The organism is Odoribacter sp. Z80 (assembly GCF_009935865.1).
Taxonomy (GTDB): domain Bacteria; phylum Bacteroidota; class Bacteroidia; order Bacteroidales; family Marinifilaceae; genus Odoribacter.
Genome location: NZ_QWEL01000002.1, coordinates 115,344 through 346,029, shown reverse-complemented (window position 1 = coordinate 346,029; position 230,686 = coordinate 115,344). Strand labels below are relative to the sequence as shown.

Genomic DNA, 230,686 nt, shown 5'->3' with positions numbered 1-230,686 from the left:
TGAATAATCCTTTTAATGAAAGCCATATTCCTTATTTTCATAAATCAATCGGCGGGTATAGTGCAGCTAAATTGAGGCGGTATCAGGAGTTAATTGATTTGAAAATCATGCCTGAAATCCAGGCTGTCGGTCAGTCTTTCAAGAGTGGCAGGCTGGAGAGTATACAAGAGAGTTTTAAATCTGCTCCGGTGTTGGATATGCTGAATATGCGTTATCTCGTTTTTGACCCTTCCCAGGCTCCGGTTGTGAATCCTTATGCGTATGGGAATGCCTGGTTTGTGAAGGAAGTGAGAATGGTGGAAAATGCAGACGAGGAGATGTCGGTTGCCGGAACAGGTGGAAAGGATATTGCTTGGGTGGACCGGCGTTTTGCAGATGTTATCCGTGAAAAGTCATTGAAGACCGATTCGTTGGCAGAGGTGGTCCTGACTGCCTACAAGCCGAATAGTTTGGAATACGTATACCGGTCGGAGGAACCGGGGGTTTTGGTTTTTTCCGAGGTGTATTACCCGCATGGCTGGAAAGCTTTTGTAGACGGGAAACCAGTGCCTCATTTCCGGACAAACTGGATTTTGCGGGGAATGGAAGTGCCTGCCGGGGAACATCGGGTGGAGTTCCGTTTTGAACCGGATGCCTATTTTACGGCCCGTATTATTTCGACTGTGACGTCTGCCATTCTTTTGCTGGTGTTTGCCGGTTTGCTGGCCCGTGGTTTGGGCTGGGGGAAATGGTCGTAAACCGGAGAATAGCAAGGACATGGCTGAAAAATCTCTGAAAGGGAAAGCAGTTTCCGGGTTTATCTGGAGTCTGGCGGATAAAGCCGGACAGCAGGGTATGGCTTTTGTGGTGGGAATCGTGCTGGCCCGCTTGCTTTCTGTTGAGGATTACGGCCTGGTGGCGGTATTGGCTATTTTTACCGCAGTGGCAAATATTGTACAGGAAAGCGGGTTTTCTGCGGCTTTGATTCAGGCGAAGGAAGTTTCCCAGAAGGATTATGCTGCGGTTTTTTATTTCAATATCCTGGTCAGTACCACTATTTATGTTATTTATTTCTTTTGCTCTCCTTGGATTGCCTTTTTTTATGAAAAAGAAATTTTAACCGATTTGTCCCGTTTTATCTTTCTGTCCTTTCTTTTCAATGCCTGGGGGATTGTACAGCATGTACAGCTGATGAAAAGTATGAATTTTAAACAGATTACTAAAATCAACTTTTTTTCTGTTGTTTTTTCTTGTATTGTCGCTTTGGCCTTAGGTGTGGGAGGATATGGGGTGTGGGCATTGGCTGCCCAGCTGGTGGCGTTGAATTTTATGAAAGCCCTTTTGCTGTGGTGTTTCGGAAGCTGGCGGCCTTTGTTTTATTTCGACTGGGAGCCTATCCGGCGCTATCTGAAGTTCAGTATCAAACTGTCGTTGGCAACGCTTTCCGCAACGCTGGTGGGCAATCTTTTGCCTCTGGTGCTGGGTAAGTTTTACAGTATCGTGAAGGTTGGTTTTTACGGACAGGCTAATCGTTATTATAATTTTACTTATGAGGCGATGACTTCTCCGATTAATGCTGTTTCTTTTCCGATGCTGGCAGAAGCCCACAATGACGGCCGTGATTTGAAGCCTATTTTCCGGAAAACCATCCGTTTTGCCGCTTTTTTGAATTTTCCCGTCATGTTCGGGATTATAGCTGTTGCCCGTTCTTTTATTGTGGGTGTTTTGGGGGAGAAATGGGAACCTTCTGTAGAACTGTTGATCCTGTTTTGTGTTTACGGAATTTTTGCTCCTTTCCCTTCTTTGTTTATTAATTTACTTAAGACCCTGAAAATTTCCGGTAAAGTGTTGTATATGGAAATACTGAGGGAACTGCTGGTATTAGTCAGTATTATTGTCTGTTTCCGTTGGGACATTTATTATCTGTTGCTGGGCGTGACGGTGGCTAATTTTGTGTATTATGTCTGTTATGCCCGGGTTGCCGGAAAAAAGATACATTACACTTTGTGGGAACATTTTAAAGACATTGGTCCTTATTTTATTATCACTTTTGTTATGGCATTGATTGTGGCCGGTTTGTATTGGCTGCCGGTCAGTCTTACCGTTTTGCTTTTTATTCAGATTGCTACGGGAGGTGTATTCTATATTTCTGTAAACTGGTTGTTGCGTTCTTCTATTCAGCAAGAGATTTGGAAAATGGTTAAAAGATTTTTCGCATGATTAGCCGGAAGGTATGTAGCATCACGGCAGGACGGAAAGATACGAGGGGGGTGAACAATCCTTGAAGGTAGTATTTCCTGTATATGCAGTAAAAAACCCATCGATACCAGATGAAACTATGAAAGCGGGAAGAGGGGCCGGAGAGGCTGGTTTGGCAGGAAGCGAGTAGTTTTTTTAGCCATTGTCCGGCCTGACTCACAGATATTGAATCGGGTAAGGGGAGCAGATTTCCGATTGCGATGTGGGTCTGTAATTCGGTAGGGGTGAAGGAGAGCATCCGGGAGAGCTGCCGTGCAATGATCAGGTCTCTTTTTTGGGCGAGCAGATTTTCCTGGTTTTGGCTGGTATTTTGTTGGTGCCAACGGTAGTAGAGCAGAAATTCAGGAATATTATGCATTTGGGTCAAATGGGAAAGGCGTTCCCATAAGTCATAGTCTTCCGCTACGGGAAATTCTTGTCGGTAGAGCAGATGGGACAGCAGTTTTTTTCTGAGGACGACACTGGATTGGACGAAAGAGGACTGGAATAGTAAGTTGACCCGGATGTCGGCGTCTTCTTCCGGCATCTGGATGTGTCCTACGGTTTCAAGATTTTCATTTATTTTTCTGGCCCACGTTCCGCATATTCCGCATGCGGGGTGGTTTTCAAGGAATAACACCTGTTTTTCCAGCTTCTGTTTCTGAGCTATGTCGTCACAATCCATGATGGATAAGTAGGTCCCCTGAGCTTCCGTGAAGAGCTTGTTACGGGTGTAGACGATTCCGCTGTTTGTCTGGTTTTCCAGTACCTTAATCCGGGAATCCCTGTATTGCCGCACGATATCCATAGAGCGGTCGGTGGAGGCGTCGTTGCAAATCAACAATTCAAAATCGGTGAAGGTCTGGCAGAGAATGCTGTCAATAGCTTCTTTTATGTATTTTTCTCCGTTATAAACCGGCATAAGGACAGATACAAGCGGCATAGCATAATGATTAAAGTATGGCATTGCAAATATAAGATTTAGTAGGGTAACTATATACACCTTTATACCAACCTATGATTCTTTTTTCCGCTACGCTTGAGATGTTTTTCAGAATTTAAATGCTTTAATGATATTGCACGGAAAGGAATAGATTCTGGATAAGATATATTATATTTGTTTGATAATTTATAATGTTGTTCTCTTATTTTTGAGATATAGTATATATTTGCCATGGAAGAAAAGGCGCAATCCCATCGGATTTATAATCAGTCTGTCGATATAAATCTTGATACAGTAAAGCGTTTCTGGGAAAAACGGGTGGATAAGGATAATTTATTGGGGTCTGTGATGTTGCGTGACCATGATGATATTCCCCGGCAAAGGGATGTTCATGAAAAAAGATTGTTGGAACAGATATTGACCTGTCGGGAGGAGGATGTTGTTTTGGATATTGGTTGTGGTGTCGGCCGGTTGGCTGATTTTTTTGCTGAAAGAGCGGGCTTGTATCAGGGGATTGATTTTATCAGTCAATATATCGAGGGTGCCCGGCAGCGTTATGTCTCTTGTCCGAATGTGGTTTTTACGGAGATGTCGGCACTGGACATCCGGGAAGAGGGGCTGAGCAGGCAGGAATACGATATTGTTGTGGCAACCGGATTGATGATGTATCTGAATGATGCGGATTGTGAGAAATTGATGCGTAAGCTTTGCCGGTTGGTTCGTAAAGGCGGACGGGTGTATCTCAGGGAATCGGTTTCTGTCGTGGGTATGCGGCTGACTCTGAAAGATTTTTTCTCGGATGAGTTGTCTGTTCATTATAGTGCTGTATACCGGACGATAGGTGAGTATGTAAATTATTTTGAGAATTGTTTATTTGCGAATGGTTTCCGTTTGATAAAGACTGACTTGTTGCTGACTCCGGAATTGGGGGCCAGAGAGGAAACCAACCAGGCCTATTTTTATTTGGTAAGAGAATAATGAATAAAAAAGTTGCTTTTTGTCTGGATTTGGACGGTACAATTACGCGGGAAGAGATTTTGCCATTGTTGGCGCGTGATTTGGGACTGTTTGAGGAGATGCTGGCTTTGACTGAGGCTACGATAAAGGGAGTGATTCCTTTTGAACGTTCGTTTAAGCTTCGGACGATGATTTTGAATGCTATTCCGTTGTCGCGGGTGCAGGAGATTGTCAGTCAGGTGGCTTTGAGTCCTCTGATTGTAGATTTTATGCAGGCCCACCGGGAGAATACGTTTATTGTTACCGGCAATTTAGATGTCTGGCTGAAGTCTTTGGTCGAGAAGATCGGAGTCCGTACGTTTTGCTCGTTAGCTGATTATAAGGAGGATAAATTGATCGGAGTCCGCGAGATACTGAATAAGGGAAAGGCTGTCGAACAGTTGCGTGCAGAGGGCTTTGAAAAAATCATAGCGATAGGAGATGGCATGGGGGATGTTCCCATGTTTGAGAAGTCTGATTATACCATTGCTTACGGAGGGGTGCATACACCCATCAAGACTTTGATAGAGTTATCCAATGTTGTTGTATTTACAGAGGAGGCATTATGCAGAATGTTGAACACGTTATTATAAGTTGTGCCGGTCTGGGTTCCCGATTGGGGTTGAATAAGCCCAAATGTCTGGTGGAAATCGGCGGTAGGGCTCTTATTGATTATCAGCTGGATTTGTTAAAGGATATTCCGGATATCCGCATTGTGGTAGGGTTTATGGAGGAGGAGCTGATAGAGCATGTCCGGAGTATTCATCCGAATGTTACTTTTATCCGTAATCCGGATTACCGGACGACGACGAATGCTTATAGTTTGTATCTGGCATCTGCTATGCTGAAAGAGCCGTTTTTGATTGTAGACGGTGATTTGTTGATAGACCGGCAGAGTTTTCATGATTTTGTCCGGCATATTGACGGTTCGTGTTCTCTTATCGGAATTACTCCTTCCAAGACGGAAGAGGCTGTTTTTGTTTTGTTGGATGATGAGAACAGAGTTACTGGTTTCCGGCGTCAGCCCCGGACTGACTATGAGTGGTCGGGAATTGCTTATCTGAAAGATATAACCATTCACCGGGAAGGGAAGTATGTTTTTTCGGAGATAGAGCCGCATTTGCCGGTGAAGGCGGAAGTAATCAAATGTTTTGAAATAGATACTCCGGAAGATATGGATGTGGCTATCCGGGGATTTAAAACTTTAGGTTATTAGGTATGGAAGATTTATCCCGTTATAATCCGGAAGGTTCTGTTTTGAGGAAAGCCCAGCGGCGTATGTTGGAGATTGCGATGGAAGTGGCCCGGATTTGTGATAAGCACGGTATTCCCTATTGGATTAATGGCGGCACTTTGTTGGGGGCGGTCCGTCACGGGGGATTCATTCCGTGGGATGATGATTTTGACATTGAGGTATTGGAGAAGGATTATGCTCCTTTGCTGAACATTTTAGAGCGGGAATTGCCTTCGGATTTTGTTGTACATACCCGTGACAATGATAAGAATCTGCCCTGTGTTTTTGGAAAAGTGAGGGAGTTTAAGTTTAAGACGGAGGACCGCGAGTCTGAGAATTTGAGGTATACCGGGTTGTATATAGATGTTTTTCCTGTTGAGCCTACTTTCCCACGGTTACATTTGTGGCTTAACCGTTATTATGTGAAGGTTTATTATTCTCTTTTTCAAAGAAAATATAATCTGTTGTTGCTGAGGAGTCTGATGGTTGTTCTGAAAATAATGGCCGGGACAGTTCGTGTTGTGAGTCGGATTACCGGTTCCAGGTATCTGATGTACCGTTTCGGTCAGAATTCCCGTCAGGTTTATACTTATGATATGATTTTCCCTTTGAAGAAAATTGATTTTGAGGGAGTTCCGATTTCTTGTCCGCAGGATGTACATCGCTATCTGGTGGCCAATTTCGGGGAAAGTTATATGACGCCTCCTCCGGTAGAGAAGCGTGTGCCTCATTTTAAAACCATTATTCCTTTGGAACAGGACTGACCAGTCCACGGCTGACCCAGTAGCGGAAACGTACCAACATATTGGCTTTCTGTGGTTTTAAGGTCAGCATGTAACGGAACCAAAGGATGAGGGTTGCTCCCCATTTCAACATTTCCACGAATATTCTACGGGGATATTTTCCGTTTGCTTTTGCCCGGATGTGTTCGCTCCGGCCGGTGCCTGTGGCTTGCTCCCGGATGAATCGGGCGGTGGTCCGGCTTTCCGGGACGAGATGATAGACCACAGCTTCGGGGATGTATGCAATTTTATGGCCGGCGTCCAGAATCCGGAAGGCGATGTCTTTTTCCTCTCCTCCCATAAGAGAGCGTTTCACCCGGCCCAGGGCAGTGTTGAAATTTCCGCATGTATTGAATACGCTTGTCCGGAAAGTCATGTTTGAGCCCCGCGGATATTTTCTGTTTTTTTTATCCATCAGATAGGGGTGGGAAGCCGGATGGAAATATCCCAGGAGGGAGTTCATATACGGGTTTTCCCAGGCCGGAATCTTACCGAGATACCGCAGATAAATAGGGCCTCCGACTTCTGCAATGCCAGGATTGCGGTGGAGGTAGTCACATACTTTTTCAAGAAAATCCGGTGCCAGGACGGCATCATCATCGGCAAAAGTGATGTATTCTCCTTTTGCTTCTTCTATTCCCCGGTTGCGGGCAAAGGACAGGCCTTGGCGGTTTTCCACCGTGTACCGGATGTGGTAGTCAGGGTGGTCTTTGATAAAGGACTGACAAAGGGTTGCCGTATGGTCGGTGCTGTTGTTGTCAATCCATACGATCTCAAAAGAATTTTTATCATAGCTTTGCCGGAGGATTGAATCCATCAAACCGGGCAGGAACTGTTCCCGGTTGTAGGTGCAAATGACTACTGATATTTTAAAAGAAAATTCCATGAGAGGGGGATTAGTTTCCGGTTAAACGATTTATCTCGGGATGGGTTTGGGGAATGAAGATGAAATCTCCGTCAAAGTCTGCCGGTAGTTTTTCATAAGCGGTCAGTTTCCGGTTCTGCAGTTGATAGGCATTGTAACCGAGGGAACCGAAGAGTTGCAGTACCTCCTGGCGGTTCTGGTTCCAGACCTCAACCTGGACTATCGGCCGGTGTCTGGCAATGATTTCCTTCAGGTCGTTCAGGACGATTGCTTCAAAACCTTCAATGTCGCACTTGATGTAGTTCAGTTTTTCCAGGTTATTGAAGAGTTTGGAAGGAATCTTCATTTGGGCCGGAAAGGTTAGTTCCTGTTCATTGAGTTGTCCGTCTTTTTGCGGATTATAAACGTGGGGCAGGCCTGTGTGCATGTAGCCGTTGTGCAGGGGTGCTATCAGGGTGATCTCCTTTTCTTCCAGTCCGAGGGCATAGGGATAAAGGGTGATGTTTTTGCAATGACGGGTCGCTTCCCGGAAAATCTCGTTGTAAATCCGGATGGGCTCGACGGAGAATACTTTACCCCGGGGGCCTGCCCATCGGGAGAATAGTTTGGAGTAATACCCCAGATTGGCTCCGATGTCGAGTATGTAATCTCCCTGATGAATCAGCCGGCGGACAAAATAATGATATTTGTATTCTTCTGTATTTTTCAGGAGTCCGAAGCGGTAAGCAAAAAAATAACCCCGTTGGAGGAGGCGCAGGTAGTTTTTGGTGCTTAACGTGCGAAAAGCCAGCCTTTTTAAGTGAAGTTTCATGTTGAATTTGTTTTTACAAAAATACAATATATTTTGGTATTTATATACATGTTGATACAGCGTGCTGGTATTCTTTTGTCGTTTTATCCATTCCCCTTGCATTTGACATTGTTCCGGCAGGAAATTACAAAGTCGTCAGCGGGAACCAATGCTGAAAACCAGTTGGGGCGTAGCGGAAAAATAATCATGAGTTGAGTGGAAAGATGTATATAAATACCTAAAATATTTTGATAAATTTGATGATTGAAAAAATGTTTGTATGAAGATTGTCATCCTGGGCACTGCACATCCTTACCGGGGGGGATTGGCTGCCATGAATGAAAGACTGGCCCGGCAGTTGATGGAAGAAGGGCATGAAGTAGTGATTTATAATTTCACCCTTCAATATCCAGGCTTTTTGTTTCCCGGTAAGACGCAATACACGGATGAGAAAGCTCCGGAAGGAATACGCATTGTCCGTAAAATTAATTCCGTTAATCCCTGCAATTGGTGGAAGGTGGGAAGGGAGTTGAAGAAACTTTGTCCGGATTTGATTATCATTAAGTTCTGGATTCCCTTTATGGGGCCTGCTTTTGGGACTATTGCCCGTTTGGCAAGGAGAAACCGCCATACCCGGGTGGTATGTATTGCGGATAATATGATACCTCATGAAAAGCGGATAGGCGACCGTATGTTTACGGTCTGGTTCACCGGAGGGGTGGACGGTTATATTGCTATGTCGCATGAGGTGTATGATGACATCGGGAAGTTGGTCCGGTCGCCTGAACGCCGGTATACCCCCCATCCGGTGTATGACCACTATGGGGAGATTATCAGCCGTGAACAAGCTTTACGGGAGTTAAAATTGGATCCGGACTACCGTTATTTGCTGTTTTTTGGTTTTATCCGTGATTACAAAGGATTGGATTTGTTGTTACGGGCCCTTGCTGATTCCCGCCTGAAAGATTATCCTGTACGGCTCATTGTAGCGGGAGAATTTTATTCCGACGGGGAGTTTTATGTTGATTTGATTCGTCAGTTAAAATTGGAAGACCGGGTTATTTTGCATACGGATTATATTCCGAATGATAGAATCAATCAGTATTTCTGTGCTGCTGACCTGGTGGTTCAGCCTTATAAAACGGCTACGCAGAGCGGAGTGACTCAAATCGGGTATCATTTTAATAAGGCGATGTTGGTGACGAAAGTAGGGGGACTGGGTGAAATTATTGCTGACGGTCGTTCCGGTTATGTTGTGGATCCGGAGCCTCGTGCTATTACTGCAGCTATCCTTGACTTTTATGAGCACCGGCGGCAAGCTGCTTTCGAACAGGAAACCTCGCTCCGGAAACAAGAATTTTCCTGGAGCCGTATGGTGGAGGTCTTGATGGAGCTTTACCGTTCGTTGAGGCTTTGAGTCAGTTTTTTCACTAATTTGTATTTGTTGAAAAATTCCTTGAGGATGACTCGGATTACCGTATAAGAGGGGATGGCCAGAATCATTCCCGGTATTCCTGCCAGACTCCCTGCCATTAAAATCACCAGGAAAATCTCCAGAGGATGGGCGTATACGCTGTTGCCATAGATGTAAGGCTGAAACACGACATTGTCTATTAACTGGGTGATTGACATGATGACAGTTTGATAGATAAGCAACGGAAGCATTTGGTGATAAAATTCCATATCCAGGTTTAACACCACACCTACGGCCAGTCCGAAACAGATGCCGATGAGGGGCCCGATGTAGGGAATGACATTCAATATACCGGTCACTAAACCTATGACGAGCGCATGGTTGAAATCGAAACCGACAAATGTCATGCCGGCAGTGTTCAGAGTCATGACTCCCAATACTTCAAGCAACAATCCCACGAAATACCTTACCAGTAGTTTTTGTATGGAATCCAAGGCATTACGGGCTTGTTCCTCATAACGGGAAGGCACGATGGCCAAGACCATGCCGGAGAATAAACGGCTGTCTTTCAAAAAGAAAAAAAGAATAAAGGTAATGGAAAACAAAGCGACAAAAATATCGCTTACTGTTCCCACAACCGTGCGGAACCAGATTTTTAACCGGGCTATGTTAAACAAATCGCTGAGTTGCCGGGTGATGTAGGCATTTACATCTTCGTTTTCGTCCAACAGACCATAGTGTTTCAGAAAATGGCCTGTGTTGTCGATGGGACTTTGCAACTGACTGACGATATTCGATACGCTGACATTTCCCAGAGACTGAAATTCCCGTACTGCTAAAGGAATGATTGTAACGAAAAACAAAATGAACAGCAACCACAGGCAGATCACTGTTATGGCGGCTTTTGCTGTTCCCGGTAAATAATGTCCCCGGAATTTCACTCTGCTTAGCAGGTCAATGATGGGTTTGCCGATGAAAGAAATAACGGCAGCTACCAATATATAAATAATCACAGAAAAGAAATACCACGAGAAAAAAATGGCAGCAATCAGGGCTACGAATCCCAAAATATATTTTGTAATAGTATTCATGTTTTTTAAGTGGTTGCCCCTTTGTTGCATAACTTTATTTTTCAAAAATAATCAATTTATATGAATCCTTTCTCTGTTGTTTAAAATAATTTAAAGAAACAAGGCTTCAGTTCTGTTCTATAATGAAAACTTTTATAATTTTATTACGTTTATTTCCTAATGAAACAGAAATTGGCCATATGTTGAAATGTCTTTGGAATATTTACCGTGATGGCTTCAGCCATTTACCCCGTTGGGGGAAAATGCTCATGATAATTGTTGTGGCAAAACTTTTTGTTTTGTTTTTTGTTTTTAAATTCCTCTTAATGCCTGATTATCTGAACAACCGGTATACGACAGATGAGGAAAAAAGTAAACATGTCCTGAATGAATTAATCACTAAACCTTAACCCTATGCTGTTTGAATTGAATTCCGCTTCTTTGATTGAATGGTCGCGCTGGCAGTTTGCCATGACGGCGATATATCATTATATGTTTGTTCCGTTGACCCTGGGATTGTCTTTTTTACTGGCTGTCATGGAAACGATGTGGGTGAGGACGGGCAAGGAGGAATGGCTCCATGCCACCAAGTTCTGGATGAAGCTGTTCGGTATTAATTTTGCCATCGGGATTGCCACCGGTTTGATTCTTGAGTTTCAGTTTGGTTCTAACTGGTCCAATTATTCTTGGTTTGTCGGGGATATTTTCGGTGCCCCCTTGGCTATAGAAGGACTTTTTGCCTTTTTTCTTGAGGCTACTTTTTTTGCTGTGATGTTTTTCGGTTGGAATAAAGTAAGCCGGAGGTTTCATCTGACTGCTACGTGGCTGGTTTTTGTGGGGGCGAATATTTCGGCTTTGTGGATATTGGTTGCCAATGCCTGGATGCAAAACCCGGTGGGTATGGAATTTAATCCTCTTACTGCCCGTAATGAGATGGATGATTTCTGGGCTGTCTTGTTTTCTCCAACGGCGATGAATAAATTTTTCCATACCGTTACTTCGGCCTATACTCTGTCTGCCTGTTTCGTTATTGGAGTCAGTTCCTGGTTTATTCTCAAGAAGAGGCATCTTGAGTTTGCCCGTAAAAGTATACTCCTGGCTTCGGTATTCGGATTTTTGAGCATTCTCCTGACTATTTTTACCGGCGATACCAGTGCCCGGGATGTTACCCGTACCCAGCCCATGAAGCTGGCAGCTATGGAAGGCCTTAACCGGGGTCAGGAAGGAGCAGCCCTTACGATTATAGGATTTCCGGTGAAAGACGCTGCACTTCCTTCCGGGCGTATGCGTAGTGTGGAATACGGCATTGCTGTTCCGAAGGTGTTGTCATTCTTAGGATATCATGACTTTAACGCATTTATACCGGGAATAGAAGATATTGTAAATGGATATACCTCCCATGACGGAAAGGTTTATCCTTCCATTCCTCAAAGGATGGCTAACGGACGCCTGGCCATAGAGGCCTTGAAGACGTATAAGACGGCTTTGGAAAAAAATAACGGCTTGCTGGCACAGGAGGCCCTGGAAACGCTCCGGGAAAATTATCCGGATTTTGGTTATGGGTATTTGTCATCTCCCGATGAGGCTATTCCGCCGGTTGTCCCGGTGTTTTACAGTTTCCGGATTATGGTCGGGCTGGGACTTCTGTTTGTTTTGCTGTTTGTCGTTTCCTGGTGGTATGCCAAAAAACGGAAGTTCCATAAATTCCGTATCATCCCTTATCTGGCTATTGCATGTGTTCCTTTGGCTTATGTTGCTTCCCAATGCGGATGGATTGTTGCGGAAGTGGGGCGCCAACCCTGGGTAGTACAGGATTTGATGCCTACTAATGTTGCCATTACCCGCATTGCTTCGGGGTGGGTTATCACAACTTTCTGGATGTTTGCCCTGTTGTTCACCTTGCTGTTGATAGCCGAGCTCAGTATTATGTTTTCCCAAATCCGGAAGGGAGTAAAAGAATAGATTGTCACACTTTAATAAATTACCATAGTTATGGAACTGGATATATTGCAACATTATTGGTGGATTCTCATTTGTATTTTAGGAGGGGCACTGGTGTTTCTGCTTTTTGTGCAGGGAGGACAAAGCCTGCTGTATACGTTGGGAAAGAGTAAAGAAGAACGGGATCTGATTGTCAATGTCATCGGAAATAAATGGGAATATACTTTCACTACGCTGGTGGTTTTCGGAGGCGCTTTTTTTGCCAGTTTTCCCCTGTTTTATGCGACCAGTTTCGGGGGAGCCTATGTCGTGTGGATGCTGATTTTATTTTGTTTTGTTTTGCAGGCCGTTTCTTATGAATACCGAAATAAAAAGAATAATTTTCTCCGTACCCGTACTTATGAAATTTTCCTGATGATAAACGGATTTGCCGCTCCTTTTTTGCTGGGTGCTGCTGTTGCTACGTTTTTTACAGGCTCTCCTTTCCGGTTGGGAGAGATGCACGAGGTGGAATGGATGACTCCCTGGAGAGGGCTGGATGCTTTGTTTGTTTTCACCAACTACTTCTTGGCTTTTGCTGTCCTTTTTCTGTCGCGCACGCTGGCAGCCCTTTATTTTATCCTCATGGTGGACCATCGGGAGATCCAAATGCGGAGCCGCCGGCAGGTGTGGTATAATGCCATTCCTTTTGTGGTTTTCTTCCTGCTTTTTTTAGGCTTTATCCTTGCCGGCAAGGGCTATGCCATAAATCCGGATGGTTCTATTGAACTGGTGCCTTACAAGTATTTCTATAATTTATTGGAAATGCCTGTGAATACCATCCTTTTGGTTATTGGTGTGGTGGCGGTACTGTATGGTATCCTCCGCACTTTGATGTCCCCACAATGGCAGAAAGGCATTTGGTTTTCAGGTAGCGGAACTGTGCTTACTGTTATTAGTCTTCTTGTTATAGCCGGCTTTAACCATACTGCTTTTTATCCTTCTTCCACCGATTTGGATTCTTCGCTGACCATATACAATGCATCTTCTTCCCTGTATACGCTCAAAGCAATGGCCTGGGTGTCGCTCATTGTGCCTTTCGTCATAGCATACATCTGGTATGTATGGCGTTCTATGACGAAGAAGGCGGTGAATCCGGAAGCATTACAGCAGGAAGACCATACTTATTAAAGTAGCGCAATGTTCAATACCTCCTGTATGGAATCAACATAATGGAACTTTAATCCTTTCAGGTATTCTTTTTTGATATCTTCTATGTCCTTTTGGTTTTCACGGCATAAAATGATTTCTTTGATGCCTGCCCTTTTGGCTGCCAGGATTTTTTCCCGGATTCCTCCCACAGGGAGTACTTTTCCCCGGAGTGTGATTTCGCCGGTCATGGCGATGGCTTTTTTTACCTTCCTTCCGGTGAGGGAAGAGACCAAGGCGGTGACCATTGTGATGCCTGCTGAGGGACCGTCTTTCGGGACTGCGCCTGCCGGAACATGGACGTGAATGTCGTTTTCCTCAAACATTTTTTCGTCTATTCCGATTTTTCCGGCGTGGGATTTGATGTATTCCAGAGCGAGGGTGGCCGATTCCTTCATTACATCTCCCAGGTTGCCTGTCAGGCTAAGGTGGCCTTTGCCTTTGCTGTAGCTGGATTCAATGTAGAGAATTTCTCCGCCTACGGCTGTCCATGCCAAGCCGGTAACCACGCCGGGCAGCTCGTTCCCCTGGTATTCTTCGCGGGAAAAAATAGGGCTTCCTAAATATTCTTTTACTTTGGCTTCGTCGACCGTTACCGTAAATTTTTTATTCATGGCCACCTTGCGGGCTACATGGCGCATGATTTTTGCAATGGTCATGTCTAAGCTGCGGACTCCGGACTCCCGGGTATATTTTTCTATGATGATGTCTATGATTTCATCCGGGATGGAAATATTGCTTTCAGTGATACCATGATTTTCCATTTGTTTCGGAATCAGGTGGCGTTTGGTGATTTCTCTTTTCTCTTCCAGCAGGTAGCCGCTGACTTCAATAATCTCCATACGGTCTCTTAGTGGAGCCGCAATGGTACTCAGGTCGTTGGCTGTGGCAATAAACATCACTTTTGACAAATCGTAATCTATATCCAGGAAATTATCATGGAAACTCCCGTTTTGTTCGGGGTCTAAAACTTCCAACAGGGCTGATTGGGGGTCTCCTCTGAAATCACTTCCCACTTTGTCGATTTCGTCTAAGATAAACACAGGGTTTGAAGTACCTGCTTTTTTTATGTTTTGCAGGATGCGTCCCGGCATGGCTCCGATGTATGTTTTCCGGTGGCCCCGGATCTCAGATTCGTCATGCAGGCCTCCTAACGACATCCGCACAAATTCCCGGTTTATGGCTCTGGCGATGGATTTGCCCAATGAAGTTTTTCCTACTCCCGGAGGACCGTATAAACACAGGATGGGAGATTTCATATTGGCCTTGAGCTTTAGTACAGCTAAATACTCGAGTATGCGTTCTTTAACCTTTTCCAGGCCAAAATGGTCGGCATCCAGAACCTCTTTGGCGTGGGTGAGGTCTAAGTTATCTTCGGAACAATGGTTCCAGGGCAGGTCCAACATTTCCCGCAGGTAGTTGGATTGTACCGAATAGTCCGGAGCTGCTGGATTCAGGCGTTTGAGTTTATTCAGTTCTTTGGAAAAAACTTCACTCACCTTTTCGTCCCATTCTTTCTGTAGGGCCAATTCCTCTAATTCTTTGATTTCTTCGTCTATCGGATTCCCTCCCAATTCGTCCTGGATGGTTTTGATTTGCTGGTGCAGGAAATATTCCCTTTGTTGTTTGTCAATATCCATTTTCACTTTTTTCTGGATATCGTTTTTTAGTTCCAGCAAGCTCACCTGTTTGCTTAGAATTTCCAGCAATTTGATAGCTCTCTGTTTCAGATTGTCAATTTCCAGCAATTCCTGTTTGTTCCGGTAATCCACATCGGTGTTTGAAGAGATGAAATTGATGAGAAACAGCATGCTTTCGATGTTTTTCAAGGCAAATCCTGCTTCATTGGGGATATGGTTGGAATATTTTACAATTTTCCCGGCCATTTCCTTCAGGGATTCTGCAATGGCATTGTATTCTGCATCGTTTTCCGGCAACTCCTCTTCTTTTTTCAATAAAATCTTACCAACATGATAAGGGTCATCGTAGAGAATGTCTTCCAACTGGAATCTTTTCTTGCCCTGGATAATGGCAGTCGTTGTCCCGTCCGGCATTTCCAGTATTTTCAGGATGGAAGCTATCGTACCTATCTGGTAAAGGTCGTTTATACCGGGATTTTCTGTATTGGTGTCTTTTTGAGCAATGACTCCAATCAGTGAATTTTGTTTATAGGAATCCCGGATTAGTTTTAGAGATTTATCGCGGCCGATGTTAATCGGAATAATGACTCCTGGAAATAATACGGTATTCCTGAGTGGTAAAATTGGCAGGGTGTCGGGAATTTGTATATTGTCATTCAGCAGCTCTTTTTCGTCCCCCAGTATGGGCAGGAAATCTGCCGAATCTTCTCCCATGTTCTCTAATAATACTGCTTTCAGATTTATTTTATTCATTTATTTGTCCTCTCTTTTTATAGGTTATGAAATCTTTTACTTAAAAATGACTGACATTCTGTCATTATTTCGTATTGGAAAAAGGATTCCATACTGATAGCGCAAATCTTGTGCCACAGTGTAAAATAAGGATTTTTTCAAGTGGTTGGAAAATGGGATAAAGAAAAGGTCATAAAGAGAACCGGCCGGAAAGTAAGACTTCCGGCCGGTTCTCTTTATTTGAGATAAAGAAAAAATTATTTCTTTCTTTTTTCCATGTGGTCTTTGTAACGGTTCATGAATTTGTCTACACGTCCGGCAGTATCCACTAATTTCACTTTTCCTGTATAGAACGGATGAGAACTGTTAGAGATTTCCAATTTAACGAGCGGATATTCAACACCGTCAATTTCGATGGTTTCTTTCGTTGCTACGGTAGATTTGGTCAGGGTTGTCACACCATTAGACATATCTTTAAATGCTACCAATCTGTAATTTTCAGGATGTATGCCCTTTTTCATTGTATGTAAATTTTAAAATTATTCTTTCCATTATCGGACGGCAAAGATAATTCATTCATTATAAACTGCAAAGAAAAACGAGTACTTTTTTTGTTTCAGGAGGGTCTGTTTTGCTTGACGGGCGGGCTTTGGTTGTTGGGATGAAAGGTTTTGCCTGCTGCTGCGGTTCGTTTGTTTTTTTTGTTTTTATCTTTGTTCTGTCAAGTATTCAGTTAAGGAAAAAAATGGAGCGGATTGAAGATAAGGATTTCCCGTTTTATCGGTTTAAACAGTTATCCGGCCGGCCGGATATCCGGCATTTTGTTTCTTCCGGCCGGAAAGACATCGGTTTTGCTGAGGCCGTTGATCCGGCAGTTATTCGCCGGAACCGGATGGAGTTGGCGCAAGTTGTCGGTATTGAGGTGGAACGGTGGGTAATTGCGCATCAGATTCATTCGGCAAATGTTGTTGTGGTTGGCGGGGAAGATGCCGGGAGGGGAGCTTTGGACCGGGAAAGCCGGATTCCGGACGCCGATGCATTGGTTACGGACCGGGAAGGTATCTGTTTGATGGTTTTTTCTGCCGATTGTGTGCCTGTCCTTTTATTTGATTCTGTGAAAAAAGTGATCGCTGCGGTTCATGCGGGATGGAGGGGAACGGCAGCGCAGATCGTAGTGCGGACAGTTGAAAAGATGCGGGAGAGATATGGAAGTTGTCCTGCGGATATACGGGCCGGTATCGGGCCTTCTATCGGTAAATGCTGTTTTGAGGTGGAGGAAGGTGTGGCTGCTGTCTTCCGGCAGTTGTTTCCGGCGGCTGGCAGTATCGTATCTGCCGGTAAGGTTTCCGGAAAATATCAGGTGGATTTGTGGGAGGCGAATCGTCTGGAGTTGCTGACGGCAGGTTTGAAGGCGGAAAATATTGAGGTGGCAGGACTATGTACGGTGTGTCATCCGGAACAATTCTTTTCTTATCGCAGGGATGGCTCAAAAGCCGGACGTTTCGGGGCCGGGATTATGCTGTGCTTTCGGTGAGACGGAGCTATCCGATAAGCCATTCGATGACCGGCACCAGGATGGCAGTCATAATACCCATAACTCCTATGGCCAGTCCGCTGATGGCTCCTTCGATAGCACCTAATTCCATTGCCCGGGCTGTACCAAGCCCGTGTGCGGCTGAGCCGAGTGCCAATCCTCTGGCTACGCGGCTTTTTATACCGAGACGCTCCAGTATGAAAGGGCCTGAGATTCCTCCGAAGATTCCTACAACGACGACAACTACTGCTGCAATGGAGGGAATGCCTCCCGAACGTTCGGCAATGCTCATGGCAATTGGTGTGGTGACTGATTTTGGTTCGAGCGATGCGATTAATGCAGGATCAGCTCCGAAATAGCGGGCAATGGCAATGACACTTAAGATGCCGGTAACACAACCGACGAATACAGACGTGATGATAGACAGAGCGTTGGCTTTTAATTGGGCAATTTGTTCGTAAAGTAAATATCCCAAAACAACCACTGTGGGGCCCAGCAGGAAATTCAGAATCCGGCTTCCTTTTTCAAAAGATTCGTAGGAGATTCCTAAGATGTGGGTGATGCCGGCCAATGCCGGAATAGAAATCAACAGGGGATGCAACAGTTTGAATTTTGTTTTTTGGAACAGCCAGACAGTTCCCAGATACACTCCAATGATTAAAGTGAGTATGAATATTTCTGAGTTTAATAAATGGTCCATAATTTTCAGAACGATTAACGGTCTTCTGCGCCTTTCCGGTGTTTTTCAAACCACTCCTGGATGCTGGCTACCACGACAATAACGATAACTGTACTGACGGCACAGGCGAGTAGTATGGCTTGCCAATATCGGGATAGAATATCGAGTGCATTGACAATTCCGACTCCTGCGGGAACAAAGAAAAGCGCCATATTATCGCACAGGAATCGGGCTATAGGCTTAATCTGTTGAGGTTTTACAATTTTCAGGCATAAGGCGGCAAAAAGCAACATCATTCCAATCACACTGCCGGGGATGAACCCATTTAATAACCAACCGGTTAATTCTCCTAATACGAAGAAGAAAAGAACGATAAAAATACCAGGTAGCATAAAACAGTACTGTTGAGGGAGGAGGCGTTACAGGTTATTGATTATTTCCCGGAACAGGGCAGTCATGCGGGGTTGAGCTGTATTGCCGATATCCTGGACTTCCGTATGGTCGGTTTTAATTAATTCAGGAGAGGCGGTGCTGTTGGTGATGACCGACATACCGAAACATTCCATGTTCATATGACGTGCCACGATAATTTCGGGAACGGTAGACATACCTACCGCATCTCCTCCGATCACCCGGATCCAATTGTATTCGGCAGGTGTTTCAAAAGAGGGGCCTTGAAGGCCGGCATATACTCCGTATTGTAATTTTATGCCTAACCGGGCGGCACATTCATCGGCTATCTGACGGATGCGGGGACTATATGCATCAGTCATGCCGGGGAAACGCGGGCCTAATTCGTCCATATTCTTTCCGCGCAGCGGGTGTTCCGGAAACAGATTGATATGGTCAGTAATAACCATCAAATCACCTACTAAATAGGAAGTATTCACACCGCCTGCGGCATTGGAAACGAAGAGTTGTTTTATTCCAAGCTGATGCAAGACCCGTACGGGAAAAGTGACATCTTGCATGGAATATCCTTCGTAGAAATGAAAACGTCCTTGCATGGCGATTACATTTTTTCCTCCGAAACGTCCGAGCAACAGATTCCCTTTGTGTCCCTGGACTGTTGAAACCGGGAAATGGGGTATTGCTGCATAGGGAATAGCATGGACGATTTCAATGGATTTTCCCAAGTCTCCTAATCCTGTCCCTAAAATAATGCCAATGGTATATTTTTCCCCTTCCAGAAATCGGGATATGTAGGCTGCGCTATTTTTTATTTTTTCTAACATATTCGGATATTTCGTTTAAAAATAATTTTTTGTCCTGGATAAACTCCGGAATCACCGGAATATAATAGATTTGTTGTTTCAGTTCTTCTGTCAGTGTGCAAATGTTGAGGCGTACGGCGTCTTTTTCCGTTGTAAAAATATATTTTTCTGTTTTTTTTATCTGTTGGAACCGGGTTTCTATTTGCCGGATGTCTTTTGCACTGAAATGGTGATGGTCCGGAAATTTTAGGGAAATGACATCCGGAGTAAAGTGTTTCAGATAATCCAGGTAAGGGCCCGGTTGGGCAATGCCGGTGACGCATAAGATGGTACTGGCTGGAGAAGGTGTAGCCGGAGCTGCGTTTGCAGAAAGCGGTTGGATGGCTCCGTAGCCCAGTTTTGTGAAAAATAACTGCTGATAGGGTTTTATTTTCAATTGTTTGGATAAAATCCGTCTTTCAATGGGTTGCAGACTGGACGGGCATTTGGTGACGATGATATAGTCGGCTCTTTTTAAAGCATTGGCATTCTCCCTAAGCCTTCCGGCAGGTAGAAGACAATCTTCGTGAACGGGGCGGTTGTAATCTACCAGTACGATATTTTTGTCTGCTTGTACATAGCGATGCTGGAAGGCGTCGTCTAAAATGATTACTTCCGGAGGGCAGTCCTGGGCCAGTAATTTTTCGATGCCTCTGACCCGGTTTCCGTCACAGGCAACCTGTATGTCCGGAAATTTCTTTTTTATTTGCATCGGTTCATCTCCTATTTCCCGTGCTGTGGAGTCCGGTGCGGCCAGCACGAATCCGGATGTTTTACGTTTATATCCCCGGCTGAGGCAGGCAATCCTGAATTTCTTTTTTAATTCGGCAATAATCATTTCTGTGTGGGGAGTCTTGCCGGTTCCGCCTACTGTAATGTTGCCGACACAAATTACGGGAACACTGAAATTGCGGGATTTTAATATTCCGACATGAAATAAAACATTCCTAAACTCGATGATAATGCCGTAAACTAAACTTAGTGGCAATAAGAGGACTTTTGCATATGCCATATCGTTTGCTTTCTTGGTAGATACTCTTAATTTGGGACGAGGTCGTAGGGTATACGTGCCATCAGGCCCTGTTGTTGTATCCTATTTTTAATTTGGTTCCAGGTCGGGTAAAAATCTCCCAGTTCTTCTTTTAACAGACGGGTTTTCACCGAACCGGTGAGGCCATTAAAAAATTCTTCGATGGGATTTTTCAACACAGGGTATTCTGTCAGGCTGTAATTTTCCAGACCGGCTTTGACAGCGGCTATCTGCAAAGCGTCTTCCAGTCCTCCAAGAACGTCTACCAATCCGATTTTCAGCGCATCCGCACCAGTCCAAACCCGTCCTTGGGCAATGGCATGCAGTTCATCGCGGGTGAATCCCCGGCCTTCCATCACCCGGTTCAGGAAAGTTTCGTATCCCCGGTTGACGTAATTTTGTAAAACATTCCGTTCATAGGGAGTTAAAGGGCGTGAACTGATAGGAAGAGGAAGGGGATAACTTCCGCCGAAATCACTGTGGGTGTTGGTTTTGACTACCTCGGTCGTTATGCCTATTTTATCTTTAATCAATTTTTCTCCACTGAAGAAAAGTCCGAAAATTCCGATAGAACCGGTCAGGGTGGTCGGTTCGGCGACAATGGTATCTGCCGCACAGGAAATGTAGTAACCTCCGGAGGCTGCAACATTACCCATAGATACAATGAGAGGTTTTGTTTTCCTGAGCAGTTCGGTTTCCCGCCAGATGATATCGGATGTTAATGCACTTCCTCCCGGAGAATTAACACGTAGAACCACTGCTTTTATTTTATCGTTTTCCCGGACTTTCCGGATGGTTTTGGCTAAATCCGGACCGATGGAATTGGCCGATTGCTCCATGCCTATTTCTCCCTGGGCATAGATTACGGCGATTTTGCCTTTATTTAGCTTGTCGGTTTCCGGTAGGGGAATATTTTGGTAGTCGGACAGCAGGACCTGGTTCAGTTTGGAATGGTTCAGCCGGCTGCTGTCCCCGGCTGCTTCCGGATGGCATTTCTTTTTCAGGATGGTCAACATCTGGTCTTCATAAATGACATCGTCGAAATAACCATAGTCTTTGAGTTGCTCGCAGGTGTAAATATTGAAGCGGTTTGTCAGCGCATTGATGGAATCTGCCGGGATGTTCCGGCTTTCCGAGATTCCTTTCACCAGCGTACCCCAGGATGAATCTAAGTATTTTTTTACCTGTTCCCGGTTTGCTTCGCTCATCTCATTGGAGATGAAAGGTTCTACGGCCGATTTAAATTTGCCTACTTTGACTACTTCGGGCTGGATGCCTAATTTTGCCAATGTCTCTTTGTAAAAAGAGATGCTGCTGCTCATTCCTGAGAGTAAGAGAGGAGTTTCGGGATTAACGTAGATTTTATCTGCTACCGTTGCTAAGTAATAGCTTTTTTGAGAATAACCCAGGTTGGAATAGCTGTAAATAAATTTACCGCTTTCTTTAAATTTTTGCAGCGCATTCCTGATTTCTTCGGTAAAAGCCAGTGCTCCGAAATTTCCCTGAATATCAGTTAGGTCTAAGTAAATACCGATAATCCGGTTGTCTTTGGCTGCTCTCTTGATGCTACTCAGAATTTTGTTCATCCCCAGGCTCTTTTTAGGAGTCATGGTCAGGAAATCGATATTCTCCAAGGGATTGTCTGTAACTCTGTCCAAAATCTCATTCTCTAACCGAATCACCAGCAGGCTGTTGTCTTTCACTTCAATACTTTTGTCGGACATAGCGGCAATTGCTCCGATGAGTCCCACGAAAATCAAAAACATGAACATATTGACAAGCAGGATTCCGACGATTGTCGCTAACGTGTATTTTAAGAAGCTTTTCATAAGACAGTCATTCGATTTTGGTACAATTTCTACAAATGTAGGAATATAATTTCGTTAAGACAACATAAATGATATTTATCTTTCCGCTTGTTTAACAAAGGCTTGCCAGCATGTAAAGGACGTGTGCCACGATGGCGGCAACTAATCCGCCGATGGTGTGGGCCCAAATGGCTTTCGGCGTCAGTTCCCGGTAACCGAGAGAATCGAGCATGGCAGTGTGGGTACTCAGATAACCGCTCCAGCACATCCCAATGGCCGTGAATACGGCAATGGCATTGCCGTCAATCCAGCCTTGTGCAATGAAATTAGGAACAAGGCCCAAAGCCGCTCCCACAGCACCGAGGGCGGTAATCGGGAATGCGATTAAATGTGGGTCATGGAAACCGAACAAAAATTCAAATACGACATTGATTTTTTGAGCAAGGTAAGGAAGCAATTCCACTCCTTCGTAAGCTGCACCGGTATATTCCCCGTTTGCCGATGCGCCGAATGTCAGAATCATGACCAACGTTGAAATGATAAGTACGCCGGGGATAATGGCGATACCTACGTCTACTCCCGTACGTCCGCCGTCCAGCAGGGAATTGAGGATCCGGATAAAGAGTGATTTGGATTCTACGGTTTTTTCTTCTTCCTCTACAAAGCTCTCTCCTGTTGCTGGTTCGTCCCGGAAATTCGGATAAGCCTTAATGATGAAACGCTGCATTAGACGGGTCGATACGATACATCCGCAGAAAGCTCCCACGAATCCGATTACGGGAGCCAGGAAGTAACCTTGTCCGACCATGAATACAATCACCAGCAATCCCATTCCGAACGCTGTGCCGAAGTTAGTCAGTGAAATGTATTGGAATTTCTTGAAATAACTACTGAAGCGCTTATCCTGCGAAAGGGATATGATGGCCGGGTTATCACTTAGAAAGGTCATGACGGCGCCTAATGCAGCCACACCCGGAAGATTAAACAAAGGTTTCATCAAAGGGCGTAAAATCCGCTCCAGTAGCTTTACGACACCGAATTCCACGAATAACCGTCCGATGGCACCCGTGATAACGCAGATACCCATGAGATAAAATACTGTATTTAATAACAGGTCATGGGCAGTGTGCATGATGGTATTTAACATCTGGGGAACGCCCATAATAGAGCCGATGTAATAAAAAAGAGCAAATACAATGACCAGACAGGGAATACCTGTCGGAATGTAACGCATGATATTGAACCGAGAAGTTTTCATTATGGTATATGTTTTTTAATTACTTGGATGTTCGTGAATTATTTATGTTTGATGGCCAGCAGATTCATGTTCCATTTTATACCGATGTCAAATATCAGAGACTTGTCCTGCATGGTATTTCCCGGGTTTGCGTTCTTGCCCCAGGAGTAGAAAACATTTGCATGAATACGCAGTGCATGGTTCTTTTTAGCTAAGGGATAAAATTCAAATCCGCCTCCCGCCATGGTCAGTTCGGTCCCTGGCAATACGCAGAAATCAGTGGTGTTATTGGTATGGTTCACATCGTAAGTCATTTTGCCGTAAATGTTCCATTTGGAACAGGGGGCGTATGACAGTTCGCCCATGACGGAAGCATCCTTAAACAGGAAGGTTTGGTGGGCGGAAGCCCGGTTCATCAGGTCGAGTTCCAAGGCGAATTTCTTGTAGATGAACTTATTGCCTAAGGCAATGTAGTTGATATAATGTCCCGGTGTGGTTTCGATAAGGTTCACGGAATACAATGTGTGGAACCATTTGTGCGATCCTTGCCACATCAGGTTGTAGGCATACATGTTGCGGTTTTCTGAAGTGAAAAAAGGACTCTGGCAAACCTGTGCAGTCAACAGGTCTGAAGAAGAGAGCCGGTAACCGGCCGATGCGCCGATAGCATAACAGGGGATATTGTTCCAGAATACCGAACATTCATAAAGGTCAATGGGAGCACGGTCATATTCCCAACCTCCGATGTTTACCACCTGTTTACCGCCGGCAATGGCCCATTTCCCGATATTATAATGGATATATATCCAGTCCGTTGCGTCGAAAAACGAACCGTCTTCGTGTTGTTTGTTGAATCGTTGACGCCAGGAATATGATAACTTATCGGTAATCTTGCCGTCGGCTCGGATATTGATGAATTTGCCTTCGAATCCTGTGTTATCCTTTATGGTTTTGCCGTCCTGCCGGTTGCGCAGATAATCCAGCCGTGCTTCCAGCCGTAAAGTCAATAACTCTTCCTTGATTTCCTGCGCAGAAGCCAAAAATCCATACGATGCGAACAGTATCGCACAAATTAATTTTCTCATGTGAATAGAATATTGTCGATTAATTAATAATTTTTTGTTAGAATCCTTTTGGGAAATTCTTTAATATTCAGCACAATAACACCATTTTGTGTTTTTGATTTTCGGCTGCAAATATAGTAATTTATCTTGTGGTAGAATTGTTTATAAATATTTTAGTCATTTTAACTGTTGAGGGAATTTATTTTGTTCCATATAATTGGCAGGTGTCACGGAGGCAATTTTACTTTTTTTACTATCTTTGAGACAGAAAACAAGTGTCACGGGTAGTTGAGATAAACTCTACTTCGGAATGTTAAAATAATGGAAAGATTATGGCAAAATTCGCTATCACGGGAGGTAAACGATTGAAAGGGGAGCTTGTTCCCCAGGGAGCTAAAAACGAGGCGTTGCAGGTCATTTGCGCCTGTCTGCTCACCAAAGAAAAGGTGACCATTACCAATGTACCTGAGATCCTGGACGTACTTAAGTTGATAGAACTTCTTGAAGGAATGGGAGTGCGGGTAGAGCATCCGGCTCACGGCGAGTTTATTTTTCAGGCTTCCGATATTGATTTTGCTTATTTTGAAACGGAAGATTTTTATAAAAAGGCGGTTAGTTTGCGGGGGTCTATAATGATTTTGGGGCCTTTGCTGGCGGTTTATGGTTGCGGAATAATTCCTAAGCCGGGGGGAGATAAGATAGGCCGCCGGCGTTTGGATACCCATTTCCTGGGGTTTGAGAAATTGGGCGCGACTTTTGATTATAATAGTTCTGAGGGGTATTTCCGGGCTTCGGCAGAGAAGTTGAAAGGTTGTTATATGTTGTTGGATGAAGCTTCTGTGACGGGTACGGCCAATATCATTATGGCTGCTGTCCTGGCAGAAGGAATTACCACTATTTACAATGCGGCCTGTGAGCCTTATATTCAGCAATTGTGTCTGATGCTGAATGCTATGGGGGCACATATTTCCGGAATTGCTTCTAATTTACTGACAATTGAAGGGGTGAAAGAACTGAAAGGATGCCATCACCGTTGCCTGCCGGACATGATTGAAGTGGGGAGTTATATCGGATTGGCTGCGATGACCCGTTCCGAAATTACTGTTAAAGATGTGAATTTACGGCAACTGGGAATTATTCCCGATGCTTTCCGGCGTTTAGGAATCCGGGTGGAGGAGAAGGGAGATGATTTGTATATTCCACGTCAGGAGCATTATATGATTGAAGATTTTATCGACGGTTCCATATTGACGGTGGCAGATGCTCCGTGGCCGGGACTGACACCCGACTTGCTGAGTGTTTTTCTGGTGGTGGCTACACAAGCAAAAGGCAGTGTGCTGATTCATCAGAAAATGTTTGAAAGCCGTTTGTTTTTTGTCGATAAGCTGATTGATATGGGAGCGAAGATTATTCTTTGTGATCCTCACCGGGCAACGGTCATCGGGCAGAATCACGAATCGCAATTGAGGGCCACAAAAATGACTTCTCCGGATATTCGGGCCGGAATTGCTTTGTTAATAGCTGCTTTGTCGGCTCAGGGGACCAGTTCTATTCATAATATTGACCAGATAGACCGGGGATATGAGCATATCGATGAAAAGCTGAATGCCATCGGAGCCGATATACAGCGTATTATGTGATTTTTTTCACCGGTAGGGTATCGGAGCATTCTGCTGAGAGTTGGCGGATGGTTTTATGAAGTTGCGGATGAAGGAAGTCCGGTATGATTTCTGACAACGGGACCAGGACAAAGTTGCGTTCAGCCATCCGGGGGTGGGGTAAAATGAGTTCCGGAGTATCCAGAATCAATGAATCGTAAAATAAAAGATCTATGTCAATGGGGCGGGAAGCGTAACGCGGACCATTGGGAAGCCGTGTCCGACCCAGTTGTTTTTCTGTCTCCAGACAGGATTTCAAGAAAGCGAGAGGGGGCAAGTCTGTCTCGAAGATGACTACCCGGTTCAGGAAATTTTCTTTGGCTTCAAACCCCCACGGGGCAGTTTCATATAAGGAAGAACTTGCAATTATGTGTCCGGCAGAGGATAGTTGGCGGATGGCTTTTTTGAGCAATTCCCGTTTATTGCCCGAGTTACTTCCGAAGATAGTGATAGCCTGCATGCCTTTTTAATTCCCGTTGTTGTTGTTTTGTTTTTTATAATGTGGGCGATTGTTATTGCCTTTGTTGTTATTGTTGCTTTTAGAGAAGTTTTTATTATTGTTGTTAGCCGGTTTGTTGGAATTGGGCTTGTTTTTCTTTTGCAGTAAATCTTTGGGATTGGAAAGAGTGATACCCTCGGGCAGAATCAGAGTGCTTCCGTAAAGGGTGTTGATGTCGTTGTAGATTTGCTCGTCTTCCACACTGTCTTTGTTCCAAGTGAGAAAAGATTTTTTCATGTGGTTGGCGGTAAGCACAATCAATGCCCGTTTTTGTTCGGGGTCTTTCTGATTCCGGATTTCTTCAATCAGTTTTTCTACCAGCTTCCCATAATGTCTGTACTTGATGTGATGGGTGCCGTAGGATAAACGTTCTGGTTTTTCCTGCAATTTCTCCATAGACGGAAGAGGATAGGGAGTGTCTATGTCTAATTTGAAATCCGACATGATGGCCAGATGGTCCCACAATTTATGACGGAAATCCGGAACATCCCTTAAGTGGGGGTAAAGATTGCCCATCACATCAATTACCGTTTTGGCTGCTTTGGTTCTTTCCTCCCGATCCTTGATGGTTAAAAGGTAATTTACCATAATGTGAATGTTGCGTCCGTATTCGGGGAGTATCAGTTTTTTTCTTTGGGTGTTGTATTTTAATTCCTCTTCTTCCATGTCGGGTTTTTCTTGATGAATTTATAAATTCGCTTTTCGGGTAAGAAATAAATAATATGCCAATGGTTTGATTGTATTTTCTTCAGGACTGAGTATTTCTGAAGGAAAGTCATGTTGAATTTTGAGCTATAAAGCTGTTTATTGTGTCATCGGACGGCAAATATACGTTTTTTCCCTGGCATAGGATAGGGTTTATTCTTCTTGCATATATAATTTTGCAAATTTTAACAAAAGTGTGCGGGTTCCTCCTTCCGCGAAAATGACTTTGGCTTTTTTCTGTACTCCCAATCCTTCCAATGAAAGCACCTTTCCTGCTCCGAAGGTGGGATGAAAAATAAGCATACCGGGGACTACCGTACCTGAGTCGATAGCCTTTAATTTGCTGCGGTCTATCGGAGGTATATCTATGGGGGAAACAGCATTTAAGCGGATGCTTGGTTTCTGTATGCTACTGCTTAATGGAGTTCGTAGTTTAAAAGGAGAAGGTTCTTCCCGCATAGTGGTGAAACCTTCCAGGAACTCTTGATCTATTTCTTCGATGAACCGTGAATTACGGGAAGAAACGACCTGTCCGTTTTTGTATCTGGAGGTGGCGTATGACATGAAAACCCGTTTTTGGGCACGGGTCAGTGCTACATAAAACAGACGTCTTTCTTCTTCCAGGGCAGCAGGGTTTGAAACACACTGTTGGGCCGGGAAGAGTTCTTCTTCCATTCCGGTAATGAATACGTTGGCAAATTCCAGACCTTTCGAAGCATGTATGGTCATAAGAGTTACCTTATTGAAGTCACCTTCTTTTTCGCCATCCTGGTCGGTAAGGAGGGCTACTCCTTCCAGGAAAGCCGGTAGTTTATCGTTTTGTCCCTCTTTGTAGGCTGTTTCGGTGAAGTCTTTAATACCGTTCAATAATTCCTGGATGTTTTCTTTCCGGGAGACTCCTTCCGGAGTTTCATCGTTGGAGAGGTCGTCGATGATGCCGGAAGAACGGGCAATGATAACGGCTGCATCATAGGCATTTTCCTTGGCGGTCAGTTCTTTGAACTTTTCTATCATGCTTCCGAATTTTTGCAGTTTAGCAATGGTTCCGGCATTAAATGTATCTGCTACTTTGTTCAGGTTACAGAGGACTGTCCACAGGCTGACGCGGTATTTCCCGGCTATATCTTGTAGTTTTTCAATGGTAGAATCTCCTATTCCCCGACGGGGGTAGTTGATAATCCGCTTGAAAGCTTCTTCGTCGTTTTGGTTGACTGTGAGCCGGAAATAAGCTAACAGGTCTTTGATTTCTTTCCGTTGGTAGAAAGATTGGCCCCCGTATATCTTATAGGGGATGTTGCGTTTCCTTAATGCTTCTTCCAGGATACGGGACTGGGCGTTCGTACGATAAAGGATGGCAAAATCGCTGTACTCCTGCTGTTCGTAATTGGCCAGGCGGAAGATTTCATGGGTTACCTGGAATCCCTCTTCTTTATCGGATAAAGCCCGCAGGACTTTTATTTTTTCTCCTTCTTCGTTTTCTGAAAAAGTACGCTTCGGAATCTGTTCCTTATTTTTGCTGATGACACAATTGGCTGCATCGACGATCGTGGTGGTGGAACGGTAGTTTTGTTCCAGTTTATAGAGTTTGTAATCGGGGTAGTCGTTTTTAAAATTGAGAATGTTCTCAATCCGTGCACCCCGGAAAGAATAGATACTTTGCGCGTCGTCTCCGACGACACAGATATTGTGATGTTCCTGGGAGAGTTTTTTTACAATCAGATATTGTGCATAATTGGTGTCTTGGTATTCATCCACCAGGATATAGCTGAATTTTTGCTGGTATTTGGCGAGAATTTCCGGAAAGTCACGGAAAAGGATATTGGTTTGCAGGAGTAAATCGTCAAAATCCATTGTATCGCTTTGTTTGCAGCGTTGTTGATATTGTTTATAGATTTCTCCTGTAAGAGGTCTTTTACAAGCGTTGTCTTCTGAAAGAATCCGTGCGGACTGGAGATAGCTTTGTGCCACGACCAGGTTATTCTTAGCCATGGATATGCGTCCCAGCACTGCATTGGGTTTATAGACTTTATCGTCCAGTTTCATTTCTTTGATAATCGCTTTGAGCAGGTTTTTGGAATCCTGGGTATCGTAAATCGTAAAACTGGAAGTATATCCTAATTTGTCTGCTTCGAAACGAAGAATTTTGGAAAAAATGGAATGGAAAGTACCCATCCAAAGGTTAGCCGCTATTTCGTTACCGACTAATGCGGAAATTCGTTTCTGCATTTCCCGGGCTGCCTTGTTGGTAAAGGTCAATGCCAATATTTTATAGGCAGGAATCCCCTGACTTAACAGTTGTGCAATCCGGTAGGTCAGTACCCTGGTTTTTCCGGAGCCTGCGCCGGCAACAACCAAAGAGGGGCCTTCTGTATTTAAGACGGCAGCTTGTTGGCTGCTGTTCAGTTCTTTAATAAAATCCACGGTGAATTCCTGATTATTGATTTCAGGCACAAAATTAAAAATTAATCCCTTGCCTGACAAAATCCCTTGGATTTTTAGTAATATTGCAGCATAAGCCGAATGTTATGAAGTATTTCATTTTTTTGATGAGTATATGGGCCATTTTTGCAGGCCGGGTATTTTCCCAGAATTTTGGTATGATTCGATTTTTGGATTGTGGGGAAGAGGGGGTTATACAAAGTTTGATGCCTGTAGAAGGAAAAGATTTTTTTGCGATTAAAAATCCGTCAGGTTCGGCTTCTCCTTTCGGTGAGGTCCGGTTTACTCCGGATGGAAGCCCGCATTGGCATTTTCATTGGCAATATGAGGGAGTGAACCAGAGTGTGGTATATGAAGGGGACTCCACCTACATGACTGTGACCTTAAAAGGGAACGGGGTTTATGCTTTCCGGGCTGAAAAAGAGGGCACGGCTGCGATAGAAGCGACCTTTATCGTATTTTACGATTACCTGGATTTTGCCGTGAGTATTTCCAATGAGATGGATTGTGAGTATATACAACTGGATTTGGCTTACGGGAGTTTGCCCGCTTACGGTTCTTATCCGGGAGCTCAGCAAGTGTTGTATACAGTACTCTGGGACGGAAAAGAACGGGAGTTGATGCCCTTCCCGGATTATAATCTCTTCCATATTGCGCAATTGGTAGGCGGAGAAGACCCTGTTGACCATGATGTGACTTGCCGGGTGAAGATAAAAGACCGTTTCGGATTTGAGTGGGTAAGTGATGAGGTAACTTATCATTCTTACGTTCCCCGGGCTGGGTTCAGTGTCGACCCGCAACAGGGAGAAGCACCGCTGGAAGTGTCTTTTCATAATGAAAGTGTGAATGCTCAGCGGTTTGAATGGTATTTATACCGGGATACGACAGATATACGGCTGAATGAAGTAGTAACCTTGGAGGATAGTCTGTTGGGGAAACGAATATACACCGGAGAGTATTTGTCTCCTTATACCTATGAACATCCGGGGAATTACAATGTAAAACTGGTGGTTGTGAATACTATGGGGATCAATCAGTGTGCCGATACCGTTTCTTTGGAGTCTTATATTGTAGTGGATTCTTCTTTGGTAGATGTCCCGAATGTCTTTACTCCCAATGGAGATGGTATGAATGATATATTCAAAGTAAAAACCCGGTCTTTGGAGAATTTTCAGGGGGTTATCCTGAATCGTTGGGGACGTAAGGTATATGAATGGACGGACCCGCAGGGCGGATGGGATGGCCGGATCCATGGGAAATACGCAAATCCGGGTACTTATTTTTATATTATTACTGCCAGGGGACGTGAAAAGAATAATCCTCCCCGATATGTGAAGAAAGGGGCTGTGATGTTGATCAGGTGATTCCTTTGTCCATTGCTGGCCGCTTATAGTGCTGATGGTTTTAGTGCCGAAAAGTGTGGTGATGACGGAAGTCTGTAATTGTTTGCCTGCTTTCAGGAATGTTGTTAAAGTTAATTCTGACCCTCTGTGTGTTGTGGACATAACAGGGGGTTGTTTTTGGGGAAGGATGAGCGTTTGGCGGACCTGAAGAGGACAGTCTTGCAGATTTTTAATTGACGGATTAAAGTTCTGATGGATAAATATTAATTGAGGAGTTTTTGGATAGGGAAAGAAAATCGCGATAAAATATATTTTTATCGCGATTTTCTGTTTTATTGAAATTTAGCTCTGATGAAATAGTTGTCAGAGTTTTCTGTAAGTTTTACTCGTTGATGTATTGTATTCTGAGGACACAACGGGCGATGTAGCTGTAGCTCGGAATTCTCCATGCGTATTTTGAGGAATCGAGTTTTCTCATTGTTATTGAGGTAGCATAAGTATCGCCTGCTGAGAATGAAGGAGTAGAAGTCCAGAATTCCTGATACTTTTCCATGCTGCTTTCTAATTCTTGATTCCCTGAAGATTTTAAGGTATTGTTAATGACGTCTTTATTGTCGTTTAGGGCATTCCATACTTCATCTTCATATCCAGCCGCAATGTACCAGCCGTTTATTTTGGTTTTTTCTTCTATTTCTTCACAGTAGGTTGCAATGGTATACTTTTCTTTATAGTTTTCTTCGGCTTTTAATATTTCCAGGGCTTTTTTCCCGTCTTTGTTGTCTGTTCTGATATACACTTTATTGTCAGTGCCATTAGTAAATGGTATTTGACGCTCTTCTGTCGAAATGATATAAATGTTGTTGTTTGCTTCGTCTTTGTTGATGATGACACCGACGGCTGTACCGTCTTCTCCCAGATATAAATCGCCGACGTTGAAGGAGGCTCCTGTCTGATTTACAGTGACGGTGGTTTTAGCATCGTTCAGGGAGAGCAGGATGGTACCGTTTCTGTCGGATTCAGTCAAAGTGGCCCGGATTACCAGGTATTCGCCTTCTTTGGACGGACGGAGCCAGGGAGAGTTTTCGTCGGCTACGGCTTCCCAGTTTTCGTCGGTGGCAGTTATTTTGATTTGGATGGCTGTACCGAAACCGTTCAGGGTTACCTCTTTTGTTTCCGGGGATAATTCAGTGCTGACTCCTTTCTGGATGACTGTAATTTCTTTGTTTTCATTCCCCGAGGTTACTTTAATTTTTGCTGTACGGTCTGTTTTTTCAGAGAATTCGCCTACTTCTATTTTAAGGGTATCATTTGCTTTTGTTGCTGTACACCAGGTCTCGGCAGGATCTGCTGTAAATGTCCAACTGTTCAGTTTGGTCGAAACGATGATTTTGTCATTTCCGCCTAAAGCTGAAAATTGTAGTGTTTCAGGGGTAACAGTTAATTCTGCTTTGATTTCGATGGGGTCGTCGTCGTTATCGCTGCAAGAGTTGAAACTAAGTCCTAAGCTCATTAAGAGCACGAGCATTGTGATGAATTTTTTCTTCATAATGATAAAATTAAATGGTTAGTTTTTGTATTGGATTATTAATCCGGTATTTAAATCCGGAAGCCATAGCCAGCATTTTTCGTCTGTTGTTTTCAGTGCGACGGCTGTATATGTTCCTTCGGTTATATCTTCGATATCTTTGGTATGAATGATTGCTGTCAGGTTTTTGCCGGGGACGGCATTTTCGTTTAGCCGGCAGGAAAGGTATTGTTGCTGGTTGTCTGTTTGTATGCGCCAGCTTTTTCCGTTACTGGTGTAAGCAAGCTGATGCAGGTCGGACTGAAAGAGAACGATGGGGTTATCGCCATTGTATATACCTATTTCGTTTTTTTGCAGAAAAGCGTTGCGTTGTTCTGCTGTCCGGTGTTCCAGGTCATCGTCTTTGCATCCCCATATCAGAGTTATTGACAGTAGGTAGGGTAAATATTTTTGCATGTTATTTTTGTTTAGGTTTTACAGTGATTTGCCGGATAATAGTCTCGGTGGTTCCGTCGCCGGTTGTGATTTCTGCCTGGAGTTTGTGTTCGCCTGCCGGCAGAATCAGGTCGCTACTTACCGGAAAAGGTTTGTCATCGAGTTTCCAGGTAATGCGCCGGACTTCTCCGGGAATGTTATTTACTACCGGCCAGAAACGGTCTCCTTCCGTCCAATCGGCCCGAATGCCGTGGATGACCGGAAATTGTCCTTCGAGGGGACGTGTCCTGAGTGTTTGTTTTATGAGTGGTGCGGTTTCGTTATCGTTTATTATGGCTGTGATTTCCACTTCATATTCTGTATCCGGTTCCAGTTGGTTGATGATAAATAGCGTGGTATCGCTTTCCAGAGTCTGAAAGTTTTGATTTTTTTGTTTTTTCCATTTAATCACCCATATTTGAGGTGTTTCCGGTTCTGGCCATGCGATTCTGATTTCTCTTTGTCCTATGTCGAATTTTTGGTTTTCTTCGAGGTTGCCGGCATGCACAGTGACAACGCAGGATGCCTGTGCATTTCCGTCGGCTGACCGGGCGGTGATGGTTGCTGTACCCGCCTGGGTGCCGGTTACAAGTCCTTTGTCGTTAACCCGGGCAATGGAGTCGTTGGAACTGCTCCAGATTATTGCGGGGTTGCTGACATCTTCCGGAAGCAGGGTGGCTTCCAACTGAAGGCTATGGAGAATTTCGACTGTGGCTGACCGGGAAGAGAGTGTTACCTGTTCTGCCAGGGTGGTTGTTGCATAGTAGGAAAAATGAATAATGTCGTTTTCCAGTCTTATCCTTTCCAACCGGTTTTCCAGCACTTCGCCGGACCAGGGAACGAAATTCAGTTGGGTTACGTTTTTATTTCCAGGGAAAAACATATTGTTTCCGGGATCTCCTTGCTCGTAGTTTTTTTTGCCGGAAGCCGGGATGAGCCGGAAACAAGGATGCGCAAGTACGTTGTTTATTCCGCTGTATTCCCAGCGTTCTTTGGCTGTCCGGCCATTGACCATGTTTTCAGAACGGTCGACGTGGTAGATTAAAAGTCCTGTCCCTTGGTCGGAAGAATTGATATGCCGGTCCCAGGGGTTGTTTGCATTGCGGTTTTCCAGTACGAAAAATTCTCCTTCATTTTCGGTGGAGAACATATAGGCTTTGTTTTCGGAAATCGGCGGAAGCTCGTAGTTTTTAATGCCGGCATTCAGTTCTTCCAATTCCAGCCAGCCCAGCATGTTGCGTTCTACGGCATTCATTGACGGAGGTGTTCTGCCTTCGTTGTTGTAGTTTCCGTTTGACATGAGAGAAAATGAAAATAGCCCGGCTGTTGCCCCGTCTGTTGAGCTATTCAGGTCGTAAACATCCGGCAGTCCCAGTACGTGTGAGAATTCGTGGCAGAATGTTCCGATGCCGCAGAGCTGATTGGAAGTTGAACTGCCTTTCAATTCGGAAGTACAGGCGTAGTCTCCCAGTAATATTCCGTTATAAGTTATATTGAGGTTGTGCATGGAGGACCGGTGTGGCCATATTGTATTGGCTTCGCCGGACTCTGCCTGGTTGTGGCCGGCAAAATAGATAAAGAAGTTATCGAGGATGCCGTCGCCGTCGTTGTCGAATTCTGTGATGTTCAACCCCATTGCTATTGCTTTCGGGAATATTTCAGGAATGACTTTGAACATGATGTCTCCTTCGTAGAAATCCCGTGAGTGCTCTAAGGTAACCGGACCGAATACAATAAATTCGGGGTCGAATTGTCCGGAGGAATTGTAACGGAAGTAGTCGCGGATGCTTCCGGTGGCTCCATTCTCGGAGTAGCCTTGTTGGTTGGCCATTTGGTTGAAAGTTTGTTGGGGGTTGCTGACCGTGAATTTTACATCAGCGTATTCCATTAAGATAATCAGGGCTTTTGGGCTTCCGGTCAAGGGAATCGTGTTGTTGCCTCGCTTTGACTGAGCAGTTTGTCCCATTCCTGAACGTTTGACTGTGGTGTAAGTTGCTGCCGGCAGATTTGTAGCCCGGGAATTTAATCTCAGGCTGGCCTGTTCGGCAAGGCTCCGGTTGCCGGGGTTGTGAGCTCTGACGGTGCCTGTATTTTGGGTTCTGTTGCCCGATGACTGGATGTAGTAATAAAATCCGTCACGGCCTTGTTTTATAAGATAACCGTCGATGGTGGTGGTGTAATGAAAACGTTCATCGCCATAGATGCGGATGGTTAATGATGTGCCGTCCGGAAGCCTGACTTCCACTGGCCGCGTTGTGGCTTGTATTGCCTGTACTTTTTGTGGGTGTATGGTAAGTATACTGTATATAACCGAGACTATCAGGAGTATGTATTTCATGGTATGCTCATTTAATGTTTTATTCGGGGGAAACAGTGTCTTCGTATATGTAGCTGTAGATGTATCCGGAAGTTTGATTGCCCTTCGGGTCTGTTATTTTTCTGATGATTTTCGATAGTCTTCCCTGGCTGTCGGTTTGATAGTCGTAGTTGTCTGTCGTAATCTGGTTGTTTGTGTAACTTACATTTTTTAAATGGATATAACGGCTTAAGAAAATGTCTTGAAACGGTATATTTACCTGTAGAGGCACAAACATTGAATGGGGAAGGTCTTCAATGAAGCTGGGGATTTTAACTGTACAGAAGTCGCTGGCTTTGGTGCGGTTGTCGTCCCGGATTTCCGAAAGATTTGTATTCCAGATTTCGGCCAGAGGTTTGCCCAGAGCTCCCAGGTTTTCATAGGCTATGTTTTCGATTGTTGTGTTACCGGTGGTGTAGCCTGTGAGTTGTTGTGCGTCATAATAGCATTGGCTGACCTGGATTTCGGAGGTACCGTTGTGGTCTGTCGTTACGGTTTGCAGACGTTTTTGGGAGTCGTATTCATAGGTGTATGTCATGACATCCTGTTGTGTGTCGTAGCCTGTTTGGCTGATTTGTGTAATAAGATTGGCAGTTTCGTAACGGCCGTAAGTAAGAGTAAATTTGTAATGTCCAATAAGGTCGATTCCGGTGATTTTTCCGGTTTCTTGGTTGTATTCCAGTTGAAATTCGTATTTGTCTTTGTTTTTTTCACAAAGGATTTTTATCGGTTTGTCCATTCCCGGAATTTTTGTAAGGGTCAGATGACGGGTGTGTTGTCTGCCGTTGATGTCTTTTACCTGGAGTGTGATGGTATATTCTTTCAGGTAGTTTAATGAAATGGACCGGTTGAGGGTGTATGCTGTGATTTGTTCTTCCGGCAGGGGAAGATTTTCCGTTTTTCCGTCGATGGTGAAACGGATATTGGCAATGGGTATTGACCCGGTTGTGAAATGAGCCCGTATTTTATATAAAGGCAGGTCTGTAAATAGTTTGTTTCCGTCCGGAAGTGTGATTTGCGGTGTGGAAAACGGTTTGATATGGAAGATGAAAGTTTTGTGCCGGCAATGGGCCTTCATATCATATACTTTCAGGGTATAAATCAGGGTGGTGTCTTGCAGAAAATCGCTGATGTCTATAGGATAATCGAATTCCAGGAGGTGCATCCCCCGGTATTTTTCAATTATGTCCAAGGGAGTTTCCGGGTCGGTATGGTATATTTCGATACGGTCGATTTGGTCAGGTAAAGAGACAGACATTTGCAGGTGTGCAAAATTGGCGGTGTCTCTTTGCAGGGTGGTAATGTAAGTTGTAGTATCGAATTGTAGTCCCGGAATTTCGGGACCGGGAGTTTCCGGGTCGTTTTTTTGACACGAAATGAATACTAATCCGATGCAAAGCCATAGTACAGAGAGACACTTTATTGAATGGTGCATATTATTTTCTTTGATGTTTTTTTATTTATAGCACCGTTGTTTTATTTTTGTGTGACAGAAAAATGAAAAATTATTATTATTTATTAATGATTTTATAACCGGAATTTTTTGCATATCTTTTTGAATTTGATGAATATTGCAATGTCGATTTTTATTGTGTGTGATTCTGCCTGCGGTTAGTTTTTAAAATGGGGATGATGGACAGAGATGATATTTTGATTTTAATGAAAGAGGGGAAAGAGTGTGCTTTCCGTTATCTTTTTGAAATTTACTATGAAACTTTAGTTATGTTTGCCAATTATTGGCTGAATGATCCGGAGGCTGCGGAGGATACGGTGCAGGAGTGTTTTGTGGATTTTTGGGTGAATAAACGTTTTGAAAATCTTTCGTCGGGTCTGGATAAGTATATTTTTGCTTCTGTAAAGCATGCTGCTTTGAATTATTTACGTGGTAACCGCCGGCGTGAGGAAAGACATGCTGTGGTCGCAGGCAACTGGAAAGAGGACGGAGGGGAGGTTGCTGAATTGAATGAGGAAGAGATTGAGTATTTGTATATGACGATTAATCGTTTGCCGGAGGAACGGAGGAGAATTTTTATGATGGTTTGTCTGGAGGGAAGGAAGTATCAGGAGGTTGCCGATTTATTGGGAATCAGTGTCAATACAGTGAGAACTCAGATGGGGCGGGCCTTTCAGTTTTTGCGTGTTGCGCTGGATAAACGCAGGTTTTCTATGTTTTTGCTTATTGTATTGGAGCGGATACGAGGTCGGGAAGCCCGGAGGTTGTTTTCGAGGGACCGGGAGTAGGTTTGGGATTTTTGTATTTTTTGTTTGTGCTTTTCTTGAGACGGGGCATGTTCTTTGCCACAGGTATGTCATGACTTTTGGGATTTAATTTTAAATTTTAAGTAAAAATTTTTCTTTTTCTGTCATACAAAATCGTTTGGATGGTCCTTTTAGTTAAAAAGGGCAAATGATGGAAGAAAGATTATTGAGTATTATTGCTGCACAGTTTGCTGGTGAGATTTTGCCGGAAGCGGACCGGGTTTTGCTGGAAGAGTGGTTGGAGCGTTTGCCGGAGAACAGGAGGGAGTATGGCAGATTGGAGCAGTGGTATCAGAGTAATGCCGGCTTTAGGGTGCGGAAAGGTATCAATTGTGAAGTTGCCTGGGAAAGTATCTTGGAAAAGAAGCGAGTGGCAGACGGTTTGCGCAGACGGCGGTTGTTCCGGCGGATGGCCGGGGTGGCTGCTGTTTTGGCATTGTTGGTGGGAACAGGTGTTTGGATGCGGGAACAGGGAGGTGAAGAGCAGTTTTATTCGCTGAAAGTGCAAGAAGTACAACTTGAATTGGGCGACGGGGAAAAGATTGCTTTGCCTTCCGGAATGAAGGATTTGCCTCTCGCTGTTTCCGGAGTAAATGCAGTTTGTGATTCTAACAGATTGACTTATCGGGCCGGAATTTCTCCGGCTAAGGACGAAACAGTTGTTTATAATAGATTGATTGTGCCTGTGGGAGCTGAGTACCGGTTGGTGTTGAGTGACGGGACACGTGTTTTTATGAATGCTGCGTCAGAGCTTCGTTATCCGGCTGTTTTTCCACAAGGGAAGCGTGAAGTTTATTTGAAAGGAGAGGCGTATTTTGAGGTGAGCCGTGATACTTCGAGCCGTTTTACGGTGAAGACTGCTGATATGGATATTGAGGTTTTGGGAACTTCTTTTAATGTGAATGCTTATACGGAGGGGAGTTCGACAATGGCTACCTTGATTTCGGGAAAGGTGAGGGCGGTTTGCGGGGGCCGGGAGTATGATTTGCAACCCGGCTATCAGATTTCGAGTGACCGGGAAACGGGAGAAGTAAATGTGAAGGAGGTGAATACACTTTTGTACACAGCCTGGAAAGACGGATATTATTATTTTGAAGCTCAGCATTTGGAGGATATCATGCAAATGGTTTCGCGATGGTATGGGTTTAGGGTGGTTTTTCAGGAGCCGAAATTGAAAGAGCTGGAATTTTCCGGGCGGTTGCAGCGTTATGAGGAGGTTGGGCGTTTGTTCCGTAAGTTCGAGCAAGTAGAAAATATAAGATTTATCCGGACGGGAGATTCTGTGGTGGTTTGTGAGTAGTGAGGTTTTCCGGTTGAAAAAGAGAGTTGAATTATTAACAATAATAGGTATGAAAAAAAGGGGAATATTTCTGGTTATATGTTTGTTGTTGTATCCCGCGTGGGGGATATATGCGGAGGCTTTTTCCCAGTCGAAGGTTAGTCTGAAGATGCAGAATGTGACATTGGACAGGGTGTTTCAGACGTTGAGCAAGCAGTTGAATTATGAGTTTTTGTATAATCACACGGTTGTAAAGCAGAAGGGGAGTATTACGGTGAATGTGGTGAACGAGAATCTGAAGGATTTTTTGGATAGTTTACTTCAGACGGTGGGAATGGAGTGTTTTGTGGACGATAAAGTGATTATTATCAAGGAAAAGCAATCGTTGCCTCAGGTGAAATCTGTTGTTGTTAAGGGTAAGGTGAAGGATTCCGGGGGAGGGCCTTTGCCGGGAGTTTCTGTGAGTATCAAGGGAACTACCTGGGGAACAGTTACGAATTCCGAAGGTGAATTTTCAGTGGAGTTGGCGGATAGTGAAGATATTGTTTTGCTTTTTTCTTTTATAGGAATGAAAAATGTTGAGTTGAAATTTGCAGGTCAGAAGATGTTGGAGGTTACGATGTATGAGGAAATGCAAACGTTGGAGGATGTCGTGGTGACGGGCTATCAGGTGATTGATAAACGTAAACTGACGAGTGCAATTTCTACGGTTAGGGCAGAGGAGCTGGACCGGATGGGAGCTTTGACGGTGGACCAGATGTTGGAGGGGAAGGCTCCCGGGCTTATGATAGTGAATGTGAGCGCGCAGCCCGGTGCTGCTTCGAAAATGAGGGTGAGGGCCGGAGGTACTTTTACCGGTACGCGGGAACCGTTATGGGTGATTGACGGGGTGGTGTATGAGGACCCTGTTCCTTTGAGTGCTGCTGATATTAATAGTTTGGATCAGATTAATCTGATTGGGAATGCGATTAGTGGTTTGAATCCCCAGGATATTGCCCAGATTGATGTTTTGAAGGATGCGTCGGCTACTGCTATTTATGGTACCCGGGCTGCGAATGGGGTTATTGTGGTGACGACGAAGCGGGGGAAATCCGGTTCGCTTTATTTGAATTATTCGGGAACAGTGAGTATTGTCGACCGTCCCCGCTATTCGGATTTTCAGTTGATGAATTCGAAGGAGAGGATTGATGTTTCGCGTGAGATAGTGCAGAGGAATTTGCATTATCCGGATGAGGTTCGTTCGTTTGTAGGGTATGAGGGAGCTTTAAAAAAGTATTATGACCGGGAGCTGGATTTTGCCGGTTTTCAGGATGAGGTGTCGCGTTTGGAGAGAATGAATACGGATTGGTTCGGGGAGCTTTACCGTGTGAGTGTAAAACATTCGCATGGCGTGAGTGTTTCAGGCGGAACGGATAAGATGAGGGTGTATGCCGGTTTGAATTATGATAACCAGGAAGGTTCAGAGATTCATACCGGTTTGACGCGTTTCAGCGGCCGCATCAATACCGATTTTAATCTCCGGAAGAATATACTGATTTCTGTCGGTTTGAGTGGTAGTTCGCAGAAAGCCGATTATAACCATTCGGCGTATTCTATTTTTGATGAGGCTGCCGGAAAAAGCCGTGCTGTGCCTGTACGGGACGAAGAGGGGAAGTTGGTCTATCAGGATATGATTTATCATACGTATGGTTTGGCTGTGCCTTTGAAGTATAATATTCTGGAAGAGTTGGATAATTCCCGGCATATTGTCCGGAATAAGGACTTGAATATGAGAGCTTCCGTGGATTGGGAAATTGTCCGGGGCTTGAAGGTACGTTCTCAGTTTTCTTACCGGAATACGACTAATATTGATGAGGAGTGGATGACTGAAAAGACGAAGTTGGCCCGTATTGCCCGCACGTATGCTTTCCCGGAGGATAAGAAAGATGAGAATGTTTTGCAGTTTTCGATGTTGCCTTTCGGAGGATTGTATAAGAGCGGAACGACCAGTTCAGAGTCTTATACGCTTACTACGCAGGTTAATTATGGCAAGTCGGTGGGTGAAAAGCATCATTTTAATATAAATCTGGGGCATGAGGTGATTTCGACAAGTTATAAGGGAGCAAGCGGTTGGGAGGCTCCCGGTTATAATCATGAACAAGGCCGGACTTTTATTAAGTTGCCGAGTTTGTTTGTCTATGCTTATGACACGAGTCAACAGATTTATGCTTATCTGAATATGATAAATTGGCTGAGTGATAAATCCAATACGAATAATTTATTGGCAAGTCATGATATTTATCCGGATATAACGGATTCTCAATCCAATACGCTCTCGTTTTTCGGAATATTTAATTATCAGTATAGTGACCGTTATATTTTTAATTTTAATTTACGGAGTGACGGTTCCAACCGTTTCGGGCAATATGAGCGTTATAAGTTCCGGCCTGCCTGGTCGGCTTCTTTCCGTTGGAATGTACATGCAGAGGGATTTATGGAGGAGTGGACGAATACTTTTCTGGATGAGTTGGCGTTTCGGGTGTCGTATGGGTTTCGCGGAACGGTTCCGAATGCTTCGCCTTATCTGATTATCAAGGATTATGGTCAGACTCATGCCGGGGTGTCTCCTGAGTTTGTTTCCAGTTTGTCGGATTTCCCGAATGCCGATTTGAAGTGGGAGAGAACAAAGACGGTTAACGGCGGTTTGAATTTTTCTGTTCTGGGCGGACGGGTTAACGGGGCGGTGGATTATGCTTATTCCAGGAGTCTGGATTTGTTGCTGACACGTCCGGTGTCGTTGGTAAACGGAAAAGCCAGTCATTTATATAATGGCGGAACGAAAGAGGATCATACGATAGAGTTTAATGTTATTGCTCAGGCGGTGAAGTTGCCAAAGTTCAGATGGAATGTGAATTTTAATTTTTCGCGGGTAACTGAAAAGATTCTGGAGGGATTTGACGATAATATCGGTTTGAATAGTGTGCAGGATTTTCTGAACGGGACGATTTACCGGAAGGGTTTTCCTTTGGATGGTTTTTATTCTTATCGTTTTAATGGGTTGAATGAGCAGGGTGAACCTACTTTTGTGAATTTTGCGGAATCGGCTCAGTATAATCCGGGACAGGAGTATGATAATGAAGTTATTTTGCGGGAGCTGGAAAAAGCTTTGGTGTATGAGGGGAACCGGTTGCCTAAGTTTTACGGTGGATTCGGTACTGAGTTCAAGTATGCCAACCTGACTTTGTCTGCCGGTTTTTCGTATAAGGTGGGACAGAAGGTGCGTTTGTTGGAGTTGTATCCCGGAGGTAGTCAGAATATGCCGATGCCCGAAGGAAATATGTCGTCGGTGTTCGTAAATCGCTGGCGTCAACCGGGTGATGAAGCGCATACGGATATTCCGGCACTTTCTAATGCTGATTTGAGTAATAATAATACGAGTGCTTATTTGGCGAGTCCTTATATTCTGCCCTGGCAATCTACTTTGTGGTGGGCTTATGATCAGAGTGATGTGCGGACTGCTAAAGGAAGTTATATCCGTTGGCAGAACCTTAGTCTGTATTATGATGTGCCGGATAAGAAACTGAGGCGGCTGGGTGTTTCGAATGTGAGAATCGGTTTCCAGACGCAGAATTTGTGTGTGTTTACTTTCGATAAAAAGTTGAAGGGGATGGACCCGGAGCAGGTGAGAAATTTGGGGTTGCCTGTCTTGCCTTCTTATAATTTCAGTCTGAATTTTAGTTTTTAAAAGGTAAAAATGAGGGATATGAAATATTTGGTATTTTGTTTTTTAGTTGTCTTGGTGTCCGGGTGTAGTCATTTTCTGGATGAGGTATCGAATGATTTGATTCGCCCAACCAAGGTGGAGCATTATGCTTCTTTGATGTTGAATGAGTGTACGTTGGAAGCTCCTTATTTTAAGGGGGTGCATCATATGACTGATGATGTTACGGAGGATGCTTTGGCGAAGACTAAAAATAAGAGTGGTTTGCAGACTATTTACACCTGGCGTCGGGAGATTGAGATTAAGGAGAATGGAGAGCGGCAGTCTGTGAATGAGGCGTGGGGGAATTTTTATAGGGTGATTGCTATCCTGAATGATATTCTGATTGAGATCAGGGAGAATGCGGGAACTCCGGAGGAGGTAGCTTATGTGAAAGGGGAGGCTTATTTTTTGAGGGCGCATGCTTATTTTCATTTGGTGAATTTGTATGCTTTGCCTTATCAGCCGGCAACTGCACGGATGCAGAGGGGTGTGCCGTTGCGTCTGGACCATGCTGTTGAAGTGACGTATGACCGGGCTGACTTGGAGTCTTGTTATGAGCAGATTGAGAAAGATTTGTTGGCCGGTTGTGAGGAGTTTGCTAAAGCGAAGCTGGAGAAAACGGTGTGGCATCCTAATCTGGCTGCTTGTCAGTTGTTGTTGTCGCGGGTGAAACTTTTCCGGCATGAGTGGGAGGATGCAGTCCGTTATGCGGGGGAAGTGGTGAAGCAGGTTCCTTTGGCTAAGTTGTCTGAGAAGTCGGCTTTTGTGACGGCTTCCAATCCGGAAATTATTTATTCTTTTATGTATGACAGGAGCGGTTTGTCTATCCAAGGGATGGAGTCTTCGGGCTATGGAATGAGTGCGGATTTGCTGGCTTGTTACGATGCAATGAATGATATCCGCTATGCGGCTTGTTTCAAGTTGCAGGGAGGGGCTCAAAAGACTGTGATTTATAGTACGAAAATGGAGGATAACTATACGGAATTGGGGGCTTTTAATTTGCGGGGTGCCGAAGCTTATCTGAATCGTGCCGAGGCTTATGTACATCTGAATGATTTGGAAGCGGCGAAAGCTGATTTGAGGGAGTTGATTGCGAAGCGTTACCGGAATCCGGAATCGGTTGTTTTGCCCGATTCGCAGGAGGAGCTGTTGCGGTTTGTCTTGGATGAGAGGCGGCGTGAGTTTGCGTGGGAAGATCATTTCCGCTGGTATGATTTGCGCAGGATGGAAGACCGTCCGGAAATCCGGCATTTTTTTACTTATGTGAATGACGATGGTTTACGGGTGAGCCGGGTGAGTTTTCGTTTGCTGAAGAATGATGCAAATTATGTGTTGCCTATTCCTTTGACGGAACGGGATAATAATCCTTTGATTGTGAATAATGACAGATTGGAAAAAATTGCAGAACCGGTAAATTAATGAGTTATGAAGAATTGTATTGTATGGTTGTTTTTGGGCGTGTTGCTGGGGATTTTTGTGGCTTGTGACAGAGAGGAGGATTTAAAACCTTCGGGGCTGGATACGGAACGGCTGAGGGATTCTTTGGATTTGGAATACCCTTTGGTGCGGGAGTATTATGAAAAGTATGGTGTGGCTGTTTTACGGCGGTTTGATGAGATGTTGGATTTGAAATTTGATTTTCATGATAAGGATTCGCGCAAGTTCTGGGATGGTTTGATTTTGAGCAGGATTGTCCGGCAAACGGAGATGGATTCGGTGATGGATATTTTGGAGAATAGTATTTTGGCGTGTTTTAAAGACGAATTTGAATGGAATGGGAAGGTTTACCGTGGTGGTTTTGTAAAGAAGTATTTCCCGCCTAAGATTTTGCTGGTGAATAATTTGGTATCGGAATGGGGGGCAAGCAAGTCTTTTCCGACAGAGTCTGTGAATGCGGCGAGTGAGAGTTTGCAGGGAACTATTCATGGGGCCATTAATGATAATGGGATTGTGATGAGTTTGAATACCAGGGTGATGTATTCGTCGCCGGAAAGTTTTCAGAAATACAGGAATGATATTCTTTATTTTTTGCTTGCTTTTATTGTGGATAAATATGAGTTGTATGATCAGGTTCCTGAACGTTTTTATCAGTTTAGTGAGGCTTATTACGGAAAGGAAATTGCGGAGTTGCTGGAGGAGTCCGGGCAGATTGTGGATGAGGTGACGGGCGATACAGTCCGGTCTATTTCAAAGGCGGCGTATGTCCGGAATTATGGGGTAATCAGTAATAGTGTTTATCCTGTTATGGGGGCAAAGAGGGAAATTGCTACTTTTTGGGAGGTGGCGGACCGGAAGAGGGATTTCAGGCTTTATCTGGACCAGTTGATTACGCCGGAGATTTTAGACGGCGAAGTGCAGCCTGCCTGGAATATGACGGCTGTCACCCGGCAGAAGATGTGGTATGTGGGGCATACTTTGCTGAATCTGGGTATTGATGTGCGTATGTTGAATGATGATCCGGATTTTCTGAATTTGTTGAAATTGACAGAGGATGAACTTGTTAATATTGAATGATATGAAAAGAATTAAGATTATATGGATTTTTTTATTGCTGGCCGGTTTCTGGGGTGCTTGTGAGAATGAACCTGAGTTTCCTGATCCGAAATTCGATTCTTCGGCGACGAGTGAATATACGGTGAGACGGGATACTGCCGATGTTTTTTATTTAAGTTGCCGGATGGAAGTTCCGAATGGGATTGATTATGTCGAGGTGATGGATGTGTCGGATAATTATAAGGTTTTGGAACGGCTGGAACAATATCGTGGTATGACGCGGTTAGAGTTCCGTTATCCGGTGGATTTGACTTCTTTTGAACAGGATACTTTGCTGGGATTCGTTGTAAAGATATGTGATGTGAAACAACGTACTTATAATAAAGCTTTTCAAGTGGAAGTAAAAAAACGTTCTGTGCCTGAGATTCATTTTACGAATGGTGAGTATATATCTGCTATGTTGCCTTTTATTGCGTTGCAAGCGTCGTTTTCGACCGGAATGGTGCCAATCCGCAATATTGTGGTGAAGCTGGACGGGCAGGTGAAGAAGACGATTAAACCGGAACGGGATACGTGTGATTATGTGATTTCTAATTTGATTTTGCAGGGTTTGTCGGAGATGCGTCCGTATGTGCTGGAGCTTGTTCTGGAAGATGTTCAGGGACGGCAGGCTGTAGCTCAGCAGCATGTTTACCGGATAAGTAAGATTGAAAAGCCCGTGAAAATTCTGGTGGCAGGGAGTATGGAGGGGGAGATTGTGCTGGATTATGATGAAGAGGAACGTTTAGAGGGGATTGAGTTGCTGGGACAGTTCCGGATGAGGCTGATTTATAATGAATCCGGTGACCGGATTATTCGTATCGAGGAGGAGGAGTACGGGAATTACAGTGACCGGATTAATTATGATTTTGAATATGATGAGTCGGGTTTGCTGGTGTCGGCTAAGGAAACAGGATATTCTTCGGCTATGGCATCGGCTATTGAGTATGAAAATGATGCCCGGAATAAGCGGTTGAAGCAGTTTGTTTCCGGTGCGGCTTTGTTGGAAAATATAGCTTATGAGGAGGGTTTTAGTTCCGGTGAGTATATTTATTCCGAAGAATGGCCGGCGACAATCCAGAATGTGTATTCGGGTATCCGGTTGCGCATGACCGGGTATCATCCGGTGCTTATACCGACTTATCTGGAGGAGCTGCCTTATCCTTTGATGAGGGTGATGCGCTGGCCGCAATTGTTCCATGATTTGTTTCTGACTCAATATGTGCATATGAAAACGGTGAATTACCTGGATGAGAATCAGGTGAAATATTTTTATACTTATTCTATGGATGACAAAGGGCGTTTGTCCGAATGGCAAAGGTTGTATACGGATATTGAGCGGGTGGATTATTATAAGTTTATTTACCGTTGAGCGGCGTGCTGACGACAGAAATTTAGTTGAAAATATAAAGTAATTTTTATGGGAATAGAAACACCTATTGTAAAGATTGAGCATTTGTCACACCGTTATGCTGTCCAGTGGGCGGTCAGGGATATTAATTTCGAAATTCATCAGAAAGGAATCCTCGGTTTGCTGGGGTCGAACGGTGCCGGCAAATCGACTACGATGAATATTATCTGTGGTGTGCTGAATCAGACGGAGGGAGATGTATATATCAATGGAATCAATATGAGGGAGAATCCGGTGGAGGCCAAGAAATATATCGGTTTTTTGCCACAATTCCCTCCTTTATATCCGGAGTTGACGGTGGATGAATATTTAGTGTATTGTGCCCAGTTGCGCTTGATGAAGGGGAGCCGTATCCGGAAAGCGGTGGATGTGGCGGAAGAAAAATGCAGCATTACTCATTTTAAGGACCGTCTGATTGGAAATCTTTCGGGAGGATATAAACAGCGGGTGGGTATAGCGCAGGCTATCGTGCATAATCCCCGGTTGGTGGTGTTGGATGAGCCTACAAATGGGTTGGACCCGCTTCAGATTGTGGAAATCCGTAATCTGATTAAGGAGATTGCCCAGGACAGGGCTGTGTTGCTTTCTACACATATTTTGCCGGAGGTGCAGGCAGCCTGTGACTGGATTAAGATGATTGAAAACGGGCGTTTGGTGTTTTCCGGAACGATTGATGAATTTAATAATTATGTGGAGCCTTCTTCTTTTCTGGTGACTTTTTGTTCTCCGATAGCGGTCAGTGCTTTGCAAGCTCTGGAGGGAGTGACTGAAGTGGTCGCTTTGTCGGACCGGCAATTCCGGGTTTATTTTTCTGCCATGCCGGATATAACGACCCGGGTCATTGAAAAGAGTGTGGCGGAAGGCTGGCAAATGAAAGAAATTTTGCTGGAGCGTGAGTCGGTGGAGGATATTTTTGAACGTTTGTCCAAAGGTGCTTGAGTTTTGTAAACAGGTAAATATGAGATTAATTTTTAAAATAGCCCGGGCGGAACTTTGTAAGTTATTCAGTTCTCCTGTGGCGTGGTTGATATTGTTTGTTTTTGCGATACAATTCGGAGTTCAATTTTGCGGAATATTGATACGTCCGGTTAAGGACCAGGCCTTGGGTAATCCTTGGTATAGTCTGACGTCGGAGCTTTTCTGGAACAGGTTTTCCTATATACGGGGGTATCTTTATTTTTATATTCCGTTGTTGACAATGGGGTTGATGAGCAGGGAATATGGCAGTGGCTCGATTAAATTGTTGTTTTCTTCTCCGGTAACGAATTTTCAGATTATATGGGGAAAGTATTTGTCTATGATGCTGTTCGGTTTGTTTATGTTGGGGATGCTTGTGCCTTATGTGGTGTTTACCGCCTGTGTGGTTGAAAATATGGATTATGGTTATTTGTTTTCTAATTTCCTGGGTCTTTATTTGTTGATTTGTGCTTATGCGGCAGTGGGGTTGTTTATGTCGGCTCTGACGTCGAATCAGGTGGTGGCAGCTATCGGGACGCTGGCGGTGCTTTCTTTTTTGAGTCTTATCGGTAAAGTGGGGAGCGATGTATCTGTTGTGCAGGATATTACTTACTGGTTGTCTTTTTCCAAAAAGTCGAGGTATTTTACTGATGGTTTGGTTTGTTCGGAGAATGTTATTTATTTTCTGACAGTGATTGGATTCTTTCTGACCCTGACTTTTTGGCGTATCAAGAGGATGCGGATGAAGCAGAGGTTTTCCTGTGTTTTGCTGAAGTATGCAGGTTTGTTTATGGTGACGATACTGATTGGGTATGTGGCTTCGCGTCCTGCATGTATTTTTTATTGGGATATGACTTATAAAAAGAGCAATACGGTTTCTCCGGTTACTCAGGAATTGATTGCGGCATTGGATGGAGAGTTGAAATTGGTGACTTATGTGAATGTTTTGGGTGGATTCTGTGACCGGGGATTGCCTGCCAACCATACTTCCCATGCAGAGGATTTCCGGAAGTATATCCGTTTTAAACCGGACCTGAAAATGGAATATGTGTATTATTATGACGGAACGGGAGATGCTCGTCTGGATGATTTATATCCGGGCATGACCGACCGGGAGAGGGCGGAGAAGATATGCCGGGCGAAGAAACTGGATTTTAGCCGGGTGTTGCCGCCGGAGGAGTTGTACCGCCGGATTGATTTGTCGGAGGAAAAAGGACGGTTGGTGTATCAGTTTGTGTGGAAAGACAGTACGGCGGCTTTTCTGCGTTTATTCGATGATAACCGGATAATTCCTTCGGAAAGGGAAGTTGCCGTTGCTTTTAAAAGATTGCTTTCCGGTCCTGTACGTGCCGGGTTTCTGACCGGACATGGTGAACGTGGTTTGCGTCATACAGGGGATGCCGGATACAACCGTTTTTCAACAGCCAGGACTGTTCGGCAGGCATTGATAAATCAAGGGTATGATATTTTTGAATTGCAGTTGGAAACGGCGGAGGTGCCCGGGAATACGGATGTTGTGGTGGTTGCTGACCCGCAGAAATCTTTGTCCGACAGAGAATTAGACGCATTGAGCGATTATTTGCAGCAGGGGGGAAATATGTTGGTACTTGGTGAGCCGGACAGGCAGGCTGTTCTGAATCCGTTGCTGAATGAAGTCGGCATTCATTTGTCAGGTGGTCGTTTGACGCGACAATGTAATGGGGAGTCCTCCGATGTGATTGCGTCTGGCCTGACTGTGGAAGCAGCGCGGGCATTCCCTTGGTTCGGGGGATTGTACCAATCCGGCTTACAGGCGGTTATGGCCGGATGTGCAGGGCTTGTTGTGAATGATAAGGGTTTCGATTATTTGCCTTTGGTACGTACAAATATTTCGGATACCCGGAATGAGGAGGAAGCGGAGGTTTTGTCTTATCCGGTGTTGGTCGGTTTGCAGCGGATGGTGGGAGGCCGGCAGCAACGGATTGTGGTCGGTGGTGATGCCGATTGGCTGAGTAATGGAGAATTGTTCCGTACAAGGGATGGATTTTCGAACGGGAATTTTAGATTGCAACAGGGGATATTCAGGTGGTTGTGCCAGGAGAAATATCCGGTGGAATTGACCTATAAGCAGCCGATAGATAATCACATTTCTTTGAGGCAAAGGGATGTCGCCCGGGTGAAAATGGCTGCTCTCGGAGGCTATCCGTTGATTATCCTGCTCTTTTTTGTGATTTACCGGAGCAGAAGAAAACGAAAATAAACGATAAGTTATGAAAACAGTATTTCATATTGCGTATGCGGAATTGCGCATGTTATTTTATTCACCCATTGCTTGGTTGTTATTGTGTTTGTTTACTTTTCAATCGGGGATGGCATTTTGTGATGCGTTGGGCAGGTTGTTGGAAAACCGGGAAATGGGAGTGGAACACCAGCAGTTTCAGACTTATATTTTGATGATAGATGGTGTTTTTTCTGCAATAATGGGGAATTTGTTGTGGTATATTCCTTTGTTGACAATGGGATTGATGAGCAGGGAATATAATCTGGGGTCGGTCAAATTATTATATTCTTCGCCGATAGGCTGTCAGAAGATTATTTGGGGAAAATACCTGGCTATGATGGTTTTTGGTGTGGTGTTGCTGGCTGTATTGGTGTTGTTGGGTGTTTGCGGAGCCTGCTGGGTAAAAGATTTCGATATCCCGTGGGTGATTTCCGGAATTGCAGGCATTTATCTGCTTTATTGTACGTATGCGGCAATCGGGTTGTTTATGTCCAGTCTGACTCCTTATCAAATTGTTGCGGCAATCGGGACTTTATTAGTGCTTACCGTGTTGAATTATTTACAGGGGGTGGGTCAGGATATTGATTTTGTAAGGGAGATTACCTGGTGGCTGGCTTTGTCCGGTCGTAGCGGAAATTTTGTACAAGGGCTTATCGGACTGGAAGATGTTGTTTATTTTGTGGTGGTGATTGTTTTGTTTGTCGTGCTAACTATTTTGAAGTTGCGCTCGGAGAGACGAAATGATTCGAAAGTGGTGAAGGTATTGCCTTTTGTACTGGTGGTGGTAGTGGCTCTGTCAGTGGGTTATCTCTCTACCCGTCCCGTTTTGATGAAGTATTGGGATGTCACTTATATCCAAAAGAATACGATTCCGGTAAAGGCACAGGAGTTTATGGCTGAGTTGGATGATGAAGTGACTTTTACGTTGTATGTGAATCTGTTGGACCGTCGTTTTAAGGAAGGGATGCCGGCGTTCCGGATGAAGAATTACGCTATGTTTAAACCTTTTATCCGTTTTAAGCCGGATATAAAGTTGAATTATGTCTATTATTATGATGATTGTGATGATATGCGTCCGGATTTGGCAAGGACGGATTGGTCCGTACAGGATAAGATGCTGAAGATTTGCCGGGAGGAGGATTTGGATGCGGATGAATTTCTGACGCCGGAACAAATTCGGGAAAAGCTTGATTTGTCGAAAGAAGGGAATCGGTTGGTGTATGTGGTGGAACGGGAAAATGGCAGGAAAGCTTTTCTTCGTTTTTTTGATGATAATAATTATGTCCCGTCTGAAAGAGAGATTGCAACTGTTTTGAAACGGTTGGTTACCGATGTGCCGCATGTTTGCTTTTTAACCGGACACGGGGAGCGTAGTATTGCTCATACGGGTGACCGGAATTATTATTTGCTGGTGGTCCGTAATGACAGGGGTGCATTGAGTAACCAGGGATTTGATTTCGGGGTAAGGGCAATGACCGGGGTGGGTGAGAATCTGGAAGGAGTGGATATTCTGGTGATTGCTGACCCGCAGGAGGAGTATACTCCGGAAGAATTGCAAAAAGTAGAAGCTTATCTTGCAGCAGGAGGGAATGCGTTGGTGACGGGTGAAATGAACAGCCGGAGGATATTGAACCGGTTGTTGGCGGGTACTGGAGTACAGTTGGATTCTGTATTTGTGCATCAGCAGGAGTTGCCGGATTATGCCCCGGAACTGATTCCCGGTGAGATAACGGAGGTTTCCGTAAAACAATTGGGATTAGGGAAAGATTTGTATAAACACCGGGGGAAAGTGGTGTTGGACGGTTGTCTTGCTTTGGAGACCAGTGACAGTGATTTTGAGTGTATCCCTGTTGTTGAAGTTCCGGGTTCCGGAGAGCCTTTGGTGGTGGCGTTGCGGCGGACGGTTCAGGGTAAAGAGCAGCGGATTTTGATTGCCGGGGATGCCGATTTGTTCAGTGCCGGCGAAATCAGAAGGGAAAGAACAGGTATAAATGCCGGTAATTTCAGTTTTATGACCGGAGCGTTTTCCTGGTTAGCTAATAATGAATATCCATTGGATATGACCCGTCCGGAAGCGATTGATAATACGCTTTATTTGAGTACCAGGATGTTTGGTGTGGTGAAAATAATCCTGATGTGGGGAATACCGTTGTTGATTGCGGTGGTGGCTAGTGTGGTGCTTGTCCGGCGGAAGAGGAAGTAAATGAGATTCTCTGTCTTTGCATTGCTTTGTTGGATTGTATTTCAATTCTGATGATAGGTATTACATTACCAGGTGTTTGGATTGTAAAATAAACAGCTAACGGAATAGCAAAATTGAGAAAAGCGTAGCGAATGAACTGGAATAGCGTTCGTTACGCTTTTCTTTTTGGTTTGTATAAAGCCATTTCAAGCCGTGCGAAAGCCACTAAGTGCAAGAGTTCAGTTACTACCTCATTACCGTGCCGATAGGACAGATTTCTTGCCAAGTGCTTGTTTTTCTGCGTTCTGCGTAACTTTTCCTAGCTATCGGTAACACACTGTAATATAGTTTTGTAACCCAAAAAGGAGTGAGTTATGAGAAGTACATTCAAAGTATTGTTTTATGTGAAGAAAGGCAGCGAGAAGCCCAACGGCAACCTGCCATTGATGTGCCGCCTTACGGTGGACGGAGAGATTAAACAGTTCAGCTGCAAGATGGATGTTCCCTTGCGGCTGTGGGACGTGAAGAACAACCGTGCTTCGGGCAAGAGTGTCGAAGCGCAGCGAATCAACCGTGCCGTTGATAAAATCCGTGTGGAAGTGAACCGCCGCTATCAGGAACTGATGCAGACGGACGGTTATGTCACTGCCGCCAAACTGAAAGATGCCTATCTCGGTATCGGTGTCAAGCATGAAACCTTGTTAAAGCTGTTTGAGCAGCACAACACCGAGTTCGCCAAGAAAGTGGGACACAGCAGGGCAAAGGGTACATTCCAACGGTATATAACCGTATGCAAGCATCTCCACGAATTTATCCCGCACACTTACAAGCGTGATGACATTCCCCTGAAAGAGTTGAATCTCACGTTCATCAACGACTTCGAGTATTTTCTGCGGACGGAGAAGAAATGCTGCACCAATACCGTGTGGGGCTATATGATTGTGTTAAAGCATATCATTTCCATAGCGAGAAATGACGGTCGTCTGCCGTTCAATCCCTTTGCGGGATATATCAACTCTCCCGAAAGCGTGGACAGGGGCTATCTCACCAAATCGGAGATACAGACACTCATGGATGCCCCAATGAAGAACACCTATCATGAATTGGTAAGGGACTTGTTCATCTTTTCCGTTTTCACGGGGCTGGCGTATTCCGATGTGAAGAACCTCACAACGGACAACCTTCAAACATTCTTCGACGGTAATCTGTGGATTATCACCCGAAGAAAGAAAACCAACACGGAATCCAATATCCGCCTGTTGGACGTTCCCCAAAAGATAATAGAGAAATACAGGGGCTTAACGAGAGATAACAAATTGTTTCCCATGCCGAGCAATACCACTTGCAACAAGATACTGAAAGAAATCGGCAGACAATGCGGTTTCAAAACACGGCTCAGCACACATGTGGCAAGGCACACGAACGCCACGACCGTGCTGTTATCCAATGGAGTACCGATTGAAACGGTCAGCAGACTATTGGGACACACCAATATAAAGACTACCCAGCTATACGCAAAAATCACCGCCCAAAAGATAAGTCAGGACATGGAAACCCTGTCACACAAGTTGGCGGATATGGAGAAGGATATTTGCAGTAACATTTGATAACCTTAAAACAAACAGCAATGAACAAAGAAAGAAATCTTATCAAGATAGACGAGCATGGCAATATCACCATGCCTACCGATATAGACGCAATCGCCATGAGCGAGTGGGAAATCTGCGAACTGTTCGGGGTTACAGCTCCGACGGTTCGGGCAGGGATAAATGCTCTCTGCAAAAACGGAGTTTTGAGTATATATGACATAAAGCGCATTATCCGCATATCGGATAAATATAGTGCGGAGGTTTACAACCTCGAAACGATAGCCGCCCTCGCATTCCGTATCGAGTCGTTCGGAGCTACAAAAGTCCGCAAGGCATTGTTGGAAAGGATTATACACGGGCGAAAAGAGAAAACGACGGTATTCGTGTCGGTTGTTTCAGACGGCAATTCCAACAGCCGTTGGAAAGCGTGATGAATATCAACAAGCAAGCATATCATCATGCCAACAAGTTGATATGTCTGACGGAGTGACGTATTGAAATCAATAAACCAATACGACAGAACTTTCTGCCAAAAAGCGGAAAAAGCAAAGGATAATTTCCTTGCCGTAGGAAAAGCGGAGCAATCATTCCCGTTTACAAAGGCAAAGTAAGCACGGGGCTAATAGTCGGCTTCAAGGTCAGGCGGCTATGCCGTTTCCCGACAAATCTTCCTCTCGCTTCGCTGCGAGCGTATTTATCGGGAAAACCTTGTATCCGACCGCCCCATGCAAGAAAAGCCTTTGAAAACGGAAACGACCACCCCGCCACCCACCGACCGAAAAGGGGAAATAATATAAGGGGAGTTAGTGTTTGGCAAGTGCAGGAACGAAAACAGCAATTCGGAATGTCTGGCACACTTGGCAAAGTAAGTATAGCTGATTCTTTTAATCCAGTAGGTATAGTGAAAATATTGATTATAGACAGGAGGGTTACAACACCATTTCCGTATATGTTCACTCGAACATGGCAAGGTATGTTTTGAGTAACTCAAAACCTTTCGGGTTACTCCCGAAAGCGTGTCCGCAGGAACACAGCAAGATGTCTTTCCAGCCGCTCAAAAAGATTTGAGCAGTTCGAAAAGCCTTGCCGTCCGTGCGGACAATCTCACCTCCAAAGTCGGGAGATTGAATTTCCATGGAAAAGATAAACATGCTAAAATTAACGAATCATTAACACCCAAATATAGAACCCAGTATTTACATCGTGCTGCAAGATTCTTATAAACTTAATTCTCAAAAGTGTAATGGATATCAATAAAAAGTGCTAACTTTGCATTTGCTAAATAATGCGTTAATGACCTGAAATAAAATATTAACACCAAGATATAAAAACACCTTCACTATCTGATAGGCTTTGGTCAGCCTCGCAAAGATAGCGAAGGTGTTTTGCTTTAATATACGAAATAAGCAATGGGCGCATTTTGTGAAGATAGCAGAGTGAAATTTCCCACCCTTATGCATCTTATGGGGATGGGGTATAAATACATATCCCAACGGGGATTGTCCACCAAATATGTGACAATACCCAAAACGGAATCCGATACTCTCACGAACATCTTACTCCAACCGTTTTCGGAAGCCTATTTGCGCTTGAATCCTCAATCTACACAGGATGATGCAGACGCCATGCTTCACCGCATTCAGAAGTCGCTTAACAATGATGATCTTGGCAGGCAGTTTTATAAAGAAATATTACTTGACACAACGGACAAAATAATTGATTTATCTTCTCCCACGAACTTCATTCGTAACAACACGTTCCAAGTAGCCACCGAAATGACTTGCGGTGATTTGTCAAGCGACAACTTTCGCCCGGACATAACCATCTTTATCAATGGTTTGCCTTTGGCTTTTATCGAAGTAAAAAAGGAGAACAATCACGAAGGAGTTGATGCCGAACGTAAGCGTATGAAGACGAGGTTTGCCAATCCTCATTTCTGCCGTTTTTTGAATATCACGCAGATAATGGTATTCAGCAACGATATGGAATATGACGATCAATTGAAACAAGGGGCTTATTATGCAACCATCGGTAAAACGAATACTCTCTATAATTGCTTTCGCGAGGAAGGACAAAACAGTTTCCCTATTCAGAAAAGATACCATCCCGTTACTCCTGAAGACGAAGAAATATTGCTGCGTGACAATAATGTGCCTCAATACAAAAACAATAGCGACTATAAAACGAATTGCAAAGCCGAAACACCAACAAAGCGTCTCTGCGAAAGTTTGTTCAGTTTTGAACGTTTCTATTTTTTCTTGCGCTATGGTATCGCTTATGTAGACCACCCCAACGGATTGCAAAAGCATGTTATGCGCTATCCGCAAGTGTTCGCCACAAAAGCGATTGAACGCCACCTTGATAAAGGGGAGCACAAGGGTATTATTTGGCATACGCAAGGTAGCGGAAAGACTGCGTTGGCGTATTTCAATGTCAAATATCTGACCGATTATTATTCTCAGCAAGGCATTGTTCCACAGTTTTTCTTTATTGTAGACCGCATCGACCTTTTGGAACAGGCTCAAAAAGAGTTTACTCGCAGGGGACTGAAAGTCAACCCTGTTCAAAGTAAAGAAGACTTTGCCAAGCTGATAAAGGATGGTGTGACCACCCAAAACAAAGAGGGTAAATTAGAAATAACGGTTGTCAATATTCACAAATTCTCCAAGGACAGTCGGGCACTTGCCAAAAATGCGTATAATGTCAAGGTGAAGCGCATTTACTTTATTGATGAAGCACACCGAAACTATAATCCTGAGGGCAGTTTCTTGAAAAATTTGATTGCGAGCGATGAGAATGCTATAAAAATAGCATTGACGGGTACTCCGATAATCGGTGAAGGATACAATACCAAAGATATTTTCGGGGATTATATTCATACATACTATTATAACGCATCTATTTCAGACGGTTACACGCTTCGACTTATACGCGAAGACATCGGTTCGAACTTTAAGATAACGATGAAAGAAGCCCTTAACAGCATAAGGGTAAAAAAGCAAACTGTTAAAGAAATCGATGTTTATGCACACGAGAACTATGTACATCCTTTACTTGACTATATAATCAATGATTTGCAGGATTTCCGAAGCAAGTACTCTGACCTATCATTGGGGGCACTTGCCGTATGCAACAGCAAAGAACAGGCGATAATGATGTATCGGCTATTTTTGGAAAACTATGCAGATGCTTCTGAACTTGACAATTATACGGGTGAAGACGGACAAATAATTTACTGTAGTATTTCGGCAAATGAAATGGAGGTCAAGAAGACTTCACCGCAAAAAGGGCGTTATCGCGCTGCGCTTATCTTGCATGACAGTTTTGACAAATCCACCCGTTCCAAATGGATTGATTTATTCAAAGACGGGAAAATTGACCTGCTCATTGTTTTCCAAATGCTGCAAACCGGCTTTGATGCTCCACGATTGAAGAAATTGTACCTGCACCGTATGGTCAAGGAACACAACCTATTGCAAACGCTTACACGTGTCAATCGTCCGTATAAGGCTATGAAATTCGGGCATGTAGTAGACTTTGCCAATATCGAGGAAGAATACTGCAAGACGAACAAGGATTATCAAGAAGAACTTGAAAAAGAGGTTGGTCAAGAAAATACATCTTCAATGGATAGGCTGTTTGTTACCATTGAGGAAGCGATGACAAATGTTGCAGATGCAAAAGTTACTTTGGCAGACTATGACTTGACCAATCCTCAAATCTTTTCCCGCCAACTTAACTTGGTGGACGACCTTGCCACAGTCCGTACCATCAACAAAAGTTTAGAAACACTGCGCAGTGTGCAGAACATGCTAATCTCGCAGGAAAGCCCGGAAGCGAAAGATATTGTCGATATACCGGAAATATCAAATCTTATCAAAGCGGCACGCAATCGTCTTGACCTCCTCGCGTATGAGCAAAATTCAAATGATCGCGAAAACGTGAAACAACTGCTGAATGCAGCTTTGGAGAATATACACTTTTCGTTCTATAAGAAAGGGGAAGAAGAACTTGAACTTCAAGAGCAATACAAACAATCGGTGGCGTACACACGTAACCAATTGAATGCTTGTGTTGACCCTGACGACCCGGAATATCGTTCTATACTCGCTGACTTCCTTGCTCTTTTCAAGAAAAAAGAAATGGAATCGGAGGGAGAATTTAATATGCACGACCGCGTTCAGAACATTAACGGCATACTGAAACGTATTCGCCAAATGAACGAGCGTGATGCGTTGCGGGCGATTGCCTATAACGGTGACACTAAGTTCGTGCGTGTCGAAAAACGTTTGACTGAGCAAGCGGACAGAGAGGAACGGGAGCATACCGAACCTCGTACCTATGCTTGGACAAAAAAGAAAGAGCAGATAACGGCTGTCTTGCTCCTTATAAAAGAAGATGTGGACGATGCATTCTTCCACAACGAAGCGATTGTCGAAACTCCGGCTTACTTCACGAAAAATATATTAACTTACGTTACCCGCCGTTTTAAGGATGCGCAGATTTCCACTGAACGCCCGGCTCGTAAATATGTCAGCGACATTATTTTCAAAGAATATCAAACCATATACTGATTATGAGTATTGAAACTATAAAGCAACAGACAAAAGACCTTATCGACCGTCTGAAAAGTACGACAAACAATATCGGTCTTGGCAACAGCGGAAATGAATATACGGTTATCGTAGAAACATTCCTATATAAGTTCCTCAATGATAAGTTTATCTATGAGGCAAAACGGACACTGCCCGAACTTGCCAATGCAGAGGACGTTTATGAAGCATTGGAACGACTGTCCGATGAGGAGTACGAGGAAATGTGCGATATGATGCTCGACACTATCGTATTGAAGAAAGAGCATCTGATACCGTATCTTGCCAAACGTCAGAATGAGGATAATTTTGCAACCCTGTTCGATGCGACATTGGAGGCTATTGCCGATACCAACGAGGAAATTTTCTATATTCTCAACGAGGATGAAACCCGTATTTCCATTATGAAACCTCTCTCGGAGGTAGTGACCGGAGGATCTGCCAAGAAAAACGGCTTTTGCAAGTCGTTAATCGGAGATGTGGCAAGTTTTTCTTTTGAAGCGGCTTTTGCTGCCGGATATGATTTCTTCTCCACCATCTTTGAATACCTTATTAAGGACTACAATTCCAATGGCGGTGGCAACTATGCCGAATACTATACGCCCCATGCAATCGCATCCATTATGGCGCAACTGCTCGTCGATGAAAGCGAGGATGTTAAAAGTGTAACTTGCTATGACCCGTCAGCCGGAACGGGTACGCTTGTCATTGCCCTTGCCCACCAAATTGGAGAGCAGAACTGCACGGTGTTCACGCAGGATATCAGCGATAAGTCCTCGACCATGTTGATGCTGAATCTTATATTGAACAGTATGAGCCATTCCCTTACGCACGTTATACAAGGCAATACGCTGAAACACCCTTATCATAAAGAGGGACACGAATTGCGTAAATTTGACTATATCGTTAGTAATCCGCCTTTCAAGCTCGATTTCTCCGAGTATCATTCCGACCTCAAAGCCGACCATTACCGAGGGCGTTTCTTTGCAGGCATTCCCAATATACCCAACAAGGATAAGAAGGGCATGGAAATATACCTCTGCTTCTTTCAGCATTTGCTATACAGCCTGAAAGAAACGGGTGAGGGAGCTATCGTTGTACCTACCGGATTCATTACAGCCAAGAGTGGCATTGCGTTCAAAATCCGCAAACACCTTGTGGATAATAAGATTCTGAAAGGTGTGGTAAGTATGCCGAGTAATGTCTTCGCAAATACAGGCACAAATGTCAGTGTGGTTTTCATCGATAAGAACAAGACCGAAAAGCCTGTATTTATTGATGCAAGCAAACTTGGTGAAACCATCAAAATAGGAAAGAACCAAAAGACGAATCTCCGTCCCGATGAGATTACACAGATTGTAGATACTTTCCGAAACGAGAGAGCGATAGACCAATTCTCTGTTACTCCATCCTACGAAGAAGTGGCAGAAAAAGGGTATAGCTTTTCTGCCGGACAGTATTTCGACATTAAGATTGAATATGTTGATATTACAGAAGAGGAGTTCAACAGGCGTATGGCAGACTACGAAAAAACACTCACCGAACAGTTTACTGAAAGCCATCGGCTTGAAAATGAGATAATAGCCCAATTAAAAACATTGAAATTCAATCAATAAATCATGCTTGATAGTTTGACCCAATGGGCTACTCTATTAAGCCCAATAATTAGTGTAATAGCTATAATCGTTGCACTACATGTTGCTCGCAGTTCGTCGAAAGATGCGCAGGAACAAATTAAAGCTATTCGACATCTGCTTGATGTATTTGTGGCAGCAAATAATATGGATATCGTAGAAGCACAGCGAAAATACCAGCAGCAACTTATAGAATTAGAGCCACAAATAGAGGAAGCAAAATTTGCCGTAGAAACTGCTCATTCACCATTTATTGGCGGACCGTTAATAGAACAAATACATGAGCACGAAGAATATTTGAACCGAAAGGAGTACCTGAACCAACTTTTAGCAAAGCGCAAAGAGATAGGGGTCAATCTATCTTTGATTCAAGATTATATTCATAAAGCAACGCGGTAAATGGAATTGAAAAAATATAAATTGGGAGAAATACTTGATGTTACAAGAGGTGCGAGTCTCAGTGGCAAGTTCTATGCGGCTGAGGGTGAATATGTGCGCTTGACTTGCGGGAATTTTGACTATCAAAATAACTGCTTTAAAGAGAATAAGGCTAAAGACAATCTTTATTACATCGGCGACTTCAAACCGGAGTTTTTAATGAAGGAGGGAGATATTATAACCCCTTTGACTGAACAAGCCATTGGTTTACTCGGCTCTACCGCTATCATTCCCGAAAGTGGTAGATATATTCAAAGCCAAGATGTGGCAAAGATTGTTTGCAAAAAACATTTGTTAGACAAGGATTTCGCTTTTTATCTCGTATCCTCAAATCTTGTTAAACAGCAGCTAAGTGCTGCTGCTCAACAAACCAAAATTAGGCATACTTCACCTAATAAAATCAAAGATTGTACTGTATGGATTCCCGAATTGGAGGAACAAAAACGCATAGGCAAGTTACTCCGCACTATTGACCTCAAAATAGAACTTAATCGTGCGCTAAATCATAATTTAGAGGCGATGGCAAAGCAACTCTACGACTACTGGTTTGTGCAATTTGACTTTCCGAATGAAGAGGGTAAGCCATATAAATCAAGTGGCGGTAAGATGGTTTGGAATGAGAAGCTGAAAAGAGAAATTCCAAAAGAGTGGTGCGCCATGACTATTGGAGAAGTTGAAAATAATATCATAACTGGCAAAACTCCGTCATGTGCCGATGAAGATAATTTCGGTGGAGATATTCCTTTTATAACCATAGATGATATAAGAGGCAATTTATTCGTATTCAACTCGCAGCGTACCCTTTCCACCAAAGGCGCAGAAAGTCAAACAAAAAAATACCTACCGAGTGGATCGCTTTCAGTTTCTTGCATTGGTACAATAGGGGTTATGGGATTCATTGCAAAATTATCACAAACAAACCAACAGATTAATTCTATAGTTTTTGAGAATGAACACAATAGAGAATTTGTATACTTTGCTTTGAATTTATATTTTGAGAATGCAAAAGCCAAAACTGGTAATGTATTTGCCAATATGAGTAAAGATGAATTTGCTTCGATAAAAGTGGTTTATCCGCCAAAGCAAATCTTACAAGAATTTCATAATAAGGTTGTTGCCATATTTGATAATATAAAGAATAACATTGATGAAATCAATGCTCTTACTAAGCAGCGAGACGAACTCTTGCCTCTCTTAATGAATGGTCAGGCAATGGTAAATTATGATTTAGCTGACGATTAAGAATCATTTTTTGCTCGATTTTGAGTAGTGTTTCGGCAATGCGGTTTTGCTGTTCAAGTGTGTAGTCAGGTATTTCAATGGCTTTTAATGCGTTATCCAACTGCAAGTTTTTTAGTCCCGAGGTTTTACCCTCGAAATTAAAGAATATATTGTTGTTGTAGATGTGGTTCCAATATTGATATACAAAGTAAGGATTCCATCCGGTCTTTACTCTAAAAGCCACACAGAAATTGGTGCATACCACTGTCCCTTTTTCTGTTATTAATGCCTCTGAAACATAGGATATACGCCCTGTTGATTGTGTCGGACTACCGCCTGATTTTTCGATAATCATATCTCCAGCTCGCAACGTCTTTTCTTCAAAAGATTTGTCACTGACATACCGCAAGGGAATATCGCCAAACTCACCAATGGATATAGGAACAATGTCTGCGCCTCTGACACAATACACCGCATTAGGAGTCTCTTCACTCGGATTTTCATTGCCCCAATCTCCGGCAATGAATACATCGATAATATCAGCCAATCTCATTCTTTATCCTCCAACTGATTTTCAATATCTTCGATTTGCGGCAGTGCGGATGCCACATCTTCAAAGAGTTTTTCAGTCTCATATTGCGCAATGCCCAACGGTTGTGTGATACCTCGTAGAGCGAAACGTGCTTTGGTATCGCTCTTTGAGCGGCACAACAATAAACCGATAGTCGGTTTATCTTCGGGTGCTTTTACATATTCATCCACAGCCGAAATGTAGAAATTCAGCTTGCTGACAAATTCAGGAACAAATTCTACGGCTTTCAGCTCCACTACTACATAACAATGAAGTTGAAGGTGATACATCAGAATGTCGATGTAATAGTCATCGCCGTCCACAGTCAAATGGTACTGCCTTCCGATAAATGCAAAGCCTTTGCCCATTTCCAACAGGAAATCGGTAATCCGCTGTGCAAGATTCTTTTCTATATCGAGCTCACGTTGTAAAGCCACCGTACCTAAGAAACTGAAATTATACGGGTCTTTGAACGCATACTGAGCCAAATCCGATTGATAGGCAGGTAATGTCTGCTTGAAATTTGTAATTGCATTACCCTTGGCTTTGATATAACCGTTAGCCACTTGCGAAAGCATTACATCACGACTCCAACCGTTAGCGGCAGTTTCCATGATATAAAATGCACGTTCGGTATCTGTCGGAACTTTGGTAATGAGCGACATATGATGATACCACGATATTTGCGCAAGAGGCACTTGCGCAAATCCGTTCTCATCGCATGGCAATTCGGCAAGTGCGGCTTTCCGAATTGGTAACAATTCTAATTTGGCAAGCGGCACTTGCCAAATTGGGAAAGAGGGATATTCACTTGCGAACTTTTTCATATTACGCAAGTTACGCTCAGAGTAACCTCTATCATTAGGAAAACATTCCGAGAGATCTTTGGATAATTGCGCAATGACTTTCGCTCCCCAACCTTGCTCTTTTTGCTTAGTCAGAATGTCGCTACCGATTCTCCAATAAAGAGCAAGCATTTCGGCATTGACGCTAAGGATAGCTTTCACTTTGGATTGCTCTATCAATGAGATAATTTCTTTCCTCCAATTATTGTAATCTTCGGGAAGTATATCCTGTTTTTCAGTCTTTTGCGGTACTATTATGTTATTGTCCATTGTCCATGCGTTTAGACTGCAAAGGTACTGAAAGTTAGCCGATTTTCTATTCAGTTAAGTCAAGTATTTGCGATGTGCTATTTTTACATTGGTCTGATTGACCATGGCGTAACGCAATGTGGTATCAATCTTGACATGACCGAGCAACCGTTGTACCTGCTCTATCGGCATCCCTTTGTCAATAGCCATTGTAGCCAATGACCGTCTGAATTTATGCGGGTGAACTTTTGCAATGTTCGCTATCCGCCCTATTTTTCGCAAGCGTACCTCAACTCCACTAATCGTCAGCCGTCTATGAGGAGATTTGAGTGAGACAAAGAGCGCAGGATTATCATCATTCCTGCTGTTGAGGTATTTTTTGAGATGGATTTTGGTTCGAGCATTGAAGTACACCTCACGCTCTTTGTTTCCTTTGCCAAATACTACGCATTGCCGCTCTTGGAAGTCTATATCCTCTCTGTTTATCTTTACCAATTCACCTACACGCATACCGGTGGATGAAAGTAAGTCTATTATTGCCACATCACGCAACTCAATACAGCTATCTCGTAGTATCTCAATATTTTCATCTGTCAAAACCTCTTTTACAAGACTGTCTGTCCTCACTTTATGTATTCTTCGCACGGGACTTTTGGGAATATAATCTTCATCTTCTAACCATGCAAAGAAACTTGAAAATATGCGCCGTAAATTGTCGATTGTCACTTTGCTCAAATTTCTCAATCGTTGATTCTCTGCCAAATAATTACGAATATCATTCGTCGACATATCGGTAACATTTTTAACAACGCTCACAAAAAGTTTTTCTACCGAAGACTGATAATAATGCACCGTTTTTTCAGAACACCCTTCGATTTTCTTAGCAGCTAAAAACGCTTGAAGCAGCTCGCCATTTTCCCTTTTGCATTTTTCATCCGATGTCTCCTTGCGGATAAGTTCATACTCCTGCATACACTCTAAAAGCACACCGCCCAACTTCGCGATTTGCTCTTGTGATAAGAAACCGCCTACGGATTCTTCCACTGATTTGATAAATTGCTCTTTCATTTGCTAATGGATTTGTTTCCGTAATATAGCAATGTTCACAAATCCATAAATCATAATTTACCGACACTTGACCGTTCATCAGCAGAGGCAAAAGCTTATCACGCTGCTTAATCAAGTTATTATTCTCGATTATATTCTGGTCAATCATCAAGTGGTATTGCGCAACAATAGTATGAAATGTTTCAATTAATGGTTCTGGAACTTCAAACCAATAATTTGCCAAGAATACATCTGTTTGAAAATTCTTAATACCAGAGGTTTTACCTTCAAAATTAAACATGTTATCATTATCATAGAGATTTTGCCATAGATAATAGAAGTACTCTGAAAACTCTCGTTTCTTCATATTGAATGACTGACAGAAATTAGAACATACTAAAGCTCCTCCATTTCTTTCTATAACTCCGTTTGTTATCAAAGCGACTCTACCTGTCGCTTGAACTGGGCTTCCTCCAGAAATTTCAATCACAATGTCACCATCTTCTAAAAGTCGGTCAGAGTGTTTCGATGTAATATGTCTTGTGGGCACATCATTTAGCTTAATAATATCTGCGCCACGCACACAACCTACTTTGATTGTTCCATCTTTTGGCGTATCATATCCCCAATCTCCACCTTTATTTTTATCTATAAAGTCATTAAGTGTAACTTCTTTCCAGCCTTCGGGTATTTCTCTCTTAATCTTTTTGTTCCACACCATTTTGCCACCGCTTGATTTATACGGCCTGCCATCTTTGTTGGGAAAGTCAAACTGCACAAACCAGTAATCGTAGAGTTGCTTCGCCATCGCCTCTAAATTATGATTTAGCGCACGATAGACATTGTTTTGTTTACAACAAAAGTATGTTTCCCAAAAATAATGTTACCTTTGCACATAGAAAGAGTTATTTGACAGCATAGCACCGCAAATCGCTGAAAATCGCACGGTTTCCAACTCGTTACCGCTGTTTCTCAAATACTTCGTTAAATGTTTGTTTCTCAAATAGTTGTTTCAAACCACTGAAAATCTAAAATAAACTGTATCAGGTAGTAAAAATAGTAATTACCTTTAATACAGTTTATTTTACAATCTTTCTTAATCCTCGTCTTTTTTGGAATCTTGCTGGTTTCTGGGGATATTTATTTCTATTTTGTTTTTCCATTCCTCGGCGAGTATATTTTGACAATTTTCATACACGCTATGTATAATATTCATGCCTTTCTCCTTGGGAATCCTGATACTTTCCCCGACAATAAGCATGTCACTTATAGACGGATTCCCGTTGTTGTTTACAGAAGTAGCATGTTCACCATGATAACCGCTTTTACACAGTGTCAGGTCATAGGCCGGGGCGAGTAACCATTTGCCTGCTCTGCATATAAAGCTGAAATTTTTAGCATGGTCATCTTTATTATCTGTCAATACGTTGAAGACCATACGACGGAACATTTCTTCCACATCAGCAGGATTTTGGGTAAGATAGCCGGTAAGATGCAGCAGGATTTTATAATCTAATTTCGGTTGTCGGATGGATTCGTTCAGCAAGGCTCCTGCTGTGGCAATATGCAATCTTTCTTTTCCGGAGAGGTCGAATCGTTTACTGGCAAAATATTTACCTTCCAGCAGTTTGAAATCCGGTACTTGTATTTCGCATTTCCGGGCAGCAAGGTTATATTCGTATTCCATTTGTCCCATATCCTCAGGATCATACAAGTGACGGAATTTCACTAACCACGATCCTTGTTCATCCTTGAACAGGCATTTGGGACGGCAACCGCCGGAATTGCCGCTGTTAAAGTAAAGTATTTCTTCCCCTTCGTTTACTTGCTCTCCCAAAACTTCTAATGCCAGTTTCTGCAAGGAATCCAGTTCCGGTAAGGATTTATTTTCTCCGATATACGTTTCAGGAATGTAGCATAGTGCTCCCATCCCGGAATTACCGATAATACTGAGCCTTTGAACTGGAGTCATTGTACTGTCATCAATATTCCTTTTTTTGAGTAAGCGGTTGAGTAAATACCTGCCATATCCATCTGGCAGGCTGTCTTCGAAAATTCCGAAATTTCCATAAAAAGGTTCCGGCTTTGCAATAAACAGATCCGGTTTTAAGGGTAGTTCTAGAGGGGATATGGAAAACCCTGCGGTCAACCATTCTTTTTCATATTGGAAGGCACACCGAGTATTGTCAGGCGTCATTCTTAATTCGCCTACTTTTTGGTCGTGGTAAAATACGGCCAGTTTATCTGTCAATTTCATTACGCCCTCTCTTTCTGTTTTGGTTGCGGTGAATTCTGTCTAATTCCTGCATGGTGCTATATTTCGATTCTGCAAGCAGATTTTTAATTTCATCCGAATAGCCCAAGGCTTTGCAGAGAGCAACATAAGATTCCAGTGAGATTTTATGTACCTTTTCAAATTTTGCAATCGTAGATGCTGGTACTCCGCTTAATTGGGAAAGCAGGGCACGGGAGATATTCTTTTCTAACCTCCGTTTTTGCAGATTCCGGGAAAGCATCTGCATCAAATCTTCGACAGAATCTAGAGTAAAATCATATATAAAATTCATTATAATGTCTTTTATATTGAAATAATGGATGTAATCAATATTATTGTATTACTTGCAAAGATAATAAAATTCAGTAAAACAGAGTCTGAAAGTATACAACTTTTAATATGAGCATCAAATAAATCTAGTAAGCTCCAAAATTGAATTAAATAAGTATATTTTAGTTTAATATAACTGACTTTAGCTAATAATTACGATTCGCTTGATAATATAATAAAGTAATTTATATCTTTGTTAATGTGTGAGAATTTATCTTTTGTATGTGATAAGGTAGTATATAGTTGATGGAAAATAAAAAACAAAAAAATGATGATAAAGAAGGGATAAGAGGAGTGGCTTATCAGTGCCTTGTAGCTGTAAAATATGCTTTAGAATTAGAGCACTTTAACCTTTTGACCATTGAACATGAGGGGGATGTTACCTTTGATTCGAAACTTCAGATTGAAGTAAAACATCATGCCGATAAGCCTTCCATGGGGGATAAACACGAAGATTTTTGGAAGACGTTATATAATTGGTGTACTCAGGGGAAAGAATATGAACAGTTGATTCTGTATACGACTTCTCATCCTTCTTCGAGAGGTTCACTCTTAAGAGATTGGAATACATTAAGTATAGATAGGAGGCTTTATGCTTTGAAAAAGGTTGATTTTAATTATAATCTTGATTCTATTCATGAGTATTGCCTGTCAGCTATTAATTTGAGTATACTGGAAAATTTCAATCTTGATAAGCAAACGTTAGTACTCCTAAAATCATATAAGAATAAAGTATTTTCTAAAGATGCTCTGTTGAAGATTTTAAGAGAGAATCCTATATCAGAGGAAGAACAAGCTGTTGTTCTGAGAGAATGTAAGAATACAAATACTGAGGCATACAGGTGTTATAATTATTCAAGGTTTGTTTTATCTCTGGAGAAAGAAAAGTTACGTTCTGTTGTATCAAAGATACAAATAAAATGGAATCAGCCGATTGATGAGGAATTAGTGAATGAATTGGCTACTTCCAATAGATTGCGTATCATTCCGTGTCAGTCGGGAAATGAGTATCGAAAGCTGATAAAAGAAAAATTGGTCGGATTTATTGTGTCGAAAGTGATGGGTGAGGATCGATGGGAAGTGAAAGATAAACAGTTTTATGCGACTATCCAGGAGATAGGGAAAGATTATTTTCAAAAGAATTATGACCCTCTTTTTGATGAGTATTTAAATAAGAAGCCGGGCCCTGCTGATTATACGCTTTCTGAAGAAAAGAAATTTTTAGCGGAATTGAGACAGATTGAATGTGATGAGGATGAGGTAACAGATGCCTTGATTGACTATTGGAAGACCAATACATTGTTGGCTGAAGAAGATGAGAAGAATCCGGCGTTTTTCAATTTTGAGTATAAACCTTATAAAAACGAGGTAATGCATCCGAAGCTGATAAATAAAAAGAGGAGCATGTTGAATAAGCGAATGGATAAGAATGAAAATGCTTTGCATTTTTACAGAGATGCAAAGTGTATGAGTGTTCCTCCCTTTAAATCAATACCCGACTATCCTTATTTTATACATGGGACAATGCAGAATATAGTGGAAGATGATGAACTAAATTTTTCATGGTTGTATGAGTGAAAGGCTGATTCATAAAATGAATGTGAACCCTTTTTGGGGGAGTCTGATTCTCCGGGCTTTTTATCAGGGATATGGAAAATCGGAATGTCCGTTATTATATCATTATGTGATATTACCGATGGTACTGTATTCAGATTTGCGGGTAAAATTGATGCGTATTACTAAAAGGGCTACATTGTCTCACTTCCGGCATAATAATAAATTGGAATTTGTAGATTTTCAGCATAGAATTTGGCAACAAAAGCATTTGACGGATTTGTCATTGTTGGTTTTGACTAACCAGCAAATTATTGATTTAAAGCAGAATGTTCAGATAAAACAAACGTTTGATTTTGAAAATTATTCTGCTGATGTGAAAGAATATTTCCGGGCTGCTTGCCGTTTGGGTGTTATGTTGAAAGAGGAGCCTGTCAAAGATGTGTATAAAATTTTAAATGTCATTCCTTAATGAAAGCGTGTATTAAAGGAGTTGCTGTTTTCCGGGCTGCCGGAGGAGACGGCAAAAGATACCTGGAGTTAGGGCCAGGGCTGAATATTATATCCGGGCATTCTAAAACCGGTAAGAGTGCTATCATGGATATCATCGACTGGTGTTTGTGTGCAGAGAAATGCAATGTACCTAAAGGTGTTATCACTGATTTTACGAAAATATATTCGCTTTTGATAGAATTGAATGGACAGACTCTTTTGATCGGGCGCAGGGATGAAAAGTTAGGAAAAAACTATGTTTTTGTTAAACCGGTGAATTCGGAGTTAACAATCAGGGATGTTGTGTATGATGATTTTGAGGCTACTTATTTTATAAAGAGGGATGAGGCTTTGAAAGAAATCAACAGATACATAGATTTGTCTTTAAGTGAGAACGCGTTGGAGTTGGGTATTGAGGGGAAGGTCCCCAGAACGGATATCCGGGATTCTTTGTGTTATGTTTTGCAGCATCAGACAACCTTGCCTAATAGCAGGGAGCTTTTTTATCTGAAACCGAATCCCAAACATTTTCCTGTATTGGCTGGGTGGTTTGGACCGGAATATTACGTGGTTTTAGGGTACGTGGATAAATTGAAAAAGAATATAAAGGCTTTGGAGATAAAGCAGGAAACTGCCTTGAAAAATAATAAACCGTTAATACAGAATTTATTTAATGCTTTAAGGAGATATTATGCTTTGATTGGAAAAGAATTTTCTGAGAACTGGACTGTGGAGGAAGTGGAAGAACGTGTTCGTAATCTGGAAGAGTTTAAAAAGGAAGAGTTTAATGATAAAATCTTAGAACGCCAGGAAGTTTTAGGAGAACGGATGGAGCGTTTAGGGGCAGACAAGTTGACCCTGGAGCAGAAACTGCAAAGAGTTTGCCAGCATAAAGAACAAGGAGAACATTATAGCGATTTCATTAGAAAGTATGAGCAACGGACTCAATTGTTTGGTGTCCAGCGGGACTATGTGTGTCCTATATGCGGAAAAGAAAATGAAGAACTTTCGATTGAAGCTTTAAATATATTGCAGGCAGGGGATTGGTTAAAAAAAGAACTGTGTTCTTTCCCTGAATACAAAGAAAAATTTGATCAGGAAGAGAAAGAAATCCGGAAACAATTAACTGCATTGAAAGCAGAATTAGCAGTTTATACAAAGGAATATAAGGTGAATAAAGAACTGATCGAAAAAATAGTAACACAGAAAAATCTGAATGAAATACGTTTAAAGGCACAATGGAAAGTGATGTCGGAATATGAAATATATTGTGACCGGAAGGTTGACTTTGATGAAAAAGATTTGGACTTACAAAAGGGAGAATTAGAAAAAGCAAAGGAGAGATTGAAGACCTATAATGTTGGTGAAAAATATGTCTATGAAAAAAGCCGGTTGCAAGATTATATGAATATTGTGATTGATTCTCTTGATTTTGAACATACTCCTCCTGAATTACGGTTTGAGTTGAATCCTGAAAAAGACGATTGTTTCCAATTATATCATAATGAGTTGAATGATGAAAGAATATTTCTCCCGCAAATCGGAAGTGCTTCTAATTCTATTGCCTGTCATGTCGGATTATTTCTGAGTTTTTTGCATTATTTTTCAGTAGAGAAAAATTCTAAGGTTCCGGGTATTTTGTTTTTTGACCAACCGAGTCAGGCCTATTTCCCAAGTGGAACGGATAATAAAGATTTGGAGAAAGTAGCGCAGATTTATGAGACAATATTAAAAGTATTACAGGAAACGGAGCAGGATGCAGGTTTTCTGCCTCAGGTTATTGTAGCTGACCATATCCGGGATTTGGGAGAACAAAATGTACAGTTGTATGAGCACTATTTCAGGGCAGATTGGAGGGATGGACGGGCTTTTATTTAGAAATATCTGAAGGATGGAATGTTATCCTGTTTTTAATCGGTTTGTTTTTGAGAGCTTTTTCGGAGTTGAAACAGCCGGGAATTACGTGACCCTGTGTGTGGATGAGAAATGTTTGCAGGACTTTTGCCGGCAGGAGAATATGGCTTTAGAAGATTTCTACAGGGATATAGAGCATTCTGTTTTGTTTAAGGAGGACTGGGGATGGGTGGAAAAAGAGATAGAAGCGGAAATACCTCTTTTCTTAGGACTGATAGCCTTGCAGGTTTTTGCTGCTTATCAGATGCGGGAGGGGGAAGTGACGGAGAAAATTGTGACGGAAAGAGCTTATAATGAACGGCTGAAAGAATTGTTGAAAATACCAGATAACAATCAGCTTCAAAAATTATATTCCCGTTATCAGGAGAGAATATGGGAAAAATTGAAAGTCTGGAGTGAGAGCAGACAAATGTTAATGCGAATCCCCGAACCTAAAACCGGATACGGGCGTTTTGTACAGTATCCTTTATCTCAGGCATTACTCAACCGGAATGATTTGGAGCATTTACCTTTGGTGTTCCGGAAAAGGGGACTTCAGGCGGGGGAGGACCTGGACCTTTCTGATTTTAAGGCTTTGTGGGGTGAATCGGTTGAATCGAATCTCCTGCCCCGGCATTTTTATAGAGTAAAAAGCCAGTTAAAAGAAAATGGGGAGGAAGAAGCCCTATGGCGGCAAATGTTTGCCTGTTATACCCAATGGGATGGGGGAGTTCCGGAAGAAAATCAAAAGGGAAATAAGACAGGGTATAAAAAAGGAGGACAAACAGAGCATTCCAGAAAGTATTGGGTGGTTGATGAGAATTTCAGTTCTCTGACCTTGAGGAAAAATAATGATTCGGAAATAGTGGCGGATATTACGCTGGATGATTCGCAACTTTGGGAAAAGATAAGTCAATATGTTTCCTTATCAGTGAACGGACAGCTTCGGTTTACCAGGGATAAGATTTATAATGATTGGATAGAATGCAGGTATTTTACAGAAGGAGAAGAAGGATTGATTTTGAGCAAAAGAATGCTTTTTATGCAAGATATTGTTCAAGAGGAATATCAGATTAAGAAAATAGCAAATGACCGGTATTTCTTGTATCAGATTTTGATTTCTTCAAAAGAAGTTTGTGAGGGACGATTCAAAAATTATTTTTCTGTATCCGCAGCAAAAATCGAGTTTGTGGGTGGTTTGAGGATTGGCAGAAAAATCTGGATGGAAGGAGCCGGGCCGTTAGTCCGAGTGGCAAATAATAAAAGGGTATGGTTGAATGGGAAACGAGTGACTCCGGATGAGAATGGAACGTTGTTTTTTACCTTTTCACCCTTGGGAGATTATACACTTGTGGTGGAAGATCATACCCCGGTGTGTTTTTATATCAGGGAACCCGAGCTACAGACGGAGTATGTAAATAAGGGATGGAAAATATCAAGGGATAGTCCTCCTTTTTTGTATTCGGATAAGGATTGGTGTATGCTGGGAATGGGTATGCATGAACGTTTGATGGAGCAGGAATCTGTCTATCGTTCGTGGTTGGAGACAGTTATAAATAGAAGACCGGGAAGATATTCTTCCCCTTTGATGAAAACACAATTTAATCGGCGTAAGTATGGGAAAAAGTAAGGTTGTCGGCATTGTAGGCAAACATTTAAATGGTGGCTGCTGCCGGATTAAGGTAGTTGCTTTGGAACAGGAAAATAAGAAAATTCAACTTTTGAGTACCGAAGAAGCAACGGAACTTTTTCCGGGGATAGGACATGTTTTCGGGATTTCTTTTTTTACAAAGTATAATTTTGAAGAAGGTGATTTTATTCGTTTTGATTATACCGTGAATACAAAATTGGAAGAAGGTGATGAAGGTAAGGATAAATACGTATTGTGTGGTGAAGTGGAGACATATTCTGTTTTCAAATTATTCCGGTTAGAGAATCAGATGGATTTTAAGGCTGAATATGTGATTGATTTGCAAAAGCTGAGTATAGATTTCAATGGCTATGAGGGCGATTTCTATCTTTATACAGATAAATATTTAATTGGTAAACTGCGCATAAAATCCGGAATCATATCACCTGCCTATAAAAAAAGAATCCGGATGTGGGATTTGGATACTTGTCTTATTTATGATGGCAAAAAGGAATTGAGATTGCTGAAGGAACCGGAAAGTGAGTATATTGTACTGGATGCTATGACGAATACGCAGTTGTTTGAATGGTTCAGGGAAAGAATAAAGGAAAGGGAAGTAGTCAAACGTTTGGATGAAGAAACGGAATGGAGAAAATATTTTCCGGATTTGTTTGGGAATGTAAGTACGGAAGATGCGGAATTGGAAAAAGTGAGGTGTGAGCGGATATTGAAATTGTGGGAAGAGATAGATTTGAACCAAAAGGAGATTCAAAGCCTGATTAATTGTTCGGATGAGATAAAACAGCTATTTCAGCATAATATGCAGGTTTATAAGGAGGAGTATCAGCGGGAATTTGATAATGAATTGGAAGATTTGAAAGAGGAAATAGAAAATCAAAAGAAAATTGCAGAGCAACAGAAGAATAAATGGCAGAAAGAGATTGCTCAAAAAGAAAAAATGGTGTCAAAGTTGGAAGGGAAAATAAAAGAATTGAACAATGAAGTTTCTTATGTTGTGGATAATAAGCAACGGTTATTGCAGGATTTTAAATTTTTCCAGGAAAGTGCATTGGGAACTGTAGGAGGAAAGAAGTCTTATTTATTGGAAGAACTTATTCCGGAGGTAAAGGCAGTGGAATTGCTGAGTCGGGATGAGATAGAAAGACAGTTGGGAGGTTTCCTGAAAGAAAGAGGCCAGGCCGTACGGGATCAGGATTTATTGCTGGATACTTTTTTATACTATAAGGCCATGTTGGTGGGAGATATAGGTTATGGACTTGCTTTGTTGGATTTGGTGGGTAAGGCAAAATATATGATTCGTCAGGTGGAGCCGGATTGGATTCATTTTGAGCAATTATGGGATGGGGGTTTAGGTGAACTTTGGGAATCCTGTTATGCTTGTCCGGATATGATACATTTGTTTATATTGGAAGATATTAATCTGTCTGCTCCGGAATGTTATGCTCGTCCGCTATTGGATTGCATAAGCGGTGTACGCAGAACGATTCCTTACGGTGCGACTGCTTTCCCCGATAATCTGCGTATTGTTGCAACGGTTGCTCCCGTGCAAATGCCGGAAATCGGTTTACCTCTTTACGGGATGATTTATAAAAACTGGGGAGCCTGGGGTTTTAAACAGCGGGAGAAGCAGGAGGAAATATGGGAAGGTAAGCCGATAGATAATGCTTGGCTATCTTATGGGAATTTTAAGATATTGAGAGAAGAGGTCCGGCCCCGGCAATTGAAAACAGAGACGAATGACGAATTGAGCGTAATACTGGAAGATAAATGATAGAACCGGAACAATTACAAGGCCTGTTTCTGAAATGGATGGAACATTGGGGTATACGTTCCTGGGAGCAAATCAAGGGGGCATGTAGCGATTTGGCTCAGGCATACAATATACCCCTTCCAAATGTATTGGCTGCTGTATTTTATCCGCTTTTCCGGACCGGAATAATTGAATTTGCGGGAGAGGGTAAATATGCAAGGACATTACCTTGCTTAGTGTATAACAAACCGGAAAATAGAGGAATTGCTGTGAATATACCGGAAAATATGAAAGCAGAAATTGCAGCAAAATATAAAGTTTACGGAGAAAGTCCGGGATTATTTCGTTTGGTGGCGGGGAAAGAGGAGATTAGGAAATTGGGTCAGGAATGGAACGTGAGGACCAGTCCGGTGGAGGTATTGCCTATGTTAAGTCAATATCCGGTGTTGGAAAATGTGATAAAGAGCTTTGAAAAAAGGGAGGTTGTATTGAAATATAGGTATTGCTCCTATAGGTTTGCATGGGATTGGGTAATGGAAAGTGAAAACTTGAAGCCGGGAAGATATAAGACTTCGAATGAAGATGGAACACGGGAGTATTTTGCCGGTTTCGATAAGGAATGTTATGAAATCCCTGCCAGACAATGGAATTCGGAAGCAATGAATGTGGTGGAATGCTATTTGGCTTTGTATGAACAGAGGTTGACGGTGGAATATGAGCAGAAAAAACAGGAATTGGTTTTTCAAGGTACCCGTTATTTACCTGTTACATTGGAACGGTTGTTACGCCTTGCTTCTCTGCATTTGGAGAAAGGTGTCGTTGAAGCCAGGAAAAATATCCGCTTTAGTTGTATTACTCCAAAAATGTGTACTCAGTTAGAGCGGATTTTGGGCTATGCTGTTTCAATCCTGTGAATTATTTGAAGAGGATAAAATGATGTTTAAATCCGGTTTTTGTATAGATAACCGTTTAAAATTACTGATCCCTTTCAATGTTTTAATGGTCTTTAAACAAAGAGCATAAGAAAATATTAAAAAAGTCGGTGGACTTAACAATAAAATTATAATCGTATGAAAAATCCGTATAAAATTTGGGAAACCCTAAAGGATATGTACCTGAGATATATAGAGGTAGGACTGCCTTTGGCTGATGAGGGACTGGCGCGGGAACGCCGGAAGTTATATGAAGTACCGGGTGTGATTTGTCAGCCTCCGATTATTGAACTGGTTCCCAAATACCCTGAAGGTGATACGTTGGAACTTGTTTGTCAGCAATCAGGAATTGGTTCCGATTTTGCCGATTTTGCAAGGAAAGGATTGTTTGCGGATATAGACGGGAACCCCAGAAAGCTGTATAAGCACCAGGCTGAGGCTTTAGTGAATGCAATCGGTGCAAGAAAACACATCGTAGCTACGACGGGAACCGGTTCGGGTAAGACAGAATGTTTCCTTTTGCCTGTTATTTGTGATTTAGTGAACGAATCAAGACAATGGCAAGAGAAGCGGACCCGGGCAGTCAGAACATTGATTCTATATCCGTTGAATGCTTTGGCGGAAGACCAGATGATTCGTTTGCGTAAAGCCTTGAACAGTAAATCCGCGACGGCAGGAGGTGCCCGGGATTGGCTGGATGAGCACCGGAATGGACATCGGTTTTATTTCGGGAGATATACGGGATTAACTCCCCGGGGAGAGGGTACTGATTATGAAATTGCAAATCGGGAATACAGGGCTGCCTGTGAAACGGCCGGTGAAGCAAACAATGAAGAACTTTTGTATCATGTTCCTTGTACTGAAGCAGATTCGGCAGAGCTCTGGGAGCGGAAAACGATGAAGAAGACCCCGCCTGATATATTGATTACTAACTACTCTATGCTGAATATTATGCTGATGAGAAAAGAGGAGGCTCCGATTTTTGAAGCAACAAAGGCGTGGTTACAGGAAGATTCTTCGCATATATTCCATTTGGTTGTGGACGAAATGCACACTTACCGGGGAACGGCGGGGACAGAGGTGGCTTATTTGTTAAGGCTTTTGTTGGACCGTTTAGGCTTGACCCCGGATTCACCGCAGGTACAGTTTCTGGCTTCGAGTGCATCCATGCAGGATAATGAAAAAACAAGGGCTTATTTGAGCGGATTTTTTGGAGTGCAGGATAAGGAACGTTTTCAGATGTTTTATAATCCTCCTTATGTTCCTGTCGATGTTCCCTCCGTGGAGCTGCCAGTCCGGGAGTTGATTCAGCTTTCCGCTGAAAGCTGCGATATCGGTGAACAGGAGGCTATCATGCATTTTTTAGAGCAAGTGAAATGTGATACCTTGTGGGACTGCGTACGGAAATATGCTGTTCCTGAATATTTAAAAAAAGTACTGGAAAATGAAGAACGACAGTTAGTACCCAAAAAATATGATGAAATGGCAACCCTTTTGTTTTCGGGTATGGGGTTGAATGAAGCGAAAGCAGCCCTGGAAGGATTTTTAATTCTCTTGTGTACTGCTCAAAATGCAGCCGGGATGGCCGTACAACCTATCCGCATGCATAATTTTTTCAGAAACATAGAAGGATTGTGGGCCTGTTCCAATCCCCGTTGTTCTGCTGTTGCAGAAGAATTCAGGTCTTCGGAAAGGAAAATCGGGAAATTGTACCGTTCTCCTCAAACCTTTTGCGAATGTGGTAGCGTGGTATTGGAAGCGGTGATTTGCCGGAATTGCGGAGAAATGTTTTTAGGGGGATATGCGGCAGAAGAGCACGGACATACTTATTTGTCACCGGATCATATAGAAACAGATGAACCGGATAAATATTACACCCTTTGGCCTCGTAGTCAGGAATTACCGGAAAAAGAAAAGTGGGTAAAATGTAATTATGATTCGGAATTTGGAACTGTCAAAATGAGCAGGGATGGGAATTGTGGTGTTTTTATCTCCGACAAAGATTATCCCGTAAAATATCCGGAGATATGTCCTTGTTGCGAAACAAGCTATCCTGTAAAGGATAAGCACACCCTTACTCCGCTTGGCCAGTATAATACGGGTGTACAGAAAGTAAACCAGATATTGGCTGATGCATTGATTCGGGTATTGTCAGAAGAGGAAAGGAAACCGGCAAAGCTGGTTTTGTTTTCTGATAGCCGCCAATCTGCGGCGAAATTGTCTGCCGGGGTTGAGTTGGATCATTACCGGGATATTCTCCGGCACATTGTTTTAAATTCACTGGAAGCACAGGATGCTTCTTTGATTGTATTGAAAAAGGTGAGGGATAAGGGAGAGGAGGCTTTGTCGGAGGAGGAGAAAGTGGTTTTGGAGCGGATGGAAGAAATTCATCCAAGATTGGTGTTACAAGTTTTCCGTTATCACAAATTGTCTGCTGCGGAAAGGGAGAATGTGGATAAACAGCTAAAGGCTGGTATAACTCCTTTGTATATTATCGGGGACAAGGTCCGGCAACAGTTATTAAACCTTGGTGTAAATCCGGCAGGACCGCATCCGAAATACCAGGAAAGCGGGAATATGAAATGGAAGGATTTGTTTGTATGGGAAAAGGGAAAAGCCAGCGGACCTTTGGAAGGCCGGGAAACCGATTTTTGGAACCGTATTGTCCGGCGTTGTTCTATCGAACAATTGATTACCGTGTTTGCTCATAAAAACAGGTCGTTTGAGGCGTTGAAATTAGGATATATGACTTTGAATCTGACGGGTGAAGACGAAACTTTCCGGCAGTTTGCCGATGTGGTCGTACGATTATTGGGTGAAAAATGGAGAATTAGCGGTCATGAGTCCAGGTATCGTTCGGGTGCATTCCCACGCCAGGTGATTCGTTATTCAAAGGCTGTTTATCCTCAGGACGGTTATTATCGAAAAACAGACCGTCATCATCTGAATAAATTGCAGGATATATTGTTGAATAAGAATATAATTGAACAACAGGAAGTCCGTTTGACCGGAGAAGGGCTTTTTTTTAAAAAGGCGGAGGAAGGCGATCCGGTTTGGATATGTCCTAAGTGTAAAACGGTACATTTGAATCCCTCTTGTGGAGTATGTTGTAACTGCTTTGCAAAATTAGGGGCGGCGACGGTGCTTAGTGAGAAAGATATAAAAAATACGGATGATTATTATGTGTATCTGGCAACGACGGCAAAACCTTATCGTTTGCATTGTGAGGAACTGACCGGACAAACTTCCAGACTGGATTCCATGCAGCGGCAACGGCAATTCCAGGGAATATTCCTGAAAAATGAGAAACCCGAAGTGGACGAAATAGATTTGCTAAGTGTCACGACGACTATGGAAGCCGGAGTAGACATCGGTTCCCTTTCTGCTGTAATGATGGGGAATGTCCCGCCACAGCGTTTTAATTATCAGCAGCGGGTCGGACGTGCGGGTCGGCGTGGACATGCTTTGTCGGTGGCGTTGACGGTGGCAAAAGCCAATAGCCATGATATGACGCATTATATACAAACCGAGAGAATGGTAGCTGCCCAACCAAGGGACCCGTATCTGGAGTTGAGGAGTAGTGATATAGCCCGGAGAATGGTGGTGAAACAGATGTTGAATAAGGTTTTCACAGGTTTCGACAGACCGGGGCGTGAAAATGATAATGTACATGGTCAGTTTGGTCTTGCTGCAAAATGGAGGGAAAATAGAAGTCTGGTAATCAGTTGGATTGGAACCAATCAGAAAGAAATCAAAAGAATCATTGAGGTGGTATGTCGGCAAACTAATATTTCCCGGGCGGATAAGCAAAACATCGAGAAATTTATTGGTAATGATTTCGTTTCCGAAGTAGACCGTATCTGTGAAGACAGCAAACACTATCCGCAACAAGCTTTAAGTGAACGTTTGAGTAATGCCGGTTTGCTTCCCATGTTTGGTTTCCCTACACGGACACGTTATTTGTATGAATGTGCTCCGAAAGTATGGCCGCCGGAACATGTGATTGACCGGAATCTGGATTTGGCTATCAGTACTTTTGCTCCGGGGTGTGAGGTCGTGAAAGATAAAAAGGTTTTCAAGTCCGTAGGCTTTGTACACTACGAACCCTATCGCGGTGCAATTTCAGAAAAAAACGGATTGAATGAGTTGAATACGAAAGTTTATTTGTGTAAGAATTGTGGATTCACTACGGTGAAAGAAATGGATCGTATCGTCTGTCCTACTTGTCAGACGAGAATGGAGGAGGCGAAAGTTTGTTCTCCTTTGGGCTTTTGTGTAGATTACGATAATCCGTCACAGGATTTTAATGGAATATTTGAATGGACCTCCCATGCGAGCGGGATTTGCCTCGATGCTGATTCGAAAATGGAAACGGAACGGATTGTGGACCAACTGAAGATTTGTACCAATAAGATTCCGGAAACAGGTTTGGTACATCAGATTAATACCAATGACGGACAATTGTTTCCAATCGGCAAGTTAAAAAATAGTTCCGGACGTTTTTGTTCTTCGGAAATACTTCCGGGCCGGGTTGAGAATTGTGAAAACTATGCTTTGATTGCCAGTAAAACCACTGGGGTATTAGTGGCTACGATTGCTTCTGTAGATCAGTATATTGATTTGAATCCTTTGGCAGAAAATGTAAATCATAAAGCGGTAAGGGCTGCTTATTTATCCTGGGGATATTTATTACGTAAGTCGGTTTGCGATTGCCTGGATATAGAGTCGAATGAACTGGACCTGGGTTTCCGTATTGCTAATAAAGAAGGGCAGGTGTTTTTTGTGGAACGGCTGGAAAATGGAGCCGGTTATTGCAATTATCTGAACAGTGATGCGAAAATTGCACGGGAAGCTTTGATTGACCCACTCCGTGTGGATGGGCGGCTTTATAAAGAATTGGTACTTGAAAAACATGGTGAAGAATGTATGGGTTCTTGTTATGATTGTCTGAGGGATTATTATAATCAGGAGTTTCATTCTGTGCTGGATTGGCGGTTGGCTTTCGATATGGCCCGTTTGTCCCAGCAATCGGGAAGTGAAATTTCCTTTAATATAGTTTATTGGAAAAAGTTTATAGAGAAAATAGCAACAAAGGTTGCACAGAAATATAAGGGAACTGTGAACAAGATAGAATCAGGATTATACTTGATTGAAAGTAAAAATAAAAGATGTCTTTTAACTCATCCTTTTTGGAGTAAGGAATACGTGGAAACTTTAAAAAGGAAGATTGACGGAGACGTCAGTAGCCTTTCTGTATTCGATGCTATGAGGAGAGGACGGTAATTTTTGTTATAAAAGAGGGGAAGAATATTAATTTATTTTTAGAAATTGGTCGAACACCTCAAAAATCCGGGTATGTGAACATTGAGGATTTTCCTTTGTGTTTTTTAATAATTTATGGCCGTTTTGAATAGCCTTGTTGAGCTTATCCCGAAGCGTTAAATATACATTGTTTGAGGTATAATATTTTTCAGTTTTCTCATAATCCTCAAGCCGTCCTTTTTTTCTTAATTCGGTGATAACTTCGTTGCAGGTACTCCTAATCTTTATTAAGAGAGTTGTGTAGATATAATTAGGTTGTCTTGCATACAAGACAAAAATAGCTTATATTTGTCCTGTATGCAAGACAGATGTAGCAAGATGGACAAAAATATTTTAAAGTCAGTCATTACAGATAATCAGGTAGAGGTTCCGAAATATCAGGTAATACCGAGGAATTTCACTTTTGAGGAGTTTGGGAATTATGTTTTTGTGGGTATTCGGAGGGCTGGAAAATCTTTCTTGCTTTATCAGCGAATGCAACAATTACTGGCGCAGGGAATTCATTGGGATGAGATGCTTTACGTTAATTTTGAAGATGAGCGTCTTGTCGGCATGTGTTTGGAAGATTTGAATTTGCTTTTGGAAGTACATTTGGAAATGTATGGAAAGAAGCCCATCCTTTTTTTGGATGAAATTCAAAATGTTGCAGGTTGGGAAAAATTTGCCCGCCGTCTGGCTGATACCAAACACCGGATTTATATTACCGGAAGTAACGCTAAAATGTTGAGTCAGGACATACAAACTACTTTAGGCGGACGTTATATTCCGATTAATGTTTACCCGTATAGTTTTAAGGAGTTCCTGAATGCAAATCATATCAGGGTGGATGATCGTTCTTTGTTTGCGACTGAAACCAGAGCGGAGATATTGAGAAAATTCAATGATTATTTTTACTATGGCGGATTTCCTGAAGGAGCAGAATTTTCAGCCAAGCGTGATTATCTGACCAGTGTTTATCAAAAGATCTATTTAGGGGATATTGCAGCCCGCCATTCGGTGGAAAATACTTTTGCGTTGCGTGTGTTGTTTAAAAAGTTGGCTGAAAGTGTAAAGCAACCTATGTCATTTACTCGGGTTGCTAATATCGTTTCCTCGACAGGGGTAAAAGTCGGTAAAACAACTATCATCAATTATATTGAATATGCGAAAGATACTTGGTTGATTTCTTCCATCCAAAATATAGCGGGTAAGCTTGTTGACAAAGAAACTAATCCTAAGTATTATTTCACAGATAACGGGATTCTGAATCTTTTTTTACTTGACGGAGAAACTTCATTGCTGGAAAATCTCGTTGCCATCAATTTGTTACGTAAATATGGACGAAATGATGCCGTGTTTTTTTATAACCAGGCAGTTGAAGTGGATTTTTATATTCCGGATGAAGCGGTAGCTATTCAAGTTTGCTATAATCTTGATAATAGTGATGGTACTTTTGACCGGGAAATAAGTGCTTTATTGAAGCTATCGAATGTGTTGGAATGTAAAAAATTAATGGTGATCACGCGTGATTCCGAACAAGTCCTAGAGATAGACCATAAAGTCATCGAGATTATTCCAGTTTGGAAGTGGCTCTTGAATTTATGAAATGGTATATTATTCATTTCACTCATTATTTATTCTTAAAGCAGGTGGAGAAGTCAAGGATTTTTTTTGATTTTTGTTATAATAATCTATCCAAATATTTTTCCCAAGTTTGTTTAAGGTTGTCTTGTATAGATGATATTCCGGGGCACATATTTTGTTTAAGAATGGAATCAATTTGCTGATAGATTTCCTGAACTAGGTTACTGTATTCATTTAGCCAAAGTGATAATGAATCTTCCGTTGTTATGGAGTCATACCAATCGTACAATTTTTGACAACGAAGTTTTGTTATATGCTGTGTTTGCTGAACGATTTGATTATAGATATTGATGGATTGAGAATGATGTTTACTATTTTGTTTTAATCCCCAGTGATATCCGAGTAGTAAACCACCCGTAGTTAGAATTGTAATTAAAAGAATGGATAAATAGGGTAAATATTTATTCTTTGAATGGAACAAATGAATGATTTCGTCTGTGCTTGTGTAACGTTGGATAGGATGTTCAGAGGTACAACGTCTGATTATCTTGTGTACGTGTGGAAGTTTTACATGAGTCGTTTGTATGATTTCTTCTAAAATTATCCCGATAGAATATATATATTTCCCCTCGCAAAATAAGGGAGAATCTAATCATGTTATTAATCTTAGGACGTGGCTATTAGAACCGAATAGTTTTTTTCAGTTTGCATGCAAATTGCATGTATAAGGAAAAAAGAAAAGCAGTTACATTTTTTTGTAACTACTTGATTTTTAATGTAGTCCCACTTGTACCTCAAAACATTAATCTATCTAAACTTATATATACTTATTATATGCTGTAAATCAGATTTATATGAAAATACTGCATGTTTGAAATAAAACAAAGTTTTGCAAAATACAGAAAATGTTTTGCAAATGTTCTGCAAAACATTAAATTTGTACAAAGCCCAAAACCTTTCAGACATGGCCACATTAAACTATTACATCAGAGTATCAAAAAAAAGCGAACACGCCACCATTCGCGCCTACTTCTCTGCCCATCGCGGCACAACCCTCTATGCTCAGACCCCCTACATCATCCCCGTAAAAGCTTGGGACAGCGAAAAATCCACCATCAGCCAAAAAGCCAAATACGACAACACCTTCACCCACCAGGCAGCCCAGCAAATCATCGACCACTTAAACGAAATCGAGCGTCGTGTCTTTGCCAAATTCAATGCGGACAACCAAAACTTCCCGAAAAAATGGTTACAGGACATCATCGACCAATACACAGACGAACAAACCCGTCCCCTCATCGAAACCTTAAAACCCGAAACACTAAACGAATACATCGCCCGTTACATCCACGAAATGGAATCCGGCAAGCGTAAAGCCATCAAAAAAACAAAATACGGCCAATACGAAATCAACTACGCCAAAGGCACAATCAAAAACAAAACCTCCTTTCAGACCGAATTCAACAACTTCCAGAACCTCCGGGGCAAAACATACGACTTCAACGACATAAACATGCAACTATACCGGGACCTCGTCGACTACTTCAACAACAAACAATATTCACCAAACACCACCGGGAAACACATCAAATCACTAAAAGAAATCATGGCGGCTTCCCGTGAGGAAGGATTGCATACAAACTTCCAAACCTTGCAAAAAGGCTTTAAAATCATGAGCTGCGAATCCGACACCATCTACCTCACCCACAAAGAAATCGAAGCCATCGAAAAACTCGACCTAAGCGCGCCCAAAGATGCCCAGCTTGACATATGCCGCGACATCTTCCTGGTAGGAGTAGAAACACTCCAACGCTACTCCGACTACCATCGCATAAACAAAGAAAACATCATCACCCTCCCCAACAAAACAAAAGCCATCACCCTCCGCCAGCAAAAAACAAACGCAAAAGTTGTAATCCCATGCACACCGCGCCTCACCCGAATCCTGGCAAAATACCGGAATGAGCTCCCGCGCACCTACAGCCAAATGCTAAACGACAACATAAAACTCATCTGTTTACGGGCAAAAATCACACAAAAAATAGAACACACCACCATAAAAGGAGCCAAAAGACAAACACAAATCATTCCCAAATACACCCTCGTCACCACACACACCGCCCGTCGTACAGGAGCCACACTTCTCTACTTAGACGGAATGGACCTGCTTTCAATAATGAAATTCACCGGCCATCAAACCGAAACCGAATTTCTGAAATACATACGTGTCACCGCCGAAGAAAACGCCATCCGTTTCAGTAAAATGAAATACTTCAACAAAACCACTTGAAAAAACAACATCCCCCTAAAACCATGCAATCAACCGCCAGCCCCCCTGATGCACGCCGGGAGGGCGTGCATCAGCATACCATCACATCCTGTAGGAGGTCCGCCAAACTCCTTCAAAACCATCGTTTGGAAAAACTAACCTCCTAAATAACAAACCTATGAAAACCCTCAACAAAACCCTTTGCTTCCTCAAACTCGTCACCCTCCTGACCGACAAACTCAACGACATCGCAACCCGGAAAACAAAAACACCCCTGACATTCAACACCTGCCTACACACCCTCACACTCGCCCAATTCCTCCACCACCTCCAAACCTGCTCAGCTGAAACCATATCCGCCGAAATCATCGAACTATGCCTCACAACCACCCAACTTCTTCTCTTCTTCAAACTACTCGACAGCCAGATAAAACACACCGCAACACAAATCGGAAACATCCGGCATCAATGGACAAACCCCAACCTCCATACCAGCCTCTCAGCCGACCAACACACCCAGCTCGACCGCATCATTACCCTCATCGCTGACACCTACAACCACATCCGGCCCACAATCGACCAACTCCGTTCCCTCTCCGGTCTTCCGGACAACCTGCCCGACCTCCCGCCGGCAAAACCCCACTTCAACCGTTATGCCTTCCAGGCCTCCGAACCACAACACCTCCACACCCTGCTCATCCGACACCAACTCATTCCGCCAACCACACCGCCCCAAACCACAGCATACATATTCTACGGCATCGGCACCTCAGCCTCCTGGCAACCCATCCTCTGGCTTCACACCGTCGCCGAACTATCCTACTTCATCGACATGTTCTTCGGAATATCCGACCAGCGCGACAAATGGCGCACCGCACACCTCTGCTTCTGCAACAAAAAACACCGCCCCTTCAACTACAACTCCCTCCGGGGAAAACAATACAACTACCTTTCAAACCGCAACTCCGAAACCCTCCGCACCATCGACCAGATACGGAACTGCCTCAAATAACATTGCAACCCATTGCAGCATATTGCACCTCCTGCTGCAATGGATAGCTATTCATATCCCCTCCGTTCTTCCATTCTTTTGTTCCACAACTTTAAAACTCAAGTTATGGAACAATCAATCATCATCCCCGTATCCCTCGGCGACCTCAAACAAATCGTCACCGAAGCAGTCAACCAGGCCCTCACCGGCACCCTCCACCAATTCATCCCCGACGAAAAACGCTACCTCACCCGCAAAGAAGTAGCCGAAAAATTCCACGTCACCCTCTCCACCGTCCACGCATGGATTAACTCCGGAAAAATACAGGCCGTGAAAATCGGTCGACGAACCCTTTTCGACCTCTCCGAAATCGAAAACGCCGCCTCACCCAAATACAAACGACTCCAAAACACCTAAGCCATGAACACCTATCGCTACAAACTCCAGCCCTACGACGGCATCTCCTCCCGCTTCACCTGTCCAGCTTGTGGAGCCACCCATCGTTTCGTCCGCTACATCGACACCCTCACCGGTCACATCCTCAACGAAAAAGTAGGACGCTGCGAACGCATCCAATCCTGTGGTTACCACTACACCCCACGCCAGTACTTCCACCACCTCCGCCGTCTTGGAATCACCCCGCCGCCTGTTGCCGCCGTTCCCTCGCCTCCGGAAGACAAACCGGACACCTTTTCCACCATCTCCTCCGTACTGTTCACCACCTCTGCGCTCGCCTCGCAGCCCGAACAAACCGCGCTCCTCCGCTTCCTCGCCGACCGGCTTCACCTCTCTGCCGCTCAACTCCGCCAGCTCATCGACACCTACCGGCTCCAGTCCGCCACCTATGGCCGCATCATTTTCCCTCAGATTGACGCCGCCGGCTACTGCCGTACAGCCAAAATCATGGCCTACAACCTGGCTACCGGACACCGCATCAAAGACCGCGCCGGCTCCTTCAACTGGCTCCACCGCATCCTCATCTCCCAGGGGAAACTCCCCCGCGACTTCCGCCTCCGCCAATGCCTTTTCGGAGAACATCTCCTCCCGGCACATCCCCTTAAACCCGTCGGAATCGTCGAAAGCGAAAAAACAGCACTCATTTGCTCTGTCACCTACCCAAAACTCCTTTGGCTCGCCACCGGGGGCAAATACAACTTCACACCCGACCGCTTCCTGCCGCTCTCCGGACGCATCATCAACGCCATACCCGACGCCGGAGCATATCGTTTCTGGACCCTCAGAGCCAAAACCATCACCCGCATCGTCCCTTGCCAGCTCCACGTCTCCGACTGCATCGAACGTGCCGCCACACTCGACGAACACCAGCGCGGCATCGACATTGCCGACCTCATCCTCGACAACCGGCCACCACAATTCTTTTGATACCTGAAAGCCGGGTGGGGGAGAGCACCCCCCATCCGGACACCCCCAACCCGCGACACACAATTGGTTTATCTAATCATCCCACAACTCAAAAAACATGATTACCATCCCATCCATATCCATAAAACCCCACGGAATCGCCATCTATGACCAACACCTCCAAACCCGCCCCCGCCGTGAAGACGACTTCCCGCGTCCCTGCCGCTGGTGCCGGCCCCGTCAAAACGACCCGGAAGGCATCATCTCTCCCAAAGCGGCCCGCCGCATACAGGCAGCCATCAAATGGCTCCTCTTCTTCTCCAAAACAAAACGTGCATACAACCGCGACACACGCCGCTGGGTAAAATACCGCATATCCTTAATCACCCTCACCCTCAGCAGCCCCCAACGCCATTCCGACCAACTCATAAAATCCCGTCTCTTCAACCAGCTCCTCACCGAACTGCGCGAACAAAACGGAATGCTACACTACGTCTGGAGAGCCGAAAAACAACAAAACGGAAACATCCACTTCCACCTCCTCACAAACATCTTCATCAACGCCACCATCCTGCGCCAAAAATGGAACCGCATCCAAAACAAACTCGGCTACATCGACGCATACGCCGAACACATGAACGCCGAAATACACACCTTCACCGACTACCACAACCACTACATCAACCAAGCCGACACCCAAACCCTCCGCCGTCGCTACATCGCCGGTTACGCTTCCGGATGGCGCAACCCCAACAGCACCGACATCCACAGCGTCCGCAAAGTCCGCGACCTCACCCGCTACCTCTGCAAATACCTCTGCAAAAACCTCCTCTCCGAATACAAAAAATACGAAGACATCCCGCCCCGCCTCCTCGTCCGGGGTAAACTCTGGGGACTGTCCCAGACCCTCAGTGCCCTTCGCAGCGTCACCGCTGCCGTCGACCGCTTTGTTTTTGAGGACCTCACCACCCTCTGCACCGAATTTGCCGGCAACATCATCCGGCACGACTACTGCACCTTCATCCCCGCCACCTTCCGCGACATCATCCGTCTCGGCTGCTCTGCCATCCTCCGCTGCATATACGAACGCCTCAAAGAAATCGGTGTCAACATCCTGCAACTCACTTAAAACCTGCAACCATGAAACCACCACCGTCTCAATACCGCTTCTGCCGCCCCTCCCGGAAGTCACTTCTTTTAACCTCCGGACGGCTCAACTCTGTCATCAACACCCCCGCGCCTGCGCGTGGGCAAAAATCAAACCCCATTCCAAACCCTGTAAACATTTCCCAACATGAAAAAACGCACCTACTACTGTGGCCGCTGCTTCCACTTCCTCATTGACCCCAACATCCTCAACCGGGAGCTTGGCCGCTGCTACGGCCAGAAACAGCGCACCGTCTCAGCAAAACAAAAAGCCTGTAAAAACTATCGTCCCAAACCTTAAAACCCCTGACACCATGCAAACCAACCTCAACACCCTCATCCTCATCCGTGAAGAATTTTACACCGACCGGACCATCGGCTCCATACTCTACCGGAACCGGCTCTACGTCCGCACCCTCGAACCGCCATACTATCCGCCGGAAAACACCCTCCACAACACCGCCAACACCGCCGTCCCCTTTGCCGCCTACCGGCTCAAATTCCACGACAGCCCCCGTCACGGCCTCCAAAAACTCTGCCTCTGCGACGTTCCCCACCGTTCCGGCATCCTCATCCATGCCGGAAACACCTCCGCCGACACCCTCGGCTGCATCCTCCCTGGCATCGACCTCCGCAACGGCTGCCTCACCGAATCCCGCTCCGCCCTCCGTCAGCTCGAAACCCTCGCCCGTGCCATCCAGGCCACCCACCGCGAAATCTTCCTATACATCACCCGTTAATCCCTCGTCCTCATGATCCGCACCCGTTCACCTCCGGTTCCAAATCCACTAACCAAAGACTAACCCCTGATAATCCAAAACCCATGTTCAAAAAACTCACACCCCAAAACCTCCGCCGCCTCCAGCGCAAAGCCGCTCGTTTCCATGCCCGCATCCACATCCGCACCGGCCACTACCACCTCATCCTCCCCCAATACTGCACCCTCTCATTCCATTCCTTCACCGCTTTGTGGATTTTTGTGGAAAATCTTAGACCTCATTAAATTATTTCTCCTTTAGTACTAAAAAATATTTGTTAAGTTTGTACCTTACTATTTTCTACAATACTTTAAAAAACGTATTATGACAAAAGAACAATTTTTCAATCTACTTACCGAGGAAATAAAATCATATAATCAACTATTGGCTACAGATAAAGGAGATTGGATTGTAAAAGGCTTTATTGATATTTATAAAAGAATCTATACGATAACACTTGATACAAAAGTTGTTTCCAAAATAATAGAAATACTTTTAATTCCACCTTTAAACCATTTTGCTGAAAAAAATGGTTTAAAATTAATATTACCTAAAGAACAAAATTTCTATCCTGACATGACCTTTTTGGATGCAGAAGGAAATTTATTTGCTGTCGATTTTAAAAGCACCTTTCGGGATTCAAAAAATAAAATAAAATCAATGACATTAGGAGCTTTTTCAGGGTATTTTAGGGAAAGAACCTCTACTAAAAATACAACTTTCCCTTATGGACAATATAAATCACACTTAGTATTAGGGGTTATTTACACTCAAAATAAAAATCTATCTAATGAAAAAGAGATATATAGTTTAGAAAACTTTGATCAGATAAAATCTGTGATAAGAGATTTTCAATTCTTTTTACAACCAAAATATAAAATTGCTTGTGATCGTCCTGGAAGTGGAAATACAAAAAACATAGGTTCAGTCAATACAATTGATAAATTGACAGAAGGGAAAGGTATTTTTGCAGAGTTAGGAGAAGAAGTATTTGATGACTATTGGATGTATTATCTCAATGCTAAGGATGCTAAAGAATTAGGTTTAGAAAAACCTCCTTATACTAATATTCTTTCGTATAAAGAATATAAACAGAAAAACGTAGAGATTTTAGATAAAATAAAAAATATCTCTGATGAAAACTAAAACATATATACCTCCTATTAAATCTCAGGGAATTAAAACAAAATTAGTTGATTGGATTAATAATCTTGTTTTATCCTCTGGAGTTGCTTTAAATGCTAATTGGTATGAGCCGTTTTTTGGTACTGGTGTTGTTGGCTTTAACTCTCCTTTGCAAGGTCGGTTTATTGTGGGAGATACCAATCCGCACATTATTCGGTTTTATACCGATTTGCAAAATGGAATTATTAATAAATCTTTAATGAGGGAGTACTTGAAAGAAGCGGGAAATATTTTAGCTTGTGCAGAAGAAAATGGATATGCTTATTATAGAGAAATCAAAAATCGTTTTAATAGAGAAAACTCTCCTTTAGATTTTATATTTTTATCGCGGGCGGGATTTAATGGCATGATGCGTTTCAATAAAAAAGGTGAATGGAATATTCCTTTCTGCAAAAAGCCTAATAGATTTGCAGCTCCATATATTACTAAAATATGTAATCAAGTAGAAGCAATCCAACGTATAATCCTATCTAAACCTTGGACATTTCATAATGTACATTTTGAGGAAATAATTACAATGGCAGGGGAGGGAGATATAATTTATTGCGATCCACCATATTTTGGTCGCTATGTTGATTATTATAATGGCTGGACAGAAGCAGATGAAGAACATTTGTTTCATCTACTTTCCAATACAAAAGCTAAATTTATACTTTCAACATGGCATCACAATGCCTATCGGGAAAATGAAATGATTACGAAGTATTGGGATTGTTTTAATATTCAAACTAAAGACCATTTTTATCATAGTGGAGGTAAAGTAGAAAACAGAAACTCCATAGTAGAAGCATTAATTTATAACTTTCAGCCTGTGACAAGACAAGAGAGAAAGCAGGAAAAAGTAGAGCTAACACTATTTTAATATTCATAATAAAATCTAAGCAGAATAAAAAAGACCGTCATAAATTAAATAAATGGCGGTCTCTTTTTATCCCCTTCAATCATCCCACCTTACTCCGCACCCTCCGGATCAGCAGCAACCCCTCCATCACCGTCACACTCACATACGAATCCTCTACAATCCCGGCTTCCCTCATCCACTTCCCCTTCAAACGTAAAAAAGGAACCTCCTTTCTTCCTTCCTCAAACAAACCTTGCACCTTCAGATAATGCACCTCCGGCGTCTCCGTCTTAATCTCCACAGCCACCTCGGTCACTGTCGGGCTGATTACCTTCCTCAATACATTTCTCCTTTCCGGCATTTCTGCCCTGTTTTTCCTTACATCAACCTTTGCCATAACTTCTCATATTTTACAGGTAAACAACTAAACCATCGCATTCTTGGCCCTTATCCTCATAATTTCCTCCAGCTCGCTGCCAATCTGCTCATAATAATACAGCTTCTCAGAAATCAACCGGCCAAACGACCCGATTTTTGCCGCCATTACCATCCATTTCCCCATAGCCCATCCAACCCGCTCCTTCTCCTCCCGGCTGCATCCGCCATACATAATGTAATAATTGCAGGCCCTTTGAATCTCTGCCAGCCCGTCTGTCCACGAACAATCCAGCGTCCGGAACAACGCCTCCATCATTCCCGCATCATCCTGCATAAAATCCAGCGCATCCCTGTAATGTGAATAACCCTTCTTGCTCGTCAAAGCATACTTCCCGGCCATCTTAAACAGCCTTTCCAACCGCCTCTGACCTCGCGTCAGCCGTTGCGGTCCATTGTTTTTCTCCGGTGTAAAATCAACGGTACTCATAATTTTTGATATTTGGAGTGAGGGCGGAAATAAAAAGACGGTTCCGCCTTTCCCGTTGCATGTCACCTCAGAGAAGCCGGAGGCACATTAATGCTCCCCACGGGGGTACGGAACCGTGTATCGAGTTAGCGGACATAAAAAATCCCGCTACTGAAATTGAAGCAGGTTCACTGCTTCTCTGATTAATGACATGCACCTCAAAGATACAACTTTATTTCATCTCACCAAACATCCATAGATAAAAACATTATAATAATGGAAAAATATTTATCTTTAGCTTACTTAAATTTACCAACGATGAAAGAGCCTGAAATAAAGATATATCATTCATGGGAAGTTGTGAATCATGAAACTGTAATAAAAAACTGTGATAAATCTTTTTTCAAGTATAAAGGCTCAGGTATCCCCTTTGAGGTCTTGGATTATTTCAATGCAAAAAATTTTTAGCAGGGCAAAAAAGAGAAATTATACTCAAATTTAATGGGCATTCTTATAATGCCTATATCATAAACAACAGAAGTTTTCGGGTGCAAATCAGATGGTTCAGCAACTTGGGGAAAATATTCAGTGATTTGTATCCCGATACTCAACATAGACCATACCCCAAACTGAAATTCACTAAAATTCAGGACAATATCTTTAACCTGTCATTTATTCCTTCCGAATCAGAAATCGTACAAACAGAATCCATAGATACTGACTTCAACAGTGAAACAAATGAAAAAGAACAACAACGCTACATAAAAAAACTAAGAAAATCAAGAAAAACAAAAGAACAGCTATTAAACCTCTTATCCAAACGCCAAAATCAACAAGACAGAACCGAAACCTACAAAGGGATAAGAAATAAACGCGACAATGAATCAATAGCCATAATCAAATATTTGAGGAAATTTAAATGCCAGCTTTGCGGGAAATCCATTCTGAAACGGGATGGCACCTACTACGTTGAGGCTGCCCATATTGACCCCAAATGTGACAAAGGAAAAGAAACTTTAGAAAACATTTTGCTCTTATGTCCTAACCACCACAAAGAATTCGATTTGGGTAAACGCGAAATTATTTACAGGGATAACCACTCATTAATTCTAAAAATAAATGGTGAAACTTTCAAAATTTCATTAATTGTATGACACCTGGGGCAGGAGTTTTACCTCAACTCCCGTCCCTGTGTATCCAAAAGCGAAAAGCTCATTTTTACTTCCCTTTTTTTCGTATCTATCTGTTTGCATCTTTACATCCTTATCTGTTTTTCTTCTCTTTTTATATTTATCTTTATCACATTATTTTAAGACAGTAGTATATGAACCCCAATATCGAATACGAAAAATTTACCCGGGAAGTCTATCAAAAATTACTTGATGCTGATGTAGTCAAAACGACAGAAGTTAAACATAACGTCAAGCTGACTGGCAAATCAGGACAAAAACACCAGATAGATGTTTATTGGGAATATGAAATAGAAGGAGTCAGGCGCAAAGTCGCCATAGAATGCAAAAACTACAACAAGGCGGTTTCTCTTGGAAAGGTTCGGGATTTTTATGGCGTTTTAATCGATTTAAACAATGTTGCCGGCATCATGGTAACGAAAATAGGTTATCAGGAAGGTGCAAAAAAATACGCCTCTCATTATGATATTAACCTGATGGAACTAAGGGCACCCAATAAAGGAGAAGGAATCATTGGAGAAACAACATTAAATATCGACGCAAAAATCCGCCATTGCTTGTTTTTAGTGGATGAAGAATGGGCAAAAGCTAAAAATCTGAATTTTCAGCAATACAAAGAAAACCTTGATTTCATGAGTAACTTTGATTGGCCGCCCAGGCGCACACCCATCCGATGGAGCGAAGCGACACATATTCCGTTAGGAACCAAAGACAGGAAAATCCGCGACGGGAAAGGACAGACAATTACAACCCTTGATGAATTAGACAGGAAACTGCCGGAAAAATTTGAAAAAGAATCCGACTTCACATTCAACTTTCTGGATGCCTATATAGATACCACCTATTGGGGACCGGTAAAAATAAAAGAAATAAAATACACCCATGAAATAAAAAAACAGACAACAGTCATATCCATTGATGCACACGAATTTATAAAAGCAATACTAAAAGATGCGGAAAGCGGCAAAATCAAACTCATCGTCATGAAAGAATAAAAAAACGAATCATAAGACACAAACGGACAGCGAAATGACGTCTTTTTTCTGTCAAACCTGTAACACAAAAACGGTTCCGCCTTTCCCGTTGCTTAACACCCAGAAGGCTGGGGGCACATTAATGCTTCCCACGGGGTACAGAACCGTATGCTACACTGGCAGACCTGAAATGTCCTCTCTGGCTGACAAAGCAATTCTTCCGCCTACATAACAGATTCCTCCCTCTGAATATACAACTTTATTCCATCTCACCAAACCCTTAAAGACAAAAAATTGTAATACAAAAAACACCTCATATTTTCTGACAAAGAAACACCCTCTTACAGAAAAGAATGAATAAATGATTGTCTCTTTGAGGTTTATTTTGTTCATTTGTAGAGACCAAACAAAAAAAGCATGGCACAAAAAACATTTAATATATATTGCGACGAAAGCACACATTTGAAAAACGACCATCATCCTTACATGCTATTAGGCTACGTCAGTATTGCTTATCCTCAGATAAAAATGGCAAAAGAGCAAATAAAACTGATAAAAACTAAATACCATTTCCGGGGAGAGCTAAAATGGACGAACGTACACGATAAAACCTACCCGATGTATAATGAAATCCTGGAATATTTTTTAATGACAGACTTAAATTTTCGTGCAGTCATCATAGATAAAAGTCAGATTGACGAAACGCGTCCGGAATACACATTCAATGACTTCTATTTCAGGATGTACTTCCAATTATTACATCAACTGACTGATTTAGAAAACAATTACAATGTCTATTTTGATATAAAAGACACTTGCAGTCATAAAAAACTGCACAAATTGAAAGATATTTTGCATTGGAATACCTCAATCAGAAATTTTCAGTTCATACGTTCACATGAAAGTTGTTTTTTGCAAATTGCAGACATTTTAATGGGGGCGATAAACTATAACTTGCGTATAGAAAAAGGCGATATTAAAGGCAAAGTTATAGCAAAAAGAAAACTTGTAGAGAAAATACAATCCCACACAAATATTTCCTTAGCCCGGACCACTCCCTTATCCCACAAGAAATTTAATCTGTTTTTCATTTCACTCAAATAAACTATTCCTATGACCTTTAATTTGACTAAAAAATATCCGGCTCTTTTGGAACTAAATCATTTGAGTGATACCGACAGGATAAACTCTTTAAAAAGAATTTTTAATCGTGATATTGCTGATAACTCGGATTTCTCTTTTAGGGGGAAAAAAATTTACCCGGTAAAATCAGAAGGAATGATTGATATGGAGAGGGAATTCAAACATTTAACCTGTAAACAAATTATCGAAGAGAGCGAAGGAAAAAAATACCCTAAACGGGTTTACGATCCTTTTCGTTCAGAAAGATTACATTGGATAAAAAACCATATAGAAGAAAAAGTCAGTGACAGTATATTTGAAATATTCTCTACAATAGAACGGGACCCCAAAAAACACAAAGATATATACAGGACTTATATTTATAATATCACCCGGAAATACGTAATAGTTTTAGAGCCGCAACTCAGGAATAGTCAGGCCTATTACTTACTATCGGCCTATTATCTGAATGAAACTTACGGAGAAAAACAGATGAAACAAAAATTAAGCAACAGATTAAAGGTAGTATATTAAAAACGCAAGGCTCAGATTTATATCATGATAAACCGAGCCTCGAAACTCCTTCTATTTATAGATGAGCATTACAAAATTACGAATAAAAAAAATTCTGTCCAAATAACTGTATCTTCTTGTTTCAAATTTAACTTTCAGGAACCCACCGGGCTTTTGCGTCCCGATTTTAATTATACCGGATTCGGTACAATTAAAAACGCCGCCCGGAGCAACAATTTTGTACTATCGGTGAAACCATGAATTAAACAAACCAATTCTTCCGCCTTCATAACAAATTCCTCCCTCTGAATATACAACTTTATTCCATCTCATCAAACCATTGCAGATAAAAATTCACATCTTCCTCCTCTCAAAGTAAAATCCCGTCCTCATGTGTCAATTTTTTCTAACTTTGTGAAAGAAACAATTTTTACTATAATGAAAATTACGGTTCAAAATACAGAAATCAATATTGTAAAAGTCAATGGCGAAGACTATATCTGCCTGACAGATATGCTACGAGCCAAAGATGGAGACTTCTTCATCACGGACTGGCTGCGTAACCGTAATACGCTTGAATATATCGGTATTTGGGAAAAAGTGTACAATCCGGATTTTAATTATGGCGAATTCGCCACAATTAGAAATACAAACGGACAGTTCTGTCAAACCGATAACACAAAAACGATTCCGCCTTTCCCGTTGACCGACATACCACCAGCAGAATAACCCGCCGTTGTTTTATTTGGGAAAGTCATTACCTTTGTTTTGCATAAAGATAAAATTATATCGGACAATGAAATGGACAATCGAAAATCTTCAGGAATTGGTTAATAACCAAGAAGAAGAAACCAACACATTAGAATTCAAAGATGCTGATGCACTTTCCAATGCAAGATTGAAACCACGGGAAAAAGAAGAATTAATGAAAGACATTTCCGCTATGGCAAACTCTAATGGCGGAACAATTATATTCGGTATTCAGGAAACTAAAGATAAAGATTTGCGGGGCAAAGCTGACAAACTTACCTCTATAACTGATCCGAAATTGACCAAAGAATGGTTGGAACAAATAATCTGTTCAAACATAACTCCTAAAATAAAAGACATTGTAATAACGAAATTGACTGCAGAAGATGGCTCTTGGTTTTTTATTCTTGATATTCCGAAAAGCAATACGGCTCACCAGGCTCCCGATAAAAAATATTATAAAAGGTATAATTTTATGGCCTCGGCAATGGATGATTGGGAATTAAAAGACATCATAAATCGTCAAAATAGACCTGAAATAGAAATTTCACTCTCTGTCAAACCTCTGGTTGATATATTGTCACGTCCGACAAATACCTTTGATATTACAATATTTCTTAGCAACAAAGGAATGATTGCTGCTAACTACATAAATTGTTTTGTTGAAATACAACCGGAATTAAAACCTTATATAGTAACTCCGCAATTTTCTGTTTACGATAACAAATATCAGGCTTATTTTGAAAATAAAGCAGGTAACAAATTGATTCCTAATACAACAATGTTTTTGCCGGCTCCTTATGAACCGTTATTACCCAATGTCACAAAACCCATAGGTACAATCAGAGTATATCAACGCTTTTTTTCCGTTAATTCATATATTAAATGTATGGTGGCTACGGAAACAAATTTTACTGTAAAAGATTTTTTAATTGCGGACCTTCTGGCCAGGCAATAAATTGATGCTCTTGCTTGCAAAGAACATTTCACTTTTAGTCATCATTATTCCATCCGCTTCCTTCTAACATAATCAAAATTATAGAACATGCTCGCTCCGCTCCGCGTGTCCTATAATTTAATTACGATTATGTTTCCAGAAAGCTCCGCGCCACCCTTGCCATACCCGCAAACCCCTGATACCGCACTCCGCCATCCCAGCCATACCCATCCGTCACACCGTCCCATCCTCGGCCCTGATACCCCGCGAACCTCCACACCACACCCTCCTCTGCGCATCTGCCACCGTCCTGCAATGCCGGAAACAAAACTACACCTCTTTTCTCCGCCTCCTTACGCCGGCATAACCCGCCCCTCCGCAAAGCCATTCGGCTGGTGCATCAACATCTCCCGGAGATAATGCACCGAATCCTATCCCTCCCTCACGCACCGCTTTTACCACCGTCCTGCAACTACGCCCGCCATTCACTTCCTCTCTTTTGCCATCCTTCTCTCGCGGGCTTTTCCGCACGCCCGTTCACCCTTCCGCTTCATTTCGTGTGCTTGTTCCCACAACCTCCCCACAACCGAAAACAACCACACCAAATCCCCATTCACCCCGTCACACCCTCACGCTCCACCCCGTCCCTCGCATACACAAGCCTGGTATTTTCTCCCCCCGACCCACTAAAATACAGGCCTGCGAGCCCACCCGCCACACCGCCTCAGGCCATCCCATCCACCGCCATAGTCGTGGCAGGAACTCACCCCCCTCACGCTTCAACAATTGACGAGACCGGTGGGCGTGGCGTTCCGACCACGCCCCACCGGCCACGTCAAATTGTCCCGCTTCGCACCCTTCTGTCCGAGTTCCCCTCACGACTACCTCCACCACACGAATCCCCCGAACCCGCCCATCCGCACCGCCTTTTCCACCGTCTTGCAATTGCGCCGACAGCCACCTCCCTACTTCTTCCATCGTCCTCTCCCGGCGCAAAAACACATAATAAAATGGCCTTACTTCCTTCGGCATATCTCCGGCATACCACCGGCATCACTCACACCAAACACCCCCTGCGCATTATCCCTCCACTCATGTTAAACCCAATCCCACAGACCACAACACAACATAAATACCTCTATATTGTGAACATCCATTTAATAACCTTATAAAATCAACACCAATGAAAGCAAAACCAAACGAACTATTTGAAGACTTCACCGGCTCAACTGGTAACATCACCGCCGCTCACTCTGCCGGCCACTTGGTTGTACGCAACAAAGTGGCTCCGACTTACACAGACACAGAATACCAGCGCGTAGTCCGTCAGAACTTCACCCGCTTTGCCAAAAACTGGCAAGACCTGACCGATGCACAACGTGCCCTTTGGGCAGAAAAAGCAAAAATCGTTTCTGCCTCCAGCACCTACTACGGCATATCCGGTAAAATCAGCGGCTTCAACCTTTACGTCCGTTGCAACATGAACCTCGAACTCATCGGAATCAACACGCCATTAACGGCACCCGTCGACAACATGACCGGTTTACTCCCCAACTTTAAAGCTGTAAACCTTTCAGAATCAGAATTGAAAATCGTTTTGGAGGGAAACGTTGAAGAAAACGATGTGCTGGTAGTCCGGATCACTCCGTTATCTGTCGGTCAAAGCACCAACATAAACGGACTGAGGCAGGTGGGAACCGTTGCCAGCGGAACATCCGAGGCCATCATCACCGAAAAGTACACCGCACAATTCGGAACACCTGCCACTGGTGACAAAGTACAGATACAAATCTATGCAATCAACACCCTTAGCGGTTACGCATCTGCCCGTCAAACCACAGTCACAAACATAGCCGGAGAGACATCCGGCTCATAACCCGCGGAACAATTCCGCACAAAAGAAAGGAGGCAATCATGGCAAACAACTGGAAATCGACCCTATGGGACATCATTCTTACAATTTTGACCTTAGGAATCTCCCACATTCAAAAACGTAAAAAAAAATTGGAAGAAGGAGAGGGCAGAAAAGACACAAAACAGCTCTCCGGCAACTAATCATTTACTTGTATTGTGTATATAAGCGGCTCTAACCAGCCGCTTATTTTTCATCTTGTGTTTTGCAAATGTTCTGCAATTTATTAAATCATAAAACCCAACTATCTGTAAATAAGATAATTGGGTTTTAAAATCGTGGTCCCACTTGGGCTTGAACCAAGGACTCCCTGATTATGAGTCAGGTGCTCTAACCAACTGAGCTATGGGACCTGCACTTCCGTGCGTCAATGCGGGAATATTCCCTTTGACGGGTGCAAATATAGGGATAAAATCCGGTTTTTTACAAAGGATGTGGGAAAAAAATGTTATTTTCGTTCGATGGTTGGGAAAGATGTTGGGGGAGTGGAGTGATGTTCGGGGTGTAATTTAACAGGTATGAAGATAAGTTTATTGGTTATCGGTAAGACCGATGCAGGGTATGTCCGGGAGGGAATTGCGGAGTATGAGAAGCGTTTGCAGAGATATGTGACTTATGAAATGAAGGTATTGCCAGATGTAAAGAATGCAAAAAATCTGACGGAGGCTTTGCAGAAAGAGAAAGAGGGAGAGATGATTTTAGGAGAAATACTGGCAACGGATTGGGTTGTTTTGTTGGATGAGAAAGGACGGGAATTTACTTCTGTGGAGTTTGCTGGTTTTTTGGCACAGAAGATGGTGGGGAGCGTAAAGAAGATGGTGTTTGTGGTAGGAGGACCTTATGGGTTTTCCGAACGGGTCTATCAACGGGCAAATGATAAGATTTCTTTGTCGCGGATGACTTTTTCACATCAGATGATCCGGATGATTTTTACAGAGCAGTTATATCGGGCAATGACAATTCTTAAGGGAGAGCCCTATCATCATGAATAATAATAAACCGGGCAGGGTATGAAAAAGAAGTTGTGGCTGGCATTAGTGGTGGCGTGGAGTATTTTATCGGGGGCTGCTGTATTAGAATATTTGTTTTACCATCAGGCTGAGAATCTGTGGTTACGGCATTTTGAAGAACATTTACATTGGGCGGAAGCAAGGGCGGACGATTTGTTGGCTACCTTTCAGGATAGCGTTGATGCAGACCTTGAGGAGTGGGAAGAGGATGTGGTGTTTCTCGGATTCCGGGAAGGGCAGATTGTATTCTGGACTAACGGGCAATTGGGACAAGCGGGGTTGTATGAGCAATTGAATCAGGGAAACCATTTTGTAAAAATCGGGAATGCTTATTATGAGGTACGCCATAGGCGGAGTGAGGATATGGATTATTTTGCCCTGTTGCGGATAAAGTACAGTTATCCTTATACCAATAAGTATATAAAAGACGGCTATGGAAAATTTCTTCGTATCTCCGAAGATAATACAGACCAGATAAAACTTTTTACTTCTTCCGTGGAAAAAGGACATGTCATCACAACCCGGGAAGGGAAGGAATTGTTTCATGTTGTTTTTGGTCCGCATTATAAAGAAAGGGTGCCAAGTTATTTGCTCTTTACTTTGTATTTGTTGTTTTTTCTTAGTTTGTTTTATATCTATGGCTTGGTGTTGAAAAATACCTCTTCCTGGAAATCGCAATTGCTTTATTTGTTTGTTTTTATTTTGTTCTTGTGCGGATTGCGTTATTTTATGCAGACTTTCCGTTTGCCTCCTTCTGTCTATCGTTTGCCAATTTTCAATGAAACCTTATCCAAAGACATATTTATTTCTTCGTTGGGAGATTTTTTGCTGACGGCTTTTTGTGTGTTTCAGGTGATGTATGTCACTCTTTCGAATATTAAGATAAATTATGAGAATCCGGTTTTAAGGCGCTACCGTTACGTGATGGCTGCCGTTTTGTTTTTATTTGTATTCTTTTATATTAATTTTTTCAATTTCTCAATTGACCTGGTCGTGGAGAATATGGATATTCACTTGAATATTGCTCAGTTAGTGAATGTCGGTATTTCCTCATTAGTGGCTTTTATTGCTATCATTCTCAGTGGACTGGTGATTGTGTTGATTCTCTACGGGATGGTTTCTGTTTTTCAGCATTTTTTCTCATTCGGATCAATGGTCTTACTTGCAACCTGTGTCTGTTTGTTTTTATGGCCTATGGGGCATTGGCTACGGTTGTATACTCATTTCTGGGATTGTTTTTTTATCTGGGTGATCATTCTGTTGGTTGCCGTTAATAAATATTTAGTAAAGAAAGATATTCAGCGAAGTATTTATATTCTGGTGATTTTCTTACTTTCTGTCTATATTGTGATGGTGACCAAGAGTTATGAACAGTTTAAGGAACAACGCCAGCGTATGAATTATGCAACCGAGTTGATAGAGGAGAGAGATTATAATTTTGAAAAACGGTTACTGGAGCTGGATGAGGTCATTGCACAATCGGATGAATTAAGACATTTATTGGATGGGCATCATGATGTGGCTGCAGATTCTTTGTTGGGAAAAAGTATGTTGGATATGACCGGCTATAATTATTATCCGAACATTACTTTTTGTCGGGACAGGGATAGTCTGTGGCTCAGTGATATAGGAGAATTGTGGGAATGTCGTAATTATTTTGAGGAGCTTATCCAGAAAAGCGGATATGAATTGGAAGGTACGCATTTTTATTCTATTGGTGTTTTTGACGGTTTTGTTACTTATATTGGTCGTTTCTGTTTTGGGGATACTTATCTTTATTTGCGTTTTGATGCCCCAAAGGATGATGAAGGATTAGGATATCCCCAGTTGCTTTCCCGGAAGTCTGCCGATGAAAATAATCATGTTTATCATTATTCTTACGCTAAGTATTCCGGAGGAGAATTGGTGTCGTCATCCGGTAATTTTGTTTATCATAAAAAGTTGGATGCTTTGGTAAAAGGAAATCCCGAAAAGGTAGAAATTATAGAGAAGGCCGGCTACTCCCATATGTTGATTCCGGTGGACCGGGAGGGCACTTTAGTGATCAGCCTGCATGGCAGTACATTTTCTTTGTATTACATGAATGCTTTGTATGCTTTTTTCATTTGTATCCTGATTTCTTCTTATGGTCTTTTTTTCAATGTAAACCGGGACATAAACTTCTTGCGGGGAACTTTGAAGGCCAGAATAAAGAATAGTGTGATTTCTCTGATTTTTGTTTTATTCGTTCTTCTGACTGCTTTAAGTATTTATACCAATACCAAGAGTTTTGAAAGCCGGCACAATGCTAAAGCCATTGATTTGTTGAAATATGTCAATAAAGAATTGGAACGTTTAAAGTGTGTGGATTGGGAGGAGTGTCCTGATATTTTAGAAACGTTGTCCGATATGTCGGAACTATTGTTGGTGGATATTAATGTTTATGCGGAATCGGGTCGTTTGGTGGCTACTTCCCGTCCGGAAATTTTTCAGCATAGATTTCAGGGAGACCTGATTAATCCTAAAGCATTGAAACAGATTCGCAGTTTGAATACTGCCAGTTATATAGAAAGTGAAAGTATAGCAGAATTGGAATATCTTTCCGTGTATATGCCTTTGATGCTGGATAACGGAAAAACGTATATTTTGAATATTCCTTATTTTGCCCAGAACGATGAATTGAATCTGGATATTATTATCATGGTGATTATTACGGTGAATATAGCCATAGTGATGATGGTGCTGGCTTTTATCCTTTCGGGGGTGGTGGCTGAGCGGGTGACGAAACCTTTACAAATGCTGAATGATAAGTTGAAAATGATGCGTATCGGCGGAAAAAATGAAAAGATAACTTATCATCAGAAGGATGAGGTGGGGATGTTGGTCCGGGAATATAATAATATGGTGGATAAGCTGGAAGAAAGTATCGAGCAGTTGGCGCGCTCTGAACGGGAGAATGCCTGGAGAGAAATGGCGCGTCAGATAGCGCATGAGATTAAAAATCCTCTGACTCCGATGAAGTTGAATATTCAGTTTATGCTCCGTTCTTTGCAGATGGAGGATAATGAAAGGTTTAAGCAGCGTTTTCAGGAAGTTTCCAAAATGCTGATGGAACAGATTGATAATATGGCTCATATTGCTTCGGCTTTTTCTGATTTTGCCAAACTTTCTGTGGCTCGGGCGGAGGTGCTGAGGTTGGATGAACTGGTGAAGAATTGTATTCTTTTGTTCCGGAATAGTGTTAGCACTTTAACTTGTGAAGTGGAGGAAGGAAGTTTGGTGTATGCGGACAAAGAACAGATGAGGCGTGTGTTAATCAATTTATTGAAGAATGCGGAGCAGAGCATTCCTGAAGGACGTGCAGGGGAAATACGGGTGACTGTGAAGGTCTTTGACCGGAAGGTGGAAATACGGGTGAAAGATAATGGGGTAGGGATTCCGGAAGAGCTTCGGAAAAAGATTTTTGAACCGAACTTTACGACCAAATCGAGTGGAACGGGACTTGGACTGGCTATCTCCAGGAGTATTGTTGAGAGTTTTGGAGGAAGCATAGGATTCCGTACGGAATTGGAGAAAGGTACGGAGTTTTTTGTAGTCCTGGACAGGTATAGGAATGAATAAATGAAGGTTATGGATATATTGGTATTTGTCGCAGGAGTGCTGGTAGGAATGGGGGTTATGTGGTTGTTGAGGAGAAAGAATAAGACCGGGGATAGCAAAGGAAACAGAATGACTGCCGGGTTGGAAATTACTTTGAATGATATTATCCATCTGGCTTCTTTGAATAGCATTTCCGATTTGAATGCTTTGATGATAGAATACCGTATTCCTGTCAAATATCCTGTGTTTTATGAGAAGTATCAGATGTTGAGCAAGCAGGAAAAAGATTTTTATTTTAGTGAATTGGTGACTGTTTGTGCCGGAAACCGGAAAGACGAGATTCTGGATTTGTATGAAAGATATCCGGGATTGTCAACACAGGATGTCTTATTGTGGCTGATGATGAAGATTCATACGGACAACAAAACCATTTCCCGTATTCTCGGAATTCAGGCTGAGGCCCTGAAAAAACGAAAAGCCCGGTTGAAGTTAAAAATGCAGCCGGAGCATTGGGCTAAGAAAGCGGGAGAAGGCACTTGAGTCGGTTGGCTATTTTTTCCGGGCTGATGTCTACCATGCATTTTTGATATACAGGCTGTTTGCATTTTCCCCTTCCGTCTTTTGTACAGGGACGACAGTGTAGAGGTATTTCAAAGGTTTCAGCTGTGGGACCGGAAGGAAAACCGAAAGCCGTAGGACCGATTAAGGCTAAGACCGGCACACGGAATAAATCCGCAGCATGCATGAAGCCGGTGTCTCCGCTGACAACTATATGGGAATGACGGACCAGGTAACAGGATTCTAATAAAGAAGTCTTACCGGCGAGATTCTGGACCCGTTCCGGGTCGACATCTTCTATTTCCTTGCAAAACGTATCGGCAGGACCGGCTAATATGATGAATCGGTAATCGGGAAGAAGGCGGATTAATGTTTGCCAGTGCTCTATCGGCCAACGCTTCATGGGCCAATTGGCAGAAGGTACTAAAGTAACGGTATTACTGACAATAAAAGAGTCCAGTTGTTGTGAAAAATGGAGGGGGAAATGCCAGTTCCGATAGTTGTCTGGAAAGGTTGTGATATTCCATTTCGAAAGAGGCTTCCGGTAAGATTCTACTCCCCGGAATGGCCAGTCAAAGAGGTTTTTCCGGAACCTGAACAAGAGAATCCTTTTCCTGCGTTCTTTTTTGCGCAAGGCTGTCCGGGGATGGTGTTTTATCCTGGAATATAAGACGGATTTAAGGATATTTGAACGGATGTTACTGTGCGCGTCGTAGATATAGTCGTACTGTTCTTTTCTCAGTTTGTAGGCCATTTGCCAGAGTCCCCGTAATCCGCTTGTTTTATCATATGCCCATATTTTGTCGATCCGTTCATCCATTGCCAGAAAGGAAGACATGTCTTTGCGGGCTATCCAATGAATTTCGGCTTTGGGGAACTTTTTTTTTATACCGCCGATGATACCCATACACTGGATGATGTCGCCGATGGAACTGAACCGAATGATTAGAAATTTAGGCATAGGAACGGATTTAGGAGTAATACCTGTCGGGCCTGATGTGACATAAGGGATGTCCCAGGCTTTCAGTTGTTTTTTGATGTGGTCGTTTGTAGCGTATTCCTGAAAGCTGAGTTCTGGATGCTGATGCAGGTATATGCAGTGTTTCAGACTGTGTTCAATGATTGGCTGGCCGATGGTCATAGGCATTTCATTTTGAGTAACGAAATTAAAATTTATTCTTGAATCGTGGAAATCTTAGAGAAAAAGAATTATTTTCGTATTTCATTTGAAGAATCTGATGGTTTATTAAAGTATCTGAGATATGAAAGGAATTTTTTCTGTCATTTTTCTGTTTTCTTTTTTTTCTGTTTTTTCACAGGCTGTGATGCAATTTGATAAGCGGGTACATGATTTTGGTTCAATCAAAGAAGTAGATGGCCCGGTTGCCTATGATTTTGAGTTCGTTAATACCGGTTCTTCACCGGTGTTGATTAAGAATGTGGAATCTTCTTGCGGATGTACTTCACCCGAATGGACCAAACAGCCTGTATTACCGGGGAAGCGGGGATTTATAAAAGCTACTTTTAATCCGAAAGACCGTCCGGGATATTTTGATAAAACGGTTACGGTTTATTCCAATTCCCGGACTGCAGTGGTTGAATTGAAAATCAAAGGGACTGTAGAGGGCAAGACCCGGACTGTCCTGGATGATTATCCTTATGAACTGGCTTCTGGTCTGCGTTTACCTTTGGAAGATGTTTCTTTTATGAAAATACATAAAGGCTTGGTGAAACAGATTCAGATGGGAGTATTGAATAATGCCGGAAAGTCCGTTAGCGTTAGTTTTGCCGCTCTGCCAGCTCATCTTCAGATGAGTATTGAACCGGGGCAGATACCGGATAAAGGGCAGGCGGTCATCAAGGCTTCTTATCATTCTGCTTTGCATGGTGATTTCGGTCTGAACAGGGAACAGGTGACTATGTTGGTGGATGGAAATAAATATGTGTTGCCGGTTTCCGTATACATTGAAGAGGATTTTTCCGGAGTGGATGTTGCTACGGCTCCTGTTGTTGAGGTGGATAAGAAATATTATAATTTTGGTCAGACAATTTCTGCCCAATCTGCTACGTTTACTTTTCAGTTGAAAAATACAGGGAAGAGTCCTTTGAAAGTTCACCGGATTTATTCCAATGACGACCGGGTGGCTGCAGAAGTGGCCAGGCAGGAATTGAAGCCCGGAGAGACGGCAGCGGTTGTGGTGAAAACAGTGGCTGGTGCGGATAAAGGGAAAGTTACCGCAGTGCTCAGCGTTATCACCAATAGTCCTGCCACTCCGGATTTGAAGCTTCGGTTTTACGGGGAGATACAATAACCTTTGGGTTGGCCGGAAGATTTTAAAACTGCAGGAATATGAAGAAATACATACCCAATCTGATAACGGGACTGAATGCTGTTTCGGGGACGGCGGCGGTGTTTATGGCATTGTATGGTGAAATGATGTGGGCGGCCTGTTTTATTATGGCAGGGATGGTGTTTGATTTTTTTGATGGGATGGTTGCCCGTCTGTTGCATGTAAAGTCGGAGATGGGAAAGGAACTCGATTCTTTGGCTGATGTCATCAGTTTCGGGGTGGCACCGGCTTTGCTGGCTCATTTGTTGATTCGTAATTTACTTTTCCCGGAAGGAGGAGGGGATATTGCTTTGTTGTCTGTTTATGAACAGGGCATATTATTTGTTCCTTTGTTGATTCCTGTTTTTTCTGCTTTCCGGTTGGCAAAATTCAATCTGGATGTCCGGCAGGTATCTTCTTTTATCGGTATGCCCACTCCTGCAAATGCCTTGTTTTGGGTGACTCTTGTTTTTGCATCGGTTCATACTCCGGAATGGTATGGGTATTTGTTCGGGAATATTTATGTTCTGGGGGCAAGTGTCTTATTGTTATCTATTCTGCTGGTTAGTGAACTGCCTATGTTTTCATTGAAGATTTCAGGTTTTGGCTGGAAAGAAAACAAAATCCGTTACAGTTATCTGATTTGCTTAATTGTGGCTGCATGCATTTGGGGTATAGGAATAATCAGTTTGGTCATTCCTCTGTATATCTTTTTTGCTGTATTGGAAACGTTGGGAAAAATATTTACCACCCCAAGTCGTTGATGGGGTCATAATCAACATAGTCATGTGAAGGGGATATAACTGTGTTGCAAACCGCTTTGCCGGAAGATTGGTTTTGGAGCAAGGGTAATTCCGGGTGTATTCCTGAGCTGTTCAGCAATTTGCCGGAAAGGCTGAAATGGAAAATATCCAGTTGGGTGATGACCACAATACCTGTAACGACTGCTGCCGCCACACCATATTTCAGAAGGCGGTGGAAGATATTTCCGGAAGCCTCCAGGTTGATATAGGAAGACATGTCCGGAGCGGTAGAGACCAGAGGTCTGGAAGAAACATTCTTGACCGAACTTTCTGAAGGAGCGTAAGAAAGAGGTTCCATTCCGAAAGTCTCTGCGAAGAAGTTATTTTTTGTAGGTTCGAAAATAATGTTGAACCGACGGTCGGTAAAAAATACTCCTATGTCCCCGAATACGACACGTTGTTTCTGATTTAATTTAATTTTCAGCTCTTCGCAAAAGAGCATCAGTTGTTTAGTCGCCCTGTCGTAGCTGATATTTTCTTTGGCGGCAATCCAGTTTACCAATAAGCCGTCGTTGTGAATTAAGTTTCGGTTGAATAAAATATCTTTAGTCGGCGGACAAATGATTCCGCTGTTTTCGTCTATATAAGCACTTTTATAATTGCAGATAAATCCTCCGAAATCCGGAATAATTACGCAATCGTGCAAAAAGAGTAAGTCAGATATGTATTCAATAAACTTATGCATGGTACAAATGTAGAAAAAATCAATGTAACTTGTATAGATAATCCTTAGAAATTTCTTCCGTTTTTCGAAATATTGGTAATTTATTGCTTACTTTGCATAGATTCTTGTTAAACACAATAAAATTATCCTTATGAAGGTATTTGTAACAGGTGGTACCGGATATATCGGTTCACATACAGTTGTAGAATTGCAACAAAGTGGTTTTGAAGTTGTTATTGTTGATAATCTTTGTAATTCAAATATCGGCGTGCTGGACGGTATTGAAAAAATTACCGGTATTCGTCCCGAATTCGAAAAGATAGATTTAACGGATGCTGTAAAAGTACGGGACTTTTTTTTCCGTCATCGGGATGTTGTTGCAGTCATTCATTTTGCTGCTTTAAAGGCTGTTGGAGAATCTGTGCAGAAGCCTTTGGAATATTACCGCAATAATCTGAATTCTTTGATGAATGTTTTGGACGGTATGCGCGAATTCGGTGTGAAGAATCTGGTATTTTCGTCTTCATGTACGGTCTACGGTCAGGCTGATGTTTTGCCGGTTACGGAACAGACTCCCCGGAAGCAGGCAGAGTCTCCTTATGGAAATACCAAAACCATGTGTGAGGATATTTTACGTGATCTGGCTAAGGTGGAGAAAGGGATGAATCTGTTGGCTTTGCGTTATTTCAATCCTATCGGAGCCCATCCGTCTGCTTTGATTGGTGAACTGCCCAACGGTGTGCCTAACAATCTGATTCCTTTCCTGACTCAGACGGTTGCAGGCATTCGTGAACAATTAAGTGTATTTGGGGACGATTATGATACCCCCGACGGTTCTGCTATCCGTGACTATATTGATGTGGTGGATCTGGCAAAAGCACATGTTGTGGCGATTCGCCGCCTTTTGGACGGGAAGAATAAGGATAATTATGAATATTTCAATATCGGTACCGGAAACGGAGTGTCTGTGTTAGGTTTGATCCGTGCTTTTGAGAAAGCTACCGGTGAGAAAGTGAATTATAAAATTGTGGGACGCCGTGCCGGGGATATTGAGAAAGTGTGGGCGGATACTTCTTTTGCCAACAGTGAATTGGGATGGAAAGCGGTTAATCCGCTGGAGGAAACTTTGGCTAATGCGTGGAGATGGCAGAAGCATCTGATGGAGAAATGATTTGTGTATACTGAAATGAAACCGGCCGGAAATGAAGTTTCCGGCCGGTTTCATTTATACATAGGAAGCATTATTTTTTAGATGGAGTATTTTCCAGGATTTTGTCAAAGAATGCGGAGTAGGTGTTTACATACTCTTCGGGGGTAGTATATTCGGTTATCGGTTTGCCGCTTTTGGCCGCATACTCTTTCAGTTCGGGGTCTACTTCCTGGCTGTTGAAAATAATTCCGTCCGAATAGTCGAAAGCCAGTTTGTTAACATTGGTATGGGTCGGTTCGCTTATTATGCTTACGTCTTTGGAAGTAATGTTTTCACTTAACACTTTCTGGGCAAAGTCTTTGTGCAGGGTTCCGTCAAATTGGTCGTTATAGGTGGAAAAGACGACTTTGGAGTGGGCGAACATCGGATCCTCATGGTATTCTTTTTTCAGGTAGAGAGGTACTAATGCGGTAAACCATCCCTGGCAGTAGATGAGGTCAGGTGCCCAACGTAATTTTTTTACTGTTTCAAATACTCCCCGGGTAAAGAATATGGAGCGTTCGTCGTTATCTGCAAAGAAAGTGCCTTTGTCATCGGTAATCACATGTTTCCGTTGAAAATAGTCTTCATTGTCAATGAAATATACTTGCATGCGGGCCGATTGGATGGAGGCAACCTTGATAATTAAAGGGTGGTCGGTATCATTAATAATCAGGTTCATGCCGGATAAGCGAATGACTTCGTGAAGCTGGTTGCGTCTTTCATTGATGCAACCGTAACGCGGCATAAACGTCCTGATTTCCTTTCCTTTTTCTTGAATCCCCTGGGGCAGGTAACGACCGATATGTGCCATTTCCGATTCCGGTAAGTAGGGAGTGATCTCTTGAGAGATAAAAAGAATCTTTTTTTTCGCCATAGTATTTTCTCCAAAAATCATACAAAGATAGTCAAAAATGTTCACAAATCAAATTGGTCTGAGTGAAAATGGGATGTATAGTGTTTTGTAAATGAAAGAGAAGAAGATTTGTTTTTTTTGTTTATTTTTGAAATAGAAATAATAAATGAGGTGTGGTATTGAATGGCTGAACATAATGAATTTGGAAAATTCGGAGAACAAAAGGCTGTAGATTATTTGCGGGAGAGGGGGTATATTGTTCTGGAAAGAAATTGGAGATGGAAACATAAGGAGTTGGATATTGTTTGTCTGAAAGATGGATGGTTGGTGGTGGTTGAGGTGAAAACCAGACGAATGAAAGAGGAACGTCCGGCTGAATTGCTGGACCTTCTGAAAAGAAGGAACCTGCGGAAAGCGGCTGACGTTTATATCAGGTCAAAGGGAATAGAACGGGAGGTGCGGTTTGATTTGGTGGTTGTGAGTGGAGAAAGCGGAGAAATAGAGCATATTCCGGATGTAATTCAGGTATTTGAGTAGATTTTTATGGGTAATAAAGTTTTTGTAACGGGAGCAACCGGATTGTTGGGAAGTCATCTTATTTGCTATTTGCTTCAAACGGGACACTCTGTATGTGCTTTGAAACGTGCTGGCAGCGATTTGGCAGGGGCATTTCAGGTTTTTGGGTTTTATCCGGGCGGGCAAGAGTTATGGAAAGAAGTAAGATGGGTGGAAGGGGATGTATTGAAACCGGAAACTTATGTCGGTTACATCCGGCAGGCGGAGGTGGTGTATCATTGTGCGGCGATGGTTTCTTTTGATGAGGGAGACCGGGTTTTGTTGGAGGAAACCAATCTGCGTGGCACGGAAAATATAGCGGCTGCTTGTTTGGAGTGTGGTTGCCGTTTGTGCTATGTCAGTTCGATAGCTGCTTTGGGGGATGCCGTCCGGGAGATGGAGGTGATTGACGAAGCGACACCGGTGATTGAGGGCAGAGAACATTCTGTGTACTCCTGGAGTAAAGGCAATGCGGAAAAAATCGTATGGGAGTTTGTAGGACGGGGATTGGATGCTGTGATCGTCTGTCCGTCTGTCATTCTGGGACCAGGAGTGTGGACCCGGAGCAGTAGCCGTTTATTTGCTGCTGCGGCCCGGGGAATTCCGGTTTATCCGCGTGGTGTGACCGGATATGTAGACGTGAGGGATGTGGTGGCGTTGATGGTGCGTTTGGCAGAAGACGGGATGGTCCGAGGAGAACGGTTTGTGCTGAATGGCGGCAATTATGCTTTCCGGGAGTTGTTTGCGGTGATTGCACGGGCTTACGGGAAACATCCGCCCTATTTTTATCTGAGACCGTGGATGGGGGAAGTGGTTTGGCGTTTTTTGGCAGTCGTGGGGCGGTTGGCCGGCAGAAGGCCGGCCTTTACCCGGGAGACGGCCCGCACATCTCAACACCGGTCGTTTTATTCAAATGCTAAAATTTCAAACCGGTATCCGGATTTTCGTTTTCATACGCTGGAAGAAACTGTCGGGTATATAAAGAATATCAGAGAGGGGCTTGATCGGTTTTCAAATTAGCGCATTATTGTATACTTTTGTCGGAGATAACATAAAACGCAGCAGATGGACCATTCATTGTTAGAGAAATTAGAGACTTTTTATATTCGTTTTAAAGAAATCGGACAGCTGATAACCGATCCTGAGGTGATTCAGGATATGAAACGTTATGTGCGTCTGACGAAAGAATACAAGGAATTGGAGGAGGTGACGGCGGCGGGTGATAAGTATAAAGTTGCGTTACGTACATTGGAGGAGTCTAAAGAAATTTTAGCTACGGAAAAGGATCCGGAATTGTGTGAGATGGCGGAGGAGGAGATGGCGGAATTGACGGAAAAATTGCCAGCCATGGAGCAGGAAATCAAGATGTTGTTGATACCTGCTGACCCGGAGGATAGCAAGAATGCTATTCTGGAAATCCGGGGAGGAACGGGTGGTGATGAGGCTTGTTTGTTTGCCGGGGATTTGTTCCGGATGTATGTCAAGTTTTGTGAGAAGAGAGGCTGGAGGCTGGAGGTTTCCAGCTTTAATGAGGGTACGGCCGGGGGATATAAAGAAATCGTGGCCAGTGTTTCCGGAAATAATGTATACGGCGTTTTGAAGTACGAATCCGGTGTGCACCGGGTGCAGCGGGTGCCGGAAACGGAAACCCAGGGGCGGGTACATACTTCTGCGGCGACGGTGGCTGTACTGCCGGAGGCGGAAGAGTTTGATGTACAGATTAATGAAGGGGAGATAAAATGGGATACGTTCCGTTCGGGAGGTGCCGGTGGGCAGAATGTGAATAAGGTGGAGTCGGGAGTGCGGTTGCGTTATATGTGGAAAAATCCGAATACCGGTGTATCGGAAGAGATTTTGATAGAATGTACGGAGACCCGGGACCAGCCGAAGAATAAAGAACGGGCGTTGGCGCGTCTGCGTACTTTTATTTATGACCGTGAGCACCAAAAATATATGGATGATATTTCTGCCAAACGGAAGACGATGGTGAGCACCGGCGACCGTTCGGCGAAAATCCGTACTTATAACTATCCCCAGGGACGAGTGACCGACCACCGGATTAATTTCACACTTTATAATCTTCAGGCTGTCCTGGACGGCGATTTGGATGAAGTGATCGAGAAATTGCAAATCGAGGAAAATACGGAACGTTTGAAAGCCAGCGGATTGTAAGCTTGCAGATCGTGAATGGAAATGAATTAACATACAGATATTATGGATTATACTCAGTTGTTTGAGCAGATAAAAAAGAAAAAATCTTTTCTCTGCGTCGGTTTGGATTCCGATATCGCTAAAATTCCGGCTCATCTGTTGACGGCCGGAGATCCTGTTTTTGAGTTCAATAAAGCTATTGTTGATGCGACGGCAGAGTTTGCTGTTGCTTATAAACCCAATATCGCTTTTTATGAAAGCCGGGGTGTGGAAGGGTGGCTGAGTTTGGAAAAGACAGTGAAATACATCCGGTCGGAATATCCGGAAGTTTTCATCATTGCCGATGCGAAACGGGGCGACATCGGGAATACCTCCCAGATGTATGCGAAAGCCTTTTTGCAGACGCTTGATTTTGATGCTATTACAGTGGCTCCGTATATGGGCGAAGACTCAGTCACTCCTTTCCTGCAATATGAAGGGAAATGGGTGATTTTGCTGGCCTTGACTTCTAATAAAGGTGCTTTTGATTTCCAGTTTTTTGATAGTGAGGGGGAGAAATTGTATGAGAAAGTGCTGAAAAAATCCCAGGAATGGGGGGATAAACAGAACATGATGTATGTGGTGGGGGCTACCAAAGCTGAAATGTTGGGCGGTATCCGTGCCATTGTTCCCGATCACTTTCTTTTGGTGCCCGGAGTGGGAGCGCAGGGTGGCAGTCTGGAAGAAGTGGCGAAATATGGCATGAATAGTCATTGCGGCTTGATTGTCAACTCTTCGCGCGGTATTATTTTTGCGGATAAAACCGAGAATTTTGCTGCCCGTGCTGGGGAAGAAGCCCGGAAACTTCAGGGGGATATGGCATGTTTGCTTGAAGAAAAGGGCATTATTTAAGATATTAAAACCCGGTCTATAAATTCCGCAAATCCGTTGTTTCGGTCTGAAGCAACGGATTTGTAGTAAGGTTTCAGACGGAAAGGGGCATTCCCAACTAAAAAAGCTGTACCGCACAGGTCTAAAAAATCAACATCGTTGTAATCGTTGCCTAATCCGGCACAATCTTCGGGGTGAATATCCAGTTGTTTCAGCAAGCGGAGGCAAGCAGTGCCTTTGTTGATACCCGGTGCAAATATCTCTATCCAGACGGCTTTGGCGTCTATCGGAGAGGTGGAGCGCACTACCGAATAGCCGGCAAGGTCTTTCCGGATTTTTTCCAGTAAATGAATCTGTGAAGCATCCAGAATCATGACAAACTGTGTCGCCTCGCTTTGTATGCCGTCGGGCGAGCAGATGGGGATGCCGAAAGGTTTGTAAGCGGCTAATCGGCGTTTGTAGTCTTCGTGCAGAGGGTATATCGAGGTATAATAGAAATGGTGATTGTCGGGGATGGCCTGCTGGATGGTGAAGTTGATGTTATAGTCCCATAAATAGCAGGCAATTTCCTGGGCGGTCTGCCGGCTCAGGTGGCGTGTGAACAGCATTTGCCTGTCCGGCCATTTTAATATCCCGGCTCCCGATGAAAATATGAGGTAGTCAATGGGAAATCCGGGAGGGAGGGCCTGTAATGCCGAATATAAATTGCGGCCTGTGGCGATGATGCGTTGGATTCCTTTCTGTCCTGTCTTTTGGAAAGCGGCTAGTGTTTCGGAACTTATTTTACCTCCTTTGGGGAGAATCGTGCCATCTAAGTCCGAGATGATAGCTTGTATCATAAGGTGATTTGTTCGTAGGTGAAATAAGGGAGCGGCTCCACTAAGTAGTGAAGCACTTTTTCCTGATTCATCCCGTCCAGCGGATTATGGCTGTAACCGAAAGTCGCTTTGATGCCCATGTTGATAAAGTGTACGGCCCGTTCAATGGCTTCGGGCAGGCTGTCACCGTTGAGCAGGCATCCGGTGATTACGCTGGCAAACGCGTCTCCCGTGCCGGGATATGTGGCCGGGACATAGTCGCTGCAAACGCGCCACATCCGTCCGTCCGTTTTGTTGTAGGCGATTGTCGCTATATTTTTGTTTTTCTCCGCAGGGGGAGCGGAAGTAATGATGCAGTATTCCGGTCCCAGTTGGCTGAGTTCGCGGCACCATGTGAAGGCTTCTTCGGGGGTGAGGTCCGGACGGTAGGGACGACCGGACAGGAAAGCGGCTTCGGTCAGGTTGGGAGTGATGACTTTGGCCTGGGAGCAGAGTTGCCGCATGCCTTTTACCATAGCGTCGTCCATGCCGGGATAGAGTTGCCCGTGGTCGCCCAGGACGGGGTCGACCAATATGAAGTTGTCCGGGGTTTTAAAGTCGTTGAAAAAACGTTCCACAATCTGCATTTGCCGATAGGAGGCCAAATAACCGGAATAGAGGGCGTCAAAGTGTAAATCGAGTTCTTTCCAATGGTCGATGATGGGTTGCATTTGGTCCGTGAGGTCGAAACTGCGGAAGTCCGGGTATTCGCTGTGGGCGGAGAGAATGGCCGTGGGTAGCGGGCATACCTGGTAGCCCATATAGGATAAAATGGGTATGGCTACAGTCAGAGAAGCCCTGCCATAACCGGAAAGGTCGTGAATTGCTGCGATTTTTTTCATGTTGCAAAGATATGACAAAGAAACGAAAGTGGATTTGAAATGCAGAACGAATGTTGTCTGTTGATGATTTAACAATCATTGCCCGATGGGCCTGCAATCAATTCAATGGCTTCTTTCCCGGTCAGGTGTTCAATATCAAGACAAATCATAAGCATGTGTGTGAATCCTTTGTCTATTTCTCTGTGCAAACCAATCTCATCATTTGGATTATATTTAATCCCAAGTGTATAAGCCGCCTTTAGTTTTTCAGATGAGGATTCAATGATGTGAATTTTGCCAAATGCTATGACACTGCGAAAAAATGTTGTGAATTTCTCTGGCTGAACGTCATCTCGTTCTGTTACGCAAAAAGAAGCTTTGTCATGGTTTCGGATAGCATCTATTTTGTGACCGGACAATGCGCTGTGAAAGAATAATTTACCGTTACTATATACAAAACTGATGGGTACTGCGTACGGATAACCATTATCTCCGAGCAGAGCTAAAGTGCCGGATGTTGCATTTTTTAGGATTTCGATACACCTTTCTTTTGTGAGCTGTTGGCGTTTACGCCTCATTTCCCGGAAGTTCATGTAGTGATATAATTTTAAGATTTGAGGGCTGCAAGAATTCTCGGCGACTCCTTCTAAGAAGTTACAAATTTATTCATTTTTCCGGTAATTATTGCAGGGCATCGTTGCGATTATTTCTATTTCCGGTAAAAATGAAAAAGTTTTCCGTACCGGAAATGATTTGGTTGTTGTGTCATTCTTTTTTTTTTTTTTTTGTAAGATGAAAAGATAATATATTGCATATGTGTATAAAAATTATGGGGTATGGTGACAAAAAATAAATATTATTTTTAAATTTGCATCATAAAAATGGGGGGTGTAATCCTAAAAATGATAATTTATGGCAAAAATCAGATTTTCTGCATTAGAGGAACTTTCGAATCGTAAGCCGGTGGATGTGGGGGAACGGCGAAGGGTGTCCGAAATTTTCGGGTGTGACGTGTTGACCGTTGATAAGATGCGTCAATACCTGTCAATAGAAGCTTTTAAAAAGCTGGAGAAGGTGATGTCAGAGGGTGGGGTGATTGACCGGGGGCTGGCGGACCAGGTGGCTGCCGCCATGAAAGCGTGGGCGGTGGAGAAGGGGGCGACTCATTATACCCACTGGTTTCATCCTTTGAACGGGGCTACAGCAGAGAAGCACGACGGTTTTATTGATTTGCAGAAGAACGGTTCCATCATTGAGGCTTTTGACGGCCGGATGTTAGTGCAGCAGGAACCGGATGCGTCCAGTTTCCCGAATGGCGGTATCCGCAATACGTTTGAGGCGCGGGGGTATACGGCCTGGGACCCGGGCTCACCTGCCTTTATTAATAATAATACCCTTTGTATTCCTACGGTGTTTGTAGCTTATACGGGGGAGGCACTGGACTACAAGACGCCCATGCTGAAAGCTTTGGCTTTGATTGACAAGGCGGCGGTTGGTGTGTGCCAGTATTTTGACAAGGATGTGCAGAAAGTGGTGGCAACCTTGGGTTGGGAACAGGAATATTTTTTGGTGGACGAGGCTTTGTTCAATGCCCGTCCGGATTTGAAGTTGTGCGGGCGGACCCTGATGGGACATTCGGCAGCTAAAGACCAGCAGTTGGAGGACCATTATTTCGGTGCTATTCCCGAGCGGGTGAATGCTTTTATGGATGAACTGGAATATGAATGTCACCGTTTGGGGATTCCGGCGAAGACACGGCATAATGAGTGTGCACCCAACCAGTTTGAACTGGCCCCTATTTTTGAGGAGGCGAACCTGGCGGTCGACCACAATCAGCTATTGATGTCAACGATGAAGCGCATTGCAAGACGACATAAGTTCAGGGTGTTGCTGCATGAGAAACCGTACAAAGGAATCAATGGTTCGGGCAAGCATAACAACTGGTCTTTACTGACGGATACCGGGGTGAATTTGTTGTCGCCGGGCAAGAATCCCAAATCGAATATGCAATTTTTGGTGTTTCTGGTCACAACCACGAAAGCTGTCCTGGAGCAGGAAGCTTTACTGAAGGCTTGCATCGTATCGTTGGGGAATGAACGTCGTCTGGGGGGAGATGAGGCCCCACCGGTGATTATGTCCGTATTTTTGGGTCAGCAGTTGGATTCGATTCTGGATGAGATTGAGCAAAAAGTGAGCAGCAAGAGAATGAGTCCGGATGAAAAAACGGAGTTGAAACTGAACGTAGGGAAGATTCCGGAGATTATGCGTGATAATACGGACCGTAACCGTACTTCGCCTTTTGCTTTTACGGGAAACCGTTTTGAATTTCGGGCGGTGGGGTCTTCTGCCAATTGCGGTGGGGCGATGATTGTCCTGAATACAGCTGTGGCTGAGCAATTGCTCACTTTTAAGGGTGAAGTGGATGCGTTGATTGAGAAAGGAGTAAAGAAGGATGAGGCCATTTTTCAGGTACTCAGGAAATATATTATTGCCTGCAAGAAGATACGTTTTGAAGGAAACGGATATAGTAAGGAATGGAGGGAGGAGGCTGAAAGAAGAGGGCTTTCGGTGAACAGTGACTGTGTCGGGGCGTTGAAAGCTTATCTGACGCCCAAAGCTAAAAAATTGTTTGTGGATAACGGTATCTTTACGGAACGCGAACTGGAGGCCCGTTATGAAATCAAGAATGAGATTTATCTGAAAAAGTTGCAGATAGAATCGAGGGTGTTGGGGGATTTGGCTTTGAATCACATTATTCCCACGGCTATTTCTTATCAGAATACATTGATTAATAACGTTCGGGGATTAAAGGAGATTTTGCCGGATGTCTATGCCGAAGTGGGAGAAGTGCAGTTGAAAGCGATTAAGGAGATCTCGGCTCATATCAAGGAAATCCGTACGTTGGTGGATGATATGACTGAAGCCCGTAAAGTAGCTAACAATACTGTTCCTAACGAGGTTGAAAGGGCCGCTGTTTATTCAGGGACCGTTTTACCCTATCTGGACAGAATCCGGTATCATATTGATAAACTGGAGCTGTTGGTGGATGATGAAATCTGGCCGCTTCCGAAATATAGGGAGTTGTTGTTTTTTAAGTAATATAATAAATGAGCAGCTTGAAGCTGCTCATTGTTGTTTAAAGGGGGTTATCTCATTTTTAGCAATTCGTCTATGTGTGTCCTGTCGTTCCAAAGGCGGGGTACTTTATGCTGACCACCGAGCTTGCCTTTTTCTTTCAACCAGTCGTTGAAAAGTCCCGGACGGGCGACATGCAGTTTCAGGCGTTCCAGGGATAATAACCGTTTGGCCTCATAGTCAGAATTGAGTTTTTGAAGTTCCCGGTCCAGGATCTCGGCAAAGTTTTCCGGATTGTCCGGTGGGGTGTCAAATTCAATCAGCCATTCGTGGGCACCTTTTCGGCCTTCATCCATGAAAACGGGGGCAGCCGTAAATTCAAACACATTGGCTCCGGTCTGTTCGCAAGCGCGTTTGAGGGCTTCCGTTGCGTTGTCTATGATGAGTTCTTCCCCGAATGCGTTGATAAATAGTTTGGTGCGTCCGGTGATTCTGAATTTATAGGGCTTGGTTGAGGTGAAACTGATGGTGTCGCCGATCATATAACGCCACAGGCCGCCGCTCGTGGTGATAATCATGGCGTAATTGACGCCGGGTTCCACTTCCTCGAGGAGCAGGGTTCTGGGATACTGTTTTCCCATTTCGCTCATGGGCATGAATTCATAATATATCCCATAGTCCAGCATAAGCAGCATAGACGGATCTGCCGGGTCGTCCTGCAGACCGAAAAATCCTTCGGAGGCATTGTAGGTCTCCATGTATTTCATTTTCGGATGCGGGAGCAGGCGTTTGTATTGTTCGCGGTAGGGAGTGAAGCTGATGCCTCCGTGGATGAATAATTCTAAGTTGGGCCACACTTCGTGCAGGTTTTCTTTCCCTGTTTTTTCAAGTATTTTGTTTATCACCGTGAGAAACCAGGAGGGGACGCCGGCCAGGCAGCGTACGTCTTCTTTGACAGTGGTTTCGCATATTTTTTCAATTTTTTCTTCCCAGTTGCTCATTAGCATGATGGAGGAGTCAGGCGTTTTCATCATATTCGCCCAGAAGGGAGTGTTTGAAATCAGGATGGCGGAGAGGTCGCCGAACTGACAGTTGTTGTTGCTCCGGCTGACTTCGCTGCTGCCTCCCAGTGCCAGTGTTTTACCGCTAAAGACCTGGGCTTCTGGATTGAGTTTGTTGAAGATGGCGATGACGTCTTTTCCTCCCCGGAAATGGCTTTCTTCCAATATTGTCGGGCTTACCGGGATGAATTTGCTTTTGGCATTTGTCGTTCCCGATGATTTAGCGAACCATTTCACTTCTTCCGGCCAAAGGATGTTATTTTCGCCTTCCATCATGCGGTGTATGTCATTGCTGATTTCTTCGTAATGGATGACCGGTAGCCTTTCCCGGTATTGTTCGGCAGTCAGGATCGTGTCGAAGTGGTATTTCCTGCCGTATTCCGTGTTGGCTGCTTTGGCCAGCAGTTCCTGAAGAGTGTTCCGTTGTACTTTGACCGGATTGTTTTTGAAGTATTCGATCTGGGTCAGGCGTTTTTGGGTGAACAGCGATAATATAGAATTGATAAAGGCCATAGAATATTCTGGAATTAGAAGCGATTTTGAAACAATAAGTCAGTTTGTTTACAGGTTTAGTCATCAAACTGGAGACTTAATTGGGGATTAAGTAATGTAAAACTTAACCGATGGAAATCTGTCGGTCCCGCAATTTCTATTCCCTGCCGGTGTTCTTTGGTGGGGTAACCTTTGTTTTTTTTCCAGTTATATACGGGAAATTGTTCATGAAGTTGTTTCATGTATTCATCCCGATGGGTTTTGGCTAATACCGAAGCTGCTGCTATAGACATGTATTTCCCGTCTCCTTTGACGATGCAAAGGTGAGGGATTTTGCCGTATTTCTTGAATCGGTTGCCATCGACGATAATATGTTCGGGTCGGACAGAAAGCTGGTCCAGTGCTCTGTGCATGGCTAAAATAGAAGCATTCAGGATGTTGATATGGTCTATTTCATGATTGTCTGCAAAGGCGACAGCCCAGGCGACAGCTTCTTTTTCGATGACGGGACGGAGTTTCTCCCTTTGTTTTTCGGTGAGTTGCTTGGAATCATTCAGCAGTTCGTTGGAAAAATTTTCAGGTAAAATAACGGCCGCAGCAACTACCGGTCCGGCCAAACATCCCCGGCCTGCCTCATCACAACCTGCCTCGATGGCATCGGATTTGTATTTTTTTTCTAACATAGTTCTTCTGTGAATCCTGAAAATTGTAGGGTATTCTGATTTTATAAATTCCAATTTTAGCTCTTCCGGAGAACCAGCAGATATAATCGCAATCGTTAATCTGAAGTTTACAATTTTAGGTATCTTTGCAAATGTAATCATTTTCAATTTTCAATTTTCAATTTTCAACAATTTTATGTGGTCGAAAGAAGAGCTAAAAGAGTTAAGAATTAACTTCTGGGCGGGATTTAAGCACTATTGTTCTGCGCATCAGGTTTACAGAAAGTGGGTATTAACCGGAGTGAAAATCAAATCTACTCAATTAAAGTTTTATGCAGACGCTCAAAAAGCCTTGGTTTTGTTTCAGATTGACCATAAAAATGATTTGGAACGTTATCGTGTATATGAGTGTTTTTTTTCTTACCGTAAATTGATGGCGGCAGATTGCGGAGAAGATTTGAATTGGAAAGAAGATTATAGCGGATTGGGAGAACGCAAAGTTAGTGCTATCTATTTTGAGTTGGCGGATGTGAATATGTACCGTTGCGAGGACTGGGATAAGATTTATGCTTTCTTTGCAGAGAAAATGCCTTTGTTGGAAGAGGCTTATTGGGAATACCGGGATTTGATCCGTGAGCGATTGAAGGAATAATAATTAGGAGCGGGTAAATAAAAATGGCCTGAATTTTCAGGCCATTCTTTTCATTTGGAAAATTAAAAATTAGAAAATTTTCATGTAATATACTTTGGAAAACCATCCTTTAATACAGTATATAGAGTTGCCTCGCCCTATGGAATTGACGGCTTTTACTTTGGAATGTCTTTCCAATTATACGCCGGAAGACCCTTTAATAGCCGCTTTTGCGGAGATTGGAGCTTATTGATATGAATTGAGCCGTCCGAAACCGGACGGCTCTTTTTCTCTTATGGAGAATAATGTTAAACCTGATGAATGGTAACAAGTTGGTTCATGCCGTTCTGTACGGCTTCAAGGTTCATCGGGATAAGGTCATGGTGACGGGGAGGAAGGGATTTTCTCAATCCTTTTTCCAGGTTGTCCAGATTAATAATCGGTTTTACCTTTAAAAATCCTCCTAAGATAATCATATTGAAGATTTTCGGATTACCGCCTTCTGCTGTGAGCCGCGCACCTTCTATCTGATAAATATTAATATCTTTTCGGGTCGGATGATGGGTGATCCCATTGGGGTCATAAATCAGGGTTCCTCCGGGTTTTACCAATGACTCGAACTTGTCCATGGATTGCTGATTCAGTACGATGGCCGAATCGAAGGCATTCAATACGGGAGAACTGATCCGTTCGTCACTGATGATGACGGTTACGTTGGCTGTACCTCCGCGCATTTCCGGTCCGTAAGACGGCATCCAGGATACTTCTTGGTCTTGCATGATTCCGGAATAGGCGAGAATCTTTCCCATGGAAAGTACTCCCTGGCCGCCGAATCCTGCTATAATAATTTCTTCTGTCATAAAAATTATAATTTACAATTTATGATATTCAGTTTAAATGTCTTTGATGTCTCCTAACGGATATTTGGCAAACATGTGTTCATGCATCCATTTATTGGCATCTACAGGTGACATTTTCCAGCCGGAGTTACAGGTCCCGACTACTTCTACAAAAGAAAGGCCTTTCTGCAAACGGGTGTTCTGGAAGGCTTTTCTGATGGCATTTTTAGTCTTGCGGACTGCGCCCGGTGTGTCGGCACTTTGGCGGGTTACGTAGCAGGTTCCGTCAAGTTGTGCCAGCAATTCGGTGATCTTCATCGGGAAGCCGTTTAGTTTGGCGTCGCGGCCATAAGGGGTGGTGGCGGTCACTTGTCCCAGCAAGGTTGTCGGGGCCATCTGTCCGCCGGTCATACCATAGATGGCATTATTGATGAAGACTACTACGATGTTTTCTCCCCGGTTGCAGGCGTGCATGATTTCAGCACATCCGATGGAGGCCAGGTCACCGTCTCCCTGATAGGTAAAAACATATTTTTCCGGATGAAGCCGGCTGATGGCTGTGGCTACTGCCGGCGCGCGTCCATGGGCTGCCTCTGCCCAGTCGATGTCGATATAATTGTAAGCAAATACACTGCATCCTACCGGAGAAACACCGATGGCCTGGTCCTGGATGTTCAGTTCTTCAATTACTTCTGCGATCAGTTTATGAACCACTCCGTGTGTACATCCCGGACAGTAGTGCATGATGTTGTCGGTGAGGAGACTGCTCTTTTTCAGCACGAGGTTTTCCTCTTTTATAATGTCTGTTAATTCCATACGAAACGTTTTTTTGATTTACGATTGATTTGCTGACGATTTATCGTTTATCAGATCATAAATTTAGTTTTTAGTGCCTCCACAATCTCTTCCGGGGTAGGGACAACACCGCCCATACGTCCGTAAAAGTCTACTTTCACTTTACCGTCGACTGCCAGCCGTACATCTTCAACCATTTGTCCTGCACTCATTTCCACAGACATGAAACCTTTTACCTGCGAGCAAAGTCCGGCAATGGGTTGGTATGGGAACGGATAGAGAGTGATGGGGCGTAAGAGTCCCACTTTGATTCCAGCTTCGCGGGCGAGCTGAATGGATTTCTGGCAGATACGGGCTGTAGAACCGTAAGCGACAAGGATATAGTCGGCATCTTCGCAATACAGGGCCTCATAACGCACTTCATTGGCTTCAATTTCGCGGTATTTGCGTTGCAGTTTTTCATTGAAAACTTCCTGACGATGGGCTTCCAGCTCCAGGGACGTAATTACGTGTCGTTCGCGTTTTTTCTTTCCGGTGAGGGCCCAGCTGCCGGAAATCTTTTCGATTTCTTCGTCCGTCCATCTTGGGGTATAATCCGGCAAAACAACTTTTTCCATCATCTGTCCGATAACTCCGTCTGCCAGTATCATAGCCGGATTCCGGTATTTGAAAGCCAGTTCGAATCCCAATACGACAAAGTCACTCATTTCCTGCACGGAAGCAGGGGCCAGGACAATCAGGTGATAGTCTCCGTGACCTCCTCCTTTGGTGGCCTGAAAATAGTCGCTCTGTGAAGGCTGGATGGTGCCCAGGCCAGGGCCTCCGCGCATGACATCCACAACCAGACAAGGTAATTCGGCACCCGCAATGTAAGTGATCCCTTCTTGTTTCAGACTGATCCCGGGGCTTGACGAGGAAGTCATTACTTTTTTCCCGCAGGATGCACCGCCATATACCATGTTGATAGCGGCTAATTCACTTTCAGCCTGAAGGACTACCATTCCTGTTTCTTCCCACGGTTTGCGCAACATCAGTGTTTCCATGACTTCAGATTGTGGGGTAATCGGGTAACCAAAGTAACCATCGCAACCGCATCGGATGGCGGTTTCTGCAATGACTTCATTACCTTTCATTAATTTTACTTCTGCCATATTTTAGTTATTTTGTTATTTATATCTACCTGTAATCGGGTAATTAGAATCTTCATGTTTGTCACTCAACTGCTTTTTTATACACGCTGATGACGGAATCGGGACACACCAGTCCGCAACTGGCACAGCCGATGCAGGCGTCCGGATTTTTCATATAGGCGTAATGGTAGCCTTTACCGTTTACGTCCGGATTTAGATCAATCACATGGGTCGGACACGCCACCACGCACAAACTGCATCCTTTACAATGCTCTATGTCCACAACGATAGCTCCTTTAAATTTTGCCATAGTTTTTAAAATTATAATTTTTCGAATATTTGTATATTTTTATTACGCTTTATAATTGCTTTTCGCTATAAAATTATATTTTAAAATGAAAATCCCCAAAAAAGATTATTTTATTTTTTAATCTTTCACATTCTGCCTGGGAATGTGAAGAAAAAAGATTCTTTTTTTGCACAGGCCTGTTGGCGGTGTGAAAAAATCAGGTTTGTGGATGGTCTTGTTTGAATTTGTCTATTCTTTTTTGCAGAATTTTTATTTTGTCCATTCCGATTTGGGAGACGCACATCCGCAAACCTGCCCGGCTGCTGCCGCATCCCTGTAAGGTGATGGAAGAAATACCGTAGTGTAGTAGTTCTTTTGCCAGTTCTCCTCCGGTATATCCCGGGTATATCATGGTAAAATAAAATCCATCCGCAATGTCTTCTTTTCCGTCTTTTTCGTAAACGATGCGGAAGCCGGCTTCTTTAAAGATTTTTTTTATTTTTTCGGCGCGTGTGCCATATTCCCGCGTGGTGCTCAGAATGTTGAGTTGTCCTTTGTTGGCGGCCTTTAATATGGCAGTGAGGGCATACTGGGGGGAATGGGCAGTGCCTGAGGTCTGGGTATAAATCAGTTTGTAAGTAATGGTATACCCTAATTCTTCTGATTTATACCTTTCTTTCAGGTGTTCGTATTTTTTATGAAAGAGGGCATCAGAGATGCATAATAATCCCAGCCGTTGGCCTGCATAACTGAACAGCTTGGAACTGGAAATCATGAAAATATAATTGTCGGTATATTTGGCTACGGTAGGTTGAAAGGGAGGCTTCCCCGGTTCTGAGAGGTCTTGCCGGAAGTCCATGGCAAAGTAAGCCAGGTCTTCCAGAATAATGATATCGTACTCGGTGGCTAATTTCCCGATAATCTGAAGCTCTTGTTCTGTCAGGCACACCCAGGACGGATTGTTTGGATTGCTGTAAACAATGGTAGCTATATTTCCCTGGTCTAAGTATTCCCGTAATTTTGCTTCCAACTTTTCGCCCCGGTACTCATATATATCGAAAGCAATATAAGGTTTCCCGATGACTTCCAATTGGGTTTTCTGGACAGGGAAGCCCGGGTCAATGAATAATACCGTGTCTTTTCCCCGCCGGCATTCAGTCAAAGCCATAAAGGCTGTATATGAAGCCTGCATAGCGCCTACGGTCGGAATAATTCCCTGGGGTTGGATATCTATATCCATGAAATTTTTGATGAATCGTGAGGCTTCCCGGGCAAGTAAGGGATAACCTTCCAGCATGGGATAAAATTGTGCAACACCCTGTTCTAAAGCATGGATTTCCGCTTCTGTTCCGGTTCGGGAAGGGGGTAAGCCGGGTACTCCCATTTCCATTCGGATGAATTTTTCACCTGTAGCTTGTTCCAAAAGGTTAACCGCTTTTACAATGTCGCGGATAGAAGCATTATCCAAAGAGCTTATACCGCATTGGGTGAGAGTTTCTTCTATTAGTCCGGGTTGAATGAGATTATTTTGCATGTACAAATGTTGTTTGTTTCTTCCATTTTGAAACAATAATACAAAAATTAATGATAAAAATACGATTTGATGGCTAATTTAACTTATAATTAATTAAATTTATAACGATTGCGGGTGATGTATTGAAATCGTTCTCTTTTTTTTAATCTTTGATTATTTTCCTTTAAATTTGTGGGTTATTAAAAGAAATTTTGTCCTTGAATTTGGAGTGGTTTATAGCGAGAAAACTGCTGAAAGGAGGTGAGAAAGAAGCTGTTTCAGTACCCATTGTAAAAATTGCAGTGGTAGGAATTGCTTTGGGGGTATGTGTGATGTTGTTATCGGTCTTTATTGTTACCGGTTTTAAAAAAGAGATTACGGCAAAGTTGTCTGGATTTTCGTCTCATCTGAATGTCACGGCTTATGAAAATAATAACTCCTATTCAGGTAGCGAAATCCGGGTGAATGATACTCTTCTGAATGGCATTAGGCGGATGTCTTCGCTTAAACAGGTATATCCTTATGTGACAATGCCTGCTATATTGAAAAGTAAAAGTGAAATCCACGGGGTGGTATTGAAGGGCGTTGATTCTGCTTATTTGCCTGATTTTTATCTGAAACATTTGAAAAGTGGGGAATATCCTGATTTGAAGACCCCGAAAGCTTCCAATGATATATTGATTTCTGTTTCAGTGGCTCAGATGTTAGGTGTGGAGCCGGGAGAGAAAGTAAGGGCTCATTTCGTCCAGGACCCTCCCCGTGTGAGGGTGTTTCAGGTGAAGGGGATTTATGATACGGGGTTCCGGGAGTATGACGATATGATCGTATTGTGCGATTTGCGGCATTTACAAAAATTGAACGGTTGGGAAGCGGACCAGGTGTCTGCGGTCGGAATTGAGTTGGAGGATATGGAGGAGATTCCGGAAAAGGAGGCTGAACTGGATGCTATTTTGCCGGTTGCCGGAGAGGATGGCTTTTACAAAATTACTTCGTTGTGGGAAACTGCTACACAGATTTTTGACTGGTTAAACCTGATCAATATGAATGTGTGGGTGATTTTAACCTTGATTGTGGTGGTAGCCGGATTTAATATGGTTTCCGGTTTGCTGATTTTTATTTTGGATAAAACGGCTTTGATTGGGATATTGAAGGCTATGGGTTGCCGGAATGTTTCTTTAAAGAGAGTATTTTTATATGTGGCGCTGGGATTAATCGGACGGGGAATGATTGCGGGAAATGTACTGGCATTGGTGTTGGGCGGTATTCAGTATTATTTCCGGCTCATCCGGCTGGACCCTCTTTCTTATTATATGGACACAGTGCCTGTATATTTTAATATCTGGTATATTTTACTTTTGAATGCGGGAGTGTGGTGTATATCTGTCCTGATGTTGCTGGCGCCGGCAATGTTAGTGTCCCGGATTACCCCGATTAAAGCGATACGGTTTGAATAGAGAATAAGAATATGTCATGGGGTGATTATATAGAGAAGCATGTTATTCCTCATCGCCGGGGAATTATGGGAACAGTGATTTTTCATCTTGTTCTGGCTATTCTGTTGCTGGGTATGGAGATTTCCCGGGTTGCTGTTCATACTGAAATGGAGGTTTTAATGGATGTACCGGCTCCTGAAGAGCTTTTGAAACAGCAGGAGGAAAAACAGCGGAAAGAGGAAATCCGGCAGAAAAGTTCGGCGGAAGCGGTGGAAAAAATGTTACGTTCGATGGCGGTCAATGAAAATGCTCCTGAACAGAAAAGGAAAGAAGATGCCCGGGTGCAGGAATATGTCGATGCAATTATGAAAGAACTGGAAGAGGAGGGGGGAAGCCGTTATGTTGCACAGAAAGATAAAAATTATAAGCAAGATAGTCTTCAGCATCTTCGGGACCGCCGGGAACAGGAACTGGACTCTTTGAAGTCTACGTTTTATTCGGGAGAGAGTAGTGTCAGTTATAATTTAAAGGAGCGTTATGCCCGTTTTTTGCCTATACCTGTGTTTAAGTGTGAATTCGGTGGTGTGGTGGTTGTGGAGATAACCGTCAACCGGAAAGGGGTAGTGCAAAAGGCTGTCGTGACAGAAACCGATTCCGAAGAAGACGACTGTTTGCGGCGGGTGGCCGTGGATGCGGCTGAACGTTCCCGTTTTAATGAAAAAAGTTCGGCTCCCGCCTTGCAAAAAGGAACGATAACCTATCATTTTGTGAAGCAATAAGATGATATTTAACGGATTCGTATCTACTTTTTACTTTTTACCTTTTACTTTTCATTTTTTTTGCATTACCTTTGTTTCTGAATGCAGTAATATGCGTTAAAATAGAATGTATGGGATTATTTTCGTTTTTATTTTCTAAGCATAAGATACTTCGTACGACTCACGAAGCGGAAACTTTTCGGGCGGTATTCCGGGAAGATGAAGAGTTGTTTGTGAAAGTGGAAAAAAGTGCAGAACTGGCCAGATATAAAGAATTGGACGGTATAATAAAGGAGCCTGCTTTTAAGAAAAGGAAAAAAGAAATCGAAGCATTGGCATATAAAGACAGTAAATATTATACCGCTGAGAAGCAGTATAAGGCTTTGTTGAAGTTGAGGAAGTTGAAGTCTTATTTGCTGATTCATGATTCCCAGGAGTTGCAGGGGTATGAAAGAGTGAAGCATACTGAAGAATATCAGGAGTATATCAAGTTAAAGGTGATTGTAAAATCGGCGGATTTTGACCGGAAACTGCATGCCGTGGAGTATAATGCTTACCGGCAGATTATCCGCCATCCCAAGATTGCCGCTTTGATTCGTTTTGAGAATCTCCGGAGTTTTAAGGAATATAACGAAGTAAAAAATACAAAATTACCTCAGGAATTTGAGCAGTTGACGGCTTTTGTCCAATCTGAGGAATTTAAGAAGAACAGGAAATTTTTGTTGGATAAGAAGAGGTACCTGACTACGGATGATTATAAATTGCTGGAGGAATATGAGTCACTGGCAAAACGTCCGGACATCGTAAAATACAATGCCTTGCTTCAGGACCCTTATTTTAATAGTATGCGCCGTTGGAAACTGGTTTTTGAGGACGAGTTTAACCAGGGGAGTTTGGACCATACCAAATGGATAACCCGTTATTATGCCGGGGAACGTTTTCTCAATGATACTTATGGCGTCGGAAAAGACGTACAGTTGTATTCATCTGATAATGTTTCTTTCGGTCATAGTGCTGTGTGTTTGAATTTCCGGAAAGAATCCATTATTGGAAAGTATTGGGACGGGCAATTGGGAATCCGGGAGCGGAAGTATGATTATACTTCGGGGATGATTAGTACGGCCGCTTCTTTCCGGCAATGTTACGGTCGTTTTGAAGCGAAAGTCAAACTGAACCGGGGAGCGGTTACTTCCTGTTTCTGGATGTTGGGGGATGCGGATCTTCCCCATGTGGAAGTTATGAAATGCCAGGCCGATGGAGTGAGCATGGGGCGGGTATTTCATTACCGGGCGGCTGTTACAAATGATATTCAATTGATACCCGATCTGGAGTTGGCGAATGAATATTATATATTTACCCTGGAGTGGACGGCAGAGAAAATGGTGTGGATGATAAATGATATGGTGGTGAAGGAAGAGAAAGAGAATATACCGGATGTTCCGATGTATATTGTATTTTCTTTGGGAGCTACGGAAACACCTGCTGACAAAGGAATTCCTGCCTGCATGGAGATTGACTGGGTGAGAGGCTACCGGTTGAAAAAATAGTTTTGTCTGTTTATGGGTAGACAAGGTATGCGGATATCGTTGCAGCAGGGGATTGGTCGCTTTTTCCGGGAGTGTTGGTCTGGATTGGCCGATTTGTTTTATCCGTCCTTGTGCCTGGTCTGTGGAAAATGCCTCGTGAGGGGTGAAAAATATTTATGCTCGCATTGTCTGGCTGACTTCCCTTTTGCAGATGAGTCCTATTCTGCTTCAGACCAGGTTTTGGAAGTTTTTGATCATGTTTCCCGTCCCCAATGTTTGTATGCTCTTTTCTATTATAATAAATACAGTCCCTACCGGAAACTGATTTATGCTGTAAAATATTTGTCTTACCGGAAACTCGGAAGGTATTTGGGGCGATTGCTGGGGGAGCGGATAAAAGGAAAATGTCAGGCCGATTGTATTGTTCCGGTTCCTTTGCATAAGAAAAGGGAGAGGAAGCGGGGATTCAATCAGGCTCATGAGATTGCTTGCGGAGTGAGTGAGGTGTTGGGAATAGAGATATTGGATGGTGTGGTGGTGCGTATAAAAAATAACGTTTCTCAGGCCGGAAAGAATGCCGTGGAGCGACAGCAGAATGTGGAAGATATTTTTAAATTGCGTGATGTTCAGAAGATTGCCGGCCGCCATGTGCTGCTGCTGGATGATGTGATTACTACCGGGGCTACATTAAAATCATGTTTGCAGGTGCTGGCTGAAGCCGGGAATGTGACTTTTAGCCTGGGGTGCCTGGGTAAAACACTTTGATTGCTTTTGTCTTTTTTGCTTTTGGGCAGAAGTTTTTACTTTTAACCTTTTCCTTTTTCCCTTTATAACTTATCTTTGTAAATCAAGTAAAAAAGAGTAAAGTAAGAAAGTAATGAACCGGAATTGTCAGGCTTTTTTTTGTTGGAAATGGTTGGGAACCGTATTGTTGACGGGGTTGGTATATGCTTGTGCCAATCGCGGTTATCCTGAGGGAGGACCTAAAGATACGACTCCTCCCGAAGTGGTGAATGAAAATCCGGTTTCTTTTTCCACGGATTTTAGCAAGAAACGGATAGAGATTTACTTTGACGAGTTTGTCCAGTTAAAAGACATTGATAAAAAATTTATTATCTCTCCTCCTCAGAACAAAAAACCGAAGGTTCGCTTGAAAGGGAAGTATATTCAGGTGGAGATTCAGGATACTTTACGGCCTAATACGACTTATAGTCTGGATTTCGGGGATGCTATAGCGGACAATAACGAAGGAAATCCTCTCGGATATTACCGTTATGTTTTTTCGACAGGTCCGGTTATTGATTCCCTGGAATTGGCAGGAAATGTTGTAAATGCGGAATCAGGGGAACCGATGAGGGGGGTGTATGTGGAACTCTATTCCAATGCTGCCGATTCTATGCCTTTGCTGGAGTTGCCGGATTATGTGGCTTTGACCGATAGTTCCGGTTTTTTCAGGGTGACTAATTTAAGGGATACGACTTACCGTATTGTTGCCGTGGAGGATAATAACCGCGATTACAGATACACTCCGGAGTCGGAAATGTTTGCTTTTCTGGATTCGGTGGTACGGCCCCGGTTTATGTTGATGGAAAAAACGGATACGATTAAAATTATAGAGAGTATTGTGGGGCGTGACACGACCACTTCGGACAGTTTGGTGACGACCCAGTATATGGGATTTGGGCCCAGTAATCTGTATCTCCGTATATTCCAGGAAAAATCTACCCAGTTGTATATGGTGAGTGATGAGCGTAAGGCACGGGAAAAACTGGAGTTTATTTTCAGTATTCCGGGAGAAAATGAATTTGAAGCCCGCTTGTGGGATACTTTGCCCCTGCCTTATCTGCCGGAGGATTGGTATATCAAAGAGCATTCGGCCGGGAGTGATACCATCACTTTATGGATTAAGGATTCTTTGGTCTATAAAAGAGATACGTTTAATGTGATTTTATCGTATTTGCGAACGGATAGTGTGGGACAGCGGGTGATGTATGCAGATACGGTCCGGTATACTTTTAAGGAGAAAAAAAAGGCGGAAGGAAAGGCCAGGAAAAAACAGGATGAGGAAGAGGGGGAAAAGCGACCTGTTGAGTTTGTGGAAATAAAAACCAATGCAGGGAACGATTTTGATTTGGGCGCTCGGTTGTGGTTGGAGTTTGCCCGCCCACTCCGGGATGAGGAGTGGCAACAGTTGCTCCGGGTGGAACAGAAAGCAGATACGCTTTATCAACCTATTGCTTTTAGTGTAGGAAAAGACAGCCTCAGAATCCGCAGAAGGTATATAGATGTTCCCTGGAAAGCAGGGGAAGAATACCGGATCACATTGGATTCCGCGACCGTTTTTGATTGGTACGGGCATTTCAATAATACCTGGACTAAAAAATTCAAAGTCCATTCTGAGGAACACTATGGGAAAGTGGTGTTGAATGTACAAGGGGTACAGGGAAATGTTATTTTGCAGCTTTATAAGGCTGAGACAGGTAAATCAGATAACGGAAAGAGAAAGTATAACGTGCTCCGCGAAAAGGAAATCCGGCAGGACGGAGAAGTGGTATTTGATTTGCTGCCCGCAGGAAAATACCGTTTCCGTGCTATCCTGGACACGAATGGGAATGGGGTCTGGGACACCGGACTTTTCCTGAAAGGACGTCAGCCGGAAGAGGTGATTTATTTGCCGGCAGAAATTTCTGTAAAGCAAAATTTCGATATAGAACAGACCTTTGATTTGCAGGCTACGTATAAGGGCATGAGTGATAAATAAAAATTATGGGACGAGTTTGGCTTTTGATATTGATATTGGGTTGGGAAACAACCCTGTTTGCTCAGACGAAATATCCGCCTGTGGAACAGTTGGTTTATACCGGTTATTACAATTGGGGATTTATTTGGGTGAAAGCCGGCCAGGTGGAATTTTCTTTAGCCAAGTCAGACAAGTATCCCAATGCAAACAAATTGGAGGCGGTGGGGTATTCTTTGCCTTCCTGGGATTGGTTTTTTACCATCCGTGATACATTGATATCCCATTATGATAAAGACACATTCCTGCCTTATGAGTTTTCAAGGAAGGCGCATGAGGGGAATTACCATAAAACATTTGACTATGTTTTCGATTATCAGGATTCGGTTGTTTGGGGAGATGTACACAGAGTCGGGAAATTCAAACGGAAAGATACGGTGAAATTATTGCCTCAGACTTATGATATGCTTTCTGTTGCCTGGATGACCAGGGAAGTGGATTTTGATCAATATAAAAAAAATGATTTAATACCGATTCGTATTTTAATAGATAGTAAAATTTATGATTTATATATCCGTTATTTAGGAGTAAATAAAACTAAAATAGCTGGGCGTAAGCAGGAATGCTACGTTTTCTCGCCCTTGTTGGTTGAAGGAGAGGTCTTTAAGGGAGGTGAAAATATGAAGATTTGGGTGAGCAGGGATGAGTACCGGCTTCCGTTGATGGTGGAAGCAAAAATTCTGGTCGGCTCGGTGAAAGGAGTGTTGGATTGGTCTGAAAGCAAGATAGGCCTTGGGGAGAGATAATACAATAACTAAAAATGAAAGTTATGAAAAAAGTATTCTATGTTTTGTTTGTTGTAATCATGGTTTCTGTGTGGTCGTGTAAAGAGGGAGGAAAAGCCGGAAAATCAATGCTGTCTCCTGTTTCCGGAGCTACGAATGAATTGATGGTCATTATGCCTAAAGCATTGTGGGACGGGGCTGTCGGAGATACGATAAAACAGTTTTTTGGCCAGGCACAGATCGGGTTGCCTCAGGGAGAACCTATTTTTGACCTTCTGAACTTACCTCCTGCCCGTTTTGAGAAAAATGTGAAGTCTCACCGGAACCTTCTGTTAGTCAATATATCCAGAAAAGCGGATTCCGCTTCTGTCCATTTTTTTGATAGTCCCTGGGCTAAAAGCCAGAAAATTTTTAAGATTACCGCACCGGATGAAGAAGCATTCTTCCGGATTTTCGATGCCAATAAAGAGAAAATGATGGGAGTGTATCTGAAAGCTGAGCGGGACCGTTTGATAGAGGTGTACAGAAAAACTCCGGATAAAAAGATTTTTAATTTGTTTAAGAATAAATATGATATTCTTTTACATTGCCCGGGGGGGTACAATATCAATAAAGATACCAATGATTTTGTGTGGATTTCATCGGAAACCCGGGTGGATAGCAAGGGAATTATTTTCTTTCAGGAGCGGTATGAAGATGAAAGCCAGTTGAATTACCGGATTATTCAGGATAAGGTGAATGAGGAACTGAAAAAATATATCCCCGGGCCTTTAAATAATACCTGGATGGCACTGGATATGGTAACGCCGATGATGACTGCCGTTTACCAGTACGAGGGAGAACATTATGCTGTGCTGATGAAAGGATTGTGGACTGTAGTGAACGATTTTATGGGAGGGCCTTTTGTTTTGAATGTCGTATTGGACCAGAAGAATGAACGGGTGATTTATATGATGGGATATGTGTATGCTCCGGAAGGTAAGAAACGGAATATGATGCGTCAGGTGGAAAGTATCATTTATTCTATGCAGATAGATTTTCCGGAGGAAAAGAAAAAGTAATGCGGAAAAAGTTTTTAGGTTTGTGGTGTTTTGTGCTGATGTGCAGTTGGCTTTATGCCATTACACCGGGAATTGAGAATTTTAACATGTATGCTTCATGGGTGGAGGGTAAGAGAGTCGGGGTAGTTGCTAACCAGACTTCAGTTATCCATGGACAGCATACGGTTGATTTTTTGAGGCAAAAAGGAACTCAGGTTGTTAAAATATTTTGTCCCGAGCATGGATTCCGGGGAGATGCCGATGCCGGCGAAAATGTGAGAGATGATAAGGATAAAGTTACAGGTTTACCGGTGATTTCTTTATATGGGAAGAAAAAAAAACCTTTACCTGAGGATTTGAAAGGAGTAGACGTTCTGATTTTTGATATTCAGGATGTCGGGGTGCGTTTCTATACGTATCTTTCCACCTTGCATTATGTGATGGAGGCTTGTGCCGAGAATCAGATTCCGGTGATTGTGACGGACCGTCCGAATCCCAATGCATTTTATGTGGATGGTCCGGTATTGGATATGAAATTCAGTTCTTTCATCGGCATGCATCCCGTACCGGTGGTATATGGTATGACGATTGCGGAGTATGCACGGATGATTAACGGAGAAGGGTGGTTGAAAAATGGGGTGAAATGCGATTTGAAAATCGTTCCTTGCGGGAACTGGAACCGGGAAATGCCGGTGGAACTACCGGTTAAACCTTCGCCTAATTTACCGGATAAAGTGTCGGTGATGTTGTATCCTTCAGTTTGTTTTTTTGAGGGAACGGTGGTCAGCGAAGGCCGGGGAACTGATGTCCCTTTCCAGGTGTTTGGTCATCCTTGTTTGAAAGATATGCCTTATTCGTTTACTCCCCGGAGTATTCCGGGCATGAGTAAATCTCCTAAGTGTTTGGGGAAAGTGTGTTATGGCCGGGATTTGAGGGATAAGTATGAGGAAGTGAGGGCAGGAAAGCGTTTAAGATTGGACTGGTTGCTGGAGGCCTGCCGGAATTATGTCGGTACGGAGCCTTTTTTTACACCTTTTTTTGAAAAACTGGCCGGTACGGCTCAATTACGAAAAGATATTGAAACAGGAAAAAGTGAGCAGGAAATCCGGTCTTCGTGGTCTTCCGGGTTAGAGCGTTTCAGAAAAATCAGGGAGAAATATTTGATCTATTGATTTGTGTTTATAATGACAGGCAAAGAAAAGAAATCATGGGGCAGACGAATGGTTAAAAAAACTTTATGGAGTCTGCTGGTTATATGGGTGTTCATAGTGGTGGTCGTAGGGGTTGGGATTCATTTTATATTTACTCCGGCTAAATTAACGCCTTGGGTTGAAAAAACTGCCAATGCGTACTTGGATGCAGATGTCCGTATCGGAAATATGGAGTTGACTTTTTTTTCTACTTTTCCGGACTTTGGTTTGCGGATTACGGATGTTTCTGTTGTTTCCCGTTGTAGTCGGGATAGTTCCGGTATGTTTATTCCTCAGACCCGGGATTCGTTGATGCGGATTGAATCTGGTCTGATTACCGTTAATCCGATGGCCTATTTGTTTAAAAACCGGATTGTGGTCAAGGATTTTGTTTTGGAGAGACCGGATATTTATGCTTATGTGGACTCGTCAGGAAAGGCCAACTGGAATATTGTAAAAGAGACGGAAGAAGTTGTGGCGGCAGATTCATTGACAGCAGATTCTATGGGGTTTAATGGCCGGTTGCGTTTGAAGAATGTGCGCATTCGGGATGGGAAAATGATTTTTGATGACCGGAATACTCATTTATATGCCCGTTTAACCGGTTTAAATCTGGGAATCGACGGTATGCTGGGACAGCGGCGTTCCCGCCTGAAAGTGAATTTTTCTACCGATAATATTTTATTCTGGCAGGAGGGAAAATTGCTGGTGAACCGTTTGGCGTTGAGTGTAACGACTGGCTTGCGGGTAAACAGGGATTCCTTACTTTATACTTTGGATAAAGCTGTGTTTGATGTGAATGGTTTGCGTTTTGGTGCCGGGGGTGTGTTTAGGGGAGATACGGTCAACCGGACTGTTGGGGTGGATTTAAAATATGGTATTCACATTCCTTCTTTGAAAACTTTGCTGGATTTGATACCGGAGGCTGTTTTGCAAAAGGCGGAAGGGGTGGATGTTCGCGGTGAGGTGTGGTGTAAAGGAGAAGTGAAAGGAACTTACGGCCGTCAGAATATTCCTTTGCTCACTTCGGAGTTCCGGATTCAAGATGGCTATATTGCTTATCCGGGAATGCCTTCACAGATTGATTCCCTGAATGTGGATTTGTATGCGTTCGTGGATTTGCAAAAAGAACAGGATTCTTATGTACGGTTGCGGCAGTTTTGTATTCAGGGCGGAGGGACAGATGTGGATATAAAAGGAGATATAGAACATTTGCTGACCGACCCTTTGGTAAAAACCCAAATAGAAGCTCAGGTTAATTTCGGTGATTTGACTCGTATTTTTCCGCTGACGGATGGTATCACGTGTAAAGGTATGCTGAATACTTTCTTGAAAACGAATGTGAAAGTCAGTGATATACTCTGTGCGGATTACGGCAAACTGAATGTGGGTGGATATTGCCGGATGAAGGGGGTGGAGATTTTTATTCCGAAGGACAGTATTGTGATGAAGATGAAGTCTGCTGCATTGGCTTTTGCTTCCAACCGTAAAAATGAGAAGACTCTTCAGGGAAAGGATTTGTTGAATGGGGTGGTAGGATATTCCGGAATGGATGTACATATCCGGAATAAGGTCCGCTTGCTGATGGACACCACTTATTTGACTTTGAAAACTTCTCCTTTGAAAGATACGACCGCTGTCGCTTCGGTAAGTTCCGGCCTGCATTTGGGAAGAATGGTATTTATTGTCCGGGATACTTTGTTGGTCGGTTTGAAAAGTGCTGATGTGAAGGCTTCTTTGAAGCCTTGGAAAAGAGATAAAAAGATTCCTCAGGTAGAAGCGCAATTACAGGTGGATAGCCTGCGTTTGCGGATGCTGGGAAATCGTTTGAGTTTTGCCAGGGTGGACTCCAAAGTAGAAGCTGTCCGCAGTCGCCGGAATGAAAAGATATGGCGTCCGTCCGGATATGTGGATTTTGTCGGCATGAGGGCCTATACGCCTTATTTTCCTTTGCGGATGAGGATGCCGGGGACCCGTTTGCGGTTTAATATGAACGAGGTGCAATTGGATTCGGCAGTATTGCGTTTGGGACGTTCTGATTTGCGCTTGACGGGGAACATTGAGAATATGGCACGTGCTTTTTTCCGTCATGATACGCTGAAAGCGCAATTGCTGGTGACTTCAGACCGGATAGACTGTAATCAATTGATGCATGCTTTGGATGCGGGAACGGCCTATCGTGCAAGGGTGGAAAGCGGGTTCAGAGATACGGTTGCCGGAGATGGAATGAGTGATGATTTCGACCAATTGGAGGTTGTGGGTGACTCTGTTGTCTATGAGGGAAAGAATGCTCTGTTTGTGGTCCCTTCCGGAATAGACTTTACTTTTCAGACAGATATTAAAAGAGTGTTGTTCGGGAAGTTGGAAATGGACAGTATACATGGAGAGGTAGTGATGAGGAATCAGTGTATCGAATTGTCGGATCTGGAATTGCGTTCCTCTGCGGCTAATATGAGCACTTCGGCTATTTATAAGGCAACGGATACGATAAAGGCGTATGCCGGTTTTGCTTTACAAATGCATGACATCCGGATAGACAGTCTTGTGAGACTATTGCCTGCCTTGGATACGCTTTTCCCTATGTTGCGTTCTTTTGAGGGAGTGGTGAATTTTCATATGGCGGCTGATGCGTGGCTGGACTCGACGATGATGATTGATTTGCCGACGTTACGGGCGGCTGCTTATCTGGATGGACGGGATCTGGTACTGATGGATGGCGAGACGTTTGCCGAAATTTCCAAGATGTTGATGTTTAAGAATAAACAACGGAATATGATAGACAGTATCTCTGTTGATTTAGCTGTGAAAGACGGTACGGTAGAGATTTTTCCGTTTTTGATAGAAATTGATCGTTATAAAGCGGCAGTTGGTGGGGAACATAACATAGACATGACGTTTAAATATCATATTTCCCTCTTAAAATCTCCCTTGCCATTTCGGGCAGGGATGGATATTTCCGGTAGTATGGAAAAGATGAAATTCCGGATTACCAAAGCGAAGTATAAGGATATGTTTATACCCTCCCGGAGGGCCAGTGTCGATAGTGCACAGCTTAACCTGAAACAACGCATCCGTACGATTCTCAGGGATGGGGAACATTCCCGACCGGAGAGATAGGACACAAAGGGAGGCTTAGTCCGGCTCTGTCATCTGTTCTTTCGCTGCTCCCGGAAGCCGGTTCTGAAAATCATTCCGGACGTAGCGGAAAAAAATCGCGGGTTGGGGTAAAGATGTGTATAAATATCAAAATTAATTGTATCTTTGTATCGTTTTGTTCCGAACTGCTGTCTGGCGGGGAGGATTAAATGGGAATCAGGTGAGAATCCTGAACAGTCCCGCTGCTGTAAGCCTTTAAAGGGTCAGGCATACTTAGCCACTGTCTCTGCAGAGATGGGAAGGCGCCTGGACCGGGTAAGTCAGAAGACCTGCAAAACGATTTTTTTCAATGGCTTTCGAGGAATGAGCTATGGAAACATCAGGTTTACGTTTTGGCGTAGGTTTTCTTTTTTCCTATTCTTGTTTTCCCTCTGAAGCGTAGTAATGACTCTTTAAACGGAACGGGGTTTTGGTGCGTTTGTTTTTTTATCGGTTGGTGCTTTGCCTTTTGGGTGGCGGTTTTTGTCCGGTTTCTGCCCAGACGGCAGATACAACCCGGGTGCATGAGTTGCAACAGGTGGATGTGTCGGCAATCCGGCGTCCTTCGGTTGTCCGTTCGGCAGCTCCCTTGCAGGTGGTCAGCGGCGCGGAGATGGAGCGTTTGGGCTATCAGAGTTTGGCTGATGCCGTGCGCCGTTTTAGTGGCGTGACAGTAAAAGATTACGGCGGAATCGGCGGGTTGAAAACGGTGTCGGTGCGTAGTTTGGGGGCCTACCATACCGGAGTGATGTATGACGGAATTGCGGTAAGCAATTGCCAGGCGGGGCAGATTGACATCGGGCGCTTCTCGCTCGACAATGTGTCGCAGGTCACTCTGGCGGTGGGACAGGAAGACGATATTTTCCAGCCTGCCCGGATGTTTGCCTCGGCAGGAGTGTTGAGTATTCAGACACAACGGCCGGAGTTCCGGGGAAACCGGGATTATAGTCTACAATTGCGGATGAAAGGCGGCTCTTTCGGTTTGGTGAATCCTTCGTTACGTTATGCCCGGCGGCTTGCTTCCCGGACGAGCCTGTCCGTGGACGGCGATTTTCTGCGGGCGGACGGTACCTATCCTTTTACCTTGAAAAACGGGCAATCGGTCACTCGCGAAAAACGCTATAATTCCGATATTTTATCCTGGCATACGGAGGCCAATCTGTACAGCTTGTTACGTGACAGTAGCCGGGTGACAGCAAAGGTCTATTATTTCCAGTCGGAACGGGGATTGCCGGGTGGGGTGATTTTCTACAATCCTTATAATAAGGAGCGCTTGTGGGACCGCAACTTTTTTGTCCAGGCAGGCTACGAAAAGCATTTCAATCCGCGCTGGGCATTGAAGGGTGCTTTGAAATACAATTATTCGTGGAACAGGTACCGGGACATCAATGTAAAGTATGACGGAGGCAAACAGGAAGACAGAAACAGACAGCAGGAATATTACGGAACCGCTACGGTGCAATATGTGCCGTCGGAACATCTGACGGTGTCGTTGGCAACGGATTTTGCAGTGAACAAATTGCGGAATAACTTGCCGGATTGTCCTTTCCCGACCCGTTACACTTCTTACAGCGTTTTGGCTTTAAAATATCATTACCGTTTTCTGACGGTGACGGCGAATGTGCTGAATACTTTTGTTACGGAAAAGGTAAAAAGCGGTGAGCGACCCGAAAATCGCCATAAATTCACTCCTTTTGCCGCCTTGGCTTTGCGTCCGTGGCAGGACCGGAATCTGTATCTGCGCTTTTTATACAAAAACACCTTCCGGGTGCCTACGTTCAACGATTTGTATTATTTAAGGATGGGCAATACGGGATTAAGGCCCGAACTGGCAAGGGAATATAGCGGGGGAATCACGTGGAGTGGCACCCCGTGGAGTTTTATGGATTTCTTATCGGTGACGGCAGATGTGTATTATAACCGGGTTACGGATAAGATTGTCGCATTCCCTTCTACTTACGTGTGGAAAATGCTCAATTTGGGAAAAACAGACATTACCGGAGCGGAGGTGAATGTCAGGGCGGAAATACCCCTGTACAACCGGATCGGTTTGCATTTTTCGGCAGGGTATACCTGGCAGAAAGCCATTGATGTGACGGATAAAGAAAGTAAAAATTATAAGGAACAGATACCTTATACGCCTTGCCATTCGGGTAGCGGTGCCTTGCAGGTGCAGACGCCCTGGGTGAATATGGCTTATACGGTTATCGGCGTGGGGGAGCGGTATGTTTTGTTGCAGAATATTCCGGCGAACCGGATAGAGGGTTATGCGGAACATACGTTTTCCCTATCCCGTGAATTTACCGGAAAAAATTTTCGTCTCCATTTGCAGGCGGAGTTGGTCAATTTCACAGACGAGCAGTATGATATTATAAAATACTATCCGATGCCGGGACGTTCTTACCGCTTGTCGGCAACCTTACGATTCTGAGATGTTTAATTTAAAATAGAAAAAAATGAAATTCAGAAGTTTATTTTTAGCAGTACTGTGTACGTTGTTTATGGGGGTAAGCCTCACCTCTTGCAGCGATGACGATGATGATGATGAGGTAACGACCGGTGTGTTCATCCTGAATGAAGGGAAAAGCGAGAATAATAATGCCGGGATTTCCGTGTATAATCCGGAGACCCATGCTGTGACCGCAGATGTTTATATGGCGCAGAATGACAAGGGATTGGGAGATACCGGGCAGGATATGATCCAATACGGAAATTACGTTTATGTGACGGTCTACGGTTCCAGCCGTTTGGTGAAACTGGATAAGGCCGGGGTTGAGGTGGCATCTCTGACTTTTTCTGCAGAAGACGGGCAACCGCGGAATATGGCGGCGGAAGATGGAAAGTTGTATGTGACGCTGTATAGCGGCAAAGTGGCACGTATTAACGCAGCGGATTTGAAAATTGAAAAGTATGTGCAGGTAGGGAAGAATCCCGAACAGATTGTGGAGGAAGATGATAAATTATTTGTAGCCAACTCCGGATGGGGGGAAGACAACACGGTGTCTGTCATTGATATAAGGACCTTCGAAGTGGTGAAAACGGTGGAAGTGACAGTAAACCCCAATTATTTGCAGGAGGCGGAAGGGTATGTATATGTCATTTCGTACGGAAGTTTCGGAAACGTTCCTTACACCTTGTCCCGGATAAACACGAGAACTTATGCTGTTGAGGAGATTACGACAGCTACGCTAATGGCAGAACACGATGACGTGATTTATCTGGCAAATTCAGTGACGGATTGGTCTACGTATACGACGACCACGACTTTTTTTACCTATGATGCCAGGCGCGGTGTGCTGAATAATGCCTCTTTCCTGCAGGATAGCCCGGAAGCCCGGAAACTGGCAACGAAAAGTATCTATATGATAGAAATAGACCCGAATAACGGAGATATTTATATCGGCATATCGGATTACAACAATAATGGTGATGTATACCGGTTTACCCGAACAGGCGAATTTGTGAAAGAAATCACAACGGGAAGCCTGAATCCGAACAATATGGTATTTTTTAATTGAGTATTCCTTCTGAATGTTGTTGTGAATCTGTGCCAGAGTGAAAACTGGATTAAAAATTATTGGAACAATAAAAAGGATGTCCGCATAGGGCATCCTTTCGTTTTATATATAAAGTTTACGAATCAAACCTACCGTTCAGTATATGAATTTCCCGAATGGACTGAACAGATGATTTTGTAGGTTTATTGTGGAGGTGAATAATAATTGCAACTTACTCTTTGAGAAATAACGGATAATCATTATATTTGTGAAAAGTCGCTATTGTTATGAGGTTAATAAAGAGTAATATAGAAAAAATAAAGGCTTTGTGTAAAAAGCATAAGGTTGTTAGGCTTTTTGTATTTGGCTCCGTGTTGACAGACCGTTTTAATGAAGAAAGTGATATTGACTTTGTTGTAAATTTTGATAAAGAGCATGTTACTGATTACTTTGATAACTATTTCAATTTGAAATATGCCTTGGAGAACCTTTTTAAAAGGAAAGTTGATTTATTGGAAGAACAAACAATCCGGAATCCGTATTTGAAGAAAAGTGTGGACGAAACTAAAACTCTGATTTATGGATGATATTATCAAGAAGCAGTTAAGTGATATATTGATCGCTATTGAAGAAATTGAAGATTTTCTGGGGGATGGACCTAAACTGTTTGATAATTTTTTCAGTAATTTATGTCTTAGGCGTGCTATTGAACGGAATATTGAGATTATTGGAGAGGCCATGAATCGGATTTTGAAAATAGAATCAACGATTCAGATTACAAATTCCAGAAAGATAGTAGATGCCAGAAACTATATTATTCATGGATATGACAGCTTGTCTGCGGATATCCTTTGGAGTATTGTTGTGAATCACCTTCCAAGGCTGAAACTTGAAGTTGAAAAATTATTGGAACAATAAAAAGGATGTCCGCATAGGGCATCCTTTCGTTTTATATATAAAGTTTACGAATCAAACCTACCGTTCAGTATATGAATTTCCCGAATTCACTGAGTATGGTAAGCTTATTTCCTTCGCCTTCGTCATTGTCGTAGCAGCGGCCGACAATCTGGGCGTCAATGTTGAAACTCTTCGAGATGGCAATGATGTCATCGGCTAATTCCTCGTCTGTGTAAATCTCCATGCGGTGTCCCATATTGAAGACTTTATACATCTCTTCCCATGGAGTGCCGGATTGTTCCTGAATCAAACGGAACAAGGGAGGCACGGGGAATAAATTGTCTTTTACAACATGCATGTTTTCTACGAAATTCATCACTTTTGTCTGGGCACCTCCTGAGCAATGAATCATACCGTGGATTTGACGGCGGTATAGGTCTGTTATTTTTTTGATTACAGGGGCATAGGTGCGTGTCGGTGACAGAACCAGTTTGCCTGCGTTTAGTCCTACGCTTTCAATGGAGTCGGTCAGTTTGCATTGGCCGGCATAAACCAGTTCGTCGGGAACCATATTATCGTAGCTTTCCGGATATTTTTCTGCCAGGTATTTGGCGAAGACGTCGTGGCGGGCAGATGTCAGGCCGTTTGAGCCCATTCCGCCATTATACTCTGTTTCGTAGGTGGCTTGTCCGTAAGAGGAAAGTCCGATGATTACATCTCCGGGACGGATATTGGCGTTGTTAATCACATCTTCGCGTTTCATCCGGCAAGTTACGGTGGAATCCACAATAATGGTGCGTACCAGGTCTCCTACATCTGCGGTTTCTCCTCCGGTAGAGTAGATATTGACCCCTAATTTACGGTATTCGCTTAGCAATTCCTCCGTACCGTTGATGATGGCAGCAATTACTTCGCCGGGTATTAAGTTTTTATTTCGTCCGATGGTAGAAGAAAGTAAAATATTATCTACCGCTCCGACACAAAGCAGATCGTCGATGTTCATGATCAGGGCGTCTTGTGCAATCCCTTTCCATACTGACAAATCTCCGGTTTCTTTCCAATACATGTATGCTAACGAGGATTTAGTACCGGCTCCGTCGGCATGCATGATATTGCAGTAGTTTTCATCTCCTCCGAGATAATCGGGGACAATCTTACAAAATGCACGTGGAAAAATACCTTTATCTATATTTTTTATGGCATGATGTACATCTTCTTTGGAAGCGGAAACACCACGTTTATTGTATCTTTCGTCTTTTCTCATGATAAAAATAACTGTATTATAGATGTGCAAACTTACACAAAACAAATGAATTATTCGTGAGGATTTATAGTAAAAATGGATGATGTGACGGAATAAATTTGTCTTCCGGGTTAGCCGAAACGGGAGGTAACGTTGAAGAGAGAGGTTGCGTATATAATGAAAAATTAATAATGATGAGAAAAGAATTTAGGATACCGAAAATGGAAGAGATATTGGAGCATGACCGCAGATTATTGTATGCTATCGAGAAGTCTATGGGGTTTATTCCTCATGTGTATGCATATATGACTCATTCGGAAACGGCTCTTAAACGCTTTTTGGATTTTATGGCTGTTCCGACGGTATTTTGTCCGATACAAACCGAAGCCATTCATTTGGTCACCAGTCAAGTGAATCAGAATCCCTATTGTCTTGCTGCACATACGGCTTTAGCCAAACAGGCCGGTTTGACGGAACAACAGATTGAGGCGATTCGGAAGGGACATGTGACGTGGGATGATAAATTGAGTGTTTTGGTGGACTTTACTTGTGAGCTGGTGGCTCACCGGGGAAAAATCAGTCCGGAAATGACAGACCGGTTTTACCAGGCAGGATATAGCGATGCCTGTCTGGTGGATTTGATTATGCTGGTGGGAATGTCTGCCATTACCAATTATATGACTAATGCAACCCGCCTTCCGCTTGATTTTCCGGAAGCTCCTGTCATTATTTGTAACTGTGAGTGTAAAAAGTAATCAGAAATGGTTTTCCCGAAAAATAAGTCTGCTGAATTTAGGGAGGCTTATTTTTTTACTCATTTTTCAGTGAGTATACCGGATTCACCATTGCAGCTTTTATACTTTGCCAGCCTACGATCAGCAAGGCGATGAAAGCAGTAAACGCTCCTGCCAGAACGAAAATCCACCAGCTTAAATCAATGCGGTAGGCGAACTTGCTCAACCAGCTTGTCATGGCATACCATGCCACCGGGCATGCCAGAACGAAAGCCAGCAGTATCCATTTCATAAAGCTGTTGATACTCTTTTGTTTTCTCTGTGATTAGTCGAAGTATAGCATCACGATTAGGGCAATTACGCTTTGGTTGGTTCTTCTCAAAATCCCAAAATTGAGGAGGGATAGATAATCCTAAACTTTGATACTTGCTTTTGCGGTCTTTGATAATACGGAGCATTAAAGCGCATTCTCCGTTTTTCAGTGTTTTGTATTTGTAACAAATGACTGATATTGAAGCGTTCATGTGTTTTAGTTAGCTAAAACATAGCTAAAACAGCTTGTCAAAACTCAATTAAAACCAAGGAAATACAGGTGGGTCAGAACATAAAAAAAGGAAGTGACATTTCTGTAACCTCCTGATTTTGTGGTACTCGAGGCGGGAATTGAACCCGCACGGCCGCAATGGCCACAGGATTTTAAGTCCTGCGTGTCTACCGATTCCACCACTCGAGCATCCTCCGTAGAGAGAGCGAAAAACGGGACTCGAACCCGCGACCCCGACCTTGGCAAGGTCGTGCTCTACCAACTGAGCTATTTTCGCCTGATGATAAGCTATAAGAAAAGAACTTTTCACTTTAGCGAGTGCAAATATACGTCCTTTTTTATTTTGTACAAATATTTGGTAAAAAATAATTGGATATAATTCTTATATTTGTCGTGTTGAAATAATCCTGAAAAGGAATGTATAGAGGTGAGGAATTTAAGGGTGAGAAATCAGGGTTCGGACTATTCTAAATAAAATTTGAAGATGGCAGCAAAAGGGAAGAAAAGAGTTGCAGGGTCTTATTTCGTTTCTACACTCAGTATTTCATTGGTGCTGGTGGTGATCGGGATTTTGGTTTTTATTTTATTAAATGCCAGGCAGGTTTCTGATCATGTAAAGCAAAATATCGGTTTTTCCATTATTGTGAAAGATGACGTGAATGAAGCCGAGATAAAAAAAATGCAGAAGATTTTGGATACAAAGCCTTTTGTTTCTTCGTCGGTGTTTATTAGTAAGGATGAGGCAGCCCGTACCTTTAAGAAAGAATTGGGAGAAGATTTTGAAGAAGTGTTGGGATATAATCCTCTTTTGCCTTCTGTTGAAATAAAACTGAATCCGGTTTATGCCAATAATGATTCGTTGGCAGTGATTGAAAAAATACTTTTAAAAAATGAAGTCATCCAGGAGGTGTCTTATCAAAAATCATTGGTCCATATGATTAATGAGAATGTCCGGCGGATTAGTATTATTTTGCTGATTGCGGGAGCCGCACTGATGCTGATATCTTTTACCCTGATACGCAATACCATCCATTTGGCGGTCTATTCCCAGCGTTTTCTCATCAAAACCATGCAGCTGGTGGGGGCGAAACCTTTTTTTATTTGTAAACCTTTTATTCAGAATGGAATCTGGTTCGGCTTTTTCGGTAGTATGTTTGCCAATTTGGTTTTGCTGGCCGCCGTTTTTTTCCTGCAAAAAGAGGTCGGAGGAGTAATTGATTTTATGAACAAAGAGTTATTGGTTGTGATGGTTCTCGCAGTGATGGTTTGCGGGATATTGCTTTCGTTGCTTTCGGCATGGATGTCGGTGAACCGCTATCTGAAGAAAGATATGAATGATTTGTATAATTAATGGAATATAATAAATTAGTTAAGAGATTGAATATGGCACAAAAAGAGAAGTTGAAAAATACATCTTCGGAAAATAAGGGCGGTTTCCCTATTCCAGTGGGTAGTTATAAAATGATTCTGATTGGTTTCGGAATTGTTGTTTTGGGTTTTATTTTGATGATGGGGGGAGGAAGTGATGACCCGAATGTGTTTAATTATGAGATATTCAGTTTCCGGCGGATTACATTGGCTCCTATTGTGGTTTTGAGTGGCTTTGGTTTTGTGGTCTGGGCCATTATGCGGAAGCCGGAAAAAAAATGAACCGGAAAGCCGGCTCATGGACGGAGGCTGCATTACTTGATTATAATCGGTTATAATTTATAATTTTTTCTATGTCTTGGTTAGAAGCGTTGGTGCTTGGGATTGTTCAAGGCTTGACTGAGTTTTTACCTGTCAGCAGTTCCGGGCATTTACAGATATTTAAAGAGATTCTGGGGGTGGAAATCACCCGGGATCTGACTTTCGAGATTGTGGTACATGCTGCGACAGTATGCAGTACGTTGGTGGTGTTGAGAAAAGAAATTGCCCGGTTGTTGCAGGGATTTTTCAAATTCAGGATGAATGAAGAGACAGAATATGTGTTGAAAATATTGGTTTCCATGATCCCGGTAGCGGTTGTGGGGTTTTGTTTTAAAAAACAGGTGGAGGCGGTTTTCGGCGAAGGACTGGGGGTTGTCGGGGCTTGTCTGTTGGTGACGGCCTGCCTGCTTGCTTTTGCTTATTATGCCAAACCCCGGCAGAAAACAGTGATTTCCTTTAGGGATGCTTTTCTGATTGGAGCCGCACAGGCGTGTGCGGTGTTGCCGGGATTATCCCGTTCCGGTTCTACCATTGCTACCGGTATTTTGTTGGGGAATAATAAAGAGAATGTGGCAAAGTTTTCTTTTTTAATGGTATTGGTACCTATCCTGGGAGAAGCTTTGTTGGAAGTAAAAGATATGCTTACGGAAGCAGACGGGGCAAATGTTGTTGTATCGTTTGTGCCTTTGTTCATCGGTTTTTGTGCAGCTTTTATTTCCGGTTTCCTGGCTTGTCAGTGGATGCTGAATTTAGTGAGAAAAGGAAAATTGATTTGGTTTGCCGTGTATTGTTTGGTTGTGGGAACAGTGGTTTTGATTTACCATTTTTTGTAATCTGTGCGAATGGTTGGCGGATGCAATATTATTTATAAAGAGCCGGGAAATTTTCAGGAAGGGGCATTGATATTGGTAGACAAGCCCTTGAAATGGACTTCGTTTGATGTGGTGAATAAAATCCGGTGGTGCTTAAAATCCAGTTGTGGAAAAATAAAGGTGGGACATGCCGGTACGCTTGATCCTTTGGCGACGGGACTGGTTGTTGTATGCACCGGAAAATGGACCAAACAGATAGAAATGTTCATGGCCCAGGAGAAGGAATATGTGGCTACGGTGCGTTTTGGGGCTGTGACTCCTTCTTTTGACCTGGAGACTGTTCCGGAGGGGAGTTTCCCTTATGCCCATATAGATGTGCCTTATTTAGCCGGGATTTTGCAGCAGTTTACCGGGACAATTACTCAGGTGCCTCCTGCCTATTCTGCGATACGGGTCAACGGAGACCGGGCTTATAAGAAAGCCAGAAAAGGAAGTGATGTGGAAATGCCTGTGCGTGAGGTTTTTGTGAAGGAGTTGGAACTATTGGAATATAAAGCTCCGGAACTTGTTTTACGGATAGATTGTGGAAAAGGGACTTATATCCGTTCGTTGGCCAATGATATCGGGAAGGCTTGTGAAAGTGGTGCTTACCTTGCTGCTTTGCGCCGCACACGTATCGGAGAGTTCCGGATTGAACAGGCAAATAAAATGGATGAATTGATTGCTTTTTTTCAAACAAAGATGTAACTTGCGCCGTTTTGATAAAATTGGGGTATTCCGGCATCTGAAAAGGAATATTTCCTTGTTTTATTGACTGAATTCTGATTGTTAAAGCCTTGATTTAATATACGGTAACTATGAAATTATCCAAATTCAGATATAAATTACCAACGGAGTTAATAGCCCAACATCCTTCTCCGAACCGCGACGAATGTCGTTTGATGGTGTTAAATAGAAAAACCGGGGAAATCGAACATAAAGTATTTAAAGATGTCATTGATTATTTTGACGAGAAGGATGTTTTCGTTTTCAATGATACAAGGGTTTTTCCTGCCCGTTTGTATGGTAATAAGGAGAAGACGGGTGCAGAAATTGAGGTTTTTTTATTGAGGGAACTGAACCGGGATTTGAGGATCTGGGATGTTTTGGTAGACCCGGCGCGGAAGATTCGCATCGGCAATAAACTGTATTTCGGGGAAGATGACAGTCTGGTGGCTGAAGTCATTGATAATACTACTTCCCGCGGGCGCACCTTACGTTTTTTGTATGACGGGGAGTATGAAGAATTTAAGAAACTTTTGTACGGTTTGGGAGAAACTCCGCTGCCTCGTAGCATTACCCGTAAGGTGGAAACGGAGGATGCAGAGCGTTATCAGACTATATTTGCAAAGCATGAAGGAGCTGTTGCTGCTCCGACTGCCGGACTGCATTTTAGCCGGGAGTTGTTAAAAAGAATGGAAATTAAAGGGATAGATTTTGCGTATCTGACTTTACATGTGGGTTTGGGAAATTTCAGAGAGGTGGATGTGGAGGACCTGACCAAACATAAGATGGATTCGGAACAGATTATTGTGGGAGAAGAAACGGTGAAGATTGTCAATAAGGCAAAAGATGAGAAACACAAAATCTGTGCTGTCGGTACGACTGTGGTCCGGACTTTGGAGAGTTGTGTGACCACCAAAGGGCGTTTGACGGAATATCAGGGATGGACGAATAAGTTTATTTTTCCGCCTTATGATTTTAGTGTTCCCGATGCCTTTATTTCCAATTTTCATTTGCCTTATTCCACTCTTTTAATGATGGTTGCTGCTTTTGGCGGATATGACCAGGTAATGAAAGCTTATGATGTGGCAGTCAAGGAAAAGTATCAATTTGGTACGTACGGGGATGCCATGTTGATTATTTAAACGGAATGTCCCGGGGGGAGGAATGAAATTTTAAGGTCAGGTTACAGGTGTTCTAAATCTGTAACCTGTTTTATAGCAGTTCGTATGAGATAGGTCGGACGATTAAAATAACTATTAAATTTTTTGGTATGAAACGGTTTCAAATCGGAGTTTTAGCGGGAGTCTTGGTTCTGTCAATACAATGTGCTACGGTTCCAATTACCGGCCGGAAACAATTACTCATTATGCCGGAAAGCGAGATGGTTCAGATGAGCCTGACTTCTTATCAGGACTTTTTGAAAGAGAACAAGCTTTCTGCTGATGCTGCTGCAACAAAACAGGTGAAAGAGGTCGGACAGCGGATAGCCTCGGCTGTGGAGGCTTATTTGAAATCCCAGGGTATGGAATCCCTGGTTAAAGATTATAATTGGGAGTTTAATCTTGTGAAAAGTCCTGAACTGAATGCCTGGTGTATGCCTGGAGGAAAAGTGGTGGTATATGAAGGAATTTTACCGGTTTGTAAAGATGATAATGGATTGGCGGTGGTTATGGGCCATGAAATTGCGCATGCTGTGGCACGGCATGGTAATGAACGGATGAGCCAGCAATTGATGGTACAGGCAGGGAGCGCTGCTGCTGCCTATGCTTTGAAGGATAAACCGGAAACGACCCGGACGTTATTGGGCACTGCCATTGGGGCAGGAGCAAATTACGGGGTGGTGTTGCCGTTTTCCCGGAAACATGAATTGGAAGCGGACCGGCTGGGGCTGATTTTTATGACGATTGCCGGTTATTCTCCGGAAGAAGCTATTCCTTTTTGGACCAGGATGGCTGGAATGGGTTCGGGAGAGAAACCCAAAGAATTTATGTCTACCCATCCTTCTGACGAACACCGGATACAGCAAATCCGTGATTTGTTGCCGGAAGTCCGGAAGTACAAAAAATAATGTTGTGTTAAACCTGAGGATTTTTAGATGAAAAAGTGTGGGCTTACTTTATGGTGTGTTGTACTAAGTTGTATTTTATGCGCTCAGTCTCCGGAAATGATTCCGGATTTTGAAGAATTGAAGGATAATAAACCGGTAGATACCTTGAGATGGGAGCTTTGTAAACGTTCGTTGAACAGTTCCTGGGGGTCTGTCGATGTTCGCTATTCCAAAACAGAAGCTCCTGTTTTGGAGAAGAGAACGGAAAAGGCACAGTTAACCGGATGGAAAGGAGAACGGGTGAATGCGCTGGCATTGCTTTGGACGACCAAAGATTGTAAGAATGTGCAGGTATCCGTGGGCGATTTGAGGGGCCCTCATGGAAAGGTAATACCTGCTTCGGCTGTCCGGGCAAGTTTTTTGCGTTATGTCATGACGGATGAATTAAACAAGGATAAAAGAGGTACTTGTGGGCATCGTCCGGATCATTCTGTGTTTGATTCTTCTCTGGTGGCAGACATTTTGGATGTGAAGGTGAGGCAAGATATAAAAGCCAGGAATACCCGGCCTGTTTGGTTTAATATCTGGATTCCTGCGGATGCGGAGAGCGGATTGTATAAAGCAAAAGTGTCTTTCCGGGGAGAAAAATGTGTTTTCCCGGCTTTGGAATTGGAAGTGAAAGTTGTGAACAGGGTATTGCCGGCTCCTCGGGATTGGGCTTTCTGGTTGGATTTGTGGCAGAATCCTTATGCTGTTGCCCGCTATCATCAGGTTCCTTTATGGAGTGAAGCCCATTGGGAATATATGCGTCCGATGATGCGGCAATTAGCCGATGCCGGGCAGAAATGCATTACAGCTTCCATTATGCACCAGCCTTGGGGCGGGCAAACGGAAGACCCGTTTGAATCTATGGTGATGCGGGTAAAACGGCTGGATGGAAGCTGGACTTATGATTATACTGTTTTTGACCGATGGGTGGAATTTATGATGTCGATGGGGATTGACCGGGAAATCAATTGTTATTCAATGATTCCCTGGAAATTATCCTTTCGTTACTATGACCAGGCCTCGGATGGCATGAAGTTTATTCAGGCTAAGGTGGGATCGGCTGAATACCGGGCGTTTTGGCTGCCGTTTTTGGTGGATTTTGCCAGGCATCTGAAAGATAAAGGATGGTTTGGGAAGACAACGATAGCGATGGACGAGCGGCCGATGGACCAGATGCAAAAGGCCATCAGCCTGATCCGTGAGGCTGACCCTGGTTTTAAAGTGGCATTGGCCGGCAATTATCATGAACAGATAGAGGCGGACATTGAGGATTACAGTATTGCTTCGGGGCAGGTGTATCCTCCGGAGGTATTGGCCGGCCGGCGGGCTAAAGGGATGAAAAGTACTTTTTATACGTGTTGCTCGGAGTCTTATCCGAATATGTTTACTTTTTCGCCTCCGGCAGAAGCCGCATGGCATGCTTGGTATGCGGCAGCCGCAGATTTTGACGGTTATTTGCGCTGGGCTTACAATAGTTGGGTGAAGGAGCCGTTGCGTGATTCCCGTTTCCGGGCCTTTGGAGGCGGAGATTGTTTTCAGGTTTATCCCGGAGGGCGTTCTTCTGTCCGGATGGAAAGATTGATTGAAGGAATACAGGACTTTGAGAAAGTCCGGATATTAAGGGAAGAGTTTAAGGAAAATCCTGTCCGGTTGAAACAATTGGACGAGATACTGGCTGAGTTCAGGCTGGAAAAGCTGGCTGAGATTCCTGCTGCCGATATGGTGAATAAAGCGAGGAAGAAGATAAATGAATGGTAATAAAAAAGAGGTTGTCGCAGACAACCTCTTTTTTATTACCATCAGTATAATTATTTATCTAATTTACTGGCATCAATTAAGATTTCTTTGTTGTATTCTCCGCGTGCTAATTTTTCAGCAACGTTTTTGAAAGCTTTGATGGTATATTCAACATCTTCCATGGTGTGTTCCGCCGTCGGAATGAGGCGCAGTAACAATTGTCCTTTCGGGATAACCGGGTATACAACAATGGAACAGAAGATGTTGTAGTTTTCTCTCAGGTCGAAGACCACCTGCATTCCTTCGGCTACACTGCCGGACAGGTATACCGGAGTAACCATGGAATTGGTGATGCCGATGTTCATGCCGTCGGCTTTGAGGCCTTTCTGGAGGGCATGGGCGATTTTCCATAGTTTTTCACGTCTTTCGGGCTGGGATTTCAGCATTTCCAGGCGTTTGATAGCCCCTTCCACCATAGGCATAGTCAATGATTTGGCAAACATTTGTGAGCGCATGGTATAGCGCAGGGACATGCAGATCTCTTCTTCTGTAGCAACAAATGCTCCGAAGCCGGCCATTGCTTTGGCAAAGGTACCGAAATACAGGTCTACTTTATCCTGTACGCCGAAATGTTCCCCGGTGCCTGCGCCTGTCGGGCCCATGGTTCCGAATCCGTGTGCGTCATCTACCAGCAGGCGGAAACTGAATTCCGATTTTAAGGCAGTAATTTCGTCCAGTTTACCCAGGTCACCGGCCATGCCGAATACACCTTCCGTAACGACAAGAATTCCTCCGCCGGTTGTTTCCACATATTTTGTTGCGTGTTCCAGTTGCTTTCTCAGGCTGGCCATGTCGTTGTGTACATAAACATAGCGTTTGGCCGGAGACAGACGAAGACCGTCCATGATGCAGGCGTGTGATTCGGCGTCATAAACGATACAATCGAAACGGGAAGTCAGGGAATCTATAATAGAAATCATACCCTGGTAACCGAAATTTACCAGGAACGCATCCGGTTTGCCTACAAATTCAGCCAGTTGTGCTTCGAGGTATTCATGCCGGGAAGTTTGGCCGCTCATCATGCGGGCTCCCATCGGATAGGCCAGGCCCCATTTTTGGGCTGCTTCGGCATCTGCCTTGCGGACTTCAGGGTCGTTTGCCAGGCCGATGTAGTTGTTAAGGCTCCAGTTTAACACTTCTTTGCCACGGAACATCATCCGGGGACCGATTTCTCCCTCCAGTTTGGGGAAAGCAAAATAGCCATGCGCCTCTTTGGCATATTGGCCGATATTGCCTCTTTGTTTTTTTACTCTTTCAAAAATGTCCACGTTAATCGTATTTTGAAAATTTACAGATTCTGGTTTAAGTCGGACAAAGGTAATAAAAGAAAGAATAAAACTAAAAGCGAATCCGGTAAAAGTGAAAAGATTGGGTATAAGTGCTTATCCGTATGCCGGGCAGAATGAGGTATGCATACAAAGCCATGAAATCAACCGAAAGGAAAACTTTTTCCTTTTTCCTTTTTCCTTTTTCCTTTTTTCCTCTATCTTTGCATGATGCAAAAAAAGCGATTGCAGGGTCGCTTGTTTAATGTCGGGGTTATGAAGAAATGTATAGGTTTTTTGCTGGTAATTGTTTTGATGGCTTCTTGCGGGGAATATCAGAAGCTGTTGAAAAGTAACGACTACCAGCTGATGTATAAAAAAGCGATTGAGTACTACAACAAGGGGGATTACCAAAGGGCTTTGAATTTGCTCGATGGAATCCGTACTGTGTTTATCGGTACCAGCAAAGCGCCTAACATTGCTTATTACCGGGCTTTTTGTAATTACAATCTCAAAGATTACGCCATTGCTTCCGATTTGTTTAAGCAGGTGATACAGACTTATCCGGAAAGTTCTTTTGCCGAGGAATGTTTGTTTATGATGGGTTTCTGTGATTACAAGGCGTCTCCGAAACCGCGCCTGGACCAGGCGGTGACAGAGAAAGCCATCAATGAATTTCAATTGTATCTGAACCGTTATCCTTTGAGTGGCCGGAAGGACAAAATCAACGGTTATATGGATGAAATGCGGGACAAACTTTCCTATAAGGCTTATTTGAGTGCAAAAAACTATTATCAGCGGGAATATTATAAGGCGGCTGTGATCAGTTTACAGAATTGTTTGAAAGATTTTCCAGGCTCCAAATACCGGGAAGAAATTATGTACATGCTGTTTGTTTCAAAATATCAGATGGCTGTGAACAGTGTGGAAGAGAAAAAGCTGGAACGTTATAACAATGCCCGGGAGGAATACTACTATTTTGCAGACGAATATCCGGATAGCCGTTACGCGTCCGACGTGAAGAAAAAGTATGACGAGATTGATGCTTATCTGAAAAATTATAAGTTTGAGGATTAAAATAACATAAACAATAATATATAGTTCAATTATTATGGTAGATTTTAAGAAAGTGAAAGCGCCCAATAACACCATTACCCGTAATCCGGCTGTTTTGGCTGCAAAAGCAGATAATAATATCTATGAGGCGGTAGCTGTTATTGCCAAAAGATCAAATCAGATTGCTGTGGAGATGAAAGAGGAATTGAGCCGTAAATTGCAGGAATTTGCTTCTTATACAGATAACCTGGAAGAGATTTTTGAAAATCGCGAACAGATAGAAATCTCTAAATTTTATGAACGGATTCCGAAACCTGTTTTGATTGCCACTCAGGAATTTGAAGAGGGACAGATTTATTTCAGAAATGCCTCTTCCGAAAAGAAAACGACAGAAAAGAAATCATTGTAAGTGATTTTATATAAAATAATGAAGTACCAATAATCCCCGCAGCAGGGGGAGTATTGGTACTTTATAGTTCATCGGAAGATCCCATGATGTTGAAAGGAAAACATATTATAGTAGGGGTAACGGGCAGCATTGCCGCTTACAAATCGGTTTCCCTGGTGCGCCTGTTGGTGAAGGAAGGTGCCGAGGTAAAGGTGGTGATGACGGAATTGGCTAAACAGTTTATTACTCCCTTGACGATGGCCACTTTGTCCAAACATCCGGTTATGGTGGAGTTTTATAATCCGGAAAACGGAGACTGGCATTCTCATGTGGATATGGGATTGTGGGCTGACCTGTATGTGGTAGCTCCGGCAACGGCCAATACAATCGGTAAGATGGCCCACGGAGTGGCTGACAATCTTTTGTTAACGACCTACCTTTCGGCAAGATGTCCGGTCGTCATCGCTCCGGCTATGGATTTGGATATGTACAGACATCCTGCTACACAGAGAAATCTGGAGATATTGAAAAGTTATGGGAATCTGTTGATAGAACCGGAGGATGGGGAACTGGCCAGCGGTCTGGTTGGAAAAGGACGGATGGAAGAACCGGAAAAGATCGTGGATTTTATTCGTCAGTTTTTGGTCCGGCAAGCGGAGTTCAAAGGGAAAAGAGTATTGGTGACTGCCGGTCCTACTTACGAAAAGATAGATCCTGTCCGGTTTATCGGCAATTATTCTACCGGGAAGATGGGGTTTGCTTTGGCAGAGGAGTTTGCTGCCCGGGGGGCCGAGGTGTTTTTGGTTGCCGGACCTGTCCATTTACAGACGGTGCATCCTGCCATTTGCCGGGAGGATGTGGAGTCTGCGGAAGAAATGTATGGTGCGGCATTGAAGCATGCGGAAAATTGTGATATTGTCGTATCATGTGCCGCAGTGGCCGATTTTACTCCGTTAGAGAAGTCCGGGTTGAAGTTGAAACGCGGGGAAGAGGTCTTGCATCTGGATTTAAAACCGACTCCGGATATTGCTGCTGAATTGGGAAAGCGCAAAAAAGCCGGACAGTTATTGGTCGGATTTGCTTTGGAAACCCATGATGAGACCTGTCATGCCATACAAAAAATGCACCGCAAAAATCTGGATTTGATTGTTTTGAACAGTCTGAAGGATAAAGAGGCCTGTTTCGGTTATGATACCAATAAGGTCACTTTGATAGACCGGGAGGAAAACCAGTATGCATACGGATTGAAAAGAAAAAGGGAAGTTGCTAAAGATATTGTAGACCGTATTGCCGGAATGACAGGAAGTAAAAAAGTCTGATTTTAGGATGCAGAAAATTTTTACTATTGAAATTTTTGTATACTTTTGAGTTCTGAGATGAAATCAGCGTATTTGCATATCGGTATTTACAGGCGTACTGTCAGATTTTTCAGACAGAATCGTGAATTTATTGATACATTTAAAAACCAACATGAGAGATATGTTGGTTTTTTTTTGTTCTGCAATCAGGTAATTTGTAACATAAATATATAAGTATGAACACACGTAGCTTAGTATCCATTGAAGATTATACCAAGGAAGAGATTCTGGAAGTTTTGAAATCAGCTTCGGAGTTTGAGGCGAATCCGAATCAGCGCCTGTTGGAAGGGAAGGTGGTGGCTTCTTTGTTTTTTGAACCTTCTACCCGTACCCGTTTGAGTTTTGAAACGGCCATCAACCGTTTGGGGGGACGTATTATTGGTTTTTCCGATGCATCTTCTTCGAGTGTAACCAAAGGAGAAACGCTGAAAGATACCATTAAAATGGTAGATAATTATGTGGATTTGATCGTTATGCGCCATCCGGTGGAGGGGGCTGCCCGTTATGCCAGTGAGGTGGCGGTACATCCGGTGGTGAATGCCGGGGACGGGGCAAACCAGCATCCTTCGCAGACGATGCTGGATTTGTATTCTATTTATAAGACTCAGGGAACTTTGGAGAATCTGGATATTTGCATGGTGGGCGATTTGAAGTATGGCCGTACGGTACACTCCCTGTTACAGGCGATGAGTCATTTCCATCCGACCTTCCATTTTGTGGCACCGGAATCTCTGCAGATGCCTGAAGCCTATAAGATGCACCTGAAAGAACTGAACATTCCTTATTTTGAACATACGGAACTGGATGAGGTTATCAATAAAGCCGATATTTTATACATGACCCGCGTGCAACGTGAGCGTTTTGCCGATCCGTTGGAATATGAAAAAGTGAAAAATGTTTATATTCTGAAGAATGCTATGTTGGCCCATGCGAAAGAGAATATGCGGATTCTGCATCCACTGCCCCGGGTGAATGAGATTGATGTGGACGTAGATGAAAATCCGAAAGCTTACTATTTTGAGCAGGCCCGTAACGGGGTATTTGCCCGGCAGGCTATTATATGCAAGGCTTTGGGATTAAAATAATTTATGTTTACGACTTTAAATCATGTTGTTATGGCTAAGAAAGAATTACAGGTAAGCGCAATAGAAAACGGAACGGTAATCGACCATATTCCTGCAGGTAAACTGTTTGATGTGATTAATGTACTGGGACTTTCCGAGATGGAAAATGCGATGACATTGGGTGTGAATCTGCGAAGCACGAAATTGGGTAAAAAAGCGATTATAAAAATCTGGGATAAATTCCTGGAAGATGAAGAAGTAAATAAACTGGCATTGGTGGCTCCTTCTGCAAAAATTAATATTATCCGGGATTATGATGTGGTGGAAAAAAAGAAAGTGAACGTACCGGAAAAAGTGGAAGGAATTGTAAAGTGCATGAATCCGAAGTGTATCACCAATCACGAGAAAGTAAGAACGAAATTTACGGTGGTGAACAACGCTCCTATTGTTCTGAAATGTCATTATTGTGAAAAACTGACTGACCAGGAGCATATGGAGATGAATTGATTTAAGGCAGGAGGGGGGGAGGAAGTGTAAAGCTGTTTTAAATAAAGGTGCCGGAACCGGCACCTTTTTTCGTGGGGAAGGCTAAGGTTGGGCTTGCACCGGTGCGGATATGGTGCGGATGTGGTGCGGTATTCCTGCGGTGGCGACCGGAGGAGTACCGCACGTATACCGCAGCAATACCGCAGGAGTACCGGAGGAACACCGCACCTGTAGGGGCCAATCCCCGGAGGAACCCTGCCTCCGGCGGGCCTGTTCCGGGGGGGGGGACGAGTATATGGATTTTGATATGTCGGGTAATTTTTGTATATTTATGAATGTCTTGTCTTGGACGATGTGTTATGGTGTGGTAAGTCATGAAAAGGCTGTTTGGTTCTCCTGTTTATAAAAATAGGAAAGAATATGTGTGTATAGGAGAAATACGTGTACGAAAGTATATGAGATTGTATTACAATTGATGGGAGAGGATGAGGAATTGAGTAAAGAGATAAGTGGGAGAGTACATTAAAAATTAGATGAAAGGTTTGGTGGTGACAATCAGTCTTTTGAGTTAGGCTTTAACCTGAATGCAGAAATAGGCTTTAATTATTATTTCTGATAAAGGGAAGCGGATGGTTCTGAAAGAACCCCTCTAAAGGTGGTGGATTATGGACTTTCAGAGGGGGTTCTTTTGAGGATGATTTCTTTTAACGGATGTAGATTTCCAGTATTTCCGCTTCTTTTTCCGGGAGCAGAAAGAGATTTTTCAGGCAAGCCGGAATGAGTACGGTTTCCCCTTTCCTGACCTGTATTGTTTTGTCGGTTTCGTATACCAGCGTAAAATTTCCTTCGAGACACATGTAAATGACAAAAGAATCTAATGCGATGTAATCTTTTTCAATTTCTTTGTTGAATTTCAGGTAATTGGTGGTAAAATATTCGCAGTCGACTAATTCTTCCGTGTGGTTTTCATGCTGATGATAGGGGATGGCGTGTTGTGTCTGCCCGTTGTAGTTGATAACGTCTGTTGCCAGGTTGGTATGTAACTCCCGTGTATTTCCGTTTTTATCCCGTCGGTTGTAATCGTAAATACGGTAGGTGATGTCGGAGGTCTGTTGGATTTCGGCGATGAAGCAGCCTTTACAGATAGCATGCACGGTGCCGGCAGGGATGAAAAAGCAATCTCCTTTTTTCACTTTTTCCGTGTTCAGCAGTGCAGGGAGGGTGTTGTTGTGAAGTCCTTGCAGGTATTCTTGTTGTGTTGTGTCGTGTTTGAACCCCATAATTAATCCGGCTTCCGGTTCGGCGTCGAGCAGGTACCACATTTCTGTTTTTCCGTAAGCATTGTGGCGTTCTTTTGCGGTTGCGTCGTCCGGGTGAACCTGAATGGAAAGGTTGTCGCGTGCGTCTATGTATTTAATCAACAGAGGAAATTCTACTCCGAACTTATCGTATACCTTGTCCCCGACCAGGTCCCCCATGTATATTTCGATGAGTTCTTCCAGGGTGTTTTCGGCCAACGGCCCTTCGGTAACTTCGGAAATATTGTCCTGGACTCCGGAAATCTCCCAGCTTTCACCGATGGATTCCCGGATGTGGGGATTACTGCCTTTTCCGGCTAATTTACTACCGCCCCAGAGGGTTTGTTTGAGAATGGGTTTGAATTTTAATGGGTATAGCATATATTTGGTATAAAAATTGTACGGTTACGCTTTACAGTGCAAATGTATAACGAAAATTTGAAAAATGGTTGGATATAAGGAGATGAAGACAATAAGAAACAGTTGGATTTGGATAGGAATACTTTGTCTGGTTTATGCTTGCCAGAAGAATGAAGGGAGAGATGACAGGGTTGTGGATATGGCGTTGCTGACGGAGAAGACATGGTATTACAATGCCTGGGCGGGAGATGCTTATGGTATGGACCGGGAGGATTTGTTGGAGGCATTGCGTCTGGAAAGGGGAGGTATTTTAAAAACCGTTGATTTTGGCGGCCGTCAGGAGAGTGTTGCCGGGACGTGGGAAAATACGGGAAATGTGATTTTGCTGAAATACAATGCCGGAAAGCAGGTGGAGTGGAATGTGCAGCGTAGCGGTGCCGATTATATGACGGTGATGGTGAATCAGCAAGGAGTACGGGAATACAGGACTGATTTAGGATATCTGGATAACCTGACTGCAGACGCTTATCTGGTGAATGAATATACGGAGGAAAACCATTACCGGACGCGCTTGGGAGCTGATGTGCGGGGAAACGTAAATTTGCGGGAGGCGTTCCTGATTACCGGGGAGAATGAATATGCTTCCATGGAGAATCACGGTTTTTATTGGACTGAACGGAATACCGGCCAGGCTTTTGATGTGGACGGAACCTTTCAGGAAATCCGGTTTTATTTGCGGATAGGAAAGAATGAGCAGGTGAAACTGAGGGATTTGGTTACCGGTGAGAATTTACCGGAGCGTTTGCCGGAAGAGATGGAGCTCTCTGCCGACAGTAAAAACAGTGCTTTGCATGTCAGTTGGTTGCCTTATGAGGGAGCTGTATATTACCGGGTGGAGGTTTTTCCGGAAAATATGGATTTGACCAAACCTTATTTTGTCAGCCGGGTACAACCCCGGGGGACCCGTTTGCTGAAAATACAACATTCAACAGCCGGAGAATTGAATAAATGGACGGAACTGGTCCGGGGGGAAAAGTATGTGGTCCGGTTAACGGCTCTTTTGTTTGAACGGGGTGTTGATGTGGTAAATGATGAATACAGTTATGCCAATCTGCAAGCGGTAAGTTATTTTACCAAGGCGTTTGTCTGGGAGTAATAACTCCGGATTCCGGTTATGGCTCTTCCAGAAAAAAGCGGCTTAAGGTTTGGGAGAGCAGCATCGGTTGGTCCGTATGCAACCAGTGGGAGGCAGAGGCAAGGGTACTGAAACGGGCCCGGGGAAAGTAGGATAGGATAATCTTATCGTCTTGCGGCTGGATGTAAGGGGAGACCTCTCCTTTCACAAAGAGGATAGGCCCGGGATAGGAAGGCTGTCCTGCCGGAAGTGACCAGGAAGCGAGTTCCGGCAAGTATTTTTGCAGCACTTCTGTGTTGGTCTTCCATTTGAATCCTGAAACCGTTTTATAAAGGTTTTTAAATAAAATCTGGCATTCTTTTTCGTTGCCGATACATTGGCGGATGTGGCGGTGAATTTCTTCCCGGCGGTGGTAGTGGCTGAGTGGGAAGCGGGTCATGAATGTTGCCAGCCGGCAGTGTTCTTCCATGGAGGGGTAAGTTTTGGGACAAATATCCAATATGGCTGCTTTTGCTGCTATCCGGGGCGATTTTAGCAAGAGATGCATAATGACCTTCCCTCCCATGGAATGTCCGGCTAAGAAAGGTTTTACCGACAAATGGAGCTGGTCAATAAATTCTTCCAGGTCTTTTACTAACGCGGGATAGTTATTCCCGGGGGCGTGCGGGGAATGTCCATGGTTTCTGCAGTCCGGTAACAGAACAAAAAAGTGTTCTGATAACAGGCGGGCAACCGGTAGCCAGTTGTCGGAGGCTCCCCACAGACCGTGAAGCAGAATGAGTGGCGGCAAGGCCGGATGGCCTTCTTTCCGGAAAAACAACTCCATTGTAATTGTGATTTGCGTATGATAAAGGCCGGCTGAAAATAAAACTTTCAGCCGGCCTCTTTGTATGTGTTCCGGTAAAACCGGTCAACTGAAAGCTTAGTCTTTTAATTTTGCTTTCAGGAACTCGCGGTTCAAGCGGGCGATGTGTGCAATGGAAATACTTTTCGGGCATTCCATCTCACAAGCTCCGGTATTGGTACAGTTACCGAAACCGAGTTCGTCCATTTTAGCCACCATGGCTTTGGCACGGCGGGCTGCTTCAATTTTTCCCTGGGGCAAAAGAGCCAGCTGGGATACTTTTGCAGCTACGAACAACATGGCTGATGAGTTTTTACAAGTAGCGGCACACGCTCCGCAGCCGATACATGCGGCAGCATCCATTGCTTCCTCCGCTTTGTCATTGGCGATTGGAATGGCATTGGCATCGGGCACTCCGCCTGTGCTGACCGATACGTAACCGCCGGCTTGCATGATTTTGTCGTATGCTTTCCGGTCAACAATAAGGTCTTTGATAACCGGAAAAGCACCGCACCGCCAGGGTTCGATGGTGATGGTTGCTCCGTCCTGGAAACGGCGCATGTGTAACTGGCAAGTGGTTACATCATCGTCCGGACCGTGAGCACGGCCGTCTATAAACAGACTGCAGGTTCCGCAAATACCTTCACGGCAATCGTGGTCGAATGCTACCGGTTCTTCGTTTTGTTCCACCAATTGTTCATTCAGAATATCGAGCATTTCCAGGAATGAAGTACCGGTAGAGATATTGTGAACTTTATATGTTTTAAACTCGCCTTTTGATTTTGCGTCTTTTTGCCGCCAGATCTTCAGAGTCAGTTCTTTTAATATTTTATCTGCCATAACAAATTGATTTTTGACTTATGATTTTATTTATAAGAACGTTGGGTCAGTTGGATGTTCTCGAACACCAGTTCTTCTTTATGTAATTCGGGGGCATTGTTTTCCCCTTTGTATTCCCATACAGAAACATATTTGAAGTGTTCGTCATCGCGTTGTGCTTCCCCTTCAGATGTCATCGACTCAACCCGTAAATGACCTCCGCAGGATTCATTGCGGTCCAATGCATCATGAGCCATCAGGTTTGCCAATTCTATGAAGTCTGCCACTCTTGCGGCTTTTTCCAGTTCATTATTCATTGCTGTAAATTCACCGGTAATCCGCAGGTCTTTGTAGAATTCCTCCTTCAATGCGGCAATCAGTTCGATGGCTTTTTTCAGGCCGGCAGCTTCACGTGCCATTCCGATGTATTCCCACATGATGTGTCCCAGTTCTTTGTGGAAATGGTCGGGCGATTTGGTTCCTTTGATGTCATAGAGTTCGCGGAGACGGTCGGTGACGCGTTTTTCCGCTTCGTCAAATTCTTTTGAGTTGACATTGATTTTCGGAGTCTGAATGTCTTTTGCCAGGTAGTCTCCGATGGTATACGGCAGGATGAAATATCCGTCTGCCAGACCCTGCATCAGGGCTGAAGCTCCCAACCGGTTTGCACCGTGGTCGGAGAAGTTACATTCTCCGATGGCATACAATCCCGGAATGGTAGTCATCAGGTTGTAATCTACCCACAGTCCGCCCATGGAATAGTGGATGGCCGGATAAATCATCATCGGATTGTGGTAGGGGTCAACGGCTGTGATTTTTTCGTACATCTGGAACAGGTTGCCATACCGTTTTTCGATGGTGTCGCGTCCTAATTGTTCGATGGCATATTTGAAATCCAGGAATACGGCTTTACCGGTGTTGTTTACTCCGAAACCGGCGTCGCATCTTTCTTTGGCAGCACGGGAGGCCACATCACGGGGCACTAAGTTTCCGAAGGCCGGATAGCGGCGTTCCAGATAGAAATCACGGTCTTCATCGGGAATATCGTTCGGATTCAGTGTGCCGGCCTGCAATGCTTTGGCATCTTCGATTTTTTTCGGTACCCATACACGTCCGTCATTACGTAATGATTCGGACATCAGTGTCAGCTTGCTTTGCTGGTCGCCGTGTACCGGAATGCAGGTGGGGTGGATTTGTACGAAACAGGGATTACCGAACATGGCACCTCTTTTGTAAGCCTGCCAGGCGGCACTACCGTTACATCCCATAGCATTGGTAGACAGGAAGAATACGTTTCCGTAACCTCCGGTAGCCAGTACTACCGCATGGGCGCCGAAACGTTCAATTTTACCGGTAACCATATCGCGTGCTATCACGCCGCGTGCTTTGCCGTCTACGACTACGACATCCAACACTTCGTGGCGGTTGTACATTTTCACTTTCCCGGCTTGTATCTGCCGGTTCAGGGCGCTGTAAGCCCCCAGCAACAATTGCTGTCCGGTTTGGCCGCGGGCGTAGAAAGTACGGCTTACCAGTGCGCCTCCGAAAGAACGGTTTGCGAGCAGACCGCCGTATTCACGTGCAAAGGGTACACCCTGTGCCACACATTGGTCGATGATGGCGTTGCTTACTTCGGCCAGACGATAAACGTTTGCTTCACGTGCCCGGTAGTCACCACCTTTGATGGTTTCATAAAACAAACGAAATACAGAGTCGTTGTCGTTGGGATAGTTTTTGGCAGCGTTGATACCTCCCTGGGCTGCAATGGAGTGTGCACGGCGGGGAGAATCCTGATAACAGAAGGCAGTTACATTATAGCCTAATTCTGCCAGACTGGCTGCTGCCGAGCCGCCGGCCAATCCGGTGCCTACGATGATTACATCCAGTTTCTTTTTATTGGCCGGACTGACAACGCCGATATGGGCTTTGTGGTTTGACCACTTGTCTTTCAACGGTCCGGCGGGTATTTTAGCATCTATTACTGACATAATAAGATAGTTTTAAGTTTTCGACTTTAGATTCTGAGTTGCAGAGATGTATTCCGAATTTACAACCTGCGATTACAATTGATTTAATTTCCTAAGCCTGCAATGAAATACAGGGGAATGATGCTGAAACCTACAGCAAATATGAATGCAAAGAGATAAGCCACCCATTCCAGGCGTTTTCTCCAGAGGTCATTGGAAAAACCGATGGATTGGAATGCAGACCAGAATCCATGAGTGAGGTGGAGTCCCAGGAAGATAGCCCCGATGATGTAGATGACACAATACACGATGCTTTCTTTAAAGAGACCTGCTACCATAGCGTAGGTATTTTCCATTTCAACGCCGTTTACCTGAACGCTTCCCATCTCTACGAAGCTTAAAGACGGGAATTTGATGTTCCACCAGAAATTGTAAAGGTGAATGGCCAGGAAAATCAGTACCAATCCGCCGATGATAAACATATTACGGGAAGCCCATGTGGCATTCTGGCTTTGGTTTCTTTTGTTATATTTGACAGGACGGGCTTTTTGGTTTTGTAAGGTTAATACGGAAGCCCAGATGATGTGGATAATAAATCCGATGGCCAGGACGGGTTCCACCACTTTGATCAGCGGGTTCGTAGCCATAAAATGTGCTCCCTGATTGAATAATTCACCGCTGTTGTCAAAAATTAACAGTAAGTTCAGCGCCAAATGGACGCAGAGAAATGTGATCAGAAAAAGTCCTGAAAGACTCATTACGACTTTTTTCCCGATAGAAGAAGTCCAAAAATTACTCATAATTTGTTCTATTTTTTAATTACTGGTTTTAATTTTCCTATAGTCTTGCAAAGGTATCCTTTTTCTATAAATATTTTCTTTTATTAAACTTAGAATGATTCTAAATTCGGAATTTTTTCCGTAATGGATAGAATCAGGCTGCCGGCCGGGACTGTTCTTTTGTCCTTTTTTTCAAATCCAATGCCTGATAGATGATTTCCTGTATTTTGGTCCGGATGTTTTCTTCGGATAGTTTGGTGTTGAACTCGTCGGGATAGGTCCGGTTAGACAGGAAAAGATACAAGAGGTTGTTGTCCGGGTCACACCAGGCCATAATGCCGGTGAAACCGGTGTGCCCGTAGCTGGTTAACGGAATGTTATGGCAGGTGGGACCGATTTTTGTACTGTCCGGTTCCGGTTTGTCAAATCCGAAGCTTCTCCGGTTTTGGGGGAATAAGGTGTTTTTCTCCGTAAAAGTGTTCAGGGTTTCCGGAGCCAGGTAATATTCATCCCCGTATGTCCCTTGGTTTAAATACATTTGTAATATCTTGGCGAGGTCTTCTGCGGTGGAAAACAGGCCGGCATGACCGGCAATGCCACCCAATAAGGCTGCAGTAGGGTCGTGTACATAACCTTTAAGTTCTGTTTTCCGGTAGAGTTTATCCACGCATGAGGGAATGACATCCGATTGGTCCAATGTTTCTGCGGCCCGGAAACCGGTGTTGTTCATGCCTAACCGGCTGTAGAAGTGTTTCTGGCAATAACTGTTGAGGGGTTCTCCGGTTACGTTCTCAATGGCAAATTTCAGCAGGATGAATCCTAAATCGCTGTATGCATAGGTCTTTTTTTCACTGAGCGGGGAGTGCAGGATGGTTTGGAGAACGGTGTCTTGGTAGCTGGGGAATACATATACTCCGGGAGCTAAACAGAGGTAACCTTCTTTGGGGGTATGGGAAATGGTACTGTCCCGGAATTTGTAATTCAGGTTAACATACAGGCGGTCGTTCAGCCGGGTAGTATTGTAAGGGGTCCGGCAGGTGGTAAATAGGGGTCCGGGTATGGAGTTTTTGTCTATGGCATTGGAAAATAAGGGAAGAAAAGTTTTCAGCCCGGCATTATGGCAGAGTATTTCTTTCAGGTTCAGATCTTTTTTATCGGTATCTTCCAGGGGAGGATAATAAGACGATAAAGGAGAGTCCAGCCGGATTTGCTGTTCATCATATAGCTTCATGAGTGCCGGCAGGGTTGCCGTAATTTTGGTTACTGAAGCGATGTCGTAAATATCTTTATCGGTGTTGGCTTGTTCTTTGCGGTAGGTATGGTATCCGAATGCTTTGTTGTAGACAACATTCCCGTCTTTGGCAATCAGTACCTGGCATCCCGGAGTGGCTTTCTGCCGGATAGCCAGTTGGCATAAAGAGTCGATTTGGTAGAGGACGGAGTGATTCAGGCAGGTCATTTCAGGGGGGAGGTATCCTAATCTGCTTTTGAAAGTCCGGATGCCGGTTTTTACAGGATATTCCGGGCTGATACTGACCGGTAGTTTCCCGCGTATGCTGATGCCTCCGAAAACAGCCTGCGCCATAAATTGCTGGGCACAGGGGTGGTGGTCGTAGCTAATCAGAAAAGCGTCTACCGGCAGGCCGGTATATTTTTCCAGCCCGTAAGGGATGGCCGGGTGGCAAAAAATGATTTTTTTCCCGGCCAGTTGCCGGATGAGTTTGCTCAGGGTGATGGAATAACCGAAGTTTTTGGCGGGAGAATGATTTGCTGCGGAGTTATAGATGATGATGCAGTTGTAGTTTTTAAGTTTATTACCCCAATTCCGGATTTCCTCATCGGAGAGGTTTTTGTCTGTTGCAAAATGGGTGACCTTGGAATAGCGGCTTAAGTAATTCTGGAAAGTGTTGATTTTTTTCCCTCCGAAATGAATGCTGGCTATTTGTAAAGTATCCAATCGTTTCAGAGGAATCAGTGAGGTTTCGTTTTTGATTAAAGTGATTGCTTCCCGGTATAGTTGTTGTTGCAGGGCAGAATCCTGGGGGGTGTGGAGTCGCGGCTGTAAATTCTGGTTGTCCGGGAGGAGGTTGGGAAGGACATACCGGTGTTTGAATGTTAATATTTTCCGGCATTTTTCGTTGATGAGTGTTTCATGGAGCAGGTTGCCGGTGATGGCTTTTTTTATGCCGGCTATTGCTTTTTCCAGGTTCTCAGGAAAGAGTAATACATCGTTTCCGGCTAACAGGGCTTTTACTTCAATCTCACCGGGAGTATGGTTCTGGCTTACTCCTTTCATGTTCAATGCATCTGTAAAGCAGAGGCCCTGAAAGCCTAATTCTTTTTTTAATACCTTCTGTATGACATCCGGAGAGAGGGAAGCCGGAATGTTTGTCGTGTCAAGGGTTTTTACGGCCAAATGTGAGGTCATAATAGCAGGCAGGCGGGCATCAATGATGGCCCGGTACGGGTAGAGTTCTATGGAATCCAGCCGTTGTCTGGAATGAGGGAGTATGGGTAAGGCGTGGTGAGAGTCGGTGTCTGTATCTCCATGTCCGGGGAAATGCTTCACCACCGGAAGTACTCCTCTGGAAATGGAACCTTTGGCATACAGGATCGTTTTCTGTGCCACTTGTTCCGGGTCTTCTCCGAACGAACGCATGCCGATGACGGGGTTTTGCGGATTGCTGTTGATGTCTGCTACGGGAGCGAAATTCACATGAACGCCGGTTTCTCGGCAATGCCGGGCTATGGCAGCGCCCAGGGCATAAATCAGGCTGTCGTTCTGGACGGCTCCTGCAATCAGCATTTTGGGAAATTCCATCGCGGATTTCAGCCGCCAGCCGATGCCATGTTCGGCATCCAGCCCTATCATCAGGGGATATTTGGCTTTTTGCTGGTAGCGGCGTATCAGGTTTGCCTGGCGTACCGGGTCGCCCTGGAAAAAGATAATCCCTCCCACCTGGTATTTGAGCAGTTGTTGTTCCAGGTTGTTTTCATAATTTTCTGTTTGATTGCTATATGCTGCAATCATAAACAACTGGCCGATTTTTTCTTCCAGGGACATCTGCTGCAAAACAGAATCGGCCCATGCCTCTGCTTTTTGTTCCGGAAGCGTGGCCGATTGCACGTTCCGTTCCTGTAAGAAAACAAGCAGGCAGAGAACAAGGATAAATTTCATATTCATGTGATGTAGGGATGTTTCCGCAAATATATAAAAAGAAAGCATTCTGAAGAGAATGCTTTCTTTTATATCTAAGCGATTTTAGATTATTTTAGCATAGAAGCAATTTGTTCACGCAGTTGTTCTCCTCTCAGATTTTTTGCTACGATGACATTGTTTTCATCCAGAACAACCAGATGGGGAATACCGCTTACGGCATAAAGTTGTGCTGCTTCACTGCCCCAGCCTTTTAAGTCGGAAACATGGTTCCAGGTCAGCTGGTCGTCTTCGATGGCCTTTAACCAGGCTTCTTTATCGCTGTCTAAAGATACGCTCAGGATTTCCAGTCCTTTCGGGTGGAATTCTTTGTATACTTTCACAACATTCGGATTTTCTCCGCGGCAAGGTCCGCACCAGGATGCCCAAAAGTCAATCAGTTTCACTTTCCCTTTGATGGAATGCATAGACAACGGTTTGCCTTCCGGGGTATTTAAAGTGAAATCCGGAGCAACCTGACCTACAGCTGTAGCTTTCAGTTTTTCGATTCTTTCTGCAATTTGTTTTCCCGGTTCGGTTGCTTTGGCATTTTCTTCCAGTTGTGCATATTTTTCTTCCAGTTGTGCTACTTCCAGGCTTCCTGCCTCACTGGCAACGATATAGGCTGCAACATAGGTGTCATTGTTGTTGCTTACCAAGGCATCTGTTTTTGCCTGGGCTGCTTTTCCGCATTCTCCGAACTGAGCTTCTATTTCCTGCATTTTGGCTTCGTCCTTGGCCTCTGATGCTTCGCGGTAAGCTTTATAAAGTTCATTTTGTTGTTTGCGTACTTCTTTTTGAATTTCAGCAAATTCGTTGTAGAGGTTTTGGGTTTCACTGCCTTCTATTTTGTTTTCCATCGGGTTGGCAGGGTTGAGGGTTGCAGTGAAATTTGCGTTTTCAACAAAAACCGGAGTGCCTCCTCTTTTTCCTTCCAGAATCAGGTAAGCGGGAGTCAGGTTTTCTACATTTCCGGACAGGGTGAATTTTCCGTCTGCAATATCTCCTTTTGCCAGTGTATCAGCTTTTTGTTTTGCATATGTTACTAAATAAGCCGTACCGGTTTGTTCTCCTTCTACTGTACCGTTGATGGTATATTTGGGAGTTGTGTCGCAGGCTGAAAGGGACAATGCCAATACAGCCAGAGGTAATAAGGTTTTCTTCATAGTTTATAATTTATGATAAAAATAACTTTCACAAAGATAAAGGATATAAATGATAAAACGATACTTAATTTGTGTTTTACATGTTAATGTTTAGTTAATCTTGCGTTTCATGAACCATCCTTCTTTGAAGGAAAGATTGATTCGGAGTTTGGCGAACTTTTCCTGGATGAGTCCGTTTTTTTCAGTGCCGCGCATTCCGAAATCGAAGGCGATTCCCAACAGAAGTTCTCCGTTGCGGGTGGCAAAAGGAAGTTGTGAACCCAGGGTAAAGGCGTAAGTATCAATGTCAGTGTTTTTGATGTCGATGCCTGAATTTACAAAATAGGCTCCTAACATGTATTTGTTGCGTTGCCACCAACGGCGGCCATATTCTTCGGGTACCCAGGAAAGTCCGATGGCGCCTTTATGATAGTCTTTTAATTGTTGTTTTGTACCGAATTCCTCGTAATCGGACATTTGCTGATAGGTGTAATCTCCGGCCACTTCCCAGGTATTTTTATAAGTGTAACTGAAACCGCTGAGTATTCTGAACGGATAGGTGAGGTAGCCTTTGTTCAGGATCTCGTCATCCAGCGTTTCGGAAGAACTGGTGCTGGTGTTTACTTTGTAGGATATAAATTCTTTTTTCGCGTGCATCTTTTGGGTGAAGTTGAAACTGGTTCCCAAAGTAAACTTAGATTTGGGCGATAAATTGAATTTGTATTGGAATCCCGGGGTAAAAAGCACGTCAAAGATACGGTTGTTTTCACTGGTCCGGATGTAGTAACTGTCTTCCAGCAGGGCAGATAAGGTTTGGCGTTTTTCGATTTTTCCGAATATGTAGGAAAGGTTTAAGCCTATGGACAGGTTTTTATATCTCCATCCTAATCCTAGATATATATCATTTAAGCCTCCTTCGCCCTGTATGTTCTGTTCGAAATAGGCGTTACTGCTGCCGGGAATCAGGTTGGTGTACAGCAGGTCATATCCGACATCGGATTTTTCTGTAAACCCCAGCGAAAAGAACAGGGTTTTGTAAAGCCGGAAAGCCATATTTAAATTGGCGTTCTGGGCTACCTGATAGTGGGAGCTTTGTTTGTGAGTGGAGATGTGGGAATACTCTCCTGTCATGGCAAACTGGAAATGGAAACGGTTACTGTCTAAAGCCGTATAAGAGGCCGGATTGAGGAAGTTGATGTTTTTGTTGTCCCGCATGGCAGCTGCAACACCTCCCATTCCGGTGAAAGGTCCGTTATTCTCCGGAAGCAGGCCCAGACCGTAAACAGAGTAAGGGGTACCTATGTTATCCTGGGCGAATGAGCCAAGATATACGGTGGATATAATTAATAAAAGAAATATTTTTTTCATGACGGTATAGCTTACTCTTTGTAAATGGCATAATAGATTTTCAGTAGCGGAAGTTCGTCTATGATCAGGCGGTCAAAGCTACTGGTCCAATAGGGAATGGACAATAAAATTTCGTTTTTTTCCTGTAAGGGAGGAGTGACTGATAAATATTGGAAATAGCCGGTCATATCGAAAACATACCGGTCATTGTCCCGGTTGGCATCGTATTGAGTGTATTTTCCGATAATGCTGGTGTTGCTGTTGTTCGGATTGTTCAATAGAAAGCCTTTGACTTCATTGATTTTATTGGTTTGATAGACGAAAACTTGTTGTGGGTTATTGATGATATTGTCTACGAAAGTTTTAGACTTGATGCTGAGTTCTGCTTTGATGATTGTGGTGTAGGGACGGTTGAGCGGTGGTGCCGGCAAAGTCAGCTTTACCATATAACCACTTAACCCTTGGGCCAGGGCAATATCCCCGGCTTCTTCAAAGGAAACCAGGTCTTGTTGTTCCTGCAAAGAAGTAAAGGGACCTGTCGGTTCGGTAACAATGCGGTTGTACATATATTCCGGTTGTGACAAAGGCAGGCTGATGGAAGACTGAACGTTTCCTTCATGGTAATGGAATTGCATATAAAGGCTGTCGCTGGATGCCCGGATGGCCATCATGCAATTGTTGGATTCTGCAGGAACAATGGCCAGCCCTTTAAAATAATTGAGAAAATTAATAAAAGGAATGGGGTTCTCGGCACTTTTCTGAAATATGGGGTCCCGGTATTTCATCTTGTCGAAAAGTTCTTCTCCGAATTCATGGCTCAGCTTAAAGTAAGCGTTTTTTATATTGGCGGTTTTGGGATAAAACACTACAGTGGAAAGAGGGGTGGACTGGATATTTACCGGAGCGGTGTTGTAAAAGTAGCCGGATTCATCATAATCCAGTTCCGGCAAGCTATTCAACTGAAATAATTGAAACTCCTGAATACGCAGGTCTGTCAAGGTATCTCCCCACATTTCTCCGGCATATGTGAAATTAAAAGTCACGGAGTCCAGAACGGCGGCTGCGTTGATGTTGGGCTGATAGACCGGTGCAATTTGAAAACAAGGGATGGCCTGGGTGGTCCCGCTGTACTCGTCCTCAAACTTACCCATGAACAATTTATTGATGTCATTGTTGTAATAAATGCCTGTGGAGGTAATGAATGAGTCGATTTTAATGGTAGATACTTCTTCTATTTGTATAGTTTGTAACTCTATATGATTGGTGTTATTAATCATATCCTGCCCAATGGTTGAAAGATTGTTGTTGCAGGAATAGAATGCAAAAAATACACCAAACAGGATGAATAATCGCATAAGCCGCTTGTTTGTCGTTGATAAATATGATGCGAAGGTAAAATTATTTTCTAAGATTACAGCAAAACAATCTTCTATTTTATTGATGTACGTTGAGGCTTAACGTATGACAAGATTCTTTAGGATTTGTTTCATAAAAACCTGGTTTTAAACGACAAAGACTGTTAAAAAACCGTAATCTAAGGAGGTTTTTTATTTTATATCCTAATTTGATTGGAATTATACCTAAAAAATGTGTAGTTTTGCCAGATGTTTGAAATCAGAATAATTAAAAAGATAAATGGGTAGTTTATGAAAAAAGTAAATTTTTTGTGCCTGATTTTATTAGGTTTGTTTTTTTCAGCTTGTCACTCAAATGATGATACATGGGGAGACTGGTCAAAGTCTTATGAGTTTTCAGGTACGGGCCGTACACATGCAGTTCGTTTTAAAATTGTAGACGAAGCTAACAACAAGGAATATGTGTATGTGGGATTGGGGTATAATTATTCCATTTCGGAGAAAGATAAGAATTTACGTGATTTCTGGAGATTTGACGGGCATACCTGGACGCGGGTGGATAGTTTCCCTGCTTTGGGCCGTATGGGGTCTGTCGCTTTTGTCGTAGGAACTACCGCTTACGTCGGAGGAGGTTACAGGGCTGCAATGACTAACCTGGAGAAAGATACGTATTACACTGATTTTTATAAATTTGACGGCTTAACCGGAAAGTGGATTGAGCCGGAAGGTGCAGGCCATATCACCAATTATCCCGGTAGCGGATTTTATGATGGTGTAGGTTTTTCTTTGAATCAGCTGGGGTATGTCGGTACCGGTCGCCTGGACGGAAAAGATTCGAAGGAAATTTATTCTTATAACCCTGCTACGGGTGAATGGAAAGATGCCGGATTTTTGGGTGAGTCCCGTGTGGCTCCGGTGACTTTCCAGATCGGAAATAAAGTGGTGTTGTGTCTGGGAAGCTCTCAGGGTTCTTCTTCCGAGTATAAACGGGATGTATGGGTATTTGACGGAAACACCTGGTCTTCCAAGGCTCCGCTTAGAAACCTGAGCGACCAGAAATTTGATGATGATTACGAAAATATTCCGAGGGTTTATGCTGTGGCCTTTACTTCCAATAGGGACGGAGGGGTTGCCAAAGGATATGTTGCCGGAGGTATCGGTCCGAATGCAAAAAGCTGCTGGGAGTATAATATCGAAACAGACCGTTGGTATGAAGTAACCGGTTTCCCTGCTGCCATGGGTTCTGCCCGGGTTTCTGCCGTAGGTTTTTCTTTGAATGATTATGGCTATATCACAGTGGGGGGTGCCAATGCTGCCAGCAATAATCCGACTTATGACAATTCGACCTGGAAATTTACGCCGGGAATTGATGAGGATGATAAGAATGACTATGCCCCGCAGGATTAAGTATTATCCACACAATATAATAAATGGGATGTGAAAGCATCCCATTTTTTTATTTATCTTTATCGCTTGTAAAATGAAGAATGAGTAGAGGTAAATGATAAGGAAACTTTTGATTGTAAGTTGTTTGGGCCTGTGGTCGTTGGTGGGGTCGGCACAGTGGAATACGACCAATTTGTTGCGGATGGGGCGGAATGCCATTTATTTTGACGATTATGTCAGTGCGATAGATAATTTTAACAATATCATCCGGGTGAAACCTTATTTGCCTGAGCCTTATTTTTTCCGGGGGTTGGCGAAACTGAACCTGGACGATTATGAAGGGGCTATTCAGGATTATTCCAAAGCAATAGAGCTGAATCCCAATTATTTTCATGCTTACACTTATCGTGGGGTGGCCTGGAACAGCCTGAATAAGTATGAGGAAGCCTTGAAGGATTATGCCCAGGCTATAGCTTTGGACCCTACTGCGGCATATGTGTATGCTTACCGGGGGATTACGGAAGCGGAAATGGGAAATTTTGAAGCGGCCGAGAAGGATTATACAAAGGCTTTGAGGATAGACAATAAGTTGTTGGCGACTTATTTGAACCGTGCTATTGTACGTGAAAAACTGGATAATACGGACGGAGCAATGGCGGATTGTAATTCTGCCATTCATTTGAATATGTTTTCGGACGATGCTTATCGCCTGAGGGGGTATCTTTGGTATAAGCAAAAGGATTACCATAATGCGATAGAGGATTTTAACCGCGCCTTGAAAGCCAATCCGGAGAATACTGCGATTTTAATGAGCCGGGCCTTGGTCTGGCATGCCATGAAAAGGTATCCGCAGATGCTGGAGGATTATAATGAAGTGCTCCGGATTGACAGCAATGATATTTATGCATACTATAACAGGGCGATGTTACGGGCTGAGGTGGGGGAAACCAATGCGGCCATCCGGGATCTGGACCGAGTAGTGGAGATGAATCCGGATAATATCCTGGTTTATTTCAACCGGGGCTTGCTGAAGATGGAAATCAATGATTTGTACGGGGCGTATGATGATTTTAGTGAAAGTATCCGTTTGTATCCTGATTTTGTAAAGGCTTATCTGGTCAGGGCTGAGGTGAATGACCATTTACGCGATTCTGTTGCGGCTTATCAGGACCGTTATCAGGCGACGCAGGTACTTCAAAGGTATCAGAAAATGAAGGCCGGAGACCGGAATGCATTGGTCGATACGGCTACTAATTTTCAGCGTGTAGTGGATCTGAATGACCGTAACGATGGGGTGAGAGATGTCATTAATGGGCGGGTACAGGACAAAAATGTGATTGTTGAATTGCAAGGGGTGTTTTATATCCAGTATGTGAGCCTGGATTCTTTGAGGAGTGGGAAGGTGCAATATTATAATAAGCATATTATGGATTATAACCAATCTCATAATTATGACCCGGCTATTACCATAGGCAATAAAGTCCAGCATTATCTTCCGGAGTTTCTGCAACCTTATATGGAGCGGTTGTCTGCTGAAATTCAGGCGGACGGGAGTCCGGATGCTTATTTGTTGCGGGGAAGTTTTTACCTGAACCGGCAGGAGTTTACTAAGGCAATAGAGGATTTTTCAAAGGTATCGGCCGGGGACCCCCGGAATTTACTGGCTATTTTCAACGAAGCGAATGCCCGTATGTTGATGTATGATTATATTGAATCCATAGACGATAAAACCCCGAGGGTAATCGGCGCACGGGAAGAGAGCCGGCAGGTTGATTATTCTTTGGTGCTGGAAGGGTACCGGAAATGCCTGGAAATCGATCCGGATTTTATTTTTGCTTTGTTTAATATAGCGAATGTGTATGCCAAAAGCGGGGAAATAGATAAAGCGATAGAAACTTATACCCAGGTTTTGCGTCAGGATAAAGATATTGCGGAGGCCTATTTTAACCGGGGGCTGTTGTATATTTATACCGGACAGAAAGCCTTGGCAAATGCTGATTTGAGCAAGGCAGGAGAGTTGGGTATTGTCGGTGCCTATAATGTTATAAAACGTTATTGCAAAGACTAATACCTTATTCTTTGGGGTTGCTTTCCGGACCGGGACAGATGTGATGGTCCGGAAAGCATCCGGGGTCAGATGATCTTTTCCAGTCCGTTCAGGGAAGCTGATATTTCGCTGTCCGGGATGGTGTAATTTTGTAATTTTCCGGAGAAATATTGTTCGTAGGCGTACAAGTCAATCATTCCGTGTCCGGAAAGGTTGAAAAGGATGGTTTTGGATTTTCCTTCTTCTTTTGCTCGTTTTGCTTCGCGGATAGCCTGTGCTATGGCATGGGTGGACTCCGGTGCCGGAATAATTCCTTCTGTCCGGGCAAACAGGACTCCTGCTTCAAAGGTTTCCAGCTGGGGCATATCAACGGCTTCCATCAAACCGTCTTTCAGCAGTTGGCTGACGATGGCTCCCGCTCCGTGGTAGCGAAGTCCACCTGCATGGATATTGGCCGGCTCAAAGTTATGGCCTAACGTATACATGGGAATAAGGGGAGTAAGTCCTACGGTGTCCCCGAAATCATACTGGAAACTGCCCCGTGTCAGTTTGGGACAGGATTGGGGTTCTACGGCAATCACCCTTATTTTTTTCCCTTCGGTCAGGTTTTTCCGTAAGAAAGGGAAACCGATTCCGGCGAAGTTTGAGCCTCCTCCGAAACAGCCGATGACAATATCCGGTTCGGTATCGGCTTTTTCCATTTGCCGGATGGTTTCTTCTCCGATGATGGTTTGATGCATCAATACATGGTTCAGCACACTTCCGATAGTATAATTGGTCTGCGGGTCACGGGCGGCCATCTCTACGGCTTCCGATACGGCGATACCTAAGCTGCCCGATGACTGCGGGTGTTCACGCAGTATCTTTCTGCCTGCTTCTGTCAGTTCGCTCGGAGAAGGGATAACGTCTGCACCCCAAGTGTTCATCATCAGTTTACGGTAGGGTTTTTGGTTATAGCTTACTTTTACCATGAATATTTTCAGGTCCATGCCGAAATAGCGGGCGGAAAAGCTGAGTGCCGACCCCCACTGTCCTCCTCCGGTTTCCGTTGTCAGCCGTTTGATTCCCTGTTTGTAATTGTAATAAGCCTGGGGAATTGCTGTATTGGGTTTGTGGGAACCGGCCATGCTGGTACTTTCATTTTTGAAATAGATCCGGGCGGGGGTGTCCAGGGCCTTTTCCAGTCCGTAGGCCCTGACTAAAGGAGTAGGCCGCCAGATTTTATACAGATCCTGAACTTGTTCCGGTATTTCAATGAAGCGTTCCCGGGAGAATTCCTGGTTTACAAGTTCTTCGGCAAAAATAGGGTAAAAATCCTCTTTCCGGGCAGGTTGCTTGCTTACCGGATGAAGGGGAGGAAGCGGTTTGGTCGTCATATCGGCGACAATGTTATACCAACTGGTTGGCATCTCCCGCTCTGTCAATGTGATTTTTTTCTGGTCTTTCATGTGGTTTTATTTGTGTGATTCGATAAAAAGAAAAACGCCTGAAGTTTGTAATAAACATCAGGCGTTTCTTGTTTTAATTCCATAGCATCATATCACCCCATCGTTTATTACGAAGTTGAAATAGTGCCACCACCAATAAGAAGCGATATGATTATGTTGTGTCATGTTTTTTTGTTTTTAATGTGCTTACAAATATAGGAATGATTTTGGAAAAACGTTTTTGTTTTATTTCTTTTTTATTGAATTTTAAAAATGACTTTGTCTTTTGTTATCTTTCTATTTTTATTCCTGCTTGTTTCAGCATCTTTTTCAGGCGGTTGTTTTGTTCTTCCAGTTTCCCGATTTCGCGGTTATGTTGGTTGATTGCTTCTGTTTGTTCTGTGATTAATCGTTGCAACAGGAGAAGCTCTTTTTCTTTTTCCAGACAATCTTCACAAAATCCGTATTCATTGCGGTTGATTTGACGTAGAGTTTTCTGGTCAATCAATGGAGTGCCGATTTGGTGAATGACCCAATTGGCGTTCAGTTCCGGATAAAGGCAAAAAATGTGTAACAGATGTTTAGCCGGAATAGGGCTGATACAATGTAGCCAGTTGTTTACCTGCTGCCGGGAGTTTAATCCGAGTTTGAGTCTTAATTCTTCCTGTTTGATTTGTTTTTGACGTAAAAATTCTGCAAGTCTGTGGTTTATTGACATGTCCATGGCTACGTAATCTAAAATTGTTTACTTGTAAAGATTTTGAATTGTTTTTATCAAAATTTTCTTTACATTTGTCTATATTTCCGTTTATAAGTTATAATAAAAACAGAATATTACGTAGTATTAAATTAAAAAACATAAAAGACTTTCCTTGTTTTTATGTTAACCTGAAGATAAACAAATTTTCTTTAAAGAGAAAAAAGCATGGTGAGTGTAGCCGGGAATTTTCCCGGCTATTTTTAATTTTCTACCAACTGTTTGGCCAGTTCTTGCAGGTTAATTCCTGAAAAGTTGCCCGAGGTCATGATTAATAAAACGGTATTGTGGTAATCCTGTTGTTGTAATAATTCAATTAATTTCCCGTTTTCGGTAAATACTTCCAGGCCGGGATGGTTGAAACCTTGTCTGACGTCGTTGGGTTTGATTTCGGGCAGTTGCTTGTGTCTGACTACTTCCGGATTGAAAAATACAATCGCTTTGTCGGCTTCGTTCATGGTATTTCCATATTGTGGCAGGAAGTCTGCATTCAGGCTGCTGAATGTGTGGAGTTCCATACAGGCAATCAGTTTTCGTTCGGGGTATTGGGCTCTTACAGCATGGATGGTTGCTTTTAGTTTCGAAGGGGAGTGTGCAAAATCCAGGTAGACCGTAGCCTGATTTTTTTCGGCCAGTTTTTGAAGGCGTTTGGCTGCACCCTGGTAGGTGGATATGCCTTTCATAAATTCCTGGTCGGTGATGCCTAACTCTTTACAAGCCAGATAAGCTGCGGAAATATTCTGGAGGTTGTGTTCCCCGAAGATTTTTAAGGGGATTTCTTCTCCCCCGGTCAGATAGGTGATGCCGTTTTCTGTCCGGTGTGTAAAAGTATCGTAAGGAAGCAATTTTACAGAACGGGAGGCCCGGGAAGTAATGCTTTGAATGTGTTCATCCTTGCCGTAATAAATAAGGGTTCCTCCGGGTTGTATTTTTTCAATGAAAAGCGCAAATTGTTCCACATAATTTTCAAAAGTGGGAAAGACATTCATATGGTCCCATGCTATTCCGGTCAGGATGGCTATATCGGGATAATAGTGGTGGAATTTAGGCTGCATATCAATGGGAGAAGAAAGGTATTCATCTCCTTCGAAGACTGCAATTTTACTGTCCCGGCTAAGGTGTACCATGGTATCAAAACCTTCGAGCAAGGCTCCGGCCATGTAATCAAATTCTATTCCGCAGGTTTTAAGTACGTGCATAATCATGGAGGTGGTGGTGGTTTTTCCATGGCTGCCCCCTACAATGACTCTTTTTTTATCTTTGGTTTGTTCGTAAAGATATTCCGGGTAGCTGAATATGCGTAATCCCAGTTCCCGGGCTTTGAGAAGTTCCGGATTATCCTGGCGCGCGTGCATGCCTAAGATAACGGCATCCAGGGCGGGGGTTATTTTCTCAGGGAACCATCCCCAGGCTTCCGGCAGCAGGCCGGCTTGTTGTAACCGGGACCTGGAAGGTTCGAATATTTCGTCGTCTGAGCCGCTTACCTGATAGCCTTTTTTGTGCAGTTCCAAAGCAAGGTTGTGCATGGCACTTCCTCCGATAGCAATAAAATGTACATTCATATGGTTTGAAATAAGATTTCAGCAAAGTTAATTTATTTTTCGGCATGCAATTTGTGTAACCGGATATATCGTAAGATATTCTTTGACTATGTATAGGTATTTGTTTTGTATGTGTGTGGGTTTCTTTTTTGTTGGGATATGATCCTTTTGAATATTATCCTTATGATACACGCCTGGATAAAAAGTATAAAAACATTAATGCTAAGAATCTGGAGGAACTCACGGCGAAAGACCGGCATTCGGATACGGTGAGGTTCGTGTTTATGGGGAATTCCCAACGGTGGTATGATGAGACAGAAGATTTTGTGAAGCATGTCAATCGACGCAATGATATGGATTTTGTCGTTCATGGCGGGGATATCAGTGACTTCGGGATGAAATAAGGAATTTTGCCGAATACATGATATTATGAGTAAGTTGAGGTTTCTTTATGTGGCGATTATTGGAAATCACGATCATTTGGGGTCCGGTGAGGAAATATTCCGGCGCATGTATGGGGAGTTGAATTTTTCTTTTGTTTATGGCAGTGTGAAATCTGTGGTTTTTAATAATAATGTAAGTGTGGTATTTCACGAATACATTACGCGCTTTAAAAACCTGCGTTTTTGTAATAAGTATTTGAAATTTAGCGATATTTTAATCTTTCTTTGGGTATAAAATTTCAGTTTATATAAACCTTTCTTTCCTGCTGCCGTAAAAAATTCCGTAATCAATAAAATAAAAACAGGAAATGAAAACGAAAGGTTCTTCAATTTGGAGTTTTGCCGCTATGGCTATGGCAGTGATTTTTATGACTTCTTGCGGAAATTCCCAGAAAAGGAATGAACGGAAAATCGAACGGCAGGTTACAGAACAAAGTGTGCCGGTAGGTACGATTGTGGAGTCTGAAACAGTAGTGGTTGAAGTGGATAGTCTGAGCACGGATTCCGCTACGATAAAGAAAAATGTAAACATAAACACTCCTAAAAAAATGAAGTAATGTAAAGGTCCGGAAGAGGTTATCCGGAGAGTTCGGTTGTTCTGGCAGCGGGAAAGAAGAGGGTTTTGATATACTGTCTTCCCGAATCTGGTCCGGGAAGACAATATCAACTTTTCGGATGCTTCTCTGGCTTTAGAGAATCATCTGGGGCATAAATTCAAAACTGTTGTATTGCGGACGCAAACGGTCGACATTATAAAATTTATTAATGTCTACCAGTTTTTTGCTGCTGGTGATGATGTCGATGGGAGCATTATCGTAGCGTCCGTTTCTTAAAATGACCAAACGTCCGTGCATCCCTTTTGAAATCAAATCGAGGGCCAGGTTTCCATAGGCCATCGGTACAATAGAATCCATGGCATCCGGGTTTCCGCATCTCACTAAGTAACCCAATTTCTGGTTGATGATGTTAATGGTCTCCCCTTTATTGAATTGAGGGGACAAATTTTTCAGTTCGTTGGAAACATAGTCTCCGATACCTCCCAGTTTTTTATGGCCGAACATATCGGTTTCTTCGCTTTGAAACATCATTTGACCTCCGCGGTAGCTGGCTCCTTCGGAAACGAGGACTACGGAATATCTGCTCGGATTGGTATACCGGTCCTGGCATAGCAATTCCGCCAGACGTTCTATATCGAATTGGTATTCGGGGATCACGCACCGATTGGCCGCACCGGCTAAGGTGGGAAGCATGGCGGAAAATCCGGCATAGCGCCCGAATACTTCCAGAACCAGCAAACGTTCATGTGAGCCGGCGCAGGTACGCAAATCATGGGTCAGTTCGATAGTCCGGGTGATACAAGTGCTGAAACCGATACAATAATCCGTTCCAGGAACGTCATTGTCCATCGTTTTGGGAATGGCAACCACTTTCACTCCTTCCTGGCTCAGGCGTACGGCATAACTCAGGGTGTCGTCGCCTCCTATGGGAATTAAATAATCAATTCCGATAAATTCCAGGTTCTTCAGAACTTCCGGGGTCAAATCGTTGATGTCGTCCGTGTATTTATCTTTCAGGTGGTCGGGTATGGCCGGTTTGGGGACATGGGATGCCCTTGTCCGGGAGGTATGCAGGAATGTTCCTCCGGTTCGTCCGGCTTTATTCACGATTTCTTCGGTGAGTTCAAAATAGTTGTTGGAATTATCCGCTTTTTTATCCCGGACGGTGTCCACCAGCCCTTTCCAGCCCCTTTTGATGCCGATGACTTTGTACCCTTCCCTTAATGCCCGGATGGTGACAGCCCGGATGGCCGGATTTAGTCCGGGGACGTCTCCCCCTCCTGTTAGAATACCAATGATTCCTTTTGTTTTCTGGTTCATGATGGTTGTGTTTTTGTGTTAGTCTATCATTTGTAATGGTTAGAATTTCAATTTGAGAAGTCCGTTTTGTTTTTGATGAACCCCACGTAAAAATGATAAAATATATCCTGAATTGCAAAAAAAATAGTGAAGAAGTGACTATATTTGTGTGTTTTTTTAGAAAGAAATTAAAATGTAGAAGCAGGAAAGGCATGGCCTTTCCCGGCTAATGTATAGATGGCCATGAATAATTTCGTTGAATTTTGGGATAGTCTGGGATATAACAGATTTTTTTTAGTGTTGTTGGTCATAACGTTTGCGGGGCATGCTGTTTATATGATTTATAAGGCCGTTCTGTTGATGGTGAACAGAAAACAGGGCGTGGCCGCAGAGGGGGAAGGGGTATCGGTTATTATAACCTGCTCGAATAAGGCAGAACTTTTGGAGAAAAATCTGGAAGCGTTTTTAACGCAGGATTACCCGTTGTTTGAGGTGATTGTGGTTGACGAATGTTCCGAGGATGATACTCAGGATTTGCTTTCCGATTTGCAGCAAAAATACCCTCATCTGAAAACCTCCCGGATTTTTCCGGGTACCAAATTCAGGTGTACTAAAAAGATAGCCATTAATATAGGTGTATTGGCAGCCCAATATGATATTCTGCTTTTTTCTGAAATCAATTGTGTACCGGATTCCAAACAATGGATACGTTGTATGCAATCTTATTTTGAACCGAATACGGCAGTAGTTATCGGTTATTCGAATTATGAGGCCGGGAATAAGGGGACAGGCTTGCCTCGTTATTTCCGTTTTCTGTGGTTTTGGAAAATGTTGTTGCTGGTGAGAAACGGTTTTTATTCGGTAGGTAATGGCTATAATATGGGTTACCGGAAAAAATATTATCTGGAAAAACGGGGATATACCGGCAATACCCAGGAATATCTCGGGTATGATACCGAAATGGTGAAGGTTTTATCCCAGAAAGGGAAGGTGAAAGTGGTGAAAGACCCTGAAAGCAGGGTTTCCATAGAAGAGATAAGTCCGAAAATATGGGAAAATGATTTTTCTTATTATTATGCGACAAGACGGCGCTGGCCTTTGCCTGTCCGGATGAGAATAAGCCTGGATTTTGTAGTCGAATGTGTTTTTTATCTTTTAGCGTTTTATTTTATTTTTTGGTCACAATTACACAAATATGTATTGATTCCGCTGGTATTAACATTTTTAATAGATTTTATGGTAATAAATCTTTGCTTGAAGCATCTGGGGCAAAAGAAATTATTCATAACTTCGTTGACTGTAAATACCTTTGGTTTTATTTATAGATGGTATTATAGTATTTATTCAATATTTACTAGTAGAAAATGGAGATAACTAATAATCTGTCAGAAAAGGCTTTATATGATTATAAAGTCGTGTGTAATGCAATTGCCGGTGATGAGAAAGCCTATGGGGAGTTGTTCAAGAGATACAAGGATTCGGTGTATTTCATGATTTTGAAGATGGTTAATAATCGGACTGATGCGGAAGATTTGATGTTTGAAGCGTTCGAAAAGGCCTTTACCAGTTTAAATTATTATTCGCCTCAATTTGCTTTCAGTACCTGGCTTTTCAAGATTGCTTCCAACAATACCATTGATTTTATTCGAAAAAGAAAAGCACAAATAGTATCTTTAGATGTGATGGATATAAATCCGGAGGACCGGGGGTATATCAATAGCATACCGGCTGATGTCCGGACACCTGACGAAGAGGCTATCCGCCAGCAGCGTGCCGACCTGATGCGTCAGAAAGTCTCCATGTTGAAAGGCAGATACCGGAGATTGATAGAATTGCGTTATTTTGATGAATTTTCATACGAAGAAATAGCTGAAACCTTGGAAATACCTCTTGGGACGGTAAAGGCCCAGTTGTTCCGTGCCCGTGAACTACTTTTAAATATTTTGCAGCATACGGAGATAGCCAATGAAAATGGTAAGAATTAGTTTTATCATTTTCACGCTCTTCTTTTGTTCGGGGGTAGATTCTTTTGCCCAGCGGGTGATTTTACCAGATAGTTTGCTTTTTTCCGGGATTGTTATCAATATGGTGGATGGCGCTCCCTTGTCTGATGTGACCTGCCGGTATGGCGGGAAAGGAATTCTGTCGGATATGGAGGGCCGTTTTCATATCACAGTGATGCGGGGAGATACGGTGATTTTTACCCATGTGGGTTTTAAGCCTTGTATGATGGTTATTCCGGATACGTTGACAGAACGGGAGTATATGGCCGGGGTTTTTATGGGTCCCGATACGCTGCAATTGTCCGAGGTGCTGGTCGTGAAGCGCTGGGGTGAAGAAAAACGGCAGCAGTTGCTCAATGCGAGGAACAATATGACGGGTATTTTAAAACAGGCGTATGCCCCTGTCCGGGAAATGGATGCAAAGATGAACCAGCAGCGGATGATTAACGAATATGCCCGGAGTGTGGAGATGAAAGGGCATGTCGATGTGAAGGCCGGAATTGGTACGGAGTCTTTGGTGGCTTACAGACGTTTGAAGGTGTGGAAGCGGATTCGCGAAGAGAGGGAATGGCTGAATCCGGGAGAGGTAGATTTATTAAAGAAACTTTATTATTCTAAAAAAAAGGAAAACCCTGACAAATAACTGAAGATAAGTATATCTTTGCAATGAAAAGCTTGGAATTGAGCTGAGTCCATTGATTTCGTCTGAAAATGAATGGATATGGTGTAAAATTCATACATTTTATTATTAACGAAGTTATAAATTTATGAAGAATTCTTCTGTCATGTTGAGTGTATTGGCAGGCATTGTTATTGCGGCACTCTCTCTGGCCGGTTGTACATCCGGAAAAGCAAACGGTGAGGTTGGTAGCGGGGAAGCTGTGAAGACCAACGGAACCGGAACGAAAATTGTGTACATTAATACGGACACACTGATGAGTAATTATTTGCTCGCTATAGAGTTGAACGAAGCATTTTGGAAGAAGCAGGAGGAACGCCGCACAGAATTGAATATAAAAGCAAAATCCCTGGACCAGGAAACGAATGAATTTCAGAGAAAACTTCAAAACAATGGTTTTTTGTCAGAAGCCCGTGCTGTGGATGCCCGCGACCAGTTACTGATTAAACAGGAGAATCTGAGACGTTTGCAGCAGGATATGATGGACAAAACGGCCCGGGAGCAGAATGAGCTGAATAAGCAATTGTACGACAAACTGACTTCTTTCCTGAAAGAATATAATAAAGAGAAAGGATTTGACATTGTGTTGAGTACCCAGGTGGGGAGTACGGTGTTGTATGCTGTTGACGGATTTGATATTACCAACGATGTGGTGAAGGGTCTGAATGAAGAGTATAAAAAAAATAACGGAAAGTAATTTTCTTCCGGAGAGACGGAACAGCAGCCTGTAACGGGGCTGCTGTTTCTTTATATACACAGGGATATGAAAATCTTTGAACGTTATTTTGAGCGGAATGAAATTGGGGATAACCTGGATTTTGACAATGAGCCTTCTGCTATTGTCGTCATACCGGTATTGAATGACCGTGATATTTTTGCCACTCTTCATTCTTTGACGGCGTGTTCCACTTTGGCCGGGGCTGTCGGTGTTGTCATTGTCGTGAATCACAGTGAAGTTTGTGGGGCGGAAGTTAAGATTGAAAATCAGGTGTTGGCCCGGGAGTTGAAAGAGTATGCCGGAAGGGAGATGCCGGGTTTTTCAGTCCGTGTGATGGAAGCTTTTGATTTGCCGGCCAAATTTGCCGGTGTGGGATTAGCGCGTAAGATTGCCATGGATGCGGCCGTATTTTATCTTTATAGAAGCGGTAAGGAGAGGGCTCCCCTGATTTCATTGGACGCAGATACTTTGGTGGCTCCCAATTATCTGGATGATATTATTTTTTATTTCCGGAAGCATAAAGTTGCCGGAGTTTCCATTGCGTATGAGCATCGGCTGGAGGGTGAGAAGGAAAAAAGAGAAGCGATGGTAAAGTATGAACTGTATCTTCGTTATTATCAGCAGGCCCTGAAATATGCCGGACATCCTTATGCCTATACCTGTATCGGTTCGGCATTTGCTGTCCGGGCCTGTGATTATGTGGCACAGGGAGGGATGAACAGGCGGCAGGCCGGGGAGGACTTTTATTTCATCCAGAAATTAATAGCAACCGGCCGTTACGGCGAGTTGAAGAGTACGCGGGTTTATCCTTCTTCCCGTTTTTCTGAACGTACTCCTTTCGGTACGGGGCGGACTTTGAAACAGATTATGGCAGATGGAGGGGGATATAAGGTTTATTGTTTTGAGGCTTTTGAGGCTTTGAGGCGTTTTTTTGCGGGATTGCCCTCTTTGTATCAGAGTGATGAATGTGAAGTGAATGCTTATTTTAACCGCCAGCCGGACGGATTGCGGCATTTTCTGGAAGTGAGCGGAGGAATGGAACTGTGGAGGGAGGTCAATGCTAACAGTGGGGCGGCGGAACAGTTCATAAAGCGTTTTTTTGATCGTTTCAATGCTTTCCGGGTATTGAAATATCTGAACTATGTACATGACGGTTTTTATGTAAAAGCGGATGTGGTGGAGGCTGTACAAAGTCTGTTCGTTGCATTGGACTGGCCGTGTGCCGGGAGTCCGGAGGAATATTTACAATGGCTCAGGAAACAGTGACGGCGGATTTTTCATAAAAAGGTGTATCTTTGTCGTGAAATCAGGTAAGTTATGACAATGGATTTTCAATACCAGTTAGAAATTCTGGCGGAGCCCGAAGAAGTTTTTGCTGCATTAACCAATCCTTTCCAGATTGAACTATGGAGTGGCTATCCGGCTGATATGAAAGCTGAAAAGGGGTATGTATTTTCTTTGTGGGAAGGGGATATTACGGGAGTGAACCTGGAAGTTATTCCCCATTGTAAGCTGGTACAGGAATGGTTTTTCGGAGAGCAGGAAGAAGCCTCTGTTGTTGAAATTACATTGAAAAAACAGCATCAGAAGACTTTGGTACAATTATCCCATACTTATATCCCGGAAGAAGTGTATGAGGAGATTACTGAAGGATGGAGGGAGTATTACCTGGGGTCTGTCAAGAGTATGCTGGAAATGTATTAGTTTACCCGGATTTTTTGTCCGGCCGCTTCGATTATTTCTCCTTTTTGTATTTTCGCCCGTTTCCGGAGTTCTTTCCCGCCGTTGCGAAGGACTTTGCCGTTTTCTACCAATGTTTTTGCCATTGCTCCGTTTTCAGCTATTTGTACGGCTTTCAGCAATTTGATTAATTCGATATACTCTCCTGTTATTTTAAATTCAATTGTTTCAGACATATTTGAGGTATTTTTCGGTTTTTATTGCAACAAAGTTATAAATGCATACCGTAAAGTAGAAACAAGCGCAGGAGAAAGTGTATACTTTTATCACTTTATAATTTTATGGTTGTTTGTAATATATTCACAGACAATCTTTTTGAATGAAAAAGTAATATATGAAGAAATTTTTTTTAGTTCTGCTGGTAAATGGCTTGTTTTTATCGGTATTGGCTGAGGGGTATCAAGTGAATGTATTGAGTACGAAACAGACAGGTATGGGGCATGTGGGAAGCGGTATGAAGTTGGGGGCCGAGAGTATGCATTTCAATCCGGCCGGTTTGGTATATCTGAGGGAGCATGTGGATATATCTTTGGGAGTTGCAGGCATTTTCTCGAATGCGAAATATCAGCAGGGGGAGTATACTGCGAAAACGGATAATCCTGCCGGGACGCCGGTGTATGGGTATGTGGGGTATCGGATTTATGATAATCTGGCTGCTGGTATCAGTTTGACCACTCCTTACGGAAATTCCCTTGAATGGCCTCAGGCCTGGAAAGGGGCCCATTTGATTCAAGATATTTCTTTGAAGTCTTATGTTTTGCAACCGACTGTTTCCTACCGGATTTTTGATAAACTGAGCATTGGTGCAGGTCTGGAACTTGCATTGGGAAAAGTGACGCTTTCCAGGGCTTTATTGCCGGTTGGGTCCTTGGTTCCTCTGCTCGGACCGGATTATGCGGATGTTGTTCCGGTGTCCGCAACGTTGAACGGTAAAGCGAAGCTGAAGGTGGGGTATAATATCGGGGTGATGTATGATGTGTGCGACCAGGTGACCTTGGGTTTGTCCTATCGTTCCCGGATCCGGATGAAGGTGGACGAAGGAACGGCAGAACTGGATTATGCCAGTGAAAGAATAAAGGCGATGCTTGATGCTACGGGACAGGTGCCTCCTTTGGATAAAGGAACTTTCCATGCACAGTTGCCTTTGCCTTCCAATACTACTTTTGGAGTCAGTTACCGTCCTTCAAAGCGTTGGGAATTGGCTTTGGACCTCCAGTTTGTAGGATGGCAGGCTTATGATTCATTGAATGTTGTGTTTAATGAGAAGATATTGCAGATAGAAGATATTAAAGCCGAAAAAAATTACAAGAATACGATGATTTACCGGGTGGGGGCTCAGTATTTGGCTACAGAACGCCTGGATGTGCGCATGGGGATTTATTATGACCAGAGTCCTATCCGGAAGCACAATTATAATCCGGAAACTCCCGGAATGGGCAAACTGGGGTTCTCGGCCGGCCTGTCTTTCGAACCTTACCGGAATTTGCAGGTGGATTTGGCCTTTTTGTATATCCAGGGCATTTCCCGGGATGGCACTTATCCGGATAAGTTTAGTCCGGACGGCCAGTTCTCCGGTCATTATAAATCCAATGCCAGTACAGTGTCTATCGGTTTGGCTTATTGCTTTTAGACGTAAACTTTCCCTTAGGGGAAAGTTTTTATGTTTTACCGGAATTTTTTATCTTTGAGAATCTGAAGAAGGCGTGTTCTTCAGACGACGGATGTTGTTGTGCCGGTCTATGGTGTGTATCAACCGGTATTTCTTGATCAGAAAATTATGAGAATTACTGTTTTCTTCTTTGGTTTGCTTTGGAGTTTGATTAGTTTGCCGGGGTGTCAGAAAGCTGTTCCTGATTTGCGTTTGTGGTATAAATCTCCTGCCCGGATGTGGGAGGAGGCCTTGCCTTTGGGAAATGGGCGTCTCGGGGCTATGCCTGACGGAGGGGTGGAACGGGAGAGTATCACTTTAAACGATATTACGATGTGGTCGGGTTCCGTGGACGATACCCGGAATCCTGAGGCATTGAAGTATTTGCCCCGTATTCGTCAGTTATTACTGGAGGGAAAGAATGATAAGGCGCAACAAGTCATGTATGAGCATTTTGCATGCGGGGGACGGGGATCTGCTTTCGGAGACGGGGCTGATGCTCCTTACGGTTCTTATCAGGTGTTGGGAAATTTACATTTGAAGCAGGGATTCCGGGGTGATTCCGCTTTGCGTTATGAGCATTATGAACGGGGAATGTCGCTGAACAAGGCAGTAGCCTGGACAAAATTTCAGGTAGGAGGTGTAGATTATAGGAGGGAGTATTTTGTTTCTTATGCGGATGATGTGGTTGTGATTAAACTAAGTGCCGGAGAAAAAGGAAGGTTGGATTTTGATGTTGCATTGGACCGCCCTGAAAATTTTTCCTGCTATTCGAATGACGGAGTTGTTTGTATGGCCGGACAACTGAATAACGGGACGGACGGCCAGGGGAACCGTTATTTGGTTCAGATGAAGGTTTTGCAGGATGAAGGGAAGCAGGTAGCCGATTCGGCGGAGATTCATGTTCAGGGAGCTACTGTTGCTTATGTGTTTTTGTCTGCCGGCACGGAACTTTGGCGCGCTGATTATGAGCGTGTGGTTGCTGCTTTGTTGGCTAAGGTTGAAGAAGAGGATTATGACCGGTTGAAATCAAGGCATGTCGCTGCCTGGCAGGAACGTTTTGAACGGGTTTCTCTGAATCTGGGGAATGGTCCGGATTCGCTTCCGACGGATTTGCGGTTACAGCGTTTCCGGGAACAGGAAGACCCGGCTTTTGTTGCTTTGTATTTTCAATACGGACGTTATTTGATGCTGAGCGGTACGAGGGAAAACAGTTTGCCTTTAAATCTGCAGGGGTTGTGGGCTAAAACGATTCATACTCCCTGGAACGGAGACTATCATTTGAATATTAATTTGCAAATGAATTATTGGCCTGCGGAGGTGGGAAATATGTCCGAGGTTTACCAACCTTTGATGAAGCTGGTTCAGGGGATGGTGCCCTCGGGTGAGGTGAGTGCCCGGACTTTTTACGGGGCAGACGGATGGGTTGCTCATATGATGACCAATCCCTGGCAATATACCGCCCCGGGAGAGCATGCCTCGTGGGGGGCTACCAATACCGGCGGTGCATGGCTGTGTGAACATCTCTGGGAGCATTATGCTTTTACGCTGGACCGGAATTATTTGCGGGAAGTGTATCCCGTTCTGAAAGGTGCTGCCCGTTTTTTCCTGACGTCAATGATTGAAGAGCCTGTGCACGGGTGGTTGGTGACAGCTCCTTCTTCTTCACCGGAAAACGGGTTTTATATGCCGGGAAGCCGGACGCCTGTTTATGTTTGTATGGGGCCGACTATGGATGTACAGATTGTAAAGGAATTGTTTGCCAATACGATTCAGGCGGCTGGTATTCTGAACGAGGATCCGGTTTTTGTGAAAGAGTTGCAAGAGGCCCTGGCAAAATTACCTCCCATGCAAATCAGTCCTGACGGGGGGTATTTACAGGAATGGCTGCAGGATTATGAAGAAACGGATATTCATCACCGTCATGTCTCTCATTTGTATGGTTTGCATCCTTCCAACCAGATTTCAGTGGCGGAAACCCCTGAATTGGCAGAGGCAGCCCGGAAGACTCTCGAACGCCGGGGTGACGGGGGAACAGGATGGTCCAGGGCGTGGAAAATCAATTTCTGGGCTCGTTTGCAGGATGGCAACCGGGCTTACCGGCTTTTGAAAAATCTGTTGACGCCTGTGGCTGCTGACGGAAAAATCATTTACAGGGGAGGGGGAACTTATCCTAACCTGTTTTGTGCACATCCGCCGTTTCAGATAGATGGTAATTTCGGGGGCTGTGCCGGTATTGCCGAGATGCTGGTGCAGAGCCAGCAAGGATATATTGAAGTATTGCCTGCTTTGCCGGATGCCTGGAAGGAGGGAAGTTTTACGGGATTATGTGTCCGGGGAGGCGGTGTGGTGGATGCCGATTGGAAGGACGGGAAGTTGCAACATCTGATTTTGACAGCGAAAACGGATAATACCTTTAAGGTCAAGCTTCCTGAAGATACGGCGCAAAGATTTTTGTTGAATAAGAAGCCGGTTCGGCCGGAAGGCGGATTGGTGGAAGTTACTCTGAAGAAAGGGGAAAAGGCGGAAATCCGTTTGAAAGCATAGAAACGGAAAGAACGGTAAACTTTTTGTTTTCGGCTTTAAACTTCGTCAATTGCTCTTGCGGTCTTTAGTCATACGGAGCATTAATGGGTGTTCTCCGTTTGATAGTGTTTTGTTTTTGTAGTAAACCACTGAAACAGAAGCATTCATATTTGAAATCTGGTTCAAACATGGTTCAAACAATAGAAAAATGAAGACAAAAAGAAAAGCAGCTACTTTCGTAACTGCTTTATTTTGAGGTGGTAGCACCTGGAATCGAACCAGGGACACAAGGATTTTCAGTCCTTTGCTCTACCGACTGAGCTATGCCACCAACAACTGTTGTTTTGCGTGTGCAAAGGTAGAGGTTTCTTTGAAATATACAAATAAAACAAAAAGAAAAAAGGAATATTTTTTTCAGATGAGAATTATTAATTTATTTCTTTTCTGATTATTAATAATTTAGTATACCTTTGTCCCGAAGAAGAATCTTAGGCTTGTGTTTTTGTAACTAAAAATGTAATCGCTACGTACCCTTCTACATGTTTAATCATTTTTTTAATTTTTTTATTGTGAATATTTTTGTAGCAAAAATGAGTTCTGCCACGACCAGTGACGATCTCGAAACTCTTTTCGGAGAACATGGCCATGTAACTTCAGCTAAGGTGATTATGGACAAAGAAACCGGGCATTCAAAATGTTTTGGTTTTGTGGAAATGGAAGATGAAACTGAAGGCATGAATGCCATTAACGCTCTTAATGAGACCGATTTTCAGGGAAGAAAGATTGTGGTGAAGAAGGCACATCCCAGAGAAGAGGGTGAAAACAGGACACACCGGGCGTTTTCTCCGCATGGTAGTGAAAGAAGATTTAATCCGAATCGTTAAATCAGAGAAGGGTACTGAGAGTTTTTACAACTCTCAGTTTTTGTATTTGGTCTTTAGGTAGGCGTATAAGATTTTATGAAGCAGAAGGGCTTCTTTCCTTTCTTCTGCCGATAAATCCGGAGAGATGGCGATGCGGTTGCAGGCATCTGCAATCTGTTCGTCTTTTTCTATAAAATCCGGGTTGTTTTCTTCCAGATATAACATATCTGCCAGTTGCATTTTTTCCAGACATTCTATGGCGAGATTCCGGGCCTGGAGCCTGTTGTCTTCTTTGTATTTTGTCAGGAACAATTCTATGATGGAATCTGTAAAGAAGTCGCAGAAATAATGCAACAGCAACAAACGGCGTTTGTAGTATTCCGGTTCGGAAGATTGTTTTCCGTTTAAGGCTGTACCCAGGCTTACATAGGCCAGTTCGGCTGTTTCAATACTGTCTTCTTCCTCTTCATCCAGTTCAAGCAGCAAAGCTTTATAGAGTGCTTCCGAAAATTCTGGCTGTAAGGCTTCCCGGATGCTTTGCTGGTAGTATGCATGGCGTTCGTTCATCAGGGTGCGCAAAACAGTGTTGAGTGCCTTGCGGTTGCCTGTACGGCTGTATGTTTCGATATCCTTTAGCAGGTTGGGTAAGTTATTTTTCATTTCCTTTTTTTTCTGTTGGTGCGGCCGGAGCAAAGTTTGTCCAGCCTTGTGCTTTTAGTTCAAAAGTATTGCCATCCCTGGTCGTCATGGAACATCCTTCGCTGATGTTCGTTGTGTGACCGATGACACTGATGTCCGGTAGGGCGGTTAGCATGTCATACTGGTCAAGGGGAGCAGTGAACAGAAGTTCATAATCTTCGCCTCCGGACAGGGCACATACCGTGGCGTTCATATTCAGTTCTTCCGCCATTTTGAAGGTTTGGTAGTCAATGGGAATTTTTTCTTCATAAATGTTGCAGCCTACTCTGGAATCTTTGCAGATGTGCAGAATTTCGGAAGCCAGACCGTCCGAAATGTCGATCATGGCGGTGGGTCGGATGTTTTTTTCTTTCAGGGCGGCAATAATGTCTTTCCGGGCTTCGGGTTTTAGCTGGCGTTCAAGGATGTATTCGTTTCCGGCAAAATCAGGCTGGGATTGCTGATTGTCCTGGAAAACCACTTTCTCCCGCTCCAAAAGTTGCAAACCCATATAAGCGGCTCCCAGATTGCCGCTTACGCAGATTAATTGGTTTTCTTTAGCTGTATTCCGGTAGACGATTTCCGATTCCCCGGCTTCTCCCAGGATGGTAATGTTGATGCATAGACCTGTTTTGGAGGATGTGGTGTCCCCTCCGACGAGGTCGATGCCGTATTCTTCGCAGGCAATGTACATTCCGGCATAAAGTTCTTCCAGGCTTTCCACTGAAAAATGGTTGGAAATAGCCAGGGAAACAACGATTTGCCGGGGCGTACCGTTCATGGCATAAATATCGCTGGCATTTACTGCAACGGCTTTGTAACCCAAATGTTTGAGCGGAGTGTAGGTCAGATCGAAATGTATTCCTTGGATAAGCATGTCTGTACTGACGAGGATTTTTTTATTGCCGTAATCCAGGACAGCGGCATCATCGCCTACTCCTTTTACAGTAGAAGGGTTTTTTATGTGTATGGAAGAAGTGAGGTGGTCAATCAGCCCGAACTCTCCAAGGGTAGATAATTCTGTATATTTTGTCATAATGATTGAAGAATTAAAAATACCGGACAAAAATAAAAAAATAAAACGGTTCCGGCGAATAGGAATTGATCAGGATAGATGTGTAAATTCGCGGATAAAAATAATCCGTCATATTGTTGGGAAAGGAAAAATTGATGTGTTAAAGAAATTTCTTACTTTTGTGATAATTTGAATGGAGGATAAACTGGTACCATGGATAATATTATAGAAGAGGTCACAGCCAGTGATTATAAGTATGGATTTGTGACGCAGGTAGAGACGGAGACCATTGCGCGGGGATTGAATGAGGAGGTTGTCCGGATGATTTCTGCTAAAAAAAATGAGCCGGAATGGTTATTGGATTTTCGTTTGCAGGCTTATCGCCATTGGCAGACAATGAAGATGCCGCATTGGGCACAGCTGGATATTCCGGAAATCAATTATCAGGATATTGTATATTATGCGGCGCCGAAACAAAAGGAGCAGAAGAACTGGGATGATGTGGACCCGGAATTGAAAGCGACGTTTGATAAGTTGGGGATTCCCTTGAATGAGCAGATGGCTTTGTCGGGAGTGGCTGTGGATGCCGTGATGGACAGTGTGTCTGTGAAAACGACTTTTAAGGATACGCTGGCGGAAAGGGGGATTATTTTTTGTTCTTTTTCGGAGGCTGTACAACATCATCCGGATCTTGTCCGGAAATATTTGGGTACTGTGGTGCCTTACCGGGATAATTATTTTGCGGCCCTGAATTCGGCTGTTTTCAGCGACGGTTCTTTTGTGTATATTCCGAAGGGAGTGCGTTGTCCGATGGAACTGTCCACTTATTTCCGGATCAATGCCCGGAATACGGGACAGTTTGAAAGAACGCTGATTGTGGCTGAGGATGATGCTTATGTCAGTTATCTGGAAGGGTGTACCGCTCCGCAGCGGGATGAGAACCAGTTGCATGCCGCTATTGTGGAGATTATCATAGAGAAAAATGCCGAAGTGAAATACAGTACCGTACAGAATTGGTATCCCGGAGATAAGGAGGGGAAAGGGGGGATATATAATTTTGTCACCAAACGGGGATTGTGTCGCGGAGAAAATTCGAAATTGATTTGGGCCCAGGTTGAAACGGGGTCGGCGATTACCTGGAAATATCCCAGTACTATTCTGAAAGGAGACGGTTCTGTCAGTGAATTTTATTCTGTTGCCGTTACCAATAATTATCAGCAGGCGGATACCGGTACCAAGATGATTCATATCGGGAACAATACCCGTAGCCGGATTGTTTCCAAAGGAATTTCTGCGGGGCATAGCAGTAATTCTTACCGGGGGAAAGTGAAAGTGGCCCGGAATGCCCGGAATGCCCGGAATTTTTCTCAATGTGATTCTTTATTGCTGGGGGATAAATGCGGAGCCCATACTTTCCCTTATCTGGAAATTGAAAATCCGACAGCCCAGGTGGAGCATGAGGCGACGACTTCCAAAATCGGCGAGGACCAGATTTTTTATTGCAATCAGCGGGGAATTTCTACGGAGGACGCCGTAGGACTGATTATCAAAGGATATGCCGGGGACGTCCTGAATAAAATGCCTATGGAGTTTGCGGTGGAAGCACAAAAACTTTTGCAGATAAGCCTGGAAGGTTCCGTGGGATGATTTTACTGAATATTACAGGGTTTTAAATAAAAATATATGACCATGTTAAAGATAAAGAATTTACATGCCTCTGTGGAGGGCAAAGAGATATTGAAAGGGGTTAATCTGGAGATCAATCCGGGAGAGGTCCATGCGATTATGGGACCGAACGGAGCCGGAAAGAGTACATTGTCTTCGGTATTGACCGGGAGGGAGCGGTTTGAAGTGACGGCGGGAGAGATTGAGTTTAACGGGAAGAATTTATTGGAACTTCCTGCGGAGGACCGGGCCCGGGAAGGAATTTTTATGAGTTTTCAGTATCCGGTGGAGATACCCGGAGTGAGTACGGTTAATTTTTTAAAGACGGCGGTGAATGAAATCCGGAAATATCATGGTCTGCCTTCTTATCCGGCGGCCGATTTTTTAAAAATGATCCGGGAGAAGATGGATTTGGTGGGGATAGACAATAAGTTGCTGAACCGTTCTTTGAATGAAGGTTTTTCGGGAGGGGAGAAAAAGAAAAATGAGATTTTCCAGATGGCTGTTTTAGAACCCCGGCTGGCCATATTGGACGAAACGGATTCGGGGCTTGATATTGATGCCCTGAGGATTGTTGCCAATGGGGTGAATAAATTGAAAAAACCGGGGAATTCTACGATTGTGATTACCCATTATCAACGGTTGCTGGATTATATTGTGCCGGATGTCGTCCATGTGTTGTATGACGGGCGGATTGTCAAGACAGCCGGAAAAGAACTGGTGGGAGAGCTGGAGGCAAAAGGGTATGACTGGATTAAAGAAGAAGTTGCAGAGTGTAAATGATAAGTTTCGGACGGGCGGTACAGGCAGGTATCTGAGACTTAAAATCTGAAATGAAATGAGTGTTTTAGAAAAAATAAATACCGATTTTGCGACACTTTTCCGGGAAGGATATTCCCAATTGGAGCAAGGGTGCGGGGCAGTGATGAATGGCTGCCGGAAGGAAGCTTTCGAAAAGTTTGTGCAGTTGGGCGGTATTCCCCAGAAACAGGAAGATTATCTTTATACTGACTTGCTTCCTGTTTTTAATAAGGATTACCGGGTTGTTTTGAAGTATATACCGCAGGAGGTGGATATGAACGAAACTTTCCGGTGTGCTGTGACCGATTTGGTAACGACCCCGGTATTGACGGTGAACGGCTGGTGGTTTGACGGCAATATGGTTTCGGAGATTCCTGAAGAGGTGGTTATTTGCAGTATGCGGGAAGCTTGTATAAAATATCCGGATTTATTGTATAAGCATTATAATCGTTATGCTCCGGCAGCCCGGAAGGATGGATTGGTGGCGTTGAATACGGCGTTTGCTCAGGACGGGATTTTTGTATATGTGCCGGATGAAGTTGTCCTGGAGCGGCCTGTACAGGTGATTAATTTGCTGAGAGCCAATGCAGATTTGATGGGATTTCAGCGGAATCTTGTGGTTGTGGGTAAAAATGCCCGGGCAACTGTATTGGTTTGCGACCATACGTTGTCTGACCATCATTTTTTGATGAATAATACGACGGAGGTGAGCCTGGCCCAGGGTGCTTATTTGGATTATTATCAGGTTCAGAACCAGCATCTCGGAGCTTCCCAGGTCAATTCTTTGTTTGTGTCCCAGCAGAGGAAAGCTGTTTTCGACGGTAATATGGTTACCCTTTACGGAGGCCTGATACGCAATAATATGTATGTCGCTTTGCATGAAGAGGGCGGGGAATGTAATTTATACGGCATGTATATCCTGGATAAGAATCAGGTGGTGGATAATTTTTCTTACATTGACCATATTGCGCCGCATTGTGTGAGTCATGAACATTTTAAAGGGGTCATGGATGACCATTCGCTGGCTAATTTCAGCGGTTATATCCGTGTACGTCCCGATGCCCAGAAGACGGAAGCTTATCAGGCCAATAACAATCTTTTGTTGTCTGAACAGGCGCGGGTCAATTCGAAACCCCAGCTGATGATTGATGCGGATGATGTGAAATGCAGTCACGGTGCTTCTGTAGGGCAGATGGATGAGGAAGCGATGTTTTACCTGCGTTCCAGGGGAATTGGTCCGGAGGAAGCGCGTATGATGCTGATGTTTGGTTTTGCCCACGATATTATCCGGCATGTTCGTTTGGAGCCTTTGCGGAGGAAGATAGATGATTTGATCGATAAGCGGTTGAGGGGAGAGCTTTCGAAATGTTATCATTGTATGATGCAGTGTAAAAAGCAGGAGTAAGATGCATAAGGAACATTTAGCAGATGATGTGTATGTTTGAAGTGGATAAAATTCGGGCGGATTTTCCGATATTGGAAGAAAAAATATATGGTAAACGTTTGGTTTACCTGGATAGTGGGGCAACTTCACAGCGTCCCCGGCAGGTCATTGAAAAAATGAATGAGTATTATCTGAGATACAATTCGAATGTTCACCGGGGAGTCCATTTTTTAAGCAATAAGTGTACTGATGCGAATGAAGAGGCCCGGGAAATTGTCCGGGATTTTATTCATGCTTCGTCGGAAAAAGAAATTATTTTTACCAGGGGTACTACCGAAAGTATAAATTTGGTGGCCCATTCTTTTGGAGAGGCTTTTATCGGGGAGGGCGATGAGATTGTGGTTACTGAAATGGAACATCACGCCAATATCGTTCCCTGGCAGATGTTGTGTGAACGGAAAGGGGCTGTCCTGAAGGTAATCCCTTTCTGCGATAACGGGGAGCTGGATTTAAGCGGTCTGGATACGTTGCTGACTGAGAAAGTGAAATTGTTGGGGGTGGCTTATGTTTCGAATGTACTGGGTACGGTTAATCCGGTGAAGGAATTGATAGGCCGGGCACATGCCGTCGGAGCGAAAGTGTTGGTGGACGGGGCACAGGCTGTTCAGCATATTCCTGTGGATGTCCGGGCTTTGGATTGTGATTTTTTTGTTTTTTCCGGTCATAAAATATATGGTCCTACGGGAGTGGGGGTGCTGTATGGAAAAGAAGAATTGTTGAATCAGATGCCTCCGTGGCAAGGCGGGGGCGAGATGATCAAAGAGGTCCGTTTTGAAAGGACAACTTATAATGAGCTGCCTTTTAAGTTTGAGGCCGGTACTCCTGACTTTATAGGGGTTATCGGTTTGGGGGAGGCGATTAAGTATGTGAATTCCGTGGGCTTGGAAGAGATAGCCGTCTATGAACACGATTTATTGCAATATGCGATGGAACAGATGTATGCCATTCCCGGGATGCGGATGTTCGGAGAGGCAGCCTGCAAGTCTTCGGTGTTGTCTTTTGCTTTGGGGGATATACATCATTCGGATGCCGGAATATTGCTGGATAAGATGGGAATAGCCGTGCGCACCGGACAACTCTGTGCGGAGCCTGTGATGCAGCATTACGGGGTAACGGGAATGGTGCGCGCTTCGTTGGGGATGTATAATACGGCTGAAGAAGTGGATTTATTTTGCCAGGGGCTGAAGAAGGTTGGCAAGTTATTTGGTATAATCTAAAGAATGGATGATGACAATAGAAGAAATTGAAAAGGAGATTGTGGCCGAATTTTCGGTCTTTGACGACTGGATGGATAAATATGCTTATCTGATAGAGTTAGGCTCGGGCATGGCAGGAATGGATGAATCCCATAAGACGGAAGATAATCTCATTCAGGGATGTCAGTCACGGGTGTGGTTTCATGCTGAAATGAAAGGCGATGTGCTGTATTTTACTGCTGACAGCGATGCGATCATTACGAAAGGAATTGCCGGATTGCTCATACGTGTTTTTTCCGGTCAGAAACCTGCCGATATTGCCGGTGCAGACCTGAGTTTTATAGATGAGATCGGTTTGACCCAACATTTGTCTCCTACCCGTTCTAACGGACTTTTGGCTATGGTCCGGCAGATTAAAATGTATGCGGTTGCTGCCGAGGCTAAGTTGAAGCAACCTTAATTTATTTTACACTCACCAATTTATTTGCTATGGTTGCCAGTTTAACAAGAGACCTGATTATAGAAAAACTCAGTACTGTTTATGATCCGGAAATTCCTGTAAATATCTGGGAATTGGGGTTGATATACGATATCGAATTTGCAAAGCCTTCCGAAGTGATTATTCATATGACCCTGACGGCTCCCGGTTGTCCTATTGCGGATGAAATAGTGCAGCAGGTACATGATGTGGTGATGGAAGTAGAGGGAATTGAAGCGGTGACGGTGAATCTGGTGTTTGAACCGGCCTGGACGCCGGAACGGATGAGTGAGGTGGCTAAGTTGGAATTAGGGTATAATATTTGAGGGAAAGAGGGCGGTTTGCAGATGAATTTATATTTATAATTTGAAGATAGTTTTATTGAATATCTGGATTATTTAACATACATTTACACCGTGAAAATAGTGTTATAAGTGTTAGTCTGGAAATGATATGAAGCGTATTTTGTTGGTTGCCCTGGCCATTCTTTCATTGGGGGGTGTGGTAAATGCTCAGGATGGTAATAATACCTCTTATTTTTTATCTAATTTGCCTCAACGTTACCGGTTGAATCCGGCTTATCAGCCTGAATATAAAGTCTTTGTAGGATTGCCTGCTTTGAGCGGTATTTCGGTGAATTATCTGAATTCTTCTTTTACGGCTGAGGATCTGCTGACCAAATTTCAGGATTCTGTTTACATGGACATCGACAAGTTTTATAAGTCTTTGCATAAACGGAATTACATCAGTTTCAACAATGAAATTTCAATCTTATCCGTTGGTGTGAGGGCCAAAAGCTGGTACGGGACATTGGACGTAACCCAGAGGAACGATTTTTTGTTCCGGTATAACAAAGATATTTTTACTTTTTTAAAATACGGGAATAGAGATTATCCCCATATGGATTTCGGTAAGTTGGGACTGGATGCCAGTTCTTATCTGGAGATTGCTTTGGGGTTATCGAAACGGGTGAATGAGAAACTGACTGTCGGCGGGCGCCTGAAATATCTGATGGGAATAGCTAACGTAAATATGACGGATTCCGATCTGAGTGTTTCGACGGATGAAGCCGGAAATGTCACTTTGCATTCCCGTCAGAATATCCGGGTATCTGCTCCGGTACTGATTACCGACGAGAACGGGGCTGCTTTCCCGCTAAACCAGCCTATTAACTGGGGTGATATAGATTTTGATACGGACGATTTAACGGTTTCTTCTTTTTTGCATGGGAAAAATCCTGGATTTGCAATTGATTTAGGAGGAGAGTATAAATTGAACGACCGGATAGATTTGTTCGCCAGTTTGACGGATTTGGGGTTTATTCGCTGGGGAAATAAAAAGTATAATTATAATTTTTATCAGAATACGACCTTTAAGTGGGAAGGAGCTGATATTTCGGGTAGTATCCTGGACAAAGAAGATCCCAATTATTATTCCATGGATTCTGCCTTTACGCGTTTAACCGATTCTTTGAAAGATAATTTCCGTTTGAGCAATAAGGGGGGTGCTTATACCACTATGTTGAGCCCTAAATTGTATCTGGGGGGTACCTATCGTTTGAACAGGATGTTTACGGTAGGGGCTTTGTTCCGTGCTTCTTTGGTAAATAAAATGTTCCTGCCTTCTTTTACGGCTTCTGCCAATGCCCGGTTTATCAGAAATGTAAGTGCTTCCGTATCTTATTCTGTTACGCGGGGAAGTTATGTGAATGTGGGGGCCGGTTTGACTGCGAAGTTAGGGCCGGTTCAGTTGTATGTGGAAACGGATAATTTGCTGGCATGTAATTATACCAATACTCAGTCTGCAAGTGCACGCTTCGGCATCAATTTATTGTTCGGGCACAAAGACCGTCAGAAAAAGAAGAAGGAGGAAGAGGCTCCGGCAGAAATCATCGTGGAGCCGGTTGTCGTGAAAAAGGATAGTGTACAGCGGGATACCGTGCCTCAGGTGGATCCGGTGGTACCTATAAAGGAAGAACAGGTGACGGATACGGAGGGTGAAACCAAAGCGTTTTATGTGATTGTAGGCAGCTTTAAGAATAAGCAGAAAGCGGAAAATTTGAAAAAGAAATTATCTTTTATGGGATTTGAAAATCCTTCCGTTCTTTTGAATGAAAAAGGAATGTACAGGGTGAGTGCCGGTACTTTCCATTCTCATTCCGAATGCTGGGAGGAAGTTTTTCAGGTGCGGAAGAAGTATCCTCAATTTTCCGATGCATGGGGATTGAGCGTACCCTGATAGTTTATTGTATGGACAATATGATCCCCGGACATGGCTATGTTTCGGGGATTAATTATGTACTCCGGTGAAAGTAGGGTTTTCCCTTTTTGTAAAACAGAAACTTTTATATATTTCGGGTATGGAAACAGAGAGGAATATGGACGTAAAGGCGTGGGCACAGCAGGTGATTAAACCGGCTGAGATAGAAAAATATCTGATAAACGGAAAGGATTTTATAGATGAGGAATCCATTTTCGGTTATCTGGAAAAATATACCCGACCGGATAAATTCCGGGTGCGGGACATATTGAAAAAATCCTTGGAGATAAAGTTGTTGTCACCGGAGGAAACGGCCGTACTCTTGAATGTGGAGGATCCGGATATGCTGGAGGAAATGCGGGAAGCGGCTTTGCAGGTGAAGAAAAAGGTTTATGACAACCGGATTGTATTTTTTGCTCCGTTGTATTGTTCCAATCTGTGTGTAAACGGATGTGTTTATTGTGGTTTCCGAAGTGATAATTGTGCTGAGAAACGGCATGTCCTGAGCATGGAAGAAATCAGGCGGGAAACGGAGTCTGTTATAGATGAGGGGCATAAGAGACTGATTGCCGTATATGGGGAACATCCTCTGAGTGATGCCGATTATATTGCCGATTCGATGGCTGCGATTTATGCAACCAAACGGACAACGCCTTCCGGCAACGGATATAATAATATTCGCCGTATCAATATCAATGCGGCTCCGATGAGTATTGAAAATCTGCGGAAGTTGTGGCGTGCCGGAATCGGCACTTACCAGGTTTTTCAGGAAACTTATCATCCGGGACGTTATGCCGAGTTACATCCTGCCAATACGGTGAAAGGCAATTTCCGCTGGCGTTTGTATGCCATGCACAGGGCGATGGATGCCGGGATAGATGATGTAGCTATCGGTGCTTTGTTCGGTTTATACGATTGGCGTTTTGAAGTCATGGGATTGGTACATCATGCCCATGATCTTGAAAGACAATTCGGGATTGGTCCCCATACCATTTCTTTTCCCCGGATGCAGCCGGCTTTGGGTTCTTTCCTGAGTCAAAACTCTCCTTATATAGTGAAGGATGATGCTTTCAGGCGTTTAGTCACTGTTTTGCGGTTGGCAGTGCCCTATACCGGTCTGATTGTTACGGCTCGGGAGAGAGCGGAATTGCGCCGTGAAATCATGACATACGGTTGTACCCAGACGGATGCTTCTTCTAAAATAGGGATTGGAGCTTATTCTCAGAAAAAAGTCCAGGAAGAGAATCCCGATAAGGTTCAGTTTATGCTGGGAGATGAGAGAAGTCTGGACGAAGTGGTGAGGGAACTGGCCGGAGATGGTTTTATTACTTCTTTTTGTACGGCGGGTTACCGTTGCGGCCGGACCGGAGATAAAATCATGAATTTGTTGGAGAAAGGTGTGGAAGGTAAGTTTTGTAAATTGAATGCTGTTCTGACTTTCCGGGAATATCTGAATGATTATGCAACTGAGGCCACCCGACGGGTGGGAGAGCAATTGATACAGAAAGAATTGGAGGAAATAGAACAGATGCCTTTTTTCACGGAAAATAAGTTATTACCGGCTTTCCGGAATTATTATCAGCGAATTGCTTCGGGTGAGCGTGACCTCTATATGTAGGTACAGGTTTTGTGAAAAGCCCGGATTGTGATTCCTTTTGGACCAGCTTTCCGGGCTTTGCTTTTATTTTTCTTTTAATATGTATTTTACGCGCTCTTCAATGACCTCCCAGTTGATGATTTTCATAAAGTTTTCTATGTATTTGGCCCGTTGGTTCTGAACGTCCAGATAATAGGCATGTTCCCATAAGTCGAGGTTCATGACCGGCAGTTTCCCTTCTGTGATGGGTGTGCCTGCATTGGCGGCTGTGGTGAGTTCCATTTTCCCCTCCGGATTGACTGATAACCAGGTATAGCCGGACCCGAAAAATTGCATGGAAGATTTAGTCAGTTTATCTTTAAATTCGTCCAGGTTTCCGAAATTTTCTTCTATCATTTTTAAGGTATGCTGTCCTGGCTGGGATTTTTCCTCCTGATGAGGAGCGAGGGCCTCGAATTGAAAATAATGATTGAATACCTGGGCCGCATTATTGAATAAAGTGCCTGAAGAATTCCGGATGATTTCTACAAGCGATAAATGATCGTATTCCGTGCCGGCTTTCAGTTTGTTGGTGTTTTCAATATACGCCGGCAAATGCCGGCCATAGTGAAACTGAACCGTTTTTTCGCTCATATAGGGTTCTAAAGCATTTTCCGCATAGGGAAGCGGTTGAAGCTTAAAATGGTTGTCCTGGTCTTTTTCGTTGACTTTTTTGCATGACAATAGTGTGCAAATACATTCTTCGTTTTTCATCCTTTTATTTTTTATGGTTTACCTTTATTATACGTAAAGGAAAGGATGGGGTTATGGGAAGAATCCGGTCTTATTCCAGGACTTTTTTGATTTGTCGTTTAGCCAGAGTTAAAGGGGCCAGAGAACAGGGTCCATTGATGCATCCCCCGTCGCATGCCATGACTTCGATAAACTGGGCTTCAGGTTTTTTAGGCATGGTTTTCAATAAAGCCTGGTTCTTTTTATCCAGTCCTTCAAAAGAGGCCGTCTTGTATTTATTTCCGATGGCGTTGACAACAGCATCACGGACTCCGCCGGCCTGGGCAAACCCCCTGCCGAATCTGGTGATTTGCTGGTCCAGTTCTTTCTCGCTGCAGTCGCTGACGTGAATGTCGTAAGCCACCATGAAAGCCCCTAATTCTTCAAAACTCATGACATAGTCTACTTCGGGCACTACATCAGCCTCATGCCGTTTTGCCAGGCAGGGACCGATGAAGACAACTTCGGCATCCGGGTACTTTTCTTTGGCATAACGGGCGGCATATACCATCGGACTCCGGGTTTCCGATACGAAAGGTTTAAGCATCGGAGCGTGCTTGTCTACCCATCCGGTGTAAGCCGGACAACAAGAGGTGGTCATGAATGTTTGCCCTTCCTGCATTTTTTCTTCCAGTTCCTTCGCTTCATTTGCCGCAGTGATTTCTGCTCCCAGGGCGACTTCGATGACATCATCAAACCCGATCTGTTTGATGGCTGCCAAAACCTGTCCGGGAGTGGCATCGAACTGGCCGTAAATGGCAGGAGCCGGAATAGCGACGATTTGTTTCTTCGGATTACTAAGGGATTTATAAATGTCTATGATTTTAGAACGTTCCATGATGGCACCGTACGGACAGGCCTGCATGCATTTTCCGCAGTAGATGCATTTTTCTTTGTCGATATGTTCCACTCCTTCGCTGTCTTTGCTGATGGCTTTCACCGGACAAGCTTCTTCACAGGGAACCGGGGTATAGACAATGGCATGATAGGGACATACTTTCTGGCATAAGCCGCAGCTGACACAATCCGTACTGCTGATGCTGGCTTTTCCGTTGATGAAAGAAATGGCTGCTTTTGGGCAGTTCATGACGCAAGGCCGTCCTTCACATCCCCGGCACAGGTTGGTGACAGCGTACTGGGACTGGATGCAGGCACTGCAAGCCTCATGGACGACGGAAAGAATATTTTCCTGGGTATTTTTATCGGCCATAGCCATACGGGCGAATTCGGAAAGATGGATAAGGTCTATTTCTTCGTCCGTGATTTCAAAACCTAAAATGGAAATGATTTTATGTTTGAGGATGTAACGGTCTTTATGAATGCAACATCTTACGGAGCGTTTGTCGCGGGGCCGCATTTCTACGGGCAGGTATTTCAAACCGGTAATCAGCTCGTCTGATTTTAACAGTTTTACCATCCGGATGAGCAATTCCCGTTTGGTGAGCATTGCGAAATTATCGTACAGCATAAGTAATATTAGATTTTGAAGTGTCCAAAGATAATTATTTCTTTTGATATTTTCTGATAGATGCAAGGATATAACAAAAAAGCCGCCCTGAATATCAGAGCGGCCTGAAAAAGAAAGTTAATCTTTATTTTTTATTCATCCCTGTTTTATCTTTCCCGAACTTGTTCCGGAAGTCATAAGACAAGGGAGTTGCTACAAACAGAGAGGAATAGGTTCCTACGATAACACCGATTAACAACGCGAACACGAAACCTTTGATGGAAGTACCGCCAAAGATAAAGATGGCCAATAACACCACTAAGGTGGAAAGGGAGGTACTGAAAGTACGACGCAAGGTTGAGTTCAATGCAGCCTCTGTATTGGATTTATCGTCCCGTTTGGGATATAGACGGTGGTATTCCCGGATCCGGTCGAATACAACTACGGTGTCATTGATGGAGTAACCCACGACTGTCAGGATGGCTGCGATAAAGGCCTGGTCGATTTCCAGGGAGAACGGCAGCAAACCGGAGAACAGGGAGAAGATACCTAATACTACGATCGTGTTGTGGGCCAGCCCCAATACTGCACCGGCTCCGTATTGCCATCTGGTAAACCGGATCATGATGTATACGAAAATCACGATCAGGGCAAAGATGACCGACCAGATAGCAGCCCGGGTAACATCTTCCGCTACGGCAGGTCCTACTTTCTGTGACATCTGGCGATAGTCGCTCAGGAAGACTTCTTTTGTTGTTCCTGCCGGGATGTATTCTTTTAAGCCTTCATATAACAAAGTCTCAACTTCGTCGTCTGCTTCGGTGCCTTCGTCTGCAATTTTGTATTTGGTGGTAATTCTTACCTGGTTATCTTTACCGAAGGTTTTTACTTCGGGGGTACTTCCGTATACTTTGGCCAGACTGGCTGCGATGTTTTCTACCTGAACAGGCTGGTCGAAGCTGACGGTATAGGTTCTACCTCCGACGAAGTCGATACCTTTATCCAGTCCTTTGGTAAACAAAGACGCCAGACAGATAACGGTAATGATACCCGATACAATATATCCGACTTTTCTTCTTTCCAGGAAAGGAAAATGGACGTCACGCAACCAGTTTGCCGTAAACGGCGTGGTGAATCTGACGTTTTCATTTTTTCTGGAGGCATAATCCAGGATAATGCGGGTGATGAAAATGGCACTGAATAATGAAGTGAAGATACCGATAATAAGGGTGGTTGCAAAACCTTTGATAGGGCCTTCACCGAAATAATACAGGATAAATCCGGTTAACAGCGTGGTTACCTGACCGTCGATGATGGCGGAATAAGCTTGTTTATACCCTTCTTTGATGGCTAATCTCAAACCTTTACCACCCCTGATCTCTTCCTGGATACGTTCGTAAATCAACACGTTGGCGTCAACAGACATACCCATGGTCAATACGATACCGGCGATACCGGGCAGGGTCAGTACGGCTCCGATGGATGCCAGCACCCCGAACAGGAAAAATAAGTTTGTGAACAGGGCGATATCGGCAGCCAAACCGGCTCCGCGACTGTAAAAGAACAGCATATAAACCAATACCAGGCAGAATGCGATAACGAATGACCACATACCGGATTGGATGGATTCACTACCTAAGGAGGGACCGACAATTTCATCGGCGATGATACGTGCCGGAGCCGGTAGTTTTCCGGATTTCAGGATATTTGCTAAGTCCTGTGCTTCTTTGATGTCAAAACTTCCTGTGATCTGGGAATTTCCATTGGGAATCTCTCCGCTCACGTTAGGTGAAGAGCAAACATAACCGTCCAGGACAATGGCTATACAGTGACCGACATTTTCTTTGGTCATGCGGGCCCATATTTTGGTCCCTTCTCCGTTCATGTTCATAGACACTGTAGGACGGCCGCTGTTTTGGTGGTCAAATTCCTGGCGGGCATCCGTAATTATCCCTCCGTCCAGGGGTGCTTTGCCGTCACGGGTGGTGATTTTGATGGCATGTAAAGGTACGATGCCGTTTTGTGCTTTCATTTCCCACAACAAACGGGCATTCCGGGGCAGGGCCGATTTAATCTGAGGCAGAGCCAAAAGAGCATTAACGGCAGCCGTATCCTGCAACCGGGCGTAACCTACGATGGAACCGTTCGGAATCAGTTGTCCGTTGCGGTCAACGCTGGGAGTCAATACCGAGAATAAGGGATTTTGTTTTTTGAATTCTGCTTCGTTTGCCAGCAGATTGTTCAAAGAGTCCTGGGCAGTGATATTAGCCAGCAGACTGTTTTCCGTGGAATCCTGGGATGCGGCAGTTTCTTCCTCCGTTTGGGTTGTTGCCACGACAGTCAGTGAACTGTCCTGTATACCCAGAATTTCTGCGGCCTGACTGATTGTACGCGCTTTGTCGTTCGCTGCTGCCAGATAGGTATAAAATTCTCCGTTATCGAAAGTTTCGAAGAATTCCAGTGCAGCGGTTCCCTGTAAAAGTTTTCTGACCCGTTGGGCGTCTTTGATTCCCGGAAGTTCAATCACGATACGGCCGGAAATGTCGGCTTTACGGATGTTGGGTTGGGCAACACCAAAGCGGTCGATACGTGTACGTAAAATGTTGAACGTGTTGTCGATGGCTCCGTCTGCTTCTGTCCGGATGACGTCCAGCACTTCTTTGTTGGTAGCACCGATTTTGATTTTATCTTTCAATTCAACCGTTCCGAAAAGGTTCGGAGAGGCCAGTTGAGCATTCGGGGCTATTTTTTCGAAAGCCTCACCGAATAAAGTCACAAAGTCTTTCGGACTGGTGGAGCGCATTTTTATCGCTTCCTGTAATGCTTCGTTGAAAGCGGCATCCGGGGTGTAATTGGCCAGGCTGCGGACCACATCGGCCACATCCACTTCCATGGTGACGTTCATACCTCCCCGAAGGTCAAGACCTAAGTTCAACTCCAGTTCTTTACATTCTTTGTAGGTGTACTGTGCAATTCCCAGAAGGTTGTATACTTCCTGGTTTGCAATGGAATCCAGATATGCTTTCTCTTTATCCGGATTGCCCTGTGCATACTCCTGCGCAGCTTTTTCAATCCGATTGGTTTTCCAGGTAAAAGATAACTGGTAAAGACTCACCAAAGCCAAGGCGATGGCAAGTAATGTAATCGCTCCTTTATTCTGCATTTTACAATAGATTATTATATTACTTTATTTTTAAATTCTTTCTGCAAGATTTAATGTGCAAAAGTATAATATTTTTTCTAAAAAAACAGATAAATCCGATTTTAAGTCAGCAGATTTAAGATTTTATCGTTTTTTAGGTATGTAGTATGAGACGTTTGTTTTTGAAATCTATCCGGGCCTGATGTTTTACGCAGAAATCGCAGCCTAATAATCCCAGTACGTTGCGTTTCAGATGTTCGTCATACATTTCGTTTACATATTGCAGGTCAATGCCTGCCAGTTGTATGTTTTTGAATTTCCGGTTGCCGATTTTCAGATAGGCGGGTTTGAAAATTCTCACTTCCTGAATTTGGCCTGTTACGCTGCCTGACTGGATTCGGTTGGTCTGGATTTCGGGCGTTTTTTCTGCTACTTTGTTTTGGTCAATGACTGTAATGGAAGCCCCCGTGTCAATGATCATGTCTCCCCGGACGCCGTCAATTTCTGTTTTTACTATGATGTGAAAACTGTTTTCTTTCAGCCGGACCAGTTCTATCGGCACCTGGGTGATATGTTTTGGGGAGGAAAGACCGAATTTTTTTCTTTTCATGTTTCAACCTGTTGAATCCGGAACAAAAATAAAAAACCGCCCCGAATATCGGGACGGTTTTTCCATTTTTAACCTGTATAAGGAAAATGTACCGTTTTTCAGAACATTTTCATGTTATCCAGTACGTCCATCACTGAGCGTACAGCTTTGGCTGAAGCGGCCAGCAATTCTTTTTCTTCTTTGTCCAGTTTTACTTCGATGATTTTCTCGATACCGTTTTTGCCCAATACGACCGGAACACCCAGGTAGATGTCTTTCATTCCGTATTCGCCGTTTAACAGAGCGCAAACCGGGAATACCCGTTTCTGGTCGCGGATGATGGCTTCAACCATTTGTGCGGCAGCAGCTCCCGGAGCATACCAGGCAGAAGTACCCATCAGTTTAACCAATTCTCCGCCGCCAACCTTGGTACGTTCGATAATGGCCTGAAGTTTGTCTGCGTCAATCAGTTCGGTGACAGGAATACCGCCGACTGAGGTATAACGGGGCAGGGGAACCATGGTATCTCCGTGACCTCCTAACAACAGGGCCTGAATGTCTTTCGGAGATACGTTGAGGGCTTCTGCCAGAAATGCACGGTAGCGCGCAGTGTCCAGCACGCCGGCCATACCGAATACTTTGGATGAATCTACTTTTGCAGCCAGATAAGCACAATAGCACATAACATCCAACGGATTGGAAACGATAATGATTTTAGCATCCGGAGAGTGTTTGATCACGTTTTCCGTAACCGATTTTACGATTCCGGCATTGGTGGAAATCAAATCATCCCGGCTCATGCCCGGTTTACGGGGAAGTCCGGAAGTGATTACGACTACTTCTGAGCCGGCAGTTGCTGAATAATCATTGGTAACTCCTTTGATGCGGGTGTCATATAAATTGATCGGAGCGGTCTGCCACATATCTAAGGATTTTCCTTCGGATACACCTTCTTTGATGTCCAGAAGAACCACTTCATTGACAATGTCTTTTTCTGCAATGCAGTTTGCGCACGTTGCACCGACGTTACCTGCACCAACAACTGTTACTTTCATGTTAAAAAAATTTATGGTTATACTTATTTTGATTTATAATTGAATACAATCAATCCGACGTCAAATTTACTCCTTTTTTGTTCCTAAACAAAATATTAGGGAAAAAATTCTTTAATATACATATTCGCCCGGCATGCCGGTATTCTTTATCTGACAATTTGTTTCAGTTTCCGGCTTTGGAAGCGGACAAACCATAAAGGGAGGATGGTGCCTTTCAGGATGCTGGAAATGGTGATGCTCCACCAGATTCCGGTGAGTCCCAGGGCCGGAACCGTTGTCAGCAGGTAGGCCATCGGGATGCGGAGGCCGGTAAATATGCTCCCGACCAGGGCTGGGGGCGTGGTACGTCCTGTCCCGTTAAATGCTCCTGCCGTTACAGATTCCGTTATCATAAATAGTTGGGAAAGGGACAGGATTTTCAGGTAATCGCCTCCGGCGGCAATGGCTTCGGGTTCGGTCACAAAGAGACTGAAAATGGGCCGGTTGAAGATGAAAAACAAGGCTCCGGCTAAAAGTCCTATGCCTCCTGCTATCCCCAAGGTGAGCCGATAGCCCTGACGGATGCGGTCGTAATTCCCTGCCCCGTAGTTTTGGCCGGTGAAGGCTGCTAAAGCGGTGGAAAAGCCGGCGGCAGTCATCCAGGAGATGGCTTCGATTTGTGAGCCGATGCTTTGTGCGGCAACGCCTACTGCACCCCATTGCGCTGCGAGAGTGGCTAACGTCAGGGAGAACATGGAGAACAGGGCATTTTGCAGGCTTACGGGCAGGCCCAGCAAAAGAATATGGCGTGCAAAGGCCGGTTTTATCCGGTTAAAGAGACGTATGGGATTTAACGGAAAACCTTTGCTGAATATACGCCGGCAGAAGAGGCTGTATACGACCAATTGGGCCAGGGCGGTTGCAATGGCTGCACCTGCAGTACCTAAAGCAGGAAAGGGGCCGATACCATAAATCAGTAAGGGGTCCAGCAGGATATTTACAATCAGCCCTATGGATGAAATGCGGAAAGGGGTCTTGCTGTCTCCCTGTCCGTTGTAGAGACCGCTGAAGGTATTGTTGTTGAATTGGAAAAATAAGCCGGGAGCGATGATGCGCATATACTGGACAGCCTGGGTGGAAATGGAAGCGTCGAACCGGAACAAACCGATGAGGGAGGGGGCCGCCCAGAGGATAAAGCAGGCATAGATGAAGCTGAGCAGGACGGATAAGGTAACGGCTTGGCCAGCATAATGGCCTGCCCGTTGATGGTCTTTGGCTCCGATAGACTGGGAAACTGTAATTTCGGCTCCTATTTTGGTCAGGAAAGACAGTGCATTGCATAACCAGGTGAAGAATCCGGCAGCTCCTGCAGCCGCAACGGCTTCGCTGCCCAGGTGTCCCAGCCATAACATATCCGTCATGCTGTAGGCCATTTGAATAAAAGAGGCGGAAATCAGAGGTACTGCCATAATCCACAGGCTTCGGAAGATGCTGCCTTGAGTGAGGTCGTTGATTCTCATTTGCGATGAAGGTATTGTCGGATTTAACGGAAGGCAAAGATAACGAAAAGTATATTTATTTTTTCCGGGTTCTCCGCAGGGGAAAAGAAAGACGCCGTTTGTCCGTTTATTTCTGCTGAAGAAGGAGAGAAATTGAAAATTGAAAATTAATTTTGTACCCCGTAAGAAAGTAGAAGCGGACAAGTATCTTGTTCGATAATCAGTAATATTTGATGTAATGAAAAGAAATGTAGTTGTAATAGCAGGAGGTAATTCTTCGGAATATGGAGTGTCTTTGAAGTCCGGTGAGCATATTTTTGCAGAAGTTGACGGCGAAAAATATAATAAGTATCTGATGATACTGAGAGGACGGGATTGGCACATTGAACTGGAAGGGCAGCAATATCCGGTGGATAAGAATGATTTTTCGTTTGAATATCAGGGTAAAAAGATAACTTTTGATTTTGCTTATATCACTATTCATGGAAATCCTGGGGAAAACGGTATGTTACAGGGATATCTGGATATGATGGCGGTTCCGTATTCCACTTGTTCCGTGTTGTGTGAGGCTTTGACTTTTGATAAGTATACCTGTACCAATTATCTGAATGGTTTTGGTATTCATACCACCCATCCGGTGATGCTGACCCGGGGGCAGGCTTTTGACAAGGATGCGGTTCTGGAAACGGTGGGATTGCCTTGTTTTGTGAAGCCTAATGCCGAAGGCTCCAGTTTCGGGGTGTCGAAGGTGAAAACGGCCGGTGATTTTGATGCGGCTCTTAAAGAGGCTTTCAGTAAGTGTAGTGAAATCCTGGTGGAGAGTTTTATTGACGGGACGGAATTTACCTGTGGTTTGTATAAAGTCGGAGGGAAAAAAGTGGTGATGCCTGTTGCGGAAGTGATACCGAAAAAAGAATTTTTCGATTATGAAGCCAAGTATGATGCGAAAATGTCGGATGAGATTATTCCCGGACGATTTACGGAAGAGATAACCGAGCGAATCCAGGAGATGGCTTCCGAGGTGTATGATATTTTAAGATGTGAAGGGATTGTCCGCATAGACGGATTTGTCCGTGGGGAAGACGTGATAATGCTGGAAGTGAACACCACCCCGGGAATGACAGCCAATAGTTTTGTGCCGAAAATGGTCCGGGTAATGGGCTATAGCCTGCGCGAAGTGATCACGGAAATTATAGAGGATAAAATGAAGGTCAGGAGATGATACCTCCTCCGACAATATCTTCTTCTTCATAGAATACGGCACTTTGGCCGGGAGTGATGGAGTCTATGGTTTCGTGGAATACCACGCGCAAACGGTCTCCTTCGGGGTATAGGCTGGCCTTTTTCCCTTCATTCCGGTACCGGATTTTTGCGGTCACTTCCAGACCGTCCGGAATGTGCCCGTATTTCATCAGGTTAACAGAGGTGGCATAGAAAGATTTGCCTTGCAATTCGTCTTTCGTCCCTAATACGACGGTATTGTCTTCCGGGTGGATGGCAACGACAAACATCGGTTGGCCTAAAGCGATTCCCAAGCCTTTGCGTTGACCGATGGTATAATTCGGAAAGCCTTTGTGCATCCCTAATTTTTCTCCTTTTGTGTTAATAAAATATCCGGGACCGTATTGTCCGGTATAGTCTTCCACCTGTTCGGCAAGGAAAGCACGGTAATCGTTGTCCGGAATGAAACAGATTTCCTGGCTTTCTCCTTTCCGGGACAGTTTTTCATAACCGTGCCGGAAGGCGATTTCCCTGACTTCTGGTTTTGTCAATTGGCCTAAGGGGAAGAGTGTCCGGGCCAGGTTTTCCTGGGTCAGCGTCCAGAGAAAATAAGTCTGGTCTTTGCAGAGGTCTGCTCCTTTGCGCAAAAACCACCGGTTGTCCTGTTGTCCGATGCGGGCATAATGGCCGGTTGCAATGTAATCACAACCCAGTTCGTCGGCAGTCTCAATCAGTTTTCCCCATTTGATGGTGGAATTACAGATAACACAGGGATTAGGGGTACGGCCATGCAGGTATTCGTCGATGAAGTTGGTGATAACCCGGTCTTTGAATTCTTGCCGGATATCCAGGATATGGTGCTCGAATCCCAGGTCCTGGGCCATTCGTTTGGCTTCAAACAGGGCGTCTACACTGCAACAGCCTTTCTCTTTTTCCAGGCAGCCGCGGGAAATCTGGTCGAAAGTGCGGTAAGTGACCCCTACCAGTTCATATCCTTGTTCGCGTAATAACATGGCAGCTACCGTGCTGTCGATTCCGCCACTCATTGCCATTAAAACTTTGGGCATATATATGGTTTTACTATACGTTCATGTATCTGGCTTCACTGTGATAATCGTCTTTTTCGATATCGATATCCGGTTCGCGGAAAGAAACAGTGCTGCCCAGGGAGAAACGGAGGTATTTGATTTGTTTACCCCGTGACAGCCATTGTTTTTCGTAGAAAGTTTTTATGCCTAATATTTTATCGTCCAGACCGCAACCATACAGATCGGCTGTGTTGACAAATTCTTTCAGATGATTGATTTTGACCAGTTCGGAGGTATAAGTATACAAAAACGGACTATCGGTTTTTAAATGAATCAGGGCATCCGGAGCCAGGATTTTTTGGTATAGGCTGAGGAAACGGGTTCCGGTCAGCCGTTTGCGGGCCTTGGCCATCTGTGGGTCGGGGAAAGTGATCCAGATTTCGGCGATTTCGTGTGTTGCAAAAACGGATTCCAGCATTTCTGCATACATTCGTAAAAAGACTACATTTTGCATACCGGCTTCGGAGGCGGTTTTGGCTCCTTTCCACATGCGGGCCCCTTTGATATCGAGTCCTATGAAATTTTTTTCCGGGTAAAGTTTACCGAGTTCTACGGTGTATTCCCCTTTGCCGCACCCGATTTCCAGTACTATCGGGTGGTTGTTGTGAAATACCTCTTGTCCCCATTTCCCTTTCAGCGTGTAGTCCGTCCGGAAAATTTCCGTGTGCCGGGGCTGAAAGACATTCGGGAGGACTTCCATTTCTGCAAATCTGGCCAACTTATTTTTCATGGCAGGGGTTCCACTTTGATTCCTATATTCTTGATACCTTTCAATTCTTCAATACGCATGCCTTGTTCTATGCGGAAGGTCACTTTCCCCTGAGGGAGGTGCACCGGATTCCGGCTGAGAGACTGTTCTATGGTTTTGATGGAGCCACCCCGGCCCAACCAGCGTCCATCGGCTTCTGCTATCCGGATGTTGACTGTGTCCTTTAGTTCCCGGGCGGCAGTGCTGCGGGTGCTGATAAAACACCAGAGATTAGCCATCTCATAATCAGTCGTATGGCGTAAACACAGGCTTATCTGGTAGAAGCCGCTGTCTGGAATTTGGGTTGTGAATTCTACCACCTTATACCGGTTCCAGGTTTCATCCGGTAATTCTTCGTATTTTTCGAAGGTGTCCGGAGATGTACAGGAGATGGTGATGATTGCCGATAAAAACAGGATGAATGTTCTCATATTTTAGTCGTTACAAAAGCTGATGGTTGTTCCTTCGGAATGAACCTCTAAGTGAACGGTGGAACCCATAATTAAGGGGTAATTGGCTGAAGAGTGTCCTGCCGGGAAACCGAAACATACCGGATATTGATATTCTTCCAGTAGTTCATGGATGATGGTATAAGCGTCTTTCCCGAAGTTCAGGCCTTTCATTTCGGAGAAGTCTCCGGCTATCAACCCCTGTATTTTGGTGAATTTTTCCGCCAGTTTCAGGCTTTGAAGCATCCGGTCGATGGCATAAAGATTTTCACCTATATCTTCAATAAAAAGAATCGGAGTCTGGTGTTTGCATTCCAGATTGGAGGAGTGGATGCAGTGTAGCAGGGTCAGATTGCCTCCCGTGAGTTCTGCCTCTACAATTCCGGGTTGGTTCAGGGGATGGGGCGGCAATTGGTAGGCATTGACCTGGCCGAACAGAAATTCCCGTGTCCGTTTTAAAGCTTCCGGTTCTGTATTGGGGAAGCTTTTGGGCATGGCAGCGTGCATGCTTTCTATTCCCAGAGTGTTCAATTTGGCGTGGAAGACAGTGATGTCGCTGAATCCCACCAACCATTTCGGGGACCCTTGGAAAATGGAATAATCCAGTTGTTCGACAATCCGCATGCTTCCGTAACCTCCCCTGGTGCAAAAAATGGCCCGTATATCTTCCGTGTCAAGGGCCCATTGCATGTCTTCGGCCCGTTGGTTGTCGTTCCCGGCGAAATAGCCGTATTTTGCGGCAGCATGTTTCCCGATGACCGGTTCTAATTCCCACGAACGGAGCGTTTTTACAGCTTCTTCGAGGACTGCCGGTTCAATTGCTCCGGCAGGAGAAATTACGGCAACCTGATCGCCCGGTTGGAGATAGGGAGGTCTGTACATATACAGCGTAAGGTTAATTAAAGTAAAAATAAATCTGTCGGCTGATTGCCTTTTCGTGTGCGAAGATAAACAATTATTTTTTACCTTTGCAAGCTATCTGAAAGTATTGGAAATATTCAAAGCAAGAAGTATATGGCTAAATTCAAAAGGAATCTGATCACAACGGCATTGCCTTATGCTAACGGGCCGGTTCATATCGGCCATCTGGCCGGGGTATATGTCCCTGCTGATATCTATGTCCGCTACTTGCGGCAAAAAGGCGAAGATGTAGTATTTATTGGAGGCTCCGATGAGCATGGGGTGCCCATCACTATCAAAGCGCAGAAAGAAGGGGTTACTCCTCAGGATATAGTAGACCGCTATCACAAAATTATTAAAGATTCATTTGAAGAGTTCGGAATCTCGTTTGATATTTATTCCAGAACCAGTTCCGCGACGCACCATGCGTTGTCTTCTGCTTTTTTTAAGAAGCTGTACGATGAGGGGAAGTTTGTGGAAAAAACTTCCATGCAATATTACGATGAAAAGGCAGGTCAGTTTTTGGCGGACCGTTATATTGTCGGTAAGTGTCCTCATTGCGGAAATGAACGGGCTTACGGAGACCAGTGTGAAGCTTGCGGTACCAGCCTGAATGCAACCGATTTGATAGACCCGGTTTCTGCTATTACGGGGAATAAACCGGAACTGAAAGAGACGAAGCATTGGTATTTGCCTCTGGAGCAGTATGAGGATTGGCTGAAAAAATGGATATTGGAGGACCATCAGGAGTGGAAGAGCAATGTTTACGGTCAGTGTAAATCGTGGTTGGATAATGGTTTGCAGCCCCGGGCTGTTACCCGGGACCTGGATTGGGGTGTTCCCGTACCGGTTGAGGAGGCCGCAGGAAAGGTGCTGTATGTGTGGTTTGATGCTCCTATCGGTTATATTTCGGCAACGAAGGACCTGACGCTGGAGTGGGAAAAATACTGGAAAGATCCGGAAACGCGGATGATTCATTTTATCGGTAAGGATAATATTGTCTTTCACTGTATTATTTTCCCGGCAATGCTGAAGGCAGAAGGCAGTTATATTTTACCGGATAATGTGCCGGCCAATGAATTTCTGAATTTAGAGGGGGATAAGATTTCCACTTCCCGTAATTGGGCGGTCTGGTTGCATGAATATCTCCGTGATTTTGAAGGCAAACAGGATGTCTTGCGTTATGTGTTGACGGCGAATGCTCCGGAAACGAAAGACAATGATTTTACATGGAAAGATTTCCAGGCTCGTAATAATAATGAGTTGGTGGCGATTTACGGAAATTTCATTAACCGGGCTCTGGTGCTGACCCAAAAATATTTTGGTGGTGTTGTGCCGGAACGCGGGGAATTAACGGATTACGACCGGGAAGTACTGGCCGAGATTCCGGAAATCATAGGTCGTGTGGAGAAAAATTTAGATGCGTTTCATTTCCGGGAGGCATTGAAAGAGTGTATGAATCTGGCTCGTCTGGGTAATAAATATCTGGCCGATACAGAACCCTGGAAGTTAATCAGGAACGATGAGGGACGGGTAAAGACCATATTGAATATTTGTTTGCAGATAGCGGCAGATTTGTCTACCTTGACAGAACCCTTTATTCCTTTCAGTGCTGCAAAATTGAGAAATTTCCTGAACATCGGTCCGGTGGCCTGGAATAGAATGGGAGACCAGATTATTCCTGCCGGACATACCTTGAATGAGCCAGGGTTGTTGTTTGAAAAAATTGAAGATTCTCAGATTCAGCAACAGGTGGATAAACTTTTGGCTACGAAGAAAGCAAATGAGATGGCAAATGCCAGGGTTGCTCCTGCCAAGCCGAATGTTACATTTGATGATTTTGCCAGGATGGATATTCGTGCCGGAAAAATCGTTGCTGCTGAAAAAGTGGCCAAAACGAAAAAGTTGATGAAACTAACCATTGATACCGGTATAGATACCCGTACGGTGGTTTCCGGTATCGCCGAATATTATGCGCCGGAAGAAGTGATAGGCCAGCAGGTCAGTATTTTGGTGAACCTGGAGCCGAAATTATTGAAAGGCATCGAATCACAAGGAATGATTCTGATGGCGGAAAATGCGGACGGCTCCCTGGTATTTGTCCGGCCTGACCAGGATATAAAAACGGGTTCAGAAATCAGATGATTTGTACTGAAACGGGTAAAACACAAGAAGACGCAATTTTTGATTGCGTCTTCTGTGTTTTAAAATAGGGAGACATTTCCTGACGTTTTTAAAGCTGAGCAGATAGGGATATATGAAAAGAAATTATTATATGTGCGTCTGTGTGGTGTGTGCGTGGTAAATCCCGTAGTTTATCTGTCAGTAATTTAAAGAACTGTTCTGGAAATCAGCTTGTTTATAAACTTCCTCTCCCCGTGGTGTGTGCTAAATCATGAGGTTATACGAAAAAAAGAAAGGGGAGGTTACCTGTTTTATCTATTTTTTTTGAAAATAATTTATTTTTTTTCGAATTTTCTTTTGAATCCGTTTAATCAATTGATTATCAAATTCTTTTTAAAAGAGACTTTTTATGTTGTCAGTGAGATAATTTTTTATTCCGGTTGCATAAGGAATATTTTGTGTGGTTTTATCTTTTATGATTATTGTGTGCGGAGATTGTCTTCATTCTTGATAATGAGGTGATGATAGAATAAACAGGATGGATAAAAAAGGGAAGGAATGTGAAGTTTTTGTTAAGAGATGAAAAAAGCCTATGTTTTTAAAGATTAACTCTTTTATAATATTTAACTTTGCAATACGATTTTTTAAGGTGTGACCAAAAAAATGAATCATTTTTATTGGATAAATGGTAAATCATTAATCAAAACAAATCATTTCAATGAAGAGAATGTGTATTAAAATTGTGCTAATGATGGTGCCTGTGTTTTTTATGGCATTGGCAACCATGTCGCAGGGAGTCGTAAAAGGGAAAGTGGTCGACTCTGAGACGAAAGAAGTACTGATTGGAGCTACAGTTATGGTGGAAGGCACTACGAATGGAGTAGCGGCTGATGCCAATGGTGAATTTTCTATTTCGGTAAAATCGAAAAATGTAGCTTTGATATTCAGGTGTGTGGGATATAATGAATTGAGGAGAGTGCTGGCAGTGACCAAAAATCTGAATTTGGGGCAAATTGCCATGCAGGCGGCTTCGGTGGGATTGGATGAGGTGAAAGTGTCTGCTTCGTATGTGACGACGGACCGCAGTACTCCGGTGTCTTATTCCAGCATTGAGCCTGAGATTCTGGAAAATAAACTGGGAAATCAGGAATTTCCGGTGGTATTGAAGTCGACACCTTCCATCTATGTTACCAAGACGGGCGGTGGATTTGGAGATTCGCGTGTGGCTTTGCGTGGTTTTGATACGGATAATATCGGTGTTTTGATTAATGGTGTGCCGGTCAACGGAATGGAGAACGGCAAGGTATATTGGTCCAACTGGTCCGGTTTGTCGGATGTGACCAAGTATATGCAGGTACAACGGGGTTTGGGAGCTTCCAAATTGGGGCTTTCTTCTGTAGGAGGTACTATTAACATTATTACCCAGACGACGGATGCCCGTTTGGGCGGTTCCGTTTATTACGGTTTGGGAAATGACGGTTACGAAAAATTAGCTGTAAACTTTTCTACCGGTCTGATGAAAAACGGCTGGGCTTTGTCTTTGTCCGGTTCCCGCACGGAAGGAAACGGTTATTTCCGGGGCGGTAATTTCCTGGGATGGAACTATTTTGTAAATCTTTCGAAGAAAATCAATGACCGTCACCGGTTGTCCTTTACGGCTTTCGGTGCTCCGCAAAAACACAATCAGAGAGGAAACAAACAATTGATACAGGATTATCGGGACCATAAAGACGGTATCCGGATGAATACCAGTTACGGCTATATTAACGGGGTACTGACTCCTACAGGATATGGTTATAATGAGTATCATAAGCCTCAGATTTCTTTAAATCATTTCTGGACAATCAACGATCACTCCAATTTATCTACGGCTGTGTATTTTTCTAAATCTACCGGTGGAGGAAAAAGAGTTTACGGTGATGATAAGAATAAATTGCAATGGGATTACAGTACCGGTAAGCCTTTTGCAGAAACTTGCCTGACTCCGGATGGCCTGATTGATTTCGCTCCGGTGATGGAAGCCAACCGGAACAATATCAACGGTTCTTCTGTTGTCTTTACGATGGAAACCAATGCCCATGACTGGTATGGTATTTTGAGTACTTATACCAATAATGTCGGAAAGGATATTCATATTACTGCCGGTTTTGACGGCCGTTATTATAAGGGCTATCATTATGGTAAAATCACGGATTTGCTGGGCGGTAAATTCTTCATCGACAATAACCTGAAAAACAGAGAACCGAACCGGCAATTGGGCATCGGGGATAAAGTGAATTATTATAATCTGGGATATGTCATGTGGTTGGGGGGATTTGCCCAGGCTGAAATTGTGAAACCTCAGTATTCCGCTTTCGGTTCGGTTTCAGTTTCCGACCAGGCTTACCGGAGAGAAGATGAAGGAAAATACGGTGTTTACAATACCGATAAGAATAAGTTGCCGGTAAAAACCAGTTGGCAGCATTTTGTTCCGGTGAGCGTGAAAGCCGGTTTTAATTATAAGATGGGAGCTTTCCATAATGTTTTTGTGAATGCCGGTTATGTTACCAAGGCTCCTTTGATGAATAATATTTTCATCAAAAATTCCAATGAGGTGCAGAAAGACGCCAAATATGAAAAGATTGTAACGGCTGAAATCGGTTATGGTTTTTCTATGGAGATGTTTAATGCCAAATTGAACGGTTATTACACCAGATGGATGGATAAGAGCGTGACAAAGAGCATCGGTAACGAGACTGCAACCATTCCGGACATTGATGCCATCCACATGGGAATTGAATTGGAAGCGACCTTTAAACCTTGCGACCGTTTTGATTTGCGGGGAATGTTTTCTTTGGGCGACTGGCGTTGGGGAGATGATGTGGAATTCACCCTTTACAACGATAAGCAGGAGGCTTTAGGTACGTTTAATGCTTATATCAAGGATTTACACGTAGGAAATGCGGCTCAGACAACTGCTTCCCTTGCAGCCAACTGGGAGGCATTGCCTAAGTTTAATATCGGTTTGAGCTGGAACTATTTCGGACGGAATTTCGCTGATTTTGATCCCACAAAACGGAATAAAGCGACCGACCGCGACGATTCCTGGAAAATGCCGGATTATTCCACCTTAGATGCTAATGTAAGTTATAATTTCAAGATTAGCGGTGTGAGAGCGAAGTTCTATTGTAACATCAATAATATTTTCAATACGGAATATATTGCCGATGCTCAGGACGGTTCAACACACAATGAGCATACCGCTTTGGTGTATTTCGGTGATGGCATTACCTGGTCTACCGGTTTGAGAATAACATTTTAATGAGCTTAAATAAGAAGGATTATGAATAAAATTTATTTGATATTATTGGTATTGCTTGCTTTCTGTTCCTGTAATCCCATGGATGATGTTTACGACAATTTGGATAAGGTGCAGGAACCGTTGGGAAGTAAGATTGAATATACTCTGACGGATGCGGATTATGCGACGATTGGAGATATGGCCTTGAAAAGGGCAAACGCTACGGCTGCAGATACGGCTGCCGGAAAAGCCATTAAGGAGAAAAAGAATTTTTCCAATAGTGTGAAGATTGCCGATTACCTGCCTGATTTTCTGGCTTCGGTTTATCCCGGTTTGCAGGGAAATTCTTCGGTGATGGTGACTTATAATTTTTATGAAGGAGCCTTTGCCCGTTTGAACCAGCAGACGCTCAAGGCAACGGATTATCAGAAGGTGGGAGGTGATATCGGCGGTTACCTGGCTTTTAACGGCAGCGATAAACCCGACCGGAATAATATGACCAAGGCTTTGGATAAAGAAGCAGAGGACGGAGAGTTGCTGATGGTGACCTATAATGTGGCAGAAGATATTGCTGGAAAAACGCAGAATGTCTGGGATTTCACCCTGACGAAATACGATTACCAGATTATTTTTGCTGATGCCAAGGCCAATCATGCCCAGTATGTCAATGGTGAGGAAGAGTTTTGGTATGGAGTGAGCACGAAAAATAATAATTTCAATGTAAAGTTAGAGACCTGGCAAGGCAAACATGGGGCACAATTTACAGCAGATTCCATTAGTGCCCGTGTAGAAAAAGGGTTGATGTTTTTGCTGGCGGAGAAGTTTGGGAAAGATGCGGTTGTCGGTGTTATTTATAATGTGCATTACGGTACATACGGAAATAACAGATTTCCGACACAGATGGCTTTCGAATGTATCGAGGCCGGAGAAGCTCCTGTGTTTGAAAAAGCGGAAGATGTGAATGCTCCGGAAATGAGACAGGAAGTAGGGGTATACAGTTACAGTACGAAGTACAACAATTGGAGTCCTTATACGCAGGATGATATTTACATTTTGTCTGCAGCGGATTTTGATGAAATCGGAATTAGCGAAGGTGCCTTTTCGTCTGCTTACGCTGCTTCTGCCTATTTGCCCCAGTTGCTTCGGATGCGTTATTCGTTTGCTCAACCAGGAAAGCAGGTGAAGGTGGTTTATCGTTATGCCAATGACAGCAAGAAGCAGTACGAATACCGGGTGGATGAGTATACTTTCGGGCCGGAAGGATGGACCGCTTATAATCCGGTGGTGGTGAAAACCGACCAGTTTATCTACAATGGGAAGTGGATTTTCGACCCTACAGTGAACCATACTATGGTAAAGGCTGATTATGACATTCTGGTGCAGTGGGTAAAAGAAAATAAAAACGGTTATTTTGATGCGAAGTATAAGAATGCAGAGTATTGGTTTGGAGCCAGCACTTATAAAGATAATTTTGATGTTCGTCTGACTTCCCGTCGTCCCAACGACCCGGAAGGACTGCTGACCGGAAAAACGGATGATGAAGTGGCAGAGATTCTGGAAGAACAGATTCAGGCGGGAATAGTGCTGTTCCTGGAGACAGCATATAAAGATGCTTTGCCTCAGAAGGACGGAGTGGATATGTATTATAAGGTTACTTACCTGACTTATGACGGAAACAATCATACTTATGTGGTTACTTACAAGTGTGTAGATACCGGAAAGTTTGAGTTGTCCGAAGGTCCTGTGGAGCTGTAACCTTATTCGCCGGAAATGCAATGCCCCGAAGTGCTGTAAACTTCGGGGCATTTTTATTGGAGATTTTCAGCCGATTCACTTGAAAACAGAGTGGAGGCTGTTGTTGACGTCCGGGATGGGGTATGGACGGATTGATGGTTTGAAATCAGTGTCCCTCATAAAGGATGGGGTAGTCGGTTGCTTTGCCTTTTTTGAACCATTCTCCGGGAATTACTTTCCAATCGTGGCGGCATTGAGGGGTTAATATCTTTTTTTCTTTGATGTATTCGGAAATGTAGTAACGGACATCTTTGTCCCAGATTTTTATAATCCGGTTATTGATTTCCGCTTTAGTGAGGCCCATCCCTTGGGTGAGGTGACCGCCCCCGCCATTTCCCCGGTAGGAGTTGATGGCTACGGTATAGGTGCTGTCGGCATAAAACGGCCGCCCGTCCGAAAAGGAATGGATTTCTACCCGCTCCCCGGGAACTTTGCTGACGTCTACCGTATAGCGGATTCCTGCGGCACACGAATAGTTATAGTAGTCGGCCCACAGAATGTAATTGCCTTTGGTGTTTCGGACCGGTTGCCCCTGTTCGTCGGTTTTGAAACGCAACAGGTGGGACTGGGGAGAAGTCATGGTATTGTATTGCAGTGCATAGGCATATTCCAGGTATTTATCAATCTCCTCTCCGCTGAATCTCATAAGGTAAAGGCCGTTTTCGTATTTATACAGATTGAACATATCACGGATGGTGACCGGCCCTTTGCTGATGCTGGCATCTATTTGCAGGACAGTGCTGAAAGAAAGGTCCGCCCCGGTAGTGGAGAGTTGCACGTTGTGAATGAAATCGGTGAAGGCTGAAGGTCCGAACAGTCCCTCCCGGCCTGACATTTCTTCCGTAAATTCACCGAGGTGTGTGTCGATATATGTTTTCACTTCTTCCAGGGCGGGCGTGTATTGTTGTATGTACATCGGGTCCGGAGCCATCCGGGCCGGGTCGAGCAGTTCTGCTTCGTATGTTTTGGCATATTGTTTGCCTTGCCGGTTGAGGTGAACGGTGATTTTGCCTAAAGCCCTTCCGTGAGAACGGGGGTCGACAATTAATACGCGGTTTCCTGCATTGTTAATGATTTCTTCTGCTTTTTCCTGATGGTCATGGCCGGATATAATCAGGTCGAAGCCGTCTACTTGTTTGGCGACCAGCATTGTGGCATTTTCATTGAAAGGAGTATTTTCGTTTTCTCCGGCATAATTATAATTCCAGCCGGCATGGAAGAGGCCGATAAGGAGGTCGGGTTGTTCTTTCTTTTGAATGAGGGGAACCCATTTCCGGGCGGTTTCTATCATATCTGCAAATTCCAGCCTTTCCCAGAGATGGCGGGGCAACCATTTTGGAATTCCCGGGGTGATCATTCCCAATATAGCGATTTTAAGTCCCTGGCGGCGGATGACAGTATACGGTTCAAAGTAGGGCTCTCCGGTGTGTATGTTCAAGGCGTTGGCAGCGAGCCAGGGAAAACGGAATTCTTTTCTGACCTTATCGTATACGGCATGGCCTGTTTCGATGTCGTGATTGCCGACAGCAGCAGCGTCATATCCAAGGTCGTTGAGGATTCGGGCCACCAGGTTGGTTTGGGTGGTGTCTATGAAATTGAAATAATAGTTGGTCGGTTGTCCTTGAAGGAGGTCGCCGCCGTCCAGTAAAATATAATCTTCCAAACCGTTTTCCCTGACCTGACGGAGATAACCGGCAATTCCCGCCAGGCTCTGGCAGGTGGATTGTTCTTTTTTAAGGTCGTAGTTAAACAAACTGCCGTGTATATCGGTAGTACAGAAAATGGTCAATGTCGCTTTTTCCGGAGCGGAACAGGAACAAAAAAGGCAGACGGCCAGTGCTATTCCATACAGATGGGTCAAATGGATTTTCATGAAATTCTGAATTGTTTTCTTTGGATGCAAAAATAGGAGTTTCATTTATGTAAACTCTGATTTTGAATGAAAAAAAATAAAATGAAAAAAGTGTTTTCTTGATTTTTAAGGCTAAATTGCAGACCAAATTATTTTATTGTCAATACATGAACATTATGGGTGGTGTACTAAAGAAAATAGGATGGTTAGTTCCCGGATTGCTGATTGTTTCAATGGGGCAGGTCTTTGCACAACATGGTGGCGGAATACAGTCGGCCACTGATATAGAAAGTAACATTTCTTTTCAGTCGGTAGCCAGGGGATTGTTAGGAATCGCTTCATTACTGGCTATTGCCTGGGTGTTCAGTAAGGACCGGAAAGCTATTTCGTGGCGGGTGGTCGGTATCGGTCTGGGTATTCAGTTGCTGTTGGCTGTCGGAATCTTGTATGTACCTTTTGTTCAGGCTATTTTTGAATTCTTCGGTAAGATATTTATCCGAATCCTTGATTTTACAAGGGATGGAAGTGTTTTTCTGTTAGGCGACCTGATGGATACAACCAAAGCGGGTTATATTTTTGCTTTTCAGGTGCTGCCTACCATCATTTTTTTCTCTGCTTTGACTTCTTTGTTGTTTTATTTGGGAATCATTCAGAAAGTGGTGTTTGCTATGGCTTGGGTCATGACTAAATTGATGAATATTTCCGGTATGGAGTCTTTGTCGGTTGCCGGTAATATTTTTCTGGGACAAACGGAAGCTCCGTTAATGATAAAAGAATACCTTGACGATATGAGTCCTTCCGAAATCTTTTTGGTCATGACAGGAGGGATGGCTACTATTGCCGGCGGAGTGTTGGCGGCTTACATCAGTTTTCTGGGAGGAGAAGATCCGGTACAGCGTTTGATTTTTGCAAAACATCTGCTGGCAGCTTCAGTTATGGCGGCTCCCGGCGCTGTGGTGTTTGCCAAAATGCTGGTACCCCAGACCGGTAAAGTGAATAATAATATCCAGGTGCCGAAAAATAAAGTGGGGAAGAACATTCTGGATGCCATTTCCAATGGAGCTGCCGAAGGGGTGAAACTGGCAGTGAATGTGGCCGGAATGTTGTTGGTGTTTGTGGCTTTTATTGCCTTTGCCAATTATTTGTTCACTCAGTTCGGCAGTCTGACCGGAATAAATGAATGGGTGGCTTCAGTGACCGGCGGGCGCAGTCATGAACTGAACCTCCAGTTTATCCTCGGTTATGTGTTATCTCCCCTGATGTGGCTGATTGGTATCGCTCCTCAGGATATGGCTTATGCCGGAAGTTTATTGGGACAAAAAATCATTATGACTGAGTTTATCGGCTATGTGGATTTGGCTAACCTTAAAGCTGCAGGTGCTTTTGCTCAGAGCAAATCGGTTATTATGTGTACCTATTTTTTATGCGGATTTGCGAATTTTGCATCCATAGGCATTCAGATTGGAGGCATCGGGGGTATGACGTCTAAAAACAAACCTTTGCTGGCGGCTTTCGGTATGCGTGCGTTGTTGGCCGGGACGCTGGCTTCTTTACTTTCGGCGACCGTCGTGGGGATGATTATCGGGTAGACGGATGAAATGATTTTTTTATTTTGAATGTGGCCCAGAAACTGGGGAGGGTACAAATCATAATCCATATAAAGAAATCCCGGTAGCCGGTCAATTCCTGAATCCAGCCGGAAATCATACCGGGCAACATCATTCCTAAAGCCATAAGGCCTGTGCAGATGGCATAATGTGCCGTTTGATGCTTGCCGTTGCTAAATTGCATCATAAAAAAAGTGAGTGCCGTAAAACCGAATCCATAGCCTAACTGTTCCAGGACGACACAGCCGGAAATAACGGAAACATCGACGGGCCGGACGAAGGCAATGTATAGGTACACAGCATTCGGAATATTCATGGCTGCCGTCATGCCCCACAGGCAAGGGTTCAGGCCTTTGTGGCTCATAATGATTCCTCCTGCAATGCCGCCGACGGTGAGGGCTATCACACCCAGGGTGCCGTAAATGAAACCTACCTGCGCCGTGGAAAGGCCTAATCCTCCTGCTGTCGGAGAGTCAAGCAGAAACGGGGAAGCAATTTTTACCAATTGTGATTCGGCGAAACGGAACAGAAGGATGAAGAGCAGGGCTGCAGTAATCCCTTTTTTCCGGAAGAAGGCTTTGAATGTGTCTGCGAATTCTCGCAGAACGGCGGCAGGTCCCGGTTTCTGTGCAGGTAAGGCTGCGGTGTCAGATGCCGGTCGGGGAAGAAAAAAATGATGGTAGACGAAAAGCAAAGTAAACAGGACGGTCAGCAGACAGAACGTAACGCCCCAGGCCCGGGGGATTGCCTGCTCCTCGGAGTGTTGCAGAAGGTAGTGTTTTTCCAGATTTCCGGCAAGCATGACCAGAAGCCCCTGGCCGGCAATCACGGCCAACCGGTAGAACGTATTTCTGATCCCCACAAAGTAAGCCTGTTTTTTTTCATCCAGGGCCAGCATATAGAAGCCGTCGGCTGCGATGTCGTGGGTGGCGGAGCTGAATGCCAGCAGCCACATAAAAGCAAGACAATACCGGAAAGGAGAAGGCATTTCTATGGTGAGGGCTATGCCTCCCAAACCTGCACCGATGAGAATCTGCATGGTGATGATCCACCACCGTTTGGTTTTCAGGATATCCACCAGGGGACTCCACAGGGGCTTTATCACCCAGGGAAGGCTGAGGCCGCTGGTGTAGAGCGCGATGTCCATATTGGACATGCCAAGCCGTTTGAACAGGATGACAGCGACGTTTGCAACAATGACATACGGAACACCCTGGGCAAAGTAGAGGGAAGGAATCCATTTCCATGGGGAGTTTTTCATAAGCGGTTGTTTTTCAGTTTTCCCATATCTTTTCTATTTGGCTTCCTTTGAAGTAGTGATGCAGGATTTGACGGTAGGTGTAGCCCTGGGCTCCCATCACCGCAGCTCCGATTTGGCACAGCCCTACGCCGTGTCCCCAGCCGGCACCGTAAAAAGTAAACCGGTCCCTGTTTTTTTCAATGATGAAAGCGGAACTGTAAAGATGTGTTTCGGAAAAAGCTTTCCGGATAACCAATTCTTTGCCGATGGTCATCGTTTTCCGGCTACCGGCTATTTTTACCCGGATCAGGCGTCCCGAAGGACCTCGCTCTATGGGAATAATTTCATGAATAGTTCCGAAGTCGATGCCCAGTTTCCGATGGACCAGCTCGGAGAGCGTTTGGGTTGTGAAAGATTCTTTCCAGCGAAAAAAATGCCGGGTTTCCCGGTCATAGTCATTTAATACTTCCGTGAGGATATTTTGGTCGTCGGTATTGCAGAACGCCGGAGGCGTTGAGCGTATCCATTTTTCCGCTTCTTCTTCACGGCTCAGGTCTTGGCGGGGAAGTTCGTCGGGGCTGTCTGCTATGGAGGTGAGGTAAGGGTGTTCCACCGGTTCCCAGGTGTTTTCGAAACGTTCCGTGATTCCTCCGCAACATTTGGAAAAACGAGCATCACAGATTTTGCCATCATATACCAGTACTTCTCCGCAGGTGGAGTTTACAGCCTCTTGTACTTCGGGAGTATAAGCCTTTGTGATTCCCTGATAGCGCTGGCAATGGTCATCGGCACATACGTCAAAGTGCTGATGGTCTTCCCTGTCGTACCACCGGATGTATTCTTTACCGGTGTGGCTGCAGGACTGGGCTTTCCCCTGTATTTCCTTTGCTTTGGCTTTTTGTGCCAACAGCCAGCTACGGGAGATTACCGCGTGGGCTTTTAATAATTCCAGAGAGGAGGTGGCACTCATTTCCGAGGAAATGACACTGAGCAAGTAATCTTCTACGGATAAAATGTTGACGGCAGTCAGGTGTACTCCTTCGTCTATGATTTTTAACTGTCCTTTAAATCTTTGGTTTTCTTTTCTTTCCCAATGAAACTGTATTCCGATAACCACATCGGTAAGTTCAAAATCAGAGGAGTCGAAGTTCACAGGACGGAGGAGGAGGGGAAGTTTTACTTCTTCCTTGTTTTCCTGGCTTTTCAGAAAATATTTTCCCTCTGTTTTGGTGACAGTATAGGTTCCGGCCGGGTAAACCGTTCTGTTGTTTGTGGTAAAACATCCGTTCAGCCGGAAGCGGATGGTGGGAGAGAATAAAATGCCTACTTCAATGAGGGAGGTAACGGGTGTCATAAATCAGAGTGTTTTGATTTGAGTGATGATTTCCTGCCAGGCGGATGGTTGTGCGGTTATTTGTCCGAATAAATCCGACAGCAGGGGTATATTATACCGGCGGAAGTCTTCTTCCCGGGGGGTAATGATGAGGCCTGCCATGTCAACACAACCGGGGCTGAACATGATTTTTTCCTCTCCTTCGGCATAAAATTGCCGGGGACGGCGGGCACTGCGGGGGAAAATGCAGACGGTCCATTGGTCTTGGGCATACCAGCATAACAGGTTTATCATAGGCTCTTGCTGACATGGAATGTATTTTCCGATAATTTGCCGGATTTGCCCGAATAGTCCGGGCAGTAGCCGGCGTTCTCCGGTTTTGAGGATGAGCACCTTCCGAAGATATTCTTTTAGTGTGGAGATGGTATAAAACTCCTTCCGGCAAAGGGTGTCGGTCAGTTGTCTGTTTTCGGTATCTTCTTCCAACGGCATTATGTGCCGGGGGGCCATCTGGAAATGGAAATGGTCGGGTGCTGAAGCTCCGCATTCGGGACCGTTGTAAAAAATGGTATAGTCTTGAAAATCAAAGGCCAGATTCAGCATGTCCTCAAACCGGTTGTCGATTGCCTGAGGAGAATGAGTATTGGATGGGACTGTAAAATGTTTTTCGAAAATGGGATATGGGTTGATGAAAATATGATAATGCTCTCCGTAGGGGATGCCTTCCTGGCCGGGAGGCATGTGTTCTTTGCAGAGAAAGCAGGGACGTGCTTTCAAAGCCTCAGGGGCAACATTGGCGTTGGTGGAAATCATCCTGGCCGGATTGTATTGCAAAGCGATGTGAAAATCAAGGGCAGAGAGTTTCCGGTAGACAACCTGACCGAGTGCTTTAAAATTTTTTCGGGCCAGTTCGAAGTTCCGGAGTTGCTGTTGGTGAAGTTGTATGAGTTTGTCCTGTTTCATTTCCGAGATGGATTTCATGGGCCTGATAGTTCTGCTCTTTTAGTCTTGCCGGCCTATTCTGCCGGCGTTTTGTGAAATCCGTTGCCGGATTTCAAGGGTCCGGAGTTTGTCTTTATAGAAATTATAATTGTTCTGTTTATCCATATCTAAAGAAGCATCAGAGTTTTCCTCCCATCTTCTGCAGAGGTAAAGCGGCCGGAAGATTCTTCCGATGGTGTAATTGCGGGATAGCGCGAGGCCGACGGCATAGTCTTCGCCGTAACTGACATTGGGGAATTGTATTTTTCTTAACAAAGGCGTATAAAATGCCCTGGGAGCTCCCAGCCCGTTGATGCGTAATGCGTTGTTCGGTCCGTTTTCCGGGGTCCATTCGTGGTGGTCAATCAATCCGGGTGGGATTTCTTCCAGTTTGTAGTTTACCATTTGATAGCTGCCTATGACCATGGCACATTTTTGTTCGTAAAAGGTTGTAACGATGGAACTCAGTACTTCCGGGCTGTTGTAGAGGTCGTCGCTATCCAGCTGAACGGCGAACTTGCCGCATTGGGGATGGTTGATGGCCTCATTCCAGCATCCTCCGATTCCCAGTTCACGGCATTCGGGGACGAGGTGGAGCAAGGAGGGCGATTGGCGGCTCAGTTCTTTTAGGATTTGAGTGGTGCCATCGGTGGAATAGTTATCTACGACAATGACATTGTAGGGGAAATCCGTTTTCTGGGAGAGTGCCGACCTGACTGCGTCCGCAATAGTCCGGGCCCGGTTTTTTACAGGGATAATTATGCTGGCTTC

At 43.8% G+C, this 230,686-nt stretch carries 201 protein-coding genes, 4 tRNA genes, 5 pseudogenes and 1 riboswitch (2 of these 211 only partly in view); of the genes and pseudogenes, 122 read left to right on the top strand and 88 right to left on the bottom strand.

Annotated elements, in window-relative coordinates; all coding sequences use genetic code 11:
• Together D1136_RS03295 and D1136_RS03290 are read left to right on the top strand one after the other, a co-directional pair.
• A protein-coding gene (locus D1136_RS03295; protein WP_161876192.1) for a YfhO family protein crosses the window boundary here: on the top strand, nucleotides 1-737 show its final stretch. It extends 1,747 nt beyond the left edge of the window; 737 of the gene's 2,484 nt are visible here — the last part of the coding sequence; the start codon falls outside the window, past its left edge; its stop codon occupies nucleotides 735-737.
• A gap of 19 nt (nucleotides 738-756) precedes the next feature.
• Complete coding sequence (locus tag D1136_RS03290; protein WP_161876191.1) at nucleotides 757-2,199, top strand: lipopolysaccharide biosynthesis protein; 1,443 nt, start codon at nucleotides 757-759, stop codon at nucleotides 2,197-2,199.
• Here D1136_RS03290 and D1136_RS03285 read toward each other — a convergent pair.
• Nucleotides 2,180-3,184, bottom strand: coding sequence for a glycosyltransferase family A protein (locus D1136_RS03285; RefSeq protein ID WP_237566970.1), 1,005 nt, complete (start codon nucleotides 3,182-3,184; stop codon nucleotides 2,180-2,182). The two genes, D1136_RS03290 and D1136_RS03285, sit on opposite strands and share 20 nt — an antisense overlap.
• A 207-nt stretch (nucleotides 3,185-3,391) precedes the next feature.
• Between D1136_RS03285 and D1136_RS03280 the strand changes: the two genes are divergently transcribed.
• Genes D1136_RS03280 through D1136_RS03265 form a run of 4 tightly spaced genes read left to right on the top strand, consistent with a single transcriptional unit; the run spans nucleotide 3,392 to nucleotide 6,154 of the window.
• Nucleotides 3,392-4,138 carry a class I SAM-dependent methyltransferase gene (locus tag D1136_RS03280; protein WP_161876189.1) on the top strand — a complete coding sequence of 249 codons (747 nt, stop codon included), beginning with the start codon at nucleotides 3,392-3,394 and terminating at the stop codon, nucleotides 4,136-4,138.
• Nucleotides 4,138-4,749, top strand: a complete 612-nt coding sequence (locus tag D1136_RS03275) for an HAD-IB family phosphatase (protein WP_161876188.1) — start codon at nucleotides 4,138-4,140, stop codon at nucleotides 4,747-4,749. The genes D1136_RS03280 and D1136_RS03275 overlap by 1 nt, the downstream gene beginning before the upstream one ends.
• Nucleotides 4,722-5,372, top strand: a complete 651-nt coding sequence (locus tag D1136_RS03270) for an NTP transferase domain-containing protein (RefSeq protein WP_161876187.1) — start codon at nucleotides 4,722-4,724, stop codon at nucleotides 5,370-5,372. The genes D1136_RS03275 and D1136_RS03270 overlap by 28 nt, the downstream gene beginning before the upstream one ends.
• Nucleotides 5,373-5,374: 2 nt before the next feature.
• Nucleotides 5,375-6,154: a phosphorylcholine transferase LicD gene (locus D1136_RS03265; RefSeq protein ID WP_161876186.1), complete on the top strand. Its 780-nt coding sequence runs from the start codon at nucleotides 5,375-5,377 to the stop codon at nucleotides 6,152-6,154.
• Here the strand turns inward: D1136_RS03265 and D1136_RS03260 are convergent.
• Together D1136_RS03260 and D1136_RS03255 are read right to left on the bottom strand one after the other, a co-directional pair.
• A complete protein-coding gene (locus D1136_RS03260) occupies nucleotides 6,132-7,058 on the bottom strand; it encodes a glycosyltransferase family 2 protein (RefSeq protein WP_161876185.1) in 927 nt (308 codons plus the stop codon). The two genes, D1136_RS03265 and D1136_RS03260, sit on opposite strands and share 23 nt — an antisense overlap.
• A 10-nt stretch (nucleotides 7,059-7,068) precedes the next feature.
• Nucleotides 7,069-7,848, bottom strand: a complete 780-nt coding sequence (locus D1136_RS03255; RefSeq protein ID WP_161876184.1) for an FkbM family methyltransferase — start codon at nucleotides 7,846-7,848, stop codon at nucleotides 7,069-7,071.
• 259 nt (nucleotides 7,849-8,107) lie between these two features.
• On the opposite strand from D1136_RS03255, the gene D1136_RS03250 reads away from it, so the two are divergent.
• The gene (locus D1136_RS03250; protein ID WP_161876183.1) at nucleotides 8,108-9,244 is read left to right on the top strand and encodes a glycosyltransferase; all 1,137 of its coding nucleotides are present in this window, start codon (nucleotides 8,108-8,110) and stop codon (nucleotides 9,242-9,244) included.
• On the opposite strand, the gene D1136_RS03245 is transcribed toward D1136_RS03250, so the two are convergent.
• Entirely contained in the window at nucleotides 9,223-10,332 is a 1,110-nt protein-coding gene (locus D1136_RS03245; RefSeq protein ID WP_161876182.1) for an AI-2E family transporter, read from the bottom strand. The genes D1136_RS03250 and D1136_RS03245 overlap by 22 nt on opposite strands.
• Nucleotides 10,333-10,454: 122 nt before the next feature.
• Here D1136_RS03245 and D1136_RS03240 point away from each other — a divergent pair, with 122 nt between their 5' ends.
• From D1136_RS03240 to cydB, 3 genes are read left to right on the top strand one after another with little or no spacing between them, the layout of a single operon-like run.
• Nucleotides 10,455-10,721, top strand: a complete 267-nt coding sequence (locus D1136_RS03240) for a DUF4492 domain-containing protein (RefSeq protein ID WP_370461307.1) — start codon at nucleotides 10,455-10,457, stop codon at nucleotides 10,719-10,721.
• Nucleotides 10,722-10,728: 7 nt separating this feature from the next.
• Nucleotides 10,729-12,273, top strand: coding sequence for a cytochrome ubiquinol oxidase subunit I (locus D1136_RS03235; RefSeq protein ID WP_370461310.1), 1,545 nt, complete (start codon nucleotides 10,729-10,731; stop codon nucleotides 12,271-12,273).
• A 30-nt stretch (nucleotides 12,274-12,303) separates the two neighbouring features.
• Nucleotides 12,304-13,422: a cytochrome d ubiquinol oxidase subunit II gene (gene cydB / locus D1136_RS03230; RefSeq protein WP_161876179.1), complete on the top strand. Its 1,119-nt coding sequence runs from the start codon at nucleotides 12,304-12,306 to the stop codon at nucleotides 13,420-13,422.
• Here the strand turns inward: cydB and lon are convergent.
• Nucleotides 13,419-15,794, bottom strand: a complete 2,376-nt coding sequence (gene lon, locus D1136_RS03225) for an endopeptidase La (protein ID WP_237566976.1) — start codon at nucleotides 15,792-15,794, stop codon at nucleotides 13,419-13,421. The genes cydB and lon overlap by 4 nt on opposite strands.
• 275 nt (nucleotides 15,795-16,069) lie before the next feature.
• The gene (locus D1136_RS03220) at nucleotides 16,070-16,333 is read right to left on the bottom strand and encodes a type B 50S ribosomal protein L31 (protein ID WP_161876177.1); all 264 of its coding nucleotides are present in this window, start codon (nucleotides 16,331-16,333) and stop codon (nucleotides 16,070-16,072) included.
• A gap of 224 nt (nucleotides 16,334-16,557) precedes the next feature.
• On the opposite strand from D1136_RS03220, the gene pgeF reads away from it, so the two are divergent.
• Nucleotides 16,558-17,346 (top strand): peptidoglycan editing factor PgeF, encoded by a 789-nt coding sequence (pgeF, locus tag D1136_RS03215; protein ID WP_161876176.1) that lies wholly within the window; start codon nucleotides 16,558-16,560, stop codon nucleotides 17,344-17,346.
• A 7-nt stretch (nucleotides 17,347-17,353) separates the two neighbouring features.
• Here the strand turns inward: pgeF and D1136_RS03210 are convergent, their stop codons facing one another.
• The 7 genes from D1136_RS03210 to D1136_RS03180 all read right to left on the bottom strand — a co-directional run bounded on the left by D1136_RS03210 (nucleotide 17,354) and on the right by D1136_RS03180 (nucleotide 24,438).
• Entirely contained in the window at nucleotides 17,354-18,046 is a 693-nt protein-coding gene (locus tag D1136_RS03210) for an LrgB family protein (RefSeq protein WP_161876175.1), read from the bottom strand.
• Nucleotides 18,047-18,060: 14 nt separating this feature from the next.
• Nucleotides 18,061-18,417 (bottom strand): CidA/LrgA family protein, encoded by a 357-nt coding sequence (locus tag D1136_RS03205; protein WP_161876174.1) that lies wholly within the window; start codon nucleotides 18,415-18,417, stop codon nucleotides 18,061-18,063.
• A gap of 27 nt (nucleotides 18,418-18,444) precedes the next feature.
• Nucleotides 18,445-19,260 carry a purine-nucleoside phosphorylase gene (locus D1136_RS03200; protein ID WP_161876173.1) on the bottom strand — a complete coding sequence of 272 codons (816 nt, stop codon included), beginning with the start codon at nucleotides 19,258-19,260 and terminating at the stop codon, nucleotides 18,445-18,447.
• Nucleotides 19,238-20,290, bottom strand: coding sequence for a tetraacyldisaccharide 4'-kinase (gene lpxK / locus D1136_RS03195; RefSeq protein ID WP_161876172.1), 1,053 nt, complete (start codon nucleotides 20,288-20,290; stop codon nucleotides 19,238-19,240). The genes D1136_RS03200 and lpxK overlap by 23 nt, the downstream gene beginning before the upstream one ends.
• A 26-nt stretch (nucleotides 20,291-20,316) precedes the next feature.
• Complete coding sequence (sppA, locus tag D1136_RS03190; RefSeq protein ID WP_161876171.1) at nucleotides 20,317-22,137, bottom strand: signal peptide peptidase SppA; 1,821 nt, start codon at nucleotides 22,135-22,137, stop codon at nucleotides 20,317-20,319.
• A gap of 91 nt (nucleotides 22,138-22,228) precedes the next feature.
• Nucleotides 22,229-23,374 (bottom strand): nucleoside recognition domain-containing protein, encoded by a 1,146-nt coding sequence (locus D1136_RS03185; protein WP_161876170.1) that lies wholly within the window; start codon nucleotides 23,372-23,374, stop codon nucleotides 22,229-22,231.
• A gap of 38 nt (nucleotides 23,375-23,412) precedes the next feature.
• Nucleotides 23,413-24,438 (bottom strand): porin, encoded by a 1,026-nt coding sequence (locus tag D1136_RS03180; RefSeq protein ID WP_161876169.1) that lies wholly within the window; start codon nucleotides 24,436-24,438, stop codon nucleotides 23,413-23,415.
• A gap of 311 nt (nucleotides 24,439-24,749) precedes the next feature.
• Between D1136_RS03180 and murA the strand changes: the two genes are divergently transcribed.
• The gene (gene murA / locus D1136_RS03175; protein WP_161876168.1) at nucleotides 24,750-26,057 is read left to right on the top strand and encodes a UDP-N-acetylglucosamine 1-carboxyvinyltransferase; all 1,308 of its coding nucleotides are present in this window, start codon (nucleotides 24,750-24,752) and stop codon (nucleotides 26,055-26,057) included.
• Here the strand turns inward: murA and folK are convergent.
• From folK to D1136_RS03160, 3 genes are all read right to left on the bottom strand, one after another.
• Nucleotides 26,050-26,535 carry a 2-amino-4-hydroxy-6-hydroxymethyldihydropteridine diphosphokinase gene (gene folK / locus D1136_RS03170; protein WP_161876167.1) on the bottom strand — a complete coding sequence of 162 codons (486 nt, stop codon included), beginning with the start codon at nucleotides 26,533-26,535 and terminating at the stop codon, nucleotides 26,050-26,052. The genes murA and folK overlap by 8 nt on opposite strands.
• 6 nt (nucleotides 26,536-26,541) lie before the next feature.
• On the bottom strand, nucleotides 26,542-27,240 hold the full coding sequence (locus D1136_RS03165) for a DUF4290 domain-containing protein (protein ID WP_161876166.1): 699 nt from the start codon (nucleotides 27,238-27,240) through the stop codon (nucleotides 26,542-26,544).
• A gap of 192 nt (nucleotides 27,241-27,432) precedes the next feature.
• The gene (locus D1136_RS03160; protein WP_161876255.1) at nucleotides 27,433-29,700 is read right to left on the bottom strand and encodes a UvrD-helicase domain-containing protein; all 2,268 of its coding nucleotides are present in this window, start codon (nucleotides 29,698-29,700) and stop codon (nucleotides 27,433-27,435) included.
• A gap of 104 nt (nucleotides 29,701-29,804) precedes the next feature.
• On the opposite strand from D1136_RS03160, the gene D1136_RS10880 reads away from it, so the two are divergent.
• Nucleotides 29,805-31,082 (top strand): gliding motility-associated C-terminal domain-containing protein, encoded by a 1,278-nt coding sequence (locus tag D1136_RS10880; protein ID WP_237566969.1) that lies wholly within the window; start codon nucleotides 29,805-29,807, stop codon nucleotides 31,080-31,082.
• Nucleotides 31,083-31,443: 361 nt separating this feature from the next.
• Here D1136_RS10880 and D1136_RS03150 read toward each other — a convergent pair whose 3' ends face one another.
• From D1136_RS03150 to D1136_RS03135, 4 genes are read right to left on the bottom strand one after another with little or no spacing between them, the layout of a single operon-like run.
• Nucleotides 31,444-32,607 (bottom strand): BACON domain-containing protein, encoded by a 1,164-nt coding sequence (locus D1136_RS03150; RefSeq protein ID WP_161876165.1) that lies wholly within the window; start codon nucleotides 32,605-32,607, stop codon nucleotides 31,444-31,446.
• Between the two features lie 18 nt (nucleotides 32,608-32,625).
• Complete coding sequence (locus tag D1136_RS03145) at nucleotides 32,626-33,042, bottom strand: hypothetical protein (RefSeq protein ID WP_161876164.1); 417 nt, start codon at nucleotides 33,040-33,042, stop codon at nucleotides 32,626-32,628.
• Between the two features lies 1 nt (nucleotide 33,043).
• Complete coding sequence (locus D1136_RS03140; RefSeq protein ID WP_161876163.1) at nucleotides 33,044-35,398, bottom strand: M6 family metalloprotease domain-containing protein; 2,355 nt, start codon at nucleotides 35,396-35,398, stop codon at nucleotides 33,044-33,046.
• A 19-nt stretch (nucleotides 35,399-35,417) separates the two neighbouring features.
• Nucleotides 35,418-36,851, bottom strand: a complete 1,434-nt coding sequence (locus D1136_RS03135; RefSeq protein ID WP_161876162.1) for a hypothetical protein — start codon at nucleotides 36,849-36,851, stop codon at nucleotides 35,418-35,420.
• A gap of 197 nt (nucleotides 36,852-37,048) precedes the next feature.
• On the opposite strand from D1136_RS03135, the gene D1136_RS03130 reads away from it, so the two are divergent.
• The 15 genes from D1136_RS03130 to D1136_RS03055 all read left to right on the top strand — a co-directional run bounded on the left by D1136_RS03130 (nucleotide 37,049) and on the right by D1136_RS03055 (nucleotide 61,533).
• Complete coding sequence (locus D1136_RS03130; protein WP_161876161.1) at nucleotides 37,049-37,657, top strand: RNA polymerase sigma-70 factor; 609 nt, start codon at nucleotides 37,049-37,051, stop codon at nucleotides 37,655-37,657.
• A 169-nt stretch (nucleotides 37,658-37,826) separates the two neighbouring features.
• Nucleotides 37,827-38,975, top strand: coding sequence for a FecR family protein (locus D1136_RS03125; RefSeq protein WP_161876160.1), 1,149 nt, complete (start codon nucleotides 37,827-37,829; stop codon nucleotides 38,973-38,975).
• Nucleotides 38,976-39,024: 49 nt separating this feature from the next.
• Nucleotides 39,025-42,678: a SusC/RagA family TonB-linked outer membrane protein gene (locus tag D1136_RS03120; RefSeq protein ID WP_161876159.1), complete on the top strand. Its 3,654-nt coding sequence runs from the start codon at nucleotides 39,025-39,027 to the stop codon at nucleotides 42,676-42,678.
• Nucleotides 42,679-42,696: 18 nt separating this feature from the next.
• On the top strand, nucleotides 42,697-44,115 hold the full coding sequence (locus D1136_RS03115; RefSeq protein ID WP_161876158.1) for a RagB/SusD family nutrient uptake outer membrane protein: 1,419 nt from the start codon (nucleotides 42,697-42,699) through the stop codon (nucleotides 44,113-44,115).
• 6 nt (nucleotides 44,116-44,121) lie between these two features.
• Entirely contained in the window at nucleotides 44,122-45,210 is a 1,089-nt protein-coding gene (locus D1136_RS03110; protein WP_161876157.1) for a hypothetical protein, read from the top strand.
• A gap of 1 nt (nucleotide 45,211) precedes the next feature.
• Nucleotides 45,212-46,600, top strand: coding sequence for a hypothetical protein (locus D1136_RS03105; protein WP_161876156.1), 1,389 nt, complete (start codon nucleotides 45,212-45,214; stop codon nucleotides 46,598-46,600).
• 54 nt (nucleotides 46,601-46,654) lie between these two features.
• A complete protein-coding gene (locus D1136_RS03100) occupies nucleotides 46,655-47,578 on the top strand; it encodes an ABC transporter ATP-binding protein (protein ID WP_161876253.1) in 924 nt (307 codons plus the stop codon).
• Nucleotides 47,579-47,597: 19 nt separating this feature from the next.
• Complete coding sequence (locus D1136_RS03095; protein ID WP_161876155.1) at nucleotides 47,598-49,835, top strand: DUF4350 domain-containing protein; 2,238 nt, start codon at nucleotides 47,598-47,600, stop codon at nucleotides 49,833-49,835.
• A 10-nt stretch (nucleotides 49,836-49,845) separates the two neighbouring features.
• Nucleotides 49,846-52,059: a Gldg family protein gene (locus D1136_RS03090; protein ID WP_161876154.1), complete on the top strand. Its 2,214-nt coding sequence runs from the start codon at nucleotides 49,846-49,848 to the stop codon at nucleotides 52,057-52,059.
• A 353-nt stretch (nucleotides 52,060-52,412) separates the two neighbouring features.
• On the top strand, nucleotides 52,413-53,645 hold the full coding sequence (locus tag D1136_RS03085) for a site-specific integrase (protein ID WP_161876153.1): 1,233 nt from the start codon (nucleotides 52,413-52,415) through the stop codon (nucleotides 53,643-53,645).
• A gap of 20 nt (nucleotides 53,646-53,665) precedes the next feature.
• Entirely contained in the window at nucleotides 53,666-54,058 is a 393-nt protein-coding gene (locus D1136_RS03080) for a hypothetical protein (RefSeq protein ID WP_161876152.1), read from the top strand.
• A gap of 978 nt (nucleotides 54,059-55,036) precedes the next feature.
• Nucleotides 55,037-58,201, top strand: a complete 3,165-nt coding sequence (locus D1136_RS03070; RefSeq protein ID WP_161876150.1) for a DEAD/DEAH box helicase family protein — start codon at nucleotides 55,037-55,039, stop codon at nucleotides 58,199-58,201.
• Nucleotides 58,202-58,203: 2 nt separating this feature from the next.
• Nucleotides 58,204-59,835 carry a class I SAM-dependent DNA methyltransferase gene (locus tag D1136_RS03065; RefSeq protein WP_202623044.1) on the top strand — a complete coding sequence of 544 codons (1,632 nt, stop codon included), beginning with the start codon at nucleotides 58,204-58,206 and terminating at the stop codon, nucleotides 59,833-59,835.
• A 3-nt stretch (nucleotides 59,836-59,838) separates the two neighbouring features.
• Nucleotides 59,839-60,252 carry a hypothetical protein gene (locus D1136_RS03060; protein WP_161876149.1) on the top strand — a complete coding sequence of 138 codons (414 nt, stop codon included), beginning with the start codon at nucleotides 59,839-59,841 and terminating at the stop codon, nucleotides 60,250-60,252.
• A complete protein-coding gene (locus D1136_RS03055) occupies nucleotides 60,253-61,533 on the top strand; it encodes a restriction endonuclease subunit S (RefSeq protein ID WP_161876148.1) in 1,281 nt (426 codons plus the stop codon).
• Here the strand turns inward: D1136_RS03055 and D1136_RS03050 are convergent.
• From D1136_RS03050 to D1136_RS03025, 8 genes and pseudogenes are all read right to left on the bottom strand, one after another.
• A complete protein-coding gene (locus D1136_RS03050) occupies nucleotides 61,457-62,065 on the bottom strand; it encodes a restriction endonuclease subunit S (protein WP_161876147.1) in 609 nt (202 codons plus the stop codon). The two genes, D1136_RS03055 and D1136_RS03050, sit on opposite strands and share 77 nt — an antisense overlap.
• Nucleotides 62,062-63,198 carry a YhcG family protein gene (locus D1136_RS03045; RefSeq protein ID WP_161876146.1) on the bottom strand — a complete coding sequence of 379 codons (1,137 nt, stop codon included), beginning with the start codon at nucleotides 63,196-63,198 and terminating at the stop codon, nucleotides 62,062-62,064. The genes D1136_RS03050 and D1136_RS03045 overlap by 4 nt, the downstream gene beginning before the upstream one ends.
• A 54-nt stretch (nucleotides 63,199-63,252) precedes the next feature.
• Nucleotides 63,253-64,245, bottom strand: coding sequence for a site-specific tyrosine recombinase/integron integrase (gene xerA / locus D1136_RS03040; protein ID WP_161876145.1), 993 nt, complete (start codon nucleotides 64,243-64,245; stop codon nucleotides 63,253-63,255).
• Nucleotides 64,246-64,291: 46 nt separating this feature from the next.
• Nucleotides 64,292-64,363 (bottom strand): annotated as a pseudogene (locus D1136_RS11005) (restriction endonuclease subunit S); the annotation flags it as partial.
• A gap of 138 nt (nucleotides 64,364-64,501) precedes the next feature.
• Nucleotides 64,502-64,876 (bottom strand): annotated as a pseudogene (locus D1136_RS11000) (restriction endonuclease subunit S); the annotation flags it as partial.
• Nucleotides 64,877-64,899: 23 nt separating this feature from the next.
• Nucleotides 64,900-65,056, bottom strand: a pseudogene (locus D1136_RS10995) (restriction endonuclease subunit S); the annotation flags it as partial.
• Nucleotides 65,057-65,320: 264 nt separating this feature from the next.
• Nucleotides 65,321-66,481 (bottom strand): type II toxin-antitoxin system HipA family toxin, encoded by a 1,161-nt coding sequence (locus D1136_RS03030; protein ID WP_161876143.1) that lies wholly within the window; start codon nucleotides 66,479-66,481, stop codon nucleotides 65,321-65,323.
• Nucleotides 66,465-66,791 carry a helix-turn-helix domain-containing protein gene (locus tag D1136_RS03025; protein ID WP_161876142.1) on the bottom strand — a complete coding sequence of 109 codons (327 nt, stop codon included), beginning with the start codon at nucleotides 66,789-66,791 and terminating at the stop codon, nucleotides 66,465-66,467. The genes D1136_RS03030 and D1136_RS03025 overlap by 17 nt, the downstream gene beginning before the upstream one ends.
• Nucleotides 66,792-67,075: 284 nt before the next feature.
• On the opposite strand from D1136_RS03025, the gene D1136_RS03020 reads away from it, so the two are divergent.
• The 9 genes from D1136_RS03020 to D1136_RS02980 all read left to right on the top strand — a co-directional run bounded on the left by D1136_RS03020 (nucleotide 67,076) and on the right by D1136_RS02980 (nucleotide 84,276).
• On the top strand, nucleotides 67,076-68,407 hold the full coding sequence (locus tag D1136_RS03020) for a hypothetical protein (protein ID WP_161876141.1): 1,332 nt from the start codon (nucleotides 67,076-67,078) through the stop codon (nucleotides 68,405-68,407).
• The gene (locus tag D1136_RS03015; protein WP_161876140.1) at nucleotides 68,400-68,855 is read left to right on the top strand and encodes a three component ABC system middle component; all 456 of its coding nucleotides are present in this window, start codon (nucleotides 68,400-68,402) and stop codon (nucleotides 68,853-68,855) included. Before D1136_RS03020 ends, D1136_RS03015 begins: the two co-directional genes overlap by 8 nt.
• Nucleotides 68,855-70,753, top strand: a complete 1,899-nt coding sequence (locus D1136_RS03010; RefSeq protein ID WP_161876139.1) for a DUF3732 domain-containing protein — start codon at nucleotides 68,855-68,857, stop codon at nucleotides 70,751-70,753. Before D1136_RS03015 ends, D1136_RS03010 begins: the two co-directional genes overlap by 1 nt.
• Nucleotides 70,754-70,766: 13 nt before the next feature.
• Nucleotides 70,767-72,398, top strand: coding sequence for a hypothetical protein (locus tag D1136_RS03005; RefSeq protein ID WP_161876138.1), 1,632 nt, complete (start codon nucleotides 70,767-70,769; stop codon nucleotides 72,396-72,398).
• Nucleotides 72,385-74,190, top strand: coding sequence for a hypothetical protein (locus D1136_RS03000; RefSeq protein WP_161876137.1), 1,806 nt, complete (start codon nucleotides 72,385-72,387; stop codon nucleotides 74,188-74,190). Before D1136_RS03005 ends, D1136_RS03000 begins: the two co-directional genes overlap by 14 nt.
• Nucleotides 74,187-75,083 carry a hypothetical protein gene (locus D1136_RS02995; protein ID WP_161876136.1) on the top strand — a complete coding sequence of 299 codons (897 nt, stop codon included), beginning with the start codon at nucleotides 74,187-74,189 and terminating at the stop codon, nucleotides 75,081-75,083. Before D1136_RS03000 ends, D1136_RS02995 begins: the two co-directional genes overlap by 4 nt.
• 156 nt (nucleotides 75,084-75,239) lie before the next feature.
• Nucleotides 75,240-80,384 (top strand): DEAD/DEAH box helicase, encoded by a 5,145-nt coding sequence (locus tag D1136_RS02990; RefSeq protein ID WP_237566968.1) that lies wholly within the window; start codon nucleotides 75,240-75,242, stop codon nucleotides 80,382-80,384.
• Between the two features lie 357 nt (nucleotides 80,385-80,741).
• Nucleotides 80,742-82,007 (top strand): ATP-binding protein, encoded by a 1,266-nt coding sequence (locus D1136_RS02985; protein WP_161876251.1) that lies wholly within the window; start codon nucleotides 80,742-80,744, stop codon nucleotides 82,005-82,007.
• A 943-nt stretch (nucleotides 82,008-82,950) separates the two neighbouring features.
• On the top strand, nucleotides 82,951-84,276 hold the full coding sequence (locus tag D1136_RS02980) for a tyrosine-type recombinase/integrase (protein WP_161876134.1): 1,326 nt from the start codon (nucleotides 82,951-82,953) through the stop codon (nucleotides 84,274-84,276).
• 81 nt (nucleotides 84,277-84,357) lie between these two features.
• Here D1136_RS02980 and D1136_RS02975 read toward each other — a convergent pair whose 3' ends face one another.
• Complete coding sequence (locus D1136_RS02975; RefSeq protein ID WP_161876133.1) at nucleotides 84,358-84,714, bottom strand: hypothetical protein; 357 nt, start codon at nucleotides 84,712-84,714, stop codon at nucleotides 84,358-84,360.
• 40 nt (nucleotides 84,715-84,754) lie between these two features.
• Nucleotides 84,755-84,991: a hypothetical protein gene (locus D1136_RS02970; RefSeq protein ID WP_161876132.1), complete on the bottom strand. Its 237-nt coding sequence runs from the start codon at nucleotides 84,989-84,991 to the stop codon at nucleotides 84,755-84,757.
• A gap of 96 nt (nucleotides 84,992-85,087) precedes the next feature.
• On the opposite strand from D1136_RS02970, the gene D1136_RS02965 reads away from it, so the two are divergent.
• From D1136_RS02965 to D1136_RS02930, 9 genes are all read left to right on the top strand, one after another.
• Nucleotides 85,088-85,267: a hypothetical protein gene (locus tag D1136_RS02965; protein ID WP_161876131.1), complete on the top strand. Its 180-nt coding sequence runs from the start codon at nucleotides 85,088-85,090 to the stop codon at nucleotides 85,265-85,267.
• A 105-nt stretch (nucleotides 85,268-85,372) separates the two neighbouring features.
• The gene (locus tag D1136_RS02960) at nucleotides 85,373-85,663 is read left to right on the top strand and encodes an AlpA family transcriptional regulator (protein ID WP_161876130.1); all 291 of its coding nucleotides are present in this window, start codon (nucleotides 85,373-85,375) and stop codon (nucleotides 85,661-85,663) included.
• Nucleotides 85,664-85,666: 3 nt separating this feature from the next.
• Complete coding sequence (locus tag D1136_RS02955; RefSeq protein ID WP_161876129.1) at nucleotides 85,667-86,629, top strand: DUF6371 domain-containing protein; 963 nt, start codon at nucleotides 85,667-85,669, stop codon at nucleotides 86,627-86,629.
• A 97-nt stretch (nucleotides 86,630-86,726) separates the two neighbouring features.
• Entirely contained in the window at nucleotides 86,727-87,737 is a 1,011-nt protein-coding gene (locus tag D1136_RS02950) for a hypothetical protein (RefSeq protein WP_161876128.1), read from the top strand.
• 165 nt (nucleotides 87,738-87,902) lie between these two features.
• The gene (locus tag D1136_RS10875) at nucleotides 87,903-88,055 is read left to right on the top strand and encodes a hypothetical protein (protein ID WP_237566967.1); all 153 of its coding nucleotides are present in this window, start codon (nucleotides 87,903-87,905) and stop codon (nucleotides 88,053-88,055) included.
• Nucleotides 88,056-88,068: 13 nt separating this feature from the next.
• Nucleotides 88,069-88,494: a DUF5675 family protein gene (locus D1136_RS10870; RefSeq protein WP_237566966.1), complete on the top strand. Its 426-nt coding sequence runs from the start codon at nucleotides 88,069-88,071 to the stop codon at nucleotides 88,492-88,494.
• Nucleotides 88,495-88,577: 83 nt separating this feature from the next.
• On the top strand, nucleotides 88,578-88,757 hold the full coding sequence (locus D1136_RS02940) for a hypothetical protein (protein ID WP_161876126.1): 180 nt from the start codon (nucleotides 88,578-88,580) through the stop codon (nucleotides 88,755-88,757).
• 79 nt (nucleotides 88,758-88,836) lie between these two features.
• The gene (locus D1136_RS02935) at nucleotides 88,837-89,658 is read left to right on the top strand and encodes a type II restriction endonuclease (protein WP_161876125.1); all 822 of its coding nucleotides are present in this window, start codon (nucleotides 88,837-88,839) and stop codon (nucleotides 89,656-89,658) included.
• Nucleotides 89,648-90,559, top strand: coding sequence for a Dam family site-specific DNA-(adenine-N6)-methyltransferase (locus tag D1136_RS02930; RefSeq protein ID WP_161876124.1), 912 nt, complete (start codon nucleotides 89,648-89,650; stop codon nucleotides 90,557-90,559). The genes D1136_RS02935 and D1136_RS02930 overlap by 11 nt, the downstream gene beginning before the upstream one ends.
• Before the next feature lie 79 nt (nucleotides 90,560-90,638).
• Here the strand turns inward: D1136_RS02930 and D1136_RS02925 are convergent, their stop codons facing one another.
• Both D1136_RS02925 and D1136_RS02920 read right to left on the bottom strand, forming a co-directional pair.
• A complete protein-coding gene (locus D1136_RS02925; RefSeq protein ID WP_161876123.1) occupies nucleotides 90,639-90,935 on the bottom strand; it encodes a SymE family type I addiction module toxin in 297 nt (98 codons plus the stop codon).
• A 27-nt stretch (nucleotides 90,936-90,962) separates the two neighbouring features.
• Entirely contained in the window at nucleotides 90,963-91,403 is a 441-nt protein-coding gene (locus tag D1136_RS02920; RefSeq protein WP_161876122.1) for a hypothetical protein, read from the bottom strand.
• A gap of 255 nt (nucleotides 91,404-91,658) precedes the next feature.
• Here D1136_RS02920 and D1136_RS02915 point away from each other — a divergent pair, with 255 nt between their 5' ends.
• The 7 genes and pseudogenes from D1136_RS02915 to D1136_RS02880 all read left to right on the top strand — a co-directional run bounded on the left by D1136_RS02915 (nucleotide 91,659) and on the right by D1136_RS02880 (nucleotide 96,889).
• Nucleotides 91,659-91,850 carry a hypothetical protein gene (locus tag D1136_RS02915; protein WP_161876121.1) on the top strand — a complete coding sequence of 64 codons (192 nt, stop codon included), beginning with the start codon at nucleotides 91,659-91,661 and terminating at the stop codon, nucleotides 91,848-91,850.
• 80 nt (nucleotides 91,851-91,930) lie between these two features.
• Complete coding sequence (locus D1136_RS10990) at nucleotides 91,931-92,536, top strand: HNH endonuclease (protein WP_202623043.1); 606 nt, start codon at nucleotides 91,931-91,933, stop codon at nucleotides 92,534-92,536.
• A gap of 170 nt (nucleotides 92,537-92,706) precedes the next feature.
• Nucleotides 92,707-93,567, top strand: a complete 861-nt coding sequence (locus tag D1136_RS02905) for a restriction endonuclease (protein WP_161876120.1) — start codon at nucleotides 92,707-92,709, stop codon at nucleotides 93,565-93,567.
• Between the two features lie 396 nt (nucleotides 93,568-93,963).
• Nucleotides 93,964-94,650: a DUF3800 domain-containing protein gene (locus D1136_RS02900; RefSeq protein ID WP_161876119.1), complete on the top strand. Its 687-nt coding sequence runs from the start codon at nucleotides 93,964-93,966 to the stop codon at nucleotides 94,648-94,650.
• 174 nt (nucleotides 94,651-94,824) lie between these two features.
• Nucleotides 94,825-95,202 carry a hypothetical protein gene (locus tag D1136_RS02895; protein WP_237566965.1) on the top strand — a complete coding sequence of 126 codons (378 nt, stop codon included), beginning with the start codon at nucleotides 94,825-94,827 and terminating at the stop codon, nucleotides 95,200-95,202.
• A 414-nt stretch (nucleotides 95,203-95,616) separates the two neighbouring features.
• Nucleotides 95,617-95,838: pseudogene (locus tag D1136_RS02885) on the top strand (KilA-N domain-containing protein); the annotation flags it as partial.
• Nucleotides 95,839-95,977: 139 nt separating this feature from the next.
• The gene (locus D1136_RS02880) at nucleotides 95,978-96,889 is read left to right on the top strand and encodes a helix-turn-helix domain-containing protein (protein ID WP_161876117.1); all 912 of its coding nucleotides are present in this window, start codon (nucleotides 95,978-95,980) and stop codon (nucleotides 96,887-96,889) included.
• Nucleotides 96,890-97,016: 127 nt separating this feature from the next.
• Here the strand turns inward: D1136_RS02880 and D1136_RS02875 are convergent, their stop codons facing one another.
• From D1136_RS02875 to D1136_RS02865, 3 genes are all read right to left on the bottom strand, one after another.
• A complete protein-coding gene (locus D1136_RS02875) occupies nucleotides 97,017-97,256 on the bottom strand; it encodes a hypothetical protein (protein WP_161876116.1) in 240 nt (79 codons plus the stop codon).
• Nucleotides 97,199-97,399 carry a hypothetical protein gene (locus tag D1136_RS02870; RefSeq protein ID WP_161876115.1) on the bottom strand — a complete coding sequence of 67 codons (201 nt, stop codon included), beginning with the start codon at nucleotides 97,397-97,399 and terminating at the stop codon, nucleotides 97,199-97,201. Before D1136_RS02870 ends, D1136_RS02875 begins: the two co-directional genes overlap by 58 nt.
• A gap of 90 nt (nucleotides 97,400-97,489) precedes the next feature.
• Nucleotides 97,490-97,900, bottom strand: a complete 411-nt coding sequence (locus D1136_RS02865; RefSeq protein ID WP_161876114.1) for a hypothetical protein — start codon at nucleotides 97,898-97,900, stop codon at nucleotides 97,490-97,492.
• A gap of 151 nt (nucleotides 97,901-98,051) precedes the next feature.
• Here D1136_RS02865 and D1136_RS02860 point away from each other — a divergent pair, with 151 nt between their 5' ends.
• Nucleotides 98,052-98,744: a hypothetical protein gene (locus D1136_RS02860; protein ID WP_161876113.1), complete on the top strand. Its 693-nt coding sequence runs from the start codon at nucleotides 98,052-98,054 to the stop codon at nucleotides 98,742-98,744.
• A 315-nt stretch (nucleotides 98,745-99,059) separates the two neighbouring features.
• Here D1136_RS02860 and D1136_RS02855 read toward each other — a convergent pair.
• Nucleotides 99,060-99,133 (bottom strand) — tRNA-Ile (locus tag D1136_RS02855).
• Nucleotides 99,134-99,298: 165 nt separating this feature from the next.
• Between D1136_RS02855 and rlmH the strand changes: the two genes are divergently transcribed.
• From rlmH to D1136_RS02840, 3 genes are read left to right on the top strand one after another with little or no spacing between them, the layout of a single operon-like run.
• Entirely contained in the window at nucleotides 99,299-99,772 is a 474-nt protein-coding gene (gene rlmH, locus D1136_RS02850; RefSeq protein WP_161876112.1) for a 23S rRNA (pseudouridine(1915)-N(3))-methyltransferase RlmH, read from the top strand.
• Nucleotides 99,773-99,790: 18 nt separating this feature from the next.
• Complete coding sequence (locus D1136_RS02845; protein ID WP_161876111.1) at nucleotides 99,791-103,390, top strand: HAMP domain-containing sensor histidine kinase; 3,600 nt, start codon at nucleotides 99,791-99,793, stop codon at nucleotides 103,388-103,390.
• A gap of 9 nt (nucleotides 103,391-103,399) precedes the next feature.
• On the top strand, nucleotides 103,400-103,909 hold the full coding sequence (locus tag D1136_RS02840; RefSeq protein WP_161876110.1) for a hypothetical protein: 510 nt from the start codon (nucleotides 103,400-103,402) through the stop codon (nucleotides 103,907-103,909).
• On the opposite strand, the gene D1136_RS02835 is transcribed toward D1136_RS02840, so the two are convergent.
• Nucleotides 103,884-105,068, bottom strand: a complete 1,185-nt coding sequence (locus tag D1136_RS02835) for a glycosyltransferase family 9 protein (RefSeq protein ID WP_237566964.1) — start codon at nucleotides 105,066-105,068, stop codon at nucleotides 103,884-103,886. The two genes, D1136_RS02840 and D1136_RS02835, sit on opposite strands and share 26 nt — an antisense overlap.
• Before the next feature lie 121 nt (nucleotides 105,069-105,189).
• Between D1136_RS02835 and D1136_RS02830 the strand changes: the two genes are divergently transcribed.
• Complete coding sequence (locus D1136_RS02830) at nucleotides 105,190-106,239, top strand: DUF1573 domain-containing protein (protein ID WP_161876109.1); 1,050 nt, start codon at nucleotides 105,190-105,192, stop codon at nucleotides 106,237-106,239.
• Between the two features lie 38 nt (nucleotides 106,240-106,277).
• Nucleotides 106,278-107,021: a CDP-diacylglycerol--serine O-phosphatidyltransferase gene (gene pssA / locus D1136_RS02825; RefSeq protein ID WP_161876108.1), complete on the top strand. Its 744-nt coding sequence runs from the start codon at nucleotides 106,278-106,280 to the stop codon at nucleotides 107,019-107,021.
• Here the strand turns inward: pssA and D1136_RS02820 are convergent.
• Nucleotides 107,002-107,745, bottom strand: coding sequence for a hypothetical protein (locus D1136_RS02820; RefSeq protein ID WP_161876107.1), 744 nt, complete (start codon nucleotides 107,743-107,745; stop codon nucleotides 107,002-107,004). The two genes, pssA and D1136_RS02820, sit on opposite strands and share 20 nt — an antisense overlap.
• A gap of 130 nt (nucleotides 107,746-107,875) precedes the next feature.
• Between D1136_RS02820 and galE the strand changes: the two genes are divergently transcribed.
• Nucleotides 107,876-108,895 carry a UDP-glucose 4-epimerase GalE gene (galE, locus tag D1136_RS02815; protein ID WP_161876106.1) on the top strand — a complete coding sequence of 340 codons (1,020 nt, stop codon included), beginning with the start codon at nucleotides 107,876-107,878 and terminating at the stop codon, nucleotides 108,893-108,895.
• 70 nt (nucleotides 108,896-108,965) lie between these two features.
• On the opposite strand, the gene D1136_RS02810 is transcribed toward galE, so the two are convergent.
• Complete coding sequence (locus D1136_RS02810; protein WP_161876105.1) at nucleotides 108,966-109,790, bottom strand: glycogen/starch synthase; 825 nt, start codon at nucleotides 109,788-109,790, stop codon at nucleotides 108,966-108,968.
• A 162-nt stretch (nucleotides 109,791-109,952) separates the two neighbouring features.
• Between D1136_RS02810 and D1136_RS02805 the strand changes: the two genes are divergently transcribed.
• The 4 genes from D1136_RS02805 to pyrF are packed head-to-tail and all read left to right on the top strand — an operon-like array spanning nucleotide 109,953 to nucleotide 113,366.
• Nucleotides 109,953-110,306 (top strand): YraN family protein, encoded by a 354-nt coding sequence (locus D1136_RS02805; RefSeq protein ID WP_161876104.1) that lies wholly within the window; start codon nucleotides 109,953-109,955, stop codon nucleotides 110,304-110,306.
• A gap of 6 nt (nucleotides 110,307-110,312) precedes the next feature.
• A complete protein-coding gene (locus D1136_RS02800) occupies nucleotides 110,313-111,344 on the top strand; it encodes an NAD-dependent epimerase/dehydratase family protein (RefSeq protein ID WP_161876103.1) in 1,032 nt (343 codons plus the stop codon).
• 45 nt (nucleotides 111,345-111,389) lie between these two features.
• Complete coding sequence (gene prfA, locus D1136_RS02795; RefSeq protein ID WP_161876102.1) at nucleotides 111,390-112,496, top strand: peptide chain release factor 1; 1,107 nt, start codon at nucleotides 111,390-111,392, stop codon at nucleotides 112,494-112,496.
• A 42-nt stretch (nucleotides 112,497-112,538) separates the two neighbouring features.
• Complete coding sequence (pyrF, locus tag D1136_RS02790; protein WP_161876101.1) at nucleotides 112,539-113,366, top strand: orotidine-5'-phosphate decarboxylase; 828 nt, start codon at nucleotides 112,539-112,541, stop codon at nucleotides 113,364-113,366.
• Here the strand turns inward: pyrF and D1136_RS02785 are convergent.
• The 3 genes from D1136_RS02785 to D1136_RS02775 all read right to left on the bottom strand — a co-directional run bounded on the left by D1136_RS02785 (nucleotide 113,363) and on the right by D1136_RS02775 (nucleotide 115,616).
• Nucleotides 113,363-114,184: an HAD-IIB family hydrolase gene (locus D1136_RS02785; protein WP_161876100.1), complete on the bottom strand. Its 822-nt coding sequence runs from the start codon at nucleotides 114,182-114,184 to the stop codon at nucleotides 113,363-113,365. The two genes, pyrF and D1136_RS02785, sit on opposite strands and share 4 nt — an antisense overlap.
• Nucleotides 114,181-115,044 (bottom strand): pyridoxamine kinase, encoded by an 864-nt coding sequence (locus D1136_RS02780; RefSeq protein ID WP_161876099.1) that lies wholly within the window; start codon nucleotides 115,042-115,044, stop codon nucleotides 114,181-114,183. The genes D1136_RS02785 and D1136_RS02780 overlap by 4 nt, the downstream gene beginning before the upstream one ends.
• A 68-nt stretch (nucleotides 115,045-115,112) precedes the next feature.
• Complete coding sequence (locus D1136_RS02775) at nucleotides 115,113-115,616, bottom strand: pyridoxamine 5'-phosphate oxidase family protein (protein WP_161876098.1); 504 nt, start codon at nucleotides 115,614-115,616, stop codon at nucleotides 115,113-115,115.
• Between the two features lie 319 nt (nucleotides 115,617-115,935).
• On the opposite strand from D1136_RS02775, the gene D1136_RS02770 reads away from it, so the two are divergent.
• Nucleotides 115,936-118,122 (top strand): glutamine synthetase III, encoded by a 2,187-nt coding sequence (locus D1136_RS02770; protein WP_161876097.1) that lies wholly within the window; start codon nucleotides 115,936-115,938, stop codon nucleotides 118,120-118,122.
• Between the two features lie 47 nt (nucleotides 118,123-118,169).
• On the opposite strand, the gene D1136_RS02765 is transcribed toward D1136_RS02770, so the two are convergent.
• A complete protein-coding gene (locus D1136_RS02765) occupies nucleotides 118,170-119,672 on the bottom strand; it encodes a GH3 auxin-responsive promoter family protein (protein WP_161876096.1) in 1,503 nt (500 codons plus the stop codon).
• 56 nt (nucleotides 119,673-119,728) lie between these two features.
• Nucleotides 119,729-120,334 (bottom strand): ribonuclease HII, encoded by a 606-nt coding sequence (locus D1136_RS02760; RefSeq protein ID WP_161876095.1) that lies wholly within the window; start codon nucleotides 120,332-120,334, stop codon nucleotides 119,729-119,731.
• Between the two features lie 175 nt (nucleotides 120,335-120,509).
• Here D1136_RS02760 and D1136_RS02755 point away from each other — a divergent pair, with 175 nt between their 5' ends.
• Both D1136_RS02755 and D1136_RS02750 read left to right on the top strand, forming a co-directional pair.
• Nucleotides 120,510-120,965, top strand: coding sequence for a DUF4268 domain-containing protein (locus D1136_RS02755; protein ID WP_161876094.1), 456 nt, complete (start codon nucleotides 120,510-120,512; stop codon nucleotides 120,963-120,965).
• A 94-nt stretch (nucleotides 120,966-121,059) separates the two neighbouring features.
• The gene (locus D1136_RS02750; protein WP_161876093.1) at nucleotides 121,060-121,197 is read left to right on the top strand and encodes a hypothetical protein; all 138 of its coding nucleotides are present in this window, start codon (nucleotides 121,060-121,062) and stop codon (nucleotides 121,195-121,197) included.
• A 55-nt stretch (nucleotides 121,198-121,252) separates the two neighbouring features.
• On the opposite strand, the gene D1136_RS02745 is transcribed toward D1136_RS02750, so the two are convergent.
• The 5 genes from D1136_RS02745 to D1136_RS02725 form a co-directional block, all read right to left on the bottom strand.
• Complete coding sequence (locus tag D1136_RS02745; protein ID WP_161876092.1) at nucleotides 121,253-121,804, bottom strand: 2-oxoacid:acceptor oxidoreductase family protein; 552 nt, start codon at nucleotides 121,802-121,804, stop codon at nucleotides 121,253-121,255.
• Nucleotides 121,805-121,837: 33 nt separating this feature from the next.
• Nucleotides 121,838-122,599, bottom strand: a complete 762-nt coding sequence (locus tag D1136_RS02740) for a thiamine pyrophosphate-dependent enzyme (RefSeq protein ID WP_161876091.1) — start codon at nucleotides 122,597-122,599, stop codon at nucleotides 121,838-121,840.
• A gap of 50 nt (nucleotides 122,600-122,649) precedes the next feature.
• A complete protein-coding gene (locus tag D1136_RS02735) occupies nucleotides 122,650-123,729 on the bottom strand; it encodes a 3-methyl-2-oxobutanoate dehydrogenase subunit VorB (RefSeq protein WP_161876090.1) in 1,080 nt (359 codons plus the stop codon).
• Nucleotides 123,730-123,790: 61 nt separating this feature from the next.
• Nucleotides 123,791-124,018, bottom strand: a complete 228-nt coding sequence (locus D1136_RS02730) for a ferredoxin family protein (RefSeq protein ID WP_161876089.1) — start codon at nucleotides 124,016-124,018, stop codon at nucleotides 123,791-123,793.
• 196 nt (nucleotides 124,019-124,214) lie between these two features.
• Entirely contained in the window at nucleotides 124,215-125,531 is a 1,317-nt protein-coding gene (locus tag D1136_RS02725) for a pyridoxal phosphate-dependent aminotransferase (protein ID WP_161876088.1), read from the bottom strand.
• A 197-nt stretch (nucleotides 125,532-125,728) separates the two neighbouring features.
• Between D1136_RS02725 and D1136_RS02720 the strand changes: the two genes are divergently transcribed.
• From D1136_RS02720 to D1136_RS02660, 13 genes are all read left to right on the top strand, one after another.
• The gene (locus tag D1136_RS02720; RefSeq protein ID WP_161876087.1) at nucleotides 125,729-126,964 is read left to right on the top strand and encodes an ABC transporter permease; all 1,236 of its coding nucleotides are present in this window, start codon (nucleotides 125,729-125,731) and stop codon (nucleotides 126,962-126,964) included.
• Between the two features lie 11 nt (nucleotides 126,965-126,975).
• Nucleotides 126,976-127,722, top strand: coding sequence for an energy transducer TonB (locus D1136_RS02715; protein ID WP_161876086.1), 747 nt, complete (start codon nucleotides 126,976-126,978; stop codon nucleotides 127,720-127,722).
• A gap of 110 nt (nucleotides 127,723-127,832) precedes the next feature.
• Entirely contained in the window at nucleotides 127,833-129,248 is a 1,416-nt protein-coding gene (locus tag D1136_RS02710; protein ID WP_161876085.1) for a family 16 glycosylhydrolase, read from the top strand.
• Between the two features lie 12 nt (nucleotides 129,249-129,260).
• Nucleotides 129,261-129,992: a ComF family protein gene (locus D1136_RS02705; protein ID WP_237566963.1), complete on the top strand. Its 732-nt coding sequence runs from the start codon at nucleotides 129,261-129,263 to the stop codon at nucleotides 129,990-129,992.
• Between the two features lie 112 nt (nucleotides 129,993-130,104).
• On the top strand, nucleotides 130,105-131,988 hold the full coding sequence (locus D1136_RS02700) for an Ig-like domain-containing protein (protein WP_161876084.1): 1,884 nt from the start codon (nucleotides 130,105-130,107) through the stop codon (nucleotides 131,986-131,988).
• Nucleotides 131,989-131,993: 5 nt separating this feature from the next.
• The gene (locus tag D1136_RS02695) at nucleotides 131,994-132,770 is read left to right on the top strand and encodes a DUF3108 domain-containing protein (RefSeq protein WP_202623042.1); all 777 of its coding nucleotides are present in this window, start codon (nucleotides 131,994-131,996) and stop codon (nucleotides 132,768-132,770) included.
• A 23-nt stretch (nucleotides 132,771-132,793) separates the two neighbouring features.
• On the top strand, nucleotides 132,794-133,810 hold the full coding sequence (locus D1136_RS02690) for a DUF4837 family protein (RefSeq protein ID WP_161876083.1): 1,017 nt from the start codon (nucleotides 132,794-132,796) through the stop codon (nucleotides 133,808-133,810).
• On the top strand, nucleotides 133,810-134,961 hold the full coding sequence (locus D1136_RS02685; protein ID WP_161876082.1) for an exo-beta-N-acetylmuramidase NamZ domain-containing protein: 1,152 nt from the start codon (nucleotides 133,810-133,812) through the stop codon (nucleotides 134,959-134,961). Before D1136_RS02690 ends, D1136_RS02685 begins: the two co-directional genes overlap by 1 nt.
• A 48-nt stretch (nucleotides 134,962-135,009) precedes the next feature.
• On the top strand, nucleotides 135,010-138,096 hold the full coding sequence (locus D1136_RS02680) for an AsmA-like C-terminal region-containing protein (RefSeq protein ID WP_237566962.1): 3,087 nt from the start codon (nucleotides 135,010-135,012) through the stop codon (nucleotides 138,094-138,096).
• A gap of 137 nt (nucleotides 138,097-138,233) precedes the next feature.
• A riboswitch (cobalamin riboswitch) is annotated at nucleotides 138,234-138,427 on the top strand.
• Between the two features lie 120 nt (nucleotides 138,428-138,547).
• A complete protein-coding gene (locus tag D1136_RS02675) occupies nucleotides 138,548-140,545 on the top strand; it encodes a TonB-dependent receptor plug domain-containing protein (RefSeq protein WP_370461309.1) in 1,998 nt (665 codons plus the stop codon).
• A gap of 25 nt (nucleotides 140,546-140,570) precedes the next feature.
• Nucleotides 140,571-141,632: a YncE family protein gene (locus D1136_RS02670; RefSeq protein ID WP_161876080.1), complete on the top strand. Its 1,062-nt coding sequence runs from the start codon at nucleotides 140,571-140,573 to the stop codon at nucleotides 141,630-141,632.
• Nucleotides 141,633-141,898: 266 nt separating this feature from the next.
• The gene (locus D1136_RS02665; RefSeq protein ID WP_161876079.1) at nucleotides 141,899-142,198 is read left to right on the top strand and encodes a nucleotidyltransferase family protein; all 300 of its coding nucleotides are present in this window, start codon (nucleotides 141,899-141,901) and stop codon (nucleotides 142,196-142,198) included.
• The gene (locus D1136_RS02660; protein ID WP_161876078.1) at nucleotides 142,191-142,529 is read left to right on the top strand and encodes a DUF86 domain-containing protein; all 339 of its coding nucleotides are present in this window, start codon (nucleotides 142,191-142,193) and stop codon (nucleotides 142,527-142,529) included. The genes D1136_RS02665 and D1136_RS02660 overlap by 8 nt, the downstream gene beginning before the upstream one ends.
• A 64-nt stretch (nucleotides 142,530-142,593) precedes the next feature.
• On the opposite strand, the gene D1136_RS02655 is transcribed toward D1136_RS02660, so the two are convergent.
• On the bottom strand, nucleotides 142,594-143,772 hold the full coding sequence (locus D1136_RS02655; protein ID WP_161876077.1) for an AIR synthase related protein: 1,179 nt from the start codon (nucleotides 143,770-143,772) through the stop codon (nucleotides 142,594-142,596).
• A 173-nt stretch (nucleotides 143,773-143,945) separates the two neighbouring features.
• Between D1136_RS02655 and D1136_RS02650 the strand changes: the two genes are divergently transcribed.
• Entirely contained in the window at nucleotides 143,946-144,506 is a 561-nt protein-coding gene (locus D1136_RS02650) for a carboxymuconolactone decarboxylase family protein (protein WP_161876076.1), read from the top strand.
• A gap of 55 nt (nucleotides 144,507-144,561) precedes the next feature.
• Here the strand turns inward: D1136_RS02650 and D1136_RS02645 are convergent, their stop codons facing one another.
• The 4 genes from D1136_RS02645 to D1136_RS02630 form a co-directional block, all read right to left on the bottom strand.
• A complete protein-coding gene (locus D1136_RS02645) occupies nucleotides 144,562-144,777 on the bottom strand; it encodes an ABC transporter permease (RefSeq protein WP_202623055.1) in 216 nt (71 codons plus the stop codon).
• On the bottom strand, nucleotides 144,686-144,943 hold the full coding sequence (locus D1136_RS02640) for an Arm DNA-binding domain-containing protein (protein ID WP_237566973.1): 258 nt from the start codon (nucleotides 144,941-144,943) through the stop codon (nucleotides 144,686-144,688). Before D1136_RS02640 ends, D1136_RS02645 begins: the two co-directional genes overlap by 92 nt.
• A gap of 187 nt (nucleotides 144,944-145,130) precedes the next feature.
• A tRNA-Leu gene (locus D1136_RS02635) sits at nucleotides 145,131-145,218 on the bottom strand.
• A 15-nt stretch (nucleotides 145,219-145,233) separates the two neighbouring features.
• Nucleotides 145,234-145,306 (bottom strand) — tRNA-Gly (locus D1136_RS02630).
• A gap of 207 nt (nucleotides 145,307-145,513) precedes the next feature.
• Between D1136_RS02630 and D1136_RS02625 the strand changes: the two genes are divergently transcribed.
• From D1136_RS02625 to D1136_RS02595, 7 genes are all read left to right on the top strand, one after another.
• Nucleotides 145,514-146,380: an ABC transporter permease gene (locus D1136_RS02625; protein ID WP_161876073.1), complete on the top strand. Its 867-nt coding sequence runs from the start codon at nucleotides 145,514-145,516 to the stop codon at nucleotides 146,378-146,380.
• A gap of 32 nt (nucleotides 146,381-146,412) precedes the next feature.
• A complete protein-coding gene (locus tag D1136_RS02620; protein WP_161876072.1) occupies nucleotides 146,413-146,679 on the top strand; it encodes a DUF3098 domain-containing protein in 267 nt (88 codons plus the stop codon).
• Between the two features lie 71 nt (nucleotides 146,680-146,750).
• Nucleotides 146,751-147,551 (top strand): undecaprenyl-diphosphate phosphatase, encoded by an 801-nt coding sequence (locus D1136_RS02615; protein WP_161876071.1) that lies wholly within the window; start codon nucleotides 146,751-146,753, stop codon nucleotides 147,549-147,551.
• A gap of 9 nt (nucleotides 147,552-147,560) precedes the next feature.
• Nucleotides 147,561-148,277, top strand: a complete 717-nt coding sequence (gene truB / locus D1136_RS02610) for a tRNA pseudouridine(55) synthase TruB (RefSeq protein ID WP_161876070.1) — start codon at nucleotides 147,561-147,563, stop codon at nucleotides 148,275-148,277.
• Nucleotides 148,278-148,387: 110 nt separating this feature from the next.
• On the top strand, nucleotides 148,388-149,437 hold the full coding sequence (gene queA, locus D1136_RS02605; protein WP_161876069.1) for a tRNA preQ1(34) S-adenosylmethionine ribosyltransferase-isomerase QueA: 1,050 nt from the start codon (nucleotides 148,388-148,390) through the stop codon (nucleotides 149,435-149,437).
• A gap of 128 nt (nucleotides 149,438-149,565) precedes the next feature.
• A complete protein-coding gene (locus tag D1136_RS02600; RefSeq protein WP_161876068.1) occupies nucleotides 149,566-150,363 on the top strand; it encodes a M48 family metallopeptidase in 798 nt (265 codons plus the stop codon).
• 27 nt (nucleotides 150,364-150,390) lie between these two features.
• Nucleotides 150,391-152,148 (top strand): DUF4091 domain-containing protein, encoded by a 1,758-nt coding sequence (locus tag D1136_RS02595; RefSeq protein WP_161876067.1) that lies wholly within the window; start codon nucleotides 150,391-150,393, stop codon nucleotides 152,146-152,148.
• 50 nt (nucleotides 152,149-152,198) lie between these two features.
• On the opposite strand, the gene D1136_RS02590 is transcribed toward D1136_RS02595, so the two are convergent.
• Entirely contained in the window at nucleotides 152,199-153,455 is a 1,257-nt protein-coding gene (locus tag D1136_RS02590) for a pyridoxal phosphate-dependent aminotransferase family protein (protein ID WP_161876066.1), read from the bottom strand.
• Between the two features lie 273 nt (nucleotides 153,456-153,728).
• On the opposite strand from D1136_RS02590, the gene D1136_RS02585 reads away from it, so the two are divergent.
• The 6 genes from D1136_RS02585 to D1136_RS02560 all read left to right on the top strand — a co-directional run bounded on the left by D1136_RS02585 (nucleotide 153,729) and on the right by D1136_RS02560 (nucleotide 158,210).
• Complete coding sequence (locus D1136_RS02585) at nucleotides 153,729-154,529, top strand: outer membrane protein assembly factor BamD (RefSeq protein ID WP_161876065.1); 801 nt, start codon at nucleotides 153,729-153,731, stop codon at nucleotides 154,527-154,529.
• A 34-nt stretch (nucleotides 154,530-154,563) separates the two neighbouring features.
• Entirely contained in the window at nucleotides 154,564-154,917 is a 354-nt protein-coding gene (locus D1136_RS02580; protein WP_161876064.1) for a DNA-directed RNA polymerase subunit omega, read from the top strand.
• A gap of 83 nt (nucleotides 154,918-155,000) precedes the next feature.
• Entirely contained in the window at nucleotides 155,001-156,215 is a 1,215-nt protein-coding gene (gene coaBC, locus D1136_RS02575; protein ID WP_202623041.1) for a bifunctional phosphopantothenoylcysteine decarboxylase/phosphopantothenate--cysteine ligase CoaBC, read from the top strand.
• A gap of 215 nt (nucleotides 156,216-156,430) precedes the next feature.
• Entirely contained in the window at nucleotides 156,431-157,339 is a 909-nt protein-coding gene (gene pyrB / locus D1136_RS02570; RefSeq protein WP_161876063.1) for an aspartate carbamoyltransferase, read from the top strand.
• 30 nt (nucleotides 157,340-157,369) lie between these two features.
• Entirely contained in the window at nucleotides 157,370-157,825 is a 456-nt protein-coding gene (pyrI, locus tag D1136_RS02565) for an aspartate carbamoyltransferase regulatory subunit (protein ID WP_161876062.1), read from the top strand.
• A gap of 109 nt (nucleotides 157,826-157,934) precedes the next feature.
• Nucleotides 157,935-158,210 (top strand): hypothetical protein, encoded by a 276-nt coding sequence (locus tag D1136_RS02560; RefSeq protein WP_161876061.1) that lies wholly within the window; start codon nucleotides 157,935-157,937, stop codon nucleotides 158,208-158,210.
• A 298-nt stretch (nucleotides 158,211-158,508) separates the two neighbouring features.
• Here D1136_RS02560 and D1136_RS02555 read toward each other — a convergent pair whose 3' ends face one another.
• Nucleotides 158,509-159,483 (bottom strand): type I phosphomannose isomerase catalytic subunit, encoded by a 975-nt coding sequence (locus D1136_RS02555; RefSeq protein ID WP_161876060.1) that lies wholly within the window; start codon nucleotides 159,481-159,483, stop codon nucleotides 158,509-158,511.
• 64 nt (nucleotides 159,484-159,547) lie between these two features.
• On the opposite strand from D1136_RS02555, the gene D1136_RS02550 reads away from it, so the two are divergent.
• A complete protein-coding gene (locus D1136_RS02550) occupies nucleotides 159,548-160,618 on the top strand; it encodes a hypothetical protein (RefSeq protein WP_161876059.1) in 1,071 nt (356 codons plus the stop codon).
• Nucleotides 160,619-160,634: 16 nt separating this feature from the next.
• On the opposite strand, the gene D1136_RS02545 is transcribed toward D1136_RS02550, so the two are convergent.
• From D1136_RS02545 to D1136_RS02510, 8 genes are all read right to left on the bottom strand, one after another.
• Nucleotides 160,635-161,423 (bottom strand): alpha/beta fold hydrolase, encoded by a 789-nt coding sequence (locus D1136_RS02545; protein ID WP_161876058.1) that lies wholly within the window; start codon nucleotides 161,421-161,423, stop codon nucleotides 160,635-160,637.
• 96 nt (nucleotides 161,424-161,519) lie between these two features.
• The gene (locus D1136_RS02540; RefSeq protein WP_161876057.1) at nucleotides 161,520-162,281 is read right to left on the bottom strand and encodes a succinate dehydrogenase/fumarate reductase iron-sulfur subunit; all 762 of its coding nucleotides are present in this window, start codon (nucleotides 162,279-162,281) and stop codon (nucleotides 161,520-161,522) included.
• A 26-nt stretch (nucleotides 162,282-162,307) separates the two neighbouring features.
• Complete coding sequence (locus D1136_RS02535) at nucleotides 162,308-164,248, bottom strand: fumarate reductase/succinate dehydrogenase flavoprotein subunit (protein ID WP_161876056.1); 1,941 nt, start codon at nucleotides 164,246-164,248, stop codon at nucleotides 162,308-162,310.
• Between the two features lie 83 nt (nucleotides 164,249-164,331).
• On the bottom strand, nucleotides 164,332-165,027 hold the full coding sequence (locus D1136_RS02530) for a succinate dehydrogenase cytochrome b subunit (protein ID WP_161876055.1): 696 nt from the start codon (nucleotides 165,025-165,027) through the stop codon (nucleotides 164,332-164,334).
• Between the two features lie 133 nt (nucleotides 165,028-165,160).
• Nucleotides 165,161-168,184 (bottom strand): glycoside hydrolase family 3 N-terminal domain-containing protein, encoded by a 3,024-nt coding sequence (locus D1136_RS02525; RefSeq protein WP_161876054.1) that lies wholly within the window; start codon nucleotides 168,182-168,184, stop codon nucleotides 165,161-165,163.
• An 89-nt stretch (nucleotides 168,185-168,273) separates the two neighbouring features.
• Nucleotides 168,274-169,368 (bottom strand): TlpA disulfide reductase family protein, encoded by a 1,095-nt coding sequence (locus D1136_RS02520; RefSeq protein ID WP_161876053.1) that lies wholly within the window; start codon nucleotides 169,366-169,368, stop codon nucleotides 168,274-168,276.
• A gap of 90 nt (nucleotides 169,369-169,458) precedes the next feature.
• Entirely contained in the window at nucleotides 169,459-170,715 is a 1,257-nt protein-coding gene (locus tag D1136_RS02515; RefSeq protein ID WP_161876052.1) for a hypothetical protein, read from the bottom strand.
• 11 nt (nucleotides 170,716-170,726) lie between these two features.
• Nucleotides 170,727-172,049 (bottom strand): DUF4270 family protein, encoded by a 1,323-nt coding sequence (locus D1136_RS02510; RefSeq protein ID WP_161876051.1) that lies wholly within the window; start codon nucleotides 172,047-172,049, stop codon nucleotides 170,727-170,729.
• Between the two features lie 291 nt (nucleotides 172,050-172,340).
• Here D1136_RS02510 and D1136_RS02505 point away from each other — a divergent pair, with 291 nt between their 5' ends.
• A complete protein-coding gene (locus tag D1136_RS02505) occupies nucleotides 172,341-173,456 on the top strand; it encodes a hypothetical protein (RefSeq protein WP_161876050.1) in 1,116 nt (371 codons plus the stop codon).
• 94 nt (nucleotides 173,457-173,550) lie between these two features.
• Nucleotides 173,551-175,503 carry a tetratricopeptide repeat protein gene (locus tag D1136_RS02500; RefSeq protein ID WP_161876049.1) on the top strand — a complete coding sequence of 651 codons (1,953 nt, stop codon included), beginning with the start codon at nucleotides 173,551-173,553 and terminating at the stop codon, nucleotides 175,501-175,503.
• Nucleotides 175,504-175,568: 65 nt separating this feature from the next.
• Here D1136_RS02500 and D1136_RS02495 read toward each other — a convergent pair whose 3' ends face one another.
• The 3 genes from D1136_RS02495 to murC all read right to left on the bottom strand — a co-directional run bounded on the left by D1136_RS02495 (nucleotide 175,569) and on the right by murC (nucleotide 179,228).
• Nucleotides 175,569-176,930: a TrpB-like pyridoxal phosphate-dependent enzyme gene (locus tag D1136_RS02495; protein ID WP_161876048.1), complete on the bottom strand. Its 1,362-nt coding sequence runs from the start codon at nucleotides 176,928-176,930 to the stop codon at nucleotides 175,569-175,571.
• Nucleotides 176,931-177,198: 268 nt separating this feature from the next.
• Nucleotides 177,199-177,633, bottom strand: coding sequence for a helix-turn-helix domain-containing protein (locus D1136_RS02490; RefSeq protein WP_161876047.1), 435 nt, complete (start codon nucleotides 177,631-177,633; stop codon nucleotides 177,199-177,201).
• Nucleotides 177,634-177,869: 236 nt separating this feature from the next.
• On the bottom strand, nucleotides 177,870-179,228 hold the full coding sequence (gene murC, locus D1136_RS02485; RefSeq protein WP_161876046.1) for a UDP-N-acetylmuramate--L-alanine ligase: 1,359 nt from the start codon (nucleotides 179,226-179,228) through the stop codon (nucleotides 177,870-177,872).
• A gap of 113 nt (nucleotides 179,229-179,341) precedes the next feature.
• Between murC and D1136_RS02480 the strand changes: the two genes are divergently transcribed.
• The 3 genes from D1136_RS02480 to D1136_RS02470 all read left to right on the top strand — a co-directional run bounded on the left by D1136_RS02480 (nucleotide 179,342) and on the right by D1136_RS02470 (nucleotide 180,207).
• Entirely contained in the window at nucleotides 179,342-179,611 is a 270-nt protein-coding gene (locus tag D1136_RS02480; RefSeq protein ID WP_161876045.1) for a hypothetical protein, read from the top strand.
• 25 nt (nucleotides 179,612-179,636) lie between these two features.
• On the top strand, nucleotides 179,637-179,885 hold the full coding sequence (locus D1136_RS02475; protein WP_161876044.1) for a hypothetical protein: 249 nt from the start codon (nucleotides 179,637-179,639) through the stop codon (nucleotides 179,883-179,885).
• 73 nt (nucleotides 179,886-179,958) lie between these two features.
• Nucleotides 179,959-180,207, top strand: coding sequence for a hypothetical protein (locus D1136_RS02470; RefSeq protein WP_161876043.1), 249 nt, complete (start codon nucleotides 179,959-179,961; stop codon nucleotides 180,205-180,207).
• Nucleotides 180,208-180,339: 132 nt separating this feature from the next.
• On the opposite strand, the gene D1136_RS02465 is transcribed toward D1136_RS02470, so the two are convergent.
• Nucleotides 180,340-181,527 carry a 6-phosphofructokinase gene (locus D1136_RS02465; protein WP_161876042.1) on the bottom strand — a complete coding sequence of 396 codons (1,188 nt, stop codon included), beginning with the start codon at nucleotides 181,525-181,527 and terminating at the stop codon, nucleotides 180,340-180,342.
• Between the two features lie 222 nt (nucleotides 181,528-181,749).
• Here D1136_RS02465 and D1136_RS02460 point away from each other — a divergent pair, with 222 nt between their 5' ends.
• The 6 genes from D1136_RS02460 to D1136_RS02435 all read left to right on the top strand — a co-directional run bounded on the left by D1136_RS02460 (nucleotide 181,750) and on the right by D1136_RS02435 (nucleotide 186,610).
• On the top strand, nucleotides 181,750-182,880 hold the full coding sequence (locus D1136_RS02460; protein WP_161876041.1) for a glycosyltransferase: 1,131 nt from the start codon (nucleotides 181,750-181,752) through the stop codon (nucleotides 182,878-182,880).
• Nucleotides 182,871-183,491, top strand: a complete 621-nt coding sequence (locus tag D1136_RS02455; protein WP_161876040.1) for an RNA polymerase sigma factor — start codon at nucleotides 182,871-182,873, stop codon at nucleotides 183,489-183,491. Before D1136_RS02460 ends, D1136_RS02455 begins: the two co-directional genes overlap by 10 nt.
• The gene (locus D1136_RS02450) at nucleotides 183,472-184,152 is read left to right on the top strand and encodes a hypothetical protein (RefSeq protein ID WP_237566960.1); all 681 of its coding nucleotides are present in this window, start codon (nucleotides 183,472-183,474) and stop codon (nucleotides 184,150-184,152) included. The genes D1136_RS02455 and D1136_RS02450 overlap by 20 nt, the downstream gene beginning before the upstream one ends.
• A gap of 124 nt (nucleotides 184,153-184,276) precedes the next feature.
• Entirely contained in the window at nucleotides 184,277-184,885 is a 609-nt protein-coding gene (locus D1136_RS02445) for an OmpH family outer membrane protein (RefSeq protein ID WP_161876038.1), read from the top strand.
• A gap of 66 nt (nucleotides 184,886-184,951) precedes the next feature.
• Nucleotides 184,952-186,172: a glycosyltransferase family 2 protein gene (locus D1136_RS02440; protein ID WP_161876037.1), complete on the top strand. Its 1,221-nt coding sequence runs from the start codon at nucleotides 184,952-184,954 to the stop codon at nucleotides 186,170-186,172.
• Nucleotides 186,173-186,223: 51 nt separating this feature from the next.
• Nucleotides 186,224-186,610, top strand: coding sequence for an SRPBCC domain-containing protein (locus D1136_RS02435; protein ID WP_237566959.1), 387 nt, complete (start codon nucleotides 186,224-186,226; stop codon nucleotides 186,608-186,610).
• Here D1136_RS02435 and D1136_RS02430 read toward each other — a convergent pair.
• A complete protein-coding gene (locus D1136_RS02430; RefSeq protein WP_161876036.1) occupies nucleotides 186,607-186,822 on the bottom strand; it encodes an RNA-binding S4 domain-containing protein in 216 nt (71 codons plus the stop codon). The two genes, D1136_RS02435 and D1136_RS02430, sit on opposite strands and share 4 nt — an antisense overlap.
• A gap of 158 nt (nucleotides 186,823-186,980) precedes the next feature.
• On the opposite strand from D1136_RS02430, the gene D1136_RS02425 reads away from it, so the two are divergent.
• Complete coding sequence (locus D1136_RS02425) at nucleotides 186,981-188,276, top strand: OmpP1/FadL family transporter (RefSeq protein WP_161876035.1); 1,296 nt, start codon at nucleotides 186,981-186,983, stop codon at nucleotides 188,274-188,276.
• 147 nt (nucleotides 188,277-188,423) lie between these two features.
• Nucleotides 188,424-190,841: a glycoside hydrolase N-terminal domain-containing protein gene (locus D1136_RS02420; RefSeq protein WP_161876034.1), complete on the top strand. Its 2,418-nt coding sequence runs from the start codon at nucleotides 188,424-188,426 to the stop codon at nucleotides 190,839-190,841.
• 54 nt (nucleotides 190,842-190,895) lie between these two features.
• Here the strand turns inward: D1136_RS02420 and D1136_RS10985 are convergent.
• A pseudogene (locus D1136_RS10985) lies at nucleotides 190,896-190,988 on the bottom strand (Arm DNA-binding domain-containing protein); the annotation flags it as partial.
• Nucleotides 190,989-191,078: 90 nt separating this feature from the next.
• Nucleotides 191,079-191,151: transfer RNA gene (locus D1136_RS02415), tRNA-Phe, on the bottom strand.
• Nucleotides 191,152-191,389: 238 nt separating this feature from the next.
• Between D1136_RS02415 and D1136_RS02410 the strand changes: the two genes are divergently transcribed.
• Nucleotides 191,390-191,704, top strand: coding sequence for an RNA-binding protein (locus D1136_RS02410; RefSeq protein WP_161876033.1), 315 nt, complete (start codon nucleotides 191,390-191,392; stop codon nucleotides 191,702-191,704).
• Nucleotides 191,705-191,737: 33 nt separating this feature from the next.
• On the opposite strand, the gene D1136_RS02405 is transcribed toward D1136_RS02410, so the two are convergent.
• Entirely contained in the window at nucleotides 191,738-192,343 is a 606-nt protein-coding gene (locus tag D1136_RS02405; protein WP_161876032.1) for a hypothetical protein, read from the bottom strand.
• Nucleotides 192,333-193,397, bottom strand: coding sequence for a thiamine-phosphate kinase (thiL, locus tag D1136_RS02400; protein ID WP_161876031.1), 1,065 nt, complete (start codon nucleotides 193,395-193,397; stop codon nucleotides 192,333-192,335). Before thiL ends, D1136_RS02405 begins: the two co-directional genes overlap by 11 nt.
• A 192-nt stretch (nucleotides 193,398-193,589) precedes the next feature.
• On the opposite strand from thiL, the gene sufB reads away from it, so the two are divergent.
• The 8 genes from sufB (at nucleotide 193,590) to hydG (ending at nucleotide 202,837) form a co-directional block, all read left to right on the top strand.
• Nucleotides 193,590-195,023, top strand: a complete 1,434-nt coding sequence (sufB, locus tag D1136_RS02395) for a Fe-S cluster assembly protein SufB (protein WP_161876030.1) — start codon at nucleotides 193,590-193,592, stop codon at nucleotides 195,021-195,023.
• A 42-nt stretch (nucleotides 195,024-195,065) separates the two neighbouring features.
• A complete protein-coding gene (sufC, locus tag D1136_RS02390; protein ID WP_161876029.1) occupies nucleotides 195,066-195,824 on the top strand; it encodes a Fe-S cluster assembly ATPase SufC in 759 nt (252 codons plus the stop codon).
• A gap of 55 nt (nucleotides 195,825-195,879) precedes the next feature.
• Nucleotides 195,880-197,247 (top strand): Fe-S cluster assembly protein SufD, encoded by a 1,368-nt coding sequence (sufD, locus tag D1136_RS02385; RefSeq protein ID WP_161876028.1) that lies wholly within the window; start codon nucleotides 195,880-195,882, stop codon nucleotides 197,245-197,247.
• 32 nt (nucleotides 197,248-197,279) lie between these two features.
• A complete protein-coding gene (locus D1136_RS02380) occupies nucleotides 197,280-198,503 on the top strand; it encodes a cysteine desulfurase (protein WP_161876241.1) in 1,224 nt (407 codons plus the stop codon).
• Nucleotides 198,504-198,513: 10 nt separating this feature from the next.
• Complete coding sequence (locus D1136_RS02375) at nucleotides 198,514-198,942, top strand: SufE family protein (protein WP_161876242.1); 429 nt, start codon at nucleotides 198,514-198,516, stop codon at nucleotides 198,940-198,942.
• A gap of 29 nt (nucleotides 198,943-198,971) precedes the next feature.
• Nucleotides 198,972-199,286, top strand: coding sequence for an iron-sulfur cluster assembly protein (locus tag D1136_RS02370; RefSeq protein ID WP_161876027.1), 315 nt, complete (start codon nucleotides 198,972-198,974; stop codon nucleotides 199,284-199,286).
• A 127-nt stretch (nucleotides 199,287-199,413) separates the two neighbouring features.
• Nucleotides 199,414-201,198, top strand: coding sequence for a DUF5723 family protein (locus D1136_RS02365; RefSeq protein ID WP_161876026.1), 1,785 nt, complete (start codon nucleotides 199,414-199,416; stop codon nucleotides 201,196-201,198).
• A 121-nt stretch (nucleotides 201,199-201,319) separates the two neighbouring features.
• Entirely contained in the window at nucleotides 201,320-202,837 is a 1,518-nt protein-coding gene (gene hydG / locus D1136_RS02360) for a [FeFe] hydrogenase H-cluster radical SAM maturase HydG (protein ID WP_237566958.1), read from the top strand.
• A gap of 63 nt (nucleotides 202,838-202,900) precedes the next feature.
• Here hydG and D1136_RS02355 read toward each other — a convergent pair whose 3' ends face one another.
• The 6 genes from D1136_RS02355 to D1136_RS02330 all read right to left on the bottom strand — a co-directional run bounded on the left by D1136_RS02355 (nucleotide 202,901) and on the right by D1136_RS02330 (nucleotide 211,319).
• A complete protein-coding gene (locus D1136_RS02355) occupies nucleotides 202,901-203,569 on the bottom strand; it encodes a superoxide dismutase (RefSeq protein WP_161876025.1) in 669 nt (222 codons plus the stop codon).
• A 70-nt stretch (nucleotides 203,570-203,639) separates the two neighbouring features.
• Nucleotides 203,640-205,055 carry a monomeric [FeFe] hydrogenase gene (locus tag D1136_RS02350; RefSeq protein WP_161876024.1) on the bottom strand — a complete coding sequence of 472 codons (1,416 nt, stop codon included), beginning with the start codon at nucleotides 205,053-205,055 and terminating at the stop codon, nucleotides 203,640-203,642.
• 124 nt (nucleotides 205,056-205,179) lie between these two features.
• Nucleotides 205,180-208,197: a protein translocase subunit SecDF gene (gene secDF, locus D1136_RS02345; RefSeq protein ID WP_161876023.1), complete on the bottom strand. Its 3,018-nt coding sequence runs from the start codon at nucleotides 208,195-208,197 to the stop codon at nucleotides 205,180-205,182.
• Nucleotides 208,198-208,330: 133 nt separating this feature from the next.
• A complete protein-coding gene (locus tag D1136_RS02340) occupies nucleotides 208,331-208,786 on the bottom strand; it encodes a retropepsin-like aspartic protease (RefSeq protein WP_161876022.1) in 456 nt (151 codons plus the stop codon).
• 98 nt (nucleotides 208,787-208,884) lie between these two features.
• Entirely contained in the window at nucleotides 208,885-209,820 is a 936-nt protein-coding gene (mdh, locus tag D1136_RS02335; RefSeq protein WP_161876021.1) for a malate dehydrogenase, read from the bottom strand.
• 146 nt (nucleotides 209,821-209,966) lie between these two features.
• Nucleotides 209,967-211,319, bottom strand: a complete 1,353-nt coding sequence (locus D1136_RS02330; protein WP_161876020.1) for an MATE family efflux transporter — start codon at nucleotides 211,317-211,319, stop codon at nucleotides 209,967-209,969.
• Nucleotides 211,320-211,536: 217 nt separating this feature from the next.
• Between D1136_RS02330 and D1136_RS02325 the strand changes: the two genes are divergently transcribed.
• Nucleotides 211,537-212,520: a D-alanine--D-alanine ligase gene (locus D1136_RS02325; RefSeq protein WP_161876019.1), complete on the top strand. Its 984-nt coding sequence runs from the start codon at nucleotides 211,537-211,539 to the stop codon at nucleotides 212,518-212,520.
• Here the strand turns inward: D1136_RS02325 and mnmA are convergent.
• Genes mnmA through D1136_RS02305 form a run of 4 tightly spaced genes read right to left on the bottom strand, consistent with a single transcriptional unit; the run spans nucleotide 212,510 to nucleotide 215,686 of the window.
• Nucleotides 212,510-213,586, bottom strand: a complete 1,077-nt coding sequence (gene mnmA, locus D1136_RS02320; RefSeq protein ID WP_161876018.1) for a tRNA 2-thiouridine(34) synthase MnmA — start codon at nucleotides 213,584-213,586, stop codon at nucleotides 212,510-212,512. The genes D1136_RS02325 and mnmA overlap by 11 nt on opposite strands.
• Before the next feature lie 13 nt (nucleotides 213,587-213,599).
• Complete coding sequence (gene trmB / locus D1136_RS02315) at nucleotides 213,600-214,337, bottom strand: tRNA (guanosine(46)-N7)-methyltransferase TrmB (protein WP_161876017.1); 738 nt, start codon at nucleotides 214,335-214,337, stop codon at nucleotides 213,600-213,602.
• Nucleotides 214,334-214,786: a gliding motility lipoprotein GldH gene (locus tag D1136_RS02310; RefSeq protein ID WP_161876016.1), complete on the bottom strand. Its 453-nt coding sequence runs from the start codon at nucleotides 214,784-214,786 to the stop codon at nucleotides 214,334-214,336. Before D1136_RS02310 ends, trmB begins: the two co-directional genes overlap by 4 nt.
• 3 nt (nucleotides 214,787-214,789) lie before the next feature.
• Nucleotides 214,790-215,686, bottom strand: a complete 897-nt coding sequence (locus D1136_RS02305) for an LD-carboxypeptidase (RefSeq protein WP_161876015.1) — start codon at nucleotides 215,684-215,686, stop codon at nucleotides 214,790-214,792.
• Between the two features lie 132 nt (nucleotides 215,687-215,818).
• Here D1136_RS02305 and metG point away from each other — a divergent pair, with 132 nt between their 5' ends.
• The 3 genes from metG to D1136_RS02290 all read left to right on the top strand — a co-directional run bounded on the left by metG (nucleotide 215,819) and on the right by D1136_RS02290 (nucleotide 222,863).
• Complete coding sequence (metG, locus tag D1136_RS02300) at nucleotides 215,819-217,849, top strand: methionine--tRNA ligase (protein WP_161876014.1); 2,031 nt, start codon at nucleotides 215,819-215,821, stop codon at nucleotides 217,847-217,849.
• 697 nt (nucleotides 217,850-218,546) lie between these two features.
• Nucleotides 218,547-221,129 (top strand): TonB-dependent receptor, encoded by a 2,583-nt coding sequence (locus tag D1136_RS02295; protein ID WP_161876013.1) that lies wholly within the window; start codon nucleotides 218,547-218,549, stop codon nucleotides 221,127-221,129.
• Nucleotides 221,130-221,150: 21 nt separating this feature from the next.
• Complete coding sequence (locus D1136_RS02290; protein ID WP_161876012.1) at nucleotides 221,151-222,863, top strand: hypothetical protein; 1,713 nt, start codon at nucleotides 221,151-221,153, stop codon at nucleotides 222,861-222,863.
• 145 nt (nucleotides 222,864-223,008) lie between these two features.
• Here the strand turns inward: D1136_RS02290 and D1136_RS02285 are convergent, their stop codons facing one another.
• Entirely contained in the window at nucleotides 223,009-224,775 is a 1,767-nt protein-coding gene (locus tag D1136_RS02285) for a bifunctional UDP-sugar hydrolase/5'-nucleotidase (RefSeq protein WP_161876011.1), read from the bottom strand.
• Nucleotides 224,776-224,930: 155 nt separating this feature from the next.
• Here D1136_RS02285 and D1136_RS02280 point away from each other — a divergent pair, with 155 nt between their 5' ends.
• Nucleotides 224,931-226,343: a NupC/NupG family nucleoside CNT transporter gene (locus D1136_RS02280; protein ID WP_161876010.1), complete on the top strand. Its 1,413-nt coding sequence runs from the start codon at nucleotides 224,931-224,933 to the stop codon at nucleotides 226,341-226,343.
• Here the strand turns inward: D1136_RS02280 and D1136_RS02275 are convergent.
• The 4 genes in view from D1136_RS02275 to D1136_RS02260 are tightly spaced (at most 21 nt apart) and all read right to left on the bottom strand, a layout consistent with a single transcriptional unit that may run on beyond the window.
• On the bottom strand, nucleotides 226,333-227,622 hold the full coding sequence (locus tag D1136_RS02275; protein WP_161876009.1) for an MFS transporter: 1,290 nt from the start codon (nucleotides 227,620-227,622) through the stop codon (nucleotides 226,333-226,335). The genes D1136_RS02280 and D1136_RS02275 overlap by 11 nt on opposite strands.
• Nucleotides 227,623-227,635: 13 nt before the next feature.
• Nucleotides 227,636-228,955: a SpoIID/LytB domain-containing protein gene (locus tag D1136_RS02270; protein WP_161876008.1), complete on the bottom strand. Its 1,320-nt coding sequence runs from the start codon at nucleotides 228,953-228,955 to the stop codon at nucleotides 227,636-227,638.
• 3 nt (nucleotides 228,956-228,958) lie between these two features.
• Entirely contained in the window at nucleotides 228,959-229,915 is a 957-nt protein-coding gene (locus D1136_RS02265; protein WP_237566957.1) for a DUF4922 domain-containing protein, read from the bottom strand.
• A 21-nt stretch (nucleotides 229,916-229,936) separates the two neighbouring features.
• On the bottom strand, nucleotides 229,937-230,686 hold the 3' portion of the coding sequence (locus tag D1136_RS02260) for a glycosyltransferase (protein WP_161876007.1). Its footprint extends 648 nt past the window's final position; the window shows 750 of its 1,398 coding nt (coding positions 649-1,398); its start codon lies off the right edge, out of view — the gene reads right to left on this strand; it ends in the stop codon at nucleotides 229,937-229,939.

Bases quoted from the DNA above. Each gene is read 5' to 3' on its own strand.
- D1136_RS03290 (WP_161876191.1), top strand. From the start codon at position 757: ATGGCTGAAAAATCTCTGAAAGGGAAAGCAGTTTCCGGGTTTATCTGG.
- D1136_RS03285 (WP_237566970.1), bottom strand. From the start codon at position 3,184: ATGCCATACTTTAATCATTATGCTATGCCGCTTGTATCTGTCCTTATG.
- D1136_RS03280 (WP_161876189.1), top strand. From the start codon at position 3,392: ATGGAAGAAAAGGCGCAATCCCATCGGATTTATAATCAGTCTGTCGAT.
- D1136_RS03275 (WP_161876188.1), top strand. From the start codon at position 4,138: ATGAATAAAAAAGTTGCTTTTTGTCTGGATTTGGACGGTACAATTACG.
- D1136_RS03270 (WP_161876187.1), top strand. From the start codon at position 4,722: ATGCAGAATGTTGAACACGTTATTATAAGTTGTGCCGGTCTGGGTTCC.
- D1136_RS03265 (WP_161876186.1), top strand. From the start codon at position 5,375: ATGGAAGATTTATCCCGTTATAATCCGGAAGGTTCTGTTTTGAGGAAA.
- D1136_RS03260 (WP_161876185.1), bottom strand. From the start codon at position 7,058: ATGGAATTTTCTTTTAAAATATCAGTAGTCATTTGCACCTACAACCGG.
- D1136_RS03255 (WP_161876184.1), bottom strand. From the start codon at position 7,848: ATGAAACTTCACTTAAAAAGGCTGGCTTTTCGCACGTTAAGCACCAAA.
- D1136_RS03250 (WP_161876183.1), top strand. From the start codon at position 8,108: ATGAAGATTGTCATCCTGGGCACTGCACATCCTTACCGGGGGGGATTG.
- D1136_RS03245 (WP_161876182.1), bottom strand. From the start codon at position 10,332: ATGAATACTATTACAAAATATATTTTGGGATTCGTAGCCCTGATTGCT.
- D1136_RS03240 (WP_370461307.1), top strand. From the start codon at position 10,455: ATGAAAACTTTTATAATTTTATTACGTTTATTTCCTAATGAAACAGAA.
- cydB (WP_161876179.1), top strand. From the start codon at position 12,304: ATGGAACTGGATATATTGCAACATTATTGGTGGATTCTCATTTGTATT.
- lon (WP_237566976.1), bottom strand. From the start codon at position 15,794: ATGGGAGAAGATTCGGCAGATTTCCTGCCCATACTGGGGGACGAAAAA.
- D1136_RS03220 (WP_161876177.1), bottom strand. From the start codon at position 16,333: ATGAAAAAGGGCATACATCCTGAAAATTACAGATTGGTAGCATTTAAA.
- pgeF (WP_161876176.1), top strand. From the start codon at position 16,558: ATGGAGCGGATTGAAGATAAGGATTTCCCGTTTTATCGGTTTAAACAG.
- D1136_RS03210 (WP_161876175.1), bottom strand. From the start codon at position 18,046: ATGGACCATTTATTAAACTCAGAAATATTCATACTCACTTTAATCATT.
- D1136_RS03205 (WP_161876174.1), bottom strand. From the start codon at position 18,417: ATGCTACCTGGTATTTTTATCGTTCTTTTCTTCTTCGTATTAGGAGAA.
- D1136_RS03200 (WP_161876173.1), bottom strand. From the start codon at position 19,260: ATGTTAGAAAAAATAAAAAATAGCGCAGCCTACATATCCCGATTTCTG.
- lpxK (WP_161876172.1), bottom strand. From the start codon at position 20,290: ATGGCATATGCAAAAGTCCTCTTATTGCCACTAAGTTTAGTTTACGGC.
- sppA (WP_161876171.1), bottom strand. From the start codon at position 22,137: ATGAAAAGCTTCTTAAAATACACGTTAGCGACAATCGTCGGAATCCTG.
- D1136_RS03185 (WP_161876170.1), bottom strand. From the start codon at position 23,374: ATGAAAACTTCTCGGTTCAATATCATGCGTTACATTCCGACAGGTATT.
- D1136_RS03180 (WP_161876169.1), bottom strand. From the start codon at position 24,438: ATGAGAAAATTAATTTGTGCGATACTGTTCGCATCGTATGGATTTTTG.
- murA (WP_161876168.1), top strand. From the start codon at position 24,750: ATGGCAAAATTCGCTATCACGGGAGGTAAACGATTGAAAGGGGAGCTT.
- folK (WP_161876167.1), bottom strand. From the start codon at position 26,535: ATGCAGGCTATCACTATCTTCGGAAGTAACTCGGGCAATAAACGGGAA.
- D1136_RS03165 (WP_161876166.1), bottom strand. From the start codon at position 27,240: ATGGAAGAAGAGGAATTAAAATACAACACCCAAAGAAAAAAACTGATA.
- D1136_RS10880 (WP_237566969.1), top strand. From the start codon at position 29,805: ATGAAGTATTTCATTTTTTTGATGAGTATATGGGCCATTTTTGCAGGC.
- D1136_RS03150 (WP_161876165.1), bottom strand. From the start codon at position 32,607: ATGAAGAAAAAATTCATCACAATGCTCGTGCTCTTAATGAGCTTAGGA.
- D1136_RS03145 (WP_161876164.1), bottom strand. From the start codon at position 33,042: ATGCAAAAATATTTACCCTACCTACTGTCAATAACTCTGATATGGGGA.
- D1136_RS03140 (WP_161876163.1), bottom strand. From the start codon at position 35,398: ATGAAATACATACTCCTGATAGTCTCGGTTATATACAGTATACTTACC.
- D1136_RS03135 (WP_161876162.1), bottom strand. From the start codon at position 36,851: ATGCACCATTCAATAAAGTGTCTCTCTGTACTATGGCTTTGCATCGGA.
- D1136_RS03130 (WP_161876161.1), top strand. From the start codon at position 37,049: ATGGACAGAGATGATATTTTGATTTTAATGAAAGAGGGGAAAGAGTGT.
- D1136_RS03125 (WP_161876160.1), top strand. From the start codon at position 37,827: ATGGAAGAAAGATTATTGAGTATTATTGCTGCACAGTTTGCTGGTGAG.
- D1136_RS03120 (WP_161876159.1), top strand. From the start codon at position 39,025: ATGAAAAAAAGGGGAATATTTCTGGTTATATGTTTGTTGTTGTATCCC.
- D1136_RS03115 (WP_161876158.1), top strand. From the start codon at position 42,697: ATGAAATATTTGGTATTTTGTTTTTTAGTTGTCTTGGTGTCCGGGTGT.
- D1136_RS03110 (WP_161876157.1), top strand. From the start codon at position 44,122: ATGAAGAATTGTATTGTATGGTTGTTTTTGGGCGTGTTGCTGGGGATT.
- D1136_RS03105 (WP_161876156.1), top strand. From the start codon at position 45,212: ATGAAAAGAATTAAGATTATATGGATTTTTTTATTGCTGGCCGGTTTC.
- D1136_RS03095 (WP_161876155.1), top strand. From the start codon at position 47,598: ATGAGATTAATTTTTAAAATAGCCCGGGCGGAACTTTGTAAGTTATTC.
- D1136_RS03090 (WP_161876154.1), top strand. From the start codon at position 49,846: ATGAAAACAGTATTTCATATTGCGTATGCGGAATTGCGCATGTTATTT.
- D1136_RS03085 (WP_161876153.1), top strand. From the start codon at position 52,413: ATGAGAAGTACATTCAAAGTATTGTTTTATGTGAAGAAAGGCAGCGAG.
- D1136_RS03080 (WP_161876152.1), top strand. From the start codon at position 53,666: ATGAACAAAGAAAGAAATCTTATCAAGATAGACGAGCATGGCAATATC.
- D1136_RS03070 (WP_161876150.1), top strand. From the start codon at position 55,037: ATGGGCGCATTTTGTGAAGATAGCAGAGTGAAATTTCCCACCCTTATG.
- D1136_RS03065 (WP_202623044.1), top strand. From the start codon at position 58,204: ATGAGTATTGAAACTATAAAGCAACAGACAAAAGACCTTATCGACCGT.
- D1136_RS03060 (WP_161876149.1), top strand. From the start codon at position 59,839: ATGCTTGATAGTTTGACCCAATGGGCTACTCTATTAAGCCCAATAATT.
- D1136_RS03055 (WP_161876148.1), top strand. From the start codon at position 60,253: ATGGAATTGAAAAAATATAAATTGGGAGAAATACTTGATGTTACAAGA.
- D1136_RS03050 (WP_161876147.1), bottom strand. From the start codon at position 62,065: ATGAGATTGGCTGATATTATCGATGTATTCATTGCCGGAGATTGGGGC.
- D1136_RS03045 (WP_161876146.1), bottom strand. From the start codon at position 63,198: ATGGACAATAACATAATAGTACCGCAAAAGACTGAAAAACAGGATATA.
- xerA (WP_161876145.1), bottom strand. From the start codon at position 64,245: ATGAAAGAGCAATTTATCAAATCAGTGGAAGAATCCGTAGGCGGTTTC.
- D1136_RS03030 (WP_161876143.1), bottom strand. From the start codon at position 66,481: ATGAAATTGACAGATAAACTGGCCGTATTTTACCACGACCAAAAAGTA.
- D1136_RS03025 (WP_161876142.1), bottom strand. From the start codon at position 66,791: ATGAATTTTATATATGATTTTACTCTAGATTCTGTCGAAGATTTGATG.
- D1136_RS03020 (WP_161876141.1), top strand. From the start codon at position 67,076: ATGGAAAATAAAAAACAAAAAAATGATGATAAAGAAGGGATAAGAGGA.
- D1136_RS03015 (WP_161876140.1), top strand. From the start codon at position 68,400: ATGAGTGAAAGGCTGATTCATAAAATGAATGTGAACCCTTTTTGGGGG.
- D1136_RS03010 (WP_161876139.1), top strand. From the start codon at position 68,855: ATGAAAGCGTGTATTAAAGGAGTTGCTGTTTTCCGGGCTGCCGGAGGA.
- D1136_RS03005 (WP_161876138.1), top strand. From the start codon at position 70,767: ATGGAATGTTATCCTGTTTTTAATCGGTTTGTTTTTGAGAGCTTTTTC.
- D1136_RS03000 (WP_161876137.1), top strand. From the start codon at position 72,385: ATGGGAAAAAGTAAGGTTGTCGGCATTGTAGGCAAACATTTAAATGGT.
- D1136_RS02995 (WP_161876136.1), top strand. From the start codon at position 74,187: ATGATAGAACCGGAACAATTACAAGGCCTGTTTCTGAAATGGATGGAA.
- D1136_RS02990 (WP_237566968.1), top strand. From the start codon at position 75,240: ATGAAAAATCCGTATAAAATTTGGGAAACCCTAAAGGATATGTACCTG.
- D1136_RS02985 (WP_161876251.1), top strand. From the start codon at position 80,742: ATGGACAAAAATATTTTAAAGTCAGTCATTACAGATAATCAGGTAGAG.
- D1136_RS02980 (WP_161876134.1), top strand. From the start codon at position 82,951: ATGGCCACATTAAACTATTACATCAGAGTATCAAAAAAAAGCGAACAC.
- D1136_RS02975 (WP_161876133.1), bottom strand. From the start codon at position 84,714: ATGTTTCCGATTTGTGTTGCGGTGTGTTTTATCTGGCTGTCGAGTAGT.
- D1136_RS02965 (WP_161876131.1), top strand. From the start codon at position 85,088: ATGTTCTTCGGAATATCCGACCAGCGCGACAAATGGCGCACCGCACAC.
- D1136_RS02960 (WP_161876130.1), top strand. From the start codon at position 85,373: ATGGAACAATCAATCATCATCCCCGTATCCCTCGGCGACCTCAAACAA.
- D1136_RS02955 (WP_161876129.1), top strand. From the start codon at position 85,667: ATGAACACCTATCGCTACAAACTCCAGCCCTACGACGGCATCTCCTCC.
- D1136_RS02950 (WP_161876128.1), top strand. From the start codon at position 86,727: ATGATTACCATCCCATCCATATCCATAAAACCCCACGGAATCGCCATC.
- D1136_RS10875 (WP_237566967.1), top strand. From the start codon at position 87,903: ATGAAAAAACGCACCTACTACTGTGGCCGCTGCTTCCACTTCCTCATT.
- D1136_RS10870 (WP_237566966.1), top strand. From the start codon at position 88,069: ATGCAAACCAACCTCAACACCCTCATCCTCATCCGTGAAGAATTTTAC.
- D1136_RS02940 (WP_161876126.1), top strand. From the start codon at position 88,578: ATGTTCAAAAAACTCACACCCCAAAACCTCCGCCGCCTCCAGCGCAAA.
- D1136_RS02935 (WP_161876125.1), top strand. From the start codon at position 88,837: ATGACAAAAGAACAATTTTTCAATCTACTTACCGAGGAAATAAAATCA.
- D1136_RS02930 (WP_161876124.1), top strand. From the start codon at position 89,648: ATGAAAACTAAAACATATATACCTCCTATTAAATCTCAGGGAATTAAA.
- D1136_RS02925 (WP_161876123.1), bottom strand. From the start codon at position 90,935: ATGGCAAAGGTTGATGTAAGGAAAAACAGGGCAGAAATGCCGGAAAGG.
- D1136_RS02920 (WP_161876122.1), bottom strand. From the start codon at position 91,403: ATGAGTACCGTTGATTTTACACCGGAGAAAAACAATGGACCGCAACGG.
- D1136_RS02915 (WP_161876121.1), top strand. From the start codon at position 91,659: ATGGAAAAATATTTATCTTTAGCTTACTTAAATTTACCAACGATGAAA.
- D1136_RS02905 (WP_161876120.1), top strand. From the start codon at position 92,707: ATGAACCCCAATATCGAATACGAAAAATTTACCCGGGAAGTCTATCAA.
- D1136_RS02900 (WP_161876119.1), top strand. From the start codon at position 93,964: ATGGCACAAAAAACATTTAATATATATTGCGACGAAAGCACACATTTG.
- D1136_RS02895 (WP_237566965.1), top strand. From the start codon at position 94,825: ATGATTGATATGGAGAGGGAATTCAAACATTTAACCTGTAAACAAATT.
- D1136_RS02880 (WP_161876117.1), top strand. From the start codon at position 95,978: ATGAAATGGACAATCGAAAATCTTCAGGAATTGGTTAATAACCAAGAA.
- D1136_RS02875 (WP_161876116.1), bottom strand. From the start codon at position 97,256: ATGGCTTTGCGGAGGGGCGGGTTATGCCGGCGTAAGGAGGCGGAGAAA.
- D1136_RS02865 (WP_161876114.1), bottom strand. From the start codon at position 97,900: ATGCCGAAGGAAGTAAGGCCATTTTATTATGTGTTTTTGCGCCGGGAG.
- D1136_RS02860 (WP_161876113.1), top strand. From the start codon at position 98,052: ATGAAAGCAAAACCAAACGAACTATTTGAAGACTTCACCGGCTCAACT.
- rlmH (WP_161876112.1), top strand. From the start codon at position 99,299: ATGAAGATAAGTTTATTGGTTATCGGTAAGACCGATGCAGGGTATGTC.
- D1136_RS02845 (WP_161876111.1), top strand. From the start codon at position 99,791: ATGAAAAAGAAGTTGTGGCTGGCATTAGTGGTGGCGTGGAGTATTTTA.
- D1136_RS02840 (WP_161876110.1), top strand. From the start codon at position 103,400: ATGGATATATTGGTATTTGTCGCAGGAGTGCTGGTAGGAATGGGGGTT.
- D1136_RS02835 (WP_237566964.1), bottom strand. From the start codon at position 105,068: ATGACCATCGGCCAGCCAATCATTGAACACAGTCTGAAACACTGCATA.
- D1136_RS02830 (WP_161876109.1), top strand. From the start codon at position 105,190: ATGAAAGGAATTTTTTCTGTCATTTTTCTGTTTTCTTTTTTTTCTGTT.
- pssA (WP_161876108.1), top strand. From the start codon at position 106,278: ATGAAGAAATACATACCCAATCTGATAACGGGACTGAATGCTGTTTCG.
- D1136_RS02820 (WP_161876107.1), bottom strand. From the start codon at position 107,745: ATGCATAAGTTTATTGAATACATATCTGACTTACTCTTTTTGCACGAT.
- galE (WP_161876106.1), top strand. From the start codon at position 107,876: ATGAAGGTATTTGTAACAGGTGGTACCGGATATATCGGTTCACATACA.
- D1136_RS02810 (WP_161876105.1), bottom strand. From the start codon at position 109,790: ATGGCGAAAAAAAAGATTCTTTTTATCTCTCAAGAGATCACTCCCTAC.
- D1136_RS02805 (WP_161876104.1), top strand. From the start codon at position 109,953: ATGGCTGAACATAATGAATTTGGAAAATTCGGAGAACAAAAGGCTGTA.
- D1136_RS02800 (WP_161876103.1), top strand. From the start codon at position 110,313: ATGGGTAATAAAGTTTTTGTAACGGGAGCAACCGGATTGTTGGGAAGT.
- prfA (WP_161876102.1), top strand. From the start codon at position 111,390: ATGGACCATTCATTGTTAGAGAAATTAGAGACTTTTTATATTCGTTTT.
- pyrF (WP_161876101.1), top strand. From the start codon at position 112,539: ATGGATTATACTCAGTTGTTTGAGCAGATAAAAAAGAAAAAATCTTTT.
- D1136_RS02785 (WP_161876100.1), bottom strand. From the start codon at position 114,184: ATGATACAAGCTATCATCTCGGACTTAGATGGCACGATTCTCCCCAAA.
- D1136_RS02780 (WP_161876099.1), bottom strand. From the start codon at position 115,044: ATGAAAAAAATCGCAGCAATTCACGACCTTTCCGGTTATGGCAGGGCT.
- D1136_RS02775 (WP_161876098.1), bottom strand. From the start codon at position 115,616: ATGAACTTCCGGGAAATGAGGCGTAAACGCCAACAGCTCACAAAAGAA.
- D1136_RS02770 (WP_161876097.1), top strand. From the start codon at position 115,936: ATGGCAAAAATCAGATTTTCTGCATTAGAGGAACTTTCGAATCGTAAG.
- D1136_RS02765 (WP_161876096.1), bottom strand. From the start codon at position 119,672: ATGGCCTTTATCAATTCTATATTATCGCTGTTCACCCAAAAACGCCTG.
- D1136_RS02760 (WP_161876095.1), bottom strand. From the start codon at position 120,334: ATGTTAGAAAAAAAATACAAATCCGATGCCATCGAGGCAGGTTGTGAT.
- D1136_RS02755 (WP_161876094.1), top strand. From the start codon at position 120,510: ATGTGGTCGAAAGAAGAGCTAAAAGAGTTAAGAATTAACTTCTGGGCG.
- D1136_RS02745 (WP_161876092.1), bottom strand. From the start codon at position 121,804: ATGACAGAAGAAATTATTATAGCAGGATTCGGCGGCCAGGGAGTACTT.
- D1136_RS02740 (WP_161876091.1), bottom strand. From the start codon at position 122,599: ATGGAATTAACAGACATTATAAAAGAGGAAAACCTCGTGCTGAAAAAG.
- D1136_RS02735 (WP_161876090.1), bottom strand. From the start codon at position 123,729: ATGGCAGAAGTAAAATTAATGAAAGGTAATGAAGTCATTGCAGAAACC.
- D1136_RS02730 (WP_161876089.1), bottom strand. From the start codon at position 124,018: ATGGCAAAATTTAAAGGAGCTATCGTTGTGGACATAGAGCATTGTAAA.
- D1136_RS02725 (WP_161876088.1), bottom strand. From the start codon at position 125,531: ATGCAAAATAATCTCATTCAACCCGGACTAATAGAAGAAACTCTCACC.
- D1136_RS02715 (WP_161876086.1), top strand. From the start codon at position 126,976: ATGTCATGGGGTGATTATATAGAGAAGCATGTTATTCCTCATCGCCGG.
- D1136_RS02710 (WP_161876085.1), top strand. From the start codon at position 127,833: ATGGGATTATTTTCGTTTTTATTTTCTAAGCATAAGATACTTCGTACG.
- D1136_RS02705 (WP_237566963.1), top strand. From the start codon at position 129,261: ATGGGTAGACAAGGTATGCGGATATCGTTGCAGCAGGGGATTGGTCGC.
- D1136_RS02700 (WP_161876084.1), top strand. From the start codon at position 130,105: ATGAACCGGAATTGTCAGGCTTTTTTTTGTTGGAAATGGTTGGGAACC.
- D1136_RS02695 (WP_202623042.1), top strand. From the start codon at position 131,994: ATGGGACGAGTTTGGCTTTTGATATTGATATTGGGTTGGGAAACAACC.
- D1136_RS02690 (WP_161876083.1), top strand. From the start codon at position 132,794: ATGAAAAAAGTATTCTATGTTTTGTTTGTTGTAATCATGGTTTCTGTG.
- D1136_RS02685 (WP_161876082.1), top strand. From the start codon at position 133,810: ATGCGGAAAAAGTTTTTAGGTTTGTGGTGTTTTGTGCTGATGTGCAGT.
- D1136_RS02680 (WP_237566962.1), top strand. From the start codon at position 135,010: ATGGTTAAAAAAACTTTATGGAGTCTGCTGGTTATATGGGTGTTCATA.
- D1136_RS02670 (WP_161876080.1), top strand. From the start codon at position 140,571: ATGAAATTCAGAAGTTTATTTTTAGCAGTACTGTGTACGTTGTTTATG.
- D1136_RS02665 (WP_161876079.1), top strand. From the start codon at position 141,899: ATGAGGTTAATAAAGAGTAATATAGAAAAAATAAAGGCTTTGTGTAAA.
- D1136_RS02660 (WP_161876078.1), top strand. From the start codon at position 142,191: ATGGATGATATTATCAAGAAGCAGTTAAGTGATATATTGATCGCTATT.
- D1136_RS02655 (WP_161876077.1), bottom strand. From the start codon at position 143,772: ATGAGAAAAGACGAAAGATACAATAAACGTGGTGTTTCCGCTTCCAAA.
- D1136_RS02650 (WP_161876076.1), top strand. From the start codon at position 143,946: ATGAGAAAAGAATTTAGGATACCGAAAATGGAAGAGATATTGGAGCAT.
- D1136_RS02645 (WP_202623055.1), bottom strand. From the start codon at position 144,777: ATGAAATGGATACTGCTGGCTTTCGTTCTGGCATGCCCGGTGGCATGG.
- D1136_RS02640 (WP_237566973.1), bottom strand. From the start codon at position 144,943: ATGCTCCGTATTATCAAAGACCGCAAAAGCAAGTATCAAAGTTTAGGA.
- D1136_RS02625 (WP_161876073.1), top strand. From the start codon at position 145,514: ATGGCAGCAAAAGGGAAGAAAAGAGTTGCAGGGTCTTATTTCGTTTCT.
- D1136_RS02620 (WP_161876072.1), top strand. From the start codon at position 146,413: ATGGCACAAAAAGAGAAGTTGAAAAATACATCTTCGGAAAATAAGGGC.
- D1136_RS02615 (WP_161876071.1), top strand. From the start codon at position 146,751: ATGTCTTGGTTAGAAGCGTTGGTGCTTGGGATTGTTCAAGGCTTGACT.
- truB (WP_161876070.1), top strand. From the start codon at position 147,561: ATGGTTGGCGGATGCAATATTATTTATAAAGAGCCGGGAAATTTTCAG.
- queA (WP_161876069.1), top strand. From the start codon at position 148,388: ATGAAATTATCCAAATTCAGATATAAATTACCAACGGAGTTAATAGCC.
- D1136_RS02600 (WP_161876068.1), top strand. From the start codon at position 149,566: ATGAAACGGTTTCAAATCGGAGTTTTAGCGGGAGTCTTGGTTCTGTCA.
- D1136_RS02595 (WP_161876067.1), top strand. From the start codon at position 150,391: ATGAAAAAGTGTGGGCTTACTTTATGGTGTGTTGTACTAAGTTGTATT.
- D1136_RS02585 (WP_161876065.1), top strand. From the start codon at position 153,729: ATGAAGAAATGTATAGGTTTTTTGCTGGTAATTGTTTTGATGGCTTCT.
- D1136_RS02580 (WP_161876064.1), top strand. From the start codon at position 154,564: ATGGTAGATTTTAAGAAAGTGAAAGCGCCCAATAACACCATTACCCGT.
- coaBC (WP_202623041.1), top strand. From the start codon at position 155,001: ATGATGTTGAAAGGAAAACATATTATAGTAGGGGTAACGGGCAGCATT.
- pyrB (WP_161876063.1), top strand. From the start codon at position 156,431: ATGAACACACGTAGCTTAGTATCCATTGAAGATTATACCAAGGAAGAG.
- pyrI (WP_161876062.1), top strand. From the start codon at position 157,370: ATGGCTAAGAAAGAATTACAGGTAAGCGCAATAGAAAACGGAACGGTA.
- D1136_RS02560 (WP_161876061.1), top strand. From the start codon at position 157,935: ATGGTGCGGATGTGGTGCGGTATTCCTGCGGTGGCGACCGGAGGAGTA.
- D1136_RS02555 (WP_161876060.1), bottom strand. From the start codon at position 159,483: ATGCTATACCCATTAAAATTCAAACCCATTCTCAAACAAACCCTCTGG.
- D1136_RS02550 (WP_161876059.1), top strand. From the start codon at position 159,548: ATGGTTGGATATAAGGAGATGAAGACAATAAGAAACAGTTGGATTTGG.
- D1136_RS02545 (WP_161876058.1), bottom strand. From the start codon at position 161,423: ATGGAGTTGTTTTTCCGGAAAGAAGGCCATCCGGCCTTGCCGCCACTC.
- D1136_RS02540 (WP_161876057.1), bottom strand. From the start codon at position 162,281: ATGGCAGATAAAATATTAAAAGAACTGACTCTGAAGATCTGGCGGCAA.
- D1136_RS02535 (WP_161876056.1), bottom strand. From the start codon at position 164,248: ATGTCAGTAATAGATGCTAAAATACCCGCCGGACCGTTGAAAGACAAG.
- D1136_RS02530 (WP_161876055.1), bottom strand. From the start codon at position 165,027: ATGAGTAATTTTTGGACTTCTTCTATCGGGAAAAAAGTCGTAATGAGT.
- D1136_RS02525 (WP_161876054.1), bottom strand. From the start codon at position 168,184: ATGAAATTTATCCTTGTTCTCTGCCTGCTTGTTTTCTTACAGGAACGG.
- D1136_RS02520 (WP_161876053.1), bottom strand. From the start codon at position 169,368: ATGAAGAAAACCTTATTACCTCTGGCTGTATTGGCATTGTCCCTTTCA.
- D1136_RS02515 (WP_161876052.1), bottom strand. From the start codon at position 170,715: ATGAAAAAAATATTTCTTTTATTAATTATATCCACCGTATATCTTGGC.
- D1136_RS02510 (WP_161876051.1), bottom strand. From the start codon at position 172,049: ATGCGATTATTCATCCTGTTTGGTGTATTTTTTGCATTCTATTCCTGC.
- D1136_RS02505 (WP_161876050.1), top strand. From the start codon at position 172,341: ATGAAAAAAGTAAATTTTTTGTGCCTGATTTTATTAGGTTTGTTTTTT.
- D1136_RS02500 (WP_161876049.1), top strand. From the start codon at position 173,551: ATGATAAGGAAACTTTTGATTGTAAGTTGTTTGGGCCTGTGGTCGTTG.
- D1136_RS02495 (WP_161876048.1), bottom strand. From the start codon at position 176,930: ATGAAAGACCAGAAAAAAATCACATTGACAGAGCGGGAGATGCCAACC.
- D1136_RS02490 (WP_161876047.1), bottom strand. From the start codon at position 177,633: ATGGACATGTCAATAAACCACAGACTTGCAGAATTTTTACGTCAAAAA.
- murC (WP_161876046.1), bottom strand. From the start codon at position 179,228: ATGAATGTACATTTTATTGCTATCGGAGGAAGTGCCATGCACAACCTT.
- D1136_RS02475 (WP_161876044.1), top strand. From the start codon at position 179,637: ATGAGTAAGTTGAGGTTTCTTTATGTGGCGATTATTGGAAATCACGAT.
- D1136_RS02470 (WP_161876043.1), top strand. From the start codon at position 179,959: ATGAAAACGAAAGGTTCTTCAATTTGGAGTTTTGCCGCTATGGCTATG.
- D1136_RS02465 (WP_161876042.1), bottom strand. From the start codon at position 181,527: ATGAACCAGAAAACAAAAGGAATCATTGGTATTCTAACAGGAGGGGGA.
- D1136_RS02460 (WP_161876041.1), top strand. From the start codon at position 181,750: ATGAATAATTTCGTTGAATTTTGGGATAGTCTGGGATATAACAGATTT.
- D1136_RS02455 (WP_161876040.1), top strand. From the start codon at position 182,871: ATGGAGATAACTAATAATCTGTCAGAAAAGGCTTTATATGATTATAAA.
- D1136_RS02450 (WP_237566960.1), top strand. From the start codon at position 183,472: ATGAAAATGGTAAGAATTAGTTTTATCATTTTCACGCTCTTCTTTTGT.
- D1136_RS02445 (WP_161876038.1), top strand. From the start codon at position 184,277: ATGAAGAATTCTTCTGTCATGTTGAGTGTATTGGCAGGCATTGTTATT.
- D1136_RS02440 (WP_161876037.1), top strand. From the start codon at position 184,952: ATGAAAATCTTTGAACGTTATTTTGAGCGGAATGAAATTGGGGATAAC.
- D1136_RS02435 (WP_237566959.1), top strand. From the start codon at position 186,224: ATGACAATGGATTTTCAATACCAGTTAGAAATTCTGGCGGAGCCCGAA.
- D1136_RS02430 (WP_161876036.1), bottom strand. From the start codon at position 186,822: ATGTCTGAAACAATTGAATTTAAAATAACAGGAGAGTATATCGAATTA.
- D1136_RS02425 (WP_161876035.1), top strand. From the start codon at position 186,981: ATGAAGAAATTTTTTTTAGTTCTGCTGGTAAATGGCTTGTTTTTATCG.
- D1136_RS02420 (WP_161876034.1), top strand. From the start codon at position 188,424: ATGAGAATTACTGTTTTCTTCTTTGGTTTGCTTTGGAGTTTGATTAGT.
- D1136_RS02405 (WP_161876032.1), bottom strand. From the start codon at position 192,343: ATGAAAAATAACTTACCCAACCTGCTAAAGGATATCGAAACATACAGC.
- thiL (WP_161876031.1), bottom strand. From the start codon at position 193,397: ATGACAAAATATACAGAATTATCTACCCTTGGAGAGTTCGGGCTGATT.
- sufB (WP_161876030.1), top strand. From the start codon at position 193,590: ATGGATAATATTATAGAAGAGGTCACAGCCAGTGATTATAAGTATGGA.
- sufC (WP_161876029.1), top strand. From the start codon at position 195,066: ATGTTAAAGATAAAGAATTTACATGCCTCTGTGGAGGGCAAAGAGATA.
- sufD (WP_161876028.1), top strand. From the start codon at position 195,880: ATGAGTGTTTTAGAAAAAATAAATACCGATTTTGCGACACTTTTCCGG.
- D1136_RS02380 (WP_161876241.1), top strand. From the start codon at position 197,280: ATGTTTGAAGTGGATAAAATTCGGGCGGATTTTCCGATATTGGAAGAA.
- D1136_RS02375 (WP_161876242.1), top strand. From the start codon at position 198,514: ATGACAATAGAAGAAATTGAAAAGGAGATTGTGGCCGAATTTTCGGTC.
- D1136_RS02370 (WP_161876027.1), top strand. From the start codon at position 198,972: ATGGTTGCCAGTTTAACAAGAGACCTGATTATAGAAAAACTCAGTACT.
- D1136_RS02365 (WP_161876026.1), top strand. From the start codon at position 199,414: ATGAAGCGTATTTTGTTGGTTGCCCTGGCCATTCTTTCATTGGGGGGT.
- hydG (WP_237566958.1), top strand. From the start codon at position 201,320: ATGGAAACAGAGAGGAATATGGACGTAAAGGCGTGGGCACAGCAGGTG.
- D1136_RS02355 (WP_161876025.1), bottom strand. From the start codon at position 203,569: ATGAAAAACGAAGAATGTATTTGCACACTATTGTCATGCAAAAAAGTC.
- D1136_RS02350 (WP_161876024.1), bottom strand. From the start codon at position 205,055: ATGCTGTACGATAATTTCGCAATGCTCACCAAACGGGAATTGCTCATC.
- secDF (WP_161876023.1), bottom strand. From the start codon at position 208,197: ATGCAGAATAAAGGAGCGATTACATTACTTGCCATCGCCTTGGCTTTG.
- D1136_RS02340 (WP_161876022.1), bottom strand. From the start codon at position 208,786: ATGAAAAGAAAAAAATTCGGTCTTTCCTCCCCAAAACATATCACCCAG.
- mdh (WP_161876021.1), bottom strand. From the start codon at position 209,820: ATGAAAGTAACAGTTGTTGGTGCAGGTAACGTCGGTGCAACGTGCGCA.
- D1136_RS02330 (WP_161876020.1), bottom strand. From the start codon at position 211,319: ATGAGAATCAACGACCTCACTCAAGGCAGCATCTTCCGAAGCCTGTGG.
- D1136_RS02325 (WP_161876019.1), top strand. From the start codon at position 211,537: ATGAAAAGAAATGTAGTTGTAATAGCAGGAGGTAATTCTTCGGAATAT.
- mnmA (WP_161876018.1), bottom strand. From the start codon at position 213,586: ATGCCCAAAGTTTTAATGGCAATGAGTGGCGGAATCGACAGCACGGTA.
- trmB (WP_161876017.1), bottom strand. From the start codon at position 214,337: ATGAAAAATAAGTTGGCCAGATTTGCAGAAATGGAAGTCCTCCCGAAT.
- D1136_RS02310 (WP_161876016.1), bottom strand. From the start codon at position 214,786: ATGAGAACATTCATCCTGTTTTTATCGGCAATCATCACCATCTCCTGT.
- D1136_RS02305 (WP_161876015.1), bottom strand. From the start codon at position 215,686: ATGTACAGACCTCCCTATCTCCAACCGGGCGATCAGGTTGCCGTAATT.
- metG (WP_161876014.1), top strand. From the start codon at position 215,819: ATGGCTAAATTCAAAAGGAATCTGATCACAACGGCATTGCCTTATGCT.
- D1136_RS02295 (WP_161876013.1), top strand. From the start codon at position 218,547: ATGAAGAGAATGTGTATTAAAATTGTGCTAATGATGGTGCCTGTGTTT.
- D1136_RS02290 (WP_161876012.1), top strand. From the start codon at position 221,151: ATGAATAAAATTTATTTGATATTATTGGTATTGCTTGCTTTCTGTTCC.
- D1136_RS02285 (WP_161876011.1), bottom strand. From the start codon at position 224,775: ATGAAAATCCATTTGACCCATCTGTATGGAATAGCACTGGCCGTCTGC.
- D1136_RS02280 (WP_161876010.1), top strand. From the start codon at position 224,931: ATGGGTGGTGTACTAAAGAAAATAGGATGGTTAGTTCCCGGATTGCTG.
- D1136_RS02275 (WP_161876009.1), bottom strand. From the start codon at position 227,622: ATGAAAAACTCCCCATGGAAATGGATTCCTTCCCTCTACTTTGCCCAG.
- D1136_RS02270 (WP_161876008.1), bottom strand. From the start codon at position 228,955: ATGACACCCGTTACCTCCCTCATTGAAGTAGGCATTTTATTCTCTCCC.
- D1136_RS02265 (WP_237566957.1), bottom strand. From the start codon at position 229,915: ATGAAATCCATCTCGGAAATGAAACAGGACAAACTCATACAACTTCAC.